Genomic DNA, 191,381 nt, shown 5'->3' with positions numbered 1-191,381 from the left:
GAACGCGAACGAACGCGAATAGGCCTCGGCCCGGCCACAGCCCCGTTCGCGTTCGTTCGCGTTCGTTCGCGGTTCGACTGGCCGCCTCGCGGCCCCTTTTCCGCGCCCTTCCGCGTTTTCCGCGGTTTATTTTCCCGCCGCCGCCGCGCGCTGGCGTTCGATGGCGCGCCAGCGTTCCACGTTCTTCTGGTGGTCGGGATAGTTGGTCGCGAACGCGTGCCCCCCCGTCCCGTCGGCCACGAAGTAGAGTTCGTCCGACCTTGGGGGGTTCAGCACCGCCGCCAGCGCGTCGCGCCCCGGGTTGGCGATCGGCGTCGGGGGCAGGCCCGGGATGCGATAGGTGTTGTAGCCCGTGTCGCCCGCCAGTTCCGAGGCGCGGATGCCGCGCCCCAGCGGCCGCCCCCTGGTCAGGCCGTAGATGATCGTGGGATCGCTCTGGAGCGGCATGCCGATCCGCAGCCGGTTGACGAACACCGCCGCCACCCGCGGTCGCTCGGCCGCGACCCCGGTCTCCTTCTCCACCACCGAGGCCAGGATCACCGCCTCGTGGGGCGTCTTCAGCGGCAGGTCGGGCTGGCGCTTGGCCCACAGCTCGGCCAGCAGCCTGTCGTGGGCGGCGCGCATCCGGGCGACCACCGCCTCGCGCGGCTCGTCCCGCTGGAAATCGTAGGTGTCGGGCAGGATCGCGCCCTCGGGCGGCTCGACCACCGTCCCGCTCAGCGCCGGCTCGGCGTTCAGGGCGTCCACGACCATGCCGCTGGTCCAGCCCTCGGGGATGGTGATGGCGCGCCGGATAACCTTGCCGGCCCGGATGTCGGCCAGCACGCGCGACATGGGAGCGCCCGAGGCGAACTCGTACTCGCCGGCCTTCAGGCTGGACGCGGCCCCGGTCAGCCGGGCGGCCAGGGTGAAGAGGCCTGCCGAGGTGACGACGCCGGCGTCCTCCAGCGTGCGGCCGATGACGCCGACGCCGGAGCCGCGCGCCAGCATGACCGTCGTCGTCTCGCCCGAGGCCGCGCGGGGGCCGGGGCCCAGGTAGGTCCAGGCCCCCGCCAGCGCCAGCAGCAGCGCCACGCCGGCCGCGATCATCGCCCCGCCGCCGGCGGCCCGGCGGCTGATTCGGCGCGCGCGGCCTCCCGGACGGCTCACGGAGCTGGGCTCACGGGGCTGGGCTCACGCGTACTTCTTGAAGATCACCGCCGCGTTGGTGCCGCCGAAGCCGAAGCTGTTCGACATGGCCGCGTCGATCTTCATCGGCTTGGCCTTGTGGGGCACCAGGTCCAGCACCGTCTCGACGTCGGGGTTGTCGAGGTTGATGGTCGGCGGGGCGATCTGGTCGCGGATGGCCAGGATCGTGAACGCCGCCTCGATGGCGCCGGCGGCGCCCAGCAGGTGGCCGGTCATCGACTTGGTGGACGACATGGCCTTGCCCGGCGCGGCGTCGCCCAGCAGGCGCTCGACGGCCCCCAGTTCGATGCCGTCGGCCATGGTCGAGGTGCCGTGGGCGTTGATGTAGTCGATGTCCGAGGCGGCGAGGCCCGAGTCCTTCAGCGCCGCCTTCATGGCGCGATATCCGCCGTCGCCGTCTTCCGAGGGCGCGGTGATGTGGAAGGCGTCGCCCGAGAGGCCGTAGCCGGCGACCTCGGCGTAGATCTTCGCGCCCCGCGCCTTGGCGTGCTCCAGCTCCTCCAGCACCAGGACGGCGGCGCCCTCGCCCATGACGAAGCCGTCGCGGTCCTTGTCGTAGGGCCGGCTGCCCTTCTCGGGGGCGTCGTTGAACGAGGTGGCCATGGCGCGGCAGGCGATGAAGCCGGCGATGCCCACCGGCACGATGCTGGCCTCGGCCCCGCCGCAGATCATCACGTCGGCGTCGCCGTACTTGATCAGCCGCGCCGCGTCGCCGATGGCGTGGGCGCCGGTGGCGCAGGCCGTCACCACCGCGTGGTTGGGGCCCTTGTAGCCGTAGCGGATCGAGACCTGGCCCGAGACCAGGTTGATCAGCGACGAGGGGATGAAGAAGGGGCTGACCTTGCGGGGGCCGCGCTCGTGCAGCTCGATGGCCGTCTCGGCGATGGTGCCCAGGCCGCCGATGCCCGAGCCGATCATCACGCCCGTGCGCTCGCGGCTCTCTTCGTCCTCGGGCGTCCAGCCGGCGTCCCTCACGGCCTCGTCAGCCGCGGCGATGCCGTACAGGATGAAGTCGTCGACCCGGCGGCGGTCCTTGGCCGACAGGGTCTTGTCGGGGTCGAAACTGCCTTCGACATCCGGACCGCCGCCGCCGCGTCCGTCGACCCGCGGGGCCTCGAACGCGATCTGGCAGGCGTAGTCCGTGGTGTCGAACGCGGTGATCCGCCCCGCGCCGGACTGGCCGGCCAGGATCTTCTTCCAGGTCAGCTCGGTCCCCTGCCCCAGGGGGCTCAGGATTCCGATGCCGGTGACGACGACTCGACGCATGTGCAGCCCTCGAAAACAAAGCCGCCGCGCCACCAGGTTCGACCCAGGGACGCGGCGGCTGTCGATTCTAGGATAGGTTGAGCGCGCCTCAGCCGCCCAGGCGCTCCTGGATGAACTTCACGGCGTCACCCACCGTCTGGATGTGCTCGGCGGCGTCATCCGGAATCTCGATATCAAACTCTTCTTCGAACGCCATCACCAGCTCGACGTTGTCGAGGCTGTCGGCGCCCAGGTCGTCGATGAAGCTGGCCTTCTCGGTCACCTTCTCCGGATCCGCGTCGAGGTGTTCGATCACAATCTTGCGGACGCGTTCAAGGACGTCGGACATTCGTAAGGTCCCTCAGGGGTTAGTCAGGTCTCTGCATCGGCGACGGCGACGGCGAAGTCAACTGCCGCTTCGGTGTTCGAATTCGCCGCGGCGGGTAGCACGTTCCCACCGGACTGGCGAGCGTCAGATCATAGCCATTCCGCCGTTCACGTGCAGGGTCTGACCCGTCACGTAGCCGGCCTCGTTCGAGGCGAGATAGGCGCACGCCGCCGCCACATCCGCGCCCGCTCCGAGCCGGCCGGACGGAATCGTGGAGAGGATCGTCGCCTTCTGCTGCTCGTTGAGCGCGTCGGTCATCGGGCTCTCAATGAACCCCGGAGCCACGCAGTTTACGGTAATACCCCGCGAGGCGACTTCTTGGGCCAGAGCCTTGGAGAAGCCGATCATGCCGGCCTTTGAGGCGGCGTAGTTCGCCTGGCCCGGATTGCCTGTCACGCCGACCACAGAGGTGATGCCGATGATTCGGCCGAAGCGGCGCTTCATCATACCGCGTATGCACGACCGGCTGAGCCGGAAGTAGCTCTCCAGGTTGACCTTCAGGACGGTCTCCCAGTCCTCGTCCTTCATGCGCATCAGCAGGCCGTCGCGGGTGATTCCAGCGTTGGCCACCAGGATGTCTGCGGGCGCGCCGGCCGCCGCCTCGGCGGCCTCTACGAGGCCATCCACCGCATTGGGGTCCGAAAGGTTTGCGGCGGCCACCGAGACGCGCTCGCCCAGGCTTGCGGCCAGGTCTCGGAGCACCGCCTCGCGGGTGCCGGAAAGCACGACATGCGCGCCCTGGGCGTGCAGGGTGCGGGCGATCTCGGCGCCGATGCCGCCGGTTGCGCCGGTGACGAGGGCGGTTCTGCCGCTGAGGTCGAACATACCGGTCTCCTTCAGAGCGACTTGGCGAAGGCTTCGAGGTCGGTCGGCGCGTTCAGCGGCGTGGCCTCGGCGTCTGGGGCGATGCGTTTGGCCATGCCCGAAAGAACCTTGCCGGCGCCGGCCTCCGCGAATCGGGTGACGCCGCCCGACCCGGCCATCCAGGTCATGCTTTCGCGCCAGCGGACCCGGCCGGTGACCTGTTCGACGAGCAGGCGGCGGATGGCCTCGGGATCGTTGGTCGGCGCGGCGGTGACGTTGGCCACGACCGGCGCGCGCGGCGCCACGATGGCCGCCGCCGCCAGCGCCTCGGCCATCTCGTCGGCAGCAGGCTGCATCAGGGGACAGTGGAACGGCGCCGAGACGTTCAACGGGATCGCGCGGGCGCCCAGTTCCTTGGCCTTCTCGATGGCACGGTCCACGGCGGCCTTCTCACCCGAGATCACGACATTGCCCTGGTTGTTGTCGTTGGCCACGACGCAGACACCCACCTCGGCGCCGGCCTTCGCGGCCTCCTCGGCCAGGGCCAGATCGGTCTTGGGGCCGATCAGCGAGGCCATGGCGCCCTGCCCCACCGGCACGGCCCGCTGCATGGCCTGGCCGCGCAGCTTCAGCAGGCGGGCGGTATCGGCAAGTCCCAGGGCGCCCGCCGCGGCGAGCGCCGAATATTCGCCCAGGCTGTGGCCGGCCACGAAGGCGGCCTTTTCCACACCCACGCCGAACTCCCGCTCCAGCGTCCGCATCACCGCCACGCTGACGGCCATCAGCGCCGGCTGGGCGTTCTCGGTCAGGGTGAGCTGGTCCTCCGGGCCGTCACGCATCAGCACGGACAGCTTCTGGCCCAGCGCGTCGTCCACTTCCTGGAACACCTCGCGCGCGGCGCCGAACGCCTGGGCAAGATCCTGACCCATGCCAACGGCCTGACTGCCCTGGCCCGGAAAAATGAAGGCGAGGCTCATGGCGTCCCGCTCCCTGGTGATTCAGCGGCGCGAGGGTTAGGGGATAGCGGCGGCAGGCACAAGAAAGACCGATGGCGAAGACCAACGGCGAGGAGGATGCATGAAGGCGGTGATCCGACGTGACAGGCGACTGGTCTGCGACGAGATCGCCGACCTGAGACCCGCCGAAGGACAGATCCTGGTGAAGACCCTGGCGTGCGGCATCTGTGGATCGGACCTGCACGCCCTGCATCACATGGAACACATGATCGGCCTGTCCCGGCGCGGCGGCGCGCCCGACAACGGCTTCGATCCCACGGCGGACACCGTCTTCGGCCACGAATTCTGCGTCGAGGTTCTCGATCATGGGCCGGGCTCTCCCAAGGCGCTGAAGGCCGGGACGCGGGTCGTCAGCGTACCGGTCACCCTGCACGGCGGCGGCGTCGAAGCCCTCGGCTTCTCAAATCGCCTGCCCGGCGGGTTCGCCGAGCAGATGCTGCTGACCGAAGCGATGGTGCTGGAGGTCCCCAACGGCCTGCCCACCGACAAGGCGGTCCTGACCGAGCCCTTTGCGGTCGGAGCCCACGCGGTCGCCAAAGCTCGTCTGGAGCCGAGGTCGGTCTCGCTGGTGGTGGGCTGCGGTCCGGTCGGCCTCGCGGTCATCGCCGCCCTCAAGGCCCAGGGTCACGGTCCCGTGATCGCGGCCGACTTCTCGCCGCGCCGTCGGGCCGCCGCCGAGACGATCGGCGCCGACGTGGTGGTCGATCCCGCCGTCGAGAATCCCCACAACCGCTGGGAAGCCCTCGGGACGCCGCGGGCGCGCGCCGACCAGAGCATGATGGCCATGATGGGCAATCCCGTCGCCCGTCCCGTGGTGTTCGAGTGCGTGGGCTCGCCCGGCGTGCTCCAGGGGCTGATCGAGGCCGCGCCGGCCGGCGCCCAGATCGTGGTGGCCGGGGTCTGCATGGAAACAGACCGCATCGAGCCTTCCATCGCCATCACCAAGGAAATCGAGCTGACCTTCGTCTTCGGCTACACGCCGGAGGAATTCGCCCTGACCCTGCGTCAGCTCGCGGAAGGCGTGATCGATGTCACGGGCCTGGTCACCGGGGAGGTGGACCTGAATGGCGTGGCAGGCGCGTTCGAGGCGCTGGGCGACCCGGAGACGCACGTCAAGATCCTGGTGCGGCCCAACGGCTGAGCCGGCGCCCGGCTCAAGGCTGCTCAGGATGATCCTTGCGCCAGGCGGCGACGGCGGTCGCATAGCCGGCTGACGAAGCGCCGTCGATCGGGCCGAGGTAGTACCCCCGCCGCGCCAGGAACGCCTGACTCTCGGCGATGGTGGCGGCCGGCGGCACGATCGGGGCGGCTGCATCCGGCGAAAGCGCGCCGGGCTGGAAGGCCGCCACGTCGCGGTCCAGGCCGGCCCGCTCGGCCGGCGCCAGACGGGCCTCGACCTCGATCTGCTTTTCGCGCGCGGCGATGTCTCCGGCGTTGGCCGCCAGCGACAGCCAGCGATAGGCCTCGCGAAGGTTGCGCGGCACGCCCTGCCCGGCTTCGTAGAGCAGACCGAGATTGTACTGGGAGTCCACGACGCCGCGCTCGGCGGCGCGCCGGAACCAGGCCGCCGCCTCGGCCGGGTCGCGCGGCCCGCCTTCTCCCGCCATGAGGAAAAGGCCCAGGTTGTGCATGGCCATCCTGTCGCCGCCTCCCGCGGCCCGGCGGGTCCACATCCTCGCCGCCGACAGGTCGCGCGGCAGTCCCGCCCGGCCGGTCTCATAGAGCCCTGCGAGCAGGAGTTGAGCGCGGGGATCGTTCGCCTGCGCCAGGCCGTTCAACCGGGCCAACGCCTGCGGATCGCCTCTCTGAAAGGCCTCGGCGGCCGCTTCGTAACCGTCGGACGCCGGGCCGGGCGACACGGGCGGCGCGGCTCGCAGGACCGGGCCGGCCGGGACCGCCGCGGACAGCGCCGCCGACGGTCCGTTGGACGTGCCCAGGCCCTTTCGCACCACATCGGGCGAAGCTGGCGCGGATGGCATGTCGCTTGCCGCTTCGGGACCGTGAAGACCGAACGCCACCGCTGCCGCCGCCATGGCCGCCAACAGCGCCGATGACGTCGAAGCCGCCATCACGGCGCGGAGGGGCCAGGGCTCGGACCAGGGATCGCGCCGCGACGCGTTCACGACCGCCCCGCCGCGGAGCGTAGCCGAATCCAGCCTTGCGGCCAGCGCCGCCACGGCCGCCAGCACAGCCGTCTCATGATGCGTCACTCGCGCCGCAAGCAGCTCGAGCGCCTGGGCCAGAGCGCGGGCGGTCTCCTGAGACATCGCGTCTCCATCACCGCCGAGGCGCCGCTCCACCGCGGCCAGCACGCGGCGAAGGTCGTCCGGCGGCTCCGCCGCCAGCCCCCCTTCCCCGTCGTGGGGCCATGCGCCGTCCGCCGCCATCGCTCGTCCCGCCAGCGGCCATGCGCCCGCCTTGAGCCAGCCTACATGCAAGGCGCACACCGGACGAGATCGCCCCGCCGGCCGATTCGGCGACCCGCAGCGATTACTTTTGAGAGTCAGTATTCGGGAAAGTCGGACTTTCCCATGACATCCGAATGCTGCGCGATTTTTCGACCCCAATATGAGGACGCGTGCGCCTTGACGATTGACGAACGTGGTTCTACATCGAAACACAGCTAATGAGAGGTAAATGCCAGGAACTCAACCCTGGGCGCCTGTCATTTCTACTTTTCCCGCCAGAGGGGAATATTCTCGGAGCCCAGCCGGCAGGCGGACACGGACCCCGCCCGGCAATGCGCCGCACGGAAGGATCGAAACGCCGATGAAGGGTCCCGGAATGAAACTGCGCCTTGCGCTCCTCGCCGCCACCTCGACCGCGCTGGCGGGAGCCGCAAACGCCGCGCCGGTGAGCGCAAACACCACGGCCCAGGCCAACATCGTGTCACCCAACCAGGTGACCGCCACGCGGAGTCTGGAGTTCGGGACCATCGCCCGGCCGACCTCAGGGACCACCACCGTGACCGTCGCGTCGGCGGCCGCCGGCACGGCGACGCCGTCCCTCAGTGGCGGAAACGGCTTCATACCCACCAGCGGGCTGGCGCACGCAGCCACCTTCCGGATCACCGGAACCAACGGGCAGACCTATTCGGTCACGGGCAACACCCTCAGCTTCCCGGGCGCAGGCGGCAACCTCACCAACATCAACGCGGAGGCCCCGGTCGCCGGCAGCGGCGCGCTGAACACCCTGCCGGCCTCGGGCATAGACGACCTGCATGTGGGCGGGCGCTTCGACATCACCAACACGACCGCCATCAACACCTACAGCGGCACGCTCAGCATCACCGTGGACTTCAACTGATCCCTGCGGCGCGGCGGCGCATGGTTCGCTGCTGCGCCAGGGTCCAGGTTGTCCCGGCATGATGCGCGCCCTTCACTCTTCCGGCCTTTCCCCGGTCGCCCCGCTCCTGGCCATCCTGTTCCTGGCCGGCGCGCTTCTGGGCGACGCGCCACCGGCCCGCGCGGCCGATGCGGCGGCGCCGGCGCGCGCCGACATCGTGGACCCCGCGATGCTGCGTCTGGCGTGGCCCACGGCGATGCCGAACGTGAGCGAGGCGAGCGGCGGCCTCTCGGGCGCGCAATTCACCGGAGAAATCCCGTCGATGGGGATGGCCAACACCATGCCGGCCAACGCACGGCTGGTCATCCGCAGGGTCGACGACACCGGACAGGTCGTGACGGCGCCCGTCGGCTTCCGGGTGCTCGCCGGGACCGGCCGTCGTGGCCTCGTCGTCCGGACCAGCCCGGAAACCCTCCCGGCGACACAGGATACGCCCGCGGGCGATCTCCCCTCGGGAGGAGACGCCGATCGACCGACCATCGGCGGCGGCGCCCTGATCGTGGATGGCTCCCTGGGCGGCGGGGCGGCGGCGAGCATCGGCGTGGGCCTCGGCCCGGATCTGGCGGCGACCACCCTGGCCGTCGTGGTGCAGTACAACTGATGTGGTGGGGCCGTGTTCTCGCCGCGGTCGCGGCCCTCGGCGCGCTCGCTGCGGCGCCGGCGTTCGCGCAGGAACCGGCGGCGTCGGCGACGGGCACCTACCTCAACCTGACCCCCAAGCGCGTGATCCTCGATCGGGGCCGACGCAACAACGCGGTCTTCCTGGTGAACCAGGGCGACCAGCCGGTGACGGTGGACATCGCCCTCGTCGACCGCGTGATGCTGCCTGACGGACAGATCTCGGCCGTCGATTCATCCGAGCGCCAGGCCGAGGTCCAGGCCGCCGCCGCCGGCCTGAAATCTGCGCGGGCCATGCTCCAGGTCTCGCCCCGGCGCGTCGTGTTGCAACCCGGCCGTCCCCAGACCGTGCGGGTGCGGCTGTCCTCGATGCCCGAAGCGGCGGCCGGCGAACATCGCAGCCACCTCACCATCACCACCCTTCCCCCACCCGAAGCAGGCCCGACGGCCGAGGCGGCCGCCGGGGGCGACGTAACGGGCGAACTGCGCTTCCAGATCACGGCGGTCTACGGCCTCTCCATCCCGGTGATCGTGCGGCCCGGCGAGCTCGACGTAGGCGCGCGGATCGAGAACCTCCGGATCGAACACGCCGGGGCGGCGGGCGACGGCGGTCCGTCAGGCCGGCGGATCGCCCTGGTCGCCTTCGACGTGGTTCGGACAGGCGCCAGCTCGGCCTATGGCAACTTCGAGGTCCGCGTCGCCGGCGCGCCCAAGTCCGCCGAGCCCCTCGGGCTGGCCCGCGGCGTGGGCGTCTACCCCGAAATCGCGCGCCGGTCCGTCCGCATCCCGTTGACCCGCGAGCCGGCGCCCGGCGAGCGCCTGGAAGTGACCTTCACGGACGACGACGCATCACCGGGGAAGGTTCTTGCACAAGCCGCGCTGTAGGGCGCGGCGGGCGCGAGCGAACGCCCGTTTCGCCCCGCGATCATGCGCCGAAAACTCGATTTCCTGGCAAGTTGGTTGCGTCACGGCGGCCCTGTGCGTGGGCCTGGCCGCCCCCGCAATGGCGCAAAGCCCCCAATCCGCGCCGGCGGTCGCGCACCGCGCGCTCGATCCCGACACGCTGCTGCTCTTCTCGGCTACGTTGCAGAACCTCACCCTCAGCGAGGGCCTCGGCGCCTACGGGAATCCCGAAGACCCCCTGTTGCCCGCAGGCGAACTGACCCGGCTGCTCGAAGCCGACATCGATGTCCTGCCCGGCGAGGGCCGCATCGTCGGGCGTCTGGGCCAGGCGCGCCGCCCCGTCCTCATGGACCTGAACGGCGGCATCCTGCGCGCGGGCGGGCGGGAACAGCCGCTGGCGCCCGGCGACGCCGCGATCACGCCGACCGAGATCTATGTCCGCGCCTCGGTCCTGGGCGTTCTCCTCGACACCCGGCTGGAGGTCGCAAGCGACGAACTCGCGCTTCGCCTGCACCCCCGGGAAAAATTCCCGGTGCAAGCGCGGCTCGAACGGGCGGGCGCACGTCCCGGCGCCGGACCGACGGCCTTCCAGGACGAGACACTGCGGATCGAACAGCCCTATGCGGCCTTCACCCCGCCGGGGATCGACGTCGTGCTGGAGGCCGGCGTGGGCCAGGGACGCCGGGACAGCACCTTTCGCTACGACCTGCGCCTGGCCGGCGACCTCCTCTGGTCGAACGCCCAGGCCTATCTCGCGTCGGACGAGGACGGACGCGCCACCAGCGCCCGCCTCCTGCTCCAGCGCCGCTCGGCCGAGGGGGCCATGCTGGGTCCGCTGCATGCGCGGGAGATCAACCTGGGCGACGTCTATGCGCCGGCCATGTCGATGGGCCCGCGGACCATCGCCGGCCGCGGATTCGCCGTTTCCACCGCGCCGATCGAACAGGCCAGCGTCTTCAACAGCATCGACCTGCGCGGCGAACTGCCCCCCGGGTTCGACGTCGAACTCTATGTCAACGACGTGCTGCGCGCCTCGACCAACCAGGCCATCAACGGCCGCTATGAGTTTCTCGACCTGCCGCTGTCGCCCGGCCTTAACGTCGTTCGGGTGGTCACCTACGGGCCGCGGGGCGAGCGGATCGAAGAGGTCCAGGTCATCAACGTCGGCGCGGCGCTGCTGCGGCGCGGCGAGGCCCAGCTCGCCTTCGGGGTGGTCGACCAGAACCAGCCGCTGTTCCGGCTGCGCGACAGCGGCGTGCCGGTCATCGGCGATCCCCGGCTCTTCGCGGGCGACGGCCTGCGGGCGGTGGCCACGCTGAACTACGGCCTCACCGACCTCGTCAGCCTGGCGGCGGGCGCCGCGCGCGTTCCCCAGCCGGCCGGGGGCGGATTGGGGGTCTTCAGCCTGGGCGCCCGCACCTCCCTGTTCGGCCTGGCCACCCAGATCGACAGCGGCTGGGATTCAGGCGGCGGACGCGGCGCCTCGCTGGGCGCCGCCGGACAATTCGGCGACGTCGCCGCCGTCCTGCGCCACGCCGAATACCGCGGCGGCTTCGTGGACGAGAACAACCTGGGGATCGACGCCCGCTTCCAGCTCCGGCGGCGGAGCGAACTCACCCTCGATTCCAGCGTCGACCTGCGGGGCCGGATCATCCCCGTCTCGCTGCGGGCGATCCGCAACACCTATGCCGGCGGGTCCTACGATTTCCTGGCGGCGACCCGCGCCTCGACCGGGCTGGGCCAGGTGCTGCTGTCCACGGGCCTGGAGTACGAGCGGCGCGCCCTGCGACCCGCCGCAACGTCGGAAACGCTCAAGGGCTATGTCTCGGCGTCGACCTTCCGGAACTACCGGTGGCAGATCCGCACGTCCTTCGACTACGACATCCTGCCCGACTTCAAGGCGCGCTTTTTCAGCCTGGTGGTGGACCGGCGTCTGTCGGACGCCTGGGCGCTGCGCTTCGGCCTGGGTCAGCCGCTCGACCGCGCAAACGACTGGAACGTCACGGTCTCCAGCATCTACGGCGCGTCCTTCGGCGATCTGGCCCTCACCGGAGAGTACGACAACACGCGATCCGACTGGCGCGTCGCGGCGCAGTGGAGCTTCGGCCTCGGCTACGATCCCGACCGCGGCCGCTACGAGGTGCTTCGCCCCGGACCGGGGACCGGCGGGTCGGTGCTGTTCAACGCCTTCCTCGACGAGAACGGCGACGGGGTGCGCCAGTCCGGGGAAGCGGCGACGGCCAATGTCGGCCTGAACGGCGGCCTCGCCCGCGAAGCCGTCACGGGCGCGGACGGCCGCGCGATGGTCACCGGGCTGGGCGCCGGTCCCTCGGCCTATATGGACGTGAACCTGGAGCGGCTCGAGAACGCCGCGGTCTCGACCCCGCCGACCCGACTCCACCTGCGCCCGCGGCCGGGATCGGTGACGCGGGTCGATTTCCCCCTGCAACCCACCGGCGGAGTCATGGTCAAGGTCGAACTGCTTCGGGACGACGGCCAGCGGGTCGGCCTGGCTTCGGTCCGCCTCCAACTCGTACGCGAAGGCGGCAGGGCGGTGGACGGTGTGACCGAGTTCGACGGCTCGGCCATGTTCGACTCCGTGCCGAAGGGCGCGTGGCGACTCCGGCTCGACCCCTTGCAGGCCGAAAAGCTGCGGATGCGGTTGGTCGAGGAGCCCGCTATCGTCATCCGGGGCGATGGGGACTTCGCCCCGGACGTGACGGTCCAGGTCCGCTTCGAACCGGCCACGAAGGACAGCGCTACGGCGCGGGCGGGAGGCGGCTAGGGCGATGCGGACGAAGCTTTCTCCCAAACGCCTCTCCGGTTGGAGGCTCGGACTGCTCGTGGCGCTCGCCGCGCCGCCCGCGCGGGCGGCGATCTATACGGTCAATGTGGAGAACCCCATCGACATCGGGACGGTGGCCTCGGCGGCGGCCGGCGACACCGTCTTCCGCATCGATGCGGGCAGCGGAGCGGTCACGGTCCTCTCCGGCGGCGGGCGGCGGCTGACGGCGACCGTGACCTGCCGCCATACACGCGCCGGCGAGACGACCTGCGACACCGCCAACGTCCCGATCCGGGTGACGGCCATCGGCACGACCACCGGCCGGGCCCGCACCTTCCAGGCGTTCAGCGTGACGATGGGCACCGCCGCGCTGGTCGGCCCGCCGACCGGCGGGCAGCCGCTGGACTTCTCGATCGCCCCGCCGGGACACAATTCCCCCAAGACTTTCTTCGTCGGCGCGGATTTCCCGGTGGCGGGCGACGATTCCGGACTGCCTACAGGACTGGGAGAAAACACCTTCTCGGTCAGCGCCCTGGACGGCGCGGGCTTCTCGATGGGCGGCGACGCGGACCGTGGCCGGGTCCGCACCTATCGCGGCCTGTCGGTCGCCGCGACCTCGGACCTCAATTTCGGCCGCATTCAGATCCCCGCTACGGGCTCCAGCAAGATCACCATCAACCAGAGCACGGGAAATCGCACGGTGACGGGCGGCGCCTTCGCCTGGCCCACGCCGGCGCCGACCCGCGGCGCGTTCACGATCAGCGGCGAAGGGGGCCAGCTGGTCTCCGTATCCATCCCCACGACGGTCACCCTGACGGGACCGGGCAGTCTGATCGTCAACCTGACCGACACCGTCCCCGCCAGTCCGCGCTTGAGCGGCGCGCTGGGCGCGGCGGGGACCTACAGCTTCAACATCGGCGGCGTGCTCACGATCGCGCCGACGACGCCGACGGGCGCCTACTCCGGCGTGATCACCGTCAGCGTGGACTACAACTGAGGTCGTTGCGTCGGGCGGAAGCTGGTGTTCAATGGGCCAACGCCGTCCAGGCCCAGAGGATACGCCCATGACCCGTCCCGTCCCGATGCACCAGGCCCTCATCGCCGCCTTCGCCGCCGCGCTCGTCGCCTCGCCCGCGCTGGCCGCTCTCAAGCCCGGTGACAAGGCCCCAGACTTCACGGCCCAGGGTTACCAGGCGGGCAAGGCGCTGACATTCTCGATGGCCGAGGCCCGCAAGAAGGGTCCGGTGGTGCTGTATTTCTTCCCGGCCGCCGACACCAAGGGCTGCAACCTCGAAGCCAAGATGTTCGCCGACGCCATGCCCGAATTCGCCGCCAGCGGGGCGACCGTCATCGGGGTGACGGCCGGCAAGCTCGACAAGCTCCAGCAGATCTCGGCCGACACCGACAAATGCTCGGGCAAGTTCCCGGTCGCCGCCGACCCGGGCGCGAAGATCGCCAAGTCGTACGACTCGGTCATGACGGCGATGCCGAACCTTTCGGACCGGACCTCCTACGTGATCGCCCCCGACGGCTCGGTGATCCACGCCTACTCCAAGCTGGACCCAACCGAGCACGTCGCCCAGACCCTGTCCGCCGTGAAGGCCTGGAAGGCGAAGAAATAGATCTCACCGCGTCTCGCAGCCGATCTCCTTGCAGATGCGTTCCTGCATGTCCCGCTCCATCCGGGGCATCAACGCGTTCAGGGCCGGGACCGACCTGGCCATGAACGCGGGCGTCTTGGCGACCAGCGACTGGCCCAGCGGGCTTTCGTAGTAGTCGACCGCCGCCTGCAACTCCTCCCGCGAGAAGGTCTCCACGGTCGCCGGGATCATGGCCTCCATCAGCATGGGGGTCATGGCCCGCATGGATTCCGCGGCGGCGTGCGTGACAGCCTCGGTGAGTTCGGCGTTCGGCCGCTGCCCCTGGGCCTTCGCCGCGCGCTCGATCATGGCAGGCATCAGGTTGTTCATCATCGCGCTCACCTGGCTCTCCATGCGAAGCGCCGCCATGTAGCGCCGAGCCAGATCGCGCGCGTCGTCCGACGGCTCGGCCCAGGCCGGCGTCCCGAAGGCAAGGCCGGCCACGAACCCCACCAGCACCCATTTCCGCATGTCGCCGCTCCCCGATCTGCGACAGGATCGGATAGCCGCCCCCGCCCTGCAAGACCGGAACACCCTTGCCCTTGCAGACCTTTTCCCCTATGAGCCCGCCTCTTCTACGGAAGGCGGTCTCTCGCGGAGCCTGAATGGGTCGGGAAACACCCGGCCGCCGCGGCAGAGCCATCGTTTCCGGCGGGCTTCCGCCGCCGGACGCGCCGCCTTCCACAACGGAAGAAGGAAACCTATGGCGCTCTACGAGCACGTCGTCATCTCGCGGCAGGATATCTCGCCGCAACAGGCCGAAGCCCTCAACGATCAACTCAAGACCCTCATCGAGGAAGGCGGCGGCAACGTCGCGAAGATCGAATACTGGGGCCTTCGCAACCTCACCTACCGGATCAAGAAGAACCGCAAGGGTCACTATTCCCTCCTCGCCATCGACGCCCCCGCCGGGGTCGTGAAGGAGATGGAACGTCAGCTCAGCATCAACGAAGACGTGCTGCGCTACATGACCGTGCGCGTCGAAGAGCTCGACCTCGAGCTTTCGCCGATCCTCGCCCGCCGCGATCGCGAACGCGAACGCCGCGACGACGCCCCGCAATTCTAAGAAAGGGAGGCTGACTCCATGAGCGAAGAAACCTCCGCCGCCCCGGCTCCGGCCGCCGGCGCCTCGGCCGGCGCCCCCCGCCGCCCGTTCTTCCGTCGCCGCAAGGTGTGCCCGTTCTCGGGCGCCAACGCGCCGAAGATCGACTACAAGGACGTGAAGCTGCTCCAGCGCTACGTGTCCGAGCGCGGCAAGATCGTGCCGTCGCGCATCACCGCAGTGTCCGCCAAGAAGCAGCGCGAGCTGGCCAAAGCCATCAAGCGCGCCCGTTTCCTGGCGCTGCTTCCCTACGTCGTGAAGTAAGGGAGGCCAGGCACATGAAAGTCATTCTGCTCGAACGGCTGGAAGGCTGGGGCACGCTCGGCGACGTCGTGAACGTCAAGGACGGCTACGCCCGCAACTTCCTGCTGCCCCGCCAGAAGGCGCTCCGCGCCAACGCGGCCAACCTGAAGGTCTTCGAAGCCCAGCGCGTCGAGATCGAGGCCCGCAACGCCAAGGCCAAGGAAACGGCCGGACGCGCCGGCGAAAAGCTGGACGGCACGCAGTACATCCTGATCCGTCAGGCCGGCGAAAGCGGCCAGCTCTACGGTTCGGTGTCGGGTCGCGACGTGGCCGATGCGGTCAACGCCGAAGGCGGCAAGATCGAACGCGCCATGGTCGTGCTGGACAAGCCGATCAAGACGCTCGGCATGCACGAGGTGAAGGTTCGCCTGCATTCGGAAGTGGCGGTCACCGTCACCCTGAACATCGCGCGCAGCCAGGACGAGGCCGAACGCCAGGCTCGCGGCGAGAACGTGATCGCCTCGCAGTTCGAGGACGAGCGTCAGGCGGCCGAACAGGCCGCCGCCGACCTCCTGGAAGGCGGCGCCGGCCAGGCGGCGCAGGAGTACGCGCCCGCCGACGCCTGAGGACGAGGCGCCACACCGGCGACATGAAGCGGCGCGGAGGGCATCCTCCGCGCCGCTTTCGCATGTCACTGTTGCAATATTGTCATTTTCGTCGAAAGCGAGCGTCCCTAGCTTCCCCGAACAATGGCCGCCCGCCTCCAGGAGCGGCCGAACAAGGGGATTTCATGCGTCATCGCTACCTTCTGCTCGCGGCCGCGTCGGCCACGGGCCTTCTTTCCTTCGCCGGCGCCGCGAGCGCCCAGACGGGCGGCCAGAGCGGCGGCCAGAACGATTCCGAGATCAGCGAGGTCGTGGTCACCGGCACACGTGTGGCCAATCGCACGGCGCTGGACACGGCCGTTCCGGTGGACGTCATCAGCCAGGACGCGCTGAACCGCGTCGGCGTGAGCGAGGTCAGCCAGGCCCTCTCGCTGGCCCTGCCGTCGTTCAACTTCCCGCGTCCGGGCCTCGCCGACGGCACCGACACCATCCGCCCGGCCACGCTCCGCGGCCTCGGCCCCGACCAGACCCTGGTGCTGGTGAATTCCAAGCGCCGTCACGCCGCCTCGCTGGTCAACGTGAACGGCACGATCGGGCGCGGCTCCTCGGCCGTCGACCTCAACACCATTCCGTCCGCCATCATCCAGTCGGTCGAGGTGCTGCGTGACGGCGCCTCGGCGCAGTATGGCTCCGACGCCATTGCCGGGGTGCTGAACGTCCGTCTCCGCGAAGCCGCCCGCGGCGGGAACATCACCGCCACCTACGGCGCCCGCGTCACCGAAGTGAACACCCTGGTCGGCGCCGTGCCGGCCGGCGCCAACTGGTCGGTCGCCGACAAGGCCAAGTACGACCGCACCGACGGCGAAACCATCAACCTCTCCGGCTGGGTGGGCCTGCCGCTCGGCGCCGAAGGCTTCGTCACCCTGGCGGCGGAGTACGTCGACCAGAACAAGACGATCCGCACCGCGCCCGATTGGCGCCAACAGTACGCCCTGGTGGGCGGCGCATTCGATCCGCGCGAAGCCACCATCGACCGCTACAACGCCTGGTACGGCGAGCCCGACCTCGAACAGTACACTCTGTTTGCAAACGCCGGGTACGACCTGTCCGCCGACACCAGCCTGTACGGCTGGCTGAGCTACCAGAACCGCGACTCCACCGCGGGCGGCTTCTTCCGCCGTGCGCTGGACGATCGGAACATCACCCAGATCTATCCCGACGGCTTCCTCCCCCTCATCAATCCCGAGGTGCAGGACTTCTCGGCCGCAGCCGGCGTCACCTGGAAGCTGGGCGACTGGGACATGGACACGTCCCTGGTCTATGGCTCGAACAAGATGGACTTCACCATCCGGGACACGCTGAACCGCTCGATCGGGCCGTCCAGCAAGACCGTGTTCGAAGCCGGCGGCTTCAAGTACGACCAGCTCGTCTTCAACGTGTCGGGCGTACGCACCTATGACGTCGGCCTGGCCTCGCCGCTGAACGTGGCGGCCGGCGTCGAACTGCGTCGCGAAGGCTACGAGATCTTCGCGGGCGAGCCGGACTCCTATCGCAACGGCGGCGTCCTCCTGAACGGCCAGCCGACTCCGTCGGGCGCCCAGGTCTTCCCCGGCTTCCGTCCCGCCAACGAGGTGGACAAGCATCGGACGTCGGTGGGCGGCTACCTCGATCTGGAAGCCAACCTCACCGATCAGCTCCTGGCCTCCGCGGCGGTTCGGGCCGAGCACTATTCCGACTTCGGCGAGACCGTCACCGGCAAGCTCGCGCTGCGCTACGACTTCAACGAGAGCTTCGCGATCCGGGCGTCGGTGCAGAACGGCTTCCGGGCGCCGTCGCTCCAGCAGCAGTACTTCACCGCCACCTCGACCAACTTCATCAACGGCGTGCCGTTCGACATCACGACCTTCCCGGCCACCGACCCTGTGGCGGCCGCTCTGGGCGCCCAGCCGCTGGACGCCGAGAAGTCGCTGAACTTCGCGGTGGGCGCGGTCTTCCGCTCGGGCGGCTTCAGCCTGACGGTGGACGCCTACCGGATCGACGTCGACGACCGGATCGTGCTCTCCGAAAACCTGACGCAGGCCAACGTGCGGGCGTTCCTGACCGCCCAGGGCTTCGTGGGCATCGGGGGCGGCCGGTTCTTCATCAACGGCGTCGACACCGAGACCATGGGCGTCGACATCATCGCCAACTACCGCATGGTCACCGAAACGGCCGGAACCTTCGCCTTCACCGCCGCCGCGAACTTCAACGACACCGATGTGACCAAGGTGCCGGCGACGCCGCAGCTCTCGGCGCTCAATCCGGCGCCGCCGCTGTTCGACCGCATCAACGTCCTGACCTTCGAGGAGGGCACGCCAGACTCCAAGCTCACGGGCTCGGTGGACTGGTCGATGGGGCCGTTCGGCGCCACGGTCCGCGCGATCCGCTACGGCTCGGTGCTCAGCCCGGGGACCACGGCCGCCCAGGACCTCGTCCTGAAGGCCCGGACGGTCGTCGATCTGGAAGGCCGTTGGAACGTGACCGAGCAGGTCCGCGTCTCGCTGGGCGCCGACAACGTTTTCGACGTCTACCCCACGAAGACGCCGCCGACGCTCAACACCACCTCCAACACCCCGTTCTCGAACTATGCGCCGTTCGGGCGTTCGGGGCGGTACGTCTACGGCCGGGTCTCGGTCAGCTTCTGATCGGGCCTACGTCCGATTCTGACGTCGGCGCGGGTGAAAACCCGCGCCGTTTCGTTTGGACGGTCCCTGAACCGCTCCGCCTTTGTCCACAGGCTCGAAACTGTGTGTGGACAGGTGTGGCGAGGGCGGGTGCGCCGCCGTGATCCGGAGGCTCACCTTGGCTATCGATAGACCCATGGCCCTCGTCCCGGCGCTCGACCTCCGCCCTCCCCCGCCCACGGCGTCCAACGACGTATCGATCCCGCATGTCCCCGCCAATGTGGAGGCGGAACAGGCGCTGCTGGGCGCCCTGCTCTACGACAACGCCGCCTTCGAGCGGCTGGGCGACCACCTGCAGCCCGAGCACTTCTTCGAGCCGCTCCACCAGCGGCTGTTCCAGGCCATCCAGACCAACATCCGCAAGGGTCAGCTCGCCGAGCCGATCCTGCTGGCCGAACACTTCGCCCGGGACCCTGCGTTCGAGGAGCTGGGCGGCCTGCGCTACCTGGCCGACCTGGTCGATCGCGCCCCGCCCGCCGCCAACGCGCCCGACTACGCCAACGCCGTCTACGACCTGGCCCTGCGGCGCGACCTGATCCGGATCGGCGGCGATATCGCCACGACGGCCCAACGCGGCGACGCCGAACTCGACGCCCGCGACCAGATCGAGGCGGCCGAGCAGCAACTCTACCAGCTCGCCGAGACGGGCGGCGTCTCCCAGGGCTTCGTGAACTTCGCCGACGCCCTGCGCGGGGCCGTGGCGATGGCGGCCGAAGCCCACAGCCGGGACGGCGGCCTCGCCGGTCTCTCCACAGGCCTCATCGATCTCGACCAGAAGATCGGGGGCATGCACCCCTCCGACCTCATGATCCTGGCGGCCCGGCCCTCGATGGGAAAGACGTCGCTCGCCTGCAATATCGCCTTCGACGTGGCCCGCCACTACGCGTGGGAGCCCCAGCCCGACGGATCCAAGAAGACCGTGCGGGGCGGCGTCGTGGCCTTCTTCTCGCTCGAAATGTCGGCCGAACAGCTCGCCATGCGCCTGCTCGCCGAAGCTTCGGGCGTCTCGGGCGACCGCCTCCGCAAGGGCGAGATCGACGCCATGGAGTTCGGCCGCATCCGCGACGCGGCGCTCGAGATCCAGGAAGCGCCGCTCTATATCGACGCCACCGGCGGCATCACCCTGGCCAAGCTGACCGCGCGCGCGCGCCGTCTGAAGCGTATGGTCGGGCTGGACCTGCTGATCGTCGACTATCTCCAGCTCATCACCACCGGCGCCGGCGGCCCGGACAACCGGGTGCAGGAAGTCTCGATGATCACCCAGGGCCTGAAAGCCCTGGCGAAGGAGCTGAACATTCCGATCCTGGCCCTCTCGCAGCTCAGCCGGCAGGTCGAGAATCGCGAGGACAAGAAGCCCCAGCTCTCGGACCTGCGGGAATCCGGTTCGATCGAGCAGGACGCCGACATGGTGATGTTCGTCTATCGCGAGGAATACTACCTAAGCCGGCTCGAGCCGCGGGAAGGGACGCCCGAACACTTCACCTGGCAGGAACAGGTGGACCAGGTGAAGGGCCTGGCCGAGGTTATCATCGGCAAGCAGCGCCACGGCCCGATCGGCACGGTGAAGCTGTCATTCAATTCCGACACCACCAAGTTCGGCAATCTGGCCCGGGACTCCGGCCGCTACGATCCGCATTAGGCGCGGATGATCCCTTCCGACCGCGCCCGGCTGGTCATCGATCTCGACGCCCTGGCCCACAATCTCGCGACGCTCCGCAGCGTCACCCCCGGCGCCGAGGTCGCCGCGGTGGTCAAGGCCGACGCCTATGGGCTGGGCGCCGGGCCGGTGTCGCGCCGCCTCTGGGCCGAGGGCGTCCGGAGATTCTTCGTGGCGCGCGTGTCAGAGGGCGAGGCCCTGCGTCGGGAACTCGGCGACCGCGAGGCCGCCATCTACGTCTTCGACGGCCTGCCGCCGGGCGTGACCGCCCGGTTCGACGCCGCCGGCCTCACGCCCGTCATCGCCACCCTGCCCCAGGCGCACGCAGCGCTCGCCCTGGCCGCCGCGCGGGGCCGCTACGAGGCCGCCTTGCAGATCGACACCGGCATGAACCGCCAGGGGCTGACCCTGGCGGAAGCCCGCGCACTGGCGGGCGCGCCCGAGGGCCTGGGCGCGCTGGACGTGCCGCTGCTGGTCAGCCACCTGGGCTCGGCGACCGATCCCGGGGAGGCGCGCAATCCCGAGCAGCTCGCCCGATTCCGCGAAGCCCGCGCCCTGTTCCCCGAGGCCAGGACCAGCCTGGCCGCATCCGGCGGGGCGTTCCTGGGCCCGGCGTACCACCATGAGGTCGTGCGCGGCGGCGTGAGCCTGTTCGGCGGCGGACCCGAGGAGCGGCCCGACCCGCGCCTTCGCGCCGTGGCCACGCTCACCGCGCCCGTCCTCGATGTCCGCAGCCTGCGCCCCGGAGACCGCCTGAGCTACGGCCAGACGTTCACGGCCGACCGGCCCCTGCGCGTGGCCGTGGTCGGCGCGGGCTATGCCGACGGCGTGATCCGCGCAGCGATGGGACACGGCCGGGCGTGGGTCGCCGGCGCCTTGCGGCCCCTGTTGGCCGTGAACATGGATCTCCTGGTGGTCGACGTCGGCGACGCCCCGGTCTCGCCGGGAGATCCGGCGGAAATCCTGGGGCCGAACGCCCTGCTCGACGACCTCGCCGCCGCGGCCGGCACCGTGGCGCACGAGGTGCTCGTCCGCCTGAGCCAGCGGGCCGAACGGGTCTACCTCGGCGAAGCCTGAGGGCGCGCCGAGGTCTCCCAGGCGGTCAGTCGGCCTTCGCCGCCGCCTCCAGACGGTCGAGCCCCACGGCCGCCACCGCCGATTTCAGCTCGTCCATGGTCACGCCGTCGCCCTGGGCCCTCACCCAGAAGCGCTGGCCGACGAGCACCCCGTACTCGCCGCGGCGCGCCTCGCGGTCGTAGGTTTCCTGGGTCAGCCGCCCGTCGACCTGACCCATCTTCTCGTAACCCGTCGCCGTCTCCTTGGACGAACGGGCGTTGAAGGCGCCGGCGAGGCCCACCAGCGCCGCCGCACCGCCGGCGTCGGTCACTTCCAGGGTGATCCGAGAATCGCCTCGCGAATACTCGGCTTCGGCCTGCGCGCCCTGGATGGCGCCGACACCGCCCGCGCCCGTGCTCACATCGCCACGGGTGAAGCCCGCGAAGCCGCCCGGCAGGTAGCCCTTCAGCGTCTCGGGGTCGGAGACCGGCCCAGGCTCGCCCTTCTCCAGCGCCTTGCCGATCGCTTCCAGCTTGGCGACGTCCACCTCGCCCGCGCCGGGGATGTTCACCTTGCCGCTGACCTCGGCGCCGCCGAACGCGCCGCGTCCGCCGCCCGTCATGGACGTCACCGCACCGGTGACCGCGCCAGTCACCATCGCGATGACGAGGCCCAGCACGATGGCGACCACCACCACGACCACGGTGTAGGGCGCCGCCTTCTCCTCCGGCGCCTTCATCAGGCGGGGGAGGCCCTTGCTCAGAAGAAACAGGCTGTAGAGCGCGCCCAGGAGACCCACGATCCCCAGCATCGGGATCAGCGAGAACACGCCCGCGACCCACGAGGCGGTAGAGGCGTAGGCCGCGACCTTGAGCGCCTGGAGACGATCCTTCTGTCCCCCGAAGGTTGGCGCGAGGCCGTCGATGATCAGGGCGACGACATAGACCATCGCCAGGCTCATCACGAAGCCGAACACCGCCTGGGTCACCGCGCTCGCCGGCGACAGCTTCACGGTGATCCCCATGGCGCCCGCGCCGATCACCGCCATACCCACCGCGCCGCAGACCGCGGGGATCGCCGCCAGCGGCGCGATGTAGCCCGTGTAGAGCTGGCCCACGCTCGGCCGCTCGCGGTCGATCACGTCCCAGGTGGGCGAGGGCTTGGTCAGGATGTCCTTCACCCGCGCGACCAGTCCCGCGCCAGCCGATCCGGGTTCCACTACGCTCATGATCTCGCCTCTCCCTGCGTCCGAAACTGTCGTATGGGCACCGTAACTCCTGCGCCCGTCACCGCAACCCACCGCACAGACCGCTCCCGCGGCCTGGGCTAAAGTTCCCCACGCTCGAATCAGGAGACCTCATGGCCCGCGACGGCGCCGTCTACGCCTGCCAGTCCTGCGGCGCGACCCAGACCCGCTGGTCGGGCCAGTGCCCGGCCTGCGGCGCCTGGAACAGCCTGGTCGAGGAACTGACCACCCGCCCGCCCGGCGCGATGAAGCCGGCGTCGAAGGCGCGCACCCGTCAACTGCCGTTCGAGGGCCTCGATACGGCCACGCCGGCCCCGCCTCGCATCGTCACGGGGGTGGACGAGTGGGACCGGGTCTGCGGCGGCGGGGTCGTACCGGGCTCGGCCATCCTCGTCGGCGGCGATCCCGGCGTGGGAAAGTCCACCCTGCTGCTCCAGGTGGCCGCCAGCGCCGCGCGGCGGGGCGTGCGCGCGGCCTACATCTCGGGCGAAGAGGCTGTGGAGCAGGTGCGCGGCCGCGCCCACCGCATGGGCCTGGCCGACGCGCCCGTGCGACTGGCGGCCGAGACCAGGCTGCGCGCCATCGTGGACGGCCTGAAGGCCGATCCGTTCGACCTCGTGGTGATCGACTCGATCCAGACGATGTGGAGCGACGCCCACGAGGCCGGCCCCGGCTCGGTGACCCAGGTCCGCGCCGCCGCGGGCGAACTCGTGCGGCTGGCCAAATCGCGCGGCCTGGCCGTGATTCTGGTGGGCCACGTCACCAAGGAGGGCGCGATCGCCGGCCCGCGCGTGGTGGAGCACATGGTCGATGCGGTCTTCGCGTTCGAAGGCGAGCGCGGCTATCCGTTCCGCATCCTGCGCGGCGCCAAGAACCGCTTCGGCGCCACCGACGAGATCGGGGTCTTCGAGATGGGCGACGCAGGATTGGCCGAGGTGAAGAACCCCTCGGCCCTGTTCCTCGACACCTCGGGCGAGCGGGCGGCCGGCGCGGCGGTGTTCGCCGGGATCGAGGGATCGCGCCCGGTGCTGGTGGAAATCCAGGCGCTGGTGGCGCCCTCGGCCTACGGCACGCCCCGGCGCGCGGTCGTCGGCTGGGATTCCGGCCGGCTGGCGATGGTGCTGGCGGTGCTGGAGGCCCGCTGCGGCCTGGGCTTCGGCGACCGGGACGTCTATCTCAACGTGGCCGGGGGCCTGCGCATCTCCGAGCCCGCGGCCGACCTGGCCGCCGCCGCCGCCCTCGCCTCGTCGGCCTTCGACGTCGCTCTGCCGCAGGACTGCGTGGTCTTCGGCGAGATCAGCCTGTCGGGCGAGGTCCGCCCGGTCAGCCGGATGGACGGGCGCCTCAAGGAGGCCGCGAAGCTGGGCTTCCGTCGCGCCCTGGGACCGTTGGACGCCGACGCGGGAGGCGCCCTCGCACCCCCGATCGCCCCCATGGGCGTCGGCCGCCTCGCCGACGCCGTCCAGAGAATCCAGGACGCCCGGTGGACTCCGGGCGGAAGACGCCCTTGACCCAGTTCGACATCCTTGTCCTGGCCCTGCTCGCGATCTCTGCCGCGGTCGGCTTCGCACGCGGGGCGGTGCGCGAGGTGTTCGCGCTGATCGCCCTGGTCGCCGCCGCCGGCCTCGCCGTCATCGCCCTTCCCGCCTTCGGTCCATCGGTGCGCGACGTGATCCCCGGATGGTTCGGCACGGTGGCGACCCTGGTGCTGGTGTTCGCCGTGGCCTTCGTCGCCCTGCGGCTGATCGGCGCGGGGGTGGCGCGCCAGGTGCAGAACACCCAGATGCTGGGCTTCCTGGACCGCTCTCTGGGCCTGCTCATCGGCCTGGGGCGCGGCCTGATCGTACTGGGCGCCCTGTACCTGATGTTCAACGCCGCCACGCCCGAGGACCTGCGTCCCCGCTGGATCACCGGCGCCCAGACCTGGCCCACGGCCGCCAACATGGGCCGCCTCCTCCAGTCCCTCGCGCCCCGCGGACTGGACCTCGCCGACAGCCTCCGACCCGCCTTTGATCGCGCCATCGGCGACGGGTCAGGTGACAGAACGGCGACAGAGAGGTACGAGGCCCGCGAATCCGCCGCCGCCGACCGTTCGGAGCCTTCCCGATGAGCCTGACCCACGCCGCCGAGCGTTGGTCGCCGCCCCCGCGCGACCCCGACGACGACTCCCCCCGACTGGAGTGCGGCGTCTTCGGCATCTACGAGACGCCCGAGGCGTCCGGAATCACCGCGCTGGGTCTGCACGCGCTTCAGCACCGGGGTCAGGAGGCCTGCGGCATCGCCTCGTTCGACGGCCAGCGGTTCCACACCGAGCGCCACATGGGCTACGTCGGCGACGCCTTCGGCGGCGGCGACCTGGGCAAGCGCCTGCCGGGGCGCACCGCCATCGGCCATACCCGCTACTCCACCGCCGGCGGCAGCTTCATCCGCAACGTGCAGCCGATGTTCGCCGACCTCGAGGCCGGCGGCCTCGCCCTCGCCCACAACGGCAACCTGACCAACTTCCTGGCGCTGCGCGCCCAGCTCGTCTCGGAAGGGGCCATCTTCCAGTCCACCTCGGACTCCGAAGCCATCCTGCACCTGATCGCCCGCTCGCGCCGGGCCCGGTTCCTCGAACGCTTCACCGAGGCGTTGCAGCAGATCGAGGGCGGCTACGCGCTGGTCGCCATGACCAACAAGAAGCTCATCGGCGTACGCGATCCCCTGGGCATCCGCCCGCTGGTGCTGGGCGACCTGGGCGGCAAGGCGGTGTTCGCCTCCGAGACGTGCGCGCTCGACATGATCGGCGCAACGTTCGTGCGCGACGTCGAGCACGGCGAGATGCTGGTGGTGGACGAGAAGGGGCTGCGCAGCTTCCGCCCGTTCCCAGCCCAGCAGGCCCGCCCCTGCATCTTCGAGTACGTCTACTTCGCCCGCCCCGACTCCGTGGTGAACGGTCAGTCCGTCTACGACGTGCGCAAGCGCATGGGCCGCCGCCTTGCGCAGGAGACGCCGGCCGACGTGGACGTGGTCGTGCCGGTCCCCGATTCCGGCGTGCCCGCGGCGCTCGGCTTCGCCCAGGAAGCGAACCTGCCCTTTGAAATGGGCATCATCCGCAACCACTACGTGGGCCGCACCTTCATTCAGCCCACCCAGGGCGCCCGCGAGCTGGGCGTGCGGATGAAACTGGCCCCCAACCGCTCGGTGCTGGCGGGCAAGAAGGTGCTGCTGGTGGACGATTCCATCGTGCGTGGCACGAATTCCGTTCGCGTCGTGCGCATGGTGCGCGAAGCCGGCGCCGCCGAGGTCCACCTGCGGAGCGCCTCGCCGCCGATCAAGTGGCCCGACTACTACGGCATCGACATGCCCGACCGGGACAAGCTGCTGGCGGCGAACCACGATGTCGACGAGATCGCCCGCATCCTGAACGTGGACTCGATGGGCTATCTGTCGGTCGACGGCCTGTACTGGGCGATGGGGACCCAGCGCGACCCGGCCAGTCCCAAGTTCACCGACCACTATTTCACCGGCGACTATCCCACCCGGCTGCTCGACCGCGAGATCGCCGAGGGGCGGAACGAAATCTCTCAACGCCAGCTCTCGTTCCTGGTCGACGCGTGAGCGGCGGCAAGCCCGCCCTCTGGGGGCGGATCAAGCCGGACTGGTACCTGATCCTCATCATCTCGGCCGGCGCGCTCGCCAGCGTCCTGCCGGCGCGCGGGGACGTGGCGGACGGTCTGGGCCTCGCGACGAAGATCGCCATCGCGATGGTCTTCTTCCTGCACGGCGCGCGGCTACCGCGCGAAGCGGTGCTGGCGGGCCTGACGCACTGGCGCCTGCATCTGACCATCTTCGCGGCGACCTTCGTGCTGTTCCCGGCCCTGACGCTGGGCTTCACGTTCCTGCCGGCCTGGATCAGCCCGCCCGAGCTGGCCGCAGGCCTGATCCTGCTGGGCTGCCTTCCCTCGACGATCCAGAGTTCGATCGCCTTCGTGTCGGTGGCGCGCGGCAACGTGCCGGCGGCCGTGGCGGCGGCGTCGGCCTCCAACCTCGTGGGCGTATTCCTGACGCCGGCGCTGGTCGGAGTGCTCATGCACGCCGAAGGCGCGATCAGCCCCGGGGCGTTCTGGAGCATCATGATCCAGCTCCTCCTGCCCTTCGTGGCGGGACAGGTCCTGCGCCCCTGGATCGGCGCGACCGTCGCACGACACGGCGCGCTCCTCGGCAAACTGGACCGGGGCACGATCATCCTCATCGTCTACGTGGCTTTCTCCAGCGCCGTCGTCGACGGCGTGTGGAGCCGGCTGAGCGGGCTGGACCTCGTGCGCCTGCTCGCGATCTGCGTGGTCCTCCTGGCTGCGGTGCTGGCGCTCACCACCCTCGCGGCGCGCCGTCTCGGCTTCGACACGGCCGACGAGATCGCCATCGTCTTCTGCGGCTCGAAGAAATCGCTCGCCAGCGGGGCGCCCATCGCCGCAGCGCTCTTCGCCCCCGCCGTGGCCGGGGTGGCCATGATCCCGCTGATGGTGTTCCACCAGCTCCAGCTCATGGTGTGCGCCGCGCTGGCGCAACGCTACGCCCGGCGTCCCGACACAGCGTCCTGACACGACACCCGAAAGCGGCTAGAGACGCCGCCTCATGTCCGAACGTCCCCTGCACGACGCCCCCCTTCACGATCACGTCGCCCTCGTCACCGGCGCGAGCCGCGGCATCGGCAAGGCCGCCGCCCTGGCCCTGGCCGCCGCCGGCGCGCATGTGGTGGCGGTGGCCCGCACCCAGGGCGCGCTGGAAGCCCTCGACGACGAAATCCGTGCCCTCACCGGCCAGCCGGCCACCCTGGTCCCGATGGATATCGGCGAGGTCGACGGCCTGGACCAGCTCGGACTGGCGATCCACCAGCGGTTCGGCCGGCTGGACGTGCTGGTCCACGCCGCGGCCCTGCTCGGTCCCATGACGCCCGTCGCCCATATCGAGCCCAGTCACTGGGACCGGAACATCGCGGTGAACCTCAGCGCCACCTTCCGCCTGATCCGCTCGGCGGAGCCTCTGCTGCGGGCTTCGGCGCGGCCGCGGGCGATCTTCCTGACCAGCAGCCGCGCCCAACACCCGAGAGCCTTCTGGGGGACCTACGGCGCGACCAAGGCCGCGGTGGAAAACCTGGTCCGCACCTGGGCCGACGAACTGGAGCAGACGAAGATCCGCGCCGTGCTGCTCGACCCCGGCGCCATGCGCACCCGGATGCGGGCCGAAGCCATGCCCGGCGAGGATCCGGCCAAACTGCCCGACCCGGCCGAGATCGGCCCGCTGATCGTGGAACTGGCCCAGGCCGACCTGGGCCTGCCGACCGTTAACGTGGCTTTCGCGGACTGGAAGACGGCCGGGACGCCCGCTTCGGCTTGACACCGGGTCGGGCCAGTTTGGCCGCACGCCCGCGCGGAGTTCCCGACTTGGGCTTCTTCGCCTTCTGCGGCGCCTTCGGTTTGCCCTCGGCGCCCTCGCGCGCCTTTTCGGCCGCCGCCTTGCGGGCCTTGGCGGCGAGTCCGGTCCGGGCCGACGACGGCGCGGTTCGCGCCGGCCCAGGCCCGCTCTTCTCCTCGCCCTCGGCGTACGGGTTCTTGTTCGAGCGAACCGACAGCCGGATCGGCACGCCCGGCAGGTCGAAACTCTCGCGGATCGAGTTGATCAGATAGCGCCGGTAGTGGTCCGGAAGCTGGTCGGCGCGGCTGGCGAACAGCACGAAGGTAGGCGGACGGGCCTTGGTCTGGGCCACGTACTTGGGCTTCACCCGGCGGCCGTTCACCGCCGGCGGCGGATGCCGCTCGACCGCCATCCGCAGCCAGTCGTTGAGATCGCGCGTCTTGACCTTGGTGGTCCAGTCGCCGTGCGCCTTGAGGACAGCCGGCAGCAGCCGCTCCAGCCCGCGTCCCGTCTCGGCCGACAGCGCCACCATCGGCGAACCGCGCACCTGGGGCAGCAGCCGGGCCACTTCTTCCTGCAACTCGGCCAGACGCGCGGCCGCGTCCGGGATCAGGTCCCACTTGGCCAGCACGAAGACCAGAGCCCGCCCCTCGCGCTCGACGAGGTCGGCGATCTGAAGATCCTGGATCTCGAGCGGGTGCGTGGCGTCCATCACGAGCAGCACGACTTCGGCGAACGTGATGGCGCGGATGGAGTCGCCGGTGGAGAGCTTCTCCAGCTTCTCCTGAACCTTGGCCTTGCGGCGAAGCCCGGCCGTATCCACCAGCCGGATCGGGCGGCCGTCCCATTCCCAATCCACGGGGATGGCGTCGCGCGTGATCCCAGCCTCGGGGCCCGTGAGCAGCCGGTCTTCGCCGATCAGGGCGTTCACCAGCGTGGACTTGCCGGCGTTCGGGCGCCCGACGATGGCGATGTTGATCGGCTTGACGCCCGCCGCCTCGTCGTCCTGCGCGTCCGGATCGGGCGCCAGGGCGGCCACGGCCGCATAGAGGTCGGCCATCCCCTCCCCGTGCTCGGCCGAGATCGGAACAGGCTCGCCCAGACCGAGGCCGAAAGCCTCGAGCACGCCCGCCTCCGAGGCCTTGCTCTCGGACTTGTTGGCCGCCAGCACCACCGGCTTGCCCTTGCGGCGCAGGAGCTCGGCGAAAATCTCGTCGGCCGGCGTCACGCCCTCCCGCGCATCGACGACGAACAGGGCCACATCCGCCTCGTCCACCGCGAGTTCGGTCTGGGCGCGCATGCGCGCCTCAAGGCTCTCGTCGGTGACGTCCTCGAAACCGGCGGTGTCGATGAGCTGGAGATCCAGGTCGCCCAGCCGGCCAGTCGCGAACCGGCGGTCGCGCGTCACGCCCGGCTGGTCGTCCACGATGGCGAGCTTCTTGCCCGCCAGCCGGTTGAACAGCGTGGATTTGCCGACATTCGGCCGCCCGACGATCGCGATTTTGAGCGCCATGAGGCGAAGTCTACCTGACGGGTCAGCGGATCGCGATCAGATCGGCGTCCTGGGTCACCACGTACAGGGTGTCGCCCATGGCGATCGGCGAAATGGTGGCCGAGCCCTTGAGGCCGATCCGGCGCTGGATCTCGCCGGTCTTGGCGTTCAGCACCACCATGTCGCCGGTCTGGCCGGTGATCAACAGGCGCTCGCCCGCCAGGAGCGGACCCGACCACAGCGGGCGGTTCTGCCGCTGGCCGCCGATGCCGAAGAAGCCGCCGACCTTCTTGCCCTTGAACCCCTCGTTGAGGTCGCGCATCCAGTAGATCTGGCCCGTCTCGCGGCTGGCGCAGATGACCTCGCCGCCCTTGGAGACCACATAGACCACGTCGCCCGCCGGCCACGGCGCCGTCACGCCCACCACCGGCAGGCTCCAGAGGGCCTGGCCCGTACGCAGGTCGGTGGCGGCGAACACGCCCGAATGGCTCACCGCGAACACGTCGCCCTGATAGATCACGGGGCGGCCCGCGATATCGCGGATCTCGGACAGCGCGCTGGTGCGGCTGGCGCGCGAGAGCGCCTCGTTCCAGAGATCGTTGCCGTTGGCCGCACGAAGCGCCACCAGCTCGCCCGAGCCGAACGCCGCCACGACGGTGTCGCCCGACACGGCCGGGCTGGACGCCGCCAGGATACGGGCGGGCTCGGACAGCGCCTGATAGGTCCACGACGGCGCGCCCGTGGCCGCGTCGAAGGTCAGCAAGGTGTTGTCCAGCGCAATCGCCATGACCCGGCCCGCCGCCACCGTGGGCGCTCCGTGGATCGCTTCCGGAGTCCTGGACCGCCACGCGATGGCGCCCGTGCGGGCGTCCATCTGGAGGACTTCCCGATAGCCGGTGGCCACATAGAGCTTGCCGTCGGCGTAGGCCATGCCGCCGCCGAAGGCCAGGCGGTCGCGCTTGTTGTCGCCCGGATTGGTGCTCGTCCGCCAGACCTGAGCGCCCGTGCTGGCGTCAAGGGCGGCGACGCGCCCCTCGGAATCCATGGCGAAGACCTTGCCGTCCGCCGCCACAGGCGGCGCAGTCACATAGCGGCCCCGCTTCGAGCCGTCGCCAAAGCTGCGGCGCCAAGCCACCGCCAGGTTCTCGCCGAGGGCCACATTGCCCAGCGCCTGCTCGGGCGTTCCGCCGGGCAAAGGCCACGCGGCCACCGTCTGGGGTTGCGGCAGGGCGAAATCCACGCCCTTCAGGGCTTCGGCCGGCTCGAGGATCTGGTCCGCCGGAACGATCGAGATGCGCTGTCCCTCTCCCGCCAGCTCGGAGGGGCCGTCGTCGCCGCGGTCGAACGGGTTCAGGCGGCTGATGGTGGAACAGCCCGACAGGCCGATGGCGATGACGGCGACGGTCGCGAGGATCGTGGAACGGCGGATCATTGCGGCGCGACGTCCTGGGATTGCGGGACGGACCCTTGCGGACCCACAGCGGGCGGCGGCAGCGCCTGGGCGGCCTTCACCACGGCGGCGACCTCCTTGGCCGAGCCGGAATCGATGAGGCCCATGGCGGCGCGCGCCCGCGACTGGGCGCCTTCGCCTGCGTCGAGCGATTGCGAGATGACCACGAAGTCGCTGCGGGCGCCGGACAGGTTGCCGGCCCGGATCTTCGCAAAGGCCAGCGCCTCGCGCGCCTGGATGCGGTAAGGCCGGCCGTCTTCCATAAGGGGCTTCAAGCGCGCCTCCACGTCGGTGAAGCTCGCCGTGTCGAGGAGGGCCAAGGCGGATTTGAGGCGGGCGGCGTCGCCCAGCGCGGCGTCGGGGGCGGCTTCAGCGGCCTGGTCGAGCAGTTTCACCGCCTCGTCCGTCTTGTTCTGCGACATCTGATAGGCGGCCAGATGCATCAGCGACAGGGCCTTGTAGCCGGGCGCCTGCGACTTGGAGGTCTCGGTCCAGAGTCTCAGCGCCTTCTCGCGGTCGCCCGCCTGCAAGGCTTCGATCGCCTCGGCGTACTGATCCGAGGCCTTGGCGACATTGTTGCTGCGCCAGGTGTCCCAGCCCCAATAGGCCAGGGTGGCCACCAGGGCCAAGGCCGCGACCCCGAGCACCCAGGGCAGGACCTTGCGCGCAAGTTCCTTGTAGCGGTCGGAGCGAAGCTGCTCCTCGACCTCTTCGAACAGATCGGTCACGTGTGGGGGGCTCCGGGGCGCCGCATAAACGAGGGGCGGAACCTATAGCGCGCCGCCCGGCGCCTCAAGCCTTGCCGCGGTGTCGGCGACTATGGCGCGACACCGGCGACGGCCGACGACGCGGCCGCCTGGGGCGCGGCAGCCTCGCTGAAGGGCGTTCCGATCACCCCATCAACGGTGTCGGCCCCGCTTCCGGATCCGGGAATCATCAGTTCGCACACCACGCCTTCGGGCTCGAAGCGGCGCTCGGCCGTCCCGCCCTGCGGCTTGAGCGCCACCTCGAACAGCCGCGCCCCGAAGCCCTGCCGGGACGGCGGGGTCAACGGCGGCCCACCCCGCTCCACCCAGTCGAGCCGCGCCCTTTGGCCTTCGACGGCCCATCGCACCACGATGCGGCCCTGCGGGGCCGCCAGAGCCCCGTACTTCACCGCATTGGTGGCCAGTTCATGGAACAGCAGGGCCAGTCCGCCCGCGACGTCGGCGGAAATCTGGAACGACGGCCCGACGATGTCGAACCGCTCGCGGTCGAACGGGGCCAGCGCCACCGCCACCACGCGATGAAGGTCCGTCCCGCCCTCGCCTTGCACCACCAGGTCCTGCGCACGCAGAAGCGCCTCCAGGCGGGCGTTGATGAGCTTCTCGGCTTCGGCCGGCGACGCGGCGTTGCGCGCGCTCTGGCGTACGATGGCCATGATCACGAACAGTGCGTTCCGATTGCGATGGGCCAGTTCGCCGACGAGCGTCCGGAGTTGCGCCTGGGCCTCTCCTAGGCGCGCCTCGCTGAGCCGAAGCTTTCGGACGCTGTCGGCCATCCCGGCGGCGACGGCGACGACCAGCGCGCCAGCGGTCCAGAAACCGATGTGGACCGCCAGCGTGTCGGCGGCCAAGGGAAGCAGGAAGATGGCCGCGCCGATCCCGCTGGCGACGAGGCAAGCGGCCCCGCCTACGTAGCCGCCCAGAATGGCCGCCAGCAGGAGAGCCGGGAACATGGGCAGAAACGGGACGTTTCCACCCAGCAGGGTGTCGGCGACCACACGGATGCCCACCGCGACACCGCCGAACGCGGTCCCCAGCGCGATGGACTGCCACGGTCGCGGCGCCCTTGCGGGCAACCAGGCTCGCCAAGCCAAATGCATCTCCCTGTACGCATGAAGGCCCTCAAGAGGGTTCAGCGCAACCTCGAGTTTGCGGGAGTCGCCCCACAAGCGACATCTTAGGCTGACGGGCGGGCGTCGCCGGTCGGCAAGACGACGCCAGGAACGACCGGTCCCGGGCCGCACGTCCTGTCGATCAACCTGACGTCAGCCCGCCTTGGCGAAGTAGATTTCGGCTGGTCCCGGGAACCGGCGATTGCGCACATCGTCCGCATAGGCGGCGATGGACTGGGCGATCTGGCCACGGATGTCGCCGTAGCGCCGCACGAACTTGGGCGTCCAGTCGAACAGGCCCAGCATGTCGTCGGTGACCAGGATCTGACCGTCGCAGCCCGCCGACGCCCCGATGCCGATGGTGGGGACCTCGATCGTCTCGGTGATTTCGCGGGCCAGGCCCTCGGCCACACCCTCCACCACCACGGCGAAGGCGCCGGCCTCGGCCGCCGCGCGGGCGTCCTCCAGAATGCGCACGCGCTCGTGGTTGGTCTTGCCCTTCGCGCGGAAACCGCCGTCGACCATGATCGCCTGGGGCCGCAGGCCCACATGGCCCATCACCGGAATCCCACGTTTGACCAGGTACTCGATGTTCTCGGCTACCGCAGGACCCGCCTCGACCTTCACGGCCGAGCATCCGGTCTCCTTCATGATGCGGGTGGCGTTGGCGTAGGCGGTCTCGGCCGAACCCTCGTACGAGCCGAAGGGCATGTCGACCACCACCATCGCGCGCCGCGCGCCGCGCATCACGGCCTGGCCGTGCAGGATCATCATCTCCAGGGTGACGCCCACGGTATTGGGCAGGCCGTGGATCACCATCCCCACGCTGTCGCCGACCAGCAGCAGGTCGCAGTGTTCGTCCAGCAGCTCAGCCATCGGCGCCGTATAGGCCGTCAGGCAGACGATGGGCGTCTGCCCCTTACGCGCGGCGATGTCCGGCGCCGTGAGGCGCCGTACGGCCTGTTCCCGATGACTCGACACTCTAGATCTCCTCGATCACTCGCGAGACGGCGAAACCCAGTGTCACCACCGCCAAGCCGACCGCAATCCAGACGCCATAGCCTCCGGAGAGCGCCGACACCATGTCGGAAGCCGGCGTGACCCGCGCAAGGCCCTGTCCCAGCACGCGGGCCGAGTGCTCGGCCGTCTCCATGCGATCGAAGAGATTGGACAGGACGAGCTGGCTCGCGCCGACGACGCCACCGGCCAGGCCCGCAGCGCCGATGAGCCAGCGGCGCAGGTTCCAGCCGCGGTCGAGACGACGTTCGATACGCTCGGCGAACCCCCGCGCGTCGGGCAGCTCGGGCGCGTCGGCGAAGAGCCGCTCGAGGCGGCGTTCGAATTCGAGATCAGCCATTGCCCCGCTTCCCTTCCACCTCAGCGCCGTCCTTGACTTCCGGGGCCGGCGCCAGTCGCGTTCGGAGCTTCTCCAGACCACGTTTGACATGGGATTTGACCGTTCCGAGCGGCAGGTTCAAGGCGTCCGCCGCCTCGGCGTGGGACAGGCCCGCGCCGTAACACATGGACACGCACATCCTTTCGGGCCGGGACAGAACCTTCAGGGCTTCGTCCAAGTCCAGACGACGTTCGGCGTCGCCGGCCGCCCCCGCTTCGGTCCGCCCCTCGGCCTCGTCGCGCGCTTCCTCCGCCACATAGCTCGCCAGCCGCTTCTCGCGTTGCAGACGTCGCAGATACTGTCGCGCAGCGATCCGCTTGACCCATCCCGCGAAGGTCCCCTCACCGCGGAATTCGGCGATGCGTTCGAAGGCCGCCAGCAGCGCATCCTGGGCCACATCGTCGGCCTCGGCGCCCTGCGCGCCCATGCGGCGCAGCAGATGGCGGATGGCCGAGCCGTGCCGACGCGCGAGCTCGCCAAAGGCGCGCCGTTCGCCGGCCGCGGCGCGGGCGCAAAGCTCCACGTCGTGCAGACTGGCGAGTGTGGCGTGGCCGGCCCCCGGCATGGGCGAACTCTCCCTCTCCCGCCCCGGCTCAGGACGACTTCGACTTGCCGAGGACGCCCAGCAGGATGAACGCCAGACCGATGAAGATGGGGAACGCCGAGATCCCCAGCATCGGATAGAGGGCGTCCGCCTCCTCGAAGCTGACGGCCACCGCGAAGCAGGCCAGGCCGATGCCGATGCCCAGCCAGATGATGCCCGTCCGCAGGTCGCGCTGCGGCGACGGCGGCAGGCTCTTCGAGCCCGTATCGGTCTGAAGCGCGTCGATCAGCTCGGGCGGCAGGGGCTCGCCCCTCTCGAGCGCCGTGCGCAGGGTGTCGGCCACCTTCTGGCGCTCGATGCTCTTGAAGTACCGTGGCACGATCACCAGCGCGGCGATCATCGCGAAGAAGGTCAGGGGGACCAGGATTTCCAACGGAGTTTCTCCTCTCCAAGTCGTCGTCGGCAGGCCGTTCTCGCCCGTCTCATCCGCTAGAGGCTCGGCCGCAGGGCAATGGATGCAGCGCCGTGCATGAAACCTTGGTCATGTTCCGGCCGCCCGCGCCCGAGCCAGCGGACTCAGAGGCGCAGCGCGGCGTAGGCGTCGGGCTTGAAGCCGACGGTGAGACGGCCATCGACATCCAGCACCGGCCGCTTGATCATCGAGGGCTGGGCCAGCATCAGTCCGACCGCCTTGTCCCGATCGAGGTCCTGGCGATCCGACTCGGGCAGTTTGCGGAAGGTCGTTCCGGCCCGGTTCAGCAGGGTTTCCCATCCCACCGCGTCCGCCCAGCGTTCAAGAGTCCCGCGGTCGATCCCGCTCTTCTTGTAGTCGTGGAACGTGTAGCCGACGCCGGCCTGATCCAGCCAGGTCCAGGCCTTCTTCATCGTGTCGCAGTTCCTGATACCGTACAGTGTCGTCGCCAAAGCAACCTCTCCCAAAAGCATCCTCGCCCCAAGGCCCTCCTGCGATGCGCAAGATCGAACTGCCGAAGGCGACGCACGAGGCCCTGACAAAGGCCCTGTCGCGCTACCTCAAGGACGAACTGGACCTGGAGGTGACGGGATTCGACGCCGTCTTCCTCACCGACTTCATCATCGGAACGATGGGGCCGCACGTCTACAATCAGGCTCTGGCCGACGCCCAGGTCCTGCTCTCGAAGAAGCTGGAAGAGCTGGGCGAAAGCATCCTGGCGCTGGAACAGGCGGCGCCGCTCAGCCGCTGAGTGGAAATCGCCCGACGATGTCATAGCGGCCTTCGCCGTGGACCGCATGGACCAGCACGAACTCCGTCACGCGCCAGCTCACGGGCTCCACGAGGGTCTCGGGCGCGTGGCCGCGATCATAAGCCAGGGTCATGTGCGGTGTGATCCTGGCCTCGCGGCGCGACGCCATCGCCGCGCGCACCAGCGCCCGGTGCAGCGAAGCCTGGAGCGCGTCCGCGCCGATCACGCCCTCGTCGCCCCACAGCGTCACGGGCCAGGGCGAGGCGCCGGACGGCCAGGCGCCGATACGGTTGAACGAGATTACGAACGGCCGCGCCGCCAGACCCTCGACCACCCCCGCCGCCTTCTCGACCACCGCGCCTGGTGGACGCCTGAAGGCGCCCAGGGGATGCAGCGAGACGTGCAGCCGGGAGGCCGCAATGGCGCGCGCCGTCAGGCCCACCCTCGCGCGCAACGCTTCCAGCCGCCTGTGCGCCGCCGCAGCGGCGTCGGCGGGGGGTTGAAGCGCGAAGTACAGGACGTGCCGACCGGGGGCGGACATTGCGGCAGGCCTCTGACTACGACCTCGCGGCCGACTCCCGCCGGTTTAGAACCTAGCCGGGTCGGCTGAAACCCCGCCGTCACGGACGCCCCCGCCGGTTCGTCCCTACAGGCTCGCCGACAGCGCCAGCCCACGGCGTCGCCTGAGCGCAGCGCCGGCCGCGCCGAAGCCCAGGATCATCAAAGCCCAGGCGCCGGGCTCGGGCACGGCGGCCGCGACGGGATCGGCGGTGCGCAGGGTCAGATTCAGATCGTCCACCCTGAAATGGGTGAGGACCGGGCTGGTCTCGGAGAGAGCGGCGCCGGCGGCCAGGCTATAGTGCGATCGTTCCCCACCTCCACCTCGAACCGCGCCTGGTTCTGAAGGTCGAACCAGCCCAGGAGACCGGACTGTGCGCCCATGGCCGCCAGGATCTTCTTCAGCAGACCCGGAAAGCGCTCACGGTCGAACCCGGCGTCATAGATCTCGTCGATGTCCACCACGGCGCAAGCGCTCCCTTCGAGACGGCCGGCCGCTCTTGCGCCGGATTCGCCCCGCCTGAAAGCGGCGGCGTCTATTCCTCCAGCGCCCGGATCATCTCCACGCGCGGCGCGTGCCGGCCGCCGTCGAACGGGGCGGCCAGGAAGGCGTCCACGATGTCCAGCGCGAGGCCCTCGCCCACCACCCGCGCGCCGATCGCCAGCATGTTGGCGTCGTTGTGCTGACGGATCATGCGGGCCGAGAAGGTGTCGGAGCAGACGCCGCAGCGCACGCCCTTCACCTTGTTGGCCGCCATCATGATGCCCTGCCCGGTGCCGCACAGGACGATCCCGAAACGGCAGTCGCCCGAGGCGACACGCCGCGCCGCCGCCGCGCCATGCTCCGGATAGGGCGTGCTCTCCGGCGTCGTGGGTCCGATATCCACCACCGTCCACCCCTGGGCCGCGACATGGGCGGCGACCGCCTGCCGCAGGGCGATGGCGCTGTGGTCGCTGGAAAGGACGATGCGGTTGGTGTCGGTCAAGCGCCCTACTCCCACTCGATTGTGCCGGGCGGCTTGCTGGTCACGTCGTAGACGACGCGGTTCACGCCCCTCACCTCGTTGATGATCCGGGTGGCGCAGCGGCCCAGGACGTCCCACGGGAACTCGAAGAAATCGGCGGTCATCCCGTCGGTCGAGGTCACGGCGCGCAGGGCCAGGACATCCTCGTAGGTGCGGGCGTCGCCCATGACGCCCACGGTCTTCACCGGCAGCAGGACGGCGAAGGCCTGCCAGATGGAGTCGTAGAGCCCGGCTTTGCGGATCTCCTCCAGGTAGATGGCGTCGGCCGCCTGGAGCACGGCCACCTTCTCGCGCGTGATCTCGCCGGGAATCCGGATGGCCAGCCCCGGTCCCGGGAACGGATGGCGTCCCACGAACGCGGGCGGCAAGCCCAGTTCGACGCCCAGCGCCCGGACCTCGTCCTTGAACAGTTCCCGCAGCGGCTCCACCAGCTTCAGCTTCATGTAGTCCGGCAGGCCGCCCACGTTGTGGTGGCTCTTGATCACCGCCGAGGGGCCGCCCCGGGCCGAAACGCTCTCGATCACGTCCGGATAGAGCGTGCCCTGGGCCAGGAACGCGGCCCCCTCGATCTTGCCGGCCTCCTTGTCGAACACGTCGATGAACAGCCGGCCGATGGTCTTGCGCTTGGTCTCGGGGTCGGTGACGCCCGCTAGCTCGCCCAGGAAAAGGTCTGATGCGTCAACGTGGACCAGCGGAATGTTGTAGTGGTCGCGGAACATGGTCACGACCTGTGTCGCCTCGTCCTTGCGCAACAGGCCGGTGTCCACGAACACGCAGGTGAGCTGGTCGCCGATGGCCTCGTGGATCAGCACCGCCGCCACCGACGAGTCCACGCCGCCCGACAGGCCGCAGATCACCTTGGCGTCGCCCACCTGCGCGCGGATCTTCGCCACCTGCTCCTGACGGTACGACGCCATCGTCCAGTCGCCCGAAAGCCCGGCGATCCGGTGGGTGAAGTTGCGCAGGATCAGCGCGCCGCGCGGCGTATGCGCCACCTCGGGATGGAACTGGATGCCATAGAAGCGCCGCCCCTCGTCGGCCACCACCGCGAACGGCGAGCCCTCGGAAACCGCCACCGTCTCGAAGCCGGGCGGCAGGGCCGTGACCTTGTCGCCGTGGCTCATCCAGACGGTCTCTCGATGCCCTGCGCCGCCCAGCCCTTCGAGCAGCGGGCTTTCGCGCATGACCTCGATCTCGGCGCGGCCGAACTCCCGCGTCGTCCCCGGCTCGACCCGGCCGCCCAGCTCGGCGCACATGGTCTGCTCGCCATAGCAGATGCCCAGCACGGGCACGCCGGCGTCGAACAGCGCCTTCGCCGCCGCGGGGCTCTCGGCCTCGTGCACGCTGGCCGGCCCGCCCGACAGGATGATCGCCTTGGGCCGCATCGCCGCCAGCGCCGCCTCGGCCTTGTCGTAGGGGTGGATCTCGCAATAGACGCCGCTCTCGCGCACGCGGCGCGCGATGAGCTGGGTCACCTGGCTGCCGAAATCGACGATCAGGACGCGTTCGTGATGGGCTTCTGTCATGGCGTTCCGTTCGTCGAGATCGTTGGCGTGTCAGCGTTTTTTGGAAGCACGGAAAACACAGAAAACACCAAAGGATGCGGAGATATCCTTCGGAGGTCGGAGCAGGTCCGTTCTGGGCTTTCCGTGGTTTGAATTGAGGCCGCCTGCGGCGCGCAGGAAAGACGGATGGCGAGGTTCATGCCCGCTTCTCCAGCACGGCCACGTAGAAGCCGTCGGTCTTCGAGAGGCGCGGCGTGAGGCGCAGGTCGCCGGCGGAGGTCAGGAACGGCGTCAGCGCCGGGTCGGCGGTCGCCGGGCGGCGCGCGAAGGCCGGTGTGCGGGCGAGGAAGGCCTCGACCCGGTCCTCGTCCTCCTCCGACAGCACCGAGCAGGTGACGTAGACGATGCGGCCGCCGGGCTTCACGAACGCCGCGCCATCGTCCAGCACCGCGTCCTGGTCGGCCTGGCGTTTCGCCAGCGCCTCGGGCGTCAGCCGCCACTTGGTGTCGGGATGGCGGCGCCACGAGCCCGTGCCCGTGCAGGGCGCGTCGATGAAGACCACGTCCATCCGCCCCTCCAGGCCCTTCAGCGGGTCCGGGTTCAACGGCGTGCGCACCTGAAGGCTGCGGACCCCGGCCCGATCGCCGCGCCGAACCGTGTCGGCCAGTCGCCGGGCATCGGAATCGTAGGCGTAGATCTGGCCCGTGTTGGCCATGGCCGCCGCCAGGGCGAGGGTCTTGCCGCCGCCGCCGGCGCAGAGATCCAGCACCTGCGCGCCTTTCACCTCGCCCGCAGCCAGGGCGGCGACCTGACTTCCCAGATCCTGCACCTCGAACCAGCCCTTGCCGAACTGCGGGATCGCCTCGACCGCGCCCGAGCGGGCGGCGGCGTCGGGGGCCGGGATGCGCACGGCGTCGGGCGCCAGGCCGGGGACGACGGGATCGAACGACGCCAGGGCCTTCAGCGCCCGGGGCGGATCGGTCTTCAGCGTGTTGACCCGCAGGTCCACGGGCGCGCGCTCGGCCAGGGCCGCGCCCTCCTCGGCCCGCACGTCGCCGAACACCCGCGCCAGCGCCGCGTCCAGCCAGTCGGGATAGTCGCCTCGAACCGGCGCCGGCGCCTCGGTCAGATCGCGGGGCGTCGCCAGCGCGGCCTGCTCGTCGTCCGTGAGCGGTCCAGGCCCGTGCGGCGCATCGCCCGCAGCCTCGGCCACGCGCTCGACAGGCCAGCCCCAGATGAAGCGCAGCGCCGCCAGCGCCGCGGCGCGCGAGGTGTCCTGTCCCATCCGCCAGCCCAGCGAGCGGCGGCGGCGCAGGACGTCCAGCACCAGGCCGGAAACCCAGGCCCGGTCCTTGGCCCCGGCGTAGCGCGCGGCGTCGCCCCAGACCTTCAGGGCCAGGCGCACGGGCCGGCGCCGCGTCTCGATCTCGTCCAGGACCTCTATCGCCGCGGCCAGCCGCCCGCCGTCACGCATCACTCACCTGACGAGCGCGACGAGCAGCATCACCAGCCCGATCATGGAGACGAACCACACCAGCGTTCGCGCCAACGGCACACCCGAAGCGTACAGCGGAGCGTAGAGCGCACGGCCCGCCACGTAGAGACCGGCTCCCCACACCGTGAGATCTCCGCCCAGCCGCCCCGCGGCCGCGCAGCCCAGCACCCCGGCGGCGAAGAAGGGGAAGGTCTCAGCGAAGTTCCAGAACGCCCGGTGCAGGCGCGCGGCCACGCCGGTGATCGGCATGGGCGTGTCGCGCGGCCCCGCCGCCCACTTCAGGTTCTGCTGCCGACGCGCGGCGGCGGCGGACCACAGAAGCTGGACCAGTCCCAGGATCGCCGCCACGCCCAGCAGCTTCAGTTCCACCGCCACCTCACCGCCCATGACCGCCTCCCTTCTCGCTCCGACCTAGCCGGCGCTCGGATAGTTGGGCGCCTCGCGGGTGATCATCACGTCGTGGACGTGGCTTTCACGCAGGCCGGCGTTGGTGATCCGGATGAACCGGGCGCGTTCGCGGAACTCAGCGAGGCTGGCGCCGCCCACATAGCCCATGGCCGCGCGCAGTCCGCCGACCATCTGGTGCAGGATGGGACCGATCGGCCCCTTGTACGGCACCTGGCCTTCGATGCCCTCGGGCACCAGCTTCAGCGCGTCCTTCACGTCCTTCTGGAAGTAGCGGTCGGCCGAGCCCTGGCCCATGGCGCCCAGCGAGCCCATGCCACGATAGGCCTTGTAGGAGCGGCCCTGGTACAGGAACACCTCGCCCGGCGCCTCGTCGACCCCGGCGAACACCGAGCCCATCATCGCCACCGAAGCGCCCATGGCCAGCGCCTTGGCCAGGTCGCCGGAATACTTGATCCCCCCGTCGGCCACGACGGGCACGTCCGTTCCCGCCGCCGCGCGCACGGCGTCGGCGATGGCCGTGAGCTGCGGCACGCCCACCCCGGCGACGATCCGCGTGGTGCAGATCGAACCCGGCCCGATCCCCACCTTCACCGCGTCGGCCCCGGCGTCGATCAGCGCTCGCGCGCCGTCGTAGGTGGCGACGTTGCCGGCCACCACCTGCACCCGGTTGCTCTCGCGCTTCACCCGCGCGACGGCCTTGGCCACTTCGGCGTTGTGGCCGTGGGCGGTGTCGATCACCACCACGTCCACGCCCGCGTCCACCAGCGCCATGGACCGCTCGTAGCCCGCGTCGCCCACGGTCGAGGCCGCGGCCACCAGCAGGCGGCCCTGGGCGTCCTTGGCCGCGTTCGGGTGCGCCTGGGACTTCTCCATGTCCTTGACGGTGATGAGGCCGACGGCGTGGCTGTCCTCGTCCACGACGATCAGCCGTTCGATCTTGTGCCGGCGCAGGAGGTCGCGCGCTTCGGCCTGACTGACGCCTTCGCGGACAGTCACAAGCCCGTCCTTGGTCATCAGCGCCTTGGCCGGGATATCGTCGCGCGCCTCGAACCGCATGTCGCGGTTGGTGAGGATGCCGCACAGCCGGCCGGCGCCGTCCACGACGGGGAAGCCCGAGATCTTCCGCCGGGCCATGATCTGGCGGACCTCGCCCAACGTCGTGTCGGGATGGATGGTCAGCGGGTTGATGACCATGCCGCTCTCGTACCGCTTCACCTCGCGGACGTGATCGGCCTGCTCGTCCACCGTCAGGTTCCGGTGCACCACGCCGATGCCGCCGGCCTGGGCCATGGCGATGGCCAGTCGGCTCTCGGTGACCGTGTCCATGGCCGCGGACACGAGCGGGATGTTCAGACTGATTTCGCGCGTGAACCGGGTGGAGACGTCCACCTGTGTCGGCATCACGTCGGACGCCCCGGGTTCGAGCAAAACATCGTCGAAGGTGAGCCCTTCGCGGATCTCCATGAGACTCTCCGTTTTGCGGGACGCGTATAGGGGCGCCGCGGCATCGGGAGCAAGGGGCCTGAGGGGGGCGTTCATGCGATTGCGGTCTCCTGTGCTGGACGGCCGCGCCGGGCGAGGCCGAAGGTCATGGCGAACATCACGAGGCAGAGGGCCGAGGTCATGAGCACGGCCCCCGTGGGCGAGCGCTCCAGAGCCACGGCGAAGACGGTGGGGCCGAACACCTGGGCGATCATCGCGGGTCGGCCCAGGATCGCCGAGCGGTAGGCGTAGTCCCGGTCGCCGTAGAGGCTGAGGGGCAGGACGCCCTTAGCCACCGCCAGCATCCCGTTCCCGGCGCCCTGCCCCAGGGCCATGGCGGCCCCGCCCGCCTGGCCGCCGAAGGCCAGGAGACCCGCAGCGCCGGCCGGATGCATCAGCGTCGCCGCACGGGTGGTCGCCACGGGATTCAGCCGGCGCAGCAGCGTGAACTCCAGGAACCGCACGCTGACCGCGGCAACGCCCACGAGACCCGCGGCGCCCGCGGCCTGGGCCATCGACAGGCCGAAATGCGCCAGCAGCCGCGGCAGATGGGCGCTCATGCAGGTCGAGACGAACCAGGCGCAGGCGAAGAGGATCGCGAGCTGGACCATCGTCCGGTCCCAGCGCACGCCGCCGGTGGCCGAGTCGCGTCGGGCCCCGCCGTGCGTCCGCGGACAGAGCCAGGCCGAGAGTGGCAGGCAGAACAGCAATTGGACGCCCGCCCAGGCGAAACAGGCGCCGCGCCAGCCGAACGCCTCGGCGAATCCTGCGGTCAGCGGCCAGCCCAGGGTCGAGCCCAGACCACCGATCAGCGCCACCCCGGTGATCGGGCGGCGCGCGGCCTCGCCGTAGAGCTGGACCAGGATGGCGAAGGGGGTCGGCGACAGGCCCAACGCCTGGCCAAGCCCCATCACCGCCATCGCGACCGCCAGTCCCACGCCGTCCTGAGCGAGGCCGGTCAGGACCAGCCCGGCGGCGAGCACCAGGTGCGAGGCCAGCAGCACCGGCTTGCCGCCGCGCGCGTCGATGCGGCGCGCGACGCGCGCGGCCACCAGGGCGGGGACGGCCAGCGACAGCGAGACGGTGGCGAAGACGAACGCCGTGCCGACAGAGAGGTCGCGGGCGACGGCGTCGCCCAGCACGCCCATCAGGTAGAAGCTGCACGCGAAGGCCACGACCTGGCCCAGGCCCAGGCCGGCCACCACGGCGGCGGGATGACGGCGAGACGCGTCGCGCGCGTTCATTCCGCACCGTCGCCGTATGCGAAGACGACGAAATCCCCGTAGGTGGGCTTCTCCGCGATGGCCCCGGCCGCCAGATCGGCGTCCAGGCGGCCGAAGCCTTCGGTCAGTTCCGCCTCGGAGAGGTGTTCGAACACCGAGACCGCGCGCAGCTTCAGCCGCGCGACCGCAGCGGCCATGTCGCCCTCGAACGGCAATTCCATCTGGACGGAGGCCATGGTCCGGAAGCCCGCCGCCTCGAACAGCGCCCGGGCCTCGGCCTCGCTCGGGAACATGGCGCGTTCCACGGCCCAGCTTCCGGGGAAGTAGCTCCGCCACCAGTGATCGGGAATCCGGTCGCGGAAGGTGCTGCGCAGGATCAGCCGGCCGCCGGGCTTCAGCACGCGTCCGATCTCCCGCGCCGCCGCCGGCTTGTCGGCCACGTGGTGGTACGAGAGGAACATCAGGACGAAGTCGGCCGAAGCGTCCGGCAGCGGGATCGCCTCGGCGCGCCCGGCCAGATAGGCGACGCGGTCGTGCCGCCCGCCCGCTTCGGCGGCGCGTCGCATCCCGTCCGCCGGCTCCACGCCGTGGATCGGACCGCCGAAGGCCTCGGCCAGCGCCGGGGTGAACCGTCCGGTCCCCGAGCCCAGATCGACGCCGGTCAGCGGTCGCCGCGCCGGCAGGTGCTCGGCGAAGACTGTCATGTAGCGGGCGATCGCATCGGCCGGCAGGGCGCGGCCCCGGGCGTACTGCTGGTGCTGGACCCGGTCGTAATCCACCCGGGCGAGAGGCTGAGAGGGCGTGGGGTCTTCCATGACCAGCCTATGCCCGGATTGCCGACGCGAGGAAATCGACTTATTTGGCCTTCAATGTTCGAAAATCTCACATCTGGTGCGCTGCCATCCCTCAACGCCCTGCGCGCCTTCGAGGCGGTCGCTCGCACCGGGCGGGTGACGCTGGCCGCGGAGGAGCTTTCCGTCACCCACTCGGCCGTCAGCCGTCAGGTGAAGGCGCTGGAAGCGGCCCTGGGCGTGAAACTGTTCTCAGGCCCGAAGAACCGGCTGGAGCTCACCGACGCCGGGCGCGAACTGATGGCGCCCCTCACCGAGGCCTTCGATCAGATCGCCGGCGCCGTGCGCCGCGTCCGCACCGGCGCCGAGGACCTGCACGTCGCCGTCAACGCCAGCCTGTCGGTGAAATGGCTGATCCCGCGCCTCGCCGGCTTCCAGGCGGCCCACCCCGAAGTGCGCCTCCACCTCTCGGAACTCGCCGCCCACGCCACGGCCCATCGCGGCGCCCAGGCAGTCGTGCGCATCGTCCCCCTGGCGCGCGCAGAGGCGGCCGACTGTACGCCCTTCATCCGCAACGCCCTGGGCGCGGTGATGTCGCCCGAGATGGCGGTGCGATCGGGAAACGACCCCCTGCGGGCCCCGCGCCTCGCGGCCGCCACCCACCCCGAGGCCTGGCCCGTCTTCGCCGAGCACGCCGGAGTCGAACTGCCGCCAGCCGCCGAGCGGACGTTCCCGCACGTGCATTTCGCGCAGGACGCGGCCGTCGCCGGCCTTGGGGCCGCGGTCGTCTCCTGGCCACTGTGCATCGGCGAGGTGCAGTCGGGGCGGCTCGTCGCCCCGCTCGGATTCCGGGCGTCGGGCAGCGCCTTCGCCATGCTGACGGCGCCGGGCGCCGAGGGCCGCGCGCTGGGCCGCTTCCGCGACTGGCTCGTCGCCGAAGGGGCGAAGACGCCGCCGCCGCCCGGCCCCGCCCTTCCCGCCTGACGCCTTCCTGCCTACCCTGCCGCCAACCAGCATAACGGGAGGACGCAGTATGGATGGATGGGACGGTCGGGGGCTGGTCTCCACGGCATGGCTCCAGGCGCACCTGGACGACCCGGACCTGCGCATCTTCGACGCGACGGTCCACCTGCGTCCCGCGACACCAGGCCCCTACCGTGTGGAGAGCGGCCGCGCCGACTATGAGGCCGCCCACATCCCCGGGGCCGCCTTTCTCGACCTCGCGGCCGATCTGTCGGACGCGGCCTCGCCGCTCAACTTCACCCATCTGCCCGCCGACCGCCTGGCCCCGGCGCTGGGCGCGGCCGGCATCGGACGGGACTCCCGCGTCGTGGTCTACAGCAGCACGACGCCCATGTGGGCCACGCGCCTGTGGTGGATGCTGCGCGCGGCCGGCTTCGAGACCGTCGCGGTGCTGGACGGCGGGCTGGCCGCCTGGACCGCCGAGGGTCGCCCCACCGAGTCCGGGACGCGCCGCTATCCGCCCGCGACACTCGCGCTCTCGGACCGTCCCGGAGCCTGGGCGGGCAAGGCCGAGGTCCTGGCCGCCATCGGCGACGGCGGCGTCTGCACGATCAACGCCCTGCCCCCCGGCGTCCACAGCGGCGACTCCGGCGCGAACTACGGCCGCCGCGGCCATATCGCAGGCAGCGTGAACGTCCCCTACGCCGGGCTGCTGGACGACACTGGCCGCTACCGTCCCGACACCGACTTGCGCGACCTGTTCGAAGCGGTGGGCGCGCTGGGGCGTCCCCGCGTCATCTGCTACTGCGGCGGCGGCATCTCGGCGACGATGGACGCGCTGGCCCTCGTCCGCCTGGGCCACCCCGCCGTCGCGGTCTACGACGGCTCGATGTCGGAATGGGTCCGCGACCCCGACCTGCCGATGGAGACCGGCGCCTGACCGGGCGGTCGGGCGCCGGCGTCCACCCTACCAGGTCACGACGCCCGTCAGGCTGAGCGCGTGCGCCTGGGCCTCGCGGGCGCCTTCGTAGCGGTAGCCGACGCGCACGCGGCTGCGGTCGCCTACCGACGCCTCGAAGCCGGTCGCGACCTCGACCGACATGCGGCCCGGCGCGCTCGACGCGACCTGGAAGCCCGCACCCATCAGGCTGGCGTCCAGCCGCGTGCGCGACCCGTCCAGTTCCTGCAGTACGAAGGCGGAAGCGTAGGGCTTCAGCTCCGAGGTCCCGAGCCGCACCACGCGCTCGGCCCGCACCCCCACCCGCGCCTGGACGGCGTCGCGCTCGAGGCCCGCGAAGCGCAGCGCCACGCGGGCGTCCCCCGCCTCGGCCACGCCGTCGCGCTTCAGCCGGTCGGCCGAGAGGCCCGCCGCCAGGGTGACGTCGGCCGCCGCGAGCGCGAACCTGCGCCCGGCCTCGATGTCCACGGCATAGGAGGAGCCCTCGGGCTTGGCGTAGGCGGGAGCCGCGCCGGTCCCCAGCCCCACGACCCGGGTGGTCTTGTAGACGTCGCGCCCGGCCTGGACGACGCCGCTCACATAGTAGGGACCGTCCGACCAGCCCGCATAGGCCAGGCCGTGGTAGCTGAACGCCCGGCCAGACCCCAGACGGCCGGCCTTGATCTCGGCTTCGCCGTAGCTCACCGCCACGCCGGCCCGGACCTTGTCGCCCACCTGCCGGTCCGCGCCTACGACCACGCCCGCACGGTCGTCGCGATAGCGGCCGGCGACCCCGTCGGCGCCCACCTCCCGCGTCCCGCCCGTGAACGTGGCCCAGACCTGCGCCTCGGCCCCGTTCAAAGCGCCGCGCACGGCCGCAAGCCGTCGCGCGGCGCGATTGCCACGCAGCACCGCCTCGACCGCATCGGCGTGGATCTCGCCCGCCGCGCCGTGCAGCGCGCCGGCGATCCGCACCTCGTCCAGCCCGATCAGGGCGTCCGTGAACGCCGTCGCCCCTGAGGCTCGAAGCGCGTCCGCCGCCGCGCCCACCGCCCGGGCGTTGACCACGCCCGCCGGCAGCGCCGCGTAGCGGTCGGGCGTCACCGCCAGGATCACCGCGTTCGGCCGGTAGACCACTTCGAACCGCCCGTTGGCCGGGAGGCCGGTCGCGGGCTGGAGCAGGCTGTCGAACCGCCCGATCACGCCGCCCTCCGCCGTCACCACCTGGAAGGTCGCGCCGATCGGCGGCGTATAGTTGTTGGTCGCCTCGCCGGTGATGCCGCGGGTGATCGGCGCGATGGCGCCGGCCGCCGTGAAGACGCTGTTCGCGCCGGTCAGGACCAGGGTGTCGTAGCGCCCCGCGCCCACGCCCGGCGTCGAACCGTCGATGTCCAGATCCAGCCGTCCGCCCGCGCCGAGGGCGACGCTGCCGGCCACCACCATCCGGCCCGGCGAGTTGCCGGGCGCCAGCACGCCGTCGACGGTCACGTCGCCGAGGATGAAGCCTGAACCGCCGGCCACGCCCCCGGCGTCGACCCGCACGTCGCCCTCGAACAGGTTGTTGAAGCTCAGCCGCCCCTCCTGGACGCAGGCTCCGATGGCGTTCGCGCCCGGCGCAAGCAGGTTCAGCGTCCCGCTGCCCACCTTGATCAGGCAATTGTCGCCGCGAAGCGCGCCCGTGACCGTCACCGTGTGGGCCCCGGTGTCCACGCGCGCATCGCCACCGGCGACGGCCAGGGACTGGCTCACGTTCAGATCGTTCCCGGCCGTGAAGCGCGCGCCCTCGCGAAGCACGATCGCCCCGTCCGCCGCGCCCAGCGCCGACGACGAGGCGGCGACCAGCGTCCCGTCCACGATGTCCAGGCCGGACAGGCTGCTCGCGCCCTCGAGGATCAGCACGCCGGTCCCCGTCTTGCGCAGGCCGCCGCCGCCCGTCAGCGCGCCGGCCAGGGTCACGGGACCGCCCGCCACCTCCACCGTCGCCGCGCCCGACTCGAAGCGCACCTCCCGCTCCAGCGTCATCGGGGCCAGCGTGATCAGCCGGCCCTCGCCGGCCAGGCTGAGCAGACCGCCAGGCGCGCCCAGGGCCGCCTCGGAGGCGATGGCCACCGCCCCCTCCGTCACCGAGACACCGCCGAAGGTGTTGGCGCCGGTCAGGGCCAGAACCCCCGCCCCCACCTTCACCAGCCGGCCGTCGCCCGAGACCGGCCCGGTCAGGATCAGTTCGTTCGCCTGGGTGTCGAAGATCGCCTCGCCGCCCGACAGGGTGACGGCCCGCGAGATCACCGCATCGCCGGTCGCCCGGACCGCCGCCTGATCGTCGATCACCAGGTCAGCGCCCTCGCGGCCCAGGGCCGTGTCGGCGCCCACCGCCAGCACGCCCTGCGCGACCGTGACGCCCATGAAACTGTTCAGGCCGGACAGTTCCAGCACGCCGGCCCCCGTCTTCACGAGGCGGCCGTCGCCTGCGATGGCGCCCGTCATGATCATGTTGTGGCCGGCGGTGTCGATGCTTCCGCCGTTGGCGGTGACCGTGAAGTCCAGGCCCACCAGGGCGTCCGACGCCAGTTTCAGCGAACCCCCGTCGAAGATCGGCAGAACGCCGCCGCCCGCGAGGTCCTCGGCCGAAACCGAGCCCCCCGCGATGTTGCGGGGCGCCTCGGCCACCGGGCTCCCGCCCCCGCCGTTGGCCGCCACCGCCGCGGCGATGTCGGTGCCGAAGATGTACTGGTAATTCAGGGTGATGGAATCGCCGTTCAGCAGCGATCCGATCGTGAAGCCCATGCCGATCGTATAGTCGCCGTCGCCGAGGAACGTGCCGGCGAGGTAACCCGTGGGATCGGCCGTGAAGCCCGGCGCGCCGGTCACGCGGGGGGTGGGGTCGTTCGAATAGAGGCCGATCACATATTTCGAGACCAGGGCTTCGGCGTAGATCAGGTCAGTCCCCGGGATGTCGCCCGACCCCTGGAAGTTGTTCGTCGCGCTGCTGTCGCCCGGGGCGGCGATCGCGTCGGGATCGGTGAACCGCACGAACGCCAGATCGCTGATGTCCTCCAGCGCCGTGATCTTGGTGACGATCGAAAGCTGCTGGCCGTTCTCGTCGAAGTGATAGTCGTGGGTGACGGTCAGCACCGTCCCGAAGGTCCCCGTCCAGACGACACGCTGGTCGAAGGTCGTCCCCTCGTATTCCGCGCCGTTGTACGAGGTCAGGCTGCCGGCGATGGAAGCCCCGCCCAGCGAGGCGTTGTTGTTGGTGGCCGTGAAGGCGCCGCCGCTCCCCGTACCCTTGAGGACGAAGCCCTCCATCGGCGAACCGGGCGTCAGATAGTCGTAGTCGGGATTGAACGTCCCCGAACCCGTGCCGTCGTAGAGGATGCCCGGCCGGACGGTTCCGCCGGTGCCCAGCGTGCCCTTCTCGTTGACGCCGATCTTCAGATAGCCGCCTTGCAGCACCACGCTCTGGGCCAGGGCCGGCGCCGCGGCCGCCGACAGCGCTGTACCCGCCAGCAGCGCGGCCAGCAGGCGAGGCCCGCGGTTCGCCGGCGCCCCCGAAAGAACCTGGCCGTACGCCTCGGCGCCCGCCCGGGCGACATCCATAAGAAGCATGTGAGTTCCCCTCGTTGAGGCCGAACGACCTAGGAGAGGTGAATTCACGCAAAGTTACGGCGGGTGCGGCATTTCAACACATCAACCCAAACCAAAGTTATCTGAAAAATAGATATTCCAACTAGAGCAAATTCTTTTTCAAGAAAACCAAATCACTACTTAAATAATTGAGCAGTTATCGAAATTTATATTCGATTTATGGAAAATATCACCGTCCTTTGAAGCCCGTGGCGACAAAGAAGACTTCCGACGAATCCTGCCGACTGGCCTTGGGTTTGATGTTCCGGACCTCTCGGAAATGCCGTTTCAGGCGCGCCATCAAGTCGTCGGCGCCGCCGCCCTGGAACGCCTTGGCCACGAAGGCGCCCCCCGGAATGAGCACCTCGACGGCGAAGTCCATCGCCGCCTCGATCAGGCCCACGATGCGCAGGTGGTCGGTCTCGCGGTGACCGATGGTGTTGGGCGCCATGTCCGACATGACGAGATGGGGCGACCCACCCAGCCGTGCGATCAGCTCCGGCGCGCAGGCCGGGTCGGTGAAGTCCATCTGCAGGATCTGCGCGGGCGGCAACGGGTCGACCGGCAGCAGGTCCACACCCACGATGTCGGTGACGCCCCGCTCGATGGCCACCTGTGTCCACCCACCCGGCGCCAGGCCCAGGTCCACCACTCGCGCGCCCTTGCGGAAGAAGTGGAAGCGGTCGTCGATCTCGCTGATCTTGAACGCCGCCCGGCTGCGATAGCCCAGGTTGCGCGCCTTGGCCGCGAACGGGTCGTTGATCTGGCGCTCCAGCCAGGCCTGTTGGCTCTTGGTGCGCTCCTTGGCGGTCCTGAGGCGCGCAGGCTTTCCGCGGCCGCCTTCCTGGCCGCCGCTGGGCGGACGCACCATGCGCTTGCGAGGGGGCTCGGTCATGCGGCGTCCGCGGCAGGCGCGCGCCCGCTCCCCTTGCTACGCCGGCGTCTGCGCCGCTTGCGCGCGTTCCGGTCGGACATGAGCGAGAGCAGAATGCCCTCGCGGAGGCCTCGGTCGGCGACGCGGACCCGGTCGCACGGCCACAATTCCTGCACCGCCTGAAGGATCGCCGCCCCAGCCAGCACCAGATCGGCGCGATCGGCGCCGATGCACGGCTGAGCGGCCCGCTCGGCGGCGCTCAGGCCCAGAAGTCGCCCCGCCGCGGCGTCGCAGTCGCTTCGCGTCATCCAGATGCCATCCACGCGGTTGCGATCGTAGCGCGGCAGGTCCAGGTGAAGCCCGGCCAGGCTGGTGATGGCCCCGGACGTCCCCACCAGATGCGCCCTGCCGGCCTCGAACACCGGGCGCATGGAATCGGCGCGGCGAAACGCGGCGATCTCGTCCTTCACATGCTCCACCATCTGCCGGAACCAGCCTTCGGTCGCGACTTCGCCCTCGGGGAACCGCTCGGCAAGGGTCACGACGCCGATGGGCGCCGACATCCAGGCCCGCACCGGCGGCGGCCCTACGGGCGGCGCGGCCTTGAGATCAACCCACGACAGTTCCGTGGACCCGCCGCCCACATCGACCACCAGGGCGGCGTCGTGGTTTCCATCCAGCAGGTTGAGACAGCCGGTCACCGACAGCCGCGCTTCTTCCTGCGGGGTGATGACCTGGAGACGCACGCCCGTCTCGTTGGCCACACGATTGACGAAGGCCTGGCCGTTGACGGCGATCCGGCAGGCCTGCGTGGCGATGGCGCGGAACTTCGCCACCCGCCGGCGACGCACCTTCTCGCCGGCCACCTTCAGCGCCGCGACTGCGCGGTCCATCGCCGCATCCGACAACCGGCCGCTCTGGGTCAGCCCCTCGCCCAGCCGCACGATACGCGAATAGGCCTCGACCACCCGGAAGCCGTGGGGGGCGGGCGTGGCGATCAACAGCCGACAGTTGTTCGTCCCGAGATCCAGAGCGGCGTAGCACGGCGGCTCGCCTGCCGGTCTCTCCCGGCCATCCGATCCTTCCCGGCCGCGACTCGCCGGCGCGGGCGCGCGCAGCGCCTCCCCCATGGACCTCACCCGCCCTACGCAGACGCAGGCCCCGGCGGGGCGCGCCTCATTTCGAGGCGACTGTAGCAAGCTCGCCCCGTCGCCGGAAGACGACGGTTGAATGACGGTCAGCCGGCATTACGTTCACCTTCCAGTCAGCACGGGGGGCTTAGATTCGCGGTCATGAGCACGCGACTCGCCAAATTCACCATCGGCCAAGTCGTCCGCCACCGCGTCTATCCGTTCCGGGGCGTGATCTTCGACGTCGATCCGATCTTCTCGAACACCGAGGAGTACTGGCTCTCGATTCCGGAGCATATCCGGCCGCACAAAGACCAGCCGTTCTACCATCTGCTGGCCGAGAACGACGAGGCGGCCTACGTCGCCTACGTGTCCGAACAGAATCTCGAACTGGACGAGACCGGCCAGCCCGTGGGCCATCCCCAGGCCTCGCTGATCTTCGACGCCTTCGACGAGGGCCACTACAAGCTTCGTCCCGGCATCGGCCACTGACGATCCGCCGCCGCCGTCGATCGGCGCATGATTTTTCCGGCGGGAGGCCGGATTCGTGGTCATTTCGAACGGAACTTGCGTCCGCTTGAGGCCATTCTCTGCGCATGGCCGCCACGACCGACATCGCGCCGCCCCCCGGCGTCCGCCCCGACTGGACGATCGACCAGCATTGGGAGCGCTACGCCCCGGCCGAGCACGATGTCTGGGTCACGCTGTATGAGCGCCAGGCCGCGCTCCTTCCCGGCCGCGCCTGCGATCCCTTCCTCCGAGGCCTCGACGCGCTGGACCTCCATCGCGCCGGCATCCCGGACTTCGCCCAGATCAGCGAGGACCTGCGCCGGCTGACCGGCTGGAGCGTCGTGGCCGTGCCCGGCCTGGTGCCGGACGAAGTCTTCTTCGACCATCTCGCCAACCGGCGTTTTCCGGCCGGACAGTTCATCCGCCGGCCCGACCAGCTCGACTATCTTCAAGAACCCGACGTCTTCCACGACGTGTTCGGCCATGTGCCGATGCTCACCGACCCCATCTTCGCCGACTACATGCAAGCCTACGGCGAAGGCGGCCTCCGCGCCCTCGGCCGCGGCCAGTTGCACCAGCTCGCCCGCCTCTACTGGTACACGGTCGAGTTCGGCCTGATGCACACGCCGGCCGGCCTGCGCATCTACGGCGCCGGCATCGTCTCCAGCCGCGCCGAATCCGTCTTCGCCCTCGACGATCCCTCGCCCAACCGCCTGGGCTTCAACCTGGAGCGGGTGATGCGCACCCCCTATCGGATCGACGACTTCCAGCAGGTCTACTTCGTCGTCCCGTCGCTCCGGACGCTTCTCGACGCGACACTCCAGGATTTCGGCGGTCTCTACGCCCGCCTTGCCGGCGCCGACGATCTGGCCATCGACGCCATCCTGCCTGCCGACCACGTCGTGACCCGCGGAACCCAGGCCTACGCCGCCCAGCGGGCGCTCGCCGGACGATGACGCAGCATCACCTCTTCTGGCCGGCCAGATAGTCGAGCGCGGTGAGGACCTGGGCCCGGACGCCGACCTCCATCGCGCCCTCGTCGGCCACATGGAAGAACGGCGAGTGGTTCACGCCCTTCGGGAAGCCGATGCCGAGGTTGTAGAACAGGCCCGGGATCTGCTGCTGGTAGTAGGAGAAATCCTCGGCGCCGGTGATGAAGTCTATGTCGTCCTTCACCTTGCCCCGGGCGGCGCGATCCAGCGACGGCTTCATCCTCGCGGCCAGGACGGGATCGTTGGTGGTGACGGGATTGGGGGTTCCCCAGTTGATCTTTCCCGTACCGCCGTAGCGCGCGGAGATGCTCTCCACCGCCTTCTCGGCGCGGGCCATGACGTCCTTGCGCAAGGCCGGATCGAAGGTGCGCAGCGTCCCGGCCAGTTCGAAATCGTCGGGAATGATGTTGTAGCGGACCCCCCCGTGGACGGTGGCGACCGTCAGGATCGTCGGCGTGCGCGTGACGTTGATCTGGCGCGCGGCGATCTGGTTGAAGGCCAGGACGATCTCGGCCTGCATCGAGGCGATGTCGATCCCCGCCCAGGGGTTGGCCCCGTGGGTCTGTTTGCCGGTGAGGTTGATGGTGTAGCGGTCGGACGCGGCCATCATCGGCCCCGGCCGCCAGGCCAGGGCGCCCGGCTCGCCCGGCACGACGTGCAGCCCGAAGATCGCCGAGGGTTTCGGGTTGGCGAACACGCCTTCCTTCAGCATGAGCGGCGCGCCGCCCTCCTCGCCCACCGGCGGGCCCTCCTCGGCCGGCTGGAAGACGAAGACCACCGTGCCCTGGATCTGGTCGCGCATGCCGGCGAGCACCTCGGCCGCGCCCATCAGAATCGCCACGTGGGCGTCGTGGCCGCAGGCGTGCATGACGTTCACGGTCTGGCCGTTGTAGGTCGCCGTCGCTTTCGACGCGAACGGCAGGCCGGTCTGTTCCGCCACCGGCAGGCCGTCCATGTCGGCGCGGAGAGCCACGACGCCGCCGGGTTTGCCGCCCTTGAGAACGCCCACGACGCCGGTCTTGGCGATACCTGTGCGAACCTCGATCCCCAGGCTCCGCAGGTGGTCGGCCACCAAGGCGGCGGTGCGCACCTCCTGGTTGCCCAGTTCGGGATGCTGATGGATGTCGCGCCGCCAGGCGACGACCTTGGGCTGGACCTTGGCGGTCGCGGCGAAGACCGCCCGGTCGAAGGTCTGGGCCGCGGCCGGGCCGCCCGCTCCCACGCCGGCGCCGAGGGCCAGAACCGCCGCCAGCGCCGGGCCGACCAAACGAACTCGCGTCATGGAACTCCCCCTCAAGGTCTGATGATGCGGCCGCCCGTCATGGGCTGGGCGACGCCCGTGGTGGCCGGGAACGAGATCGGCAAGCCGCGCAGGCTGCGGGCGGCCAGCAGGGCGATGGCTTCGGCCTCGATCGCATCGCCCCGCCAGCCGACCTCTTCCGCGGCCACCACGGGCGCGGCGGCGCATTCCGCCAGGGCCGCCATGATCTGGGGGTTCCGACGACCGCCGCCGGTGACGATCACCTGAGACGGCTTCACCGGGCTGCGCTCCAGACCCAGGCGGACGGCCTCGGCGGTGAAGGCCACCAGCGTCGCCGCGGCGTCCTCGATCTGCAGAACGTCCAGCGGCTCGAGGCCGAAATCGTGGCGATCCAGCGACTTGGGCGGCGGCGCGTCGAAAAAGGGATGCGCGAGCAGCGTGCGCAGCACCGTATCGTCCACCCGGCCGACGCTGGCGTACTTGCCGTCCACGTCGTAGCGGCCCGCCCGCCGAGCCTGCATCAGCAGATCGATCATCCCGTTGCCGGGGCCGGTGTCGAAGGCCAACAGTTCGCCGGGGCCGGTCCAGAGCGTGAGGTTGGCGACGCCGCCCACATTCAGCACGGCCAGCGGCGGAGCCAGCCCCGCCTCCCGCGCGCGCAACTGATGGTAGATGGGAGCCAGCGGCGCGCCCTGTCCTCCCGCCGCCACGTCGGCGCTGCGGAAATCGAAGGCCACCGGCCGCCCGCACAGTCGCGCCAGGGCCTCGGCGTCGCCCAACTGGACCGTGCGTCCAGGCAGGTCACCGTCCGGCCGCTCGTGCAGCACCGTCTGGCCGTGCATGCCGATCAGGTCGAAGTCGGGCCACGACAGACCGTGCGCCTGAAGAAAGGCCTCGGCGGCGGCGAAATGCTCCTCGGCGACCATCTGGGCGGCGTGGTGGAAGATGGGGGGCTCGGGCGCGCCGCGGGGCCACTCCCGCGCCTGGCGCGTGGCCTCCAGAAGTACGTCGCGCACGGCGTCGGTCAGCTTGCGCTCGCCGGCGGGGCCGAAGGCGAAGATCTTCTCGCCGTCGGTGTCGAGCACCGCCATATCGACGGCGTCGAGCGAGGTTCCCGTCATGAATCCGAGCACGAGCATGGCCGCCTTGACTGCCATGTCCGTCGCCGGGTAGCTAGCCGCCATGATCGACCGCCGCGCCACCACCGGCCGCTATTACCGCCTGCCCCGCTAGCAGGCGACCGATCCCGCGCGCCTGCCCTTCCCGGCCGGCGCCTCACCAAACCTTCTCCAGCGCCGGCCTCCATCGCCACAGGAGTCCGACCATGAACCCCGCCATGTCCCTCGAAATTCCCGCCGCGCCCGTGCTAGAGCGCGCCGGTCCATCACCAGAGACCTCGCCGCAGATGCCCGACGCCGCCTTCCAGTCCGAGTTCCTGAAGACGTTGCAGGCGCGCGGCTACATCAACCAGGCGACCCATCCCGAGGAACTGGACGGCCTGGCCGCCAGGGGAGCGATCACGGCCTACATCGGGTTCGACGCCACGGCGGCCAGCCTGCACGTCGGCCACCTGTTCTCGATCATGACGCTGCGGCGGCTTCAGCAGGCCGGGCACAAGCCCATCGTGCTGATGGGCGGCGGAACGACGAAGGTGGGCGACCCCACCGACAAGGAGGGCCAGCGGCCCCTGCTCACCGACGAGCAGATCCAGGCCAACATCGCCTCGATCAAGACGGTGTTCTCGCGGTTCCTGACGTTCGGCGACGGGCCCACCGATGCGGTGATGGTCAACAACGCCGACTGGCTGGAGCGGTTCGGCTACGTCCAGTTCCTGCGCGACTACGGCGTGCATTTCACGATCAACCGGATGCTGGCGTTCGACAGCGTCAAGCTGCGGCTGGAACGCGAGCAGCCGATGACGTTCCTCGAATTCAACTACATGCTGATGCAGTCGGTGGACTTCCTGGAACTGTCGCGCCGGTACGGCTGCGTGCTGCAGATGGGCGGCTCGGACCAGTGGGGCAACATCGTCAACGGGGTGGAGCTGATCCGCCGCGTGGACGGCAAGCCGGCGTTCGGCCTGACCACGCCGCTGCTGGCCACCGCCTCGGGCCAGAAGATGGGCAAGACCCTGGGCGGCGCCGTCTGGCTGAACGCCGACCTCCGCAGCCCCTACGACTACTGGCAGTTCTGGCGGAACACCGAGGACGCCGACGTCGGCCGCTTCATGCGCCTGTTCACCGACCTGCCGCTGGACGAGATCGCCCGGCTGGAAGCCCTGCCGGGGGCCGAGATCAACGAGGCCAAGAAGGTGCTGGCGAACGCGGCCACGCGCCTGCTGCACGGGGCCGAGGCGGCGACGACGGCCGAAGCGGCCGCCACCGCAGCGTTCGAGCAGGGCCGGCTGTCGGACGACCTTCCGACGCATGAGGTCGACAGAGGCGTTCTGGACGCGGGGGTGGCCCTGGCCTCGCTCGCCGTCGAGGCCGGCCTGGCCGCATCCAAGGGCGAGGCGCGACGCCTGGCCAAGGGCGGCGGTCTGCGCCTGAACGACAGGGCCGAGACGGACGGCGACCGCCTGGTCACCGACGCCGACATCGTGGATGGCGTGGTGAAGCTGGGCGCCGGCAAGAAGAAGATCGTGCTGGTCAAGCCGGTGTGAAACTTCCCGCCCCCGGGCGGGGCGGGACAGGAGATTTGAGATGACCCAACTCGCCGAGGGCGCCGCCGCGCCGGACTTCGACCTGGAGACGCCCGACGGGCGGGTGACGCTGGCGGATTTCGCCGGCCGGACGCTGGTGCTCTATTTCTATCCCAAGGACGACACCTCGGGCTGCACGCGCGAGGCGCAGGACTTCACGGCCCTGGCGGGCGATTTCGCCGCGGCGGGGGTGACGGTGGTGGGCGTCTCCAAGGACAGCGTGGCTTCGCACCGCAAGTTCGCGACGAAGCACGGCCTGGGCGTGGTGCTGGCGTCCGACCCCGACGGCGACGTGGTCGAACGCTACGGGTCCTGGGTGGAGAAGAGCCTCTACGGTCGCAAGTACATGGGGATCGATCGCTCGACCTTCCTCATTCGGGACGGCCGGATCGTGAAGGCCTGGCGCAAGGTGAAGGTCCCCAATCACGCTGCTCAGGTGCTGGCCGCGGCCCAGGCGGCGTGAGGCGCCTGGCGGTTTTCCGACGTTTGTTTGCCCCAACGGGTTGCCTGTCGGAAAAAAGTCGTCGCATATCGCGGCGGTCCAGGGGCGCGGGGACTTCAGCGTACGCATGCAACGACTGACTCAGCTCAGCCGCTCGCTCGTAGAGCTATTTCCGGAACGGCATCTCTATGTGCGTTCCGGCGGGGCCATGAAGGCCTTCGTTCTGACGACCCGGAAGCAACTCGTCCTGGCCGGCGGCGTGGCCGTGGGCGCCCTGTGGCTGGGTGTCAGCACGGCGGCGCTGTTCGTCAACCTGATGTCGGCCTCGGCGGCGGATCGCGAGATCGCGCGGCTCAAGGCCCAGTCGGAACGCTATGTCGCCGACCGGCAGGCGCGGCTAGACAGCGCGATGGCCCGGCTGAACGCCGCCACCGGCTCGAACGGCGACATGGCCGCCGCGATCGAGAAGCGGCACGCCGCGCTGGCCCTGCTGCTCACCGACATGAAGGGCTCGCCCGGCGCCTCGGAAGCCCTGACGCCCGCCATCAACCGCGCCCTGGCCAACCAGGACGCCAGCCCGGTGCGCCGCGTCGAGCATGTGCGCATCGGCCAGGAACAGCTCCTGGAAGCGGCCGACACCTTCGCCAAGGACCGCGCCGACCGTTTGCGGCTGGCGTTCCGCATGGCGGGCCTCTCCCCCTCCTCGTTCGTGGACCGTAGCGGGGCCCTGGGCGGGCCTCTGATCGAGTCCCGAGATCCCCGCGCGCTGGCTGCGGTGCTGGACGTCGACGAGGACTTCGCCGTGCGTATCCAGCGCGCCGCGCGCGAGCTGCGGGAAGCCGAGTCCCTGGGCGATGCGGTCGGCGACCTGCCGCTCGGCGTCCCGACCCGCGCCGCCCGCCAGACCAGCGGCTTCGGTGTGCGCCTCGATCCCTTCACGCGCCGCCCGGCCTATCACTCGGGCCTGGACTTCGCCGGCGGGCATGCGACCCCCATCCATGCGACGGGACCGGGCGTGGTCTCCTACGTGGGCCGGCGGTCCGGCTACGGAAACGTGGTGGAGATCGACCACGGGCGCGGGCTGAAGACCCGCTACGCCCACCTCTCGGGCTTCGCCGTCCGGCCGGGAGAACGGGTGGCCGTGGGCCAGCGGATCGCGGCCATGGGCTCCACCGGCCGCTCGACCGGCACGCACCTCCACTACGAAGTGTGGGTCAACGGTCGCGCCCAGAACCCCGGTCGCTTCCTGAAGGCGGGACGCTATGTTCAGCAGGGCGACTAAGACCGCGCCGGCCGAACCGTCCCACCCGCGGAAACACGCGTCCGCGTCGCCCGTCGCCGCCTCGCTGGTCGCCGAGGGCGTCCGCATCACCGGCAACCTGGAGACGGCCGGCGACGTCCATCTCGACGGCCAGGTCGAGGGCGACGTCCGCGTCGGCATGCTGGTCATCGGAGAGGCGGGCAGCGTCAACGGCGCCATCCACGCCGACGCCATCGAGGTCCGTGGCCGGGTCACCGGCGTGATCTGCGCCCGACGGGTCAAGCTGTGGGCCACCGCCCGCGTGGACGGCGACATCAGCCATACCGAACTGGCCATCGAGGCGGGCGCCCACTTCGAGGGCCGCAGCCTGGCCCTGGTGCCGCCCCAGGCCCCTGCCCTGGAAGCGCCCGCGCCGCTCCCCTCGCCGCTGAAGGTCGCGGCGGAATAGGATCCGCCGCGCCGCCGGACCGGATCAGGTCCGGGTTGCGCCCACGCGCTGGGCCAGGGCGGCGCCCATGAACGGGTCCAGGTCGCCATCGAGGACGCCCTGGGTGTCGGACGTCTCCACGTCGGTGCGCAGGTCCTTCACCATCTGGTACGGCTGGAGCACATAGCTGCGGATCTGGTGGCCCCAGCCGATGTCGGTCTTCTGGTCCTCCAGCGCCTGGGCCGCGGCCTCGCGCTTCTCCAACTCGGCCTCGTAAAGGCGCGCCTTCAGCATCTTCCACGCCTGGTCACGGTTCTGGTGCTGCGAGCGCTGGGTCTGGCAGGCCACGACGATGCCCGTCGGGATGTGCGTCAGGCGGACGGCGGAGTCGGTCTTGTTGACGTGCTGGCCGCCCGCGCCCGAGGCGCGGTAGGTGTCGGTGCGCACGTCGGCCGGGTTGATCTCGATCTCGATGGTGTCGTCCACCACCGGATAGACCCAGACCGAGGCGAAGCTGGTGTGCCGCTTGGCGGCGGCGTCGAAGGGCGAAATCCGGACCAGGCGATGGACGCCGCCCTCGGTCTTCAGCCAGCCGTAGGCGTTGGGCCCCTTCACCTGGAGGCTGACCGACTTGATCCCGGCCTGTTCGCCAGGAGTCTCTTCCAGCAGCTCGACCTCCATGCCGTGGGCGTTGGCCCAGCGGCTGTACATGCGCAGCAGCATGCCGGCCCAGTCGTTGGATTCCGTGCCGCCGGCGCCGGAATTGATCTCCACGAAGGCGTCGTTGCCGTCGGCCTCGCCCGACAGCAGGGCCTCCAGCTCGGCGCGGGCGGCGCGTTCGCGGATGCCCCTGAGCTGGGTACGAGCCTCTTCGAGACTGGCCTCGTCACCCTCTTCGTCGGCCAGTTCGGCATAGCCGATGGCGTCGGCCAGATCGCGTTCCAGCGCCTGCACGGCCTCGACCTGAGCCGACAGGCGCGAGCGGTCGCGGCTCACGGCCTGGGCCTCGGCCGGATTGTCCCAGAGGGTCGGGTCCTCGACCCGGGCGTTCAATTCATCGAGTTTTCGGAGGGCCGGTTCCCAGTCAAAGACGCCTCCTGAGCAGTTCGATCGACTGCTCGATGTCGGCCTTGGCGGCCTCGACATCCGCTCTCATGGAGAGACTCCCAATACGTAAGGTCGGCGGGTCTAGCCCGCCCCGCGTTCCGGAACAAGGCCGGCTAGAACAGGTCGGACAGGTCGTCCCGCTTCTTGGGCGGCGGGGGCGGCGCGACGGCGGCGCCGGCGTTGGGCGCGCCGGTCAGACCGTCCTGCCACACCCTGTCGTAGGGCTGCGGCCCGGACGCGGCGCCTGCAGCGCCCAGTTCGTCGATCTGGAGCGACGGCTCGGTGCCCGGCCGGAAAGCCTCCCGGATGCCGCGGACCAGGGCGTACTTGGCGTTGGCCGGCGCCTTGAAGGGCGTCGCCGGCTCCTTCTCCAGCGCGGTCTTCATGAAGTCCACGAAGATGGGCACGGCGGCCACGCTGCCGGTCTCGTTCCGGCCCAGACTCCGGTTGTCGTCGAAGCCGATGTAGACGCCCACCACGAGGTTGGGGGAGAACCCCATGAACCAGGCCGAACGGTAGTCGTTCGTCGTGCCGGTCTTGCCGCCCAGCGGCTTGCCCAGGGACGCGGCCTGGGTCGCCGTGCCGCGCAGCACCACGCCTTCGAGGAAGGACGTCACCTGATAGGCGGTGATGGGATCCATCACCTGGTCCCCGCCGCGCGGGATTCGGGGACTCTCCGAACCGGTGAACCCGGCGTCGCACCGGAGGCAGTCGCGGCGGTCGGCGCGCCAGATCACCTTGCCGTTGCGATCCTCGACCACTTCGATCAGGTGCGGCTGCACCAGCCGGCCCCCGTTGACGAAGGCCGAATAGGCGCCGGACATGCGATAGACCGTGGTTTCGCCCGCGCCCAGGGCCATCGCCAGGACCTTGTCCATCTTGGGAGTCACGCCCATGCGCACGGAAAGGTCCGAGATCTTGGTCATGCCGACGCTCTGGGCCAGGCGCACGGTCATGGTGTTGCGCGACAGTTCGAGACCGCGGCGCAGGGTCAGGGCGCCGTAGAAGTCGCGACTGTAGTTCTCGGGACTCCAGTCGCGACCGCCATAGCCGCGCAGGGTGATGGGGGCGTCCATCACCGTGTTGGCCGGTGTGTAGCCGCTCTCGAGCGCCGCCGCGTAGACGATGGGCTTGAACGCCGAACCGGGCTGTCGCAGCGCCTGGGTGGCGCGATTGAAGCTGGAGAGCGAGAAGGAATACCCTCCCACCATGGCCAGCACCCGGCCCGAATAGGGCTCCATCGCCACGATCGCCCCGTTCACCGCCGGCACCTGCCGCAGGCGGTAGCCCTGGCCGGTCTCGGTCGGCTCGACGAAGATCAGGTCGCCGACCCCGATCCCGCGGCCGGCCCGGGCCCAGGAGACGTCCTGGCCGACGATGGGGCCGGTCTGGCCCTCGATCAGACGCACCTGGACCGCGCCGCCCGCGACGCTGGTGACCACGGCGCGCTTCCAGTCCTGCCGCTCGCGCGGCTTGACGGTCTTACGGGCGACGTCTTCCCAGCCGTCCAGCGTCTCGACCTTGCCCCAGGCCCCGCGCCAGCCGTGGCGGCGGTCGTAGGTCTCCAGGCCCTTCATCAGCGCGTCCTTGGCCGCGCTCTGAAGGCGCGGATCGAGGGTGGTTCGCATGTAGTAGCCGCCGGCGTTCAGCCGCTCGTCGCCCAGCTCCTCCATGTTGAGGGCGATGCGGCGCACCTCCTCCACGAAGTAGTCGGCGTCGCGGTACTGGGACCGGGTCGGCGCGGGCTGGACCTTCAGCGGCTCGGCCTTGGCCGCCTCGGCCTCGTCCCGGGTGATCCAGCCCAGGCTGGCCATCTGGTCGATCACCCAGTCCCGCCGGCCGACGGCCGCGCCGGTGCGACGCAGGGGATGGTAGTTGTCGGGCCCCTTCGGCAGTGCGGCCAGATAGGCGCTCTCGGCCAGGGTGAGTTCGCTCAGCGACTTGCCGAAGTAGTTGTAGGCCGCCGCGCCGACCCCGTACGAGCGATAACCCAGCCAGATCTCGTTCAGGTACAGTTCGAGGATCCGCTCCTTGGAGAGCGTCTGTTCGAGCTGGGCGGCCAGGATCGCTTCCTTCAGCTTGCGGCCGATGGTGGCGTCGCTGGTCAGGAGGATGTTCTTGGCCACCTGCTGGGTGATGGTCGAGCCGCCCTCGAGGCGTCGTCCCTGGGCCAGGTTGACCACGTTGCGGATCATGGCGCGCGCCAGGCCGCCGAAGTCGACGCCGCCGTGACGGAAGAAGCTCTTGTCCTCGGCCGCCAGGAACGCCTGGGCCGTCTGTCGCGGGATGGCGTCGTACGGCACGAAGATCCGGCGCTCGCGCGAGAATTCGCCGATCAGGGTGCCGTCCCAGGCATAGGCGCGCGTGGCGGTGGGCGGATGGTAGTCCACCAGTTCGCCCGCGTCGGGCATGTCGTGGAACAGCCACGCCGCATAGACGCCGAGGGCGGCCGCCGCGACGGCGATGAAGCTGAGGATGCCGACGCCGGCCAGCGCCAGCCAGCGCGAGGGCCTCGGCAGGCCTGGTTCTGGGCGGATTGGCGAAGTCAACGTGCGACGGAACCTCGGCGGACTCGGTCACGCCGCAAGGGCGCGCCCGCCCGTCGTCTAGCCTGTGTCGGTGCGGGCGCCAACGCCGCCCGATCACGCCTGCGTCAGCGGGACGCCACCTTCATGGGCTCGCCGAAGTGGGTGTCGATGGCCGAAGCCACCGCCTTCACCAGACGTTTGCGCGCGGCAGGATCGCGCAACCGCGCCTCGTCGTCGGGGTTGTTGATGAAGCCCATCTCCAGCAACACGGCCGGAACGTCCGGGGCCAGCAGCACCATGAAGCCCGCGTCGCGATGGCTGCGGCGCAGCAGCGGAGCCTGCCCCTCCAGGTTCGACACCAGCGTCTGGGCGAAGACCGCGGAACGGTTGCGCGTGGCGCGCTGCGTGAGGTCGAACAGGATGTCGCGGACCCCCTGGTCGCCGGAAAGGCTGGCCTTCATGAACCAGTCGTCCTGGCTGACGAACCGGGTGGCGCGCGCCGAGGCCTGGTCGGAAAGCGTATAGACGCTGGCGCCCTGGAGGTTGGTCTCCGGGGCCGAGTCCGAATGGAGCGAGATGAAGAGGTCGGCGCCCGCGCGCTGAGCGATCCGCACCCGCGATTCCAGCGGGATGTAGACGTCGCTGGTCCGCGTCATCACCACCTTGTAGCGCCCGGAACGGCTCAGTTCGTCCGAAAGGGCCAGGGCCGCAGCGAGATTGATGTCCTTCTCGAAGCCGTGCGCCCCCTGCGCGCCGACATCCTTGCCGCCGTGGCCCGCGTCGATCACCACCACCTTCTTGAGCGGCAGGGGCGGCTTGCTGGCCGGTAGGAATTTTTCGCGGATCTGCGGGGCTGCGGCCTGCCGAGGGGCGGACGTCATCACGGCGTCGGGCGCAGCGGCCACATCGATCACATAACGGTAGTTCGTGATCCCGTCGGCGGGCGGCAGCAGGAAGCGGCGCTTCAGGGTGGCCTCGCCGGCCAGCTCCATCCGCAGGAGCGCGCCGCCCTGGGCCTTCTCGATCGTCCAGGCGCGCACGACGCCGCGGCCGGCGCCCTGCTGGGGCTGGGCCGTCTCGACGCCGTTCAGGAGGATCGACACCCGGCGATCGCCCGATCCGTCGGCGAGCACGCGCGCGCTGGTGGCCCCGTCCAGGTCGACGACGAGGCGCGTCTCCCGGCCGTCGCCGCCGGTGCGGACCTTGAGCAGCGTCGCGCTCTGGGTCGCGGCGTGACCCACGGCGAAGACCGCCAGGCCGAACGCGGCCACGGCCGCGGCCATGACGACGCGCGCCCTGCCACCTCCCGCCAAGCCCTTCAGCCGCCCGATCATCCCAAGGCCTCGAAAAACCGGAGATTCGCAGAAAGCGGACCTCAAGGCCATATAGTCCGACCGCGCGTGGACAAAGGGTTAACGAGGTCTTGCCGTGTAGTGCGGGGCTCGCAGCCCGTGCTTTCCTTTTGGCCCGCGGTGTTGCTAATGTCCGCCCGCGCTGCGCCGGAGCGCCCGACACGGGCCCGAACGCCGCGCGCCAACAACCACCGGCGCCCGTTTCGTCCGTGTATTCGGCCGCGGCGCCCAATCCGATCCGCGCCCTCCGGGACGCGCCTAGGAACACACCCGATGAGCTGCGCAGCTCGAGCCACCTCTGGCCTACAGGCCCCCCGAGCCGCCGTTTCCGGCGCTCTGGCGGGCCATGCGCGCGCTCGTCCCCATTGCCGGCAGCGCCCGGGCGTCACCGCCCCCGCGCGCCGCGGAGAGACTTATGCCCAAGACGATGTTGATCGACGCAGCCCACGCGGAAGAGACGCGTGTGGTGGTCGTCGACGGGAACCGCGTTGAAGAGTTCGATTTCGAGAGCCAGAACAGGAAGCAGCTTCGGGGGAACATCTATCTCGCCAAGGTGACGCGCGTCGAGCCGTCGCTCCAGGCGGCCTTCGTCGAGTATGGCGGCAACCGCCACGGCTTCCTGGCCTTCAACGAGATCCATCCCGACTACTACCAGATCCCCCACGCCGACCGCGAAGCCCTGCTGCGCGAAGAGGCCGAGGAGCACGAGGACGACCGTCCCGAGCCGCGGACCCGCAACCCCGAGGACGAGGACGAAGTCGACCTGGGCGGGGCCGACGACGAAGACGACGTGATGGAAGAGGAGCTGGCGCGCCGCCGTCGCCGGCTGATGCGCCGCTACAAGATCCAGGAAGTGATCCGCCGCCGGCAGATCATGCTCGTCCAGGTCGTGAAGGAAGAGCGTGGCAACAAGGGCGCGGCGCTCACGACCTACCTCTCGCTGGCCGGCCGCTACGGCGTGCTCATGCCGAACACGGCGCGCGGGGGCGGCATCAGCCGCAAGATCACGACGGCGACCGACCGCAAGCGGCTGAAGAGCGTCGTCGCCAGCCTGGACGTGCCGGCCGGCATGGGCCTGATCGTGCGCACGGCCGGAGCCAAGCGGACCAAGGCCGAGATCAAGCGCGACTACGACTACCTGCTGCGTCTGTGGGAGAATATCCGCGAGACGACGCTGCACTCGATCGCGCCTGCGCTCATCTACGAGGAGGAAGACCTCGTGAAGCGCACGATCCGCGACCTCTACGACAAGGATATCGACGAGGTCTGGGTCGAGGGCGAGGCGGGCTACAAGGAAGCCCGCGAGTTCATGCGGATGCTGATGCCGTCGCAGGCCAAGAAGGTGATGGCCTACCGCGAGCCGACGCCGCTGTTCGTGAAGCACCGGGTGGAAGACCACCTCAGCCAGATCTATTCGCCGGTCGTACCCCTGCGCTCGGGCGGCTATCTGGTGATCAACCAGACCGAGGCCCTGGTGGCGGTCGACGTGAACTCGGGCCGCGCCACGCGTGAGCGGAACATCGAGGCCACGGCGCTCAAGACCAACCTGGAGGCCGCGGAGGAAGCCGCCCGCCAGCTTCGGCTGCGCGACCTGGCCGGCCTGATCGTCATCGACTTCATCGACATGGACGAGTCGAAGAACAACCGAGCGGTCGAGAAGAAGCTGAAGGACTGCCTCAAGGACGACCGCGCGCGGGTCCAGATGGGCAAGATCAGCCCCTTCGGCCTGATGGAGATCAGCCGTCAGCGCCGCCGCACCGGCGTGCTGGAGGGCACCACCCACGTCTGCGAGCATTGCGGCGGCACGGGGCGCGTGCGCTCGGTGGAGTCGAGCGCGCTGGCGGCGCTGCGGGCGCTGGAGATCGAGGCGCTGAAGGGCGGCGGCGAAGCCACCCTGCGCGTGCCGCGCGCGGTGGGCCTCTACATCCTGAACGAGAAGCGCGGGCACCTGGCCCGTCTGCACCAGTCGTTCGGCCTCTTCGCGACGGTGGTCATCGAGGACGAGATGGCCCACGCCGAGCACGCCATCGAGCGGACGGCGATGGAGACGCGGCCCGACCACGCGCCGCCGCCGGTGCCCGCGCCGGTCCAGGCCTACGAGCCGCCGGCGGAGGATGAGGACGACTTCGACGACGAGGCCTTCGAGGACGAAGAAGAGGACGTCGAGGATGAAGACGCCCTCGAGCGCGAGGACTCCGACGACGACGAGGCCCATGCCCGCAATCCGCGCGAGGACCGGCGGCGGGACGACGACGAGGGACGGCGCGGCCGTCGGCGCCGTCGCCGCGGCCGGCGGGACGACGAACGCCCCGAACGCAGCGAAAGCGGCGAGCGAAGCGAACGCGAGGCGCGCGCGCCGCGGGCCGAAAGCGACGAGGACCGCGACAGCCGTCGTCGTCGTCGGGGCCGCCGCGGTGGCCGCCGCACGCGCGACGACGGGCGCCCGCAGGACATGTTCTCGTGGGTCCGGCCGTGGGTGCCCTACGGCGACGATCCCTTCGTCTGGCACGACCCGGCGGAAGACCTGAAGCCGGCCGTCGACGCCTCGTCCGAGACGGCGTCCGCCCCCGAACCCGCGGCCCCCACGTCGAAGGCCGCCGCGTCGCAAGCCGCGACGGCCGAGGCGGCGCCCGTCACGGCGGCGACCGAGGACGACATCTGGGTCGAACTGCCGGCCGCCGACGAGAAGCCCAAGCGCAGCCGCCGCACCCGCGGTCGCGGTCGCGGTCGCGCCGAGGCGGACGACGCGCCGGAAGCCACGGCCGAAGCCGCCCTCGTCCCGCCGCCCGAGCCGGAACCCGAGCCGGTAGCGGTCGAGCCCGCGCCCGAGCCGGTCGCCGTCGAAGCCGAGCCTGCGCCCGCCAAGCCGAAGCGCACCCGCGCCCGCAAGGCGGCGGCTCCGGCCCCCGAAGCGACCCCCGAAACGGTCGCCGAGCCGGTCGTCGAGGCGGCGCCGGCTCCCGAGCCGACACCGGACCCGGTCGCGGCGGAAGCGCCGGCGGCCCCGGCCGAGCGCGACCCGAACGAGATCAGCGGGCCGGCCCCGGCCCCGCGCCGCGGCTGGTGGCGCCGCGGCTGATCCACGGACCGGGGCCCGCGCACGGCGGGCCCCGACTCCGGTCTACCCGCGTCCGGCCTTCGGGTTTTTGGCCTTCGGGCTTTTGGCCGCCGGCGAGACAGGTTTCCGCCCGGGGTTCCGCCCGGGGTTCCACTGGGGCGTTTTGCGCTCTAGCATCGTCGATCATGGGGGCGATTTCGGACGTAACGAGTGTCGAGCATGATCTCCCCCTTCCGGTCGGCCTCCCGCCTCGCGCTCGCGGCCCTCGCCGTGGCCAGCGTGGCGTTCGCCGCCCCGGCGGCCTCGGCCCAGACGCTGATCCGTGACACCGAGATCGAAGAGACGCTGGCGAAATATTCCGAGCCGATCCTCAGCGCCGCCGGCATCAACCCCGACAACGTCGAGATCCTGCTCATCGGCTCGAAGGAGCTGAACGCCTTCGCCGGCCCGCGGGTGATGGGCTTCAACACCGGCCTGATCCTCCAGGCGAAGGACCCCAACGAACTGCAGGGCGTGATCGCCCACGAGGTGGGCCACCTGGCCGCCGGCCACAGCGCGCGGCGCGGCGAGATGAGTTCGGCGGGGATGAAGCCGTTCCTGCTGACCATGGGCCTGGGTGTCCTGGCGGCCATCGCCGGCTCGCCCGAGGCGGCCGCGGGCCTGGCGGGCAGCGCCAGCTACTTCGGCACCCTGGGCGCCCTGGGCTACAGCCGCGAACAGGAAGGCCGCGCCGACCAGGCCGGCGCCATGCTGCTGGACAAGGCCGGGCTCTCGGGCCGCGGCCTGGCCGAATTCTTCGACAACTTCCGCTACCAGGAGGTCTTCGACGAGGCGCGGCGGTTCGCCTATTTCCGCAGCCACCCGATCTCGTCCGACCGGATCGAATCCCTGCGCCGCAAGGTCCAGGTCCAGCCGAACTACGACAAGAAGGACAGCCCCGAACTGCTGGCCGAGCACGCCATCATGAAGGCCAAGCTGGACGGCTTCCTCAATCCGCAGATCGCGATCACCAAGTACGACGAGAAAGCCACCGACTATCCGTCGCGCTATGCACGCGCCATCGCGTACTACCAGCTCAAGGAGCCGGATCGCGCGATCCGGCTGATCGACGACCTGATCGAGGAGCAGCCCGAAAATCCCTACCTCTGGGAGCTGAAGGGCCAGATCCTGTTCGAGTTCGGCCGAACCGCCGAGGCCGAGGAGCCGCAGCGGCGCTCGGTGCAGCTCAAGCCCGAGGCTCCGCTGCTCCGGGTCAACCTGGGCCAGACCCTGATCGCGCTCAACAGCAAGGCGAAGATCGAGGAAGGCGTCGGAGAACTGAAGCGCGCCCTCACCCAGGAAGAGGACAACGCGGTCGCCTGGCGCCTGCTGGCCGAGGCGCACGACAAGCTGGGCGAGGACGGCCTGGCCCGCCTCGCGACGGCGGAATACAACTTCTACATCGGCGACAAGCGCCAGGCCCGGGTGTTCGCCATGCGCGCCCGCGAGATGTTGAACAGGGGCACCCCCGAATGGCGGCGCGCCACCGACATCGTCCTGGTCGCCGAACCCACCCGCGACGACCTGCGCGACCTGGCTCGCGAGGGGTCGGTGAACAGCACGCGGCGTTGAGCCGGCCGCAAACTCCCATTATCTGCACGCGATGAGAATGATCCCGACCCTTGCGGCGGCCCTGGCCGCCAGCCTCGCCCTCTCCGGCTGCCAGAAGGCCAGCGACGACGCGTTCGGCGAGAAGGTCCGCGCCTATCTCCTCGAACACCCCGAGGTCATCGAGGAGGCGATCGTGAAGCTGCGCCAGGGCCAGATTCTGGAGCAGGCCAAGGCGTCGGCCTCCACGGTCGAGAAGCATCGTCAGGCGCTCGAGCGCGACGGCCGCGACCTCGTGCTCAACCCGACCGGCGCGATCACGGTGGTGGAGTTCTTCGACTATCGCTGCGGCTACTGCAAGGTGGTGGCCCCCGATGTGCTCAAGCTGGCGCAGGACAACCCCGACGTCCGGATCGTCCTGAAGGAATTCCCGATCTTCGGCGAAGTGTCGGACAGCGCCGCCCACCTGGCGCTGACGCCCCAGGTCAAGGCCAAGGGCGCCGAACTTCACAAGGCCTGGATGGCCGACCGGGGGCTGGACGAGGCGGCGCTGGACCGCCACCTGGCCGAGGCGGGGCTGGACCCCAAGGCGGTGCGCAAGGCCGCGGCCGACCCGGCCATCGAAGAACACATCCGCGACACCCGCCTGCTGGCCGGCGCCCTGGGCCTCCAGGGCACCCCGGCCTTCGTGGTGGGCGACTACGTGATCCCGGGCGCCGACATGGACGCCGTCCGCGCCGCCCTGGCCCGCACGCGCGCCGCGGCGATGAAGCCGCCGCCGGGCGCGCCGGCCAGGTAGAGATCATACGCGCCGCCGCGCATCCGGACTTCACCGCCTCCCGCCCCAACGTAAACTCCGGGCTCTGCTAGACTCGTTCTCGCCTCGAGCAACGGAGCGGAGCGGCATGACGGAACGGGTGGTTGTGGTCGGCGCGGGGATGGCCGGCCTTTGGAGCGCCATGGCGCTGGCCGCGCCCGGACGCGAGGTGGTGGTGCTGGACCGCGATCCGCCGCCGCCCGAGGGCGGAGCCGACGCCGCGTTCGAGAGCTGGCAGCGGCGCGGCGTGGGACACCTGCGGCACAGCCACGCCTTCCTGGCCCGTCTGCGCACCATCGTGCGCGACCGGCACCCGGCGCTTCTGGACGCCCTGTTGGCTGCGGGCTGTCGCGAACTGGGCTTCGAGGGGTCGCTGACGGCCAAGCACAAGGAGCGCTACGTCCCCGCCCCCATCGACCGCGACCTGGCCATCCTGACCAGCCGCCGCACCACCCTGGAACTGGAGATGCGACGCTACGCCGAACAACTGCCCGGCGTGGAGATCCGGCCCGAGACGTTCGTGAAGACGCTGGTCGTGGAATCGGGTTCGCCACCGCGCGTCACCGGCGTGCGCCTGGAGGACGACAGCCTGCTGACGGCCGATCTGGTGGTGGACGCCGCCGGCCGGACCTCGCAGGCGTTCGAGCAGCTCGCCGAAGCGGGCGTCAACGTCCCCGAGACGTCCGAGGCGTGCGGCGTGATCTACTTCACCCGCCACTACCGCCTGAATCCGGGCTGCGAGGAGCCGCCACGCGGTCGCGCGGGATCGACCGGGGACCTGGGCTATCTCAAGTTCGGCGTCTTCCCCGGCGACAACGGGTGTTTCTCGATCACCCTGTGCGCGCCCGAGGTCGAGGAGGAGATGCGCAAGGCCATCGTCGATCCCGAGGTGTTCGACGCCATGTGCCGCGAGCTGCCCGGCGTGGCGCCCTGGATCGATCCCGAGCGGGCGACGCCCACCAGCCGGGTGTTCGGCATGGGCCAGCTCGAAAGCCGCTGGCGCGAGATGGCGCCCGAGGGCCGGCCGGCGGTGACGGGCTACTTCCCCGTCGGCGACTGCGTGGTGCGGACCAACCCCCTCTACGGACGCGGATGCTCGTTCGCCGCGGTCAGCGCCCACCTGCTGCGCGACGTCCTGGACGCCGAACGCGATCCCGGCCGGCGCCTCGTGGCCTACCGCGCCGGCCTGGAACGGGAATTGCGCCCCTACTACGAGGTGATGAAGCAGTCCGACCGGGGCGCCATCCGCCGCGCGCGCGCGGCCCTGCTGCCCGGCTCGAAGCCCAGCCTTCGCGGGCGCGTCATGAAGAGCTTCCTGGAGGACGGCCTGGCCGTGGCGATCCGCGAGGACGTCGACCTGCTGCGCGAATTCCTGCGGGGCTTCCACATGCTGGAGCATCCCCAGGCCTGGCTTCGGCGACCCCGCAACGTGGCCAGGATCCTTCGCACCTGGGTGCGGGGAAAGACGCGGAACGCCGACCTGTATCCCGCCAGGGGCGGCCCCGACAGGAGCGAGATGCTTCAGAAGGTCGGCGTCTCAGTGACCGCCGACGCCGACCGGCTACGCGCCGCCGCGTGATCCGACACCCGTCCCTTCCAAAGCCGCACGAAGGGAAGCCGGCTTGACCGCCCCGGCGTAAAGGGGATTGCCTCCTCTCCAAGAGATCCCGGGAGGACACCCATGTCGGACTACAGGCTTCTGATCGGCGGCGAACTCGTGGCGGGCGACGCCACGCTGGATGTGGTGAACCCCGCGACCGAGGAGGTGTTCGCCACCTGCGCACGGGCCTCGCAGGCCCACCTCGACCAGGCCGTGGCGGCGGCGCAGGCGGCCTTCCCGGCCTGGAGCGCCACTCCGATCGACGAACGCCGCGCGGTGCTGGTGAAGATCGCCGACGCGATCCAGGCCAACCTTCAGGACCTGGCCCGCCTGCTGACCCAGGAACAGGGCAAGCCGCTGGCCGACGCCACCGGCGAGATCTTCGGCGCCTCGGCCTTCTTCCGCTATTTCGCCAGCCTGAGCCTGGATGCGAAGGTGGTCCAGGACGACGCGGCCGGCCGGGTCGAGGTGCGCCGCCGGCCCCTGGGCGTGGTGGGCTGCATCGTGCCCTGGAACTTCCCGATGATCCTGATGGCCTTCAAGGTCCCGGCGGCGCTCCTGGCCGGGAACACGGTGATCCTGAAGCCCGCCCCCACCACGCCGCTGACGGCGCTCAAGCTGGGCGAGATCATCAAGGACATCGTCCCGCCCGGCGTCGTGAACATCCTCGCCGACGCCAACGACCTCGGCGGCGAGATGACCAGGCATCCCGGCATCCGCAAGATCAGCTTCACCGGCTCGACCGAGACCGGCAAGAAGGTGATGGCCGGCGCCGCCGACGCCCTGAAGCGGGTCTCGCTGGAGCTGGGCGGCAACGACGCCCTGATCGTGCTGGACGACGTCGACCCCAAGGAGACGGCGCCCAAGGTCCTGGGCGCGGCCATGCAGAACGCCGGACAGGTCTGCATCGCGGCCAAGCGCATTTACGTCCACGAGAGCCAGTACGACGCCATGTGTGACGAGCTGGCCCGGCTGGCCGGCGAGATGGTGGTGGGCGACGGCCTGGAACAGGGCGTCCAGATGGGACCGCTCCAGAACAAGGCCCAGTTCGAGAAGGTCATGGGCTTCATCCAGACCGCGAAGAAGGACGGCAAGGTCATCGCCGGCGGCGGACGCAAGGGCGACAAGGGCTACTTCATCCAGCCCACCATCGTGCGCGACATCGAGGACGGCGCGCAGCTCGTGGACGAGGAGCAGTTCGGCCCGGTGATGCCGGTGATCAAATATTCCGACGCCCGCGAAGCGGTGCGCCGGGCCAACGCCTCGATCTACGGCCTGGGCGGCTCGATCTGGGCCAAGGACACCGAGAAGGCCTGGAGCCTGGCCGAACAGATGGAGTCGGGGTCGGTGTGGGTGAACAAGCACGCCGACCTCCAGCCCCACCTCCCCTTCGGCGGCGCCAAGTTCTCCGGCGTCGGCTCCGAGCTGGGCGAAGAGGGCCTGAAGGAGTTCACCCAGGTCCAGGTGCTGAACATGGCGCGATGAGGCCTGGCCAGGCGGCGGCGCGTCCTAAGCCGCCGCCTGCGCTCGCAGGATCTTCGCCATCGCCTTGCCCCTGGCCAGTTCGTCGATGAGTTTGTCGAGGTAGCGAATTTCCCGCATCAGCGGCTCGGCGACCTCTTCGACGCGCACGCCGCAGACCACGCCCCGGATCTCGGCGCGCGCCGGGTTAAGGTTCGGCGCCTCACTGAAGAACGTCTCGAAGTCCGTCTCGGCGGCCAGATGGCGATCGAACTCTCCCTGGCTGAGGCCGGTCAGCCAGAGAATGATCTGGTCCACCTCGGCCTTCGTGCGCCCCTTCCGCTCCGCCTTGGCGACGTAGTGGCGGTACACGCTGGCGAAGCTGGTGGAGTAGATGCGGTGTTTCGTCGTCATGATCCCCTCCGCACGGCTCACCGATCTCAGATCAGCCCGTTCAACGGCGACGACGGATCGGCGTACATCCGCTTGCCCATGCGGCCGGCGAGATACGCCTCGCGGCCGGCGATGACGGCGTGCTTCATGGCCCGCGCCATGCGGATCGGATCCTTCGCCTCGGCGATGGCGGTGTTCATGAGCACCGCCTCGCAGCCCAGCTCCATGGCGACCACGGCGTCCGACGCCGTGCCCACGCCGGCGTCCACCAGCACCGGCACCTTCGTCTGCTCGATGATGAGGCCCAGGTTCAGCAGGTTCTGGATCCCCCGGCCCGAACCTATGGGCGCCGCCGCCGGCATGATGGCCGCCGCGCCGGCGTCCTCCAGCTTCTTCGCATAGACCGGATCGTCCGAGCAGTAGACCATCACCTGGAAGCCCTCGGCGATCAGCATCTTCAGCGCCCGGAGCGTCTCCTCCATGTCGGGGAGCAGGTGCGGCGTGTTGGACAGCACCTCCAGCTTCACCAGGTCCCAGCCCCCCGCCTCGCGCGCCAGGCGCAGGGTGCGGACCGCGTCCTCGCCGGTGAAGCAGCCCGCGGTGTTGGGCAGGAACGTGAAGCGGTCGGGCTTCACATGGTCGACCAGCATGGGCTGGCTGGGGTCCGAGAGGTTCACGCGCCGCAGGGCCACGGTGACGATCTCGGCGCCCGCCGCCTCAGCCGCCGCGGCGTTCTGGGCGTAGTCCTTGTACTTGCCGGTGCCGACGATCAGGCGCGAGCGGAAAGTGCGGCCCGCGACGGTCCAGGTTTCGTCTGTGGGTTGGGTCGCGCCGTCCAAGTCAGCCGCCTCCGATGAAATGCACGATCTCGATCCGGTCGCCGTCGGCGAGCGCAGTCTTCGCATAGGCCGAACGCGGGACGATCTCCAGGTTGCGTTCGACGGCCACCTTGCGCGGGTCGAGTTCCAGCGCCGCCACCAGCGCCGCCACGTCGGCGACGCCCGGGAAGGCGCGGGTCTCTCCGTTCAGCGTCAACTGCATGCGATGCTTGTGGCCCTCCCCCATGGCGAACACAAGGCGTCGAATGCCGAGTGTCCGCAAAGCGGCGCCTTCGTGTTTGAAAAACCCCGGACCATCACCGAGCATCACGGACGGCTTTGGGCCTCGAATGTCCGTGATGGCCGGTGATGGTCCGGGGTTCCATGACAGAGCTTCAGCTCGCACGGAGGCTCGGGGATCGGCTATGCCCGTCCTTGTGAGCGCCGCCGTTGATGGCTAAAAGTCCGCCGGAATCGAGCGGCGGAGCCGAATGCCGAAACCGATCTATGTCTTGAGCGGTCCCAACCTCAACCTGCTGGGGACGCGCGAGCCCGAGATTTACGGACATCAGACCCTGGACGACGTGCGCGGCCTGTGCGAGGCGCGGGCGCAGTCGCTGGGCTTCGAGGTCGTGTTCCGCCAGTCCAACCACGAGGGCGACCTCGTCGACTGGATCCAGGAAGCCCGTGAGGCGGCCTGCGCCGTGGTCCTGAACCCGGCGGCCTACGGGCATACGTCGATCGCGCTGCTCGACGCGCTGAAGATGCTCTCGATCCCGATCGTGGAGTGCCACCTGTCGAACCCCGCCGCCCGCGAGGCGTTCCGCCGGAAGACCTATGTGTCGCTGGCCGCGACGGGCGTCGTCTCGGGTTTCGGCGCCGCGAGCTATGAACTGGCCGTCGAGGCCGCCGCGGGCCTGGCCCGTTAGACCAAGACCGAAAGACAAGGGCCGACACCCATGCCGACCTCTTCGAAGGCGCCCGCCGATCCGTTCGACACCCGCCTCGTGCGCAAGCTGGCCGACATCCTCACCGAGACCGGACTTTCCGAGATCGAGGTGGAACAGGGCGACCTGAAGATCCGGGTGGCCAAGACCCTGACCGCGGCTCCTGTCCAGCAGGTCGTCGCCGCCCCCGTGGCCGCGGCGCCGGCCGCGCCCGCCACGCCGTCGGCGGCGCCGGCCGCCGAGGCCGCGCCCGCGGTCGCCGCGGGCGACGCCGTGAAGTCGCCGATGGTGGGCACCGTCTACCTCCAGCCCAATCCCGGCTCGCCGGCCTTCGTGAAGGTGGGCGACACGGTCGAAGCCGGCCAGACGATGTTCATCGTCGAGGCGATGAAGACCATGAACCCGATCCCGGCCCCTCGCGGCGGCAAGATCGTGCAGATCCTGGTCGAGGACGCCCAGCCCGTGGAGTTCGGTGAACCCCTGGCCATCATCGAGTAGCCGGATGTTCGACAAGATTCTGATCGCCAACCGGGGCGAGATCGCGCTGCGCGTCCACCGGGCGTGCAAGGAGATGGGCATCTCCACCGTCGCCGTGCATTCCGAGGCCGACTCGTCCGCCATGTGGGTACGTCTCGCCGACGAGAGCGTCTGCATCGGCCCGCCGCCGGCGGCCAAGAGCTATCTGCACATCCCGGCCATCATCGCGGCGTGCGAGATCACGGGCGCCCAGGCGGTGCATCCCGGCTACGGCTTCCTGTCGGAGAACGCGCGCTTCGCCGAGATCGTGAACGCCCACGGCTTCACCTTCATCGGACCCAAGCCCGAGCACATCCGCATGATGGGCGACAAGATCACCGCCAAGCAGGCGGTGAAGGCCGCCGGCATTCCGGTCGTGCCCGGCTCGGACGGTGCGGTGACGACCGAGGAAGAGGCCATCGCGGCGGCCAAGGACATCGGCTTTCCTGTCCTCATCAAGGCGGCGGCCGGCGGCGGCGGCCGCGGCATGAAGGTGGCCAGGACCGAGGCCGACCTCGTCGAGGCCGTCCAGACCGCCCGTTCCGAAGCCAAGGCGGCGTTCGGCGACGACGCGGTCTACATGGAGCGCTACCTCCAGACCCCGCGGCACATCGAACTCCAGGTGGTCGCCGACAGTCACGGCAACGTGGTCCACCTGGGCGAGCGCGACTGCTCGCTGCAACGCCGCCACCAGAAGGTGCTGGAAGAAGCCCCCTCGCCCGCCATCGACGCCGCCGCCCGCGCGAAGATCGGCAAGGTGGTGGTCGATGCGGTCCGGGCCATCGGCTACCTGGGCGTCGGGACCATCGAATTCCTGTACGAGAACGGCGAGTTCTTCTTCATCGAGATGAACACCCGCCTCCAGGTGGAGCACCCGGTCACCGAGGCCATCACCGGCATCGACCTGGTTCGCGAGCAGATCCGCATCGCCGCGGGCCTGCCGCTGTCGTTCAAACAATCGGACGTCGTCTTCGAAGGCCACGCCATCGAGTGCCGGGTGAACGCCGAGAACCCGAGAACCTTCACCCCCTCGCCCGGCCTGGTGACCGACTACCACGCCCCCGGCGGCCTGGGCGTGCGGATGGATAGCGCCCTCTACGCCGGCTATTCGATCCCGCCTTACTACGACAGCCTCGTGGGCAAGCTGATCGTCCACGGCCGCGACCGCGAGGAGTGCATCGCGCGCCTCAACCGCTGCCTGGGCGAGATCGTGGTGGGCGGCATCGACACCAACATCCCGCTCTTCCAGGACCTGTTGCAGCAGCCGGACATCCTGACGGGCGACTACGACATCCACTGGCTCGAACGCTGGATGGCGAGCCAAGCTTAGGCTCGAACCCACCCGAAGAAGAACACGAACGGCCGGAGCTTGTCTCCCGAGTCTCCGCGCGAGCGGAGGCCCCGTTATGGAAAACCACGGAAAACACCGAAGGACACGGAATCGCAGCTTCGCCTTCCGTGTTTTCCGTGGTTCCTCGAATCCAGAGAGCCGCCGCGTCGCGGCCTTTCAGGATCAGGCGTCGGCGATCCCGGCTTGCGTTCGTGGTTCGCACGCTCAGGCGCGGAAGGTCAGGACGACGCGGAGGCCCGGCCCGGCGTCCTCCAGTCGCACCTCGGCGCCCTGATGCCGGGCGGCGGCGCGGACCAGACTCAGGCCCAGGCCGAACCCCGGCGCACTCTGCCCACCGCGGTAGAACCGTTCGAACACCCGGTCGCGGTCCGCCGCCGGCACGCCCGGCCCGTCGTCGGACACCGTCACCTGGACGCGCTGATCCCGGGTCCGCGCGGCTGTCAGTGTCACCTTTCCGCCCGCCGGCGCGAACTTGACGGCGTTGTCCAGCAGGTTCGAAACCATCTGGAAGATGAGATCGCGATCGCCCGGCGCCGTCAGGTCCGGCGCAATGTCGAGTTCGACCGCCTGGCCCCTCTCCTCGGCCGCCGGCTGGTGCAATTCCACGGCGTCCCTGAGCAGGGGGCTCAGGGCGACCGGCGTCATGTCGCCCTGCGGTCCGCTCTGGAGCCGGGCGATCCGCAGCAGGGCCTCGAACATCGACTGGAGCCTGGTGGCTTCGTCCAGGGCCGCGGCCGAACGCGCCTCGACCTCGGCGCGGTCGTCGGTGGACGCCGCCAGCTCCTCCAGTTCGGCGCGCAGGCGGGTGAGAGGCGTGCGCAGTTCGTGGGCGATGTTGTCCGACACCCGGCTGATCGACGAGACCAGTTCCTCGATCCGGCCCAGCATCTCGTTCAGGGTGGCCGAGAGCTGGTCGAAGTCATCGCCGCTGCCGTGGAGAGGAATACGGCCCGAGAGGTCGCCGCCGATCACCGCCCGCGCGGTCCGATTGATGCTCTCCAGTCGCTTTGAGACGGCCCAGGTCATCACGAGCCCGCCGATGAGCCCCAGCGCCAGGCTCATGCCCGACCCCCAGAACAGCGCCTCCTCGATCAGGTCCTCGCGTTCGTCGAGATCCTCGGTGTCCAGGCCCACCAGCAGCCGATAGCCGCCCGAGAGCATGACGTCCCGCACCACGGCCTCGTGCTCCTCTTCGGAACCGCTGGCGTAGGTGTCGAACTCGTAGCGCAGCCACTCGTCGCCCCGGTTGACCGGCCAATTGGCGAGATTGACCGCCACGACGGCCCCGTTCGGCGCGATCAGCACGTGGTACGGCATGCGCAGCGACGGGGCGTTCGCCCGCTTGTCCAGCGCCAGGATGAGGGCGTCGCGCCCCTTCGTCTCGAAGATCCGGATCAGCTCGTCGCTCTCGTCCTGGATACGCGCTTCGACGACCTGGAGCGGCCGCCAGACGCCCGCCACATATCCTACGCCCAGCATCACCCCGATCGATCCGCAGAACAGCGCGATGTAGATCAGCGTCAGCCGGAGCGTCAGGTGACGGAGAGGATTTCGCAGGCTCATGCGCGCAGCGTGTAGCCCATGCCCCGCACCGTCTGGAGCAAGGGCGGGTCGAAATCCTTGTCGATCTTCTGGCGCAACCGGCTGACGTGCTGGTCGATGATGTTGGTCTGGGGATCGAAATTGTAGTCCCAGACCGCCTCCAGCAGCATGCTGCGGCTGACCACGCGCCCGGCGTTGCGGAGCAGATACTCCAGCAGCAGGAACTCGCGCGTGGTCAGGTCGATGGACTGCCCCTGCCGCGTGACCGTGCGCGACAGCAGATTCATCTCCAGGTCGGCGAGGCGAAGCTCGACAGCCTCCTCCTGGACCACGCCCTTGCGGCGGCTCAGAGCCTCGACGCGGGCCAGAAGCTCGGAGACGGCGAAGGGCTTGGCCAGATAGTCGTCGCCGCCGGCGCGCAGGCCCTTCACCCGGTTGTCCACGTCGCCCAGGGCCGAGAGGATCAGCACCGGCGTGCTGTCTCCCGAGGCCCGCATGGTCTGGAGGATCTTCAGGCCGTCCACATTGGGCAGCATGCGGTCGAGAACCACGACGTCGTAGGTCTCGGCAGCCACCTGGAACAACGCCTGGCGGCCGTCGGCGACGTGATCGACCAGCCAGCCCTCGCCTTTCAGCCCCTTGACGACGTGGCTCGCCACCCGTTCGTCGTCCTCGACCACCAGCACGTGCATGCCCGACTCCGCGGCCGTCTCAGTCGCCGATCAGGGGCATGATGGCGCCCGTGCGGACATCCACAAGCACGTCGCGATCCTGGGCGCCGATCAGCTCGACCTCGTAGTAGTGCCGCCCGCCCCTGCGCTCCAGGCCGATCTCGGTGACCTTACCCTTGGTGGCGTCCTCGACCGCGGCGATGGTCTGGGTCAGGGTGCGCGGCGCGGTCTGGACCGCCCGCAGGTGCTCGCGCGGCAACATCGGAATCCGGGCGCGCAGCGGGGTGGACTGGCGCACGATCCGGCCGGTCTGGGCGTCGACCAGCACCTCTATGGGCTTGCCGTCCTTCACCAGCTCGATCTCGTAGACCATGTCGCCCAGATCCATGTCGAACTCGGCGTCGTACGCCCGGGCGCCGAGTTCACGCTCGGCCGTAGCCACGGCCTGGGCCAGGCTCACCTTGGGACGGACCACCTGCGCGGCGGCTGGCCCGACGGCCGGGACCGTCAGCATCATGGCGGCCGAGAGGGCAAGAAGGGTCGATCGCAACATCATCTCAGAACTCCGTATTAGGCCCCCGCAGCGGATCGGATAGCGGGGGCGGCTGACGCGCCCCTTCCGTGCGGATTTGGATTTCGTCATGTGCGGAGCGGGCGCCCAGCACGATGGCGCACATACGGTCCAGCACCGCCTCCAGGTCGAACGTTTCGGCGCGCCCGCCCGGCAGGACGCGGTGACGAGGGTCCAGTTGAAGGCCGATGGCGTCCGCCAGGGCGTCGGGATCGCGCGCGTCGGCCAGCCGGCCGAACCGCCCCTGCCCCAGGACCTCGGCGGCGTTTCCGGCCCCGGCGCCGGCCACCACGGGCGCGCCGCAGGCCAGGGCTTCCAGCAGACTGTTGGAGGCGCCCTCCCAGAGCGACGGGAGGACGAACGCCGCCGCCCGCGCCACGATGGGGAACGGATCGGCCGTCTCGCCCTCGAACCGCACGGCCGAGGCCACGCCGAGTTCGCGGGCCAGCCGTCGCAGGGGCGCCGTATGAGCCGCCGGCGCCTTGCCCAGGATCAGCAGACGCAGGTCCGGGCGGCCCGAGGCGTGCAGTCGGGCCAGCGCGCGGATCAGCGCACCGTAATTCTTCTGCGGATGCACCCGGCCCACGGCCACCAGATAGGGACGCGCGTCGACGGCCCAGGAATGGGCGGTCGGGCGACCGGCGCTCGCTCGCACGCGGGCGACGTCCACGCCGTTGGCCAGGGACACGACCCGACCATCCCGGCGGGCCCGACGGAACGCGCCCAGGCGTGACAGGGCCTGCGACACGCAGACCAGCCGGGTCGCGTCGCCGGCGATCAGTCCCAGCCCCGCGTGGCGCAGAAGCCCGCGCAGGCCGCGGCGGCCGTCGTGGGCCGGATCGTTGCTGATGCGATAGATTCGGGGGATGTCCGGCCGCGCGCGCAGGGCCGCCCACAGCGGCAGGTGGGCGTGATTGCCCATCGAGACCGCCACGGCCGGGTCCAGCGTCACGATCCGCGCCCGAAGCGCCGCCACGGCGACCGCCAGAGACAGGCCACGAGGTCCGCGACCACGGCCCAGGCAGGTGAGCGACGGACCACGCAGTTCGCGCGCCAGGGCGCCGCCTTCCAGGCAGATCACCTCGACCGCCACGCCCCGCCGGGCGAGGGCGTTGGCCAGATGGACGGTGTTGCGGGCGACCCCGTCGGCGGCGAGCCCGCCGCAGAACAGGACCACAGGACGATTTCCGGACATGGTCTCAGGGTGACCGGCGCCTCTGACGGCCGCGTCGCTCCCACATTTGCTTTTCGCCATGTTCCTGGCGCCGGGCTTCGCGCTAGACGTTCGAGATGGCCGCCTTCGACGCTCGCGACCTCCTGGACTGCTACGCGCGGGGCGTGTTCCCGATGGCCGACGCGCGCGAAGACGCCCGCGTCTTCCTGATCGATCCCGAGCGGCGGGGGGTGATCCCGCTCGACGCCTTCCACGTGCCGCGGCGGCTGGCGCGCACCGTGCGCGGCGATCCGTTCGAGATCCGCGTCGACACGGCTTTCCACGCGGTGATCCTGGCCTGCGCCGCCTCGGGGCCGGGCCGCACCGAGACCTGGATCAACCGTCCGATCGAGGCGCTCTACCTCGACCTTCACCGCCTCGGCCGCGCGCACAGTGTGGAATGCTGGCAGGACGGCGTCCTGGTGGGCGGCCTTTATGGGGTGTCCCTGGGCGGCGCGTTCTTCGGCGAGAGCATGTTCTCGCGGCGGCGCGACGCCTCGAAGGTGGCGCTGGTCCATCTGGCCGGGCGGCTGATCGCGGGCGGCTACCGGCTGCTGGACACCCAGTTCCTGACCGAGCACCTCACCCAGTTCGGCGCCGTCGAGATCCCGCGGGCCGACTATCACGCGCGCCTGCGCGCCGCGGTCGCGACCCCGGGCGATTTCTACGCGATCGGTTCGGACGGCTCGGGCGGCGCGGCCGGGGCGGGCGCCGTCCTGGGAGGCGGGGCCTGGAGCGCTGGTCCCTGCGCCGCTGGCGAAGAGGGGGGCGGAAGGGTCAGCGCCTTGACCGGTGGCGTCGCCGGAGTCTCGGCTTCGGCGGGCGCAGCCTTGGGTGATGGCGGCGGCGGCGCGGCGGCGACGACCGGCGCATTGGTCCTGCAACTGATCGCCCAGGCGTCGTAGATCGGGTGCTCCAGCGCGTTGAGGCTGGGTGACGCAGCGAACATCCAGCCGCGGAACGCCTCGCGGGCCGGCGGCGTCGGTCGGCCCGGCTGTGGGCGGGGCTGGGCGTCGATGGTCAGATAGACGATGGAATCGGCCACCGCCTCGTCCGGCGCCGAGCGCTCGCAGGCCCGGACGGTGAAGACCAGGCCCTTCCAGCGCACCGGCGCGCCCACCCGCGCCTCGAACCGCAACGTCTCGGCCGTGATCTTGTCCAGCGCCTGGATGACCGCGACCTCGTAGCGGGCGCGCCGGGTCGGGGCCTCCACCGGCTTCTCGGCCACCTGGTCCTTGGGCGGCGGCGCAGGCGCCACCTCCTCGGGTTGAACGGGCGGCGCGGCGATGGGCGGCGGCGGCGCGACCGTGACGGGCGGCGCTTCTTCGGAAACGGGACGGCCTGGCTCAGGCGCGACGGGCGCCTCGGCGGGGCTGGGCGCCGCCGGAGCCGCCGGCTGCGCCACCACCCCGCCCGCCACGACCAGTCCGGTCGCGAGCGCGGCGACCCCGGCGCCCGCGAACGCGAGCGGCAGGACGCGGCGATGACGGCGGGGTGCGCTCACGCCTACTCCGGAGACCAGGCCTCATAGTCCCCGGCGGCGCGCTGGCGTTCGCCGCCGCGGGCGAGCGCGCCCTGAGGACGGCGGGCATAGATGGTGCCGGTCAGGTTGGGGAGGTGATCCTTCTCCCACGCCTGGCGCCGCAGCGGCGCCTCGGTCGGCGGCTCGTCATAGGTATAGCGAAGCCAGCCGTGCCAGTCGGGCGGCACCTTCGAGGCGTCGGCGTAGCCCTTGTAGATCACCCACCGCCGCTTGCGGCCGCGGTCGTAGCTGTCCCGGTCGTCGCGGGCCTCGTAGTAGCGGTTGCCCAGTTCGTCCTGGCCGACGAAGCGCCCCCGGCGCGAGATGGTGAAGAGGACGCCCAGCGTGGCGCCGTTCCACCAGGTGAAGATCGTCTTCAGGACAGACACGCTCGGGCCCTTCGGGGTCGGAAATTCGCGCGGACTATAGGCGGGCGCCCCCTGAGCGTCCAGCGCCGGGCCGACGCAGTGTCGCCTTCAATATGTTGGGGATGAACCCTCATCCGCCCGCTACATCTATTGTCGGATCTGCGAACGGCGCCCTACCCTTCCGTCGGTCAGGGAGTCGGACCGGATGGACAGCGAGACACCGCGCGCCGGAATCGAAGGGCGCATCCTGGAACTGGCCGACCGGCTGGTCGAGGTCGAGGCGCCGATCCATTTCACCAATGCGCGGGTCGAGGCCTGGATCGAATGGGCTGGCGGTCGCACCGACCTGGCCGCGGCCATCGCCGACTACGCCCACGAACTGGCCGCCCGCGCGCAGGATCGAGGCTTGACGCGGAACCTGCGCGAACGGACGCGGCTGCGCGAATCCGTGGCCGAGGGCCTGCGACTGGGCTGGCTGGCGCTGGCGCCCCGCCGGCCGCCGCCGCCACTGCTGAAAGGCGGCCCGGGCGCCCTCGACCGCATGGTGGCCGACCACCGGGGCCGGCAGGCGGCGAATGCGGCCGCGGCGGCGATGGCGGCGCGGCTCCAGACGGTGATGGATGCGGTTCTCCGCTGCGAGGGCGAACCCGAGGCGTGCGCCGACCCCGCCCGTAACCCCGGCCTGGCGCGGGCGGCCGAGGCGGCGCGTAAGGCCGGCGCGGACGACGCCCTGATCCTGGACGCCGTCGCCCTCGCGCGTTCGGGTGTGAGCGACTGGCCGACCCCGCCGCACGTCGAAGTCTCACCCGGAAACCTGGCCGGATCCTGGGTGACGGCCTGCGACGACACCACGGCCGCGGCGCGCGCGGCCTGGGCGACCGGACGGCTGATCCTGGCCGCGCCCGGGGACGCCGCGCCGAGAGACGCCTTGGCGATCGCCGAGGCCGAGGGGCTGGCGACGGCCGGCGTCGAACTGATGGCCTGGTGGGGCGACGGCGCCTTCTCGGCCGAGGCCTTCGCCGCCGCCGTCCGCGTCGCGGCCACCGCGCTCGCGGCCAGCGACGAAGGTCCGGGCCGACTGGGGCTCGCAGGCCTGGGCGACTGGCTGGCGGCCCACGGTTTCGACTACGACAGCGACGCCGCCCGCGCCGCGGCGGCCAACCTGTTCCGGGCCGCGCGCGAGGCGATCGCCGATCTCGACGCCGATATCCGCCTGGCCCTGATCGACGATCCCGAACTGGCGCTGCGCCTGGGCGCGCCGCTGGACGGCTCGGCCTGGTCCGGACCCGTCGTCCGCGCCGAACTGGTCGACGGTGAGACCGTCCGGGTGCTCTCCGAGGCGGCCGTCCACGCCCTGGCCGCGCACGGCATCGGTCTGGACGAGGCGCGTCCCGCCCTCCTGGGCCATCGCGCTCTGGCCGGGGCGCCCGGCGTCAACTCCGAGACCCTCGCCGCGCGGGGCTTCAGCGCGCTCGAGATCGAGGCGGCCCAGGCGGAACTGCCCTTTGCGCCCACGCTGGCGACCGCCTTCTCGCTGGGGGTCGTCGGCGAAGGCTTCGTCCGGGACGTCCTGGGGGCCACTCCCGAACAGTTGGCCGACCCCCGGCTCGACGTCCTGGCCCTGGCCGGCTTCACGGCCGAGGAGATAGCGGCGGCGGAAACCTACGCCCTCGGGCGCGACGGCTTCGCCGAGGGCGGGCCGGCGGGGGACGCCGTCCGCCGCGCGCTGCGGTCCGCCGGCGAGCTTCCGGCGTCCGCCCACGCCGCTCTCCTGCGCGCCGTGGCCGGAGCGGTCGACGTCCCGCCGGTCCTAAACGTCGCCCTGCCCTGGAACGCGACGCCGGGCGACGTGGAGGCCCTCGTCGAAACGGCCGGGGTCGCCGTGCGGGTGCGGCGCAACGCCGCGCCGGCCGACGCCGCGCTGTCCATTCCCGCCGCGCCCGATCGCCCCGTCCGGACCGAGTCGCCGACGACTGAACGCGTGGTGGAGGAACGGATCGTCGAGCGGGTGGTCGAGCGCGACCGCATCCGCCGCAAGCTGCCCGACCGGCGCAAGGGCTACATCCAGAAGGCCAGCGTCGGCGGCCACAAGGTCTACCTCCATACCGGCGAGTACGACGACGGCGAGTTGGGCGAGATCTTCATCGACATGCACAAGGAAGGCGCGGCCTTCCGCTCGTTGATGAACAACTTCGCCGTCGCGGTGTCGCTGGGCCTTCAGCACGGCGTTCCGCTGGACGAGTTCGTCGACGCCTTCGTCTTCACACGGTTCGAGCCGGCCGGCCCCGTGACCGGAAATGATTCCGTGAAATCAGCAACTTCCATCCTGGACTACATCTTCCGGGAACTGGGAGTCAGCTACCTGGGCCGCGACGACCTGGCGAACGCCGATCCCGGCGAACTGAACGCCGACGGGCTGGGACGCGGCAAAGCCGACGGATTTGGGACCGACGGAGCTGAGATCGACAACGGCCAGCCCGAGATGCATCCCGCCTCGCGCTTCATCTCCCGCGGCTTCGCCCGCGGGGCGGCGCCCGACAATCTGGTTTTCCTGCCCAGCGCCGGCCGCCCCCTGGGACCGGCGGTCCTGGCCTCCGCCGAGGTCTGCGCGGCTTGCGGCGACATCGCCGTGGTGCGCAAGGGCCAGGCCATGATCTGCGAGACCTGCGGCGCGCGGGCGGCCCGCGCCAGCGACGACCTGGCTGGCTGACCCGCACCACGTTACCACGATTTAAGTGGCGTCGGGCCGCGCTTCGGGAGCACAGCACTGGCATGACGCATCGGATCCGGCCCTGACATGACGCGCACCGCCCGCCGTTTCGCGGTCGACGCCGCCGCCGTCCTGGCCCTGGCCGCAGCGATGCTGGCCGGCCCGGCCCAGGCCAGCGACAAGGCGATCCAGCGGCAGACGTCGTTCGGCGGCTCGTGCGTGCGGTGCGAACTGGCCGGACGCAACCTGGCCGGCGCTCGGATCGTGGGCGCCAATTTCGCCGGGGCGAACCTGATGGGCGCCAATCTTCGCGACGCCAAGTTCCACGCCTCGAACTTCGCGGGCGCCGACCTCACCAAGGCCGACCTGACCGATTCCGCGATGGCCGGCGCCAACTTCTCGGGCGCCGACCTGTCCAACGCCCGCCTGCGCTCGGCCGAGGCCAACGGCGTGGTGTTCGCGGCCGCCACCCTGTCCCGCGCCGACCTCACCGACGCCCAGGCGTCGGGCGCCGCCTTCCGGCGCGCGGTGCTCATCGGCATGATCGCCCGCGACGCCAAGCTGCGCGGCGCCAACTTCGACGGCGCGCGTCTCGCGTCGGCCGTGCTCCGCGGCGCGTCGCTCCAGGGCGCGAACCTGTCCAGGGTGGAAGCGCACGGCGCCGAGTTCCGCGACGCGGATATGACGGGAGCCAACCTCTCGAACGGATCGTTCTCCGCCGCCTCGTTCCGCGACGCCGACATGAGGCAGGCGAATCTGAACGGCGCCGGCTTCGACGGGGCCGATTTCCGCGACGCGGAACTCAGCCGGGCCCTGCTTCACGGCGCCGATCTGTCCAACGCCCGCGGGTTGAAGCAGAGCCAACTCGACGACGCCTGCGGCGACAGCCGCACGAAACTGCCCCGTGGCCTGTCGGTGCGCCACTGCGCGGGTGTCCGGCTGATCGTGAAGCCCGGCGAACAGCACCGCACGCTGAGAATGGTTCCCGCGGTCCCGGCCTCTCCGGTCTCTCCGCCCAGCCCCCCATCGCCGCCCAACCCACGCTACATCATCAGCGTCGGCCCCTGACGCAGTACTGAAGGCGGATTGAAGCGACCTCCCCCGGCGCCGCCTCAGGGCGCGGCCGGGCGGTCAGGCCTTGATCGGCGGGGCCAACCGGATGTGCAGTTCCTTGAGCTGCTTCTCCGACACCTCGGACGGGGCGTTCATCATCAGATCCTGTCCCTGCTGGTTCAGCGGAAAAGCGATGACCTCGCGGATGTTGCTCTGGTTGGCCAGCAGCATGACGATCCGATCGACGCCGGGCGCCAGGCCCCCGTGCGGCGGCGCGCCATAGCGGAAGGCGTTCAACATGCCGCCGAACTCACGCTCGACCGTCTCGGCCGAATAGCCGGCGATTTCGAACGCCCGCAGCATGATGTCGGGTCGGTGGTTCCGGATCGCGCCCGAGCACAGCTCTACGCCGTTGACGACGATGTCGTACTGGTAGGCGAGGATATCCAGCGGGTCCTTTGTGTTCAGGGCGTCCAGCTCGCCCTGCGGCATCGAGAACGGGTTGTGCGAGAAGTCGACGTGGTTCGTCTCCTCGTTCATCTCGTACATCGGGAAGTCGACGATCCAGACGAAGTCGAAGCGGTCGTCGCTCACCAGGCCCAGGTCCGTGCCCACCTTGGTCCGCGCCAGGCCGGCGAACTTGTAGAAGACCTTGGGATCGCCCGCGACGAAGAACGCCGCGTCGCCCTTGCCCAGGCCGAGCTGGCCCATCAGGCCGTCCGTGGCCTCGGCGCCCAGGTTCTTGGCGATCGGGCCGCCCCAGCCGCCCTGGTCCTCGCTCCAGAACACATAGCCCAGACCGGGCTGGCCCTCGCCCTGGGCCCACGAGTTCATACGATCGCAGAACGCCCGGCTGCCGCCCTTCGGGCCCGGGATCGCCCAGACCGCGTTTTTGCCGTCCTCCAGGATGCGCGCGAACAGTCCGAAGCCGCCGCCCCGGAAACGCTCCGAGACGTCCTGCATCACCAGCGGATTGCGCAGGTCTGGCTTGTCGCTGCCGTACTTCGAGATGGCCTCGCGGTAGGGCAGGCGCGGGAACGGATACGGCGTCACCGCCTTGCCGTTCGCGAACTCCTCGAAGACGCCGTGCAGCACCGGCTCGATGGCGGCGAACACGTCCTCCTGGGTGACGAAGCTCATCTCGACGTCGAGCTGGTAGAATTCACCCGGCGAGCGGTCGGCGCGGGCGTCCTCGTCCCGGAAGCACGGCGCGATCTGGAAGTAGCGGTCGAAGCCCGCGACCATCAGCAGCTGCTTGAACTGCTGCGGCGCCTGGGGCAGCGCATAGAACTGGCCGGGATGCAGGCGCGAGGGCACCAGGAAGTCGCGCGCGCCCTCAGGCGAACTCGCCGTCAGGATCGGCGTCTGGAATTCGTTGAACCCCTGATCGGTCATCCGGCGGCGGATCGAGGCGATCACCTGCGAGCGCAGCAGCACGTTGCGGTGGATCGTCTCCCGGCGCAGATCCAGATAGCGGTGCTTCAGGCGAAGCTCCTCGGGGTAGTCGGGCTCGCCGAACACCGGCAGCGGCAGCTCGCTGGCCTCGGACAGCACGTCGAGGCCCCGCACCCGCACCTCGATCTCGCCGGTCGGCAGGTTCGGATTCACGGTGTCGGGCGACCGGGCCACGACCTCGCCGTCCACCTTGATCACGCTCTCGGTGCGAGCCCGCTCGATCAGGTTGAAGCCCGGCGTCTCGGGACTGATCACGAGCTGGGTCAGGCCGTAGTTGTCGCGCAGGTCCACGAAGACCAGGCCGCCGTGGTCGCGCTTGCGGTGGATCCAGCCCGAGACCCGAACGGTCTTGCCGGTGTCGGCGGCGCGAAGCGCGCCGCAGGTATGGGTGCGGTAGGCGTGCATTTTTCTAGGGAAATCGGCTGATTTGCGAGGCGCGGAAGGGCGCATGTAGGGGGGGGAAAGTCAAGGCTGACCGACCTTGACAGCCCGGAGCCGTGGCCGTCCCATCCGGTCAGATGATTGGGGGATTGCCGTGAGTCATCCGATGGGCACCGCTGCGGCGGTCCTGGCGAGCCTGAGCCTCGCCGCCTGCGCCACCACCGGCGAGAAGCCCCCGACCGGCCAGAGGGCCTCGTCGGCGACGGCGCTGCCCAAGGGTCTGGACCCCACGAAAGACCCCTTCCCGTCCACCTACCGCCCCCTGCCCGGCCGCAACCTGGCGATCGTGGGCGCGACGGTGCTGACGGGCACGGGCGAGGAGCTGCGCAACGGCACGGTACTGGTCCGCGACGGCCGCATCCAGGCGGTGGGCGCCGGCCTATCCGCGCCCGACGGCTACGAAGTGGTCGACGGCCGCGGCAAATGGGTGACGCCGGGCCTGATCGACCTGCATTCGCACCTGGGCGTCTATCCCTCGCCCAGCGTGCCGGCCCATTCCGACGGCAACGAGGCCACCGATCCCAACACCGCCCAGGTCTGGGCCGAGCATTCGGTCTGGCCGCAGGATCCCGACTTCAACACCGCCCGCGCCGGCGGGGTGACGACCATCCACGTCCTGCCGGGCTCGGCCAACCTGTTCGGCGGCCGGGGCGTCACCCTGCGCAACGTGCCTGGCCGGACCGCCCAGGACATGAAGCACCCGGGCGCGCCCTATTCGCTGAAGATGGCCTGCGGCGAGAACCCCAAGCGGGTGTACGGCAGCCGCAGCCGCAGCCCCGCCACCCGCATGGGCAACGTGGCCGGCTATCGCGCCGCCTGGATCAACGCCGCCGACTACATGCGCAAATGGGACGATTACCGCGCCAAGTCAGGCCGCGGCGAGAAGGCCGACCCGCCAAAGCGCGACCTCCAGCTCGACACCCTGGTCGGCGTGCTCAAGGGCGAGATCCTGGTCCAGAACCACTGCTACCGGGCCGACGAGATGGCCCAGATGATCGATATCTCGAAGGAGTTCGGCTACCGCATCACCTCGTTCCACCACACGGTCGAGGCCTACAAGATCGCCGACGTCCTGGCGCAGAACGACATCTGCGCGGCGAGCTGGACCAACTGGTGGGGCGCCAAGCCCGAATTCTTCGACGCCATCGAGGCCAATATCCCGATGGTCGAGGCGGCCGGCGCCTGCGCCATCATCAAGTCGGACGATCCCGACACCATCCAGCGCCTGAACCAGGAGGCGGCCGAGGCCCTGGCCGCCGGCCGCGACGCCGGCCTGGCCATCACCGAGGCCCAGGCGATCCGCTGGATCACCTCCAACCCCGCCAAGGCCCTGGGCCTCGCCGCCGAGACCGGCACGCTCGAGCCCGGCAAGCGCGCCGACGTGACCCTCTGGGACGCCAGCCCGTTCTCGATCTACGCCCGCGCCCAGCGGGTCTGGATCGACGGCGGCCTGGCCTACGACCGCAACGACCCCCGCTATCAGCCGAAGTCGGACTTCGAGCTGGGCCTGGAGAGCCGCCGATGAGCCGCCGCTTCACTCTCCTGCTGGCGGGCGCCGCGGTCGCCCTCGCCCTGCCGGCGCAGCTTCAGGCCGCCACGGTGGCCATCGTTAACGCCCGCATCCTCAATCCCGGCGCGCCCGAGATCGCCAGCGGCACGGTGGTCGTCCGCGACGGCAAGATCGCCGCCGTGGGCGCGAACGTGGCCACGCCGGCCGGCGCCCAGGTGGTGGACGCCAAGGGCGGCGTCGTCACCCCCGGCCTCGTCGCCGTGAACAGCGGCCTGGGCGCCGTCGAGATGCCGATGGTGGGAACCGACCTGCGCGTCCGCGACGCCGGCGTGGGCGCCGCCTTCGACGTGCAATACGCGCTGAACAGCGACTCCGTGGTGATCCCGGTAGCCCGCCTGGGCGGCATCACCAGCGCCGTCGTGACGCCTCAGGCCGAGGGCGGCCAGGGCGGCGCGGGCGACCACCACGACGACAGCGGCGAGCATCACACCTCGGGCGCGGCCACCTCCGAGCGCGCGCCCAACCTGTTCGCCGGCCAGGCCGCGGTGATCCAGCTCGCCAAGGACCGCGACATGCTGGTGAAGCCCAGGGTGGCGATGGTCAGCCCGTTCGGCGACGCCGGAGCCCGCGTGGCCGGCGGCGCGCGCGGGGCCAACTTCGTGCTGCTGAAGGAGGCCCTGGCCGACGTCCGGGCCTATGCGCGCAACCGCGCCGCCTATGAGCGCGCCGGCTATCGCAACCTCACGCTGTCCCGCGCCGACCTGGAGGCGTTGGTCCCCGTGGTCGAGGGCAGGACGCCGCTGGTGGCGGTGGCCAACCGGGCCTCGGACATCCGCGCCGTGCTGAAGCTGGCGCGGGACGAGAAGCTGAAACTGGTCCTGACCGGCGCCGCCGAGGCCTGGCGTGTGGCCCCCGAGATCGCCGCCCAGGGCGTGCCCGTGATCCTGAACCCGGTCCTGAACCGGCCCACCAGCCTGGAGACGCTGGGGTCGACGATGGAGAACGCCGCCCGGCTCGAGAAGGCCGGCGTCACCGTGATCATCGAAGGGGCCGGCGGGGCCCATCGCGCGCACGAGATGCGCTACAACGCCGGCATCGCCGCCGCCAACGGCATGAGCCGCGAGGGCGCGCTGGCGGCTATCACCATCAACCCCGCCCGCACCTTCGGCGTCGCCGACCGGCTGGGCTCGCTGGCGCCGGGCAAGGACGCCGACCTCGTGCTGTGGACGGGCGATCCCTTCGAACCGCTGTCGCGGCCGCAGCTCATCCTGATCCGCGGCGAGGCCCAGCCCCTGCGCTCGCGCCAGCTCGACCTGCGCGACCGCTATCTGGACCTCAAGCGGCCGCTGCCGCCGGGATACACGCACTGAGGCCGTCCCTCCCCCGCGGGGGAGGGACTTCGCCCCTACTTCTCCGGGTTGGTCAGCGCCTGATAGGTCAGCGTCCGCGCCGCGCCGCCCAGGTCGTCGCCGCCCGAGCCGCCCAGGCGCTGGATCATGCCCACGAAGATCACGTCGTTGGTGGGATCGACCCAGAACCAGGTGCCGGCCGCGCCGCCCCAGCTCATGGTGCCCTTGCCCTCCAGCGAGCCGGCCGCCCGCGGGTCGTTCACCACCATGAAGTCCAGGCCGAAGCCCACCGCCTCGTTGAACCGCGCGCCGGTCGTGCCGTTGGAGCTGACCAGTACGTCCTTGGCGATCATGTTGGTGCCCATCATCTCGACCGAGGCCGGCGACAGGATGCGCACGCCGTCCAGTTCGCCCTTGTTGGCCAGCATCTGCGCGAACCGGGCGTAGTCCATGGTGGTGCCGACGAGGCCGCCGCCACCGGACTCCAGGGCGGGCTTTTCGAGATAGGACGGCAGCGGATTGCCGAAGATCTCCTTGGCCTCCTCGATCTTGCCGGTGTCACGGTTGAGGACGTAGACCGGCGACAGGCGCGAGGCCTTGTCGGCCGGCGCGTAGAAGGCCGTGTCGGTCATCTTCAGCGGCTTGAAGATGCGGCTGTCGAAGAACTCGCCCAGCGTCTGGCCCGACAGCTTCTCGACTAGGTAGCCCTGGATGTCGACGCTGACCGAGTACCGCCACGAGGTCCCGGGCTGGAACACCAGCGGGATCGTCGCCGTACGGGCGATCAGATCCTTGGCGTTGTCGGCGCCGAGAACCCGCTTCTCGCGGAACAGCTTGTCCACGGGGTGATCGTCCTGGAGGCCGTAGCCGAAGCCCGCGGTGTGGGCCATCACCTCGCGCATGGTCGGGGGCCGGACCATGTCCTCCAGCACCATCGTCCCGTCGGGATTGACCGATTTGACCACCTTCAGGTTCTTGAACTCGGGGATGTGGCGGGTGACCGGGTCGTCCAGCCGCCACTTGCCTTCCTCGAACAGGATCATCATCGCCACGCCGGTGATCGGCTTGGTCATGGAATAGATGCGGAAGATCGTGTCCTCGGTCATCGGCGCGCCGGTGACGAGGCTGGTGTTCCCGTAGGTCTTGAAACTCACCACCTTGCCGTGGCGGGCCAGCAGCGTGGTCATGCCGGCCACCCGGCCCGAGGCGACCACGCCCTGCATATAGGCGTCCAGCTTTCCAAGACGCGCCGCGTCGAAGCCCACGGACTCCGGACTGGCGGCCTTGGCGAGCGCCGGCGCGGACGCGGTCGCGGCCGGCTTGCGCGCCGCCTGGGCCCAGCCCGCGGCCGGTGTCGCCATCGCGCCGGCCGCCAGCGCGACAGCCGTCAACGTCGCGGCGAACCGCGTCCCTACCTGTAGCATTCCAACTCCCTCCCAGCATGTGTTGGGCGAAGCTTAGGCGCGCCGCACGGGCGCGCAAGCCCGGCTGCGTTTCCAGCCGGAAATCCGGTATGGCTGGTCGCATGAAGCGCCTCCTGATCGTCTGGCATTCGCGAACCGGCGCCGCGCGCGCCATGGCCGGCGCCGCCGCCGACGCCGCGGCCGCCGAGGACGGGATCGAGGTGGTCTCCAAGCCGGCCGAACAGGCGACTGCCGAAGACCTGCTGGCGGCCGATGGCTACCTCTTCGCTGCGCCCGAGAACCTGGCGGCGCTGTCGGGCGAGATGAAGGCCTTCCTCGACCGAACCTACTATCCGGCCCTGGAGCGCCTGAACGGGCGGCCCTACGCGGCCATGATCGCGGCCGGCAGCGACGGGACCGGCGCGGCGCGGCAGCTCGCCCGCATCGCCACGGGCTGGCGTCTGAAGCCGGTGGCCGAAACCGTCATCGTCTGCACCCACGCCCAGACGCCCGAGGCGATCCTGGCCGAGAAGCGCCTTTCCGACGCCGATCTCGCGCCTTGCCGCGAACTGGGCGCGACGCTGGCCGCGGGGCTGGCGATGGGCGTGTTCTGAGGTCTAGGCTCGGTCATGGCCGACGGCCCGCTCCGGATCGAACCCCTGCCCGCCAGCTTCGGCGCGACGGTGACGGGCGCGCGCCTGGCCACACTCGACGATGGGGTCTTCGCGCGGATCTACGCCGCCTGGCTCGAGTTCGGGCTGCTGATCTGCCCGGCCCAGTACCTCACCCGCGAACAGCAGGTGGCGGTGGCGCGCCGCTTCGGGCCGATCGAATTCGCCGGCATCCCGATCAGCAACGTCCGCGACGACGGCCGCCTGCGCGATCCCGACGACGCCTGGGTCCGGGTGCTGAAAGGGAACCAGGGCTGGCACATCGATTCCACCTACGTGCCCGTCCAGTCCAGGGGCGCCCTGCTCAGCGCCCAGGTGACACCGGCCGAGGGCGGAGAGACCGAATGGGCCGACATGGCCGCCGCCTATGACGCCCTGACGCCGGACATGCAGGTGCGGGTGAGCACGCTGTCCGCCTTCCATTCGATGAAGCGCAGCCAGGCCGTCACGGGCGACGACTATCGCCCCGGCGCGGACCACGGCGGCTACGGCGCCGACGCCGCCCCGCCGCTCCGCCCGCTGGTGAAGACGCACCCCGAGACCGGACGCCAGTCGCTGGTGGTCGGCCGCCACGCCTATGGCGTACCCGGCCTGGACGCAGCGGAGTCCGAGCGGCTGCTCGCCGGTCTGGTCGACATGGCCTGCCGGCCGCCGCGCGTCTGGCGTCACGCCTGGCGGCCCGGCGACGTGGCCATCTGGGACAATCGCCGCACCATGCATCGCGGCCTGCCGTGGGACCTCTCCCGGCCGCGCGTGCTCCACCACACCCGCCTCGCGGGGGACCCGATCACCGAATTCGCGCCGTCGCCCTCACCTTCATGACGACGGCGTCCCGCCCCCATCCTCGGGCAAGGGCGGCCAGATGGCGAAGACCGCGTCGTCGCCCACCACCGTCACCGCCGGCCGCCCGCGCGCGGGCTGCGCCATCAGTTGGTCAATATGTCGGGCCAGTTCGGCGCGTTCGTCCGCGCGGCCCGCCTCTCGCTGGGCGGCCGTCGGCGGAGCGGCCTCTGGCGGATCGGGATATCCCATGCCTGCCAAATGGACCCGGCGCGCCGGAGGTTCCCGCGCGAGTTGCAACGCTTCGCTTCAAGCTGGCGCTGGCGTTGCGTCGGAAGAGGTTGCGGGCCAATCTTGAGGACCGATGCCGAGGAGGCTGTAAGGCGGTGTTGCGGATCGAACTGTCGGCCTTGAGCGCGCAGGAGCTGAAGCGCCTGCTCGACCAGGCGCGGGCGCGCGATCAGTCCGCCCTCGCCCAGCAGCTTCTCGCCGAGTTGGAGGCCCGGCCCAGCCGCGCCGACGAGTGGCGCTCGGCCCCCCGGCCCATGACCTGGACCCCGACCTACGAAGACCTGCTGGAGCCCGAGCCCGAAGCGGCCACGTCCCAGCGCAGCGGCGTCATGGCCGTCACCGCGGTGATCGCCGCAGTCGTTTCGGCCGCCGTGACCTGGGGCCTGAGCCTTCCGCCCGAACGCGCGGGCGAACGTCCGCCGTCTACGGAGGCGCCGCGGGCCGCGGTCATCCTCGCCTCCGTGGCCCCCGTCGGGCCGCCTGCCCTGACGCCTGCCCTGACACCGGCCGCGACGCGCGAAAAGGAATCGCCCGCGTCCGTGGCCGCCGCGCCCGAACGGCACGCCGCGACCATGTCGGCGCCTCGACGCGAAAACCCTTGCTACGATCTGCCCACGGCGGCGGAACGACTGGTGTGCGGCTATCCCAGTCTGGCGATCCGCGACCGTCAGATGCGTATGGCCCTGGCCCGCGCCCGCGCCACCGGCGGCGATCTGCGGGCTCTCGAGGCCGAGCAGGCCAGCTTCCGCGACATCAGCGAGGACGTGACGGACCGCAAAGCCCTGGCCGACCTCTACGATCGCCGTATCCGCCAGATCGACGAGACCGCGGCCCGCGCCCGCGCCGCCGAACCCCTGTTCTAGCCTTCGGGACCTGCGTCCTCAGGACGAACCGCGCCTTGGGGTTCCTCGCCCTCGTCGCCGTCCTCGCCCGCGTCCGCCAGTCGCTCGACAGACACGACATGCTCGTCGGCGCCTGTGCGGAAGATGATCACGCCCGAGGTGTTGCGGCCCACCATGCGGACCTGCGTCACCGGCGTCCGGATAAGCTGGCCCTGGTCGGTGACGAGCAGGATCTGGTCGCTCTCGTCCACGGGGAACGAGGCCGCGAGCTTGCCGCCCCGCTTCGTCAGGTCCTGCGCCAACAGGCCCTGACCACCGCGTCCGGTCCGACGGAACTCGTAGGCCGAGGTCCGCTTGCCGTAGCCTTCGGTCGAGACGGTGAGGATCACCTCCTCGGCGGCGCCCAGCTCGGCGATCCGCTCCGGTGACAGCGCGGCGTCGCCCACGGTCTCCTCGTCGTCCTCCGGCGCCGTGGCGTCCTCGATGTCGTCGCCTTCGCCCACCGCGCGGCGCATGGCGTTCGCATGTTTCACATAGGCCGCGCGCTCGTCGGCCGTCGCGGCGACCGACCGCAGGATCGCCATCGAAATCACCGAGTCGCCCTCGGCCAGCCGGATGCCGCGCACCCCGGTCGAATCGCGGCCGGCGAACACGCGGACCTCTTCCGTCGCGAAGCGGATGCAGCGGCCCAGGGCCGTGGTCAGCAGGATGTCGTTCTGCTCGGCGTTGCAGACGCCCACGCCGATGATCGAGTCGCCCTCGTCCAGCTTCATGGCGATCTTGCCGTTGCGCTTGATGCCGATGAAGTCGCTGAGCTTGTTGCGGCGGACGTTGCCCGAGCGGGTCGCGAACATCACGTCGAACTGGTCCCAGGTCGCCTCGTCCTCGGGCAGCGGCAGGATCGAGGTGATGCTTTCGCCGGTCTCGATCGGCAGCAGGTTGACCCACGCCTTGCCGCGCGAGGTCGGCGTGCCCACGGGCAGGCGCCACACCTTGAGCTGGAAGGCCTTGCCGCCCGACGAGAAGAACAGCATCGGCGTGTGGGTGTTGGCTGAGAACACGCGGGTGACGGCGTCCTCCTCCTTCGTCGCCATGCCAGAGCGGCCCTTCCCGCCCCGGTGCTGGGTCCGGTAGATCGCCAGCGGCGTGCGCTTCACGTAACCGCCGTGGGTCACGGTGATCACCATATCCTCGCGGGCGATGAGATCCTCGTCCTCGACGTCCGCCTCGCCGTCCACGATCTGGCTGCGGCGCGGCACGGCGAACTGGGCCTTCACCTCCACCAGCTCCTCGCGGACGATCGCCATCACCCGGTCCCGGGACGACAGGATCTCGAGGTGGCCGCGGATCGTGCCCGACAGCTCGCCCGCCTCGGCGAAGATTTCGTCCCGGCCCAGGCCGGTGAGGCGCGAGAGCGTCAGCGCCAGGATCGCACGGGCCTGTTCATCGGTGAGGCGGATGCGGGTCCCGTCCACGACGACCGTGCGCGGATCGGCGATCAGCTCCACCAGCGGCAGCATGTCTCCCGCCGGCCAGTCGCGGGCGACCAGCCGCTCGCGCGCCTCGGTCGGGTCCTTGGACGAGCGGATGATGTGGATGAACTCGTCGATGTTGGCCACGGCGATGGCCAGTCCGACCAGCACGTGGCCCCGATCCCGCGCCTTCCCCAGTTCGAACTTCACCCGCCGGACGACCACCTCTTCGCGGAAGTCCACGAAGGCCGAGATCATCTCCCTCAGCCCCATCTGCTGGGGCCGGCCGCGGTTCAGGGCCAGCATGTTGACCCCGAACGAGGTCTGGAGCGGCGTGAAGCGGTAGAGCTGGTTCAGGATCACGTCCGGCGAGGCGTCGCGCTTCATCTCGATGACGATGCGCATGCCCTGGCGGTCGCTCTCGTCGCGCAGGTCGGCGACGCCCTCGACGCGCTTCTCCCGGACCAGTTCGGCGATCCGTTCGACCAGCGCCGACTTGTTCAGCTGGTAGGGGATCGAGGTGATGATGATCGCCTCGCGATCCTTGCGGATCTCCTCGATCGTCGCCTCGCCGCGCATGATCACCGAGCCCCGCCCGGTCATCAGCGCCTGACGCGCGCCGGTCCGGCCGATGATCAGGCCGCCGGTCGGAAAGTCGGGGCCGGGTACGATATCAAGCAGGTCGTCCAGGCCGATATCCGGGTTGTCCACATACGCCAGGCAGGCGTCGACCACCTCGCCCAGATTGTGCGGCGGGATGTTGGTGGCCATGCCCACAGCGATGCCCCCGGCGCCGTTCACCAGCAGGTTCGGGATGCGGGAGGGCAGAACGACGGGCTCCTGTTCCGAGCCGTCGTAGTTGTCCTTGAAGTCGACCGTGTCCTTGTCGAGATCCGCCAGGATGGCCATGGCGGCGCGGGTCATCCGGCTCTCGGTGTAGCGCATGGCCGCGGGCGGATCGTTGTCGACCGAGCCGAAGTTCCCCTGGCCGTCGATCAGCAGCAGGCTCATCGAGAACGGCTGCGCCAGCCGCACCAGGGTGTCGTAGATCGCGACGTCGCCGTGCGGGTGGTACTTACCCATGACGTCGCCGACCACGCGGGCCGATTTCACATAGCTGCGGTCGGGCGTGTGGTTGTTCTCGCCCATCGAGAACAGGATGCGGCGGTGAACCGGCTTCAGGCCGTCGCGCACGTCGGGCAGCGCGCGGCTGACGATCACGCTCATCGCATAGTCGAGGTAGCTGCGCTTCAGCTCGTCCTCGATGGCGATAGGGGCGATGCCCCCGCGCCCGTCCTCGGGAGGGGTCTGGTCGGATGGATCGGTCAAGGGTGGGAAATCGCCGTGAGAATCGGACAGGTCTGGTGAAATCCTCAACTAGCATCCGCGACCCGGAAAGGCCACTTCGCGCGCACGCACGCGCACGCGTACGCGAAGAAGAGCGGACTTTCGCCAGGGCGTGACCGCACGCGTCTCCGGTCCTAGATATGGCCGCATGTCGCTCCGCTACGGCCAGCCGGCGCCCTGGTTCATCGCGCCCACGGCGTCCAGTCCCGAGTTCGTCTTCGACACGGCGGCCGGCCGCTATGTCGTGCTCCTGCTGCCGCCGCAGGAACCCGGCGCCTACGCGGCGGCGCTTCAGCTGCTGGCGGCCGACCGGTCCCGCTTCGACGACGTCTTCGCCTCGGCCTTCGTGATCGTTCCGCCCGGCCTGACCCTCCAGGGCGCCCAGGATCTGCGCGGCCTGCGCTGGGTGCTGGACGGCGGGGGCGCGATCACGGCGCGCTACGGCCCGGAGCCGCAATGGATCCTGCTGGATCCCACCCTGCGCGTCATGTCCGTCGAGCCCGTTACCGAGGGCGCGGCGTTCATGCGCCGGCTGGCCGCCCTGCCCCCGCCGGCCGCCCACGCCGACACGCCGCTGCACGCGCCGGTTCTCGTCGCACCGCGCATCTTCGAGCCCGAGCTTTGCGCGGCCCTCATGGCGATGCACGCCGCGGACGGCGGGGCCTTCACCGGCGTCATGCGCGACGCTGGCGATCGCACCTTGGCCGTCATGGACGACCTCAAGCGCCGCCGCGACATCTGGATCGCCGAGCCCGCCCTCCAGGCCGCCCTGCGCGAACGCCTCGAGCGGCGCCTGTTCCCCTTCATCGAGTTGGCCCTTGGCTTCAGGGCGACGCGGATCGAACGCTACCTGGTGAGCTGCTACGACGCGGCCGACGGCGGCGTCTTCCATCCGCACCGCGACAACACCACCCACGGCACGGCCCATCGCCGGTTCGCCTGCTCGCTCAACCTGAACGACGACTTCGAGGGCGGCGACCTGCGGTTCGCGGAGTACGGCCCGCAGACCTACCGCCCCCCGCCGGGCGGCGCGGTGGTGTTCTCCTGCGCCCTGATGCACGAGGCGCGGCCGGTGACGCGGGGCCGCCGCTACGCCTTCCTGCCCTTCTTCTTCGACGAGGCCGGCGCCGCCGTCCGCGCGGCCTACGAGGCCCGCCAGGCGGCGCACCCGATGGCGCCCCCGCTGGCGCCCCCGACGACGCATGGAGGCGCCCCGGCATGACCTGGTTCCTCCCACCCCTGTCGGTCGGCGAGTTCGCACCGCCGTTCGCCGCGGTCTCCCGGCCCAATCCGCGGTTCCAGTCGGGCGCCCTGGGCGGCCGCCATGTCCTGTTGGCGTTTGCGCCGGACGCCCCCGCCCGGACGGCTGCGATGGCCGCGTTCGAGGCCGCCCGGGCGCAGTTCGACGGCGTTCGCCTCGGGGCGGTCTTCATCGGCCGCGCGGCGTCCTTCGACCAGTTTCCGCCCGACGCGGCGCCCGGCCTCCACTGGCTGCTCGACCCCGACGGGGAGATCGCCGCGAAGTTCCGCCCGGACGAGGGCTGGCTGCTGCTGGACCCCGCCCTGCGCATCCTGGACCGCGCGCCTCTGAATCATCCGGCGAGGCTCTTCGCGAGCCTTCCCGATCTTCCGGCGCCGGGCCTGGAGGGCGGCGCGCCGGCCGTGGCCCCGGCCCTGATCGTCCCTCGGGTGTTCGAGCCCGGCCTCTGCCAGGCCCTCATCGAATGCTACGAGGCCCAGGGCGGCCAACCCTCGGGCGTCATGCGCGACATCGGCGGCCGCACCATTGGCGTCCTCGACGGCATGAAGCGCCGCCGCGATGTCATGGTGGAGGACACGACCCTCCAGGCCCGCATCCGCCAGGCGCTGTCCGCCAGCCTGATCCCGATGATCGCCCGGACCTTTCAGTTCCAGGCCACCCGGCTCGAACGCTTCCTCGTGGCCTGCTACGACGCCGGCGAAGGCGGCTACTTCCGGCCGCACCGCGACAACCTGACGATCGCCACCGCCCACCGCCGCTTCGCCGTCTCGATCAACCTGAACGCGGAGGACTTCCGGGGCGGCGACCTCCGGTTCCCGGAGTTCGGCAGCCGCACCTACCGCCCGCCGACAGGCGGCGCCGTGGTCTTCTCCTGCAGCCTGCTGCACGAGGCCACGCCGGTCGCACACGGACGGCGCTACGCCTTCCTGCCCTTCCTTTACGACGAGGCGGGCCAGGCGATCCGCGACGCCGCCGTTTCGAAACTGGGGCCTGCCCCGCCCGCGTCATGAGGCGCGGGCTCGGGTGAAGACCGGCCGCGCCGGGAACCGCGGACTCAGGCCAGGTCTGGCCGCGCCGTAAGGTCCGGTTCAGCCCCGGGGCGCCACCCTGGCGCCGAATTCGCCGACTAGGTCCGATCCATGCTCCGCACCGCTCTCGTCTTCCTGTTGCTCGGCGCGCCGGCCGCCTCGGCCGCAACGGCGATCCAACCCGGCTACTGGGAATCCACCAACAAGCTGCTGTCGCCGGTCCGCCAGACGTCCACCGAGAAACGCTGCATCACACCGGCCGACGTGGACAAGTTCATGGCCGGCCCCTCCAACCGCCACTACGCCTGCACCTATCCGACCCGCGTGATCTCGGGCGGCAAGATCCGGCTCAAGGGGACCTGCGTCAGCAAGAAGGGCCACAAGGTCGCGGTCGAAGGCTCGGGCGTCTACACGCCCACCAGCTTCACCCTCACAGCGGACATCGCCACCGAGTTCCTCGGCCTCGACATCGCCGGCCGCGCCAGCACCGAGGCCCGCCGCATCGGCGACGTCTGCCCGTCGCCCGAGCCGAAACCGGAAGGCTGAACCCCGCGCAGACGCCCGCGCCCGGCCCGATCGAATCCAGATTCCCCATTCACGAGAAAATGGGGCCTGAAATTCCCCTAGAACGGGATTTCGTCGTCCAGGTTGGCCGAGAAATCCTCGCGTGGCGCTGAAGTGGATTGCCGCGGCCCCGAGGAGAATCCGCCCCCGCCGCCGCCGTAGCTGTCGCCGTAGCTGTCGCCACCCCGTTCGGCGTCGCCGCCACGGCCGTCCAGCATGGTGAGTTCGCCGCGGAATTTCTGAAGCACCACCTCGGTCGAGAACTTCTCCTGCCCGGACTGGTCCTGCCACTTCCGCGTCTGGAGGCTGCCCTCGATGTACACCTTGGTGCCCTTGCGCAGGTAGTTCTCGCAGACCTTCACGATGTTCTCGTTGAACACCACGACCCGGTGCCACTCGGTCTTCTCCTTGCGCTCGCCGCTCATGCGGTCGCGCCAGGTTTCGGAGGTGGCGATGCGCAGGTTGGCCACGCGGTCGCCCGAGTTGAGGCTACGGATCTCGGGATCGGCGCCCAGATTGCCGACCAGGATCACCTTGTTGACGCTGCCCGCCATCGATCTTGTCCTTGCTTTCCGTAGGTTGCGGGCGAAAGGGCCCAGGCGCCCACGCTAGCGCGGACCGAACGGGCGGGCAAGAAATGTTCTAATTTTGTTCCCTTCGCCATCCACAGCTATTGCTGCGGCATGGCGCCCGGTATGGCGAGGCGGCCGTCGCCCGTCCGCACGAGGGCCACGTAGCGCGGCCCCTCCAGCGACGTCGAAGTCAGCACCCCTTCCTTCTGCAGGAACAGGAAATTCGCCTGGTAGGCGCCGTAGATCTCCTGCTGGCTGCCGCCCATGCGCAGGAACTTGATGCGCATGGCCTCCAGGTTGGCGGCGCAGACCTCGAGGCTCGCGGCGTCCACCAGCTTGTTGTACTTCATCGACCCGTCCGCCTGGGGCACGACATGGTAGCAGACCCCGGCGTCCCCGGGCGGCTTGGTCTTCTGGCTGCAACCGGCCAGCGCGAGCGCGGCCAGGGCGGCTGCGACGAGGGCGGGCGAAGCGGTGCGGGCGGTTCGACGGATCATGAGGCCAGCCTACCAGTCCGCTCAGACGGGCGGAATGCTGCAATCGGGCGCCTGGGGGACCAGCATGCGGAACACGCGGTTGTCGTCCGACACTTCGACCCGACCCGCCACCAGCCGCAGGGTCTGCTGGCCGAAGCGTCCGTAGGTCGCCCCGCCCGGCCGTTCGCAGCGGCCCGAGAAGAGCTGCTGTACGCACGAGCCCAGGTCGGTGTCCGTCGCCACGCGCCGCCAACGGCCGCCGCCGTGCCGCCAGCAGCTTCCCAGCGCGGTGACGCCGGGCCCCATGCCTGAGGGCGGCCCCGCGCCCTCGGCCGGCGGCAGCGCCGATTCCACCGTCACCGGCGGATCCGGCTCGACCGGCGGCAGCGGCGTCAGGATCTGCCCCGCCTCCTGGGCCGCGGTCAGAGCGCCCATCTCGTCCAGGCCCACGTCCAGAGCGTCCGTGGCCACGCCGTTGCGCTGGGCGCAGGCGGTCAGGGAGAGTTCGCCCACGAACTGTCCCTGCACGAAGCACCGCAGGGGCTTGCCCGGATCGATCGCGCCGGCGTCCTCGCCCGTGGCGTCGATCACCAGGCCGCCTTCCGAAGCGGGCGGCGGCGCCTCGGGCGTCCTGTCGCCGGAGGTGAGCATCCAGGCGACGCCCAGGCCGGCGGCCAGGGCCGCGAGGCCGCCGAGGGCGACAAAGGGAAGGCCGCGCCGCGGCGTGCGCTGCGGATCCTGGGGGGCGGAGTCCATCCGCACTGGCTATCCCCCCGGGGGACGCCTTTCAAGCCGGACGGACGGCGGAGGCGGTTGCAGCGCCTCCCCGCCCAAGGCTCGGACCCGGCGCTCGGCCGCCCATCCCGCGGCTCCGCGGCGCCTAGCCCCCCAGGCGCGCCAGGGCGGCCTGATAGTTGGCGATCTGGTTGCTGAGATAGGTGGGCACCGGCCCGCTCGCCGCCTTGGCCGCCTCCTGCGCGGCGCGTTGGGCCGGCGTCAGCGAAGCCTGGACGAGGTCCTTGTAGATCTGCCGCACGACGCCCATCGCCTTGCCGAGCACGGCGAGGGTGTGGCGCTTCTCCACGTCGTTCGAGATACTCAGGCCCCGCTCCAGGCTCAGCCCGTACAGCATGTCCTTGCCGTCGGCCGGCCGCGTCACGCCGTCCTTGGTCACCGTCTTGCGGATCACGCCCTCCGGGATGCCCAACATGGCCAGGGCGTCGCGGTCGGTCTTGCCGGCGCCGAATTCCATGACCACGCGGTCGGTGTTGGGCTCGATGCGCAGGCTGCGCATGCCCTCCGCCGTCGCGATGGTCACCTTGGCCTGGAAGCCGCTGGCGCGGCGGATCTTCGCCGCCAGGGTGTCCAGGGTCTCCTTCGGATCGATGGTGATGGTCTGGGCCCGGCCCGAGACCTTCAGCGTGAACTGGTCGCCGGGCCGCAGGCTGGACACCGCGGTCAGATAGGGCGAATCGGTCAGGTCCAGTTCGCCCTTGGGCAGGCCGATGCGGTCGAGGACGCTGGCGCCCGAGGTGTCCACGGCGATGCTGGTGGGCGCCGCGCGCCCGTCCTTGCCGGTGAAGCGCCGCGACCAGTCGATCGTTCCGCTCGTCATGTCCAGGCGGGCCAGGAAGCCGTCCTTCACGCCCACCGCGTCGGGATGGCCCGGCAGGTCGGTCCCCGCGGCGCCGCCGATCCACACCTGGCCGCCCGCCACCGCCAGCGACGTGGCCCGGTCGTCGCCCGCCCCGCCGTAGTAGGCCAGCGTGCCCCCGGGGCTCAGATCCGCCGACATCTGGGCGACGAACGCGTCGCTGCCGCCGGCATGGGCGCGCGTCACCGTCCCGGCGTTCAGCGCGGGGTTGTTGGTCGAGCCGGCGACGTAGAGCTGCCCGCCCTCCAGCGCCAGGCCGGTGATCTGGCCGCCCTGAAGCTCGCCCAGGTCCCGCGTCGAGGTCAGGACGGGGGTTCCGCCCGAGACGTCGAAGCGGCGCAGCACCGCGCGGCCGTCTTCGTTGCTGGCGGTGATGATCGACGTTCCGTCCACGACGATGCCGGCCGGACGATCCATGCCCGCCGTGCCGAAGACATTGCTGAACAGCAGTTGGACCTTGCCCTGGGCGTCCGGCTTGAACGCTTCGATATAACTGTCCGAACCGCCGATCGGCGCGGCGCCCGGCTTGCCCGAACTGGTTCGGCCGATCACATAGACCGTCCCGTCGTCGCCGAAAGCGACGTCGGTCGCCTCGTCGGCGGCCCGCGCGCCGCGCCGCTGCGTCCAGAGCTCCTGGCCGTCGGCGTCGTAGACGCTCACGAAGCTGTCCGTCTGGCCGTCGAAGGCGCCGGTCGAGTTCAGCGGCCCGTCCACGACGCCGCCCAGCGCGCCCTTCACCGACCCCGCCACCGCGATCTTGCCGTCGGCCGACAGGGCCAGTCCCAGCCCGCTGGCCTCGTCGGAGGCGCCCAGGGTGCGGGCGAACACCAGCTTGCCGGACGCGTCGTACTTCAGCAGCGCCACGTCCTGGTCTCCGCGGATCTCCTGGCCGGCGATCTTCGAGGTCACATCGGCCAGCATGTAGACCGAGCCGTCGGCTGCGACCTTGGTGTCACGCACCGTCTTCACCTCGGGGCCCAGCGTCTCCGAAAAGATGCGGCCGTCGACCCAGTTCTGCTCCCCCGTCCGCTGCAGGGGCGAAGGAACGTCCGTGGTGTCGGTCTGGAATTTCAGGAACTGGGCGGCCGTGGTCGCGTCGGCCGTCTTCGGGTCGCGGTCCGGATCCGGGTTGCCGACGTCCTGGGCCACATAGACGGCGCCCGCCGTCGCCGGCGCCGAGAAGGTGATGGTCTCGCCGGCCGACGCGCGAACCTTCAAGGCCCACTGGTCGGGATTGGTCCCGATGGTGACGGTCTTGCCCCCGATCGTCGTGGTCCTCGGGCCGCCCGAGATGCGCTGCGTCCCCATCCGCGTGTCGACACCGGCGGCTTCGAGCTGCTGGTTCATGTAGGTGACGACGTTGTTGATGGTTCGCGGCTGCGCGCCCATGCCGGACAGGTCGATCGGCACATTGATCGTGGCGCCTGAGCGCTTGACCGCGATGTTGAACTGCACGTTCCCGGTGAAGGCGGGGACGACGTTGTCGCTGGAGCCGCTGACCAGCGGCGGCGTGACGTATTCCGTCTTGTTGCGCGGCACGCCCAGTGTCGTCTTGGCCTGGGTGTTGGCCACGCCCTGGATCACGCGGGCGTCGTTGAGGTCCATGTCCCCGACGTAGCCGAGGATCTCCTTCAGGCCGCGATTGAAGGTCGTCTCCATGCGGCTGCGGTCGGCGGCGGTCATGCCCCGCGCGCCCGACTGTTCCGTCACCGTCATCAGGACCGACAGGCCCTGATAGAGGGCGAAGAGCTTCCGGTAGTCCCCGCTCGCCCCCGGGAGATCGAGCTTCGCCCCCGATTCGTCGACAAAGCGACGCCCCAGCATCGCCGCTTTGGTGGCCGCGCTGATGTCTGCGGCCGACGTGGACTGGTTCCAGGGCGCGGTGGGCGCGGTCTTCTTGCTGGCCGTCGAGGTTCCGAGCGCACTCGTCCCGACGCCGATGCCGGCGCGGGCCTGGTAGAATCCCAGCAGGACGCTCGTATCGATCGAGGTGACCATGTTCACACGCTTCGCGGACGCAGGCCTCCGCGGGTCGATCCTAGGCCGGACAATCGTAACGGCGCGTTAAGCGCCCCAAAGACCGAGCGGACGCGGGATCCGAAAAACGCCTCAGGATATGACGCATGAAAATAGCCCGGACGCGGTGCGCCCGGGCCATGTCCACGCCCCGATGGAAAGGAATCAGCCGCCGCGGAAGAGCTGAAGAATGATCTGCGGCGCGGCGTTGGCGATGGAGAGCGCCTGGGCGCCGAGCTGTTGCTGCACCTGCAAGGCCTGGAGGCGCGCGCTTTCCTTGGCGAGGTCCGCGTCCACCAGGTTGCCGACCCCGGCTTCCAGCGTGTCGGTCAGCTTCGAGACGAAGGCCAGGTGGGCTTCGACCTGCTTGGCCTGCGAGCCCATGTTGCCAAGAGCCTGGTTGACGTTGCTGATCGAGGTCTCCAGCCGCGCCAGCACCGTCGTCGCCATGGTCACGGTGGTGATGGCCGCCGCCGCCGGGATGGTGATGTTCGAGCCGCCCAGCGCCAGCGAGCGAGTCGACAGGGTCAGGCGCGTCGTCGCCTCGGCGTTGGCCAGGAACTGGATGTTGCCGCCCAGGCCGTTCAGGAGGTTGGCGCCGTCGAACTCGCCGTTGGTCACCACCTGGGTGATCTGGCGCAGGATCGCCTGGAAATCCGAATTGAGAGCCGTCCGGGAACTGGTGTCCAGCGACGTGTCCATCGCCGCGACCACCTTCGCCTTCAGTTCCACGAGCAGGTCCGAGACCGTCTCGCCGGCCGTCATCGAGACCTGGGCGATCGAGTTCGCGCGCTCCAGGCTCATCCGCACCGCACCCAGGGCGCCGATGTCGGCCCGCTGCCCCTGGGCGATGGCCCAGATCGCGGCGTTCTGCTTGGCGTCGCCGATCTTGAGGCCGGTGTTGATCCGGTTCTGCGTCTCGGCGAGTTCGGTGTTGGTCTTGTTGAGATTCTGAAGCGCGGTCAGCGCAGACTTGTTCGTATGGACGCTGATCGTCATCGCGCGCTCCTGACAGGGGCCCTTCCGGCTGCGACTCGCAACCGTACCGTGCTGGAACGCTAGGAAATCGTGGTGAGCAGATGGTTAACGCGCTCAACACTTATGTCCGCCGCCGGATATCTCCGGGGCGGTTGAGACAATCTGCCTCACGGTCCGTGCGAGGAATCGCGTCGGCGGATGCGCCCTCTTCGGGCTTAGGCCTTCGTCCGGATGATCGATCCGGCGGCGTACTGGCGCTCGCCCTTGAGCTTCAGGACCTCGGCCCTGGGCAACTGGCTCAGGACTTCGCCGGTCAGCCGGTTGATGGTCTTGTAGATGTAGGCGCCGCTGGCCTTGTCCATCTCGATGACCAGCCGCATCGAAACCTGTTCGGGCTCCCTGGCGACCAGGTCCCTGGACGCCGCCTCCTTGACCACGGCGGGCGACTGCGCACGCTGGGTTTCCTTGGCGGTCGGCGTGACCTGGACGGAACCGGGATCCGGAACGGCTGCGACAGCCGCAACCTTGCTATCCATGTCTCCCTTCGCTGAACGGGGGTGCAGCGCTCCTGGCTGAGGCGAACGGCGGACGGGCGGACCCGCCCGCCGTCGCTAGGTGAATGACCCGGAAGCCGGGGTCGGCTCCCGGGCTTGCCGGCCTTAACGGAACAGGCCGAGCAGGATCGAGGACGACTGGTTGGCGATCGACAGCGCCTGGACCCCGAGCTGCTGCTTGGTTTGCAGGGCTTGCAGTCGGGCGCTTTCCTTCGCCAGATCGGCGTCGACGAGGTTGCCCACCCCGGCGTCGATCGTGTCCTGGAGCTTGTTGACGAAGCTCAGGTGAGACCCGAGCGCCTTGGCGCCCGTACCCAGCTTCGACAGCTTGCTCGAAACACTGGTGATGGCGGCGTTGATGGCGCCGATCGCCGTCGAGGCCAGCGTCTTGGTGGTGATCGTGGACGCCGCGATGGACAGCGCCGACAGCGTCAGCGTCTGGGCCGACACGGTGATGCGCGAGGACGCATCCGAGTTGGCCAGAGACTGAACCGTGGTGCCGTCTTGCTTCAGCATGTTGCCGCCGTTGAACTCGGCGTTGCTGACAGCCTTGGTGATCTGGGCCTTCAGCGAGGCGAACTCGTCCGCCAGCGCGTTGCGGCTGGTGGTGTCGAGACCCGCGTCGGCCGCAGCCAGGGCTTTTTCCTTCATCTGAAGTAGGATGTCGGAGATCGACTCGCCCGCCGAGATCGCGACTTCCACGGTCGACTGACCGCGTTGCAGCGATTCACGGACGGAGTTCAGGGCGTTGGAGGCCGAACGCTGGTTCTGGGCGATGGCCCAGATGGCGCCGTTGTCCTTGGCGTTCGCGATCTTCTTGCCGGTGTTGATCCGGCTCTGAACCGTGGTCAGTTCGGAATTGGTCGCGTTCAGGTTCTGGAGGGCGACCATCGCCCCCACGTTGGTGTTCACCGAATTCATCGGTCGAAGCCCTTCTTCATAAAGGTGCCGGCCGTCGTTCTGGCGGCCGCGGGCATTTTGCCCGGTCGGACTTCGAGCAAGTCGCAGGCCATGGGGCGTGTGACGCCTGAGACCTTCAACCGATTGATTTTATGTCGTTATATAGCTGTTAGGGTTGCTTATGGTCGGCAGAATTTGCCGGACCGGCGCCCAGGTCAGCAGAATTTGCCCGTCCCGCCCGGCAAAAATCGCCGACGTCGCGGGGGACGTCGCGAGGAAGGACTCGCCGGGCGGGACGACGCCCGCCCGGCGGTTCGCAACTTAACGGAACAGACCCAGAAGGATCCCCGTCGACTGGTTGGCGATCGACAGCGCCTGGACCCCGAGCTGCTGCTTGGTCTGCAGCGCCTGGAGCTTCGCGCTCTCTTTCGCCAGGTCGGCGTCCACCAGGTTACCGATCCCGGCGTCGACCGTGTCCTGGAGCTTGTTGATGAAGTTCAGGTGAGACCCGAGCGCCTTGGCGCCCGTACCCAACTTCGACAACTTGCTCGACACTTCCGTGATCGCCGCGTTGATCGCGCCGATCGCCGTCGAGGCCAGGGTCTTGGTCGTGATCGTCGACGCCGCGATGGACAGCGCCGAGATCGTCAGCGTCTGCGCCGCCACGGTGATCCGCGAGGACGCATCCGAGTTGGCCAGAGACTGCACCGTGGTGCCGGCTTGCTTGAGCATGTTGCCGCCGTTGAACTCGGCGTTGGCGACAGCCTTGGTGATCTGAGCCTTCAGCGAGCCGAACTCGTCCGCCAGCGCGTTGCGGCTGGTGGTGTCGAGACCTGCGTCGGCTGCGGCCAGGGCCTTCTCCTTCATCTGAAGCAGGATGTCGGAGATCGACTCGCCCGCCGAGATCGCGACCTCCACGGTCGATTGACCGCGCTGCAGCGATTCACGGACGGAGTTCAGGGCGTTGGAGGTCGCGCGCTGGTTCTGGGCGATGGCCCAGATGGCGCCGTTGTCCTTCGCCGAGGCGACACGCTTGCCGGTGTTGATCTTCGTCTGGGTGGATGCCAGCTCCGCGTTGGTTGCGTTGAGGTTCTGGAGCGCGACCATCGCGCCCACGTTGGTGTTCACCGAGTTCAGCATGGTGTGGTCTCCGTTCTGGAGGGGTGATCCGGGCGTTTTGCCGGTGAGCGATTTTTCGCTCGCACCAAGCCACGCAATCGCCGGGCCACGATTAACCACGAGCCGATTTTTTCAGGACTTTGAATTTTATGATATTTTCGAACAACGCGGTATGCCGCCGACGCGCGCCGCGCTAACCATTCCTGCAGCCCGGCAGGACCTGCCGGTCAGGTTCCGCCCGACGCGTTCCGGACATTCGAACGGCCGCGGATCGCTCCGCGGCCGGCAAGACGTCGCGCGTCGGAGGCGCGAGGGGACGGAATCAGGCGGCGGCGGACGTGGCGTCGCCGGCGAGACCCTGCATGATCATCCGGTTGATCTCGATCAGGGGCTCGAACTCCTCCTGATTCCGGATCACCAGGCTGGTGTGCTTACCCACCCAAATGCTGAGCGAGATCAGCGAGGCGCGCAGCGGCTTCGGCAGCGCGTTGTCGGGCTGCGAACAGTCGGCCGCCAGCGTGGCCCAGACCCGCCGGTTCCAGTCGAGCGCGTCCATCCGCCCGCCCACGTCCTCGCGCGGAAGCTTGGCCGCCTCCATGAGCGCGCGCGTCACCTGGGCGAACAGGCGGTATTCGAGATCGCGCGGGCTCTCAGCCCGCGTCGCCGCCTGTTGATACGCCTGAAGGGACATTCCCCAACCTCTCGTCTTCGTATTCGATGAGCTTCCGGCACACCATGAGCGCCTTGTAGTACTCACGCTCCATGCAGTACCGCGAGATATCCACGCAGTCCGCGAGCACCGAGGGATTGGAGATCACCCCCATGAACTCGGTCACACGGGTCACGAACTCCGAGTAGTACCGCTCGGCGTTCGCCCCATCGAGGTACATCATCATCACGGGGAAGTAGATCCGACGCGCAGGCGTCTGGACGTCTTCCTCCTGCATGATGTCCTTCTCGCGGAGGACCGAGGCCTTGTTCTGCAGCACCAGCACGGCGCGGCGATCGCCGTTCTGGACGACAGCGCCGTTCAGAACGAACTTCTCACCCGGCTTCAGAGACAGCTTCAGCGGCAAGTCCGGCCCCTCTTTGCGGCGGAGATCAGCATCACGCGAATCGAAACGGGTTCATCTTCGCGCCGACCGCCCCCGAACGCACGTCCCGCTTACCGGCGAACCCGTTAACGCCCGATTTCCCGGCGCATCCAAGCCCGCTGCAACTCACGGATGCGACCGAATGGCGCGGCTTAATCGGGGATTAAGCATGACGCGCGACGAAGGCTCCATAGCCTTCAGGAGTTCTCCGCAATGGCCGCCAAGGCTCCGCTTCGGAATATGGCCCGGAAGCCCCCGCAGAATTGGCCCCAGGACCTGCAATCGGCCGGATCGATGACGGTGCTCGACGACGCCGCCCGTCCGACGCCGGCCAAGGCGGCCCTGGTGGACATGGGCCAGGCGGGCGACCGCGACGCCCTGGCGCGTCTGAACGAGGCCATGAAGGAGTTGAAGGCGCTGGCCGCGGCCCCCCTGCTCCGCCGCGCCATCGACGCCCTGAACCGCGAGAACTTCACCGCCGGCGGCAAGTGGGCGCTCAAGGCCCTGGAACAGGACGACCGCAATGGCGTCGCCTGGTACCTGCTCGCTATCTCGCGCGAGCGCGCGGGCGATTTCACCAATTCCGTCAAAGCTTACGAGGCGGCGCTTCAACTCCTGCCGAACCATTCCGAGGTCGCCAACGACCTGGGCCGCCTGGCCCACCGCATGGGCATGCACCAGCAGGCCGAGAAGCTGTTCCGTCACTACATGGAGCACGCGCCCCACGAGGCCCAGGGCTACAACAACCTCGCCACCTCGGTGAAGGATCAGGGCCGCGTCGACGAAGCCGTCGAGATTCTGCGCGCCGCCATCACCGCCATGCCCGAATCCTCCATGCTCTGGAACACACTGGGCACGGTCATGATCGAGGGCGGCGACCTTGCGAACGCCGCCACCTTCATCGCCGAGGCCGTGCGGCTGGACCCTAAGTTCAACAAGGGTCGCTACAACCTCAGCCAGGTGAAGCTGCACCTGGGCGAGGTCGAGGACGCCCTGGTCGACTGCGAAGCCGCCCTCGCCAAGACGGCCACCGCCGACGACCGCGAGATGATGAAGCTGGCCCGCTCCTCCTACCAGCTCGCCCTGGGCCGCCTCGGCCCCGGCTGGGACGACTACGAGGCGCGCCTCTCGCCCCAGTTCGCCGACGTCACCCACTTCGCCATCGACCGGCCCCGCTGGGCGCCGGGCCAGGACATCGCCGGCAAGGATTTCCTCGTCGTGGGCGAACAGGGCCTGGGCGACGAGGTGCTGTTCGCCAACGTCCTGCCCGACATCATCCGCGACCTGGGCCCCGACGGCCGCCTGCGCATCGCCGTCGAGCCGCGCCTGGTCGATCTCTTCCGGCGCAGTTTCCCCGGGGCCGAGGTCAGCGCGCACGTGACGCGCGTCTGGGCCACCAAGCCGCTTCGCCTCGTACCCGGAACCGATCTCGAGACCGTCGACCTCTGGACGCCGATGGCCAGCCTCATGCGCCAGTACCGGCGCACGCTGGCGGACTATCCCACCGACCCGGCCGGCTACATGGCCGCCGATACCGAACGCGTCGCCCACTGGCGCCGCCTGCTGGCCGACGCCGGCCCGGCTCCCAAGGTTGGGCTCCTGTGGAAGAGCGCGGTCACCGCCGGCCACCGTCACCGCTACTTCTCGCCGTTCGAGCAGTGGGCGCCGGTCCTGCTCACCCCCGGCGTCGCCTTCGTCAACCTCCAGTACGGGGATTGCGAGGCCGAGTTGGAGCAGGCCCGCCGCGACCTCGGCGTCGAGATCTGGTCGCCGCCGGGCATCGACCTGAAGAAGGACCTGGACGACGTCACCGCCCTGGCCTGCGCCATGGATCTGGTGATCGGCTTCTCGAACGCCACGTTCAACCTGGGCGCCGCAGCCGGGGCGCCGAGCTGGCTCATCTCCGCGCCCGGCGCCTGGCCGCGGTTGGGCCTGACCGAGACCTACGCCTGGTACCCCCAGGCCCGCGTCTTCGTGCCCGACGCGTATCAGGCCTGGGGGCCCGTCTTCGACCGCATCGCCGGCGACCTGGCGGCTCGCGTCGCCGCGGGCTGAGGCGCGGCGTCAGCCGCAGGATTTCAACCGCGAACGAACGCGGAAAGACGCGAACATGTGGAGGCGAGGCCTGCCGCCTCGCGACGCTCCGCAACTTTCGCGCCGCCGTCTTCGCGTTCGTTCGCGCTTCCCTTGTCCTCGTCTCCGAGGGCGAGGCCCCTACCCCGGCCGCCGATATCGCCGGATGTCGTCCCGGCGACCCTGAAGCTGGAAGCCCGCACCCTCGAAGAGACGCACGCTGGTCGCATTCGCCTCGCGCACCTCGGCCCAGACTTCGCCGCCCACCTCGGCCAGCGCCGCCATCAGTAGCGGCCGGCTCAGCCCCCGGCCCCGCTGTTCCGGCGCAAGGTTGATCGAGACCTCGGTCTCGTCCGCATGATCGAACCGCACCATCCCCACCTTCGCGCCGCCCGCCTCACCGATCAGCAGCATCCGGCGCGGATCGGCCAAGGCCGCTGCGAACCAGGCCAGGTGCGCCGCCTCGTCCACCGCGCCGGTGTCGCGCGACATGGCCCGCGTGTGCGGATCGTTGCGCCAGGCCAGCACGTCCATCGCGTCCGCCGCCGTGGCCCGCCGCACGGAGACCGGTTCATGGCCCGCCGGTTCAGGTGACTCCGGTTCGGGGCCCGCCGCGCTCAAGGCTCTCCGCCCCGCGAACTGTTCTCGGCCAGCGCCAGGATGTCGTCCGTGCCGAAATCGGGCTTGGCCGGATAGAGCTGCGCATAGACCCGCCGCACGAACGCCAGATCCTCCGGATAATCCACCGTCCAGCGCAGGTGGGTCAGCGACGGGGCCCGCGGCAGCCCCGCCAGCCGATGCTCGCCCGGGCGGCGATAGAGGAACGGCGTCACATGCTCGCGCTCGTAGGGGTCGGCCGCCTCGCGCCCGGCCCGCAGCAGCGCGGCCGGCCGCGCCACCTCGGCGTCCAGCCCGTGCGGCCAGGTGCGTTCGGGCAGGTTGTTGCTGGTGTAATCGGCGTCCTCGGCCAGATGGCGTTCGACCAGGGCGTCGATCAGCGTCCAGTCCGTCAGCGGGCAGTCGGCGGTCAGCCGGACCATCGCCGCGGCCTCGGGCCGGGCCTCCAGGACCGCACAGAACCGCGAGAGCACGTCGTGGAGGTCGCCGCGGAACACCGTGACGCCCAGGTCCGCGCAGGCCGCCGCCAGGGGATCGTCGCCGGGCTCGACGCTGGTCGCCACCACCAGTTCGTCGATCCGTCGCGCCCGGCGCAGCCGCTCGACCTGCCGCGCGATCATCGGCTGGCCCAGCACCGGCGCCAGCACCTTGCCGGGCAATCGGCTCGACGACATCCGCGCCTGAAGCACGGCCAGGATCATGGGTTTCGCCCTCCGTCCGCGCGCCCCAGCTCCCTTGTGCGCCCGATTCCCCGTCCCGCCCAGAGTGTGGTCCAGAATCGTCCCTCGCGGGCGCTCCGGCGGATGCCCCTGCGCCAACATCCGCCCGCCCGCCGCGCGAACGCGCTTGATCCTCGCGCGCGGCCCTATAGGCTGAGCCAGACAAACAACTGTTCGAATGCGGGCCGGCGCCCGCGCGGGGAGCCTAGATGAGCCAGCGTTTCGAAGGGACGGACGACTACGTCGCCACCGAAGACCTCAAGGTGGCGGTGAACGCCGCGATCGCCCTGGAGCGTCCGCTCCTCATCAAGGGTGAGCCGGGCACCGGCAAGACGGTCCTCGCCGAACAGATCGCCAAGGCGCTCGGCTCCGAGCTGATCACCTGGCACATCAAGTCGACCACCAAGGCCACCATGGGCCTCTACGAGTACGACGCCGTCACCCGCCTGCGCGACAGCCAGCTCGGCGACGAGCGGGTCAAGGACGTCAAGAACTACATCAAGAAGGGCAAGCTCTGGGAGGCGTTCGAGCACGGCGGCCGTCCCGTTCTGCTGATCGACGAGATCGACAAGGCCGACATCGAGTTCCCGAACGACCTGCTCCAGGAACTCGATCGGATGGAATTCTACGTCTACGAGACGAACGAGACCATCAAGGCGGCGGTCCGCCCCATCGTGATCATCACGTCCAACAACGAGAAGGAACTTCCCGACGCGTTCCTGCGTCGCTGCTTCTTCCACTACATCCGCTTCCCCGATTCCGAGACGATGCAGGCCATCGTCGATGTGCATTACCCGGGGATCAAGCAGAAGCTGGTCGCCGAGGCGCTGCGCATCTTCTACGACATGCGCAAGGTGCCGGGCCTGAAGAAGAAACCCTCCACGTCCGAACTGCTCGACTGGCTCAAGCTGCTGATGGTCGAGGACATCGACGGCGACGCGCTCGCCGAAAAGGACCCCACCAAGCTGATCCCGCCACTGCACGGCGCCCTGCTCAAGAACGAACAGGACGTGCATCTGTTCGAGCGCCTGGCCTTCCTGGCCCGCCGCGAGGGCGCCGCCCGCCCCGGCCAGCAATAGGCCTGGCCAGCAATAGGCCTGGACAGGCGGCAGGCCCGGCCGGAACCAGGCCTTACCGCGAATTCACTCGCCTTTCCGAGGGGCTCCGCTCACGTTCTACGGAACGGACGGAGCCCTTTTTCATGAAGCCGCTATCCCTGATCGCCGCCTCGGCCCTGGCGCTGGGCGCCGCCGCGTGCGGGCCCCAGGTTCCGGCTGCGCGCGCCGCGCTGGACTGCCCTGCCAACCAGGGCGACCTGACCCGCACCTCGGCCTCGGCCGACGGCAAGGCCTGCACCTACGCCACCTCGACAGGCGCCGAAGTGACGCTCCAGCTCGTGCCGGTGGCGAACGGCGTCGACCAGACCCTGGCCGCGATCGAAAAGACCCTGCTGGCCGACCGCACGGCGGCGACGGCCGCAAGCGCGGAAGCGATCTCCGGAACGACGGCGGAACCTGTCCCCGCCCAGGCCGAGGCCGTCACAGCCGAAGGCGCCTCCGCCGCCCGCAAAGCTCAGGCCGAGGCCGAGGCCGACTCCCGGAGCGCCGGCGTCGAAGTCAGCGTCCGTGTCGCCGGCCGCGACGGCGAACAGGGCTCCGACAAAGGGACCACCCGCGTCAACCTGCCGGGCATCAGCATCGTGGCGAACGACAAGGACGAGAGCGCGAACATCAAGGTCGGCCCCATCACCGTGAACGCCAACGGCGAGGCCGCCACCATCCGCGTCGGTCCCCGCGACGTGCGCCTGCGGGGCGAGCAGCTCAATCCCGAGAAGCGCGGCATGCGCGCCATGTTCATCTACACCGGCCAGGACCTGCCCGAGGGCTACCGCTTCGTCGGCTACGAGGCGGGCGGCCCCAAGCGCGGCCCCATCACCGTCGCCATCGTGAAGTCGAAGTCCGAGGGTCCGCGGGGCGACGAGATCTATCCCGACGTGAAGAAGCTGGTCCGCAAGAACGGCGGCGTCTGAGGCCGGGTCCTCGTGACCGTCCGCCCCCGCCATCGCCGACCTCTCCAGGCCAGGACAAGCGAAGGAAGGCGTCGAGGCGCAAGATCCGCGCTTCCAGCATTGAGCGCCTGCAATATGGAAAAGGCGCCTCCCGACCCAACGGCCGGGAGGCAGTTCGCCTGATCCACGGGGAGGTGGATGGCCAGGCCAATGGGCCGCGGGCCGCCCGCGTGGCCCGGCGCGGGAACGCCGTGTTGCTCGCACCGGACTTCGTCAGCCCACCCGCTTCAGCGCGTCGGACAGGATCGAAACGATCTCGCCGATGTCGCCCGCCTCGATGATCAGCGGTGGCGACAGGGCGATGGTGTCGCCGGTGACGCGGACCAGCAGCCCGCGTTCGAAGCAATCCACGAAGACATCGTAGGCGCGGGCGCCGGCGGCGTTCGGCCGGGGCGCAACGTCGATCCCGGCCACGAGGCCGATCGTACGGATGTCGGATACATGCGGCAGACCGCGCAGGCTGTGGACGGCGTCGTCCCAGACGCCGGCCAGATCGCTGGCCCGGTTGAGCAACCCCTCTTCCCGGTAGATGTCCAGGGTGGCCAGCGCGGCGGCGCAGGCGGCGGGGTGACCCGAGTAGGTGTAGCCATGGAAAAGTTCGATCTGCGCCCCGGGTCCGACCATGAGCGCGTCGTGGACGGCTCGGCTCGCGAACACCGCGCCCATGGGAATGGCGCCGTTGGTCAGCCCCTTGGCGGTCGTGACGAGGTCCGGGACCACCCCAAAGCGGTCCACTGCGAACGGCGTCCCCAGTCGGCCGAACCCGGTGATCACCTCGTCGAAGATCAGCAGGATCCCGTGACGGTCGCAAAGGGTTCGGAGCCGCGCCAGGTAACCGGCCGGAGGCGGCAGCACGCCCGTCGAGCCCGCAACGGGCTCGACGATGACCGCCGCGATCGTCTCGGCGCCGTGCAGAGCCACCAGCGCCTCCAGGTCGTCAGCCAGATCCGCGCCATGCGCCGGCTCGCCGCGCGTGAAACTGTTGCGACCGGGGTCATGCGTGTGGCGCAGATGATCGGCGCCCGGCAGCAGCGGGAACGTCCGCCGGTTGTTCACCAGACCGCCCACCGAGATGCCGCCGAAGCCCACGCCGTGGTAGCCCCGCTCACGGCCGATGAGGCGCGTGCGCGTCCCCTGCCCGATGGCCCTCTGATACGCGAGGGCGATCTTCAGGGCGGTGTCGACGGCCTCCGAGCCGGAGTTGGTGAAGAAGACCCGGTCGAGACCGGCGGCGGGCCCACCGGGCGCGATGGCGGCCAGCCGCTCGGCGGTCTCGAACGCGATCGGGTGGCCCATCTGGAACGATGGCGCGAAGTCGCACTCCATCAGCTGACGGCCGACGGCCTCCGCGATCTGGCGGCGGCCATGTCCGGCGTTCACGCACCAGAGGCCCGCCGTTCCGTCCAGGACCTCGCGCCCATCGGGTGTGGCGTAGCGCATGCCGGAGGCGGCGCTCAGCAGGCGCGGCGCGGCCTTGAACTGCCGGTTGCTCGTGAACGGCATCCAGAAGCTGTCCAGCGCGACACGCCCTGTGTTCGAAGGCGGGGTCACGCGGTCGCTCCGGCTGCAGAGCGCCCGTCACGACGCGCATCCGCGTCCAGCGGATATGTCGGCCGTTGCAGCTTCTGGAACTTCAGCTGAGTGTAATCGGAGGTGCAGACCCCGAGGCCAGCGCAGTCGATGATCGCGGCGGCCAAAGGCCCTAAGTCGGCCCGCCAATGGTGGCGGCTCTTGATCGCCACATATCTGCGGCGGCGAGGATCAATGCCGACCGCGGTCAGCATATCGATCGAGAACGGTTCGATCTGCTTCGAAACGAGCACGACCTCGACCCGTCCCGTGTCGATGACGGCCGCCTTGCCCATGGACATCGTGACGCCGAAGCTGGCCTTGGTGCGACTGGCGACCAGGCCGTCCGACAGCGTCCTGACCGTGCCTCGGATCTTCAAAGGCGGATTCGGCGCATTGAGGGACGGCAGGCTGGCCCGTCCCCCGACCTCGAGTTCGATTTTCGCCCCGACCCCGGCCTGTATCGCCGCCTCGACCGCGGCTGGATCGCAGAGGCCGAAGAAGGCGACGTCCTGGAGCTCCTGCCGCAGGATTTCCGCCAGCACGGCGGTCGTGTCCATCGTGCCGCCGGAGGCGGAATTGTCGTAGTGATCGATCAGGAAGACCGGCCCGTCGAGGTCGGTCATCTGCTTCGCGCGGGCGATGCTCTCGGCCAAAGGCTCCGGCACGTAGCGGAAGTCGTCTCGCGCCGCCCACGCCCTGTCGAGCAGGTCCTCGACCATCGCCTGGGCCGCCGCCTGATCGCCGTCGGTGACCACGACCGCGCTCAGACCCGCATGGCTGACATCGGCGAGGTTGAAGCCGGTGAACACGCTCGCCGAGAGGGCCCGGCCTTCCGTTTCCCAGGACGCGGCCAGGCCCTGTAGCTCCCGGTTCGGCCACTCGTGGGTGCCTTGCCGCATGGTGTGGGGCAGCATCGGCACGCTCCCCCAAGCGACCGTCGGGACCACCTTGCCGGCGATCTTGTCCAGGAGGATCGATCCGGCGCGGCGCGCGGTCTCCGCCATGTCGGTGTGCGGATAGAGGTGATAGCCGCTGGTGACGTCCGCGAGCTCGACCGTGGCGGGGAAGATGTTCGCGTGCATGTCGAGGGCCGTCGCGATCGGCACATCCGGACGAACGGCGCGGATCCGGCGCAGAAGCTCGCCCTCGCCGTCATCGAAGCCGTCCACGACCATCGCCCCGTGCAACGCCAGCAAGAGACCGTCGAAATGCGAGGCTTCGAGGCAGTCGATGATCATCGCGCTCATGGTCTCGAAGGCGTCCCGGTTTACGGGGGCGCTCGGCGGGGCGTGCGCGGCGAGGGGAAGCTCGATTTCGGCGTTGGCCGCCTCGGCGACCTCGATGAAGCCGCCGACGCAGCTCTCCGTGCCGCGATAGCGACGGATCGCCTCCTCACCTCGCAGGAGTTCCCGGCCATTGGGACAGAACCGGGCGAGCGGAGTCTCCACCGGAGAGAAGGTGTTGGTCTCATGCAGGAGACCGGCGATCATCAGCTTCATGGTTCTGAATCTCTCGTGATCATGTCATGGCGTCAGCGCGTCTGCGGCGTGGAACCCGCCCGCGGGATGACGGTTGGCCACGGGATGGCCTGCGTAGGTCGTGGCGAGTTCGAAAAATGGTCGCGGAAGACGTCGGCTGAGGCCGTTCGCACGCGCTCGCTCAAGCCATACGCGCCGGAAGGCTGACCCTCAGAGGCTCGCCACCCGATCGCCGCGTGTAGCCAGGGCTCGTCAGCAAGAGGCTCACCAGGCGGCCAGGCCCTCGAGCGCCTTTTGGTGCGCCTCGAAGGCCCGTGTGAGGATCGCCGAGCGCCATGCCGGATCGACAGGAGCAAAGCCGCTGAGCATCCGGCTGCGCAGCTCATCTCGCGAGACCGAGCTGCGGTTCTCGCGCCCGAAGCGCAGGAACCGGTCGATCATGATCGCGCTGCGGACCTCGGTGTTGGGGAAGGTCCCGAACTCGATCACCGAGCCTGCGACCGCGGCGTTCGGAATCAGGCCCGGAAGGAAGGTCGCGAACATCCCCTGCCAGTTCGGAAGCGCCCCGCCGGCGCCTTGGAAGGCCGTGGCGTTGCGGGTGACGGCTTCGCGGCCCCACCAGGTTGCGACACGATCCAGCGCCTCCGAGCCCTCGGCGTGGGTGCACAGGTGGAACAGCTCGCCGTAGGCGCCGAAGCCAGAGTGCCAGTCGACGAAGGCCACCTTCTCGCTGGACGCCAGGTGCTGGGCCACGATCTGCTCAAGGGTCCTGCGCGTCCAGCTGGGCCCCGAGCCTCCGTAGTTCGTGCCCGTGGGCTCGTGCCGCTGGCCTCCCGTCATTCCGGTCAGGAGAAATGCGCCGCCATGTTCGTCCTGGACGCGCTTGCCGTTCGCCGCAGCGCGATCGACGGCGTCGTCGGTCCAGTCCTGCGGACACATGAACGGGAAGATCTCATCGTAGGCGACGTTGCGGACATAGGGGACGTCGAAGTCCACGAAGTTGCGATTGACGTCGACGTTGTCCTCGTTGCCGCGCGAACCGTGAGAGACGCCCCAGGGATTGAGGGCGTGGACCAGAACGATCTTGGTGTCCCTTGGCGGGTCCGGCATGCGCAGCAGAAGATCGAGTTGCGCGCCCGAACCCGGGAGGCCTTCAAGACCATGTTCGCCCGATACGACCAGAAGCGCCTTGGGCGCCGCGGACTCGCCGATGACGGCCACATCCATGGCCAGCACCTCGCCCTCGCGCCCCTTGGCCCCGCTGAGCGTGTGTTCCGAAATCGCCGCGGACCGGTCTCGGGCGGCCTGGAGAAATGCGGCGCGGGCGTCTTTGTAGGATTCGTAGATCAAGACTGGACCTCCCTGGGGACCGTCGCACCGCGATCCGTGTGTGATGTACGGCCGTAGCGGACGATCGCGAGCGCCCCTGCCACGAACAGGGCCGCCGGAATGAGAACGAAGGACAGTTGGAGGTTCTGCAGGGCCTCCGGGGAATTGAGGTTGCCGGCCTTGGGCGCGTAGCCGATCGCCTGCAGGATGAAGAAGATGACGCCGACGGAGACGGCGATGCTGGCCTTGGTCAGACTGGAATAGACCGCGTAGAGGCGGCCGGTGAAATCCTCATCCAGCCTCTGCTTCACGTCGTCCGCCGCGTCGCCGACGATCGACTTCAGCATGATCATCGTGCCGGAGTAGCAAGCCCCAAGCACGACCTGCCCCCCGCTCGCCAGGTAGAAAGCGCCGTTCGGCAAGGCGAAGACGGTCAGCTTCACCGCCGCCACGAAAAGGCAGATTCCGATCAGAACCCGTTCCTTGCCGAACCGGAACGCGATCGGAGCCCAGGCGCGCGACGAGGCGAACGCGCCCACGAAGTAGATCAGGAGGAGCAGGTTGGCCTGCGCCGCCGTGAAGCCCTTCGTCGGGGCGAAGAACAGGAGGAGCGAACTCGTCACGCCCGACGCGAGCGCCGTCAGGACGGTGCACGCCATGACGCGGGCCACCGGAGGACAGGCCAGCGCCTTGCCATAGTCCAGCACCGCGCGGCCAAAGGAAGGCACGTGCGTCAGAACCGCCCTTTGCGGCTCAGCGACCCGGGTGGTCGCCATGATCACCGTGAGGGGCGTGACGACCAGGATGAAGAGACCCATGGCGTGGACCGCCAGGTTCCGGTCACCCGGAAGGTAGGCCGTGACCATGGGCAGCACCGCCATGATGAGCAGCATGCCAAGCGTCGCGGCGCCCTGGATTGCGCCATAGGCGCGGGAACGTGAGTTCGAATCCTCGCCCAGCACGGCGGCCCACGAGAATTGGGTGACCGTGACCAGGGAATAGCCGATGAACACGGCGCTCAACGCACCGACCAGATAGGCCACACCGACGTCCTGCGGCGGGAAGTACGCGAGCCAGGACCCGATCATCGCCACCGGAATCCCGGCCAGCATCCAGGGGCGGAACCGCCCGATCGATGTCGAGGTGCGGTCGATGGCGATGCCCAGCAGCGGGTCGAAGACGAGATCGCCGAGCCGAACGGCCATGAAGACGAAGCCGATGACGGCCAGGCCGATACCGCTCTGGGTCGCATAGAACGGCGGCAGGTACACCGCCAACGAGAGGTTTATCACCGCCATCGGCATGGCGGGCGCGGCGAACGCGGCAAGACGTGCGCCCTGCGTCGCGGCTCGGGGTTCCTGCAGCAAGCGGCTCGTCATGATGCGCCGCTCAGTGACCGGTCTGCAGCGATGTCGCGGGGCATTCCGACGCCAGATCCACGGCGCGCACGACATTGCCGGGGACGACCGATGTGTGGGTCTCGCCTTCCACGACGCCGTACCTGACGTTGACGTTGGGCGCGCGCAGCCCGGTCATCCAGCCCCCGAACTCGGTGAGCGCGGCGACCATCCGCACGTCCGGCAGCCCGCGCAGGCTCGGGATGCCCGCAAGCTGGCGCGCCGAGAACTCGCGCTCGAGCCCACCGACGGACAGTTCGACGCGGATCGGCGCGGGCAACGCAGCCACCTTGTCGCGGAACTGCGCCTGCTCCTTCAGCACGGCGAAGTCGTTGTTCCAGAGTGACGGGCTGGAAGCGAAGTACTGGCGATAGGTTTGCGGCGCCCGCAGCAGGGTGTCGGCGACGAACAGCCCACCGAGCGAATGCCCGAACAGCGTCGTGCAGGCGCTGTCGATCTTGGTGAAGGACCCGACGACAGAGGGGAGCGCGCCTGTCAGAAAGCTCCGGAACGCCGCCGCCTCGCCGCCCACCGCGCCCGGCGCCCGGTTCGCCAGGACACCGGGATCCGTCGCCTTCAGCGGCGTCAGGTCGGCCACCCGGCGGGCCAGGATTTCGTCAATGCTGGTGCTGGGATAGCCCACCCCGACCACGACGATCGGCGACATCTCCTTCCATCTCGCCCGGCTTGAGGCGATGGAGGCCGCGATGGAGAAGTTGAAGTTGCCGTCGAGCACGACGAGGAGGGGAAAGCCTTCCGGTGGGACGGGATCGGGGGGAATCGATACGAACACGCGATAGGTCTTGCCGTGGTGTTCGACATCCACGGCCTGTCCCGGAAGGAACAGGCTCTTGGCGAGCGCATCGGCTGAGACCGGCTGCGGCGCGGACGCCGGTGGCGCGGGGGCGGCGCCGACCGCAGCTGCGGCGAGGAGGGGCGCGAGCATCGTGACCCCGACCTAGGCGCGCGCCGAAGCGCTGGCGGTCAGGCGACGAGCGCCGCGCGGAGCCGCATTCTTCCCGACATGCATTGTGGAACCCCCTCACGCGCCTCCGTCGGCGCCTCGAGGATTCAGACGGGCGGGCGCCCGAGACCCCCTGCTCCATCCGCCAAAAAAAAGGAATCCCAGGACCAACCGCAACCGCCCGCGCCGCCGCGCGGGCCTTTCGGTCTGCTTGTCGCCGATCCCCGCCGGCCGTCCGCGACAACGTCCCCAGGATTTGGGGCCGATTTGGATTCCGCAACAAATCGTCCCGCGTGCGAACGCGAGCCATTGGAACACCACGATTAACCGCCTAGCCTTTGTGTGATCCGCAACACCAGCAACAGCGAGATTCTGAGATGACGCTAGATGTCGGCCAGCGTCTGCGGGCGGTGAGGATGGAGTACAAGCTATCCCAGCGTGAGCTCGCCAAGCGGGCCGGGGTGACCAACTCGACGATCTCGCTCATCGAGTCCAACTCCACCAATCCATCGGTCGGGGCGCTGAAGCGCATCCTCGATGGGGTTCCCATAGGCCTCGCCGAATTCTTCGCCTTCACGCCGGCGGCGGCGAAGAAAATCTTCTATCGCGCGGACGAGCTCACCGAGATCGGCAAGGGTGGCGTGTCCTACCGCCAGGTGGGTGAGACCATGGTCGGGCGCTCGCTCCAAATCATCATGGAACGTTACGAGATCGGCGCCGACACCGGCCGCATCCCGCTCGTTCATGAAGGTGAGGAAGGCGCGATCGTGCTCGGCGGGCGGCTTGAGGTGACGGTCGGTGAAGAGCGACGCATCCTGGGCCCCGGGGACGCCTACTATTTCGAGAGCCGTCGTCCGCATCGCTTCCGATGCGTCGGCCAAGAACCCTGCATCCTCGTGAGCGCCTGCACGCCCCCGACATTCTAGAGGCGAAGGATCGCTTTCTGGCTCCAGGAGTCCTTTGGCGGTCGCGCAGAGCTAGGTCCCCGCGCCAGCGCGCGCCCTGAGGTCGACCAGGCGGGCCGGCGTCCGACCGGCGGTCTTGAGCAGCGTGAGCCGCGCCTCGCGCAGAGCGCCGCGGCGCGCCTTGCCGGCGTCGTCACGCAGGTCTTCCGTCGTCCACTCGAAGGACTCCGGAACCTTGTAGCGAGACAGCCGCGCCAGCAGGAACGTCTGCAGCGCCGCGGCGTGCGGCGTGACCCCGGCCCGCCACTGCACGATCGCGTGCACCCGTTGACCCAGATCCTCGTCCGGCAGGCCGATCACGATGGACGAGGCTACGTCCGGATGCTGGTCCAACGCGCCTTCGATCTCGGCCGGATAGATATTGGCGCCGCCGCGCAGGATCAGGTCGGAGCGTCGATCGGCCAGATAGAGGAAGCCGTCTTCGTCCAGCCAGCCGATGTCGCCCAGGCTTTCCCAGCCGTCGCTGCGACGCTTCGAGTCCGCGCCCAGGTAATGGTAGGTCTGTCCGGCCCCCTCGCGGGGCAGGAAGAAGATCTCGCCGACCTCGCGCGCCGCGCACGGCCGGCCGTCGGCGTCGAACACTTGAAGCTGACAGCCCGGCGCCGGCCGACCGACGGACCCTTTGTGCAGAAGCCACTCGTCACCCCGGATGACCGTGGAGCCCAGCCGCTCGGTGCCGCCGTAGAGTTCCCAGATCGTCTCGGCCCCCAGCCAGTCGATCCACGCCTCCTTCAGCCACACCGGCATGGCCGAGGCCATGTGATACACCGTCTGCAGGCTGGAAACGTCGTAGCTGGCGCGCACGTCCTCGGGCAGCCGCCAGATGCGCGCCATCATCGTCGGTACGAAGTTCACCCACTGGACGCGATACGCGTCGATGAGGGCCAGGGCCCGCTCCGGATCGAAGCGACCCATGTTCACCACCGTTGCGCCGACACACATCGCTTCATGCGAAAGCACGAACGGGGCGTTGTGATAGAGCGGGCCGGGATTGAGGACGACGCCGTGCGACGGCTGATTGAGGGTGGGCGCATCGACGTCGAACACCGCCCGCCGGTGGTCGACAATCACCTTGGGACGCCCCGTCGAACCACCGCTGGTGATCGCCTTCCACTGCTCGGACACCACCTCCTCGAGCGGCTGGCCCGACAGCCCGGCCGTGTCGACGGCGCGCGGAAGCCGGCGCAACCCGGCCGGCGCGCCCGCCCCTTCGCCGTCCCCGATGAACAGCGCCGGACGCGCCGCCTCGAGCATCGCGCCCAGTTCCGGGGCCGGCAGCTTCGGCGAGATCGGGTTCGGCGTGGCCCCGAGCTTCCAGAGTGCGAAGGTCGTTTCGAAGAACTCCAACCCGTTCGGCAGGTTGAAGGTCACCACGTCACCCGGACCGACCCCCTGGGCCTGGATGAGGCGTGCGCGCCGGTTGGCGGCGACTTCGAGCTGCGACCAGCTGACCACCTCGTCGCCATCGATCAGGCCTGCCGCGTCCGGTCCAAAAACGTCCGCGTTGTGGCGCAGGATAGCGTTCAGCGGGATAAGGTTCATGCGCCACGTCTCAATTCCGGGCCGGCGGGGATGCGCCCTCGCCGCACCGATCCAATCAATGGCGCGATGCCCACACGCCATCTCCTCAGGCGGTCAAAGGTCGTGTCGCCTCGCCCGCCATCCAAGCCCCTCCGGACGGCGCGCACGCCTTGCGGCCAGCGCGCCGCTTTCGCGAAGACGGTCAGAAGCGCGCGCGGGCCCCGACCACCATGTATCGCCCGACGACGTCGTAGTAGGGCGAGAACGCCGACGAGATGGGCGGATCCTTATCGAAGAGATTGTTGACGTTCGCGAAGACCTCGACCTCCCGGTCCTCAAGAACATCGAATTTGTACGACGCGCCCAGGTCGAAATACATGTACGCGGGAATACGATTGTTCTGAATGTCGAGCGTCACGTTCGATGTTCCCGCCGAGATGAAGCGACTGCGCAGGCTCAGACGAAGGCGCTCGTCGTCATACGTGACCGCCGAATTGACCACGACCTTCGGCACGCCGGCCGACCCGATCGTGCCCTGGGATCCGAGGAAGTCGATCGTGGTGATGCCGTTGTTGCTCTTGTACTTGTTGGCCCACGTTCCCGTGCTTCGCAGCGAAAGCCGCCCGCCGTTCGAGAGCGGGATGCTGTAGCTCAGCGAGAGATCGACGCCGCTCGTACTCAGACGAGTGAAATTCAGCAGCGTCGCGGCCGTGGTGGTGATCAGGCCGTCCGGCCCACGCACGATCTGAGAACACAGGGACTGGACGCCCTGCGAGCACAGGGTGATCAGCGTCTGCGCGGCGATGGTCGAAATCGCGTTGTCGATCTCGATATCGAAGTAGTCCGCCGACACGGTCAGCCGCGGAATCTGCGACGGCGAGAGCGTCACGCCGGCGGTCGTCGTCTTCGACGTCTCGGGGCGCAGATTCGGGTTGCCGCCGGTCATCGCCCGAACCTGATAGGCCGTCCCGGTCTGCGGGTCGCTGATCTGGGTCAGGTTGAGCACCTGGCCGGAGAACAGCTCCACGAGATTGGGTGAACGAATGTCGCGCGAGCGGGTGAACCGCACCTGCACGCCTTCGGTCACCTTGTTGGTGAAACCAAGCTTCCAGGACCAGATCGAACCCAGGCGGTCGTCCGTGATCCGCGCGGCGCCGTTGAACTGCAGCAGCTCCAGGCCAGGGATATCCCGGACGAGCGGGACGAGAACCTCGCCGAAACCTTCCTTGGTGCTGTTCTTGCCGTTGATCGGCGCAAAATTGGAGAAGGCGAAGGCGTTCGCGAGATCCAGCGCGCCCACGCGCTGGCGCAGTTCCTCACGCCGAGCCTCGGCGCCCAGGGCGATGGAGACAGGTCCCGCCCAGGTCTCGAAGGGCTCGCCTCGTACGGTGAACCCGCCCGTATCGAGGTCTGCCTGAAGACGCAGTTGACCCGTCCCCAGCACGTAGGCGCGCGCGGCGTCGGACGGCGCCCCCTCGCCGAAGAGATTGATCGGCACACAGGTCGTCGTCGGGTTGGTCAGCGCGACTCGGCAGATCGGCTGGCCGGTCGTGGGGCTGGGGACGGAGTCCACGGCATTGGCGAAGTTGGCCCGAATGCGCAGGTTGCCGAGGTCGTTGCGCTCATTGAACTGGCCGTGGCTGTAGTACGCGTTCCAGCGCCACGTCTCGCCGACCTTGCCCTCGATCGCGAGGGTCCCCTGCGTGGTCTTGCGGCTGTAGTCGTTCTCGATGAAGGCGAAGTCGCGGTTGGCGCGCCCCATCGTGAAGGCGGTTTCGCCCGCGGCGACCATCTGCGCCCGGACGGCCGCTGGCAGGAAGGCGTTGTCGACAGAGATCCGGATGTCGCCGCGATTGGGGTCCAACAGGAACCCGAAGTCGTCGTGAACGCGCGAGTGCAGCAGGTCGGCGGTGAGCTTCAGGTTGTCGTTGAGATCATAGGTGACGCGACCCATGACGCTGTATCGCTCGTAGGGCGCAGAGAAATAGCTGAAGTCGTCCTGGGACGGGCCTTCACCGCCGATCGACGTGACGCCCGATACGCGGCCGAGATCGAACGTGCGCAACGTTCCGTCCGGGTTGAACGTCCGGCCGGCGTTGACCCCGGTCAGGATCAGGCCGCCCAGGCTCGCGTTGGCGAAGCCCACATCGGGCGCGAAGATCAGTGGCTGTTGCCCGTTGGTCGCGGTGAAGGCCGGGTTGGGGACGACCGCCCATCGACCGACGTTTTCGCGCGAGGTCTTCGGCCGCCCGCCTGCGTTGTCGACGTACTCGCCGCCGACGATGAGGTGCCCCTTGCCGTCGGCGAAGCGCCAGCCGCCGACGGCTTCGAACTGCTTCTCCTCGACATCGTCGCGGCTGGAGACGCCGTAACGGCCCCCGATCCGGATCCCCTCGAGCCGGTTGTCGATGATGACGTTGACGACGCCGGCGACCGCGTTCGAGCCCCACGCCGCCGACGCGCTCCCGGTCACGACATCGACGCGATCCACCATGACGCCGGGAATGACCGACAGATCGATCCCGGCGGCGCCGTTGGAGTAGCCGCCGGCAAGCCGGCGAGCGTCAATGAGCACAAGACTGCGGGCGTTCCCCAGGCCACGGAGATCGACGCTGAAGCTGCCCGCGGCGAAGGAGCCGCCGGTGATCTGCGGCGACCAGCTCGCCTTGAACTGTGGCCTGTCCATCAGGCTCGCGACGAAGTTCGCGCGCGCGCCTTCACGGAGTACTTCCTTGTCGAGCACCGTCAGCGGCGTCGGGACATCTGCGCGGTTGAGGCGAGAGGCCGTTACGACGACTTCGTCGAGCCCTACGGCGACGGGTGCTTCTGCCGTTGTGGCCGCGCCTTGAAACCTACCGGCGCCGAGCGTGATGACATCGGCTTGCCGGGACACGATCACAAGACCGGTGTCGGCCAGCAGCTGGTCGAGGGCCGCCTGCTCACTGAGGGTCCCGGAAACCGGCCGGGTCCGCTTTCCCGCCACAGCCTCATAGGGAAACAAAATCCGAAGCCCCGACTGGGTCGCGAAGCGGTTCAGCGCCTCAGCCGCGGGCTGAGCCGGAATGTCGTACGCATGCGTCTGGCTCTGCGCCAGGGCGGCGCCACCCAGGGAGGCGATGGCCGACCCCGCCAGAAGCGCTCCACGAAGTTGGCGGATTACCGAGGTCGAAAGAAGATTCATGATGGAGCCCCCTCTGAGCCAATCTTGGCTCTTCGTGGACTCAGACGGGCAGAGCGTCGCGAACCCCTGCCTCCTTCGCGAAAAAACGCTCACGGCGCCCAACCTGCGGAGTTCGGGAGGCTTCTGGTCGCTCGGCTCATCGCATCAGGGCAGTCCAGCGTCGGGATCGAGCTGTTGGATATGCAAAGCCAGGCGCGCATGGAAGACGCCGCCCCCTCCCTGACACGCGACGAGACGCTGAACGGATGTCGGCGCCAAGCCACCCTTCGATGACGACGCGAGATGCGCTCCCCGACAGCTCCATCCCGATATCATGACCCGCCTGCACGACTTCGCCGGCGGCGGACCGATCAGACCGACAGGCGTCCGCGCAGGAAGTCGCATCCGCGTCCCAGAGCATCACGTCCTTCAGGAAAGGCCGGGAAGAAGTAAGGGAAGACGTGGATCATGTCCGGCCAGACCTCGAGCGTCACCGCCACGTCGTCGCGGCCAGCCGCCTGCGCGAGACGAACGGAGTCGTCCAGCAGGACCTCGGCCGAGCCGACCTGAATGAAGAGCGGCGGCAAGCCGCGCAGATCGCCGTAGATGGGCGAGGCCAGCGGCGCCCGGGGATCGCCATCGGCGAGATATCGACGGGTCATCAATCCGAGAAGATCGGCGCTCGCCAGGGGATCCACGGACGCCTTGGCCGCCACATTCGGACCCGTCACGGCCAGATCGACCCAGGGCGACATACAATAGGCGCCGACCGGCGGCGCCAGGCCGGCATCGCGGATCGCCATCAGCGTGGCGACCACAAGACCGCCGCCCGCACTGTCGCCGGCCAGGGCGATCCTGGCCTGCGGGGCTTCGGCTCGAAGCTGGCGGTAGGCCGCCAGCGCATCATCGAGGGCCGCCGGGAATCGATGCTCGGGACCGAGGCGATAGTCGAGCGCGACGACGGGATGCGCCACGAGCCGCGCCATCTCGACGCCCAGATGCCGATGGGTGACGAGCGAACCGATCGCATAGCCCCCACCGTGCAGGTAGAGGACGACACGATCGGGTGTCCCCGCCTCGGCCCCATACCACTCGGCTGGACGCCCCCCCAGTGTCGCGCCCCTCACGGGGGCGTCCGCACCCACGGGAAACATCTGGGCCATGCCTTCGTACGCCGCGCGCATGGCCACGAGCTCCGTCGGCATCGGGTTGCTGCGAAGCTGCTCCAGAAACTGTGCGAAGTCCGCGCTGGGCATGCGTGTCCATCTCCCTCTGTGGCGGGCCGGCGTCGTCAGGCCGTCGCCGGCGAGGCGGCCCGGATCATCTGGAAGCCCTCGTATCCGTTCGCGACGACATCGGCGCAGAACGTCAGGAAGTGCTGCTGACCGCCGGTATAGAAGAGCAGGCTACGCCGGTTGCGGCCCGGTAGGTTCGTGTTGATCGAGGTGAACCAGGAGTCGACCTTGCTCGCGAGAAAGGCCTCGGCGCCCTGGCGCTGCGACTCCGTCCACTCCGCTTCCGCGGCCTCGCTGGCCTCGACACGGTCGAAACCCTGTTCCGTCATCCATTTCAGCAGCGCCGCGATGAACTCCACGTTCTGCTCGATGCACCGCGGCACGTTGCAGAACGTCGCGCCGCTGTGGGGCCCCACGTTGGCCAGGAGATTCGGGAAGCCGTGGACCTGAAGCCCCATGTAGGTGACAGGGCCGTCACGCCATTTGTCGATCAGCTTCTGGCCTCCGACGCCGGTGAAGTCGATGCGGTCCCACGCCCCGCGAACGGCGTCGAATCCAGTCGCGTAGATGACGACGTCGAAGGCCCGCTCCTCGCCACCGGTGACGATCCCGCACTCGGTGAAGCGTTCCACCGGCGTGGCCTTCAGATCCACGAGGTCGACGTTCGTTTGGTTGTAGACTTCGTAGTAGTTGGTCTCCATCGGCACCCGCTTGGTCCCGAAGAGGTGGTTTTTCGGGATCAGGATCTCGGCCTTCGCCGGATCGTTCACCCGCTCCCGGATCTTCCGGGCGAGGAAGTCGCCCACGGCCTTGGCCGTCTCGGCATTGGTCGGCAGGTCCTGGAAGTTCGAGAGCCAGAAGGCGAAGCCGCGCTGGGCGTAGAGCGCCTCGAACATCGCCTCGCGTTCCTCGGGCGTGGCGTCGGCCATGACACGCGGCTCCCAGTCGTGCAGGAAGGCCGCCGAGGTCGCCTTGCAGCGGGCGAAGATCTCGGGAAAGCGTTCGCGTATCTGCGCCATCTCCTCGGCGTCGATCGGCGCGTTGTGCAACGGCTTCGCCCAGTTACCTTCCCGCTGATAGACCGTCAGGTGTCCGGCGACCTTCGCGACTTCCTGGATCACCTGGATGCCCGTCGCGCCGGTTCCGAAGACGGCGACACGCTTTCCGGTCAGATCGAACGGTTCGCGGGGCCAATCCGCGCTGTGGAAGCTTCGTCCCTTGAAAGTCTCCCGCCCCTCGAAGGGCGGAATCACCGGGATGGACAGAATGCCGATCGCAGTGATCAGGAAGCGGGCCTGGAAGACGCGGCCGTCGTCCGAGTCGATCCGCCAGACGTTGTCCGCCTCCAGCCAGGTCGCACGGGCCACGCGCGTTCCGAACACGATATCCCGGCGCAGGTCGAACCGCTCCGCCACATGGCGGAAGTAGGGATAGGTCTCGGTCTGGGGTGCGAAGTGCTCCTTCCAGTCCCATTCAGCCAGGAGCTCCGGCGAGAAGGAGTAGCAATAGGTGTAAGTCTCGGAATCGAAACGCGCGCCCGGATAGCGGTTCCAGTACCAGGTGCCGCCGACGTCGGACCCGGCTTCCAGCACCAGCGCCTTGAGGCCGATCTCCCGCAGCGTGTGGAGCTGATACAGGCCCGACATGCCGGCTCCGATGATGATGGCGTCGTGAGTTTCCATGGGTCCTCGGAACAGCAGGAATGAAGCGGCCAGGCAGAGGCGGCCGGGGCGGCGCCCCGCCCCGTCACGCTCAGAAGCGGTAGTTGAGTTCGACGCCGTAGAAGCGGGGCTCGCCCGGCACGACGAGGTTGAACCCGAGCAGCGCGCTGTTGGAGATGCCGCCGACGTAGTACTTTTCCTTGGTCGCGTTGCGCACGAAGGCTCGGATCGACAAGGGTGTCCCGCCGACGTCGTCAAGGCTGGCCTGCAGGTTCAGCAGACTGTAGCCGGGCAGCTTGGTGTCGGGTGAAGAGCTCTTGCCGGTGTTCGAGATCCACTGGCCGTCCTGCGCGTACAGATCGGCCCGCAGCGACGCGGTTCCGTAGTTCTCGGGCGCCGGAATCTTGAGCTTGGCGTAGACGCTGCCGGCGTTCTTCGCCACGTCGGCGAAGGTGTCGAAGGTGAAGAGATTCCCGAACACCGTGACGGTGTTCGGATCGCCGTACTTGCCGTCCGTGTGCGCGTACGACCCGCCGACTTCGATCCACTCGCTAAACCGGATGGAGACGTCCGTCTCGAAGCCCTTGACCGTCGCGCCGCCCGGGACGCCGGTGGTGAGCGCGGTCAGGCCGGACGGAAGGGTGATGTAGAGCACCCGCTGGATGTCATCGACCCACTGCTTGTAGGCCGCGATGTTGAGCCGGACGGCCGCACCGCCAATGTCCCCCCGGTACTTCAGGCCGAGTTCGACATCCCGGGTCTTCTCGGGTTCGAACATGTTGCCGCCGTCGCTGGCCAGGGCCCGGACCGGCGGCGCGCTCTGGTTGAATCCGCCGCTCCGCCAGCTCCCGCGATGAACCGCATAGAGAAGGAGATCTTCGGTCGCCTGATACTCGAGGCCCACCTGCCAGCTGGGTTCGGCGTCCTTGCGTCCCTCGCGGATGCCGGGCGGGAAGAAGCCTTCGAACCCGCCTAGAGAGACAAAGTCGATCTGCTCCCAGGTGTAGCGCGCACCCACGGTCATGCTCAGGCCGCGCACGACATCGTCGAGATGGTAGGTCCCCTGCGCGAAGACGCCCTGGGTCTTATCGACCGTCTCGCCCTGGACGTGACTGCTCAGAGGAAAACCGAAGATCGGATTGGCCACCGGCCCCGCATCGAGGAACGTGAAGATCTGGTCCTGCCGTGACTTGGTTCGCGACACATACAGGCCGGCGATGTAGTCGAGCTTGCCGTCGAACAGCGCGCCCGATGCGCTGAGCTCGCCAGTCAGGTTGGTGTTGCGGTTGATGATGACGTCGTCCACGCCGACGAAGGGCGTGCCGTCGGCGTCGTTGCCGTCGGAATTGTAGTTGTAGGCGTAGCCGACAACCGTCTTGATCGTCATCGCCTCGCTCGCACGGTAGGTCGTGGCGTTCACGATCGAGTAGCTGCGGCCGGAATGGTCGAGCGGGAAATTGAGCCACGCGACCCACGGCCCCGCCGCCCGCTGCCGCTGGACCGCCTCCAGAAAGCCGCCGGCCGGCGCGCCGGGGGTGACCGCCCGGAGCGCGGCGTAGGCGCCCGGCCCGGCAAGGCTGTCGAGCGCAGGCCCGAAGAACGTCGCGGACGTGGCGTTGAGCGGCGTTCCGTTCGGCTCTGTGTCGCCCGGCGCATTGGCCGAGAATACCTGGTTGGGGTCGCCCAGGCCGCCGCTGCGATTGTACTGGTAGACAAGGCTGTTGCTGAAGGACGTGCCGGGCTCCCACAGCACCGATAGCCGGATCGAGTCCGCATCGGTCTCCGACAGGCGCGAACCGTCTACCGCATTGTAGACGTAGCCGTCGCGGCGGTCGGTGGAGCCTGCAAGTCGAACGGCGAACGTGTCCGAGATCGGAACATTCAGGGCGCCGGTCAGCTTCCGCGCCCCGTAGTTGCCGACCGTCGCGGTCAGATCGCCGCCAAACCCGTCGAACCTGGGCCGGTTGGTGGTCAGAAGCACCGCACCGCCCGTAGTGTTGCGCCCGAAAAGGGTGCCCTGCGGCCCCTTCAGTACCTGGATCGAGGCCAGATCGAAAAAGGCCGAGGCCGAAACGACCGGATTGTGAAAGTCGTCGACGTAGGTCAGCACGCCGGGCTGCGATTGACTGTAGGCGTCGATCGACTGGCCTCGGATCGCGAAGTTCTGCTGATTTCGGTTCTGGGTCTGACGCACGATGAGGCCGGGCGTGGCGCGTTGCAGGTCGGATTGGGTGCCCAGCTGACGGGCCGCGATATCCCCCTCGCCGAAGACGGTGGTCGCGACAGGCACGCGTTCCAGCGCCTCGGCGCGGCGACGCGCGGTGACGACGAGTTCAGCGACAGCGGAGGCCTCTGGCTGCGCCGTGGCCTCGGCCTGCGCACCGCCCACGCTCAGAAGCGCTGCGCTCGCCGTCGTACCGGCCATGAGCAGAGACCACATCGCGCGGCGATGCTGACGGACCGTTTTCATACTTCCCTCCCTTGTCGTCCGCCGATCCCGGATGTCCCCGGCCGGTTGGGCTACGCCCGTCCGCTGCACCATCGACACGCGAGCCTTCGCGACGAATTTCGTTTTATATCGTTATTGGTAGAATTATGATGGAAACGGTAATGTCAACAGGCGAATTGGAGCGCCCGACAATCATAACGCCTGCCCGAGAGATGCATTTCTCTCCGGAAGATCATCTCTAAGACTGGTGGATGGCGCGCATGGGTCGGCGCTCCGCTCCGCGACGCGGAGGCGGGCGGACATTCATGGCCCGGAAGCAGCAACGCCCGGAGGTCAGTTCCCCCAGCGGTCGTGGGGCTTCGCCTCCGGCATGATCAGTTCGTAGCGGTGCTGCGCGTGCCCGGCGGCCTGGCGAAACTCCGTCCGGAGCACGCCGGGGAGCCGGGAAATCGTCTCGATCGTCGCCGCCATCATCCGCGTGTCGGTCGCGTAGATGAAGGCCCGGATGTTGGACGCGCCGGTCCGCGCACAGCACATGGCGCAGAGGTTCAGGTCCGCGATGAACTCGGCGACCGCCTGGACGTCGGCGGCCCTCGCCTCGACATCGAGATAGCCCGACACGTTCATCTCGGTGGCGCGCACATCGACGACCAGCCCATACTTGATCGCACCGGTGTCTTCGAGCCTCTTGAGACGCTTGCGAAGCGTCACTTCCGAGAGCCCGAGATCCTGGGCGATCGCACGATTGCTCTGACGACTGTCGGCCATGAGGAGACGAATCAGTTCCTCGTCGATCTCGTCGAGGAGAGGCGCTTCACTCACAGGGCGGCGATCCCGGTGCGATGGTTGAACGTATGCAGCACGATGGACGTATCGGTGTGCTTCACGCCCTCGATCCGGGCGACGCGTTCGTTCACGATCTCGAACAGGTGTGCGTTGCTGCGGGCCATGATCATGACGATGATCTGCGGGTGTCCGACCATGTAGGAAACCGAATAGGCTTCGGACACGTCGGCCAGCGCGTCACCGACGGTCTCCACCGGAACGCCTTCCACATGGATGTCGGCGAACGCGACCAGGGAGTAGCCCAGGGGGCGCATGTCCCGCTGCACGGTGACCTTGATCAGCCGGTCGTTCACAAGGCGCTTCAGGCGCCGCGCAATGGTCATCTCGGAGGCGCCGACGATGGCCGCCAGCCCGCTGTTCGGGGTCATGGGGTCGGCCCTGAGCGCCCGAATGATCGCCTTGTCCGTCTCATCGAGATGAGGCGGCAGCATCTCGGCGGCGGCCGCCGCGCCCGTACGCTTAGGTGACAATCGATATGTCCTCAGCCCGATCCGCGCAAAGTCCCGCGATGGCGACCGCTCGGGTTGTGCACCAGGGCGGCCATGATGTCATCCGGCGGCGACGGCGCACGCAGACCGCTCCGCACCAATCGCAGGTCTCTACGCCGCCCGCGGCCGACCTCGAATCACACCCGCGCCGAACCTGCGCATGTCTCGGCCTTGACGGGCAAACAGCCGTCCTGATCCTGAAGGCGGGCGCCCGATGGCCACTGCCGCGCCCCGCGGGGACTCGCCCGACCGCAAGCGGTTCGGGCTCGATACAACGCGCTGAGGAGTTGCAACCGCCCCCTCGACGCGCTGTTCGCAGAACGATCCTCGGCCGGGCTGAGCGGGCCGGAGAACCATGACGCCTCCGTCACTGAGACGGCGATTCCCACAGGGCGCGTGGAGTATCGGGAGAACATGAAAACAGCGGCGTGGATTTCTCCAAGCCGCTGCTTTAACTGAACAAATCGAAGCGTCCGAGTTAGCGCTTCGAGAACTGGAAGCTGCGTCGGGCCTTGGCCTTGCCGTACTTCTTCCGCTCCACGACACGCGGGTCGCGGGTCAGGAGGCCGTGCGGCTTCAGCACGGCGCGCAGGCCGGGCTCGTAGTAGGTCAGAGCCTTGGAGATGGCGTGGCGAACGGCGCCCGCCTGGCCCGAAAGGCCCGAGCCTTCCACCGTGGCGACGACGTCGAACTGGCCGGCGCGATCGGTCAGCTCCATGGGCTGGGCGATCATCATCCGCAGCACCGGACGGGCGAAGTACACCGTCTGATCGCGGCCGTTGATCGTGATCGTGCCCTTGCCGGGCTTGATCCAGACGCGGGCGACGGCGTTCTTGCGCTTGCCGGTCGCGTAGGCGCGGCCCTGGGCGTCGATCTTGGGCTCGCGGACCACGGCCTCTTCGGCCGGCTGCGTGCCCAGGCCCTTCAGGGCGTCGAAGCCCGTGGCTTGGGGGGTGGCTTCGCTCATCAGGCGCTCCGCACGTTCTTGGCGTTCAGCTCGGCGAACGCGATGGTCTCGGGGTTCTGCGCCGCGTGCGGGTGCTCCGGCGAATTGTAGATGCGCAGGTGCGTCATCTGCTTGCGGGCCAGCGGGCTCTCCTTGGGCAGCATCCGCTCGACGGCCTTCTGAAGGACGCGCTCGGGATACTTGCCGGCCAGGATCTGAGCCGGGGTCCGCTGCTTCACGCCGCCCGGGTGGCCGGTGTGCCAGTAGTAGACCTCGTCGGTGGCCTTCTTGCCCGTGAACTTCACCTTGTCGGCGTTCACGACGACGACGAAGTCGCCGCAATCGACGTGGGGGGTGTAGTCGGGCCGGTGCTTGCCGCGAAGACGCATGGCGATGAACGACGCGAGACGGCCGACCACGGCGTTCTCGGCGTCGACAACGATCCACTTCTTCTCGACCTCGGCGGGCTTCAGCGAAGCCGTGGTGCTCTTCAGCATGAGGGACGATCCAATGAACCTGACGCGGGCCGCCGGAAGACGACCCGATACGAGGCGCGGCATATGCCGCCCATCCCGGCCGAAGTCAACGGGAAGATTTTTGCCCGAACCCAGATAAAATGTTCAAATTCAATAGGTTGAACGTAGAGGTAATATAATACCTCTAAAAATGCCCCGTCAAACCCGCCGCACACGCCACCCGAACGCCACCGCGAGGCTGAGGACGATCGCCGCGAGGAGCTGGTGGGCGATGCTCAGACCTAGGGGCGAGACCGCCATCAGCGTCGCGATCCCGAGCGCCGCCTGGGCGAGGACGCCGCCTGCGGCGGCGAGGCCCAGGATCTTGGCCTCACGCGACAGATAGCTCGACCGCCAGGCGCCGACGCCCAGCGCCACAGCCGCCAGGGCGAGCCCGTAGCCCACGATCCGGTGGTGGAGCTGCACCGCGCCCTGGCTGTGCGCGATCGTCCCCCAGAGCGAGCCGGCCCAGTAGTCGTCGGGCACGAGGTGGCCGTTCATCATCGGCCAGTCGTTGTAGACCAGCCCCGCATCGTTGCCGGCCACCAGGGCGCCCAGCAGCACCTGGAGGTAGATCAGTCCGATCAGCCAGGCCGCGCGCCGGCCCCAGGGGCTGGGCAAGGTCTGACGCGCAGCCCCCGCCCAGGCGTCGAACGCGGTCCAAAGCAGAAGGCCCAGCAGGGCGAACGCCAGCCCCAGGTGGACCGTCAACCGCTCGGGCGCCACCGAGACCCGGTCGACCAGGCCGCTGGCCACCATCCACCAGCCGACGGCGCCCTGGAGCGCACCCAGGACGAAGATACCGCCCAGCCGCGGGAACAGCCGCCGGGGAATCTGGCGGCGAATGGCGAAGACGGCGAACGGCGCGGCGAAGACCAGCCCCAGAAGCCGGCCCAGGAAGCGGTGCCCCCACTCCCACCAGTAGATGAATTTGAACTGCTCGAGGCTCATGCCCGCATTGATCTGCGCGTACTGCGGGATCTGTCGGTACTTGGCGAACTCGGCCTGCCAGTGCGCCTCGCCGAGCGGGGGGACGGCGCCGGTCACGGGTCGCCATTCGGTGATCGACAGGCCGGAGTCGGTCAGCCGCGTGGCCCCGCCGACGACGATCATCGCCAGGACCAGGGCGGCCACCACGAACAGCCAGATCGCGACGGGCTTGGATCGATCGGAACGCAGGAACGAAGTCATGGGGCGCGACTGGCGCAATTTCTCGGCCGAACTTTGGCCGCGTCCTTTAGCGGGCTTACGCGCGAACGCCCAGCGCTCTATGACGACCTCATGTCTTCCCGCCTGCTTTCGCCGCGCCTGCGCAAGTTCATCGGCATGATCGTCATCCTGGCGTTCCTGGTCGTCTACATCACCGTCGTCGCGTCGCTGGCGGACGAACTGCCCGACCACTGGGCCGTGAAGCTGGCCTACTACGGCTTCTTCGGGACCCTCTGGGGCGTGCCGCTGTTCCCGCTCATCCGCTGGATGAACCGGGAGGAGTGAGGCCTCACCGGATGTGACTCTAGGGTGTCGCCCCCGGGTCTCGCGGTAAGCGACCGTGCATACGCGCATCGTATGGCGGCCGCGGGAAATCCACCCGGAAGCGCCATACTTGATCAGCCGGCCCCGCTTGGCCGTCCCGCAACGGCGCGGCGGTCATCCAGTTGGTCAGCGCCATCCGCAACGTCGCCTCATCGAACCCCCAACCCGCGGGCGCCACCGCCGCAATCCGGCAGTCTCTCAGCAAACCTCGGTCGGTCACCCGGCAGTCGGTCAGGACCACGCCGCCCTGCCGCATACGAAACGCGCGATCCGGAAAGTAGGGTCCGGGCGGCCCGAGACCCCGGTGGCTGCCCGTCTTGAACACGGCGTCGCGGAACGGGGGCCCCTCCGGCTTGAGGAAATCCAATCTGAGCCGGACACCGCCGGCGTTCGACGCCGCCAGCCCGGGCGCGGCCCTGAACTTGGCGACCAGCGACAACGCCGCAGCGCCGAAGCCCTGCCCCGGATGCGACTCGTCCAACACGCCGCACGCGCCCAGAGCGCCCGTCCCATCGATCCGGCACTCGAGGCGAGCCCAGCCGTCGGATTCGCCGCCAGCCGGATAGGCGGTCGCAAGGTCGACGTCGGACGGCTGTTGCAGCCAGGGCGAGGTTTCGGCCGGGTCGGCCAGCAACACACCACACGCCACCGCCCACAGTGCGATGAACTTTGTCGTTGCCCTCATCCCATGTTCCGCTAGAAGACCGCCCTCGCCGCCGGGCCATCGGAGCGTGGCGCAGCTTGGTAGCGCACTTGACTGGGGGTCAAGGGGTCGCAGGTTCAAATCCTGTCGCTCCGACCAGCGGCCGGCGGCGAGATTTCTCTCGATACAATCGCTAGATTCGCGAACATCCTCTGCGCCGCTTTCCCGGTGGTCTCGTGGGCGCAGCCCACCTCAAACGAGGCGACGGGCCGATTTGGTCCCGCCGATCAGATGCGGTCTGCGCCGCAGCGCCAGTCCTGCGGTCTCCGCCGAGATATAGCGCCATCGTCTCCGGCTCCTGGGGCGAGAGCCGCTCCGGAAATGCAGGTCGATCATAAAGTCGAGCTGACCCGTGGCGCGGCGGTCTGGCGCCTATTGGGATTGGGAGCCGTCCGCGGCTCGCTGGGAGAAGGAATTTCAATGATCATCCGGAACGCGCTCGCCGCCAGCGCCGTTGCACTCGCCTCCGTCGGAGGCGCCCACGCCGCCAACCTGGTCGCCAACGGCGACTTCGAGGCCGGGAACACCGGCTTCTCATCGGACTACACCTTCACCTCAAATGGAGGTCCGGCAAAGACCTACACCGTCACGGACAACCCGAGATCCTTCAACGGCGCCTTCGTCAGTGTCGGCGACCATACGACAGGCAACGGACTTATGTTCGTGGGCAACGGCGGCGAGAACCCGGGCGACATCGTCTGGCAATCCGAGGTTATCGCCATCCAAGCAGGGCTGGATTACTTCTTCGAGGCGTTTCTGCTGAACGCATACCCCGGCAGCCCGCCCATTCTCAGCTTCACGGTGTCGCTGGACGGGGGCGCCGAAATCGCGCTGGGGACGCCCACGATTCCCGAGGGAACCGGCCAGTGGAACGGCCTCTCCACCACGTTCAACAGCGGCTCCGCAACCAACGCGATCCTCTTCCTGCGCAACGCGCAGACAGCCTTCAGCGGCAACGACTTCGCCCTCGACGACATCTTCCTGGGCACCAGGTCGATCGTGAACCCCGGAGCAGGCGGCGTGCCAGAGCCCGCCGCCTGGGCGCTGATGATCGGCGGCTTCGGCCTGGCCGGGACGACGCTACGTCGCCGCCGCGCAGCGGGCCTCGCATAGCGGGTTCACAGATCGAATCGATGGGCCGCTGTCCAAGACCGACAGGGCCCGCTGCCTGTAGCGTTCCGGCGTGACCGCTCGGCTGGGCGGGCAACGGCTGCGCCTTGGCGACGCCTTGGCGACGAAACGCCTCCTGCGGCACTCCCGGCCGCAGGAATCGCCGGTAGTCGCCGGACGCCGCAGGCCTTCAGGATTGCGGTAGGTTTCGCCTCAGTCCTTGAGCAGTCCGTCCAGGCGGGCCTTGGCCTTTTCGAGGTCGCGCAGGGCGTCGATGAGGCCCTGCTTGGCGCCCGGCCCGCCTGCAGCGGCGCGCGCCCGGCGCGAAGGCGTCTCGGGCGCCGGCACGGCAACGCCCTCGCCGGCGGCGATCAGGCGCCTGATCCCCTGTTCGCGGTGCAGCTTCTGCACCCCCTTGATGGTGTAGCCCTCGTCGTGGAGCAGGCGCCGCACGCCGTGCAGCACAGCGATGTCGGAGGGGCGATAGAAGCGCCGGCCTCCGGCCCGCTTCATCGGCTTGATGAAAGTGAACTTGGTTTCCCAGAACCGCAGCACGTGCTGAGGCACGTGAAGCTCGTCCGCCGCTTCGGAGATCGTGCGGAAGGCGTCCGGGCCCTTCGCCACCGCGGTTACGACGTCCTCACCGCGAGAGCGCGCGGTCGACCCGCGCCTTCATGACCTGGCTGGCGCGGAATCCGATCACGCGCCTCGGGTCGATGGCCGCCGGCTCGCCGGTCTTGGGATTGCGACCCATGCGGGCGCGCTTGGCGCGGACCTGGAAGACGCCGAAGCCCGAGAGCTTGACCTGTTCGCCCCGTTCCAGGGCCTGGCACATCAGCTCCAGCACACGCTCGACCAGCTCGGAGCAGTCCTGGCGGGTGAGGCCGACCTGTTCGTGGACGGCTTCGCAGAGATCGGCCCGTGTCACCGTCGGCCCTTTCATGATCGCCCTGGCCCCCGCCCCCACGTCGTTCATGATCCTGATTGTCCTATTGTCACAAAGACTTCAAGTCACGCCTTACCGCTCATGCGTAAGCGAATCTCAAAGACGCAGGACGCAGGCGCCCCACGTCAGTCCGCCGCCCATCGCTTCCAGCAGCAGGAGCTGACCGGGCCGGATGCGACCGTCCTTCAGCCCCTGGTCCAGCGCAAGCGGAATCGACGCGGCCGAGGTGTTCGCATGCTCGGCCACGGTGGAGATGACCTTGCTCTCCTCGATGCCCAGACGGCGCGCGACCCCTTCCAGGATGCGCTGGTTGGCCTGGTGGGGAATGAACCAGTCCACCTCCGGCACCGAAACGCCCGCGTCCGCCGCCGCCGCGGTCACGGCCTCCGAGATGTTCACGACCGCGTGACGAAACACCTGATTGCCCTGCATGCGCAGGTAGCCGGTCTCGCGGTTGGTCGAGACGCCGCCATCCACATAGAGCAGATCCTGCTTGGTCCCATCGGCGCGCAGGGCGAAGCCGAGCAGGCCGCGATCGGCGGTGGTCCCCTGCCCTTCCCCGGGCTCCAGAACCACCGCGCCGGCGCCGTCGCCGAACAGCACGCAGGTGCCGCGGTCGCTCCAGTCCATGAGGCGGGTCATCACCTCGGCGCCGATCACAAGGGCGCAGGCGCTGCGGCCACGGGCCACGAAGCCGTCGGCCACCGAAAGGGCGTAGACGAACCCCGAGCACACCGCCTGGACGTCGAAGGCGATACCGACAGGGCAGCCCAGCTTGCGCTGGACGATGGCGGCCGTGGCCGGGAACGTCAGGTCGGGGGTCGTGGTGGCGACGATGATCAGGTCCACGTCGGCCGGCGTGCGGCCGGCGGCTTCGAGGGCCCGACGGGCGGCCTCGACGGCCAGGTCGGACACCGGGGTCCCGTCGTCGGCCTGCCGGCGTTGGCGGATACCAGTTCGCTCGCGGATCCATTCGTCCGAGGTGTCGACGACCTTGGACAGCTCGTCGTTGGTGACGATCCGGTCGGGCAGATAGCCGCCCACTCCCGTGACGACGCTACGCAGGACTTTGGACAATTCAGGCGGCTCCATCCGCGGCGGCCGGGCCCGCCTCGGCGAGCGCGGCGGGAAGCCGCCTCATATTCCGTTCGATCTCGGAGGCAAACCCGCTTTGCGCCACATCGGCGGCGGCGCGTATGGCCTTGGCGAAGTCGCGCTGGTCTGCGCCGCCGTGACACTTGAGCACCAGGCCGTTCAGCCCCAGAAGCGGCGCCGCCGGCGGCGGGCTCATCCTGTCCCGGAACCTCAGCAGCGAGCTTCGGGCCAGCAGGGCGCCGAGGCTGGCGGCGGGACCGGACTTCGTCAGCGCCGCGCGCAGCTCGTCGTACATGAACCGTGCGGCCCCCTCCATCGCCTTCAGGGCCACATTGCCGGTGAAGCCGTCAGTGACCACGACGTCGACCGCGCCTTTGGTGATGTCGTCGCCCTCGACGAACCCCTTGTAGGCCAGATCGATCCCGCCTTCCCGCAGCACCCCGTGGGCCTGGCGGACTTCCTCGTGGCCCTTCATGTCCTCCGAGCCCACGTTCAGCAGGCCCACGGTCGGGCGGGCCACGCCATGGGCGGCGCGATGATAGGCCTCGCCCATGATGGCGAACTCGACCAGCCGCTCGGCGTCGCAGTCGACGTTGGCGCCGACGTCGAGGAAGGTGGTCACCCCGTTGGGATGCGGGATGCTGGCCACCAGCGCCGGCCGCTCCAGCCCTGCGCCCATCCGCAGGATCAGCTTGGAGATGGCCATCAGCGCGCCGGTGTTGCCCGCCGAGACCGCGGCGGCGGCGTGGCCGTCGCGGATCGCCTCGACAGCGTTCCACATCGACGATCCCTTGCCCCGGCGCATGGCCTGGGCCGGTTTCTCGTCCATGGCCACGACCTTGTCCGAATGCCGGATCTCGATCCGTCCCCGCACGGCCTCGTGACGCGCAAGCGCCGCGCCGATGGCGGCCTCATCGCCGTGGAGGAGGAGACGGAGGTCGGGCCGGTCGGCCAGGGCTTCGGCGCACGCCGGCGCCACCACCGACGGGCCATGATCGCCACCCATGGCGTCGACGGATATCACCAAGGGCTGGGTCAAGCGGTGTTTCGTCCCCCACGCGCCCGGCGCGGCGCCGGTCGGATTCGTCTTCGCGACCATACTCCGCCGCCACGGCGGCTGGAAACTAGGCCTTCGGCTCGGTCAGCTTCTTCAGGGCCGCGAACGGCGACGCCTCGGTTTCCGGCGCGGCATAGTCGAACACCGCGCCCGGCTTGCGGGGAAAGGGGTCGAGCTCCAGGCCCAGGTGCTCGACCACATAGGCCGCCACGTCGATCGCGTCGCCGTCCAGAACATCGGGAGCGTCGGGCGCATCGGGATCCAGCTCGAGTTCGCCGCCCTCGCCCGCGGCGGCGTGCGGGCTGCCCGCCGGCACCGCCTGCACCACGAAGTCACCGACCACCGGCTGCTCGAAGGGATCGAGCGACACTCCGCACACCTGCTCGACCACGGCGTCGAAGCGCCCGCCGATCTCGGCGCCGTCCATCCAGGGCCGCACGGTGACCCGGGCGGTCAGGGCGGGCAGCGATCTGAGTTCGAGGCGGCGCGCGATGGCGGCGCGCTGTTCGGCGTCGGGGGCGAGGTCCAGCGTCACCGGTCCCCGGGCCAGTTCGTGGAGGCGTACGACGCGCGGCCAGGTCACGGCTTCGCCCATGCGACCACGCCGTTGCAGATGGCGTCGACATCCTGGGTCGCGAGGGCCTGGCGCTGGGCCAGGACATACTCGGCCAGGGCCGGCGCGTTCTCGGCCGCGCCGTCTTCATAAACGGTCCGCGCCAGCACGGCCTCCAGGCCGGTGCGATCCGGCAGCGCCCCCAGGGCGTCCTCGAGCGACTTCACCCGACCATAGAAGGCCTCGCCCAGCTTGCGCATCTTCTTGCCCACCGACAGGTCGCCGACCCCCAGCTCGCGCAGGGCATGATCCAAGGCGCCGACGTAAGTGTCGAACAGCGCCTGGGCGATCTCGGACGCGCGGTCGCCCTGCCCCTTCAGCCGCTCCAGTAGGAGATAGACGTGCAGGCTGTAGAGTTCGAACCGCCCCTCGGGCGAGTCGGCCACGCCAAGGTCGGTGTAGAGACCCGGCGAGCGCGCCTGAGCGACGGTGACGGCGTAGAGTTCGCGCCCGGCGGCGACGGCCGGCCTCGGCTTGAACAGACGCTTGAGCATGACGGCCTCGATTTCGCCCCTCTGGCTGCGTACAAAAAGGGCGCATTGAACTAAGGGGCGGCCGGCGATAGGTCAAAGCCTCTTGCCGTCCGGCAATGCGAACCGAGTCCGCCAGAAACGAGCCCGAATGTCCCGCAGCCCCGCCAAAGCCGTCTCTGCCGCCGTCCTGGCCGCCGCCGTCGTGGCCGCCGGCGGGCTTTCGGCGTGCTCGCCGATCACCAGCTATTCCGGCTTCCAGGCCATCGACAGCGACCCCAAGGACGTCGCGGTGGGCACGGACACCAAATCGACCGTCCGCGCCAAGCTGGGCTCGCCCTCGGTGCAGTCGACCTTCGATCCCAACGTCTGGTTCTACGTGAACCAGGTCAAGGAGCGGGTGGCGTTCCGCAAGCCGCGGGTGACCGCGCGGAACGTGACCGCGATCGCCTTCGACAAGGAGTCCGAGGTCGTCGAGACGGTGAACGTCTACACGCTGAAGGACGGCAAGGTGATCGCCTTCAACGATCGCGAAACGCCGACCCGCGGTCGCGAAATGACGGTGCTGGAACAGCTTCTGGGCAGCGTCGGCCGAGGCGGGATGCTGCCGCCGGACGACGAGGGCGTTCCCGGCTCGCGGCCCGGCGACCGGCGATAGCCGCCGTCCCTCCCGGTTCGCGGCGGGGGATCGAAAAGCAGAAGGCCCCGTAGAATGCAGAAGGCCCCGGAGATCGCTCTCCGGGGCCTTCGCGTTTCAGGCTGTCGAAGCCGTCAGCCGACCGCCCCGTGGGCCAGGATCGCCAGCAGCAGCAGGGCCACGATGTTGGTGATCTTGATCATGGGGTTCACGGCGGGACCCGCCGTGTCCTTGTAGGGGTCGCCGACGGTGTCGCCGGTCACCGCGGCCTTGTGGGCTTCCGAGCCCTTGCCGCCGTGATGGCCTTCCTCGATCAGCTTCTTGGCGTTGTCCCAGGCGCCGCCGCCCGAGGTCATCGAGATGGCCACGAAGAGGCCGGTCACGATCACGCCCATCAGCATGGCGCCCAGGGCCGCAAAGCCGTTCACCGGCCCGGCGATCGCCTGGATGACGAAGAACAGCACCACCGGCGAGGCCACCGGCAGCAGCGACGGGACGATCATTTCCCGGATCGCCGCGCTGGTCAGGATGCCGACCGCCTTGCCGTACTCCGGCTTCACCTCGCCGGTCATGATGCCGGGGTTCTCCCGGAACTGGCGACGCACCTCCTCGACCACGGCCTCGGCCGCACGGCCCACGGCGGTCATCGACATGCCGCCGAACAGGAACGGCAGCAGCCCGCCGAACAGCAGACCCACGACCACGTACGGGTTTGAGAGGTCGAAGGTCACCGCGCCCAGGCCGTCGAAGAACGAGCCCGGGACGGCCTCGGCCACGAAGTACTTCAGGTCCTCGGTGTAGGCGGCGAAGAGCACCAGGGCGCCCAGGCCGGCCGAACCGATCGCATAGCCCTTGGTCACCGCCTTGGTCGTGTTGCCCACGGCGTCCAGGGCGTCGGTGGTGACGCGGACCTCGGGCGGAAGGCCCGCCATCTCGGCGATGCCGCCGGCGTTGTCGGTGACCGGGCCGAAGGCGTCGAGGGCCACGATGAAACCCGCCAGCGACAGCATGGCCGTGGTGGCGATGGCGATGCCGAACAGGCCGGCCAGACCATAGGTCACGATGATGCCGGCGATGATCACGATGGCCGGGGCCGCCGTCGACTCGAGGCTCATGGCCAGGCCCTGGATCACGTTGGTGCCGTGGCCCGAGACCGAGGCCTTGGCCACCGACTTCACCGGCCGGAAGCCGGTGCCCGTGTAGTACTCGGTGATGATGACGATGAGCGCCGTGACCACGAGGCCGGCGACGCCGCAGAAGAACAGTTCGTTCGCGCCGAAGGTCTTGTCTCCGACGGTGACAGGGCCGGTCACCAGGGCGTTGACCACCCACCAGACCGCGCCCACCGACAGCACGCCGGTGACGATCAGGCCCTGATACAGGGCGCCCATGATGTTGTTGGACTTGCCCAGGCGAACGAAGAAGGTGCCCACGATCGAGGTGACGATGCACACGCCGCAGATGGCCAGCGGCAGCAGCATCATGTTGCCGACCACCTCGGGCATGGCGCGGAAGAAGATGGCGCCCAGGACCATGGTGGCGACCGTGGTCACCGCATAGGTCTCGAACAGGTCGGCGGCCATGCCGGCGCAGTCGCCCACGTTGTCGCCCACGTTGTCGGCGATGGTCGCGGCGTTGCGCGGGTCATCCTCGGGGATGCCGGCCTCCACCTTCCCCACCATGTCGCCGCCCACGTCGGCGCCCTTGGTGAAGATCCCGCCGCCCAGGCGGGCGAAGATCGAGATCAGCGAGGCGCCGAAGCCCAGGGCCACCAGGCTGTCCACGACCACGCGGTCGGTGACCGCCAGGCCCATCGCGCCGGTCAGGACATAGAAGTAACCCGCCACGCCCACCAGGGCGAAGCCGGCCACCAGCATGCCGGTGATGGCGCCCGAGCGGAACGCCAGCGACAGGCCCTTGGCCAGGCCCTCCGAGGCCGCCTGGGCCGTGCGCACGTTGGCGCGGACCGAGATCAGCATGCCCGCAAAGCCCGCGAGGCCCGACAGCACGGCGCCGATCAGGAAGCCGACCGCCGGAAGCACGCCCAGCAGGACGCCCAGCGCGATCAGGATCACCACGCCGACGATGCCGATGGCGGTGTACTGCTTGTTCAGATAGGCCTGCGCGCCTTCCTGAATGGCGGCGGCGATCTCCTGCATCCGGGCGTTGCCCGGGGACGCCCGCATCAGCGACATGGTCTGGACGATGCCATACAGCACCGCCAGCGCCCCCGCGCCGATCACCAACAATAGAACGGAACTCATCTCGTTTATCGCCCCTCTGCGAGCATGTATGCGGAGGGAGGACCTCGGCCGCCACTGCGGGCGGGCGTCGCGGACCCCTTGCTCCTGTGCGTTTCCCCAACTCGTTCCAGGACCGCACGTCGCGGCCCGGGAAAGACTTGGAAGCCTACTCAGGTTTCGAGGAGCCACGCAACCTGCCCGCCGGGGGCGGTTCACGCGGCGGCAGGCGGCAGGCGTCGCCTGTGAGCGAGGCCGCGGCGGGATGTCAGGCGGCGGGCGTCAATCCCCGCCGGCGGGGCGCCTGTGACGTCACCTCGACCGACAGGATCTGGCCCGGCCCCGCGATCGCGGCGGCGTCGCGCTTCAGGGCGGCGGAGAGCTTCGCGACGTCGATCGCCGCGAGATCGGACGGCAGCGTGAACGGCGTGCGATGCGCCGTCCGCACGAGGGCGTCGCGGAAGAACGGCTCCTTCTCGCGCAGGCGCGCCGCGTTGGCCGTGCTGGTCAGGTTTATCCGGATACGGACGAAGATGTAGTTCACCAGCTTCCGATCCAGGACGATCGGCAGGCCCACCGGCTGCAGTTCCACGTACTGGCCGACGTCGCCCTTGCCGTCGCCGTCCTTCGCCTTGGGCTCGGCGGCCCAGGCGCCCGGTCCGGTGGCGGACGCGGCGGACAGGCCGGCGGCGGCGAACAGGAAGGCGCGGCGGAGCATGCTTTGCTTTTCCAGGAAAACCCTTGCCGCAAGGTTGAGGCCGCAGGCGCCGCGCGTGGCGACAATCTCCGAACGATGGTATCCTGAAGAAAATGGGTCCAGGGAGGCTCGCCATGCCGCCTACGCGTCGCCAAGCCGCCGTCGGCCTGCTGGCGGCTGGAGCCATGGGAGCGACGGGCGCCATGGGAGCGACGGGCGCCCGAGCCCTGGCCTCCGAACCCGACGACCCGGCGCCGGTGATCGAGCACCCCGACGAGGCGGGCGCCGAAACCGAACTGGCGACGCGGGAATCCGCGCACGAACACATGCTGGCGCCGGTCAGCATCAACGGCCGGGGGCCGTTCAACTTCCTCCTGGACACCGGCGCGAACGTGAGCTGCGTGTCCAACCGTCTCGCCGACCAGCTCGCACTGCGGACGGTGGACTCCGCGCCCGTGCACACGCTGGTGGGCGTCCGTAGTCGCCCCATCGTTCATCTCGACAACCTGCAGGTCGGCCCGCGGGAGCGTCGGAACGTGAAGGCGCCCGCTCTGCCCATCAAGGGCGCGGAGGTGGACGGCGTCCTGGGGATCGACTGGCTGAAGGGCCAGCGTCTGGTCCTGGACTTCAAGGGGCGGCGGATGCTGATCGTCGAATCCCGAAGCGACCGGAACGAGCCGGGACGGACGGTCGTGGTCCCGGCCCGGCGTCGGAAGGGCCAGCTCACCATCGTCGACGCCGAACTGTCGGGGCGGCGGATCAGCGCCATCATCGACTCCGGCGCCCAGGGCACCCTGTGCAACAGCAGGCTGCGCGATCTGGTCAGGGCGCAGGAGAAGCGCGCAGGCGCTACGGGGCCGCCGCAATCCGTCCGGATGGAGACCCTGGCCGGCGAGCCCTTCTACGGCGAGGCGGTGTTCCTGCCCTTCCTCCGACTGGGCGGGCTGCACCTGGGCAACGTGCCGGTGACCTGCGCCGACATGCATGTGTTCAGGATCTGGAACCTGGAGAACAGCCCCGCCCTGGTCCTGGGGATCGACCTCCTGAGCCAGTTCGAGCAGGTCGCCCTGGACTTCGGCCGATCCCGCGTGCGGTTCGACTTCAAGGACGCCTGAGTGTCCTTGCCAAGAAGGTTGTTCGCCTAGCCCCGCGAAGGCTGTTGTCGTGGCACATCAGCCGAGAGCCGGTGGAGCAGGAACCTGCATAGGAGCGCCTTGCGAAGCCGGCCAGCCGCGCCGAGGTGTACGGCGGATGAGCGACCGTCGTCTCTCGCCAAGAGCCTGCAATCCGTCTGGGTGCGATAGCTCTGCCCTTTCCGCGGGCGATATCGTACAAGGCCGCATCCTCTTCCTTTGGTTCCCGGAGTAGCGCCGTGCCGCGCCTGTTCAGCGCCTATGTGATCGTCGACTGGAGCGCGGCGGCCAAGCCGACGACCGGCGCCGATTCCATCTGGATCGGCGTCCTGAAGCGCGACATCCGCTTTCGCATGGCTTTCGAGAGCTTCAATCCGCCCACGCGCGCGGACGCCGAGGTCCGGCTGAACGCCATTCTCGACGACCTGAAGAAGCGCGGAGAACGCGCCCTGGTGGGTTTCGACTTTCCGCTGGGCTTCCCGCGGGGATTCACCACCGCGCTCAGCCTGCCTGGCGAAACGCCCTGGCGCGCCACCTGGGATCAGCTCGCGCGGATGGTGAAGGACAAGCCCGACAATACGAACAACCGCTTCGGCGTCGGCTCGGAGATCAACCGGCGTCTGACCGGCGGGCCGTTCCCGTTCTGGGGCTGCCCGCCCAAGGACACCCTGACCACACTGCAACCCAAGCGCACCCGCGAGCACGGCCCGGACGACCTGCCCGAGTATCGCCACGCGGACCTGGCCGCCAAGGGCGCGGCGTCGATCTGGAAGCTCTACTACAATGGCTCGGTGGGGGGGCAGGCCATCCTGGGCATCCCCTTCGTCCGGCGCCTGCGGGACACTCGGGGGGACGGCGTGCGCGTCTGGCCGTTCGAGACCGGTTTCAAGACCCTGACGGAGGCCGACCTCGACGGCGTCGATGCGGTGGTGGCCGAGGTCTATCCCTCGCTGCTCAAGCCGCAACCGGCTCCGGGCGAGGTGAAGGATCTGGCGCAGGTGCGCACCACCGCCGAGCATTTCGCGCGGCTGGACGAGGCCAACAAGTTGGGCCCGCTGTTCGGTCCGGCGAAGGACACCGCCGCCGACGTGATCCTGGACGCCGAGCGCGAGGAAGGCTGGGTCCTGGGCGCCGGCGCCTGACCCGCCTGCCGTTCCACGCGCGTCACCGCTGGGGCGAACCCAGTGCGGTCGCACCGGAGCCCGGCCGAGCCATCACGAGTTGCGCACAACCCCGCGCCAGACTCTCACGCGAAACGAGATCGTAGCCACAGGCCTGGAGGTCGCGGTCGTAGCCGTCGGCGAGGCATTCCGCGACGCTGGGGGGTTCGAGCCGCGAGAGAAAGCCGCGCCAGGCCCGGGCGAAAGCTCCGTCGCTGGGCGCGGCATGGTCCAATATGATCAGCCGCCCATCGGGCCGAAGCATGCGGCTGGCGGCATCGAGAACCCGCCTCCGGACGACGGTCGGCAGCTCGTGCAGCACGAAGGCGCAAAGAACCTGATCGAACGCTCCCAGATCCGGCAGGATCTCCAGACGGGTGTGGACGAACGTCGCCGCCGGAGCCCGCGCCCGGGCCCGGCCCAGCATCGACCGGGAACCGTCGACCGCCGTCACACGGGCGCCCTGCCGCGTCAGCCGGCGGGTGAGCGCGCCCGTGCCGCAGCCAAGCTCCAGGATGCGTCGTCCCCCGACCGGCCCCATGCGCGCCAAGGCCCGGTCCCGCATGCGCCCTACCCCGCCGAGCGGCAGGAACATGCTCCAGATGAGACCGTCGTAGACGAGGGGCGTCCAGGCGGCCGCATAGGTGTCGGACGATGACGCGAGATGCGATTCCATGAGCCCATCCATTGACTGACGGTCAGTCATATAACGGCCACCCTATGGCGCCAAGTGCGGACCGCTGTAGTCTTGAAGCTTTCCAAGGAGGCGGCTCTGCCCTCGAACGTTTCGCCCAGGACCAAACCGGCCGATGTCCGGCGCCGTGAAATCCTGACGGCGGCCGAGGCTGTCGTGCGCGAGAAGGGTGTCGCCGGCTTCAGCGTCAGCGACATCACTCAGCGCGCCGCCATCGCCAAAGGCAGCTTCTACCTGCACTTCGCCTCGAAGGACGCGGTCGTCGCGGCGCTGCGCGAGCGGTTCGTCGAAGATATCCTGAGCGAGGTGGCCGCCCGGGTCGACACCTGCGCTCCGGACGACTGGGACGGGCGACTGGACACCTGGGTCCGCCACGGGCTGGCGCTGTGCCTTTCCCCCCGGAACCTCGCGCTGAACGAGCTTCTGTTCCACGGCGGTGGCGCGCCCGGGCTCCGGGAGGACCTGACCAGTCACGGCCGCGGCGTGGCCTATCTCCGGGACCTTATCGCCCGCGGCGCGACCGCCGGCGCGTGGTTGGCGGCCGACCCGGAGTTCGTCGCCGTCTTCCTCTATTCCGCCCTGCACGGCGTGCTGGACCATGCCGCGGCCTCAGGGGAACACGACCCCGAGCAGGTGGCTTCGGCGCTGATCCACCTCTGCCGCCGCGTGCTGAAGCCCGACTGAGGGCGCGCCGGATTCAGGCCCGAAGCGACGGCGCGTCTCGTCGGCTGAGCAACCAGAAGCGCCCCAGCAACAGGCCCGCCGACAGGAAGCTGGCGGCGACCACGGCCCAGACGATGCCGATGATCCCCATCTCCATCGGAATGGCCAGCCACCAGGCCAGCGGCATCATCACCAGGATGTAGCTGGCCAGGTGGGTGTAGGTCGGCAGCCAGACATCCCCGCGGGCGCGCAGGGCCTGGGCGGCCACCACCTGCAGGCAGTCTGGGAAGAAGAACAGGCACGAAAGGACCAGGGCGGGCGCCGCCAGGGCGATGGTCGCCGCGTCGGTGGTGTAGCCACCCGCGATGAGGTTCGCGGTGGGCCAGATGGCCAGGGAGACCAGGAGTCCGAACACCGCCGTCAGCGCGAAGGAGATGGCGCCGGCCCGGTTCACGCCCGCGGGATCCCGCGCGCCGTACGCCTTGCCCACCAGGACCGCCGCACCCGTCGCCAGACCCAGCGGGACCATGAAGACGATGGCCGCGACGTTCAGCACGATGGCCCAGGCCGCCACCGTCAGGCCGCTTATCCAGCCGGCGATGATGTTCATGCTGGCGAAGGCCGAGACCTCCAGGAAGTTCGAGGCGCCGGCGCCATAGCCGATGCGGCGCTGCTCGGCCTCGGCCGCCCGGTCGCGCTCGGGCCTGGCGAAGACTCCCAGGCTGCGCGCCTGGGGCATCAGGGCGATGTAGCTCAGCATCGCGACAGCGAGAAACGCCCGCGCGCCCGTGGTCGCCCAGGCGGCGCCGGCGGCGCCCATGGCGGGCAGGCCCAGAGTTCCGGGCACCAGCAGCAGAACCAGCGCCAGGTTCACCACATTGGCCGCCCACATGGCCCAGGCGGCGGGGCCCGGGCGCGACAAGCCCTCCAGCCAGAACGAGGCGGCCACCGAGATCGCGTAGCCCGTCAGCGAGAGTGAAAAGATGAGCAGAACCCGCGTCGCCCCTTCAGCCAGGTCCTTCTCCAGGCCGATGACGTTCAGGAACGGCGGGCCTACGAGCATCAGCACAGCCGTGGAGGCGAGCCCGATCCACAATGCATACGAGAGGCCCCGCCGCAGGATCGCCCCGGTCCGTTCGGGACGCCCCTCGCCGATCACGCGGGCGGTCATGACCTGGATACCCGTGAGCAGGCCGACGACCGCCGTGAGGATCACGCTGGTCGGCGCCCAGCCGAGGGCATGGTAGCCGAGCTCGGTCGCCGAGTAGCGGCCGACGACCACGGCGTCCGTCAGCCCCATCGTCATGATGCCCAGACGCGACAGCACCACCGGCCCCGACAGCTTGAGCAGGGTCGAGAGGTCCCGACGGACGAGCGAAGGCTCTTGGGCCGCTGCGCGGTCCATGACGATGGTCCCGGTTTTCAAAGAGGCGCGGACACTGGCGCCCGCGTCAAAAACAGGCAAGGCCAGCGTGGGTCGCGGTCGGCCCTCGAAAGGCCGACCGTGACAGCGAAGGCACAGGGGCGCAGCAGCGCCGGCGGTCAGATCGCCTGCGCCATCCGCTCCGACGGGTCCACCCGGTCGTCCTTGAGCCGTTCGGCCACCAGGAACGCGAGCTCCAGCGCCTGCTCTCCGTTCAGGCGCGGATCGCAGTGGGTGTGGTAGCGGTCGGCCAGGTCGCCTTCGGTCAGGGCTCGGGCGCCGCCGAGGCACTCGGTGACGTTCTGGCCGGTCATCTCCAGATGCACGCCGCCGGGATGGGTCCCTTCGGCCGCGCAGATGTCCACGAAGGCCTTCACCTCGGAGAGGATGCGGTCGAACGGCCGGGTCTTGTAGCCGTTGGCGGCGGTGAGCGTGTTGCCGTGCATCGGGTCGATGGCCCACACCACGCTGCGCCCCTGGGTGGCGCGCAACAGGGCCGGCAGGCGGTCGGCGATCTTGTCGTGCCCGAAGCGGCCGTACAGCGTCAGCCGGCCCGGCTCGGCCTTGGGGTTGAGCACGTCGATCAGGCGGTTCAGCTCGTCGGCCTCCAGCGTCGGCCCCACCTTCACCCCGATGGGGTTGCGAATGCCGCGGAAGAACTCGATGTGCGCCCCGTCGAGCTGACGCGTGCGCTCGCCGATCCACAGCAGGTGCGCCGAGGTGTCGTACCATTCGCCCGAGGTGCTATCGACCCGGGTCATGGCCTCCTCGTAGCCCAGCAGCAGGCCCTCGTGGCTGGTGAAGAACTCCACCCGGTGCATCTCGGGATGGGTTTCGGGCGTGACCCCGATGGCGGCCATGAAGGTCAGGGCCTCGGAGATCTTCTCCGACAGCTCGCGGTATCGCGCGCCCTGCGGGCTGTCGTTCACGAAGCCCAGGGTCCAGCGATGGATGTTGTAGAGGTCGGCGTAGCCGCCCCCCGCGAACGCCCGCAGCAGGTTCAGCGTCGACGACGACTGGCCATAGGCCTGGATCAGCCGCTGGGGGTCGGGCGTGCGGCTCTCGGGCGTGAAGTCCATGCCGTTGATGTTGTCGCCGCGGTACGACGGCAGTTCGACGCCGCCGATCGTCTCGACCGGCGAGCTGCGCGGCTTGCCGAACTGGCCCGCCATGCGGCCGACCTTCACGATCGGCTTGCCGCCGGCGAAGGTCAGCACAACGGCCATCTGCAGGATCAGACGGAAGGTGTCGCGGATGTTGTCGGCCGCGAACTCCTTGAAGCTCTCAGCGCAGTCGCCGCCCTGGAGGAGGAACGCCTTGCCGGCCGCGACGTCGCCCAGGAGGCCCTTCAGCCGGCGGGCCTCGCCCGCAAACACCAGCGGCGGCATCTTGCGGAGCTGGGTTTCGACGCGGCTCAGCTCGGCCTGATCCGGATAGTCGGTCGGGATGTGCTTCGCGGGCTTTGCGCGCCAGGATGCGGGGTTCCAGTGTTCGGTCATGGTCTTCGGTCCGATCACCGCCGTCGTCGGCGGGCCGGGCGTTTTACGCGCAATGGTCCGCAGCGTCGATGGGCCGCGTCGCTGCGAGCGGAAGCTCACCAGAGTCAGGGGGGTGGAGTCAGGTGGTCGCCGCGATCTCCTCGCCATCGGCCAGGGCGGCGGCGCTCGCGGCCAGCGCGCCCAGGGCCAACCACCACTCCTGCCAGATCCCGAAGCTGACGGCGCCGAACAGGAGGTAGACGGCGCCCGAGCCGGCGATCCCCGCCGCCACCACGCTGCGCTCATCCCTCACGAGCCGACGGAACACGAAGGCCCAGACCAGGGCGCCCGCCACGACACCCGCAAACCCCAGTTCCAGCCACAGCTGCAAGGGACCGTTGTGCGGATGGAGTTGTATGTGGGGGCTGAAGGCGCGGCTGGCGTCCAGCCCCCACCCCCGCCAGGGATGCTCGGCGATGCGGTCCAGCGCATAGAGCCAGTATCCGACCCGTTGCGACCAGGATTCCGGTAGCCCGGCCGCGCCCGCGCCGAAGCCCCCTGCGTGCAGCAAGATCAACATCACCGGCATCGCCACCACCAGGCTCGCCCCGCCCAGCCCCAAGGCCTTCGGCGCAGAGCGCGGCCAGACCAGGACCAGCGCGGCGGTCGCGACCGCCAGGCCCACAGAGGCGAGCACGGCGTCATAGCCGAAATTCCAGGCCAGCAGCGCGACGCCGGCCGCCATCGGAAGCCCGAGCCAGCCGGGCGCGCCGGCCCGCAGACCGCCCACCCAGGCGACAGGCCAGAGTAGGGCCAGGGCGAACGCGCCCTGGGCCACATTCTTCTGCGCCAGGTCGGGGCGGATCGGATCGCCGATCATCGTACGCAGGGCCTGATAGATGGCGGCCCCGGTCAGCGCCTCGACGATCAGCAGGACACCGTATGCGGCGAGCCCCCAGGCGAGGACGCGAAGGGCGCGACGCCTCAGGTCGGGATCGGCGCGCCGCGCGGCGCACCAGACGGCCCAGTAGAGCGGCGCCTGTAGCGCGAGCTTGAGGGCGGTGCTGTCCTCCAGGCGCCCTGGCTGATGCGGGCTCCAGACCAGCGACAGAACCGCCCAGACCACAGCCAGGACCAGGATCGCCGCCAGCGGCGACTCCCGCCCCCCGACGCGCACGGCGCTCAGGCACAACAGCCCCAGGAGACCCAGGAGCGGCGCGAAACCCAAGGGCCCCAGCCACGCCAAGAGCGGCGTCAGGCCCGCGCAGACCACGAGCGCCCAGCCCTCGACGCGACGGAGGGCCCCGCCCAGGCGCGCCGTCGTGGCTGCCGACGACACGGCCATGCGGACGGCCGACCGGCTCAGGCGACCTGGCCCAGGGCCGGCGGCGCGTGCTTCTCACGCATGGTCACCAGTTCCTCGGCCAAGGTGGGATGGACGGCGCAGGTTGCATCCCACTGCGGTTTGGTGACGCCCATCTTGAGGGCGATGGCGGCCATCTGGATGATCTCCGGCGCGTCCGGCCCGACCACATGGCAGCCCAGGATCCTCTCGCCTTCCTGTTCGACGACCAGCTTGATCAGCGCCCGCTGCTGACCGCCGTAGAAGGTCTCCTTCATCGGCCGGAATCTGGCGAGGTAGATATCGATCTTGCCGCCATGCGCGCGCCTCGCGTCGGCCTCGGACAGGCCCACCGAGCCCACCGGCGGCTGGGTGAACACGGCCGAGGCCACCATGTCGTGGTCGAAGGTGGTGGGATTTCCGTAGAACTCGGTCTGGGCGAAAGCGGCGCCTTCGCGAATGGCAACAGGCGTCAGGTTGATCCGATCGGTGACGTCGCCCACCGCCCAGATGTTGTCGACACTGGTGCGGGAATACGCGTCCACCTTCACCGCGCCGGTCTCGGAGCGCGCGACACCCGCCGCCTCCAGACCCAGATCGTCGGCATAGGGCGCGCGCCCCAGGGCGAACATCACCACGTCGGCTTCGAGGGCGTGGCCGTCCGCGCAGGTGGCGACAAGGCCTTCCGCCGTCTTCTCGATCCCGGCGATCTGCGTTCCGAGCCGGATCTTGACGCCCTGGGCCTCCATCTCCTCGGCCACATGGCTGCGGATGTCGTCGTCGAAACCGCGCAGCACATTGGGCCCGCGATGGACCACCGTGGTGTCCACGCCCAGGCCGTTGAAGATACCCGCGAATTCCAGGGCGATGTAGCCGCCGCCTGCGATCACGATGCGCTTCGGAAGCTGCTCCAGATGGAAGGCCTCGTTGGAGGTGATGGCGTGCTCGATCCCCGGCAACTCCCGCGGCATCCAGGGCGCTCCGCCCGTGGCCACGAGGATCTTTGCCGCCGTGACCGTCCCGTGGCCGTCCACCTCGACCGTGTGACGGTCCTTCAGCCGGGCGCGCCCATGAACGAGCTCCACGCCGGCGTTCTGGAGGTTGCGCACGTAGATCCCCGAAAGCCGGGCGATCTCGTTGTCCTTGGCCATCAGGAACCGCGGCCAGTCGAACGCCGGCTCGGGGACGTCCCACCCGTAGCCTCGAGCCGTCTCGAAATGCCGAGCGTATTCTGAAGCGTAGACCATGAACTTCTTGGGCACACAGCCCCGGATCACGCAGGTGCCGCCCACGCGATGCTCTTCCGCCACCGCCACCTTGGCGCCCGTCATGGCCGCGAGGCGCGAGGCGCGGACACCGCCCGAACCGGCGCCGATGACGAAGAGATCGTAGTCGTAGTCCGCCACGCTGGGACTCCTTAGGGTTCGATTTCGACCACGCCCGCCGGCGTGCCGATCAGGGCGCGATCCGCGAGATCGAGGAAGAGGCCGTGGTCGACCACGCCGGTGACGCTCTTGAGCGCCGCCGCCAGGGCCGCCGGCTCTTCGATCCGGCCGCAGTGTGCGTCGTAGATAAGGTTGCCGCCGTCGGTTCTCACGGCCTCGCCATCCTTGCGGCGCAGGATCGGAGCGATCCCGAGGTCGCATTCCGCCAGGGCGTCGCAGATGCGAAGCGCCGTGGTCTGGTGCCCGAAGGCCACGACCTCGATCGGCAGCGGAAACGTCCCGAGGGTCTTCACCTGCTTGGCCGCGTCGGCGATGACGACACAGGACTTCGACGCTTCCCAGACCAGCTTCTCGCGCAGCAAAGCCGCGCCGCCGCCCTTGATGAGCGACAGGCCCGGCCCGACCTCGTCGGCGCCGTCGACGGTCAGGTCGATGGTCTTCGTCTCGCCCAGGCCGCCCAGGCGGATTCCGAGGCTTGCGGCCAGGTCCGCCGTCGCCTGCGACGTCGGCACGCCCACGATGTCCAGCCCGCGCGCCGCCAGCGCCCGCACGAACCAGGCCGCCGTCGAGCCCGTGCCCAGGCCCACCACCATGCCCGGCTTCACGAGCGCCGCCGCGGCCTCGCCCGCGGCCCGCTTCTGGACGTCCGCATCGCTCACTGGGGTTTCGCCGCCTTCTTCGCGGTCATTATCGCGCGGAACCGGGCCGCCCACCCCGGCTTCTCGGCCTGCTGGCCGCGGCCCAGCGCCAGGGCGTCGGGCGCCACGTCGCGGGTGATCACCGAGCCCGAGCCTACATAGGCCCCCGCCCCGATCGTCACCGGTGCGACCAGCGCCGAGTTCGAGCCGACGAAGGCCCCCTCGCCCACGCGGGTGTCGTATTTGAAGAAGCCGTCGTAGTTGCAGAAGATCGTGCCGGCGCCGATGTTGGCTCCGGCGCCCACGATCCCATCGCCCAGATAGGCCAGGTGATTGGCCTTGGCGCCCTGGCCCACGGTCACCTTCTTCACCTCCACGAAGTTGCCGATGTGGGCCTCTTCGCCGATGTCGGCCCCCGGCCGCAGGCGGGCATAGGGACCGACCAGCGCCCCGGCGCGCACCACCGCCCCCTCGAGGTGGCTGAAGGCCCGGATCACCGCGCCCGACTCCACGCGCACGCCCGGCGCGAAGACGACATAGGGTTCGACGGTCGCGCCCGCGGCGACCTCGGTGTCCCACGAGAAATGCACCGTGTCGGGCGCAGGCATGGCGACCCCCTCGGCGAGGAACTGCTCGCGGCGGCGGCGCTGGAAGATCCCCTCGGCCTGGGAGAGCTGAGCCTGGGTGTCGGCCCCCATCACAGCGGTTTCGGGGGCCACGTGGGCGCGCACGTCCAGCTCCTCCTGGACAGCCTCGGCGACGATCGAGGTCAGGTAGTATTCGCCCTTGGGATTGTCGTTGGTGACGCGCGAGAGCCAGCGGAACAGGTCCGCACGGCCGGCCGCATACATGCCACCGTTGCAAAGACGCACGGCCCGGACCTCTTCACTGGCGTCGGCGGCCTCCACGATCCGGATGACGTGGCCGTCGGCGCCGCGGATGATGCGGCCGTACATCAGCGGATCGACCGGTTCGAAGCCGATAAGGGCCAGGGCGGCGCCGGCGCGACGAAGTTCGAACAGGGGCTCGAGGTCCTGGGCCTGCAGCAGCGGGCAGTCGCCGTTGACGATCAGCACCTCGCCATCGTGGTCGGCCAGCGCGTCGCGAGCGCACAGCACGGCGTGGCCCGTCCCCATCGGCGGGTCCTGGGTCACCGCGGCGTCGGGGCCCAGACGGGCCGTCACCAGCGCACGCATCGCCGGGCTGTGATTTCCGACGATCACGTAGATCCGCTCGCACCCCGCCGCCTGGACGGTGTCGATCACCCGATCCAGCAGGGTTCGCCCCCCCACCCGGTGCAGCACCTTGGGTAGCGGCGACTTCATCCGCGTGCCCTGGCCCGCGGCCATGATCACGGCGGCTCTGGCGGTCATACGGTTCTCCCGGCCCGACTTGAGTCTTCGTCCGCCCCCGCTTAGCAAGCCTTGTGGCGGCGCGCGAGGAATGGCGCGCATCGCGAGCTTGGTTCCGGAGAATCTCCATGACGTCTGCATCGCCGCCCCTGACGGGCGCGACGGTCGCCTTCGACCTCGATGGCACCTTGGTGGACACGGCGCCCGACCTGATCGGCACACTGAACGTCCTGCTGGACGAGGAGGGCCTGGCCCCACTGCCGCTCGCCGACGCCCGGCCCTTCATCGGAAACGGGGCGCGGTGGATGATCGAACGTGGTTTCCAGGCGGCCGGCCAGACGCTGAGCCCCGTACGAAGCCAGACCCTGTTCGACCGCTTCATCGACCATTACCGCGCCCATATCGCCGACGAGAGCCGACCCTTTCCCGGCTGCGAGGCCGCGCTCGTGGCCCTGCGCGAGGCAGGCGCACGCCTCTGCGTCTGCACCAACAAGCGCACCGAACTGTCGGTGGCCCTGCTCGACCGACTGGATCTCTCGCCCTACTTCGACGCCATCGTGGGCGCAGACCTGGCTCCCGCCATCAAGCCCGACGCCCGACACCTGCAGACCGCCGTCGCGGCCGCAGGGGGCGACATCGCGCGCGCCGTGCTGGTGGGCGACGCGCCCCCCGACGCGGGGGCCGCCCGCGCGGCGGGGGCCGGCCTGATCCTCGTGACCTTCGGCTACACCTCGATCCCGCCGGCCGATCTCCATCCCGACATCCTGGCGGACAGCTTCGACGAGATTCCCGACGCCTGCCTGCGGCTCCTGGGCGCTTGCGGGCCGCGGACGGAGACGTTATAGCCCGCGCCTTCCTGCCGGCGGATGCGTAGCTCAGCGGGAGAGCACCTCGTTCACACCGAGGGGGTCACAGGTTCAATCCCTGTCGCATCCACCATCATTTTCCTCAGCCCGACAATGACTTAGCCGCAACTGGCGGAAAGCGCGTGCTGTCTGCTCCCCAGGTTGCCGCCCAGAATGGGCCCGTTTCAGCGCCGCGGCATCGCGCCCACCCCCTTCGCGAGCAAGAGTTGCATTCGGTGCCACGTCGTCCCGCAGGCTAATAAGCGCCCCCCGGCGGCGGCGCAGGCCTCGCCAGCGCGCGATCCAGCAAGCGGCCCGTGACAGCGTCGCAATCGGCCTTGCGTCGGCGCAACTCGGCCCGGACGCCATAAACCTCGCGCCCCGAGGCGACCTCGACCCCCTGAACGTCGAGCGTGCAGATGCGGGCCGACCCCGATGTCCACCACATGCGCCGTCCGGGAGGCGCGTACCAGGCGTCGGGCCGGTCGCGCGGCGGCCTGGCGGCGCTGTCGTGAGCGCCGACCCGAAGCGGCCGGGCCGACAGGCCGAGGTCGAACAGAACCTGGGGCCCTGCGGGTGACGCCCCGCGACGATATCCGGGTGGTGGCCTACGACACGCTCTCCAGCGACGGCGAGACCTGGGGCCAGTCGGTGGCCTTCTGCCTGCCCGCCCCGCCCCTCATGGACCAGGGCGCGGTGCGCGCCCTGGGGACCGACGAAGACGCCATCCGTCCGGAAGACCGCGCCGGAGCCCTCTTCGACCTGGGCGTCGGACGCGGCCATGTGCGGTTCTGCGCGCGGACGCGGGATGCGGCGCTGATCGCCGCGCTCACGGACCTCGAGGGACAGTCCCTGTTCAGCGCGGCCGGCGCCGCCGCCATGACGACGGTCCTGGCCGCCCAGCCGCACCGCGTGGTGATCTCGCCGCTGGCCCGCGTGGAGGTCTATGCGCCCATCCCGCAACCGGGCGGCAAGAGCCCGGACGGCCCCCACACCCATCTTCTGCCCAAGCTCATCGCCTCGGGTCGCACCCACGCGGCCAACGCCCCCATCCCGCCTGGCCTGCAACCGGCGCTGATGCTCCATCCCCGTTCGCCCTGGCGCGACGCCATGGGCCTGCGCACTAGCTTCGACCCCGGTCTCGACCGGATCTTCCAGGCGATCCTCGACGATCACGCCCTGGACGAGGACCGGCGCATCCGGCGCGCCGTCGAGGCGGCGGTGAGCGATGGCCAGGCGCCGGAGACGTTCGCATGGCCCGACACCCGCCGCGGCCGCATCCAGGCCCGCATCACGCTGCGCCGGCTGGCGCAGCAGGGGCGACAAGGGGTCTCGGCCTGGCGGCGGCTCTACGATCGCGAACCGGCCGAGGGCGAGCCCGACGAGGAGACGGCCCTCCACGCCTGAGGGCGCTCCGCGGCTCAGGACGTAGTGACCGGCCCCAGATAGTCCACATAGCGCTCGCCCGGAGCGCCCGAGATGCAGGCCTCCACGTCGAACACCTGGCGCAGGAGGTCGGGGGTGAGCACGTCGTCGGTCGCTCCGAAGGCGGTCAGCCGGCCATCGCGCAGGGCCATCAGGTGGGTCGCGTACCGCGCCGCCAGCGTCATGTCGTGGAGGGTCGCCACCACCAGCTTGCCGTCCGTCGTCGCCAGCCGGCGCAGGCGCCCGACGGTGTCCAGCGCATGCCGAGGGTCCAGGCCCGAGGTGGGCTCGTCCACCAGCACCGCGTCGGGATCGCCGATGAGGGCGCGCGCCAGCATGGCGCGGGCCAGTTCGCCGCCCGATAGCGTCGTCGCCGGCTGGAAACGATGCTCGGTGAGGTCGCAGGCCTCGATGGCCCGGGTGAGGCGCGGCTCGAGGCCGCCCGGCAGACCGCCGAAGGCCGGAAGCTGCGGAATCAAGCCCAGCGCCACCAGGCGCTCCACGGGAATCGGCCACTCGGCGCGGAGCGCCTGCGGCAGATAGGCCCGCCGGCGCGCCAGTTCGCGCGGGCCGACCTGCGACACCGGCCGGCCGTCCAGGAAGACCTGACCGGCGTCGGGCCTGAGCAGGCCGGCCAGGCAGGACAGCAGGGTCGACTTCCCGGCGCCGTTCGCGCCGACCAGGGCCACGAACATGCCCGGTTCGAACGCGGCCGAGACCGCCTGGACGATGGCGCGACCGCCCCGCCGCACCGTCACGCCGTCCGCCGCCAGCCGGATCACGGCGACACCCGCTTCAGCCGCAGCACCAGCCAGAAGAAGAACGGCGCGCCCATCAGGCTGGTCAGAACCCCCAGCCGCAGTTCCGAGGTGGTGGGAATGAGCCGCGTGCCGACGTCGGCCACGAGCAGCAGGGCGGCGCCGAACAGGGCCGAGGGCAGCAGGGTGCGGCTGGGCTGATAGCCCACGAACGGCCGCACCAGATGCGGCGCCACCAGCCCGATGAAGCCGATGGAGCCGACCGCAGAGGTCGCGGCGCCGGCCGCCAGCCCCACGCCCAGCAGCGCCAGGATGCGCGAGCGATCCAGGTTGACGCCCAGGCTCTGCGCCTGGGCCTCGCCCAGGGCCAGCGCATCGAGGGTCCGCCCCATCGTGGCGAGCAGCAACACCCCCGCCCCGACGAACGGCCCAGCCAGCAGGATATGGTCCCAGCTCCGCTCCGAGAGCGAGCCGAGCATCCAGATGCTCATCTCGTAGGCCGCATAGGGGCTGGGGGCGAAGTTGAGGGCCATGGCCAAAAACGCGCCCATCAGGCCCGACACCGCCGAGCCGGCGAGGATCATGGCCAGCGTGCCTCCGCGTCCGAAGGCGAAGGTGATGGCCCCGGCGCCGACCGCTCCGATCAACCCCAGCAGCGGCGTGGACAGCGGAACCACCTTGGCGAGGCCGAAGTAGATCGAGATCACCGCACCCAGCGCCGCGCCGCTGGAGACCCCCAGCAGGCCGGGTTCGGCGAGCGGGTTTCGGAGCAGGCCTTGCAGCACCGCGCCCGACAGGCCCAGGGCCGCCCCTACCAGGATCGCCAGGATCGCGCGCGGCAGCCGCAACTCCAGCAGGACGAGCTTCCCCAGGTTGACGTCCGGCGAAAGAAGGCCGCGCAGCAGCACGTCGGGACTGACGTTCACCCGGCCGAGGAACAGCGACACCGTGGCCGCCAGCAGCAGCACCAGCAGGGCCACGAGCGCCATCGGGATTCGCGGGAAGCGGCGCGGCCGGGTCACTTCAGCCTCCAGGTGCGCGGCGGGAGCGAGTCCAGCGCCTGGCGCAGCTCGACGGCGGCGTCCGCCGACTGGGGCAGTCCGCAGGTATGGCCCAGCTCCTTGTAGGCGATGCGGCGGTCGCCGTAGTAGCGCCGGACCACCCGATGCTTGCCCTCGTCGCTGCGCAGCGACGGCTTGCCCGAGCGTGTCCCGCCGAACAGCAGGGCGTCGGGGTCGGCGGCCAGAAGCTGCTCGACGTCGAACGTGCCGTAGTTTGCGCCCGGCTGGGCCGCGATGTTCACCGCCCCGGCCGCCTCGATGATGGCGTTGGACAGCGTCCCCTTCCCCGGAACAGAGGTCCCGCCGCTCCACGCCACGACGCGCAGGCGCCGCTCGGGCGGCTGCGCCGCCAGCCGGGCCAGCTTGGCGTCGAGGTCGCGCACCATCGCCTCCGCGCGGGCCGGCTCGCCCACCGCCGCGCCGACCTGCCGGACGATGCGGCGGATCCCCTCGAAATCGTTGACGCTTTCCACCTCGACGATGGGCGCGCCCACCCGCTTGGCGAGCCTCCGGGTCACCGGTGTCGAGAAGTCGCCGGCCAGGATGAGGTCTGGGCGAAAGCGCAGGATGTCCTCGGCCGTGCCACGGTTGGTCGGAACCCCGGCGTCGGCGCCCGGAAAGGTCGCCGCCACCGCGTCGTGCGCCAGATAGGTCACCGAGGCCACCCGCGCCTTGGGGACGAGCTGCAACAACAGCAGGTCCGTGCACATGTTCATCGACATGATGCGCTGCGGCCTGGCCCCAGGAGAGGCCTCCGAAGAGGCCGCCGCGGCCGGATGGAGGAAAAGGGCCGCGGCGGCGGCCAGCGCCGCGAGGCGATGGCCAGGTCTCATCCTCAGAACTTCACGCGGGCGCCGGCGTAGACGGCGCGCGGCTGGGTCGGGAAGCCGAAGACCTCGTAGTAGTCCTCGTTGGTGAGGTTCTCCGCACGGGCGAAGATCTCGAAATGCTCCGACAGGTCGTAGCTGGCGCTGAGGTTCACCAGGGTGAAGGACGGCAGCAACACCTTGCCGGCGTTGGCGCCCGTAGCGGGCTTCACGCCGGGCAGGCTGGCCGGGAACGGCGGATTGATCCCGGAGAAGTTCGAGTCCAGCTGCTTGCCGTTGTAGCGCACCGTCAGGTTCACGGTCGCCGCCGCGACCGGCTTCCAGGTGACGTTCACGCTGCCGATGTCGGGCGCGCGGCGGATCTCCTCCAGGCCGTTCTCCTCCGCGTCGAGGTGCGTGTAGCTGCCGCTCACGCTCAGGGCGTCGGTGAACGCGAGGGTCCCGAACAGCTCCACGCCCTTCTGGGTGGAATCGAAGGCTCTGTTGCAGGTGGTCGAGAAGTTCACCGCCGGGATCGGGCAGTTCGCCCGCGCCAGCGCCGTGGCCGTGGCGCGCGAGGCCGAGAAGATTTCGTCCTCCAGCGTCTGGTCGAAATAGGTGGCGCCCAGACTAACGCGATCGTCCCAGAGCCTCAGGTCCACGCCGGCCTCCCAGCCCTTGGCCTTCTCGGGCTTCAGGTTCGGGTTGCCGACGAACGGGAACGGCCCCGTGGCGTTGTACCCGAACAGCTCGGTCTGGGAGGGGTTCTTGATGCCCGTCCCGCCGGCGGCGCGGAGTCGGATGGCGTCGTTGAGCTTCAGGAAGCCCTGCACCCTCCAGGTCGTCGCGTTCTCGAAGAAGTCGTTGTCGTCCCGGCGGACGGCCCCGCCCAGGCCCGCGCGCTCGCCGATCTCCAGGTCGTACTGCCCGACGAGACCCTTGTTCTTGATCGAACGACGGGTCGTGTCGGCGCCCGAGGCCGGCGGCGAGGTGTTCTGGTAGGTCTCCTTCTCCCAGTCGAAGGCCCCGGTCAGGCGATGGACCAGCGCCCCGGTCTCGATCCGGTAGGTGGTGGCGTAGGACGCCTTGGTCCGCACGCCCTCGTCGCCGCTCGAACGGGCGTTGCGGGCGTAACCCTTGCGGTCGGCGTCGACGCCCTGGATCGTCAGGCTGTGGCCCCAGGCCCCGTCCAGCAGGTCGAGGTCGGCGCCGCCGGACCAGTAGAGGCTCCTGGCGTCGAAATAGCTGCCGGGGCTGTCCACCTGGCCCACCCCGAAGCTCGACGCGTTGGTCTCGGCGTGAGTGTCGGTGTAGCGGACGACGCCGCGCAGCTTCAGGGTCTCGGTGGCCTGATAGGCGGCCTTGGCCGAGAAGCTCTGCAACTCCGAGCCCAGCTTCCGCGCGCCGCCCGGCAGGGTCTGGCCGACGTAGCCGTCCGTGCGATGGACGCCGGCGTTCACCACCAGGTCCAGCGGCCCGATCACCGCGGCGTAGCGCGCCGACCCGCTCAGGGTGTCCTGCGAGCCGAACTCCACCCGCATCCGTCCGCCGGGCGCCTCGGCGGCCGACGGTGTGATGTAGTTCACGACGCCGGCGATCGCATCCGATCCGTAGAGCGCGCTCTGCGGTCCGCGCAGGATCTCGATCTTCGCCACGTCGTCGCCCAGCAGGGTGGCGAAGTCGAATTCGCCGAAGAACGGGTCCGACGCCTCGATCCCGTCGATCAGGGTCAGGACGTGGTTGCCCTCCGCGCCCCGCACCCGGACCTGGGTCAGGCCCCCGACCGCGCCGGTCCGGCTGACCGCGAAGCCGGGGACGTCGCGCAGGACGTCCGAGACGATGCGGACCTGCCGGTCCATCATCTGCTCCATCGATATGACGGTCACGGACGCGCCGATCCTGTCGGCGTCGAGTCCGCTGGTCGCCCGCGTCCCGGTGACGATCAGCTCGTTGACCGACGTCTCCGCCGTCCACGCCGGCGCAGCGGCCAGCAGCGCCACGGCGCTGACACTCAGGAATAGTCTGTTGGCCATCTCTCTCGGGCCCCCTCTGTGCGGCGTCCAAACGACACGCGGAGGACTCCCGGGACGCACGCGTCACGAGTCGACAGGCCGGCGGGCATGGACGCCTTGCAGACGCCGCCAGCAGGTCGAGGCGGCCTCCGCCGCTTCTTCGTCGTCGCTCAGACGGAGATCCGCGCCCCGGCAGTCCACTGCCCCGAGACATCGAGCGACACGCACCGGCCGGTTTCCTGGCTCGCGGGTCACAGCGTCGTCCGACACCTTCCCAGGCCGTTCCGGCCCAGTGGCTGGCGGGGTCTGGCCCCGCCGCGTCGTCCGCGCTCGCCGCTCACAGTTGCAGGGACAGCTGCAGATCGGAGGCAAGCCCCCTACTGCATTCCCGATTAAGCCCGAAGGCTCCGGCGCGCTAAGTCACGCGACCCGCCAGGGCGAGCCTCGTCACGGCCCCTCCTTGTCCCGCTTTTGCGGCGTTGTCCATTCTCCCGACGCCCGCCCGCGCCGACATTTCCCCTACGGAAGTCGGAGCCTGAGCGTCTCGTGGTCTCCGAGCGCTCTCAATTTCTAAAGGGACGAGCGCCGGTAGACTGAAGCGCAGGACAGGATGACCGCCGCATCGGCCGCGGATTTCAACGCAACCGCGAAGGCTCGGATTGGTAGGCCGGGTGAGGATCGAACTCACGACCATTCGATTAAAAGTCGAATGCTCTACCGCTGAGCTACCGGCCCGCGACGCAAGGGTCCGAATGCAGGACGCCCGGGCGAAGCGGCGCGGAACCTAGAGGGGGATGACGCAAAGGGGAAGCCGGTTTCGCGCGTCCGCTCTTAACAGATCGCCGGCAAGGCGTATGTTGGCGTCATGGCACGCGTCCTCGCTCACAAGCTCCTCGCCGCGGCGCTGATGGCCGCCCTGGCCCTGCCGGCCGCCGCCCAGACGCCGAAGCCGGCCCGCGGAAGCACGATGGCCCCGCCCGATCCCCCGTCGGCCGAGACCGACCGCATGAAGACGTCCGACCAGGTGAAGAAGGGCAGCGTCGAGGGCGCCGTCACCACCCCCCTGCGCGACCTCAACGTGATGAAGGTGGATATCCCGCCCATCCTGCTCCAGGCGCTGGACGATCCGTACGAGCGGCCGCGCAACACGCGGTGCGCCACCCTGATCGCCCTCGTCCGGCCGCTGAACGACGTCCTGGGACCCGACATCGACACCCTTCCCGAGGACGATGACGGCCTGGGCTCGCGGGGGAAGTCCACGGCCCTGGGCGTGGCCGGCGACCTCGCGGGCGGGGCGATTCCCTTCCGGGGCGTCGTCCGCAAGCTCACGGGCGCCGAGAGTCACGACCGCCTGGTGGCCGCCGCGATCATCGCGGGCCATACACGCCGCGCCTATCTGAAGGGGCTGGGCGAGGCCCGTGGCTGCGGTCCGCCCGCCACGCCCAGCCATGTGCGCACCGCCCACGTCCAGGCCGCGGCCAAGGCCCGCGCCGCCGGTCCGCAGCCGCCGCCGTCCGCGAAGAGCGGTGGGCTCACCCCCCGCTATCCGACCCGGGCCGAGCCGACTGCCGCGCCGCAAACGAACGCCGGAAAGCGCTGATCCGCCCTTCGGACACCGCCGACCTGAGCGCCGTCATCAGGGCCTGGAAGAAGGCGAGGTTGTGCCAGGACAGCAGAACCTGTCCGAGGATCTCGTCCGACTTCACGAGATGGTGCAGGTACGCCTTCGAGTAGTCCCGGCTGGCCGGCACGTCGCTGTCGGCGTCCAGCGGCGTCTCGTCCTCGGCGAACCGCGCGTTCTTCAGGTTGAGCGGCCCGTCCCAGGTCCAGGCCTGGCCGTGCCGCCCCGACCGCGTGGGCAGGACACAGTCGAACATGTCCACGCCGCGATAGACCGCCTCCACGATGTCGATAGGCTTGCCCACGCCCATCAGGTAGCGCGGCCGCTCCGCCGGCAGCATGCCGGGGGCGAAGTCCAGGGCCTCGCACATGGCCTGGTGCCCCTCGCCCACCGCCAGGCCGCCGATCGCGTAGCCGTCGAAGCCGATCTCGATGAGGCGCTCGGCCGATTCGCCCCGCAGCGCCGGGTCCAGCCCGCCCTGCTGGATGGCGAACAGATTCTGCGCATCGCGTTCGCCGAACGCGTTCTTCGAACGTTGACCCCATCGCGCCGAAAGCCGCATCGCCTCTCCGGCCCGCTCGGGCGTGGCCGGCAGGGCGACCAGCTCGTCGAGCTGCATGACAATGTCCGAGCCCAGGAGGTCCGCCTGGATCTCCATCGACCGCTCGGGCGACAGGACGTGGCGACTCCCGTCCAGATGGCTCTGGAAGGTGACGGCCTCCTCGGTGACCTTGGCGATCTTCGAGAGGGACATGACCTGGAAGCCGCCGGAATCGGTCAGGATCGGCCGGTCCCAGCGCATGAACCTGTGCAGGCCGCCCAGCCGCTTCACCCGCTCGGCCGTGGGCCGCAGCATCAGGTGGTAGGTGTTGCCCAGCAGGATGTCCGCGCCCGTGGCCGCCACCTGATCGACCGTCAGCGCCTTCACGGTCGCCGCCGTCCCTACCGGCATGAAGGCCGGCGTGCGGATCTCGCCCCTGGGCGTCGATAGCACGCCGGTGCGCGCCCGGCCGTCGGTCGCCTGGACGGTGAACGGGAACGCCGTCACCGGCCGGCCCTCCAGAGCAGGCTGGAGTCCCCGTACGAATAGAAGCGATAGCCGGTCCCGATCGCGTGGGCGTAGGCCGCCCGCATCGCGTCCAGCCCGGCAAAGGCGCTCACCAGCATGAACAGCGTCGACTTCGGGAGGTGGAAGTTGGTCATCAGCCCGTCGGCGGCTCGGAAGCGGTAGCCGGGCGTGATGAAGATGGCCGTCTCGGCGGAGAAGGGCCGGATGCGCCCCGACTCGTCCGCCGCACTTTCCAGCAGACGTAGCGACGTGGTGCCCACGCACACGATCCGCCCGCCGGCGTCGCGGGCCGCGTTCAGCCGGTCGGCCACCTCCTCCGGGACCTCGCCCCACTCGGCGTGCATCCTGTGGTCGGCCAGATCCTCGGTCTTCACCGGCAGGAACGTGCCCGCCCCCACATGCAGCGTCACCCGCTCGAAGCCGACGCCCATCGCCGTCAGCCGCGCCAGCAACTCGGGCGTGAAATGCAGCCCCGCGGTCGGCGCCGCCACCGAGCCGTCGGCCTCGGCGTAGACGGTCTGGTAGTCTGCCCGGTCGCGCTCGTCCTCGGGGCGTTTCGCGGCGATGTACGGCGGCAGGGGCATCACGCCCCGCTCGGCGATCGCCGCCATCAGGTCGGGCCCGGCGAGGTCGAAGGCCAGGAAGACCTCGCCGCCGTCGCCCTTCCCCGTCACCGTGGCTTCCAGCGACCCCAGCAGGCAGGCCCGATCGCCGGGCTCGCCGAACACCACCCGGTCGCCCTCGGCCAGTCGCTTGCCGGGCCGCATGAAGGCCGTCCAGGCGGCCGGCCCCGTCTGGCGGTGCAGAGTGGCCTCCACCACCACCCGGCTGTCGCCCCGCAGGCGCACGCCCTTCAGCCGCGCCGGGATCACCCGCGTGTCGTTGACCACCAACACGTCGCCCGACCGCAGTTCGCCCGGCAGGTCGCGGACCGTCTCATCGCGCAGCGGCAGGGCGGGCTCCACCACCAGCAGGCGCGCCGAATCCCGCGGATCGGCGGGACGCAGCGCGATCCGGTTGTCGGGAAGGTGGAAATCGAAGTCGGCCAGCTTCATGAAGGGCGAGGTGAAGCGCACGCGGAAAGGCCCGCGTCAAGCATGGGGGCCCGTTTGGCGCTGGGGTCGGGACTATCGCGGATCGCCGGCGCGGCGCTGGCCGGGCTCGGCCTCGTCTCCGGCCTGGCCGCCGTCCTGGCCCAGGGCGGGCGGATGAGCTGGGCGTTGGACGTCCTGACCCACGCTGCGCCGCTCTACGGTCTGGCCGGGCTGGCCGGCGTGCTGGGCGGACTCTGGCCGGGTCGGCTGCGAAAGGCCGGACTGGTCGGCGGTCTCGTGGCGCTCGCCGGCGCAGCCGCCCTCATGCTCCCGGAGTATCGGCGGCCCGTCCCGCCCCCTCTCGTGCCCTCCACGCCCGCCGAGTCCGCCGGCCGGCTGAAGATCATCCAGTTCAACGCCTTCAAGAAGAACGCCGACATCCGGGCCGTGGCCGACTGGCTGATCGCCGAGGACCCCGACATCGTCACCATCCAGGAGACCCGCCACGACCTGCGCGATCTGCTGCTGGCCCGCACGACGTGGCATGTGGCCGGGCGCAAGGAGCATGTGATGATCTTCAGCCGCGAGCCGCGGCTGGGCATGACGCGTCCCAAGCCCGTGGTCCGCGATCTGACCTTCATCAACGCCACCTACCCCGGCCCCGGCGGCCCCTACGAGGTGGTGACCGTGCATTTCGACTGGCCCAACGCCAGCACCTACCGCAACCAGTACGCCGCCCTCGCCGAGGTGGTGGCCGCCCGCCCGCGCGAGCGCATGATCCTGGCGGGCGACTTCAACACCACGCCGTGGTCCTTCGCCATGCGTCGGACCGACCACGCCCTGGGCCTGCGCCGGCTGGACCGCGCCGCGTGGTCGTTCCCGGCCCGGCTCGGCGCCCTGCCCTGGCCCGTCCAGGTCCTGCCCATCGACCACGTCTACGCCGGCCCCGGCTGGCGGCTGGTCGGCCTGCGGCGCGGCCCGAGCCTCGGATCCGACCATCGGCCGCTGATCGTGGAGCTGGCGCCGGCCATGCCTGAAGTCTCCGCGCGAGCGGAGGCTCAGTAGCATTTTGTCCACGGATTTCACGGATTGGCACGGATGGCGCGGCGGCCATCATCCGTGTGTCTCCGTGTGCATCCGTGGACTTTGAAATCCGAGGATCGCCGCTTCGCGGCCTTCCGGGAGGACGCGCCCTCAGGCGTCGGCGGCGACCTTCATCGACACGATCTTGCCGGGCGCGCGGGGCGGTTCGCCCTTGGGCAGGGCGTCGATGGCGTCCATGCCCTCGGTCACCTCGCCCCAGACGGTGTACTGGCCGTCGAGGAAGGTGGCGTCGTCGAAGCAGATGAAGAACTGGCTGTTGGCCGAGTTCGGATTCGCCGTCCGCGCCATCGAGCATACGCCGCGCACATGCGGCTCGCGGCTGAATTCGGCCGGCAGGTTCGGCTTGTCCGACCCGCCCATGCCCGAGCCGGTGGGATCGCCGCCCTGGGCCATGAAGCCCGCGATGACGCGGTGGAAGACCACGCCGTCGTAGAAGCCCTCGCGCGCCAGCTCCTTGATCCGCGCCACGTGCTGGGGCGCGAGGTCGGGCCGCAGCTTGATCGTGACGGCCCCGGTCTCGAGCTCCATCAGCAGGGTGTTTTCAGCGTCCATCACTTCACCTCGACAGGAATGTTGATATCGCAGGCTGAGAAATTCGCCCCGCCGGCGGCGCGCGCCCGGGCGATCTCGGCCTTGAACCACGGCCCGGCCGGGTCGATCACCCGCACCTTAGGCCGCTCGGCTTCCGGAATGTCGGACAGGACCCGCACCCGCTCCATGCGATCCTGCGGGTCGGCCACGGGTTCGCCGGTCTTGATGGCGTTGACCGCGGCCTGGCCCGAGATCACCCGGCCCCAGGCGCTGTAGCGACGCTCCAGGCGCGGATAGTGCGCCCGCATGAGGAAGAACTGGCTGTTGGCCGAGTTCTCGGCCTCGCCGCGCGCGGCGCCCGCGACGCCGGGGCAGTAGAGGACATAGCCCGAGACCTTCCCGTCGCGGGTCATGGGGGCCAGCATCATCGACTGGGTGGTCACCGGGACCGACTTGATGAACCCCACCTCCGCCACGCTCTGGTCGGCGGCCAGGACGAACGGGGTCTCGGGTCCGCGCCGGAACTGGAACTCCGCCGCCAGATCGGGCTTGTCCGAGCTGCCCGTCCCGCGGTTCTCGGGATCGCCGGTCTGGGCCATGAAGTCGTCGATCACCCGGAAGAACGTCAGGCCGTCGAAGAACTTCGCCCGGGCCAGTTCGCGCATGCGCGCGGCGTAGAGCGGCGCGGTCTCGGGAACCAGCTCGACGATGATCCGGCCCTTGTTGGTGTCGATCACCAGAAGATCGTCCGGGCTCGGCGTGCGCCAGTCGGCGGCGCCCGGCGCCGGCATGACAGAGGCCTGGGCCGCTGGAGTCTGGGCTTGGGCGGACGCGGCGCTCAGGGCCGCGAACGTCGCGGCGGCCAGGACGGTTCGGATAAGCATGGCGCCTCTCGTAACTGCCCGCCGCCCGAAGCGCCAGAGCGACGTCGGCAGGCTGCCATCCTGAAAGGCCGCGAAGCGGCGCCTCTCGAATTTGAAGAACCACGGAAAACACAGAAGGACACGGAAATTGCAGCTTCGCCTTCCGTGTCCTTCTGTGTTTTCCGTGGTTTCCATGACGGAGCCTCCGCTTGCGCGAAGGCTCGGGACGTCAGGCGCGCCCCACCTTGGCCAGCAGCCGGTCCTTGACCGAGGGGCTGATGAACTTGCCCACCTCGCCGCCCAGCATGGCGATCTCCTTGACCAGCTTCGATGCGATGGCCTGGTGGCGCGGGTCGGCCATGAAGAACACGGTCTCGATCTCGCGGTCGAGCTGCTGGTTCATGGCGGTCATCTGGAACTCGAACTCGAAATCGGCCACGGCCCGCAGGCCGCGCACGATCACGCTGGCGCCCATCTCCCGGGCGAAGTGCATGGTCAGCCCTTCGAAGGGCTGCACCACGATCTCGGCCATGTTGCGGAGCGGCGCGACCGCCTCCTCGACGATGGCCACCCGTTCTTCCAGCGAGAACAGCGGCCCCTTGCCGGCGTTGATCGCGACCCCGATGACCAGCCGGTCCACCAGCTTCGCCGCACGGCCCATGATGTCGGTATGGCCGTTGTGGATAGGATCGAAGGTGCCCGGATACAGGCCGACGCGAGTCATGCGCTAGAGGTCCCCCAACACAACCTTCTCGCCCTTTCGCGTCCGAGGCGGGTTCTGGCAAGGGAAAAAGGGCTCTCCGCGATCCGAACCCGACGTAACGGAAGCCGTCCAGCGCCCGCACAGCGGTGCGGGCGCTGGACAAAGCGTCAGGCCAGCCCGCGCGCAGTCTGACGGCGGTGCGACCGCCGAAGCGCCCCGCCGGCAAAGCCGAAGCCCGAGATCATCAGCGCCCAGGTTCCGGGCTCGGGAATCCCCCCGACCGGCGGCGGCGGCGCCAGCCCGGCGATGCCGATCTGGATGCCGTGCCACAGCTCGCTCCGGTCCGTGAACGAGACCTCGTCGAACGTACCGGTGAACTTGATGATCCCGTGCAGTTCGCCCGATCCGGTGAAGCTGGTGTCCGTCACCGAGGTGAACGACCCGGTTCCCCAGTATCCACGCCCCGAACTCACAATCTCGAACGGCTGGTCGAAGACACCCGAGTTCCCGTTCCAGCTCACCAGCGCCAGGTACACGTTGGAGACCGTCTGGCTGAACGTGATGGTCTTCAGGCCGCCGGTGCTCAGGGCGATGATGTCCGTGCCCGGAGGCGCGTTCTCGACCTCGCCGCCGGTGTAGGGCCGGCTCAGGGCGTTGGGTTCGGTCCAGTAGTTCGTCTCGCCCGGATTCCCGAGGTTGACGAAGTTGTATCCGCCCCCCGAGATGGTGATGTCGATCACTTCGGACCCGACGGTGATCGTCCCCGTCACCACGCCCGTACTGGGGTTGTACGATGTCAGGTCCGCCCACTGGACCACCGTCGCCGAGGCCGACGACGCCGCGCCCAGCGCCAGCGCGCCGAGGCATCCGCCGACCAGCGTCGACACACGGCGACTCGCTTCAAATCTCATCCAAACTTCTCCGAACATTTGATTCACCGTGTCGTTTTCACGGGTGAGACGGGCCATCGGCGCCGCCAAGCGATTTCGCCTGCCGAGCGAGCCCCGCCGATCCTTCAACCGGCGCAACACGGGTCTCGACGGCGATTTCCTCCGCCAGCGGCGCGGACTAGGCTGCGCGGATGGTCCGGACCCTCTCACGCCGCGCGTTCGCCGCCGTCGCCCTCGCGGCGGTCCCCCTTCACGCCCGCGCAGCGCCGCCTCCGCCTCGCCCGATGCGCCTGCTGATCCTCGGCGGCACGGGCTTCATCGGACCGCATCAGGTGCGCTACGCCCTTTCCCGGGGGCACAAGGTCACCGTGTTCAACCGCGGCCGCCGCCCGCAGGACTGGCCGGGCGAGGTCGAGGAACTGACGGGCGACCGCAACGCAGGCGATCTCTCGGCGCTGAAGGGGCGGACGTGGGACGCGTGCATCGACAACCCCACCACCCTGCCGTTCTGGGTCCGCGACGCCGCCGAGGCCCTGGATGGGAACGTCGCGCATTATCTCTTCGTCTCCACCATGTCGGTCTACGCCGACAACGCCACGCCCGGTCAGGACGAGGCGGGTCCGCTTCTGACCTATGACGGCGATCCGCTGGCGGCGCGCGACGCCTCGGCCCCGATGGCCTACGGCCGGCTCAAGGCGGCCAGCGAGGCCGAGGCCCGCCGGCGTTTCGGGGCCGGCAAGGTGGCGATCGTGCGTCCCGGGCTGATCGTCGGCCCTGGCGACGAGACCGACCGCTTCACCTACTGGCCGGCGCGCTTGGCCGACGCGAGACAGGCCTGGGGCCCCAGGGTGCTGGCGCCGGGCGACGGAGCCGATCCGGTCATGCTGATCGACGCCCGCGACCTGGCCGAGTGGACCGTGCGCCTCGCCGAGGCCCGTACGGCGGGGGTGTTCAACGCCGCCGGCCCCGACAGGCCGCTGTCCATGAAGGCCTTTCTGGCGGGCGTCGCCGAGGGCGTGGGCGCGCGGCCCGACCTGGCCTGGGCGCCCGCCGGCTGGCTGGCCGAGCGGAAGGTCGCCTACTGGAGCGACATGCCCGTCTGGCTACCGGGCGAAGGGCCCACGGCCGGCTTCCACCGGCGCGACATCCGCGCCACCCTGGCCGCGGGCCTCACGTTCCGGCCGCTGCCGGTCACGGCGAAGGACACCCTGGCGTGGTTCCGGGCCTTGCCGGCCGAGCGCCAGGGCCGGCTCAAGGCCGGGCTGACGCCGGACAGGGAGGCCCGGCTCCTGGCCGAACTGAGCGCCCCAACGCAGGGTTGAGACCTGCCGCGGAGCGCGCCATTGTCGCACCCGTTCCGCTTCCCATTCCGAGGCATGTGGCCCAGGTGACCGACTTCCTCGTCCGGCGCATCACCGGCCAGCCGAGACATCCGCTGGCGCGCGTCGGCGTGGGCGTGGGCCTGGCCGGCCTCGTCATCGCCGCGCGCCTGGCCCTGGTGCCCTCGATGGGCCAGGGCATGCCCTTCGTCGCCTTCATTCCCGCCGTGCTCCTGGCCACCTTGCTGGGCGGAGGCCTCTCGGGCGTGACCGCGGCCCTGATCCTGGCGTTTGCGAGCCCGTTCGTCCTGCTGCCCGACGATCAGCAGGCCGGGGCGCTGCGCCGCCTGCTGCTGGGCGAGGCGCTGTTCCTGGGCAGTTCGGGCTTCGTGATCTGGATCGTGGCCACGCTACGCGCGACGGTGGCGCGCGAGGTGGCGGCGCGCGAGACGGAAAGGCTGCTGCGGCTGGAACTGCATCATCGGGTGAAGAACACCCTGGCCGTGGTCCAGGCCCTGGCCGACCAGTCCTTCCGCGAGGGCGGCGACCCGGACGCCGATCGGCAGGCGTTCAGCGCCCGCCTCTCGGCCCTGGCGGGCGTCCACGACGTCCTGGTCGACCGCGCATGGCGCAGCGTGACGCTGGAGTCGTTGGCCGAGCGGGCGCTGGCCCCCTTTCGCCCGCCGCGGCCGGACGCCCTCGTCCTGTCCGGCCCGCCCGTCTTCATCCCGCCCGTCTCCATCCCGCCCGAGGCGGCGGTGGCGCTGGCGCTCTGCCTGCACGAACTGGCCACCAACGCCGCCAAGCACGGCGCGCTCTCGTCCGACCACGGTCAGGTGCGGCTGAGCTGGCGGGTCGACGACAAGGCCATCGACGGCAAGCCCATCGACCGTAAGGCCGGCGCGCGGCGGTTGTCCCTGGAGTGGCGCGAGACCGGCGGCCCCGCCCCGGCTTCTGAACCTGGCCGACGGCGCGGCTTCGGCGCCCGCCTCCTCGCGCGGGCGCTGGCGGCGCAGCCGGGCGCGCAGGCCGCCCTCGAATTCCTGCCCGACGGCGCGCGCTGGACGGCGGCCTTCGACCTGGATGGCGCCTAGGTCGGAACCGCGCCGGGGACGCCTTTCGAGGAACCCGGGCCCGGGGTTGGCCGTTGCCATGGCCACGCCGCGCGCCGACGGGCTCCCCCCGACTCCGGAGGCCCCGGCCGCATCGAGACGAGGAGACACGCCATGCGCAAGCTGGTCCTGGCGGCCACCATCGCCGCCTTCGCCATCCCCGCCCTGCCCGTCGCGGCCGATCCGCCGCACGGCAAGCATCATCACCGCTACGACCGCCAAGGCCGCTATGTCGAGCCGGTGGCCGTCAGCCGCGACCGCGTCTGGCGCGGGCGCGACGGCCGCTACTACTGCAAGCGCGACAACGGCACGACCGGCCTGGTCATCGGCGCCGCCGTCGGCGCGCTGGTCGGCCGCGAGATCGACGGCGGCGACAACCGCACCGCCGGGACGATCCTGGGCGCCGTGGGCGGCGGCCTGCTGGGCCGCGAGATCGACCGGGGCCCGATGAAGTGCCGATAGGCCGCATCCGCGGGTAAGCTGCCGGCGCCGACTCGCACGTCCCACGGATCGAACGCGCCCGGGCCGCCCGCCGGTGGCCCAACGGTCGCCCCGTTCTGTGGCGATGCGGATCGGCCCGACAGCGAATCGAGGCCCGCATGCGTATCCGCCCCCTTCTCGCCGCCAGCCTGGCCCTGGGCGTCGCCCTCCCCATCGGAGTCGCCGCAAGGGCTGACGCCCCGCCGCCGCCGCTCCCGCCGGAGGTGGCGCGCATGCTGGACGCCGCGGCGGCCAGCGGCCAGCTCGGCCCGGTGGCCGACGTGGCGCGCCGCGCCTATCCCGGCTCGGCGGGCGAGATCGACGCGCGGGTGGCCGACCTGCGCGCCCGCGCCGAAGCCGAGCGCATCGAGCGGCTGGCGTCGCATCGCCTCTACCAGGGCTGGACCGGCGAGGGCCAGGCGGGCGGCTTCGTGAGTTCGGGCAACACCGAGGACGTGGGCGTCACCGCCGGCCTGTCGTTCGCCAAGGAGACGCCGCGCTGGCGCCACGACGTCAAGCTGGCCAGCGAGTACCAGCGCTCGCGCGGGGCCGTCTCCAAGGAGCGCTACGCCGCGGGCTACGCCGGGCAATGGAAGCTGAACGGCCGCGCCTTCGTGGCCCTGGCGCTTTCGGGCGAGCGCGACCGGTTCGCCGGCTACAAGAGCCGCTTCAGCGAAAGCGTCGGCGTCGGCTACCGGCTGGTCGACCGGCCCGACCTGAGGCTCGACGTCCAGGCCGGGCCGGCGTTGCGCCAGGTCAGCTACTACAACGCCCCCGACGAGGTGGCCTTCGCGGGGCGTTTCGGCAGCGACCTCTCCTGGACCCTGCGGCCCGAGCTGGTGCTGACCCAGAACACCACGGCCTTCCTGGATTCGGTGAGCTCCACCCTCACCTCCACCACCGCGCTCACCACCAAGCTGCGCAACGACCTGTCGGCGCGCACGGCCTTCGACCTGCGGATGGAGAGCGACCCGCCCGCCGGCCGCAAGGGGACGGACACCACCCTGCGCACCAGCCTCGTCTACAGCTTCTGACAGCCGGCCGGCGCGGTGTAGGCTCCCGCGACTCTTCCTTGGCCGGGACCTCCGATGAACGATCCGATCGACGACGATGACGGCGGCGGCTTCGACGTCGACGACTGGAGCCGGCTGGCCGCCTTCTCGGGCCGTGTCGCGGCGCTGGAGGACGTCGAGGCCCGCCGCGCCATATTCGCCCTGGGCGACACGGTCGACCCCAGGCCCATCGACATGCCGCTGCCCCAGCCGGTGATCTGGTGGGCCGACGACGGCGAACAGGCGGCTGTTGCCGTCCAGGCCGAAGCCCACACGTCCGAAGGCGGCGAGGTGATGGAGGTTCTGGGCCTGATCCTGGCCGACGGCGAGGGCGTCGTGGCCCTGCTGGACGACGTGGATCTGGTGGACGACACCGATCCCACCTGGCGGGATCTGGTCGCCGCCGCCGTGGGCGACTCCGGCTGATCGTCGCCGCCACGGGTTGGCGCAACGGGGCTGCGCAAAGGGGGCGTCTCCCGTCTGGAGGGCGGACGCCGGGCGCGCTATGGGTGGACGTAAATTCCGCGCGCGAGACGAGAATGGCGATCGACAGGCTGATCTGGGGCGTGAAGCAGAGCTTCCGGGCCTATGTGGAAGGGTCGGGCGGAACGATCGCCACCACCGACGGCGCCGGCCGGGCCGACGACGGGACGTTCGTCTTCCAGGCAGCCGACGACAGCGATCTGGCCATCGGCGCCGATGGCGTCCTGTCGGGGGTCGGGCGCTTCCGCGGCCAGGTGGCGTTCAAGGCCCACGGCGGGATGCTGTCGGTGACGCTGACCGATCCCTGGATCGAGGCGACGGCCGACGGGGTGGTCCTCAGCGTCGCCGAGACCGCCACCCGCCGCACCGCCATCGCGAAGCTGGACGCCGCCGCCCTCGCCGGAGACGAGAGGGCCGAACTCCCCGCGGTCATCACCCTCGACGGCATGATGATCGTGGGCGACCACTACCCGCCCGGCACGCCGCTGGACCCCGTCCGTCTGGAGGGCTGAGCCTACCCCGCTGCCGGCCCCGCGGGCCGGTCAGACGGCCTCGACCGCCCGGCGACGGCGCAACGCCGATCCGGCCAGGCCGAAGCCGCCGATCATCAGCGCCCAGGTCGCCGGCTCGGGAATCGCCCCGGGGTTCGTCCCCGGGTCGGGCTGCCCGCTGACCGTCAGCGTAGCCCGGACGATGACCTCTCCGGCTTCGGTGAGAACGTCCTCATAGGCCCCGGGCGTCGAGAACGCCCCGGTGGGGAAGTAGAAGAACGCCTTGATGCTCAAGCCGCTGGGATACACGTGCCTGAACGAGAGCGTGTCCGAGGCGGAGCTCGCAACCTCGGACGGATAGAACTGGGCTTCGCAGGTCACGCCAAAGGCGACACAGCTCGCATTGCCCGGCAGATCCACGAACAGCGGTCCCGTCACATAGCCGGGGCTGACGTAGTCGAACGCGAAGATCCCGCTCTCGAAGGCGTAGATGACCGCCGCCTGGGCGGGCGCCGCGACCAGGGCCGCCCCGGCCGCGAGCGAGGCCGCCGCCACGGCGGAGGCAAGGACCTTGGATTTCATGACTCACCCCACGCCTGGACCTGCCGGCGACACGGGCCGGTTCGAAAAAAGGTTAAGGCGGGAGGCGGGCGCGCAGAATAGGACGAACATACCATCCGCCCGCGTTTGAGGACTGTTCGACGGCCGCGCTTCGGCTTTAGGTAGCCCCAGTCATGGACCGCGTGAGCGTACCTCCCCCCCGGCCGCGCCGAAGCCGTCCTCGTCGAACTGTACGGCGGGGTGTTCGGCCAGCCGTTCGAGGCGTTCCGCACCGCCGCCCTGTCGCTGCTGCGGCGCGCCATACCGTTCGACGCCGGGGTCTGGGGCTCGGGAATCCATTCCACCAACCACCTGCACACGGTCAGCCTGCTGGACTTTCCGGTGTCGGAGACGATCGTCTACGCCGAGCGCTGGCAGGCGCACGACATCGCCCGCGCCGCCATGGTCGCCCAGCCGGGCCGCGCGATGCGCAACGAGGACGTGATGGCGCCCGACGCCTATCGCCAGACGGCCCTCTACCGCGAATACTCGCGGCCCGCCGGCATCGAGCACGCCCTGGGCATCGTCGAGCGAGACGCGCTGACCGACCTGGGCGAACTGATCACCCTGTTCCGCAGCGACATCGACCGGCCGTTCAGCGAGGACGACCGGGCGACGCTCGAGGCCCTGTCGCCCCACCTGATGACCGCCTGGCGCCAGGCCCAGATCGCCCACCACTATCGCGCCCTGGCCGGCGGCGGCGACGCGGGCTTCTTCGAGCCCGAGAGTTACGCCCTGGCCGACGCCCAGGGCCTGCTGCACGCCGCCGGCGCCGAGTTCCACCGGGCGCTGACCGAGGTGGCGTCCGGCTGGAGCGGCCCCGTCCTCCCCCGTGTGCTGGCGCCGCTGCTCGCGGAGTCGAACGGATCGCTGACCCTGGGCCGCTGGGACTTCACCGCCAGACCCCTCACCGCCAGACCCCAAGGCGCCATGCGCCTGCTGGCGGCGGCCTCGGGCGCCGGGGCGCTGGGCCTGACGCCGGCCGAGACGCGCGTGGCCCGGCTCTACGCCGCCGGCCTCACCCAGGGCGAGATCGCGCGGCGGGCGGGGGTCAGTCCCTCGACCGTCCGCAACCAGCTCGCCTCGGTCTACCTCAAGCTCGACGTCCACTCGAAGGTCGGGCTGATCCAGGCGCTGGCGCGGCCGGCCGGCTAGCCCAGGGGACGCGTCCCGCCGGGCGGCGGCGGCTGTCCGGACGGGGACCGCCCGAAGGCGGCGGCGACATCGGCCATGCGCGGAAATGGCCGACGCCGACGCCCTGCTGAGCAGGGTCCCCCTCCCCGAAGGGACCCCAGGGCTAGCACCGGGGCCGGCTCGGCTGAATAGGACGAACATACTACCTCGTCGCGGGCCGCCTTACGTATCGGCCCCGGCCCAGGCGCGATCCTCTCGCCCGCCGCATCTGTTAGGCTCCGCGAAAACGGGACGGGACGGGGGCGACGGGCATGACCATTCTGATCACCGGCGGGACCAAGGGCATCGGCCTGGCCATCGCCGAACACCTGGCGGCCCAGGGCCAGCACGACGGCGAGCCGCTGGTCCTGGGCTGGCATGCCGACGCAGAGGCCGCCGAGGCCGCCGTCGCCCGGCTGGGGCCGCGGGCCCGCGCCGTGCGCGCCGACGTGGGCCGGCCCGACGACTGCGCCCGCCTGGTGCGCGAGGCGGGCGAACTGGGCGGTCCGCTCCACATCGTCCACAGCGCCGCGGCGATCTATCCGACCGCCCTGCTCGACGCCGACCTGGGCGCCTTCGAGGCCGCGATCCGCACCAACGGCCTGTCGCTGCTCTATCTGGTCCAGGCCGCCCGGCCCTGGCTGACGCGGGGCTCCGGCGTCGTCTTCATCACCAGCGCCGGCGCGCGCCAGGCCCTGCCCAACTACGCCGCCCTGGGCTGCGGCAAGGCCCTGGCCGAGAGCCTGATCCGCTACCTCGTCCCCGAACTCGCCCCCCTCGGCGTCCGCATCAACGCCGTCGCCCCGGGCCTGGTCGCCACCACCTCGGTCGCCAGGATGGCCGGCAGCGACGCCGCCGCCGAACGCGCCCTGGACCGCGGCGCCCGAGCCAACCCCTCCGGCCGCCTCACCGAAGGCGCCGACTACGCCGCCGTGGTGGACTTCCTGCTGGGGGATGGGGGGCGGTTCGTGCAGGGGCAGGTCATCCACGCGAACGGCGGGGCGTGGGTGGGGTGAGAAAGGGCAACACGCTTGCGAACATATCGCGAACTCGATAGCCTTGGAAGTATGACGAAGATAGCTGGCGGGACTCAGCATATCGCGCTGCGTGCGACCTGGACCACTATATGTTGACAAGGTAGTGGCCATGCGACTACGAATCGGCATAGCCTGAGGGCGGGTTAATTTTTCGTTGGCTCGAATCGCAAATCAGCCGATACCGGGTTCCCCGGGGCTGGGGCCGCGACAGTTGACCTGTTCCGAACAGCCAAATCGCAAGGTCTTTCAGCCTCGCGTCGACCAAGCTCTAGCGTGGCCGTAGTGAGCGTCGCAGCGAAGTTCGCTGCGGAAGGGACGACCGCTTCGATACTTCCCGGTGCCGAGCGGCCGCCCCCCGTATTCACCGACTCGCCCGAGCCGGTGGGGTGATCCTTACTGTGCGCGAGTATCCCGCACAACAAGTTGCAACGAACACCTCACCGCCGGGCAATTTCCAACCTGGAGTTGCCCCATGACGCATACTTGGAACAGCGACCGAGCCGCGAAACATATCGACGCGAAGCTCAAGGACGTCGAAAAGGTCGAAGTCGCCGACTACAAACGCGACCTCTCACTCGAGAATATTCCTACAAATAAGGCGTACCGCGTGAACGCCGCGCATGTGTATGTCGACATTCTCAATCTCGACGACATGCTTGCAGTAACGCAGAAGGAGGGAGAGACTTGCCACAAGCGCACCCTCCGCTTCCTAAATCAGCACTATCGCGCCGTCGCTCGAACATTTTCAAGGGCCGGCGCAAAGCGTGTCGATTTTCATAACCAGCGCCTACACGGCATAGTCACCAAGCCATACGGGGAAGCGTCAGAAGCAGATCGCGTTCACCGGGCCGTTGCCATCGCCAAACTTGTTATCGACGTCCTCGCGGAGACGGGCGACGACGATGAGCAAATTCCCAACGCCAAGGTTCGCGTCGGCATCGATTCCGGCGAAGCGCTCGCGGTGAACAATGGGCGAAGCGGATATCGGGAACCCCTTTTCCTCGGCGATCCCGCTAACCTCGCCGCAAAGCTGGCGGCAGGCCAGCGCGGTGGGATTTTCCTGACTAACAACGCCCGCAAAGCTATCGGCCTTGATGAGGTGAACATCCCGAGAGACGTCGCCCTAACGGCGGACGAGATCGCTACATCGGAGGAGGCCGCCGACCTCCCCGTCACAAAGTCCGAGATCACGAAGGAGTGGCGCGACGATCTCGCGAAGAACCCAATCGGATCGTTCGCCTTCTCGGCGCACACGCCGCCATTCCGCGACCTCGATGTCAGCGCGCTGACGCCAGGCAATTCACGGCGTCAAGATGCGCTGTCGCTGTACGGCGACCTTGATGGCTTCACAGCCTTCGTCCGCCGCAACATCGAGGACAATGCAGAGGACGTTGTCAGGGTGCTGCACGTCATCCGAGCAGAGCTTGATCGCGTTGCTACGTCGGAGTTCGCCGGCTTGAAGTTCCGCTTTGTTGGAGACTGCATTCACGCCGTCCTATGCGAAGGCACCGCCTTCACCACGTACGATCAAGCGACTGTAAGCAGCGGCACGCTTTGCGCAGGGGCGATGCGGAGCAGCTTCGCGTTGGCCGTCGAGAAGCTGTCCGACAAGGACATCGATACGGAAGGTCTCGGTCTGCAGATCGGCTTCGAGTACGGGCCCCTAGCGATCACGCGGCTCGGCCTGCACGGGGACCGCGTCCGCTGTGCTGTGAGCCGCGGTGTGCGCGCTTCTGAGGTCGAACAACTGCGATGCGGCGCCAACGACACTGCCATTGGAGCGGTTGCCTACGACGCCGCCACCGACGCGGTACGCGATCTGTTTGGGGACGAGCGGATCGTGGCGGATCTTGATTACGACGCAGCGGTGGAGACGTTGGCGGACGCGGGCGATCAGACGGCGAAAGCCGCCCGCAAGGCGGCGTTCACGCCTACTGCGCCCGCCGTGGCGAGGGCCGCTGAGTCTGCGGTAAAGCCTTATGCCAAATGAACCAAGCGCGGCCGCACTCTTAGCAGCGACCGCAGAGGCACATGACGCGTCGATCTTGGGCCGCACGAACGACCACTTGTTGGCCGTCGTGCGGCTTCAAAGGCCCAGCGGCAAGGTCATTGCGTACGAGTTGACCATCGACGCCAGCACTCGGGAGCCGAGCGTTCGCGAGCAGACACCAAGACACCTTCCAACGTTCTGTCCAAACCGCCACATCAACGCTGGCGGGGCCTTCTGCATGGACTTCCCCGATGTAGATGCCTTGCGAGTCGAAGACGCCAGCAGCGCGGCCGAGTGGTGGGCACGTCTTTGGAAATTCCTTTCGCTGCAAGTCACCGCTGCCACGCTTCGACGGTGGCCCAACAAGCATCAGTGGGCTCATGGGTCTGCGGCCCACCATCAGCATCGTTCAGAGTTATGTGCTCGCGCACTCGGGCCGGAAATCGCTGGAGCTCTTGCTGTCGACCGCCTTCAAGCAGTCAGGTGCGCCTCTCGACCGAACTTCGTCACGCTGCTTTGTGGCGGGAAGCGCGTTTACTCCGTTTGGCGCAAACCAGTTCGGGTCACCACGCTACGCCAAGCCTGCCCTTGCGGCTCCGGGCTGACATTGCGGCGATGTAGCGATCATGCGCTTCGCGCGGCGGAACTTGTCGATCAACTGCAGGCTTGGCAGCGCGCTGAAGACGCTTTCTGGAAGGCGGCTGCAGGGCGTCGCTGCTGCGGGACGCTCGATCAATGCCCCCTCATGAGCGCAACGACGCCGGCAAACTCGGCTTCGCTAGTTCCCACGACCCATGCGGCCTGATGAGGAGGCAGAAGTGACGCTCAAGAGTCGTTTTGAGGATCACCGCGACTTAGTCGACGCGCTCAGGCATCAAAAGTTGGTGCTGGGCGACCCGGCCGTCGCGTTGGCGTTCGCTGAACAGGGCGAACTCCTGGAGTTTTCCCCCGGTCGAAACATCATCGTTCAAGGCGAGTCGGATCGGGACGTCTTCTTTCTGCTCGCAGGACGCGCGGACCTGATCATCAATGGCGTGCGTCTCCCGTATCCAAGGGTCGCTGGCGGCACGGTGGGCGAGATGTCCGCTGTGAACGCGACCGTCAGACGCTCGGCAACCTTAGAGGCCAGCGAGCCTGTAGTCGCGTGGAAGGTCGGATATCAGAGATTTTCGGAAGTCGCAACGAAGCACCCAGAGGTTTGGAAATACTTGGCAACAGACCTCGCAGGGAGAGTTGATCAACGAAATAGTCTCATCAACCGCAGCAACATGAAGTCACGAATATTCGTGATATGCTCCGCTGAATCTCTAAAAATTGCGAAGGCAATTCGCGTCGGTCTTGAGTTCGCAGCTAATGTTGACATCTGGAGTGATGAGGAAATCTTCCCTCCAAGCGGTTATCCAATCGAGGCACTCGAAGCCAGCGTTGCGCATTCAGATTTTGGTATCGCCCTAGCTGAACCCGACGACATCATCCTATCGCGAGATCGGCTCTCAACCACGCCTCGAGACAACGTCGTATTCGAGCTGGGATTCTTCATGGCGAGGCTTGGACGAAACCGCACGTTGCTTCTGACCCCGCGCCGAGAGGAAGTGAAACTCCCGTCTGACTTCAAAGGCCTCACACCTATCTCATACGATATTGGCTCCAACGATGTGCCACTATCCACCGCCCTTGGCCCGACAATTGATAGAATTGCTGCCGTGGTTGAGAAGATGGGGGTTCGCGCATCGCTCATCGAAGCGCAATAGCGTCACTCTCGCTGTGTTCGTTCGCCCCTACCTCGGCCTGAACCGCTTGCTCTGCGGGAACCCCTTCGGCGCCAGCTTCCCCGCCCCGGCCCTCCGCCCCAGCCACTCCCGCCACTCCGGCCAGGTCCGGGTGCGGCCCGAGGCGTCCACGGTGGTCATGCCGTCCACGGCGTTGAAGGCGGCGGCGTCCTTGAGGCCGCCTTCGCGGTAGCTCTGGAGCTTCACGCCCTTGCCCCGGGGCATCTCGGGCAGTTCGTCCACGGGGAAGACCAGCAGCTTGCCGTTGTCGCCCATCACCGCCAGGTGGTCGGCGTGCGCGCTGCCCGGCGGGTTGAGGGGCAGGCAGACGGCGGCGCCCTCGCCCTTCTTCGCCGGGTCGCCGGCGTTCAGCACCTGCTTGCCCGCGCGGCGGAAGGCGATGGCCTCCTCCTCCGGCAGGATGAAGCCGTAGCCCTGCTTGCTGGCCAGCACGCGCTTCATGCCCGGCTTGTGGGGGAAGACGTCGATCAGCCCCACCTTGTCGTCCAGGTCGATCATCAGGCGCAGCGGCTCGCCGTGGCCGCGGGCGCCCGGCAGCTTGTCGCAGCCCAGGGTGAAGAAGCGGCCGTCGCTGGCGAAGATCAGCAGCTTGTCGGTCGTCTCGGCCGGGACCAGGAACTGGAGCTTGTCGCCCTCCTTGAACTTCAGCTCCGAGGGGTCGTCCACCCGGCCCTTGGCGGCGCGGATCCAGCCGCGCTCGGACAGGATGATGGTGATCGGCTCGCGCACGATCATCGCCTCGATGGCCGCGTCGGCGTCGATGGCCGGGGCCTCGGCGAAGGTGGAGCGGCGCACGTTCAGGTCGGCGAGCTGGGCCTTCACGTTCTTGAGGCCGGTCGCCACCAGCTTCCACTGCGCCTTGTCGCTGGCCAGCATGGCGACGATGCCGTCGCGCTCCTCGGCCAGCTCGGCGTGCTCGCGCCGGATCTCCATCTCCTCCAGCCGGGCGAGCTGGCGCAGGCGGGTGTTGAGGATGGCGTCCGCCTGGATCTCGGTCAGCGCGAACGTCTCGATCAGCTTGTCCTTCGGCTTGTCCTCGTACCGGACGATGCGGATCACCTCGTCCAGGTTGAGGTAGGCGATCATCAGCCCGTCGAGGATGTGCAGCCGGGCCTCGATCTTCTCCAGCCGGTGGCGGGCGCGGCGCACCAGCACCTCGCGCCGGTGGTCGAGGAAGGCGAGCAGCGCCTGTTTCAGGCCCATGACCCCCGGCGTGCCGCGCGCGTCCAGCACGTTGAGGTTCACCGAGAAGCGCGTCTCCAGCGCCGAGAGCCGGAACAGGCTCTCCATCAGCACCTCGGGCTCGACGTTGCGGCTCTTGGGCTCCAGGACGATGCGCACGTCCTCGGCGCTCTCGTCGCGCACGTCGCCCAGCAACGGGGCCTTCTTGCCGTCGATCAGCTCGGCCAGCCCCTCGATCAGCTCGGCCTTCTTCACCTGATACGGAATCTCGGTGACGACGATCTGATAGGTCCCCTTGCCCAGGTCCTCCTTCGTCCAGCGCGCCCGCACGCGCACGCCGCCGCGGCCGGTCTCGTAGGTGTTGATCAGGCTGCCGCGCGGCTCGACGATCACGCCGCCGGTGGGGAAGTCCGGCCCCTGGACGTGGGCCATCAGCGCCTCGGTCGAGGCATCGGGCCGGTCCAGCAGCAGCAGGCAGGCGTCGATCAGCTCGCCGGCGTTGTGCGGCGGGATCGAGGTGGCCATGCCCACCGCGATCCCGGTCGAGCCGTTGGCCAGCAGGTTGGGGAAGCCGGCCGGCAGCACCACCGGCTCGTCGTCCGAGCCGTCGTAGGTGGGCTTGAAGTCGACCGCGTTCTCCTCGATCCCGTCGAGAAGCAGCGTGGCGGCCACCGTCAGCTTGGCCTCGGTGTAGCGCATGGCCGCGGCGTTATCGCCATCGATGTTGCCGAAGTTGCCCTGGCCGTCCACCTGCGGATACCGCTGGGCGAACTGCTGGGCCATGCGGACCAGGGTGTCGTAGATCGACTGGTCGCCGTGCGGGTGATAGCCGCCCATCACCTCGCCCACCACCTTGGCGCACTTGCGGGCCGCCGCGTCGGGGTTCAGCCGCATCTCGCGCATGGCGTACAGCACCCGGCGCTGCACCGGCTTCAGCCCGTCGCGCACGTCGGGCAGCGCCCGGTCGGTGATCACGCTCAGCGCATAGGCCAGGTAGCGCCGGCTCAGCGCCTCGGCGATCGGCTCGTCGATGATGCGGTCGCCGCCCCCGCCACTTCCGGGCGGGACGGAGTCGTTGTCTTCGGGCGGCGGAACGTCGAGAGGCATGGCCCTCTACTAGCGCACCGCGGGATTCGGCGCGACGCGCGACGCCACGCCGCAGGGTCTCCGATGCATCCGCCGCCGGAAAACCCGCGTGCCTTAAAGGCCGATTAAGCCTGGACAGGCCAGTTTCGGGGCGAACCCGCACGTCCAGCCCGCACGTCCAGAAGGACCAGGCCCATCCTTCCCACCCCGCCCAGACTCCGCAAACGCCGCAAGCCCGACAGCGGAAGCGCCCGCGGCCGCGGCCTGGCGTTCGCGCTGGTGGCGGCGCCGAAGGTGAACGTCGGCGCCTGGTTCGCCCTGGCCGTGGCGGCGCCGATGGCGCTGCTGGCCGTGGGCGCGGCGACCACCCGGGCGGGCGCCTCTCAGGCGGCCGGCTTCTGGGCGGCGCTGCTGCTGGCGCCGGCCATCGTGCTGGCGCTGCGCTCGCTGGAGAGCCGGCGCTTCGACCTCACGCCCGCCCAGCAGCGCGACCAGGATCTGGCCCGCGCCTTCTGCCTCACCACGGGCCAGGCCTGCGGCCTGCTGTTCGTGGTGGCCGCGGGCGCGCCCTTCACCGGCGAGTCGGTCGCGGTGGGGCTGGCGATGGCCGCCGGCCCGCTGGCCGTGGCGGTGGCGAACGACCTGTGGCGGCGGGTGCTCAAGCCCCTGGACGAGCGGCTGGCGCCGCCGGCGGCGGTGGCCGTCGGCCGCGACTGGAAGCGCGAATGGGCCGAGATCGAACGGCGCCGCCAACCCGACATCGCACCCGAGATCGCCCCGGACATCCTGCCCGAGACCACGACCCGGATCACGCCGCTCCCCGCGCCGCGACCGCGTCCGCTGATCCCCGTCACCCCCCTCGCCGCGGCGCCCGTGATGCGCGCCCTGCCCCAGCATCTCCAGAGCTTCCGCGCGACCGCCGCCGCCGGCCGCCCCCGGCCGCCGGTGACCCTGCATGTCCAGCCGGCCCCGTTCGACGAGGCCTGGATGAACGGCGAGGATCCGCCCGCGCCCGAAGGGATTCAGTACGGCAGCGGCTGGATGTCGGGCTCGACCCACGCCCGCCGCGCCGCCGGGCTGAACAGCAGCTCCCGGCTCCAGTAGGCCAGCAGCCAGTCGCTGCGCCCGCACGGTCCGGCGAGCAGCGCGTTCAGGCAATCCGCAAGCGACACATCCGGCTCCGCCTCCGTGCGCGCCGCAAGACACGCCCGCGCCGCCCGCAGCGAGGCCAGCGTAATGGTCTCGTGATAGCCCCCGGCGTCGGTGTTCGGCGTCCCCGTCGCGGCGTTGTAGGCGCGGATCAGGCCGGGCATGCGGCCGTACGCGTCGTCGTGGCGCAACAGCCAGAGGGCGGCGGCGAAATGGGCCGCGTGGGTCCAGTCCGCCTTGGGCAGGGTGCGGTCGATCAGGCCGCGCGCGACGGCCTCGATCATCCCGTCGGTCGGTCGGTCTGGGCTCACGGGTTCGGGGTTGCGGCGCACGTCACGGCCCGCGTCTACGCCCGGATGCGTACAGGGTCAAAAGGCCGCACGCGCCCCTCGGCGAACGCCTGGCGTCGCAACCGCGCGTTAAACGCCGCCGGCAAGCGTGACCGTCATGTACCGCACGCCCCGACGCCTGAACGTGAAGGCCTGGTTCGCCCTGGCGGCGGCCGGCCCGACCGCGCTCGGCGCCGTGGCCGCGGCGGCCACAGGCGCGGGCCTGGCGCGCGACGCCGGCCTCTGGGCCGCGGTCCTGCTGGCGCCGCCGCTGGCCCTGGCGCTGCGCTCGCTGGAACGGCGGCCCGACGAGCCCGAGCCCCGGCCCTGGTCGCCCGAGCACGCCCTGCGCGCCGCGCTGGCGCTCAGCACCGCGGCGGCCACCGCGATCCTGCTGGCGGTGCTGGCGGGCGCGCCCCTGGACGGCCCGGCCATCGCCTGCGGCCTGGCGGCGGCGGCCACCCCGCTGGCGCTGGCGATCCCGGCGGCGCTGACGGCCTGGGCGGTCCCCGGTCTCCTAAAGACGGCCGGCGTCACGGAGCCGCTCGATCATCCAGACTCGCGCCGGTGGCAGCGGACGGTTCAGCGGGCCGAAGATGAACGCCTGGAGGAAATGGCCCGTCAGGCCGAGGCCCGCCGCCAGATCACCCGGCTGGAGCCGGGCCTGGGACGCGAGCAGGAAGCCGGGCAGCGGCAGCATCCGGTCCTTGTAAGGCTCGCCCGCGCCGCGGCTGACGGCCCGGCCGGTCCTGGGACTGACGTAGATCAGGTCGTCGACCGCGCCGGTGGCCGCGCAGCGCGTGAGGTCCAGCCCGAACCCCAGGTCGGCCAGCAGCCCCGCCTCGAACCGCACGAACACCGCCGGCCAGATCTCGGGGTGGGCGAACGCCTCGCTCAGCGCCTCGAAGGCCAGGAAGGCGCCGGGATGCGGCTCGCGCTCGGGCAAGGCGCCCGCCACGACGGCCGCCGCGGCGGCGACGCCGGCCAGGGCCAGGGGATCGTCGAACAGCGCCGCCGGCCCCGCGCCCGCCGCCTCGAGGCTGGCCGAGCCGAGTTGCTCGGCGACGCGGGCGCGGTAGCGCGCCAGCACCCGGGCGCCGGGCTGGAGCAGCGGGCGGATGCGCCGGGAACCGCCGCCGGCGACATGGGCGGCCCAGCGGCCGTGCCCGGCCGTCAGCAGATCGACGATGGCGCCGTTCTCGCCGTGCGCACGGGCGGACAGCACGAAGGCGTCGTCGGTGAATTCCATCCCATCAAGCTGTGGGCGCCCGCCGAGGAAATCCAGCCCCCCGGCGCACGCCGGTCCATCCGCCTGTGGGTTCCCGACGATGCGGTCGATCCCCTCGATCCGGAAGCGGACACCGCGATCGCCCCCCCAGTGACCGCCCTGATGACCGCCCTGGCGACCGCACGCATGGACGAGGCCCTGGCCGAACTGCGCACCCTCCTGCACCGCTATCGTGGAGACGTGGTCTCCCCGATCCAGGCCCCGCCCCCGCCCCACGCCGCTGCGGCGTGATCCACACCCCGGCCCCTCCACCCGTCATCCCCCACCCCTTCGTCATCGCCGGGCTTGTCCCGGCGAGCCAGAAGCACGGGTGGTGGACGGGTGCGCCCCGCGCCTCGCCGCACCGCGCCGCCCGGCCAGGACGAGCGGAAAAGGGAGCGGAAGCAGAAAATCGCCGTGACGCCGCTGCCCTACGTCCGCTTCTGACGTAGCGGGGTGGTTGAATGTCCCTCATGTCCGAGGGACCCGACATCGACACGCTGGCTCTGGCCACGCTCGACCGGCTGGCCGCGCTGGACCTCTCCGCCGCGGAGAAGGCCCACGGCGCGCTGATGGCCGCAGAGGCCAAGGACATCCCCGAATTCTCCCGCGCCTATCGCGGCCTCGCCCGCTCCCTGCGCCAGACCCTGGCCCTGAAGGACCGCCTGAGACGCCAGCGCGCCGAACGGGCCGAGTCCCGTCCCGACCCCGACCGTCTGGCCCGCGCCGGCCGCTTCGACATCCTGGCCGAGGCCGTCCGCGAAGCCGCCGAAGACGCCGGCTGCGATCCCGCCGAGCGCGAAGACCTGGCCGAACGCTTCCACGCCGAGGCCTGAGACTGGACCGAACGACCCGACTTCCTCACCAAGGACCTGGACACCCTCATCCACCGCGCCCGCACCCTCATGGACCTCGGCGACGAGGACGAGGGCGACGATCCCGCGGACGACGACATCATCGAAGGCGAAGCCCGAGAGGTCTTCCGCCCCGAACCCGATCCCCCGTCCGACCGCGGGGCCTGGCCCCTGGACGACCAGGGCCGCCCCCGCACCCCCTGGGCCAACTCCAGCTGACCGCGCCGGCGCGCCACCACCCCAATTCGGTCCACGGAAACCACGGAAGACACGGAAGGCGCCCGGTACCCCAAGGCCGCGAAGCGGCGCCCCTGCATGC

The 191,381-nt window shown here is 69.7% G+C and carries 179 protein-coding genes, 3 tRNA genes, 1 pseudogene and 1 riboswitch; of the genes and pseudogenes, 77 read left to right on the top strand and 106 right to left on the bottom strand.

From position 1 onward, the window contains the following. Positions 1 to 126: 126 nt before the first annotated feature. From mltG to fabD, 5 genes are all read right to left on the bottom strand, one after another. Positions 127 to 1,149 (bottom strand): endolytic transglycosylase MltG, encoded by a 1,023-nt coding sequence (mltG, locus tag ABS78_RS12195; RefSeq protein ID WP_363083146.1) that lies wholly within the window; start codon positions 1,147 to 1,149, stop codon positions 127 to 129. 24 nt (positions 1,150 to 1,173) lie between these two features. After that, positions 1,174 to 2,454 carry a beta-ketoacyl-ACP synthase II gene (gene fabF, locus ABS78_RS12190; protein ID WP_293379196.1) on the bottom strand — a complete coding sequence of 427 codons (1,281 nt, stop codon included), beginning with the start codon at positions 2,452 to 2,454 and terminating at the stop codon, positions 1,174 to 1,176. Positions 2,455 to 2,542: 88 nt separating this feature from the next. Next, entirely contained in the window at positions 2,543 to 2,782 is a 240-nt protein-coding gene (locus ABS78_RS12185) for an acyl carrier protein (protein WP_068877152.1), read from the bottom strand. A 123-nt stretch (positions 2,783 to 2,905) separates the two neighbouring features. Further along, the gene (fabG, locus tag ABS78_RS12180) at positions 2,906 to 3,646 is read right to left on the bottom strand and encodes a 3-oxoacyl-[acyl-carrier-protein] reductase (protein ID WP_293379193.1); all 741 of its coding nucleotides are present in this window, start codon (positions 3,644 to 3,646) and stop codon (positions 2,906 to 2,908) included. Between the two features lie 11 nt (positions 3,647 to 3,657). Then, positions 3,658 to 4,602: an ACP S-malonyltransferase gene (gene fabD / locus ABS78_RS12175; RefSeq protein WP_293379190.1), complete on the bottom strand. Its 945-nt coding sequence runs from the start codon at positions 4,600 to 4,602 to the stop codon at positions 3,658 to 3,660. Between the two features lie 100 nt (positions 4,603 to 4,702). Here fabD and ABS78_RS12170 point away from each other — a divergent pair, with 100 nt between their 5' ends. Continuing rightward, positions 4,703 to 5,782: a zinc-binding dehydrogenase gene (locus ABS78_RS12170; protein ID WP_293379187.1), complete on the top strand. Its 1,080-nt coding sequence runs from the start codon at positions 4,703 to 4,705 to the stop codon at positions 5,780 to 5,782. Positions 5,783 to 5,795: 13 nt separating this feature from the next. Here the strand turns inward: ABS78_RS12170 and ABS78_RS12165 are convergent, their stop codons facing one another. Then, on the bottom strand, positions 5,796 to 7,028 hold the full coding sequence (locus ABS78_RS12165) for a tetratricopeptide repeat protein (RefSeq protein ID WP_293379184.1): 1,233 nt from the start codon (positions 7,026 to 7,028) through the stop codon (positions 5,796 to 5,798). A gap of 397 nt (positions 7,029 to 7,425) precedes the next feature. On the opposite strand from ABS78_RS12165, the gene ABS78_RS12160 reads away from it, so the two are divergent. From ABS78_RS12160 to ABS78_RS12135, 6 genes are all read left to right on the top strand, one after another. Further along, the gene (locus ABS78_RS12160; RefSeq protein WP_293379181.1) at positions 7,426 to 7,947 is read left to right on the top strand and encodes a DUF4402 domain-containing protein; all 522 of its coding nucleotides are present in this window, start codon (positions 7,426 to 7,428) and stop codon (positions 7,945 to 7,947) included. A gap of 58 nt (positions 7,948 to 8,005) precedes the next feature. After that, complete coding sequence (locus tag ABS78_RS12155) at positions 8,006 to 8,587, top strand: hypothetical protein (protein ID WP_293379179.1); 582 nt, start codon at positions 8,006 to 8,008, stop codon at positions 8,585 to 8,587. Further along, complete coding sequence (locus ABS78_RS12150) at positions 8,587 to 9,489, top strand: hypothetical protein (RefSeq protein WP_293379176.1); 903 nt, start codon at positions 8,587 to 8,589, stop codon at positions 9,487 to 9,489. The genes ABS78_RS12155 and ABS78_RS12150 overlap by 1 nt, the downstream gene beginning before the upstream one ends. A 118-nt stretch (positions 9,490 to 9,607) precedes the next feature. Further along, positions 9,608 to 12,292: a hypothetical protein gene (locus ABS78_RS12145; protein WP_293379174.1), complete on the top strand. Its 2,685-nt coding sequence runs from the start codon at positions 9,608 to 9,610 to the stop codon at positions 12,290 to 12,292. Between the two features lie 4 nt (positions 12,293 to 12,296). Then, the gene (locus ABS78_RS12140) at positions 12,297 to 13,289 is read left to right on the top strand and encodes a DUF4402 domain-containing protein (RefSeq protein WP_293379172.1); all 993 of its coding nucleotides are present in this window, start codon (positions 12,297 to 12,299) and stop codon (positions 13,287 to 13,289) included. A gap of 67 nt (positions 13,290 to 13,356) precedes the next feature. After that, on the top strand, positions 13,357 to 13,914 hold the full coding sequence (locus ABS78_RS12135) for a peroxiredoxin (protein ID WP_293379169.1): 558 nt from the start codon (positions 13,357 to 13,359) through the stop codon (positions 13,912 to 13,914). A gap of 3 nt (positions 13,915 to 13,917) precedes the next feature. On the opposite strand, the gene ABS78_RS12130 is transcribed toward ABS78_RS12135, so the two are convergent. Beyond that, positions 13,918 to 14,403 carry a DUF2059 domain-containing protein gene (locus ABS78_RS12130; protein WP_293379166.1) on the bottom strand — a complete coding sequence of 162 codons (486 nt, stop codon included), beginning with the start codon at positions 14,401 to 14,403 and terminating at the stop codon, positions 13,918 to 13,920. A gap of 232 nt (positions 14,404 to 14,635) precedes the next feature. Between ABS78_RS12130 and rpsF the strand changes: the two genes are divergently transcribed. The 6 genes from rpsF to alr all read left to right on the top strand — a co-directional run bounded on the left by rpsF (position 14,636) and on the right by alr (position 21,339). Then, positions 14,636 to 14,998, top strand: coding sequence for a 30S ribosomal protein S6 (rpsF, locus tag ABS78_RS12125; protein ID WP_293379163.1), 363 nt, complete (start codon positions 14,636 to 14,638; stop codon positions 14,996 to 14,998). Positions 14,999 to 15,016: 18 nt separating this feature from the next. After that, on the top strand, positions 15,017 to 15,298 hold the full coding sequence (gene rpsR, locus ABS78_RS12120) for a 30S ribosomal protein S18 (RefSeq protein WP_293379161.1): 282 nt from the start codon (positions 15,017 to 15,019) through the stop codon (positions 15,296 to 15,298). A gap of 14 nt (positions 15,299 to 15,312) precedes the next feature. Beyond that, positions 15,313 to 15,903 (top strand): 50S ribosomal protein L9, encoded by a 591-nt coding sequence (gene rplI, locus ABS78_RS12115; RefSeq protein ID WP_293379159.1) that lies wholly within the window; start codon positions 15,313 to 15,315, stop codon positions 15,901 to 15,903. 164 nt (positions 15,904 to 16,067) lie between these two features. Further along, positions 16,068 to 18,566: a TonB-dependent receptor gene (locus tag ABS78_RS12110; RefSeq protein WP_293379157.1), complete on the top strand. Its 2,499-nt coding sequence runs from the start codon at positions 16,068 to 16,070 to the stop codon at positions 18,564 to 18,566. 175 nt (positions 18,567 to 18,741) lie between these two features. Beyond that, positions 18,742 to 20,244: a replicative DNA helicase gene (locus ABS78_RS12105; protein WP_293379154.1), complete on the top strand. Its 1,503-nt coding sequence runs from the start codon at positions 18,742 to 18,744 to the stop codon at positions 20,242 to 20,244. 6 nt (positions 20,245 to 20,250) lie between these two features. Continuing rightward, positions 20,251 to 21,339, top strand: a complete 1,089-nt coding sequence (gene alr / locus ABS78_RS12100; protein WP_293379151.1) for an alanine racemase — start codon at positions 20,251 to 20,253, stop codon at positions 21,337 to 21,339. 25 nt (positions 21,340 to 21,364) lie between these two features. On the opposite strand, the gene ABS78_RS12095 is transcribed toward alr, so the two are convergent. Further along, on the bottom strand, positions 21,365 to 22,546 hold the full coding sequence (locus ABS78_RS12095; RefSeq protein ID WP_293379148.1) for a Yip1 family protein: 1,182 nt from the start codon (positions 22,544 to 22,546) through the stop codon (positions 21,365 to 21,367). 131 nt (positions 22,547 to 22,677) lie between these two features. Between ABS78_RS12095 and radA the strand changes: the two genes are divergently transcribed. The 5 genes from radA to ABS78_RS12070 are packed head-to-tail and all read left to right on the top strand — an operon-like array spanning position 22,678 to position 27,943. Then, a complete protein-coding gene (gene radA / locus ABS78_RS12090) occupies positions 22,678 to 24,075 on the top strand; it encodes a DNA repair protein RadA (protein ID WP_293379145.1) in 1,398 nt (465 codons plus the stop codon). Further along, complete coding sequence (locus ABS78_RS12085) at positions 24,072 to 24,674, top strand: CvpA family protein (RefSeq protein ID WP_293379142.1); 603 nt, start codon at positions 24,072 to 24,074, stop codon at positions 24,672 to 24,674. The genes radA and ABS78_RS12085 overlap by 4 nt, the downstream gene beginning before the upstream one ends. Then, positions 24,671 to 26,164, top strand: a complete 1,494-nt coding sequence (purF, locus tag ABS78_RS12080) for an amidophosphoribosyltransferase (protein ID WP_293379139.1) — start codon at positions 24,671 to 24,673, stop codon at positions 26,162 to 26,164. The genes ABS78_RS12085 and purF overlap by 4 nt, the downstream gene beginning before the upstream one ends. After that, a complete protein-coding gene (locus tag ABS78_RS12075; protein WP_293379136.1) occupies positions 26,161 to 27,147 on the top strand; it encodes a bile acid:sodium symporter family protein in 987 nt (328 codons plus the stop codon). The genes purF and ABS78_RS12075 overlap by 4 nt, the downstream gene beginning before the upstream one ends. 34 nt (positions 27,148 to 27,181) lie before the next feature. Further along, the gene (locus ABS78_RS12070) at positions 27,182 to 27,943 is read left to right on the top strand and encodes an SDR family NAD(P)-dependent oxidoreductase (RefSeq protein WP_293379132.1); all 762 of its coding nucleotides are present in this window, start codon (positions 27,182 to 27,184) and stop codon (positions 27,941 to 27,943) included. Here the strand turns inward: ABS78_RS12070 and der are convergent. The 9 genes from der to ABS78_RS12025 all read right to left on the bottom strand — a co-directional run bounded on the left by der (position 27,891) and on the right by ABS78_RS12025 (position 35,643). Then, on the bottom strand, positions 27,891 to 29,474 hold the full coding sequence (der, locus tag ABS78_RS12065; protein ID WP_363083139.1) for a ribosome biogenesis GTPase Der: 1,584 nt from the start codon (positions 29,472 to 29,474) through the stop codon (positions 27,891 to 27,893). The genes ABS78_RS12070 and der overlap by 53 nt on opposite strands. A gap of 22 nt (positions 29,475 to 29,496) precedes the next feature. Then, complete coding sequence (locus tag ABS78_RS12060; protein ID WP_293379129.1) at positions 29,497 to 30,885, bottom strand: PQQ-binding-like beta-propeller repeat protein; 1,389 nt, start codon at positions 30,883 to 30,885, stop codon at positions 29,497 to 29,499. Next, the gene (locus ABS78_RS12055) at positions 30,882 to 31,631 is read right to left on the bottom strand and encodes a tetratricopeptide repeat protein (RefSeq protein ID WP_293379126.1); all 750 of its coding nucleotides are present in this window, start codon (positions 31,629 to 31,631) and stop codon (positions 30,882 to 30,884) included. Before ABS78_RS12055 ends, ABS78_RS12060 begins: the two co-directional genes overlap by 4 nt. Positions 31,632 to 31,720: 89 nt before the next feature. Continuing rightward, positions 31,721 to 32,761, bottom strand: coding sequence for a sensor histidine kinase (locus ABS78_RS12050; RefSeq protein WP_293379123.1), 1,041 nt, complete (start codon positions 32,759 to 32,761; stop codon positions 31,721 to 31,723). 171 nt (positions 32,762 to 32,932) lie between these two features. Next, positions 32,933 to 33,760 (bottom strand): 3-methyl-2-oxobutanoate hydroxymethyltransferase, encoded by an 828-nt coding sequence (panB, locus tag ABS78_RS12045; RefSeq protein WP_293379120.1) that lies wholly within the window; start codon positions 33,758 to 33,760, stop codon positions 32,933 to 32,935. 1 nt (position 33,761) lies between these two features. Next, positions 33,762 to 34,136 carry a hypothetical protein gene (locus tag ABS78_RS12040; RefSeq protein ID WP_293379116.1) on the bottom strand — a complete coding sequence of 125 codons (375 nt, stop codon included), beginning with the start codon at positions 34,134 to 34,136 and terminating at the stop codon, positions 33,762 to 33,764. Continuing rightward, positions 34,129 to 34,740 (bottom strand): sigma-70 family RNA polymerase sigma factor, encoded by a 612-nt coding sequence (locus tag ABS78_RS12035; protein WP_293379113.1) that lies wholly within the window; start codon positions 34,738 to 34,740, stop codon positions 34,129 to 34,131. Before ABS78_RS12035 ends, ABS78_RS12040 begins: the two co-directional genes overlap by 8 nt. A 28-nt stretch (positions 34,741 to 34,768) precedes the next feature. After that, positions 34,769 to 35,152 (bottom strand): DUF6249 domain-containing protein, encoded by a 384-nt coding sequence (locus tag ABS78_RS12030; protein WP_293379110.1) that lies wholly within the window; start codon positions 35,150 to 35,152, stop codon positions 34,769 to 34,771. Between the two features lie 143 nt (positions 35,153 to 35,295). Next, positions 35,296 to 35,643, bottom strand: coding sequence for an ArsC family reductase (locus ABS78_RS12025; protein ID WP_293379107.1), 348 nt, complete (start codon positions 35,641 to 35,643; stop codon positions 35,296 to 35,298). Positions 35,644 to 35,687: 44 nt separating this feature from the next. On the opposite strand from ABS78_RS12025, the gene ABS78_RS12020 reads away from it, so the two are divergent. Continuing rightward, complete coding sequence (locus ABS78_RS12020) at positions 35,688 to 35,942, top strand: DUF2164 domain-containing protein (protein WP_293379104.1); 255 nt, start codon at positions 35,688 to 35,690, stop codon at positions 35,940 to 35,942. On the opposite strand, the gene ABS78_RS12015 is transcribed toward ABS78_RS12020, so the two are convergent. The 10 genes from ABS78_RS12015 to ABS78_RS11970 all read right to left on the bottom strand — a co-directional run bounded on the left by ABS78_RS12015 (position 35,932) and on the right by ABS78_RS11970 (position 44,453). Continuing rightward, positions 35,932 to 36,483 (bottom strand): 2'-5' RNA ligase family protein, encoded by a 552-nt coding sequence (locus tag ABS78_RS12015; protein WP_293379101.1) that lies wholly within the window; start codon positions 36,481 to 36,483, stop codon positions 35,932 to 35,934. The genes ABS78_RS12020 and ABS78_RS12015 overlap by 11 nt on opposite strands. Positions 36,484 to 36,588: 105 nt before the next feature. Beyond that, a complete protein-coding gene (locus ABS78_RS12010) occupies positions 36,589 to 36,741 on the bottom strand; it encodes a PEPxxWA-CTERM sorting domain-containing protein (protein WP_293379098.1) in 153 nt (50 codons plus the stop codon). Beyond that, a complete protein-coding gene (locus tag ABS78_RS12005; protein WP_293379095.1) occupies positions 36,729 to 36,965 on the bottom strand; it encodes a hypothetical protein in 237 nt (78 codons plus the stop codon). The genes ABS78_RS12010 and ABS78_RS12005 overlap by 13 nt, the downstream gene beginning before the upstream one ends. Before the next feature lie 71 nt (positions 36,966 to 37,036). Further along, positions 37,037 to 37,486, bottom strand: coding sequence for a ribose 5-phosphate isomerase B (gene rpiB, locus ABS78_RS12000; RefSeq protein WP_293379093.1), 450 nt, complete (start codon positions 37,484 to 37,486; stop codon positions 37,037 to 37,039). A gap of 5 nt (positions 37,487 to 37,491) precedes the next feature. Then, positions 37,492 to 39,051: a glutamine-hydrolyzing GMP synthase gene (gene guaA / locus ABS78_RS11995; RefSeq protein ID WP_293379091.1), complete on the bottom strand. Its 1,560-nt coding sequence runs from the start codon at positions 39,049 to 39,051 to the stop codon at positions 37,492 to 37,494. Between the two features lie 175 nt (positions 39,052 to 39,226). Further along, entirely contained in the window at positions 39,227 to 40,504 is a 1,278-nt protein-coding gene (locus tag ABS78_RS11990; RefSeq protein ID WP_293379088.1) for an RsmB/NOP family class I SAM-dependent RNA methyltransferase, read from the bottom strand. Positions 40,505 to 40,507: 3 nt separating this feature from the next. Beyond that, positions 40,508 to 40,912, bottom strand: a complete 405-nt coding sequence (locus ABS78_RS11985; protein ID WP_293379085.1) for an MAPEG family protein — start codon at positions 40,910 to 40,912, stop codon at positions 40,508 to 40,510. Between the two features lie 24 nt (positions 40,913 to 40,936). Beyond that, on the bottom strand, positions 40,937 to 42,397 hold the full coding sequence (gene guaB / locus ABS78_RS11980; protein ID WP_293379082.1) for an IMP dehydrogenase: 1,461 nt from the start codon (positions 42,395 to 42,397) through the stop codon (positions 40,937 to 40,939). A 71-nt stretch (positions 42,398 to 42,468) separates the two neighbouring features. Beyond that, the gene (locus ABS78_RS11975; RefSeq protein ID WP_293379079.1) at positions 42,469 to 43,659 is read right to left on the bottom strand and encodes an MFS transporter; all 1,191 of its coding nucleotides are present in this window, start codon (positions 43,657 to 43,659) and stop codon (positions 42,469 to 42,471) included. Beyond that, entirely contained in the window at positions 43,656 to 44,453 is a 798-nt protein-coding gene (locus ABS78_RS11970; RefSeq protein ID WP_293379076.1) for a class I SAM-dependent methyltransferase, read from the bottom strand. Before ABS78_RS11970 ends, ABS78_RS11975 begins: the two co-directional genes overlap by 4 nt. Positions 44,454 to 44,507: 54 nt before the next feature. On the opposite strand from ABS78_RS11970, the gene ABS78_RS11965 reads away from it, so the two are divergent. Both ABS78_RS11965 and ABS78_RS11960 read left to right on the top strand, forming a co-directional pair. Continuing rightward, positions 44,508 to 45,413, top strand: coding sequence for a LysR family transcriptional regulator (locus ABS78_RS11965; RefSeq protein WP_293379073.1), 906 nt, complete (start codon positions 44,508 to 44,510; stop codon positions 45,411 to 45,413). Positions 45,414 to 45,462: 49 nt separating this feature from the next. Continuing rightward, positions 45,463 to 46,332, top strand: coding sequence for a sulfurtransferase (locus ABS78_RS11960; protein ID WP_293379070.1), 870 nt, complete (start codon positions 45,463 to 45,465; stop codon positions 46,330 to 46,332). Between the two features lie 27 nt (positions 46,333 to 46,359). Here the strand turns inward: ABS78_RS11960 and ABS78_RS11955 are convergent, their stop codons facing one another. The 3 genes from ABS78_RS11955 to ABS78_RS11945 all read right to left on the bottom strand — a co-directional run bounded on the left by ABS78_RS11955 (position 46,360) and on the right by ABS78_RS11945 (position 51,957). Further along, positions 46,360 to 49,935 (bottom strand): autotransporter domain-containing protein, encoded by a 3,576-nt coding sequence (locus ABS78_RS11955; RefSeq protein WP_293379067.1) that lies wholly within the window; start codon positions 49,933 to 49,935, stop codon positions 46,360 to 46,362. 208 nt (positions 49,936 to 50,143) lie between these two features. Further along, the gene (locus ABS78_RS11950; RefSeq protein ID WP_293379064.1) at positions 50,144 to 50,848 is read right to left on the bottom strand and encodes an RlmE family RNA methyltransferase; all 705 of its coding nucleotides are present in this window, start codon (positions 50,846 to 50,848) and stop codon (positions 50,144 to 50,146) included. After that, entirely contained in the window at positions 50,845 to 51,957 is a 1,113-nt protein-coding gene (locus ABS78_RS11945) for a Ppx/GppA phosphatase family protein (protein ID WP_293379061.1), read from the bottom strand. The genes ABS78_RS11950 and ABS78_RS11945 overlap by 4 nt, the downstream gene beginning before the upstream one ends. A gap of 162 nt (positions 51,958 to 52,119) precedes the next feature. Here ABS78_RS11945 and hspQ point away from each other — a divergent pair, with 162 nt between their 5' ends. Together hspQ and phhA are read left to right on the top strand one after the other, a co-directional pair. Further along, positions 52,120 to 52,449: a heat shock protein HspQ gene (gene hspQ, locus ABS78_RS11940; RefSeq protein WP_293379058.1), complete on the top strand. Its 330-nt coding sequence runs from the start codon at positions 52,120 to 52,122 to the stop codon at positions 52,447 to 52,449. 104 nt (positions 52,450 to 52,553) lie between these two features. Further along, positions 52,554 to 53,423 (top strand): phenylalanine 4-monooxygenase, encoded by an 870-nt coding sequence (gene phhA, locus ABS78_RS11935; RefSeq protein WP_293379055.1) that lies wholly within the window; start codon positions 52,554 to 52,556, stop codon positions 53,421 to 53,423. A gap of 7 nt (positions 53,424 to 53,430) precedes the next feature. On the opposite strand, the gene ABS78_RS11930 is transcribed toward phhA, so the two are convergent. Together ABS78_RS11930 and ABS78_RS11925 are read right to left on the bottom strand one after the other, a co-directional pair. Further along, entirely contained in the window at positions 53,431 to 54,741 is a 1,311-nt protein-coding gene (locus ABS78_RS11930) for an amidohydrolase (RefSeq protein ID WP_293379052.1), read from the bottom strand. An 11-nt stretch (positions 54,742 to 54,752) separates the two neighbouring features. Next, on the bottom strand, positions 54,753 to 55,877 hold the full coding sequence (locus ABS78_RS11925; RefSeq protein WP_293379049.1) for an anhydro-N-acetylmuramic acid kinase: 1,125 nt from the start codon (positions 55,875 to 55,877) through the stop codon (positions 54,753 to 54,755). Between the two features lie 248 nt (positions 55,878 to 56,125). Between ABS78_RS11925 and tyrS the strand changes: the two genes are divergently transcribed. From tyrS to ABS78_RS11905, 4 genes are all read left to right on the top strand, one after another. Then, positions 56,126 to 57,382 (top strand): tyrosine--tRNA ligase, encoded by a 1,257-nt coding sequence (tyrS, locus tag ABS78_RS11920; RefSeq protein ID WP_293379220.1) that lies wholly within the window; start codon positions 56,126 to 56,128, stop codon positions 57,380 to 57,382. 40 nt (positions 57,383 to 57,422) lie between these two features. Continuing rightward, the gene (locus ABS78_RS11915; RefSeq protein WP_293379046.1) at positions 57,423 to 57,884 is read left to right on the top strand and encodes a peroxiredoxin; all 462 of its coding nucleotides are present in this window, start codon (positions 57,423 to 57,425) and stop codon (positions 57,882 to 57,884) included. A 106-nt stretch (positions 57,885 to 57,990) separates the two neighbouring features. Then, entirely contained in the window at positions 57,991 to 59,145 is a 1,155-nt protein-coding gene (locus ABS78_RS11910) for a M23 family metallopeptidase (RefSeq protein ID WP_293379043.1), read from the top strand. Continuing rightward, a complete protein-coding gene (locus ABS78_RS11905) occupies positions 59,126 to 59,572 on the top strand; it encodes a polymer-forming cytoskeletal protein (protein WP_293379040.1) in 447 nt (148 codons plus the stop codon). The genes ABS78_RS11910 and ABS78_RS11905 overlap by 20 nt, the downstream gene beginning before the upstream one ends. Before the next feature lie 24 nt (positions 59,573 to 59,596). On the opposite strand, the gene prfB is transcribed toward ABS78_RS11905, so the two are convergent. From prfB to ABS78_RS11890, 3 genes are all read right to left on the bottom strand, one after another. After that, a protein-coding gene (gene prfB, locus ABS78_RS11900; protein WP_293379037.1) for a peptide chain release factor 2 occupies positions 59,597 to 60,707 on the bottom strand; the annotation gives its coding sequence in 2 pieces (ribosomal slippage) (positions 59,597 to 60,637 and positions 60,639 to 60,707; 1,110 coding nt in all). A 64-nt stretch (positions 60,708 to 60,771) separates the two neighbouring features. Further along, the gene (locus ABS78_RS11895) at positions 60,772 to 63,207 is read right to left on the bottom strand and encodes a penicillin-binding protein 1A (protein ID WP_293379034.1); all 2,436 of its coding nucleotides are present in this window, start codon (positions 63,205 to 63,207) and stop codon (positions 60,772 to 60,774) included. A gap of 104 nt (positions 63,208 to 63,311) precedes the next feature. After that, positions 63,312 to 64,469 (bottom strand): N-acetylmuramoyl-L-alanine amidase, encoded by a 1,158-nt coding sequence (locus tag ABS78_RS11890; RefSeq protein WP_293379032.1) that lies wholly within the window; start codon positions 64,467 to 64,469, stop codon positions 63,312 to 63,314. Between the two features lie 484 nt (positions 64,470 to 64,953). On the opposite strand from ABS78_RS11890, the gene ABS78_RS11885 reads away from it, so the two are divergent. The 5 genes from ABS78_RS11885 to ABS78_RS11865 all read left to right on the top strand — a co-directional run bounded on the left by ABS78_RS11885 (position 64,954) and on the right by ABS78_RS11865 (position 73,085). Next, complete coding sequence (locus ABS78_RS11885) at positions 64,954 to 67,617, top strand: ribonuclease E/G (RefSeq protein ID WP_293379029.1); 2,664 nt, start codon at positions 64,954 to 64,956, stop codon at positions 67,615 to 67,617. Between the two features lie 198 nt (positions 67,618 to 67,815). Beyond that, positions 67,816 to 69,207 (top strand): M48 family metalloprotease, encoded by a 1,392-nt coding sequence (locus tag ABS78_RS11880; protein WP_293379026.1) that lies wholly within the window; start codon positions 67,816 to 67,818, stop codon positions 69,205 to 69,207. 37 nt (positions 69,208 to 69,244) lie between these two features. Further along, positions 69,245 to 69,982 carry a DsbA family protein gene (locus ABS78_RS11875; protein ID WP_293379023.1) on the top strand — a complete coding sequence of 246 codons (738 nt, stop codon included), beginning with the start codon at positions 69,245 to 69,247 and terminating at the stop codon, positions 69,980 to 69,982. Between the two features lie 106 nt (positions 69,983 to 70,088). Then, a complete protein-coding gene (locus tag ABS78_RS11870) occupies positions 70,089 to 71,579 on the top strand; it encodes an FAD-dependent oxidoreductase (RefSeq protein ID WP_293379020.1) in 1,491 nt (496 codons plus the stop codon). A 102-nt stretch (positions 71,580 to 71,681) separates the two neighbouring features. Continuing rightward, the gene (locus ABS78_RS11865) at positions 71,682 to 73,085 is read left to right on the top strand and encodes an aldehyde dehydrogenase family protein (protein ID WP_293379017.1); all 1,404 of its coding nucleotides are present in this window, start codon (positions 71,682 to 71,684) and stop codon (positions 73,083 to 73,085) included. A 24-nt stretch (positions 73,086 to 73,109) separates the two neighbouring features. On the opposite strand, the gene ABS78_RS11860 is transcribed toward ABS78_RS11865, so the two are convergent. The 3 genes from ABS78_RS11860 to thiS are packed head-to-tail and all read right to left on the bottom strand — an operon-like array spanning position 73,110 to position 74,495. Then, positions 73,110 to 73,475 (bottom strand): DUF2200 domain-containing protein, encoded by a 366-nt coding sequence (locus ABS78_RS11860; RefSeq protein WP_293379014.1) that lies wholly within the window; start codon positions 73,473 to 73,475, stop codon positions 73,110 to 73,112. Positions 73,476 to 73,501: 26 nt separating this feature from the next. Further along, complete coding sequence (locus tag ABS78_RS11855) at positions 73,502 to 74,293, bottom strand: thiazole synthase (RefSeq protein ID WP_293379011.1); 792 nt, start codon at positions 74,291 to 74,293, stop codon at positions 73,502 to 73,504. Position 74,294: 1 nt separating this feature from the next. Beyond that, positions 74,295 to 74,495, bottom strand: a complete 201-nt coding sequence (thiS, locus tag ABS78_RS11850; RefSeq protein WP_293379007.1) for a sulfur carrier protein ThiS — start codon at positions 74,493 to 74,495, stop codon at positions 74,295 to 74,297. Positions 74,496 to 74,763: 268 nt separating this feature from the next. Here thiS and aroQ point away from each other — a divergent pair, with 268 nt between their 5' ends. Genes aroQ through accC form a run of 3 tightly spaced genes read left to right on the top strand, consistent with a single transcriptional unit; the run spans position 74,764 to position 77,065 of the window. Next, on the top strand, positions 74,764 to 75,201 hold the full coding sequence (gene aroQ, locus ABS78_RS11845) for a type II 3-dehydroquinate dehydratase (protein ID WP_293379004.1): 438 nt from the start codon (positions 74,764 to 74,766) through the stop codon (positions 75,199 to 75,201). A gap of 30 nt (positions 75,202 to 75,231) precedes the next feature. Then, a complete protein-coding gene (gene accB / locus ABS78_RS11840; RefSeq protein WP_293379001.1) occupies positions 75,232 to 75,717 on the top strand; it encodes an acetyl-CoA carboxylase biotin carboxyl carrier protein in 486 nt (161 codons plus the stop codon). A 4-nt stretch (positions 75,718 to 75,721) separates the two neighbouring features. After that, entirely contained in the window at positions 75,722 to 77,065 is a 1,344-nt protein-coding gene (gene accC / locus ABS78_RS11835; protein WP_293378998.1) for an acetyl-CoA carboxylase biotin carboxylase subunit, read from the top strand. A 225-nt stretch (positions 77,066 to 77,290) separates the two neighbouring features. Here accC and ABS78_RS11830 read toward each other — a convergent pair whose 3' ends face one another. Genes ABS78_RS11830 through ABS78_RS11815 form a run of 4 tightly spaced genes read right to left on the bottom strand, consistent with a single transcriptional unit; the run spans position 77,291 to position 81,065 of the window. Further along, on the bottom strand, positions 77,291 to 78,649 hold the full coding sequence (locus tag ABS78_RS11830; RefSeq protein WP_293378995.1) for an ATP-binding protein: 1,359 nt from the start codon (positions 78,647 to 78,649) through the stop codon (positions 77,291 to 77,293). Beyond that, on the bottom strand, positions 78,646 to 79,320 hold the full coding sequence (locus ABS78_RS11825) for a response regulator transcription factor (RefSeq protein ID WP_293378992.1): 675 nt from the start codon (positions 79,318 to 79,320) through the stop codon (positions 78,646 to 78,648). The genes ABS78_RS11830 and ABS78_RS11825 overlap by 4 nt, the downstream gene beginning before the upstream one ends. A gap of 19 nt (positions 79,321 to 79,339) precedes the next feature. Then, positions 79,340 to 79,855 (bottom strand): PepSY domain-containing protein, encoded by a 516-nt coding sequence (locus tag ABS78_RS11820; RefSeq protein WP_293378989.1) that lies wholly within the window; start codon positions 79,853 to 79,855, stop codon positions 79,340 to 79,342. Between the two features lies 1 nt (position 79,856). Beyond that, positions 79,857 to 81,065, bottom strand: a complete 1,209-nt coding sequence (locus ABS78_RS11815; protein WP_293378986.1) for a glycosyltransferase — start codon at positions 81,063 to 81,065, stop codon at positions 79,857 to 79,859. Positions 81,066 to 81,160: 95 nt separating this feature from the next. On the opposite strand from ABS78_RS11815, the pseudogene aat reads away from it, so the two are divergent. Next, a pseudogene (aat, locus tag ABS78_RS11810) lies at positions 81,161 to 81,757 on the top strand (leucyl/phenylalanyl-tRNA--protein transferase); the annotation flags it as partial. Here aat and ABS78_RS11805 read toward each other — a convergent pair. Both ABS78_RS11805 and ABS78_RS11800 read right to left on the bottom strand, forming a co-directional pair. Next, complete coding sequence (locus ABS78_RS11805) at positions 81,748 to 82,203, bottom strand: DUF2155 domain-containing protein (protein ID WP_293379218.1); 456 nt, start codon at positions 82,201 to 82,203, stop codon at positions 81,748 to 81,750. The pseudogene aat and the gene ABS78_RS11805 overlap by 10 nt on opposite strands. Before the next feature lie 386 nt (positions 82,204 to 82,589). Then, positions 82,590 to 82,994 (bottom strand): NADH:ubiquinone oxidoreductase subunit NDUFA12, encoded by a 405-nt coding sequence (locus tag ABS78_RS11800; RefSeq protein WP_293378983.1) that lies wholly within the window; start codon positions 82,992 to 82,994, stop codon positions 82,590 to 82,592. A 184-nt stretch (positions 82,995 to 83,178) separates the two neighbouring features. On the opposite strand from ABS78_RS11800, the gene ABS78_RS11795 reads away from it, so the two are divergent. Both ABS78_RS11795 and ABS78_RS11790 read left to right on the top strand, forming a co-directional pair. Continuing rightward, positions 83,179 to 85,683 (top strand): ribonucleotide reductase, encoded by a 2,505-nt coding sequence (locus ABS78_RS11795; RefSeq protein WP_293378980.1) that lies wholly within the window; start codon positions 83,179 to 83,181, stop codon positions 85,681 to 85,683. 87 nt (positions 85,684 to 85,770) lie between these two features. Next, on the top strand, positions 85,771 to 86,751 hold the full coding sequence (locus ABS78_RS11790) for a pentapeptide repeat-containing protein (RefSeq protein ID WP_293378977.1): 981 nt from the start codon (positions 85,771 to 85,773) through the stop codon (positions 86,749 to 86,751). 63 nt (positions 86,752 to 86,814) lie between these two features. On the opposite strand, the gene aspS is transcribed toward ABS78_RS11790, so the two are convergent. Continuing rightward, positions 86,815 to 88,596, bottom strand: a complete 1,782-nt coding sequence (gene aspS / locus ABS78_RS11785) for an aspartate--tRNA ligase (protein WP_293378974.1) — start codon at positions 88,594 to 88,596, stop codon at positions 86,815 to 86,817. 142 nt (positions 88,597 to 88,738) lie between these two features. On the opposite strand from aspS, the gene ABS78_RS11780 reads away from it, so the two are divergent. Continuing rightward, positions 88,739 to 90,157 (top strand): amidohydrolase, encoded by a 1,419-nt coding sequence (locus ABS78_RS11780; RefSeq protein WP_293379216.1) that lies wholly within the window; start codon positions 88,739 to 88,741, stop codon positions 90,155 to 90,157. After that, entirely contained in the window at positions 90,154 to 91,512 is a 1,359-nt protein-coding gene (locus tag ABS78_RS11775) for an amidohydrolase family protein (protein ID WP_293378971.1), read from the top strand. Before ABS78_RS11780 ends, ABS78_RS11775 begins: the two co-directional genes overlap by 4 nt. Before the next feature lie 35 nt (positions 91,513 to 91,547). Here ABS78_RS11775 and ABS78_RS11770 read toward each other — a convergent pair whose 3' ends face one another. Then, positions 91,548 to 92,915 carry a serine hydrolase domain-containing protein gene (locus ABS78_RS11770; RefSeq protein ID WP_293378968.1) on the bottom strand — a complete coding sequence of 456 codons (1,368 nt, stop codon included), beginning with the start codon at positions 92,913 to 92,915 and terminating at the stop codon, positions 91,548 to 91,550. A gap of 101 nt (positions 92,916 to 93,016) precedes the next feature. Between ABS78_RS11770 and ABS78_RS11765 the strand changes: the two genes are divergently transcribed. The 3 genes from ABS78_RS11765 (at position 93,017) to ABS78_RS11755 (ending at position 95,499) form a co-directional block, all read left to right on the top strand. Then, positions 93,017 to 93,508: an NAD(P)H-dependent oxidoreductase gene (locus ABS78_RS11765; protein ID WP_293378965.1), complete on the top strand. Its 492-nt coding sequence runs from the start codon at positions 93,017 to 93,019 to the stop codon at positions 93,506 to 93,508. 15 nt (positions 93,509 to 93,523) lie between these two features. Further along, the gene (locus tag ABS78_RS11760) at positions 93,524 to 94,387 is read left to right on the top strand and encodes a TauD/TfdA family dioxygenase (protein ID WP_293378962.1); all 864 of its coding nucleotides are present in this window, start codon (positions 93,524 to 93,526) and stop codon (positions 94,385 to 94,387) included. A gap of 344 nt (positions 94,388 to 94,731) precedes the next feature. Then, the gene (locus ABS78_RS11755; protein ID WP_293378960.1) at positions 94,732 to 95,499 is read left to right on the top strand and encodes a hypothetical protein; all 768 of its coding nucleotides are present in this window, start codon (positions 94,732 to 94,734) and stop codon (positions 95,497 to 95,499) included. Here ABS78_RS11755 and gyrA read toward each other — a convergent pair. Continuing rightward, positions 95,496 to 98,279 (bottom strand): DNA gyrase subunit A, encoded by a 2,784-nt coding sequence (gyrA, locus tag ABS78_RS11750; RefSeq protein ID WP_293378958.1) that lies wholly within the window; start codon positions 98,277 to 98,279, stop codon positions 95,496 to 95,498. The genes ABS78_RS11755 and gyrA overlap by 4 nt on opposite strands. A gap of 166 nt (positions 98,280 to 98,445) precedes the next feature. Here gyrA and ABS78_RS11745 point away from each other — a divergent pair, with 166 nt between their 5' ends. From ABS78_RS11745 to ABS78_RS11735, 3 genes are all read left to right on the top strand, one after another. Continuing rightward, positions 98,446 to 99,519, top strand: coding sequence for a 2OG-Fe(II) oxygenase (locus ABS78_RS11745; protein ID WP_293378956.1), 1,074 nt, complete (start codon positions 98,446 to 98,448; stop codon positions 99,517 to 99,519). Continuing rightward, complete coding sequence (locus ABS78_RS11740) at positions 99,516 to 100,568, top strand: 2OG-Fe(II) oxygenase (protein ID WP_293378954.1); 1,053 nt, start codon at positions 99,516 to 99,518, stop codon at positions 100,566 to 100,568. Before ABS78_RS11745 ends, ABS78_RS11740 begins: the two co-directional genes overlap by 4 nt. Before the next feature lie 129 nt (positions 100,569 to 100,697). Then, entirely contained in the window at positions 100,698 to 101,132 is a 435-nt protein-coding gene (locus tag ABS78_RS11735) for a DUF3617 family protein (RefSeq protein ID WP_293378952.1), read from the top strand. 77 nt (positions 101,133 to 101,209) lie between these two features. On the opposite strand, the gene ssb is transcribed toward ABS78_RS11735, so the two are convergent. The 10 genes from ssb to flbT all read right to left on the bottom strand — a co-directional run bounded on the left by ssb (position 101,210) and on the right by flbT (position 110,495). Continuing rightward, positions 101,210 to 101,704 (bottom strand): single-stranded DNA-binding protein, encoded by a 495-nt coding sequence (gene ssb / locus ABS78_RS11730; RefSeq protein WP_293378950.1) that lies wholly within the window; start codon positions 101,702 to 101,704, stop codon positions 101,210 to 101,212. A gap of 116 nt (positions 101,705 to 101,820) precedes the next feature. Next, entirely contained in the window at positions 101,821 to 102,219 is a 399-nt protein-coding gene (locus ABS78_RS11725; RefSeq protein ID WP_293378948.1) for a hypothetical protein, read from the bottom strand. A 21-nt stretch (positions 102,220 to 102,240) separates the two neighbouring features. Then, positions 102,241 to 102,954, bottom strand: a complete 714-nt coding sequence (locus tag ABS78_RS11720) for a hypothetical protein (protein ID WP_293378946.1) — start codon at positions 102,952 to 102,954, stop codon at positions 102,241 to 102,243. Between the two features lie 124 nt (positions 102,955 to 103,078). Next, positions 103,079 to 105,850 carry a hypothetical protein gene (locus ABS78_RS11715; RefSeq protein WP_293378944.1) on the bottom strand — a complete coding sequence of 924 codons (2,772 nt, stop codon included), beginning with the start codon at positions 105,848 to 105,850 and terminating at the stop codon, positions 103,079 to 103,081. A gap of 183 nt (positions 105,851 to 106,033) precedes the next feature. Beyond that, entirely contained in the window at positions 106,034 to 106,867 is an 834-nt protein-coding gene (locus ABS78_RS11710; protein WP_293378942.1) for a flagellin, read from the bottom strand. Positions 106,868 to 107,061: 194 nt separating this feature from the next. Continuing rightward, positions 107,062 to 107,382 carry a flagellar protein FlaG gene (locus ABS78_RS11705; protein WP_293378940.1) on the bottom strand — a complete coding sequence of 107 codons (321 nt, stop codon included), beginning with the start codon at positions 107,380 to 107,382 and terminating at the stop codon, positions 107,062 to 107,064. A gap of 123 nt (positions 107,383 to 107,505) precedes the next feature. Further along, the gene (locus ABS78_RS11700; protein WP_293378939.1) at positions 107,506 to 108,321 is read right to left on the bottom strand and encodes a flagellin; all 816 of its coding nucleotides are present in this window, start codon (positions 108,319 to 108,321) and stop codon (positions 107,506 to 107,508) included. Between the two features lie 300 nt (positions 108,322 to 108,621). Then, positions 108,622 to 109,440 carry a flagellin gene (locus ABS78_RS11695; RefSeq protein WP_293378938.1) on the bottom strand — a complete coding sequence of 273 codons (819 nt, stop codon included), beginning with the start codon at positions 109,438 to 109,440 and terminating at the stop codon, positions 108,622 to 108,624. A gap of 301 nt (positions 109,441 to 109,741) precedes the next feature. Beyond that, positions 109,742 to 110,110: a flagellar biosynthesis regulator FlaF gene (gene flaF / locus ABS78_RS11690; protein WP_293378936.1), complete on the bottom strand. Its 369-nt coding sequence runs from the start codon at positions 110,108 to 110,110 to the stop codon at positions 109,742 to 109,744. Then, complete coding sequence (gene flbT / locus ABS78_RS11685; protein ID WP_293378934.1) at positions 110,070 to 110,495, bottom strand: flagellar biosynthesis repressor FlbT; 426 nt, start codon at positions 110,493 to 110,495, stop codon at positions 110,070 to 110,072. The genes flaF and flbT overlap by 41 nt, the downstream gene beginning before the upstream one ends. A 258-nt stretch (positions 110,496 to 110,753) precedes the next feature. On the opposite strand from flbT, the gene ABS78_RS11680 reads away from it, so the two are divergent. Next, on the top strand, positions 110,754 to 112,568 hold the full coding sequence (locus tag ABS78_RS11680; RefSeq protein ID WP_293378932.1) for a tetratricopeptide repeat protein: 1,815 nt from the start codon (positions 110,754 to 110,756) through the stop codon (positions 112,566 to 112,568). A 159-nt stretch (positions 112,569 to 112,727) separates the two neighbouring features. Here the strand turns inward: ABS78_RS11680 and ABS78_RS11675 are convergent, their stop codons facing one another. Together ABS78_RS11675 and ABS78_RS11670 are read right to left on the bottom strand one after the other, a co-directional pair. Continuing rightward, entirely contained in the window at positions 112,728 to 113,147 is a 420-nt protein-coding gene (locus ABS78_RS11675) for a GNAT family N-acetyltransferase (protein WP_293378929.1), read from the bottom strand. Positions 113,148 to 113,203: 56 nt separating this feature from the next. Continuing rightward, complete coding sequence (locus ABS78_RS11670; RefSeq protein WP_293378926.1) at positions 113,204 to 113,905, bottom strand: glycosyltransferase family protein; 702 nt, start codon at positions 113,903 to 113,905, stop codon at positions 113,204 to 113,206. A gap of 227 nt (positions 113,906 to 114,132) precedes the next feature. Between ABS78_RS11670 and ABS78_RS11665 the strand changes: the two genes are divergently transcribed. Further along, positions 114,133 to 115,002 (top strand): MoxR family ATPase, encoded by an 870-nt coding sequence (locus ABS78_RS11665; RefSeq protein ID WP_293378923.1) that lies wholly within the window; start codon positions 114,133 to 114,135, stop codon positions 115,000 to 115,002. A gap of 122 nt (positions 115,003 to 115,124) precedes the next feature. Further along, the gene (locus tag ABS78_RS11660; protein WP_293378920.1) at positions 115,125 to 115,952 is read left to right on the top strand and encodes a hypothetical protein; all 828 of its coding nucleotides are present in this window, start codon (positions 115,125 to 115,127) and stop codon (positions 115,950 to 115,952) included. 252 nt (positions 115,953 to 116,204) lie between these two features. Here ABS78_RS11660 and ABS78_RS11655 read toward each other — a convergent pair whose 3' ends face one another. The 5 genes from ABS78_RS11655 to ABS78_RS11635 form a co-directional block, all read right to left on the bottom strand. Beyond that, on the bottom strand, positions 116,205 to 117,494 hold the full coding sequence (locus ABS78_RS11655; RefSeq protein ID WP_293379214.1) for an aspartate aminotransferase family protein: 1,290 nt from the start codon (positions 117,492 to 117,494) through the stop codon (positions 116,205 to 116,207). A 44-nt stretch (positions 117,495 to 117,538) separates the two neighbouring features. Next, on the bottom strand, positions 117,539 to 119,053 hold the full coding sequence (locus ABS78_RS11650) for a M81 family metallopeptidase (RefSeq protein ID WP_293379212.1): 1,515 nt from the start codon (positions 119,051 to 119,053) through the stop codon (positions 117,539 to 117,541). 252 nt (positions 119,054 to 119,305) lie between these two features. Further along, entirely contained in the window at positions 119,306 to 120,391 is a 1,086-nt protein-coding gene (locus tag ABS78_RS11645; RefSeq protein WP_293378917.1) for a DUF2817 domain-containing protein, read from the bottom strand. Next, positions 120,388 to 121,749 (bottom strand): MFS transporter, encoded by a 1,362-nt coding sequence (locus ABS78_RS11640; RefSeq protein ID WP_293378914.1) that lies wholly within the window; start codon positions 121,747 to 121,749, stop codon positions 120,388 to 120,390. The genes ABS78_RS11645 and ABS78_RS11640 overlap by 4 nt, the downstream gene beginning before the upstream one ends. Positions 121,750 to 121,759: 10 nt before the next feature. Beyond that, positions 121,760 to 122,713 carry an alpha/beta hydrolase-fold protein gene (locus ABS78_RS11635; RefSeq protein ID WP_293378911.1) on the bottom strand — a complete coding sequence of 318 codons (954 nt, stop codon included), beginning with the start codon at positions 122,711 to 122,713 and terminating at the stop codon, positions 121,760 to 121,762. 395 nt (positions 122,714 to 123,108) lie between these two features. Here ABS78_RS11635 and ABS78_RS11630 point away from each other — a divergent pair, with 395 nt between their 5' ends. Next, positions 123,109 to 123,657 carry a cupin domain-containing protein gene (locus ABS78_RS11630; RefSeq protein WP_293378908.1) on the top strand — a complete coding sequence of 183 codons (549 nt, stop codon included), beginning with the start codon at positions 123,109 to 123,111 and terminating at the stop codon, positions 123,655 to 123,657. Positions 123,658 to 123,708: 51 nt separating this feature from the next. On the opposite strand, the gene ABS78_RS11625 is transcribed toward ABS78_RS11630, so the two are convergent. From ABS78_RS11625 to ABS78_RS11580, 10 genes are all read right to left on the bottom strand, one after another. Next, positions 123,709 to 125,238 (bottom strand): AMP-binding protein, encoded by a 1,530-nt coding sequence (locus ABS78_RS11625; protein ID WP_293378905.1) that lies wholly within the window; start codon positions 125,236 to 125,238, stop codon positions 123,709 to 123,711. A 181-nt stretch (positions 125,239 to 125,419) separates the two neighbouring features. Continuing rightward, positions 125,420 to 128,491, bottom strand: coding sequence for a TonB-dependent receptor (locus ABS78_RS11620; protein ID WP_293379210.1), 3,072 nt, complete (start codon positions 128,489 to 128,491; stop codon positions 125,420 to 125,422). A 257-nt stretch (positions 128,492 to 128,748) separates the two neighbouring features. Continuing rightward, on the bottom strand, positions 128,749 to 129,633 hold the full coding sequence (locus tag ABS78_RS11615; protein ID WP_293378902.1) for an alpha/beta hydrolase: 885 nt from the start codon (positions 129,631 to 129,633) through the stop codon (positions 128,749 to 128,751). Positions 129,634 to 129,668: 35 nt separating this feature from the next. Continuing rightward, on the bottom strand, positions 129,669 to 131,294 hold the full coding sequence (locus tag ABS78_RS11610) for an NAD(P)/FAD-dependent oxidoreductase (protein ID WP_293378899.1): 1,626 nt from the start codon (positions 131,292 to 131,294) through the stop codon (positions 129,669 to 129,671). Between the two features lie 70 nt (positions 131,295 to 131,364). Next, the gene (locus ABS78_RS11605; RefSeq protein WP_293378896.1) at positions 131,365 to 133,743 is read right to left on the bottom strand and encodes a TonB-dependent receptor; all 2,379 of its coding nucleotides are present in this window, start codon (positions 133,741 to 133,743) and stop codon (positions 131,365 to 131,367) included. A 312-nt stretch (positions 133,744 to 134,055) separates the two neighbouring features. Further along, a complete protein-coding gene (locus ABS78_RS11600; RefSeq protein WP_293378893.1) occupies positions 134,056 to 134,544 on the bottom strand; it encodes an Lrp/AsnC family transcriptional regulator in 489 nt (162 codons plus the stop codon). Beyond that, a complete protein-coding gene (locus ABS78_RS11595; RefSeq protein WP_293378890.1) occupies positions 134,541 to 135,038 on the bottom strand; it encodes an Lrp/AsnC family transcriptional regulator in 498 nt (165 codons plus the stop codon). Before ABS78_RS11595 ends, ABS78_RS11600 begins: the two co-directional genes overlap by 4 nt. 496 nt (positions 135,039 to 135,534) lie before the next feature. Next, complete coding sequence (rpsI, locus tag ABS78_RS11590) at positions 135,535 to 136,023, bottom strand: 30S ribosomal protein S9 (protein WP_293378887.1); 489 nt, start codon at positions 136,021 to 136,023, stop codon at positions 135,535 to 135,537. Then, on the bottom strand, positions 136,023 to 136,496 hold the full coding sequence (gene rplM, locus ABS78_RS11585) for a 50S ribosomal protein L13 (RefSeq protein WP_293379208.1): 474 nt from the start codon (positions 136,494 to 136,496) through the stop codon (positions 136,023 to 136,025). Before rplM ends, rpsI begins: the two co-directional genes overlap by 1 nt. Before the next feature lie 180 nt (positions 136,497 to 136,676). Then, on the bottom strand, positions 136,677 to 137,708 hold the full coding sequence (locus ABS78_RS11580; RefSeq protein WP_293378884.1) for a COX15/CtaA family protein: 1,032 nt from the start codon (positions 137,706 to 137,708) through the stop codon (positions 136,677 to 136,679). A gap of 90 nt (positions 137,709 to 137,798) precedes the next feature. Here ABS78_RS11580 and ABS78_RS11575 point away from each other — a divergent pair, with 90 nt between their 5' ends. Beyond that, the gene (locus ABS78_RS11575; protein WP_293378881.1) at positions 137,799 to 138,011 is read left to right on the top strand and encodes a DUF2842 domain-containing protein; all 213 of its coding nucleotides are present in this window, start codon (positions 137,799 to 137,801) and stop codon (positions 138,009 to 138,011) included. A 19-nt stretch (positions 138,012 to 138,030) separates the two neighbouring features. On the opposite strand, the gene ABS78_RS11570 is transcribed toward ABS78_RS11575, so the two are convergent. Next, the gene (locus ABS78_RS11570; protein WP_293378878.1) at positions 138,031 to 138,687 is read right to left on the bottom strand and encodes an energy transducer TonB; all 657 of its coding nucleotides are present in this window, start codon (positions 138,685 to 138,687) and stop codon (positions 138,031 to 138,033) included. An 88-nt stretch (positions 138,688 to 138,775) separates the two neighbouring features. Here ABS78_RS11570 and ABS78_RS11565 point away from each other — a divergent pair. After that, a tRNA-Pro gene (locus ABS78_RS11565) sits at positions 138,776 to 138,852 on the top strand. A 222-nt stretch (positions 138,853 to 139,074) separates the two neighbouring features. Continuing rightward, positions 139,075 to 139,866: a PEPxxWA-CTERM sorting domain-containing protein gene (locus ABS78_RS11560; RefSeq protein WP_293378875.1), complete on the top strand. Its 792-nt coding sequence runs from the start codon at positions 139,075 to 139,077 to the stop codon at positions 139,864 to 139,866. Between the two features lie 210 nt (positions 139,867 to 140,076). On the opposite strand, the gene ABS78_RS11555 is transcribed toward ABS78_RS11560, so the two are convergent. From ABS78_RS11555 to ABS78_RS11530, 6 genes are all read right to left on the bottom strand, one after another. Continuing rightward, a complete protein-coding gene (locus tag ABS78_RS11555; RefSeq protein ID WP_293378872.1) occupies positions 140,077 to 140,487 on the bottom strand; it encodes a MerR family transcriptional regulator in 411 nt (136 codons plus the stop codon). 16 nt (positions 140,488 to 140,503) lie between these two features. After that, entirely contained in the window at positions 140,504 to 140,806 is a 303-nt protein-coding gene (locus tag ABS78_RS11550) for an integration host factor subunit alpha (protein ID WP_293379206.1), read from the bottom strand. Between the two features lie 99 nt (positions 140,807 to 140,905). After that, entirely contained in the window at positions 140,906 to 141,901 is a 996-nt protein-coding gene (locus ABS78_RS11545) for a beta-ketoacyl-ACP synthase III (RefSeq protein WP_293378869.1), read from the bottom strand. After that, positions 141,888 to 142,943, bottom strand: a complete 1,056-nt coding sequence (gene plsX, locus ABS78_RS11540) for a phosphate acyltransferase PlsX (protein ID WP_293378867.1) — start codon at positions 142,941 to 142,943, stop codon at positions 141,888 to 141,890. Before plsX ends, ABS78_RS11545 begins: the two co-directional genes overlap by 14 nt. 85 nt (positions 142,944 to 143,028) lie before the next feature. Then, complete coding sequence (locus ABS78_RS11535; RefSeq protein ID WP_293378864.1) at positions 143,029 to 143,556, bottom strand: DUF177 domain-containing protein; 528 nt, start codon at positions 143,554 to 143,556, stop codon at positions 143,029 to 143,031. Next, positions 143,541 to 144,068 (bottom strand): ubiquinol-cytochrome C chaperone family protein, encoded by a 528-nt coding sequence (locus tag ABS78_RS11530; protein WP_293378861.1) that lies wholly within the window; start codon positions 144,066 to 144,068, stop codon positions 143,541 to 143,543. The genes ABS78_RS11535 and ABS78_RS11530 overlap by 16 nt, the downstream gene beginning before the upstream one ends. Positions 144,069 to 144,195: 127 nt before the next feature. Between ABS78_RS11530 and bamE the strand changes: the two genes are divergently transcribed. After that, positions 144,196 to 144,702, top strand: coding sequence for an outer membrane protein assembly factor BamE (gene bamE, locus ABS78_RS11525; protein WP_293378858.1), 507 nt, complete (start codon positions 144,196 to 144,198; stop codon positions 144,700 to 144,702). 113 nt (positions 144,703 to 144,815) lie between these two features. Here bamE and ABS78_RS11520 read toward each other — a convergent pair whose 3' ends face one another. Together ABS78_RS11520 and ABS78_RS11515 are read right to left on the bottom strand one after the other, a co-directional pair. Beyond that, complete coding sequence (locus tag ABS78_RS11520; RefSeq protein WP_293378855.1) at positions 144,816 to 146,945, bottom strand: sodium-translocating pyrophosphatase; 2,130 nt, start codon at positions 146,943 to 146,945, stop codon at positions 144,816 to 144,818. 244 nt (positions 146,946 to 147,189) lie between these two features. Further along, positions 147,190 to 147,639 (bottom strand): hypothetical protein, encoded by a 450-nt coding sequence (locus ABS78_RS11515; RefSeq protein WP_293378852.1) that lies wholly within the window; start codon positions 147,637 to 147,639, stop codon positions 147,190 to 147,192. Positions 147,640 to 147,752: 113 nt separating this feature from the next. Between ABS78_RS11515 and ABS78_RS11510 the strand changes: the two genes are divergently transcribed. Together ABS78_RS11510 and ABS78_RS11505 are read left to right on the top strand one after the other, a co-directional pair. Next, positions 147,753 to 148,733 carry a retroviral-like aspartic protease family protein gene (locus ABS78_RS11510; RefSeq protein WP_293378849.1) on the top strand — a complete coding sequence of 327 codons (981 nt, stop codon included), beginning with the start codon at positions 147,753 to 147,755 and terminating at the stop codon, positions 148,731 to 148,733. Between the two features lie 257 nt (positions 148,734 to 148,990). Continuing rightward, positions 148,991 to 149,893 carry a cobalamin biosynthesis protein CbiG gene (locus ABS78_RS11505; RefSeq protein WP_293378846.1) on the top strand — a complete coding sequence of 301 codons (903 nt, stop codon included), beginning with the start codon at positions 148,991 to 148,993 and terminating at the stop codon, positions 149,891 to 149,893. A gap of 22 nt (positions 149,894 to 149,915) precedes the next feature. Here ABS78_RS11505 and ABS78_RS11500 read toward each other — a convergent pair whose 3' ends face one another. Further along, on the bottom strand, positions 149,916 to 150,587 hold the full coding sequence (locus tag ABS78_RS11500; protein WP_293378843.1) for a class I SAM-dependent methyltransferase: 672 nt from the start codon (positions 150,585 to 150,587) through the stop codon (positions 149,916 to 149,918). Between the two features lie 72 nt (positions 150,588 to 150,659). Here ABS78_RS11500 and ABS78_RS11495 point away from each other — a divergent pair, with 72 nt between their 5' ends. Continuing rightward, positions 150,660 to 151,289, top strand: a complete 630-nt coding sequence (locus tag ABS78_RS11495; protein ID WP_293378840.1) for a TetR/AcrR family transcriptional regulator — start codon at positions 150,660 to 150,662, stop codon at positions 151,287 to 151,289. A gap of 13 nt (positions 151,290 to 151,302) precedes the next feature. On the opposite strand, the gene ABS78_RS11490 is transcribed toward ABS78_RS11495, so the two are convergent. From ABS78_RS11490 to glmU, 6 genes are all read right to left on the bottom strand, one after another. Continuing rightward, positions 151,303 to 152,673, bottom strand: coding sequence for an MATE family efflux transporter (locus ABS78_RS11490; protein WP_293378837.1), 1,371 nt, complete (start codon positions 152,671 to 152,673; stop codon positions 151,303 to 151,305). Between the two features lie 137 nt (positions 152,674 to 152,810). After that, positions 152,811 to 154,190, bottom strand: coding sequence for a class II 3-deoxy-7-phosphoheptulonate synthase (locus ABS78_RS11485; protein ID WP_293379202.1), 1,380 nt, complete (start codon positions 154,188 to 154,190; stop codon positions 152,811 to 152,813). Between the two features lie 118 nt (positions 154,191 to 154,308). Then, positions 154,309 to 155,514 (bottom strand): O-antigen ligase family protein, encoded by a 1,206-nt coding sequence (locus tag ABS78_RS11480; RefSeq protein WP_293378834.1) that lies wholly within the window; start codon positions 155,512 to 155,514, stop codon positions 154,309 to 154,311. Positions 155,515 to 155,531: 17 nt separating this feature from the next. Beyond that, positions 155,532 to 156,917 (bottom strand): glutathione-disulfide reductase, encoded by a 1,386-nt coding sequence (gene gor / locus ABS78_RS11475; protein WP_293378831.1) that lies wholly within the window; start codon positions 156,915 to 156,917, stop codon positions 155,532 to 155,534. An 11-nt stretch (positions 156,918 to 156,928) separates the two neighbouring features. Beyond that, entirely contained in the window at positions 156,929 to 157,615 is a 687-nt protein-coding gene (gene rpiA / locus ABS78_RS11470; RefSeq protein WP_293378828.1) for a ribose-5-phosphate isomerase RpiA, read from the bottom strand. Then, positions 157,612 to 158,967, bottom strand: coding sequence for a bifunctional UDP-N-acetylglucosamine diphosphorylase/glucosamine-1-phosphate N-acetyltransferase GlmU (gene glmU / locus ABS78_RS11465; protein ID WP_293378825.1), 1,356 nt, complete (start codon positions 158,965 to 158,967; stop codon positions 157,612 to 157,614). Before glmU ends, rpiA begins: the two co-directional genes overlap by 4 nt. Positions 158,968 to 159,074: 107 nt before the next feature. Between glmU and gph the strand changes: the two genes are divergently transcribed. The 3 genes from gph to ABS78_RS11450 all read left to right on the top strand — a co-directional run bounded on the left by gph (position 159,075) and on the right by ABS78_RS11450 (position 161,198). Further along, positions 159,075 to 159,791: a phosphoglycolate phosphatase gene (gene gph, locus ABS78_RS11460; protein WP_293378822.1), complete on the top strand. Its 717-nt coding sequence runs from the start codon at positions 159,075 to 159,077 to the stop codon at positions 159,789 to 159,791. Positions 159,792 to 159,810: 19 nt separating this feature from the next. After that, a tRNA-Val gene (locus ABS78_RS11455) sits at positions 159,811 to 159,885 on the top strand. Between the two features lie 482 nt (positions 159,886 to 160,367). Beyond that, the gene (locus tag ABS78_RS11450; protein WP_293378819.1) at positions 160,368 to 161,198 is read left to right on the top strand and encodes a hypothetical protein; all 831 of its coding nucleotides are present in this window, start codon (positions 160,368 to 160,370) and stop codon (positions 161,196 to 161,198) included. A gap of 14 nt (positions 161,199 to 161,212) precedes the next feature. On the opposite strand, the gene ABS78_RS11445 is transcribed toward ABS78_RS11450, so the two are convergent. From ABS78_RS11445 to ABS78_RS11425, 5 genes are all read right to left on the bottom strand, one after another. Then, positions 161,213 to 161,998: an ABC transporter ATP-binding protein gene (locus ABS78_RS11445; protein ID WP_293378816.1), complete on the bottom strand. Its 786-nt coding sequence runs from the start codon at positions 161,996 to 161,998 to the stop codon at positions 161,213 to 161,215. Continuing rightward, the gene (locus ABS78_RS11440) at positions 161,995 to 162,996 is read right to left on the bottom strand and encodes an iron ABC transporter permease (RefSeq protein ID WP_293378813.1); all 1,002 of its coding nucleotides are present in this window, start codon (positions 162,994 to 162,996) and stop codon (positions 161,995 to 161,997) included. The genes ABS78_RS11445 and ABS78_RS11440 overlap by 4 nt, the downstream gene beginning before the upstream one ends. Then, entirely contained in the window at positions 162,993 to 163,868 is an 876-nt protein-coding gene (locus tag ABS78_RS11435; protein ID WP_293378810.1) for an ABC transporter substrate-binding protein, read from the bottom strand. Before ABS78_RS11435 ends, ABS78_RS11440 begins: the two co-directional genes overlap by 4 nt. 2 nt (positions 163,869 to 163,870) lie before the next feature. After that, positions 163,871 to 165,874 (bottom strand): TonB-dependent receptor, encoded by a 2,004-nt coding sequence (locus ABS78_RS11430; RefSeq protein ID WP_293378807.1) that lies wholly within the window; start codon positions 165,872 to 165,874, stop codon positions 163,871 to 163,873. A gap of 190 nt (positions 165,875 to 166,064) precedes the next feature. Next, positions 166,065 to 166,280, bottom strand: a riboswitch (cobalamin riboswitch). 233 nt (positions 166,281 to 166,513) lie between these two features. Beyond that, positions 166,514 to 166,588: transfer RNA gene (locus tag ABS78_RS11425), tRNA-Lys, on the bottom strand. 130 nt (positions 166,589 to 166,718) lie between these two features. On the opposite strand from ABS78_RS11425, the gene ABS78_RS11420 reads away from it, so the two are divergent. Beyond that, complete coding sequence (locus tag ABS78_RS11420; protein ID WP_293378804.1) at positions 166,719 to 167,453, top strand: hypothetical protein; 735 nt, start codon at positions 166,719 to 166,721, stop codon at positions 167,451 to 167,453. Here ABS78_RS11420 and tgt read toward each other — a convergent pair. Both tgt and queA read right to left on the bottom strand, forming a co-directional pair. After that, complete coding sequence (gene tgt / locus ABS78_RS11415) at positions 167,386 to 168,522, bottom strand: tRNA guanosine(34) transglycosylase Tgt (protein ID WP_293378801.1); 1,137 nt, start codon at positions 168,520 to 168,522, stop codon at positions 167,386 to 167,388. The genes ABS78_RS11420 and tgt overlap by 68 nt on opposite strands. Then, positions 168,519 to 169,598: a tRNA preQ1(34) S-adenosylmethionine ribosyltransferase-isomerase QueA gene (gene queA, locus ABS78_RS11410; protein WP_293379199.1), complete on the bottom strand. Its 1,080-nt coding sequence runs from the start codon at positions 169,596 to 169,598 to the stop codon at positions 168,519 to 168,521. Before queA ends, tgt begins: the two co-directional genes overlap by 4 nt. A gap of 42 nt (positions 169,599 to 169,640) precedes the next feature. On the opposite strand from queA, the gene ABS78_RS11405 reads away from it, so the two are divergent. Further along, a complete protein-coding gene (locus ABS78_RS11405; protein ID WP_293378798.1) occupies positions 169,641 to 170,642 on the top strand; it encodes an endonuclease/exonuclease/phosphatase family protein in 1,002 nt (333 codons plus the stop codon). Between the two features lie 129 nt (positions 170,643 to 170,771). Here ABS78_RS11405 and ABS78_RS11400 read toward each other — a convergent pair whose 3' ends face one another. The 4 genes from ABS78_RS11400 to ABS78_RS11385 all read right to left on the bottom strand — a co-directional run bounded on the left by ABS78_RS11400 (position 170,772) and on the right by ABS78_RS11385 (position 173,689). Then, a complete protein-coding gene (locus tag ABS78_RS11400) occupies positions 170,772 to 171,233 on the bottom strand; it encodes a peptidylprolyl isomerase (protein WP_293378795.1) in 462 nt (153 codons plus the stop codon). Further along, a complete protein-coding gene (locus ABS78_RS11395; RefSeq protein WP_293378792.1) occupies positions 171,233 to 172,096 on the bottom strand; it encodes a peptidylprolyl isomerase in 864 nt (287 codons plus the stop codon). The genes ABS78_RS11400 and ABS78_RS11395 overlap by 1 nt, the downstream gene beginning before the upstream one ends. A gap of 208 nt (positions 172,097 to 172,304) precedes the next feature. Then, positions 172,305 to 172,799, bottom strand: coding sequence for a pantetheine-phosphate adenylyltransferase (gene coaD, locus ABS78_RS11390; protein WP_293378789.1), 495 nt, complete (start codon positions 172,797 to 172,799; stop codon positions 172,305 to 172,307). Positions 172,800 to 172,945: 146 nt separating this feature from the next. Further along, positions 172,946 to 173,689: a PEPxxWA-CTERM sorting domain-containing protein gene (locus ABS78_RS11385; RefSeq protein WP_293378786.1), complete on the bottom strand. Its 744-nt coding sequence runs from the start codon at positions 173,687 to 173,689 to the stop codon at positions 172,946 to 172,948. Between the two features lie 170 nt (positions 173,690 to 173,859). Here ABS78_RS11385 and ABS78_RS11380 point away from each other — a divergent pair, with 170 nt between their 5' ends. From ABS78_RS11380 to ABS78_RS11355, 6 genes are all read left to right on the top strand, one after another. After that, the gene (locus tag ABS78_RS11380) at positions 173,860 to 174,990 is read left to right on the top strand and encodes an NAD-dependent epimerase/dehydratase family protein (RefSeq protein WP_293378783.1); all 1,131 of its coding nucleotides are present in this window, start codon (positions 173,860 to 173,862) and stop codon (positions 174,988 to 174,990) included. Positions 174,991 to 175,046: 56 nt separating this feature from the next. Beyond that, positions 175,047 to 176,081 (top strand): sensor histidine kinase, encoded by a 1,035-nt coding sequence (locus ABS78_RS11375; RefSeq protein ID WP_293378780.1) that lies wholly within the window; start codon positions 175,047 to 175,049, stop codon positions 176,079 to 176,081. Between the two features lie 132 nt (positions 176,082 to 176,213). Then, the gene (locus ABS78_RS11370; protein ID WP_293378777.1) at positions 176,214 to 176,561 is read left to right on the top strand and encodes a glycine zipper 2TM domain-containing protein; all 348 of its coding nucleotides are present in this window, start codon (positions 176,214 to 176,216) and stop codon (positions 176,559 to 176,561) included. 137 nt (positions 176,562 to 176,698) lie between these two features. Next, a complete protein-coding gene (locus ABS78_RS11365; RefSeq protein WP_293378774.1) occupies positions 176,699 to 177,613 on the top strand; it encodes a DUF481 domain-containing protein in 915 nt (304 codons plus the stop codon). A 54-nt stretch (positions 177,614 to 177,667) separates the two neighbouring features. Continuing rightward, positions 177,668 to 178,057, top strand: a complete 390-nt coding sequence (locus tag ABS78_RS11360; RefSeq protein ID WP_293378771.1) for a hypothetical protein — start codon at positions 177,668 to 177,670, stop codon at positions 178,055 to 178,057. A gap of 113 nt (positions 178,058 to 178,170) precedes the next feature. Then, the gene (locus tag ABS78_RS11355) at positions 178,171 to 178,626 is read left to right on the top strand and encodes an HtaA domain-containing protein (RefSeq protein ID WP_293378769.1); all 456 of its coding nucleotides are present in this window, start codon (positions 178,171 to 178,173) and stop codon (positions 178,624 to 178,626) included. Positions 178,627 to 178,656: 30 nt separating this feature from the next. Here the strand turns inward: ABS78_RS11355 and ABS78_RS11350 are convergent, their stop codons facing one another. Next, positions 178,657 to 179,187: a PEPxxWA-CTERM sorting domain-containing protein gene (locus tag ABS78_RS11350; protein ID WP_293378766.1), complete on the bottom strand. Its 531-nt coding sequence runs from the start codon at positions 179,185 to 179,187 to the stop codon at positions 178,657 to 178,659. Between the two features lie 219 nt (positions 179,188 to 179,406). Here ABS78_RS11350 and ABS78_RS11345 point away from each other — a divergent pair, with 219 nt between their 5' ends. The 5 genes from ABS78_RS11345 to ABS78_RS11330 all read left to right on the top strand — a co-directional run bounded on the left by ABS78_RS11345 (position 179,407) and on the right by ABS78_RS11330 (position 185,156). Beyond that, entirely contained in the window at positions 179,407 to 180,360 is a 954-nt protein-coding gene (locus ABS78_RS11345; protein WP_293378763.1) for a LuxR C-terminal-related transcriptional regulator, read from the top strand. Between the two features lie 290 nt (positions 180,361 to 180,650). Continuing rightward, a complete protein-coding gene (locus tag ABS78_RS11340; RefSeq protein ID WP_293378760.1) occupies positions 180,651 to 181,394 on the top strand; it encodes an SDR family oxidoreductase in 744 nt (247 codons plus the stop codon). Between the two features lie 493 nt (positions 181,395 to 181,887). After that, positions 181,888 to 183,405 carry a transcriptional regulator gene (locus ABS78_RS11335; protein WP_293378757.1) on the top strand — a complete coding sequence of 506 codons (1,518 nt, stop codon included), beginning with the start codon at positions 181,888 to 181,890 and terminating at the stop codon, positions 183,403 to 183,405. Then, positions 183,395 to 184,210, top strand: a complete 816-nt coding sequence (locus tag ABS78_RS23915; protein ID WP_363083097.1) for an E2 domain-containing protein — start codon at positions 183,395 to 183,397, stop codon at positions 184,208 to 184,210. Before ABS78_RS11335 ends, ABS78_RS23915 begins: the two co-directional genes overlap by 11 nt. 13 nt (positions 184,211 to 184,223) lie before the next feature. Continuing rightward, positions 184,224 to 185,156: a TIR domain-containing protein gene (locus ABS78_RS11330; RefSeq protein WP_293378754.1), complete on the top strand. Its 933-nt coding sequence runs from the start codon at positions 184,224 to 184,226 to the stop codon at positions 185,154 to 185,156. 27 nt (positions 185,157 to 185,183) lie between these two features. On the opposite strand, the gene parC is transcribed toward ABS78_RS11330, so the two are convergent. After that, positions 185,184 to 187,484 (bottom strand): DNA topoisomerase IV subunit A, encoded by a 2,301-nt coding sequence (gene parC / locus ABS78_RS11325; protein ID WP_293378751.1) that lies wholly within the window; start codon positions 187,482 to 187,484, stop codon positions 185,184 to 185,186. 258 nt (positions 187,485 to 187,742) lie between these two features. Between parC and ABS78_RS11320 the strand changes: the two genes are divergently transcribed. After that, entirely contained in the window at positions 187,743 to 188,567 is an 825-nt protein-coding gene (locus ABS78_RS11320; RefSeq protein WP_293378748.1) for a hypothetical protein, read from the top strand. Here the strand turns inward: ABS78_RS11320 and ABS78_RS11315 are convergent. The 3 genes from ABS78_RS11315 to recO all read right to left on the bottom strand — a co-directional run bounded on the left by ABS78_RS11315 (position 188,486) and on the right by recO (position 190,190). Beyond that, on the bottom strand, positions 188,486 to 188,944 hold the full coding sequence (locus ABS78_RS11315) for a hypothetical protein (protein WP_293378745.1): 459 nt from the start codon (positions 188,942 to 188,944) through the stop codon (positions 188,486 to 188,488). The genes ABS78_RS11320 and ABS78_RS11315 overlap by 82 nt on opposite strands. An 87-nt stretch (positions 188,945 to 189,031) precedes the next feature. Further along, positions 189,032 to 189,478: a hypothetical protein gene (locus tag ABS78_RS11310; RefSeq protein ID WP_293378742.1), complete on the bottom strand. Its 447-nt coding sequence runs from the start codon at positions 189,476 to 189,478 to the stop codon at positions 189,032 to 189,034. Then, the gene (gene recO, locus ABS78_RS11305; RefSeq protein WP_293378739.1) at positions 189,459 to 190,190 is read right to left on the bottom strand and encodes a DNA repair protein RecO; all 732 of its coding nucleotides are present in this window, start codon (positions 190,188 to 190,190) and stop codon (positions 189,459 to 189,461) included. Before recO ends, ABS78_RS11310 begins: the two co-directional genes overlap by 20 nt. On the opposite strand from recO, the gene ABS78_RS11300 reads away from it, so the two are divergent. From ABS78_RS11300 to ABS78_RS11290, 3 genes are all read left to right on the top strand, one after another. Then, complete coding sequence (locus ABS78_RS11300; RefSeq protein WP_293378736.1) at positions 190,146 to 190,460, top strand: hypothetical protein; 315 nt, start codon at positions 190,146 to 190,148, stop codon at positions 190,458 to 190,460. The genes recO and ABS78_RS11300 overlap by 45 nt on opposite strands. A 221-nt stretch (positions 190,461 to 190,681) precedes the next feature. Then, positions 190,682 to 191,044 (top strand): hypothetical protein, encoded by a 363-nt coding sequence (locus ABS78_RS11295; RefSeq protein WP_293378733.1) that lies wholly within the window; start codon positions 190,682 to 190,684, stop codon positions 191,042 to 191,044. Between the two features lie 69 nt (positions 191,045 to 191,113). Beyond that, positions 191,114 to 191,281: a hypothetical protein gene (locus ABS78_RS11290; protein ID WP_293378730.1), complete on the top strand. Its 168-nt coding sequence runs from the start codon at positions 191,114 to 191,116 to the stop codon at positions 191,279 to 191,281. Positions 191,282 to 191,381: the final 100 nt, after the last annotated feature.

Origin of the sequence: Phenylobacterium sp. SCN 70-31 (assembly GCF_001724605.1) — a bacterium.
Taxonomy (GTDB): domain Bacteria; phylum Pseudomonadota; class Alphaproteobacteria; order Caulobacterales; family Caulobacteraceae; genus Phenylobacterium.
Note: the sequence above shows the minus strand (reverse complement) of the source record. Positions and strands in the feature narration are given on the sequence as shown.

Coding starts and splice junctions, on each gene's coding strand:
- ABS78_RS11360 (WP_293378771.1), top strand. CDS start 177,668: ATGAACGATCCGATCGACGACGATGACGGCGGCGGCTTCGACGTCGAC.
- ABS78_RS11970 (WP_293379076.1), bottom strand. CDS start 44,453: ATGGAAGACCCCACGCCCTCTCAGCCTCTCGCCCGGGTGGATTACGAC.
- ABS78_RS12145 (WP_293379174.1), top strand. CDS start 9,608: ATGGCGCAAAGCCCCCAATCCGCGCCGGCGGTCGCGCACCGCGCGCTC.
- rpsI (WP_293378887.1), bottom strand. CDS start 136,023: ATGAGCGAAGCCACCCCCCAAGCCACGGGCTTCGACGCCCTGAAGGGC.
- ABS78_RS11715 (WP_293378944.1), bottom strand. CDS start 105,850: ATGGTCACCTCGATCGATACGAGCGTCCTGCTGGGATTCTACCAGGCC.
- phhA (WP_293379055.1), top strand. CDS start 52,554: ATGGCCGCCACGACCGACATCGCGCCGCCCCCCGGCGTCCGCCCCGAC.
- ABS78_RS11400 (WP_293378795.1), bottom strand. CDS start 171,233: ATGGACGCTGAAAACACCCTGCTGATGGAGCTCGAGACCGGGGCCGTC.
- ABS78_RS11640 (WP_293378914.1), bottom strand. CDS start 121,749: ATGACGAGCCGCTTGCTGCAGGAACCCCGAGCCGCGACGCAGGGCGCA.
- gph (WP_293378822.1), top strand. CDS start 159,075: ATGACGTCTGCATCGCCGCCCCTGACGGGCGCGACGGTCGCCTTCGAC.
- aroQ (WP_293379004.1), top strand. CDS start 74,764: ATGCCGAAACCGATCTATGTCTTGAGCGGTCCCAACCTCAACCTGCTG.
- ABS78_RS11420 (WP_293378804.1), top strand. CDS start 166,719: ATGGCACGCGTCCTCGCTCACAAGCTCCTCGCCGCGGCGCTGATGGCC.
- ABS78_RS12130 (WP_293379166.1), bottom strand. CDS start 14,403: ATGCGGAAATGGGTGCTGGTGGGGTTCGTGGCCGGCCTTGCCTTCGGG.
- accC (WP_293378998.1), top strand. CDS start 75,722: ATGTTCGACAAGATTCTGATCGCCAACCGGGGCGAGATCGCGCTGCGC.
- ABS78_RS11925 (WP_293379049.1), bottom strand. CDS start 55,877: ATGGCAGTCAAGGCGGCCATGCTCGTGCTCGGATTCATGACGGGAACC.
- ABS78_RS11545 (WP_293378869.1), bottom strand. CDS start 141,901: ATGGAGCCGCCTGAATTGTCCAAAGTCCTGCGTAGCGTCGTCACGGGA.
- ABS78_RS12150 (WP_293379176.1), top strand. CDS start 8,587: ATGTGGTGGGGCCGTGTTCTCGCCGCGGTCGCGGCCCTCGGCGCGCTC.
- aspS (WP_293378974.1), bottom strand. CDS start 88,596: ATGCACGCCTACCGCACCCATACCTGCGGCGCGCTTCGCGCCGCCGAC.
- fabD (WP_293379190.1), bottom strand. CDS start 4,602: ATGAGCCTCGCCTTCATTTTTCCGGGCCAGGGCAGTCAGGCCGTTGGC.
- parC (WP_293378751.1), bottom strand. CDS start 187,484: ATGCCTCTCGACGTTCCGCCGCCCGAAGACAACGACTCCGTCCCGCCC.
- ABS78_RS11790 (WP_293378977.1), top strand. CDS start 85,771: ATGACGCGCACCGCCCGCCGTTTCGCGGTCGACGCCGCCGCCGTCCTG.
- ABS78_RS11930 (WP_293379052.1), bottom strand. CDS start 54,741: ATGACGCGAGTTCGTTTGGTCGGCCCGGCGCTGGCGGCGGTTCTGGCC.
- ABS78_RS11365 (WP_293378774.1), top strand. CDS start 176,699: ATGCGTATCCGCCCCCTTCTCGCCGCCAGCCTGGCCCTGGGCGTCGCC.
- ABS78_RS11680 (WP_293378932.1), top strand. CDS start 110,754: ATGGCCCGGAAGCCCCCGCAGAATTGGCCCCAGGACCTGCAATCGGCC.
- rpsF (WP_293379163.1), top strand. CDS start 14,636: ATGGCGCTCTACGAGCACGTCGTCATCTCGCGGCAGGATATCTCGCCG.
- ABS78_RS11625 (WP_293378905.1), bottom strand. CDS start 125,238: ATGAACCTTATCCCGCTGAACGCTATCCTGCGCCACAACGCGGACGTT.
- ABS78_RS11630 (WP_293378908.1), top strand. CDS start 123,109: ATGACGCTAGATGTCGGCCAGCGTCTGCGGGCGGTGAGGATGGAGTAC.
- ABS78_RS11560 (WP_293378875.1), top strand. CDS start 139,075: ATGCAGGTCGATCATAAAGTCGAGCTGACCCGTGGCGCGGCGGTCTGG.
- ABS78_RS12020 (WP_293379104.1), top strand. CDS start 35,688: ATGCGCAAGATCGAACTGCCGAAGGCGACGCACGAGGCCCTGACAAAG.
- ABS78_RS12070 (WP_293379132.1), top strand. CDS start 27,182: ATGTCCGAACGTCCCCTGCACGACGCCCCCCTTCACGATCACGTCGCC.
- ABS78_RS11605 (WP_293378896.1), bottom strand. CDS start 133,743: ATGAAAACGGTCCGTCAGCATCGCCGCGCGATGTGGTCTCTGCTCATG.
- ABS78_RS11515 (WP_293378852.1), bottom strand. CDS start 147,639: ATGCTCCGCCGCGCCTTCCTGTTCGCCGCCGCCGGCCTGTCCGCCGCG.
- ABS78_RS11500 (WP_293378843.1), bottom strand. CDS start 150,587: ATGGAATCGCATCTCGCGTCATCGTCCGACACCTATGCGGCCGCCTGG.
- ABS78_RS11870 (WP_293379020.1), top strand. CDS start 70,089: ATGACGGAACGGGTGGTTGTGGTCGGCGCGGGGATGGCCGGCCTTTGG.
- ABS78_RS12135 (WP_293379169.1), top strand. CDS start 13,357: ATGACCCGTCCCGTCCCGATGCACCAGGCCCTCATCGCCGCCTTCGCC.
- ABS78_RS11670 (WP_293378926.1), bottom strand. CDS start 113,905: ATGATCCTGGCCGTGCTTCAGGCGCGGATGTCGTCGAGCCGATTGCCC.
- ssb (WP_293378950.1), bottom strand. CDS start 101,704: ATGGCGGGCAGCGTCAACAAGGTGATCCTGGTCGGCAATCTGGGCGCC.
- ABS78_RS11695 (WP_293378938.1), bottom strand. CDS start 109,440: ATGCTGAACTCGGTGAACACCAACGTGGGCGCGATGGTCGCGCTCCAG.
- ABS78_RS11575 (WP_293378881.1), top strand. CDS start 137,799: ATGTCTTCCCGCCTGCTTTCGCCGCGCCTGCGCAAGTTCATCGGCATG.
- ABS78_RS11950 (WP_293379064.1), bottom strand. CDS start 50,848: ATGACCGAGCCCCCTCGCAAGCGCATGGTGCGTCCGCCCAGCGGCGGC.
- ABS78_RS11915 (WP_293379046.1), top strand. CDS start 57,423: ATGACCCAACTCGCCGAGGGCGCCGCCGCGCCGGACTTCGACCTGGAG.
- ABS78_RS11990 (WP_293379088.1), bottom strand. CDS start 40,504: ATGCGTGACGGCGGGCGGCTGGCCGCGGCGATAGAGGTCCTGGACGAG.
- ABS78_RS11720 (WP_293378946.1), bottom strand. CDS start 102,954: ATGGACTCCGCCCCCCAGGATCCGCAGCGCACGCCGCGGCGCGGCCTT.
- ABS78_RS11890 (WP_293379032.1), bottom strand. CDS start 64,469: ATGGCCGCGGCCGTGGCCGCGTTCGGCCTGGCGGTCTTCGCCGTGGGT.
- ABS78_RS11780 (WP_293379216.1), top strand. CDS start 88,739: ATGGGCACCGCTGCGGCGGTCCTGGCGAGCCTGAGCCTCGCCGCCTGC.
- ABS78_RS11770 (WP_293378968.1), bottom strand. CDS start 92,915: ATGCTACAGGTAGGGACGCGGTTCGCCGCGACGTTGACGGCTGTCGCG.
- radA (WP_293379145.1), top strand. CDS start 22,678: ATGGCCCGCGACGGCGCCGTCTACGCCTGCCAGTCCTGCGGCGCGACC.
- ABS78_RS12170 (WP_293379187.1), top strand. CDS start 4,703: ATGAAGGCGGTGATCCGACGTGACAGGCGACTGGTCTGCGACGAGATC.
- ABS78_RS12155 (WP_293379179.1), top strand. CDS start 8,006: ATGATGCGCGCCCTTCACTCTTCCGGCCTTTCCCCGGTCGCCCCGCTC.
- ABS78_RS11385 (WP_293378786.1), bottom strand. CDS start 173,689: ATGAGATTTGAAGCGAGTCGCCGTGTGTCGACGCTGGTCGGCGGATGC.
- alr (WP_293379151.1), top strand. CDS start 20,251: ATGATCCCTTCCGACCGCGCCCGGCTGGTCATCGATCTCGACGCCCTG.
- ABS78_RS12165 (WP_293379184.1), bottom strand. CDS start 7,028: ATGGCGGCGGACGGCGCATGGCCCCACGACGGGGAAGGGGGGCTGGCG.
- recO (WP_293378739.1), bottom strand. CDS start 190,190: ATGGAATTCACCGACGACGCCTTCGTGCTGTCCGCCCGTGCGCACGGC.
- ABS78_RS11710 (WP_293378942.1), bottom strand. CDS start 106,867: ATGACGATCAGCGTCCATACGAACAAGTCTGCGCTGACCGCGCTTCAG.
- ABS78_RS11885 (WP_293379029.1), top strand. CDS start 64,954: ATGCCCAAGACGATGTTGATCGACGCAGCCCACGCGGAAGAGACGCGT.
- ABS78_RS11660 (WP_293378920.1), top strand. CDS start 115,125: ATGAAGCCGCTATCCCTGATCGCCGCCTCGGCCCTGGCGCTGGGCGCC.
- ABS78_RS11775 (WP_293378971.1), top strand. CDS start 90,154: ATGAGCCGCCGCTTCACTCTCCTGCTGGCGGGCGCCGCGGTCGCCCTC.
- ABS78_RS11340 (WP_293378760.1), top strand. CDS start 180,651: ATGACCATTCTGATCACCGGCGGGACCAAGGGCATCGGCCTGGCCATC.
- ABS78_RS11945 (WP_293379061.1), bottom strand. CDS start 51,957: ATGGGGGAGGCGCTGCGCGCGCCCGCGCCGGCGAGTCGCGGCCGGGAA.
- ABS78_RS12185 (WP_068877152.1), bottom strand. CDS start 2,782: ATGTCCGACGTCCTTGAACGCGTCCGCAAGATTGTGATCGAACACCTC.
- ABS78_RS12035 (WP_293379113.1), bottom strand. CDS start 34,740: ATGCCGGGGGCCGGCCACGCCACACTCGCCAGTCTGCACGACGTGGAG.
- ABS78_RS11860 (WP_293379014.1), bottom strand. CDS start 73,475: ATGACGACGAAACACCGCATCTACTCCACCAGCTTCGCCAGCGTGTAC.
- ABS78_RS11550 (WP_293379206.1), bottom strand. CDS start 140,806: ATGAAAGGGCCGACGGTGACACGGGCCGATCTCTGCGAAGCCGTCCAC.
- ABS78_RS11905 (WP_293379040.1), top strand. CDS start 59,126: ATGTTCAGCAGGGCGACTAAGACCGCGCCGGCCGAACCGTCCCACCCG.
- ABS78_RS11380 (WP_293378783.1), top strand. CDS start 173,860: ATGGTCCGGACCCTCTCACGCCGCGCGTTCGCCGCCGTCGCCCTCGCG.
- ABS78_RS11865 (WP_293379017.1), top strand. CDS start 71,682: ATGTCGGACTACAGGCTTCTGATCGGCGGCGAACTCGTGGCGGGCGAC.
- fabG (WP_293379193.1), bottom strand. CDS start 3,646: ATGTTCGACCTCAGCGGCAGAACCGCCCTCGTCACCGGCGCAACCGGC.
- ABS78_RS11765 (WP_293378965.1), top strand. CDS start 93,017: ATGAAGCGCCTCCTGATCGTCTGGCATTCGCGAACCGGCGCCGCGCGC.
- ABS78_RS11405 (WP_293378798.1), top strand. CDS start 169,641: ATGGGGGCCCGTTTGGCGCTGGGGTCGGGACTATCGCGGATCGCCGGC.
- ABS78_RS12160 (WP_293379181.1), top strand. CDS start 7,426: ATGAAACTGCGCCTTGCGCTCCTCGCCGCCACCTCGACCGCGCTGGCG.
- ABS78_RS11650 (WP_293379212.1), bottom strand. CDS start 119,053: ATGATCGCCGGTCTCCTGCATGAGACCAACACCTTCTCTCCGGTGGAG.
- ABS78_RS11725 (WP_293378948.1), bottom strand. CDS start 102,219: ATGATCCGTCGAACCGCCCGCACCGCTTCGCCCGCCCTCGTCGCAGCC.
- rplI (WP_293379159.1), top strand. CDS start 15,313: ATGAAAGTCATTCTGCTCGAACGGCTGGAAGGCTGGGGCACGCTCGGC.
- ABS78_RS11760 (WP_293378962.1), top strand. CDS start 93,524: ATGGCCGACGGCCCGCTCCGGATCGAACCCCTGCCCGCCAGCTTCGGC.
- ABS78_RS11295 (WP_293378733.1), top strand. CDS start 190,682: ATGTCCGAGGGACCCGACATCGACACGCTGGCTCTGGCCACGCTCGAC.
- ABS78_RS11610 (WP_293378899.1), bottom strand. CDS start 131,294: ATGGAAACTCACGACGCCATCATCATCGGAGCCGGCATGTCGGGCCTG.
- bamE (WP_293378858.1), top strand. CDS start 144,196: ATGTCCCGCAGCCCCGCCAAAGCCGTCTCTGCCGCCGTCCTGGCCGCC.
- ABS78_RS11530 (WP_293378861.1), bottom strand. CDS start 144,068: ATGCTCAAGCGTCTGTTCAAGCCGAGGCCGGCCGTCGCCGCCGGGCGC.
- ABS78_RS11290 (WP_293378730.1), top strand. CDS start 191,114: ATGGACCTCGGCGACGAGGACGAGGGCGACGATCCCGCGGACGACGAC.
- ABS78_RS11705 (WP_293378940.1), bottom strand. CDS start 107,382: ATGGATAGCAAGGTTGCGGCTGTCGCAGCCGTTCCGGATCCCGGTTCC.
- ABS78_RS11580 (WP_293378884.1), bottom strand. CDS start 137,708: ATGACTTCGTTCCTGCGTTCCGATCGATCCAAGCCCGTCGCGATCTGG.
- ABS78_RS11825 (WP_293378992.1), bottom strand. CDS start 79,320: ATGCACGTGCTGGTGGTCGAGGACGACGAACGGGTGGCGAGCCACGTC.
- ABS78_RS11510 (WP_293378849.1), top strand. CDS start 147,753: ATGCCGCCTACGCGTCGCCAAGCCGCCGTCGGCCTGCTGGCGGCTGGA.
- purF (WP_293379139.1), top strand. CDS start 24,671: ATGAGCCTGACCCACGCCGCCGAGCGTTGGTCGCCGCCCCCGCGCGAC.
- ABS78_RS23915 (WP_363083097.1), top strand. CDS start 183,395: ATGCCAAATGAACCAAGCGCGGCCGCACTCTTAGCAGCGACCGCAGAG.
- ABS78_RS11740 (WP_293378954.1), top strand. CDS start 99,516: ATGACCTGGTTCCTCCCACCCCTGTCGGTCGGCGAGTTCGCACCGCCG.
- ABS78_RS11370 (WP_293378777.1), top strand. CDS start 176,214: ATGCGCAAGCTGGTCCTGGCGGCCACCATCGCCGCCTTCGCCATCCCC.
- tyrS (WP_293379220.1), top strand. CDS start 56,126: ATGCCCGACGCCGCCTTCCAGTCCGAGTTCCTGAAGACGTTGCAGGCG.
- ABS78_RS11955 (WP_293379067.1), bottom strand. CDS start 49,935: ATGCTTCTTATGGATGTCGCCCGGGCGGGCGCCGAGGCGTACGGCCAG.
- ABS78_RS11700 (WP_293378939.1), bottom strand. CDS start 108,321: ATGAATTCGGTGAACACCAACGTGGGGGCGATGGTCGCCCTCCAGAAC.
- ABS78_RS11520 (WP_293378855.1), bottom strand. CDS start 146,945: ATGAGTTCCGTTCTATTGTTGGTGATCGGCGCGGGGGCGCTGGCGGTG.
- ABS78_RS11485 (WP_293379202.1), bottom strand. CDS start 154,190: ATGACCGAACACTGGAACCCCGCATCCTGGCGCGCAAAGCCCGCGAAG.
- ABS78_RS11815 (WP_293378986.1), bottom strand. CDS start 81,065: ATGTCCGGAAATCGTCCTGTGGTCCTGTTCTGCGGCGGGCTCGCCGCC.
- rpsR (WP_293379161.1), top strand. CDS start 15,017: ATGAGCGAAGAAACCTCCGCCGCCCCGGCTCCGGCCGCCGGCGCCTCG.
- thiS (WP_293379007.1), bottom strand. CDS start 74,495: ATGCAGTTGACGCTGAACGGAGAGACCCGCGCCTTCCCGGGCGTCGCC.
- ABS78_RS11350 (WP_293378766.1), bottom strand. CDS start 179,187: ATGAAATCCAAGGTCCTTGCCTCCGCCGTGGCGGCGGCCTCGCTCGCG.
- ABS78_RS12105 (WP_293379154.1), top strand. CDS start 18,742: ATGGCCCTCGTCCCGGCGCTCGACCTCCGCCCTCCCCCGCCCACGGCG.
- ABS78_RS11490 (WP_293378837.1), bottom strand. CDS start 152,673: ATGGACCGCGCAGCGGCCCAAGAGCCTTCGCTCGTCCGTCGGGACCTC.
- ABS78_RS11965 (WP_293379073.1), top strand. CDS start 44,508: ATGTTCGAAAATCTCACATCTGGTGCGCTGCCATCCCTCAACGCCCTG.
- ABS78_RS11355 (WP_293378769.1), top strand. CDS start 178,171: ATGGCGATCGACAGGCTGATCTGGGGCGTGAAGCAGAGCTTCCGGGCC.
- fabF (WP_293379196.1), bottom strand. CDS start 2,454: ATGCGTCGAGTCGTCGTCACCGGCATCGGAATCCTGAGCCCCCTGGGG.
- ABS78_RS11735 (WP_293378952.1), top strand. CDS start 100,698: ATGCTCCGCACCGCTCTCGTCTTCCTGTTGCTCGGCGCGCCGGCCGCC.
- queA (WP_293379199.1), bottom strand. CDS start 169,598: ATGAAGCTGGCCGACTTCGATTTCCACCTTCCCGACAACCGGATCGCG.
- ABS78_RS11910 (WP_293379043.1), top strand. CDS start 57,991: ATGCAACGACTGACTCAGCTCAGCCGCTCGCTCGTAGAGCTATTTCCG.
- guaB (WP_293379082.1), bottom strand. CDS start 42,397: ATGGAGATCCGCGAAGGGCTCACCTTCGACGATGTTTTGCTCGAACCC.
- ABS78_RS11635 (WP_293378911.1), bottom strand. CDS start 122,713: ATGCTCGCGCCCCTCCTCGCCGCAGCTGCGGTCGGCGCCGCCCCCGCG.
- ABS78_RS11430 (WP_293378807.1), bottom strand. CDS start 165,874: ATGGCCAACAGACTATTCCTGAGTGTCAGCGCCGTGGCGCTGCTGGCC.
- ABS78_RS12015 (WP_293379101.1), bottom strand. CDS start 36,483: ATGTCCGCCCCCGGTCGGCACGTCCTGTACTTCGCGCTTCAACCCCCC.
- ABS78_RS11830 (WP_293378995.1), bottom strand. CDS start 78,649: ATGAGCCTGCGAAATCCTCTCCGTCACCTGACGCTCCGGCTGACGCTG.
- ABS78_RS11985 (WP_293379085.1), bottom strand. CDS start 40,912: ATGGGCGGTGAGGTGGCGGTGGAACTGAAGCTGCTGGGCGTGGCGGCG.
- ABS78_RS11875 (WP_293379023.1), top strand. CDS start 69,245: ATGATCCCGACCCTTGCGGCGGCCCTGGCCGCCAGCCTCGCCCTCTCC.
- ABS78_RS12140 (WP_293379172.1), top strand. CDS start 12,297: ATGCGGACGAAGCTTTCTCCCAAACGCCTCTCCGGTTGGAGGCTCGGA.
- flaF (WP_293378936.1), bottom strand. CDS start 110,110: ATGTCCCTTCAGGCGTATCAACAGGCGGCGACGCGGGCTGAGAGCCCG.
- der (WP_363083139.1), bottom strand. CDS start 29,474: ATGGCGCTCAAAATCGCGATCGTCGGGCGGCCGAATGTCGGCAAATCC.
- ABS78_RS11975 (WP_293379079.1), bottom strand. CDS start 43,659: ATGAACGCGCGCGACGCGTCTCGCCGTCATCCCGCCGCCGTGGTGGCC.
- ABS78_RS11435 (WP_293378810.1), bottom strand. CDS start 163,868: ATGAGACCTGGCCATCGCCTCGCGGCGCTGGCCGCCGCCGCGGCCCTT.
- ABS78_RS12040 (WP_293379116.1), bottom strand. CDS start 34,136: ATGGCTGATCTCGAATTCGAACGCCGCCTCGAGCGGCTCTTCGCCGAC.
- ABS78_RS11615 (WP_293378902.1), bottom strand. CDS start 129,633: ATGCCCAGCGCGGACTTCGCACAGTTTCTGGAGCAGCTTCGCAGCAAC.
- ABS78_RS12110 (WP_293379157.1), top strand. CDS start 16,068: ATGCGTCATCGCTACCTTCTGCTCGCGGCCGCGTCGGCCACGGGCCTT.
- ABS78_RS11335 (WP_293378757.1), top strand. CDS start 181,888: ATGACGCATACTTGGAACAGCGACCGAGCCGCGAAACATATCGACGCG.
- coaD (WP_293378789.1), bottom strand. CDS start 172,799: ATGACTCGCGTCGGCCTGTATCCGGGCACCTTCGATCCTATCCACAAC.
- ABS78_RS11395 (WP_293378792.1), bottom strand. CDS start 172,096: ATGCTTATCCGAACCGTCCTGGCCGCCGCGACGTTCGCGGCCCTGAGC.
- ABS78_RS11480 (WP_293378834.1), bottom strand. CDS start 155,514: ATGGCCGTGTCGTCGGCAGCCACGACGGCGCGCCTGGGCGGGGCCCTC.
- accB (WP_293379001.1), top strand. CDS start 75,232: ATGCCGACCTCTTCGAAGGCGCCCGCCGATCCGTTCGACACCCGCCTC.
- guaA (WP_293379091.1), bottom strand. CDS start 39,051: ATGACAGAAGCCCATCACGAACGCGTCCTGATCGTCGATTTCGGCAGC.
- ABS78_RS11535 (WP_293378864.1), bottom strand. CDS start 143,556: ATGGGCGAAGCCGTGACCTGGCCGCGCGTCGTACGCCTCCACGAACTG.
- glmU (WP_293378825.1), bottom strand. CDS start 158,967: ATGACCGCCAGAGCCGCCGTGATCATGGCCGCGGGCCAGGGCACGCGG.
- ABS78_RS11880 (WP_293379026.1), top strand. CDS start 67,816: ATGATCTCCCCCTTCCGGTCGGCCTCCCGCCTCGCGCTCGCGGCCCTC.
- ABS78_RS11655 (WP_293379214.1), bottom strand. CDS start 117,494: ATGCCGTTCACGAGCAACCGGCAGTTCAAGGCCGCGCCGCGCCTGCTG.
- ABS78_RS11820 (WP_293378989.1), bottom strand. CDS start 79,855: ATGATGTTGCGATCGACCCTTCTTGCCCTCTCGGCCGCCATGATGCTG.
- ABS78_RS12060 (WP_293379129.1), bottom strand. CDS start 30,885: ATGATCCGCCGTTCCACGATCCTCGCGACCGTCGCCGTCATCGCCATC.
- ABS78_RS11795 (WP_293378980.1), top strand. CDS start 83,179: ATGGACAGCGAGACACCGCGCGCCGGAATCGAAGGGCGCATCCTGGAA.
- ABS78_RS12095 (WP_293379148.1), bottom strand. CDS start 22,546: ATGAGCGTAGTGGAACCCGGATCGGCTGGCGCGGGACTGGTCGCGCGG.
- ABS78_RS11665 (WP_293378923.1), top strand. CDS start 114,133: ATGAGCCAGCGTTTCGAAGGGACGGACGACTACGTCGCCACCGAAGAC.
- hspQ (WP_293379058.1), top strand. CDS start 52,120: ATGAGCACGCGACTCGCCAAATTCACCATCGGCCAAGTCGTCCGCCAC.
- ABS78_RS11960 (WP_293379070.1), top strand. CDS start 45,463: ATGGATGGATGGGACGGTCGGGGGCTGGTCTCCACGGCATGGCTCCAG.
- ABS78_RS11745 (WP_293378956.1), top strand. CDS start 98,446: ATGTCGCTCCGCTACGGCCAGCCGGCGCCCTGGTTCATCGCGCCCACG.